This is a genomic window from Aeromonas sp. TS_SC_11, assembly GCF_057318915.1.
Genome location: NZ_CM170470.1, coordinates 197501 through 426524 on the forward strand (window position 1 = coordinate 197501; position 229024 = coordinate 426524).

209 protein-coding genes, 14 tRNA genes, 1 pseudogene and 1 riboswitch (1 of these 225 only partly in view) are annotated in these 229024 nt (G+C 59.9%); of the genes and pseudogenes, 66 read left to right on the forward strand and 158 right to left on the reverse strand.

Going from position 1 to position 229024, the window contains the following annotated elements; genetic code table 11:
• Positions 1-58 precede the first annotated feature (58 nt).
• Complete coding sequence (locus AC1P02_RS00820) at positions 59-748, reverse strand: DUF6776 family protein (RefSeq protein WP_058395891.1); 690 nt, start codon at positions 746-748, stop codon at positions 59-61.
• 87 nt (positions 749-835) lie between these two features.
• The gene (clcA, locus tag AC1P02_RS00825; RefSeq protein ID WP_282789727.1) at positions 836-2230 is read right to left on the reverse strand and encodes a H(+)/Cl(-) exchange transporter ClcA; all 1395 of its coding nucleotides are present in this window, start codon (positions 2228-2230) and stop codon (positions 836-838) included.
• Positions 2231-2465: 235 nt separating this feature from the next.
• Here clcA and hemL point away from each other — a divergent pair, with 235 nt between their 5' ends.
• Both hemL and AC1P02_RS00835 read left to right on the forward strand, forming a co-directional pair.
• Positions 2466-3752, forward strand: a complete 1287-nt coding sequence (gene hemL / locus AC1P02_RS00830) for a glutamate-1-semialdehyde 2,1-aminomutase (RefSeq protein ID WP_485183626.1) — start codon at positions 2466-2468, stop codon at positions 3750-3752.
• Between the two features lie 208 nt (positions 3753-3960).
• Positions 3961-4776 carry a hypothetical protein gene (locus AC1P02_RS00835; protein ID WP_011898378.1) on the forward strand — a complete coding sequence of 272 codons (816 nt, stop codon included), beginning with the start codon at positions 3961-3963 and terminating at the stop codon, positions 4774-4776.
• Here the strand turns inward: AC1P02_RS00835 and AC1P02_RS00840 are convergent.
• Together AC1P02_RS00840 and AC1P02_RS00845 are read right to left on the reverse strand one after the other, a co-directional pair.
• Complete coding sequence (locus tag AC1P02_RS00840) at positions 4691-5593, reverse strand: TSUP family transporter (protein ID WP_485183628.1); 903 nt, start codon at positions 5591-5593, stop codon at positions 4691-4693. The two genes, AC1P02_RS00835 and AC1P02_RS00840, sit on opposite strands and share 86 nt — an antisense overlap.
• Before the next feature lie 262 nt (positions 5594-5855).
• Positions 5856-6566, reverse strand: a complete 711-nt coding sequence (locus AC1P02_RS00845; RefSeq protein WP_485183630.1) for a phosphatase PAP2 family protein — start codon at positions 6564-6566, stop codon at positions 5856-5858.
• 210 nt (positions 6567-6776) lie between these two features.
• On the opposite strand from AC1P02_RS00845, the gene AC1P02_RS00850 reads away from it, so the two are divergent.
• A complete protein-coding gene (locus tag AC1P02_RS00850; RefSeq protein ID WP_166541497.1) occupies positions 6777-7304 on the forward strand; it encodes a DUF2937 family protein in 528 nt (175 codons plus the stop codon).
• Between the two features lie 85 nt (positions 7305-7389).
• Here the strand turns inward: AC1P02_RS00850 and AC1P02_RS00855 are convergent, their stop codons facing one another.
• Complete coding sequence (locus AC1P02_RS00855; RefSeq protein ID WP_058395896.1) at positions 7390-8970, reverse strand: DUF3369 domain-containing protein; 1581 nt, start codon at positions 8968-8970, stop codon at positions 7390-7392.
• 125 nt (positions 8971-9095) lie between these two features.
• The gene (locus AC1P02_RS00860; RefSeq protein ID WP_005313161.1) at positions 9096-9977 is read right to left on the reverse strand and encodes a LysR family transcriptional regulator; all 882 of its coding nucleotides are present in this window, start codon (positions 9975-9977) and stop codon (positions 9096-9098) included.
• Between the two features lie 158 nt (positions 9978-10135).
• Between AC1P02_RS00860 and AC1P02_RS00865 the strand changes: the two genes are divergently transcribed.
• Together AC1P02_RS00865 and AC1P02_RS00870 are read left to right on the forward strand one after the other, a co-directional pair.
• The gene (locus AC1P02_RS00865) at positions 10136-10540 is read left to right on the forward strand and encodes an SMR family transporter (RefSeq protein WP_485183633.1); all 405 of its coding nucleotides are present in this window, start codon (positions 10136-10138) and stop codon (positions 10538-10540) included.
• A complete protein-coding gene (locus AC1P02_RS00870; protein ID WP_058395897.1) occupies positions 10537-10857 on the forward strand; it encodes an SMR family transporter in 321 nt (106 codons plus the stop codon). Before AC1P02_RS00865 ends, AC1P02_RS00870 begins: the two co-directional genes overlap by 4 nt.
• Before the next feature lie 83 nt (positions 10858-10940).
• Here the strand turns inward: AC1P02_RS00870 and gloA2 are convergent, their stop codons facing one another.
• The 3 genes from gloA2 to hrpB all read right to left on the reverse strand — a co-directional run bounded on the left by gloA2 (position 10941) and on the right by hrpB (position 16309).
• On the reverse strand, positions 10941-11339 hold the full coding sequence (gene gloA2, locus AC1P02_RS00875) for an SMU1112c/YaeR family gloxylase I-like metalloprotein (protein WP_485183635.1): 399 nt from the start codon (positions 11337-11339) through the stop codon (positions 10941-10943).
• A gap of 45 nt (positions 11340-11384) precedes the next feature.
• On the reverse strand, positions 11385-13700 hold the full coding sequence (mrcB, locus tag AC1P02_RS00880; RefSeq protein WP_485183637.1) for a penicillin-binding protein 1B: 2316 nt from the start codon (positions 13698-13700) through the stop codon (positions 11385-11387).
• Between the two features lie 143 nt (positions 13701-13843).
• Complete coding sequence (gene hrpB / locus AC1P02_RS00885) at positions 13844-16309, reverse strand: ATP-dependent helicase HrpB (protein ID WP_485183639.1); 2466 nt, start codon at positions 16307-16309, stop codon at positions 13844-13846.
• Between the two features lie 230 nt (positions 16310-16539).
• Between hrpB and thpR the strand changes: the two genes are divergently transcribed.
• From thpR to AC1P02_RS00930, 9 genes are all read left to right on the forward strand, one after another.
• Positions 16540-17067: an RNA 2',3'-cyclic phosphodiesterase gene (gene thpR, locus AC1P02_RS00890; protein ID WP_485183641.1), complete on the forward strand. Its 528-nt coding sequence runs from the start codon at positions 16540-16542 to the stop codon at positions 17065-17067.
• A 46-nt stretch (positions 17068-17113) separates the two neighbouring features.
• Positions 17114-17857 (forward strand): DNA/RNA nuclease SfsA, encoded by a 744-nt coding sequence (gene sfsA / locus AC1P02_RS00895; protein WP_485183643.1) that lies wholly within the window; start codon positions 17114-17116, stop codon positions 17855-17857.
• A gap of 119 nt (positions 17858-17976) precedes the next feature.
• The gene (gene dksA, locus AC1P02_RS00900; protein WP_005313182.1) at positions 17977-18426 is read left to right on the forward strand and encodes an RNA polymerase-binding protein DksA; all 450 of its coding nucleotides are present in this window, start codon (positions 17977-17979) and stop codon (positions 18424-18426) included.
• 113 nt (positions 18427-18539) lie between these two features.
• On the forward strand, positions 18540-19451 hold the full coding sequence (gene gluQRS / locus AC1P02_RS00905) for a tRNA glutamyl-Q(34) synthetase GluQRS (RefSeq protein WP_162626262.1): 912 nt from the start codon (positions 18540-18542) through the stop codon (positions 19449-19451).
• Positions 19452-19572: 121 nt separating this feature from the next.
• The gene (pcnB, locus tag AC1P02_RS00910; protein ID WP_099991645.1) at positions 19573-21048 is read left to right on the forward strand and encodes a polynucleotide adenylyltransferase PcnB; all 1476 of its coding nucleotides are present in this window, start codon (positions 19573-19575) and stop codon (positions 21046-21048) included.
• Between the two features lie 11 nt (positions 21049-21059).
• A complete protein-coding gene (gene folK, locus AC1P02_RS00915; protein ID WP_485185406.1) occupies positions 21060-21557 on the forward strand; it encodes a 2-amino-4-hydroxy-6-hydroxymethyldihydropteridine diphosphokinase in 498 nt (165 codons plus the stop codon).
• A gap of 15 nt (positions 21558-21572) precedes the next feature.
• Positions 21573-22367, forward strand: coding sequence for a 3-methyl-2-oxobutanoate hydroxymethyltransferase (panB, locus tag AC1P02_RS00920; protein ID WP_113720899.1), 795 nt, complete (start codon positions 21573-21575; stop codon positions 22365-22367).
• A 127-nt stretch (positions 22368-22494) separates the two neighbouring features.
• A complete protein-coding gene (gene panC, locus AC1P02_RS00925; protein ID WP_282789718.1) occupies positions 22495-23349 on the forward strand; it encodes a pantoate--beta-alanine ligase in 855 nt (284 codons plus the stop codon).
• A gap of 23 nt (positions 23350-23372) precedes the next feature.
• Positions 23373-23726, forward strand: coding sequence for a putative quinol monooxygenase (locus AC1P02_RS00930; protein ID WP_021139408.1), 354 nt, complete (start codon positions 23373-23375; stop codon positions 23724-23726).
• 50 nt (positions 23727-23776) lie between these two features.
• Here AC1P02_RS00930 and AC1P02_RS00935 read toward each other — a convergent pair whose 3' ends face one another.
• The 3 genes from AC1P02_RS00935 to hpt all read right to left on the reverse strand — a co-directional run bounded on the left by AC1P02_RS00935 (position 23777) and on the right by hpt (position 26106).
• The gene (locus AC1P02_RS00935; RefSeq protein ID WP_005313201.1) at positions 23777-24550 is read right to left on the reverse strand and encodes an ABC transporter permease; all 774 of its coding nucleotides are present in this window, start codon (positions 24548-24550) and stop codon (positions 23777-23779) included.
• A complete protein-coding gene (locus tag AC1P02_RS00940; RefSeq protein ID WP_005313204.1) occupies positions 24547-25464 on the reverse strand; it encodes an ABC transporter ATP-binding protein in 918 nt (305 codons plus the stop codon). Before AC1P02_RS00940 ends, AC1P02_RS00935 begins: the two co-directional genes overlap by 4 nt.
• 111 nt (positions 25465-25575) lie before the next feature.
• Positions 25576-26106 (reverse strand): hypoxanthine phosphoribosyltransferase, encoded by a 531-nt coding sequence (gene hpt, locus AC1P02_RS00945; RefSeq protein WP_005313207.1) that lies wholly within the window; start codon positions 26104-26106, stop codon positions 25576-25578.
• 200 nt (positions 26107-26306) lie between these two features.
• On the opposite strand from hpt, the gene AC1P02_RS00950 reads away from it, so the two are divergent.
• On the forward strand, positions 26307-26921 hold the full coding sequence (locus AC1P02_RS00950) for a TetR/AcrR family transcriptional regulator (RefSeq protein ID WP_011898368.1): 615 nt from the start codon (positions 26307-26309) through the stop codon (positions 26919-26921).
• Positions 26922-27003: 82 nt separating this feature from the next.
• On the opposite strand, the gene AC1P02_RS00955 is transcribed toward AC1P02_RS00950, so the two are convergent.
• Both AC1P02_RS00955 and mpl read right to left on the reverse strand, forming a co-directional pair.
• Positions 27004-27615: a flavin prenyltransferase UbiX gene (locus AC1P02_RS00955; protein ID WP_282789715.1), complete on the reverse strand. Its 612-nt coding sequence runs from the start codon at positions 27613-27615 to the stop codon at positions 27004-27006.
• A gap of 58 nt (positions 27616-27673) precedes the next feature.
• Positions 27674-29044, reverse strand: a complete 1371-nt coding sequence (gene mpl, locus AC1P02_RS00960; protein WP_282789714.1) for a UDP-N-acetylmuramate:L-alanyl-gamma-D-glutamyl-meso-diaminopimelate ligase — start codon at positions 29042-29044, stop codon at positions 27674-27676.
• Between the two features lie 234 nt (positions 29045-29278).
• On the opposite strand from mpl, the gene ppa reads away from it, so the two are divergent.
• Positions 29279-29809 carry an inorganic diphosphatase gene (gene ppa / locus AC1P02_RS00965; protein ID WP_005313216.1) on the forward strand — a complete coding sequence of 177 codons (531 nt, stop codon included), beginning with the start codon at positions 29279-29281 and terminating at the stop codon, positions 29807-29809.
• Positions 29810-29897: 88 nt separating this feature from the next.
• Here the strand turns inward: ppa and hemE are convergent, their stop codons facing one another.
• The 5 genes from hemE to AC1P02_RS00990 form a co-directional block, all read right to left on the reverse strand.
• Positions 29898-30965: a uroporphyrinogen decarboxylase gene (hemE, locus tag AC1P02_RS00970; protein WP_005313219.1), complete on the reverse strand. Its 1068-nt coding sequence runs from the start codon at positions 30963-30965 to the stop codon at positions 29898-29900.
• Between the two features lie 163 nt (positions 30966-31128).
• Positions 31129-31908 (reverse strand): NAD(+) diphosphatase, encoded by a 780-nt coding sequence (nudC, locus tag AC1P02_RS00975; RefSeq protein ID WP_282789713.1) that lies wholly within the window; start codon positions 31906-31908, stop codon positions 31129-31131.
• A gap of 191 nt (positions 31909-32099) precedes the next feature.
• Positions 32100-35264: a bifunctional proline dehydrogenase/L-glutamate gamma-semialdehyde dehydrogenase PutA gene (putA, locus tag AC1P02_RS00980; RefSeq protein ID WP_125729636.1), complete on the reverse strand. Its 3165-nt coding sequence runs from the start codon at positions 35262-35264 to the stop codon at positions 32100-32102.
• Between the two features lie 268 nt (positions 35265-35532).
• Positions 35533-36138 (reverse strand): TIGR04211 family SH3 domain-containing protein, encoded by a 606-nt coding sequence (locus AC1P02_RS00985; protein WP_017411655.1) that lies wholly within the window; start codon positions 36136-36138, stop codon positions 35533-35535.
• Between the two features lie 152 nt (positions 36139-36290).
• On the reverse strand, positions 36291-37043 hold the full coding sequence (locus tag AC1P02_RS00990) for a potassium channel family protein (protein ID WP_021139416.1): 753 nt from the start codon (positions 37041-37043) through the stop codon (positions 36291-36293).
• Positions 37044-37143: 100 nt separating this feature from the next.
• Here AC1P02_RS00990 and AC1P02_RS00995 point away from each other — a divergent pair, with 100 nt between their 5' ends.
• Positions 37144-38394, forward strand: a complete 1251-nt coding sequence (locus tag AC1P02_RS00995) for a methyl-accepting chemotaxis protein (protein ID WP_034523776.1) — start codon at positions 37144-37146, stop codon at positions 38392-38394.
• A gap of 166 nt (positions 38395-38560) precedes the next feature.
• Here the strand turns inward: AC1P02_RS00995 and msrB are convergent, their stop codons facing one another.
• The 4 genes from msrB to malQ form a co-directional block, all read right to left on the reverse strand.
• A complete protein-coding gene (msrB, locus tag AC1P02_RS01000; protein WP_059113056.1) occupies positions 38561-38947 on the reverse strand; it encodes a peptide-methionine (R)-S-oxide reductase MsrB in 387 nt (128 codons plus the stop codon).
• 56 nt (positions 38948-39003) lie between these two features.
• Positions 39004-41145, reverse strand: a complete 2142-nt coding sequence (gene glgX / locus AC1P02_RS01005; RefSeq protein ID WP_485183653.1) for a glycogen debranching protein GlgX — start codon at positions 41143-41145, stop codon at positions 39004-39006.
• Positions 41145-43322 carry a 1,4-alpha-glucan branching protein GlgB gene (gene glgB / locus AC1P02_RS01010; protein WP_485183654.1) on the reverse strand — a complete coding sequence of 726 codons (2178 nt, stop codon included), beginning with the start codon at positions 43320-43322 and terminating at the stop codon, positions 41145-41147. The genes glgX and glgB overlap by 1 nt, the downstream gene beginning before the upstream one ends.
• Positions 43323-43404: 82 nt before the next feature.
• Positions 43405-45594 (reverse strand): 4-alpha-glucanotransferase, encoded by a 2190-nt coding sequence (gene malQ / locus AC1P02_RS01015; RefSeq protein ID WP_485183655.1) that lies wholly within the window; start codon positions 45592-45594, stop codon positions 43405-43407.
• Positions 45595-45939: 345 nt separating this feature from the next.
• On the opposite strand from malQ, the gene gap reads away from it, so the two are divergent.
• Positions 45940-46935 (forward strand): type I glyceraldehyde-3-phosphate dehydrogenase, encoded by a 996-nt coding sequence (gene gap / locus AC1P02_RS01020; protein WP_005313250.1) that lies wholly within the window; start codon positions 45940-45942, stop codon positions 46933-46935.
• A 116-nt stretch (positions 46936-47051) separates the two neighbouring features.
• Positions 47052-47918, forward strand: coding sequence for a D-hexose-6-phosphate mutarotase (locus AC1P02_RS01025; protein ID WP_485183656.1), 867 nt, complete (start codon positions 47052-47054; stop codon positions 47916-47918).
• 87 nt (positions 47919-48005) lie between these two features.
• On the opposite strand, the gene nadA is transcribed toward AC1P02_RS01025, so the two are convergent.
• Entirely contained in the window at positions 48006-49067 is a 1062-nt protein-coding gene (gene nadA / locus AC1P02_RS01030) for a quinolinate synthase NadA (protein WP_485183657.1), read from the reverse strand.
• A gap of 141 nt (positions 49068-49208) precedes the next feature.
• Between nadA and AC1P02_RS01035 the strand changes: the two genes are divergently transcribed.
• Positions 49209-51314 (forward strand): methyl-accepting chemotaxis protein, encoded by a 2106-nt coding sequence (locus tag AC1P02_RS01035; protein ID WP_485183658.1) that lies wholly within the window; start codon positions 49209-49211, stop codon positions 51312-51314.
• Positions 51315-51362: 48 nt separating this feature from the next.
• Here the strand turns inward: AC1P02_RS01035 and AC1P02_RS01040 are convergent.
• From AC1P02_RS01040 to ruvA, 27 genes are all read right to left on the reverse strand, one after another.
• Positions 51363-51438, reverse strand: a tRNA-Val gene (locus AC1P02_RS01040).
• Between the two features lie 17 nt (positions 51439-51455).
• Positions 51456-51531 (reverse strand) — tRNA-Lys (locus AC1P02_RS01045).
• A 23-nt stretch (positions 51532-51554) separates the two neighbouring features.
• Positions 51555-51630, reverse strand: a tRNA-Val gene (locus AC1P02_RS01050).
• A 17-nt stretch (positions 51631-51647) separates the two neighbouring features.
• Positions 51648-51723: transfer RNA gene (locus AC1P02_RS01055), tRNA-Lys, on the reverse strand.
• Positions 51724-51746: 23 nt separating this feature from the next.
• Positions 51747-51822: transfer RNA gene (locus AC1P02_RS01060), tRNA-Val, on the reverse strand.
• 17 nt (positions 51823-51839) lie between these two features.
• Positions 51840-51915, reverse strand: a tRNA-Lys gene (locus tag AC1P02_RS01065).
• 23 nt (positions 51916-51938) lie between these two features.
• Positions 51939-52014 (reverse strand) — tRNA-Val (locus tag AC1P02_RS01070).
• A 17-nt stretch (positions 52015-52031) separates the two neighbouring features.
• Positions 52032-52107: transfer RNA gene (locus AC1P02_RS01075), tRNA-Lys, on the reverse strand.
• A gap of 23 nt (positions 52108-52130) precedes the next feature.
• A tRNA-Val gene (locus AC1P02_RS01080) sits at positions 52131-52206 on the reverse strand.
• A gap of 17 nt (positions 52207-52223) precedes the next feature.
• Positions 52224-52299: transfer RNA gene (locus AC1P02_RS01085), tRNA-Lys, on the reverse strand.
• A gap of 22 nt (positions 52300-52321) precedes the next feature.
• Positions 52322-52397, reverse strand: a tRNA-Val gene (locus AC1P02_RS01090).
• A 21-nt stretch (positions 52398-52418) separates the two neighbouring features.
• Positions 52419-52494, reverse strand: a tRNA-Lys gene (locus AC1P02_RS01095).
• Between the two features lie 58 nt (positions 52495-52552).
• Positions 52553-52628: transfer RNA gene (locus AC1P02_RS01100), tRNA-Val, on the reverse strand.
• 30 nt (positions 52629-52658) lie between these two features.
• Positions 52659-52734 (reverse strand) — tRNA-Lys (locus tag AC1P02_RS01105).
• A gap of 174 nt (positions 52735-52908) precedes the next feature.
• Positions 52909-53706, reverse strand: a complete 798-nt coding sequence (gene ybgF, locus AC1P02_RS01110; RefSeq protein ID WP_447832063.1) for a tol-pal system protein YbgF — start codon at positions 53704-53706, stop codon at positions 52909-52911.
• Positions 53707-53792: 86 nt separating this feature from the next.
• Positions 53793-54317 (reverse strand): peptidoglycan-associated lipoprotein Pal, encoded by a 525-nt coding sequence (gene pal, locus AC1P02_RS01115; RefSeq protein WP_005313284.1) that lies wholly within the window; start codon positions 54315-54317, stop codon positions 53793-53795.
• A 49-nt stretch (positions 54318-54366) separates the two neighbouring features.
• On the reverse strand, positions 54367-55692 hold the full coding sequence (tolB, locus tag AC1P02_RS01120; RefSeq protein WP_011898362.1) for a Tol-Pal system beta propeller repeat protein TolB: 1326 nt from the start codon (positions 55690-55692) through the stop codon (positions 54367-54369).
• A gap of 94 nt (positions 55693-55786) precedes the next feature.
• Entirely contained in the window at positions 55787-56950 is a 1164-nt protein-coding gene (gene tolA / locus AC1P02_RS01125; RefSeq protein ID WP_485183661.1) for a cell envelope integrity protein TolA, read from the reverse strand.
• A gap of 5 nt (positions 56951-56955) precedes the next feature.
• On the reverse strand, positions 56956-57402 hold the full coding sequence (tolR, locus tag AC1P02_RS01130) for a protein TolR (RefSeq protein ID WP_005313291.1): 447 nt from the start codon (positions 57400-57402) through the stop codon (positions 56956-56958).
• A complete protein-coding gene (gene tolQ / locus AC1P02_RS01135) occupies positions 57402-58091 on the reverse strand; it encodes a protein TolQ (RefSeq protein WP_005313294.1) in 690 nt (229 codons plus the stop codon). Before tolQ ends, tolR begins: the two co-directional genes overlap by 1 nt.
• Positions 58081-58488, reverse strand: a complete 408-nt coding sequence (gene ybgC / locus AC1P02_RS01140; protein ID WP_005313296.1) for a tol-pal system-associated acyl-CoA thioesterase — start codon at positions 58486-58488, stop codon at positions 58081-58083. Before ybgC ends, tolQ begins: the two co-directional genes overlap by 11 nt.
• Before the next feature lie 105 nt (positions 58489-58593).
• Positions 58594-58905, reverse strand: coding sequence for a cyd operon YbgE family protein (locus tag AC1P02_RS01145; RefSeq protein ID WP_005313299.1), 312 nt, complete (start codon positions 58903-58905; stop codon positions 58594-58596).
• Positions 58892-59008 carry a cytochrome bd-I oxidase subunit CydX gene (cydX, locus tag AC1P02_RS01150; protein ID WP_005313303.1) on the reverse strand — a complete coding sequence of 39 codons (117 nt, stop codon included), beginning with the start codon at positions 59006-59008 and terminating at the stop codon, positions 58892-58894. Before cydX ends, AC1P02_RS01145 begins: the two co-directional genes overlap by 14 nt.
• Positions 59009-59022: 14 nt before the next feature.
• Complete coding sequence (cydB, locus tag AC1P02_RS01155; RefSeq protein WP_005313305.1) at positions 59023-60159, reverse strand: cytochrome d ubiquinol oxidase subunit II; 1137 nt, start codon at positions 60157-60159, stop codon at positions 59023-59025.
• A gap of 12 nt (positions 60160-60171) precedes the next feature.
• Positions 60172-61728: a cytochrome ubiquinol oxidase subunit I gene (locus AC1P02_RS01160; protein WP_005313307.1), complete on the reverse strand. Its 1557-nt coding sequence runs from the start codon at positions 61726-61728 to the stop codon at positions 60172-60174.
• Between the two features lie 934 nt (positions 61729-62662).
• Positions 62663-63673: a Holliday junction branch migration DNA helicase RuvB gene (gene ruvB, locus AC1P02_RS01165; protein ID WP_005313309.1), complete on the reverse strand. Its 1011-nt coding sequence runs from the start codon at positions 63671-63673 to the stop codon at positions 62663-62665.
• 8 nt (positions 63674-63681) lie between these two features.
• Entirely contained in the window at positions 63682-64296 is a 615-nt protein-coding gene (gene ruvA, locus AC1P02_RS01170) for a Holliday junction branch migration protein RuvA (protein ID WP_005313314.1), read from the reverse strand.
• A 239-nt stretch (positions 64297-64535) separates the two neighbouring features.
• On the opposite strand from ruvA, the gene AC1P02_RS01175 reads away from it, so the two are divergent.
• Positions 64536-66545: a methyl-accepting chemotaxis protein gene (locus AC1P02_RS01175; protein WP_125608195.1), complete on the forward strand. Its 2010-nt coding sequence runs from the start codon at positions 64536-64538 to the stop codon at positions 66543-66545.
• A 136-nt stretch (positions 66546-66681) separates the two neighbouring features.
• Positions 66682-68406: a proline--tRNA ligase gene (locus AC1P02_RS01180; RefSeq protein WP_485183666.1), complete on the forward strand. Its 1725-nt coding sequence runs from the start codon at positions 66682-66684 to the stop codon at positions 68404-68406.
• A 108-nt stretch (positions 68407-68514) separates the two neighbouring features.
• Here the strand turns inward: AC1P02_RS01180 and AC1P02_RS01185 are convergent, their stop codons facing one another.
• Positions 68515-69081 (reverse strand): TetR/AcrR family transcriptional regulator, encoded by a 567-nt coding sequence (locus AC1P02_RS01185; protein ID WP_485183668.1) that lies wholly within the window; start codon positions 69079-69081, stop codon positions 68515-68517.
• 187 nt (positions 69082-69268) lie between these two features.
• On the opposite strand from AC1P02_RS01185, the gene AC1P02_RS01190 reads away from it, so the two are divergent.
• A complete protein-coding gene (locus AC1P02_RS01190) occupies positions 69269-70306 on the forward strand; it encodes an alkene reductase (RefSeq protein WP_166541496.1) in 1038 nt (345 codons plus the stop codon).
• Between the two features lie 205 nt (positions 70307-70511).
• Positions 70512-71444, forward strand: a complete 933-nt coding sequence (locus tag AC1P02_RS01195) for a bifunctional helix-turn-helix transcriptional regulator/GNAT family N-acetyltransferase (protein ID WP_485183670.1) — start codon at positions 70512-70514, stop codon at positions 71442-71444.
• Positions 71445-71539: 95 nt separating this feature from the next.
• On the opposite strand, the gene prfC is transcribed toward AC1P02_RS01195, so the two are convergent.
• Positions 71540-73129 (reverse strand): peptide chain release factor 3, encoded by a 1590-nt coding sequence (gene prfC, locus AC1P02_RS01200; protein WP_087756462.1) that lies wholly within the window; start codon positions 73127-73129, stop codon positions 71540-71542.
• A 250-nt stretch (positions 73130-73379) separates the two neighbouring features.
• Entirely contained in the window at positions 73380-75260 is a 1881-nt protein-coding gene (locus AC1P02_RS01205) for a GGDEF domain-containing protein (RefSeq protein ID WP_306642268.1), read from the reverse strand.
• A gap of 241 nt (positions 75261-75501) precedes the next feature.
• Between AC1P02_RS01205 and AC1P02_RS01210 the strand changes: the two genes are divergently transcribed.
• The gene (locus tag AC1P02_RS01210; protein ID WP_306642266.1) at positions 75502-76506 is read left to right on the forward strand and encodes a sensor domain-containing diguanylate cyclase; all 1005 of its coding nucleotides are present in this window, start codon (positions 75502-75504) and stop codon (positions 76504-76506) included.
• 6 nt (positions 76507-76512) lie between these two features.
• Here the strand turns inward: AC1P02_RS01210 and AC1P02_RS01215 are convergent, their stop codons facing one another.
• Positions 76513-76965 carry an Lrp/AsnC family transcriptional regulator gene (locus AC1P02_RS01215; RefSeq protein ID WP_306642264.1) on the reverse strand — a complete coding sequence of 151 codons (453 nt, stop codon included), beginning with the start codon at positions 76963-76965 and terminating at the stop codon, positions 76513-76515.
• Positions 76966-77103: 138 nt separating this feature from the next.
• On the opposite strand from AC1P02_RS01215, the gene AC1P02_RS01220 reads away from it, so the two are divergent.
• Positions 77104-78042: a DMT family transporter gene (locus AC1P02_RS01220; RefSeq protein WP_306642262.1), complete on the forward strand. Its 939-nt coding sequence runs from the start codon at positions 77104-77106 to the stop codon at positions 78040-78042.
• On the opposite strand, the gene viaA is transcribed toward AC1P02_RS01220, so the two are convergent.
• Both viaA and AC1P02_RS01230 read right to left on the reverse strand, forming a co-directional pair.
• Positions 77989-79443, reverse strand: a complete 1455-nt coding sequence (gene viaA / locus AC1P02_RS01225; RefSeq protein ID WP_005313338.1) for an ATPase RavA stimulator ViaA — start codon at positions 79441-79443, stop codon at positions 77989-77991. The two genes, AC1P02_RS01220 and viaA, sit on opposite strands and share 54 nt — an antisense overlap.
• Positions 79444-81069: an ATPase RavA domain-containing protein gene (locus tag AC1P02_RS01230; RefSeq protein ID WP_058394965.1), complete on the reverse strand. Its 1626-nt coding sequence runs from the start codon at positions 81067-81069 to the stop codon at positions 79444-79446.
• 238 nt (positions 81070-81307) lie between these two features.
• Here AC1P02_RS01230 and AC1P02_RS01235 point away from each other — a divergent pair, with 238 nt between their 5' ends.
• Positions 81308-81724 carry a DNA polymerase III subunit psi gene (locus AC1P02_RS01235; protein WP_192896354.1) on the forward strand — a complete coding sequence of 139 codons (417 nt, stop codon included), beginning with the start codon at positions 81308-81310 and terminating at the stop codon, positions 81722-81724.
• Between the two features lie 97 nt (positions 81725-81821).
• On the forward strand, positions 81822-82271 hold the full coding sequence (rimI, locus tag AC1P02_RS01240; protein ID WP_005313345.1) for a ribosomal protein S18-alanine N-acetyltransferase: 450 nt from the start codon (positions 81822-81824) through the stop codon (positions 82269-82271).
• A 24-nt stretch (positions 82272-82295) separates the two neighbouring features.
• Here the strand turns inward: rimI and AC1P02_RS01245 are convergent, their stop codons facing one another.
• On the reverse strand, positions 82296-82841 hold the full coding sequence (locus tag AC1P02_RS01245; RefSeq protein ID WP_058394963.1) for a thioredoxin domain-containing protein: 546 nt from the start codon (positions 82839-82841) through the stop codon (positions 82296-82298).
• 185 nt (positions 82842-83026) lie between these two features.
• Between AC1P02_RS01245 and AC1P02_RS01250 the strand changes: the two genes are divergently transcribed.
• Positions 83027-84817 (forward strand): AMP-dependent synthetase/ligase, encoded by a 1791-nt coding sequence (locus AC1P02_RS01250; RefSeq protein WP_485183677.1) that lies wholly within the window; start codon positions 83027-83029, stop codon positions 84815-84817.
• Positions 84818-84899: 82 nt separating this feature from the next.
• Here AC1P02_RS01250 and AC1P02_RS01255 read toward each other — a convergent pair whose 3' ends face one another.
• The 5 genes from AC1P02_RS01255 to AC1P02_RS01275 form a co-directional block, all read right to left on the reverse strand.
• Positions 84900-86114: an aldose 1-epimerase family protein gene (locus AC1P02_RS01255; protein WP_021138612.1), complete on the reverse strand. Its 1215-nt coding sequence runs from the start codon at positions 86112-86114 to the stop codon at positions 84900-84902.
• A gap of 281 nt (positions 86115-86395) precedes the next feature.
• Positions 86396-87994, reverse strand: a complete 1599-nt coding sequence (gene gshA, locus AC1P02_RS01260; RefSeq protein ID WP_485183679.1) for a glutamate--cysteine ligase — start codon at positions 87992-87994, stop codon at positions 86396-86398.
• Positions 87995-88053: 59 nt separating this feature from the next.
• Positions 88054-90867: a M16 family metallopeptidase gene (locus tag AC1P02_RS01265; RefSeq protein ID WP_485183681.1), complete on the reverse strand. Its 2814-nt coding sequence runs from the start codon at positions 90865-90867 to the stop codon at positions 88054-88056.
• Positions 90868-90893: 26 nt separating this feature from the next.
• On the reverse strand, positions 90894-91331 hold the full coding sequence (locus tag AC1P02_RS01270) for a YqaA family protein (RefSeq protein ID WP_021138609.1): 438 nt from the start codon (positions 91329-91331) through the stop codon (positions 90894-90896).
• 68 nt (positions 91332-91399) lie between these two features.
• Complete coding sequence (locus tag AC1P02_RS01275) at positions 91400-92398, reverse strand: NADP-dependent oxidoreductase (protein ID WP_131731682.1); 999 nt, start codon at positions 92396-92398, stop codon at positions 91400-91402.
• A 44-nt stretch (positions 92399-92442) separates the two neighbouring features.
• Between AC1P02_RS01275 and AC1P02_RS01280 the strand changes: the two genes are divergently transcribed.
• Positions 92443-92610: a hypothetical protein gene (locus AC1P02_RS01280; RefSeq protein WP_162265158.1), complete on the forward strand. Its 168-nt coding sequence runs from the start codon at positions 92443-92445 to the stop codon at positions 92608-92610.
• Positions 92611-92662: 52 nt separating this feature from the next.
• Here the strand turns inward: AC1P02_RS01280 and AC1P02_RS01285 are convergent, their stop codons facing one another.
• Positions 92663-93661, reverse strand: a complete 999-nt coding sequence (locus tag AC1P02_RS01285; RefSeq protein WP_005313372.1) for a hypothetical protein — start codon at positions 93659-93661, stop codon at positions 92663-92665.
• Between the two features lie 258 nt (positions 93662-93919).
• Between AC1P02_RS01285 and AC1P02_RS01290 the strand changes: the two genes are divergently transcribed.
• Both AC1P02_RS01290 and AC1P02_RS01295 read left to right on the forward strand, forming a co-directional pair.
• The gene (locus AC1P02_RS01290; protein ID WP_170946627.1) at positions 93920-94213 is read left to right on the forward strand and encodes a hypothetical protein; all 294 of its coding nucleotides are present in this window, start codon (positions 93920-93922) and stop codon (positions 94211-94213) included.
• Between the two features lie 19 nt (positions 94214-94232).
• Entirely contained in the window at positions 94233-94601 is a 369-nt protein-coding gene (locus tag AC1P02_RS01295) for a hypothetical protein (protein ID WP_485183686.1), read from the forward strand.
• Between the two features lie 51 nt (positions 94602-94652).
• Here the strand turns inward: AC1P02_RS01295 and AC1P02_RS01300 are convergent, their stop codons facing one another.
• The 4 genes from AC1P02_RS01300 to rpsF form a co-directional block, all read right to left on the reverse strand.
• Complete coding sequence (locus AC1P02_RS01300; protein WP_485183688.1) at positions 94653-95396, reverse strand: ferredoxin--NADP reductase; 744 nt, start codon at positions 95394-95396, stop codon at positions 94653-94655.
• A gap of 100 nt (positions 95397-95496) precedes the next feature.
• Positions 95497-95943 (reverse strand): 50S ribosomal protein L9, encoded by a 447-nt coding sequence (gene rplI / locus AC1P02_RS01305; protein ID WP_005313386.1) that lies wholly within the window; start codon positions 95941-95943, stop codon positions 95497-95499.
• A gap of 49 nt (positions 95944-95992) precedes the next feature.
• Positions 95993-96223, reverse strand: a complete 231-nt coding sequence (gene rpsR, locus AC1P02_RS01310; protein WP_005313392.1) for a 30S ribosomal protein S18 — start codon at positions 96221-96223, stop codon at positions 95993-95995.
• Between the two features lie 30 nt (positions 96224-96253).
• On the reverse strand, positions 96254-96643 hold the full coding sequence (gene rpsF / locus AC1P02_RS01315) for a 30S ribosomal protein S6 (RefSeq protein WP_005313395.1): 390 nt from the start codon (positions 96641-96643) through the stop codon (positions 96254-96256).
• A gap of 237 nt (positions 96644-96880) precedes the next feature.
• Between rpsF and AC1P02_RS01320 the strand changes: the two genes are divergently transcribed.
• Positions 96881-98104, forward strand: a complete 1224-nt coding sequence (locus AC1P02_RS01320) for an Nramp family divalent metal transporter (protein ID WP_306642240.1) — start codon at positions 96881-96883, stop codon at positions 98102-98104.
• A gap of 107 nt (positions 98105-98211) precedes the next feature.
• Positions 98212-99060 (forward strand): alanyl-tRNA editing protein, encoded by an 849-nt coding sequence (locus AC1P02_RS01325; protein WP_485183696.1) that lies wholly within the window; start codon positions 98212-98214, stop codon positions 99058-99060.
• Positions 99061-99105: 45 nt separating this feature from the next.
• Here AC1P02_RS01325 and AC1P02_RS01330 read toward each other — a convergent pair whose 3' ends face one another.
• The 6 genes from AC1P02_RS01330 to rnr form a co-directional block, all read right to left on the reverse strand.
• Complete coding sequence (locus AC1P02_RS01330) at positions 99106-99942, reverse strand: EamA family transporter (RefSeq protein WP_485183698.1); 837 nt, start codon at positions 99940-99942, stop codon at positions 99106-99108.
• Between the two features lie 133 nt (positions 99943-100075).
• Complete coding sequence (locus AC1P02_RS01335) at positions 100076-100936, reverse strand: DMT family transporter (RefSeq protein ID WP_485183700.1); 861 nt, start codon at positions 100934-100936, stop codon at positions 100076-100078.
• Between the two features lie 217 nt (positions 100937-101153).
• Entirely contained in the window at positions 101154-101603 is a 450-nt protein-coding gene (locus AC1P02_RS01340; RefSeq protein WP_288030701.1) for a GNAT family N-acetyltransferase, read from the reverse strand.
• A 55-nt stretch (positions 101604-101658) separates the two neighbouring features.
• Positions 101659-102225, reverse strand: coding sequence for a Crp/Fnr family transcriptional regulator (locus AC1P02_RS01345; RefSeq protein ID WP_059111720.1), 567 nt, complete (start codon positions 102223-102225; stop codon positions 101659-101661).
• A gap of 9 nt (positions 102226-102234) precedes the next feature.
• Positions 102235-102984: a 23S rRNA (guanosine(2251)-2'-O)-methyltransferase RlmB gene (gene rlmB / locus AC1P02_RS01350; protein ID WP_005313416.1), complete on the reverse strand. Its 750-nt coding sequence runs from the start codon at positions 102982-102984 to the stop codon at positions 102235-102237.
• Complete coding sequence (rnr, locus tag AC1P02_RS01355) at positions 102981-105374, reverse strand: ribonuclease R (protein WP_021138596.1); 2394 nt, start codon at positions 105372-105374, stop codon at positions 102981-102983. Before rnr ends, rlmB begins: the two co-directional genes overlap by 4 nt.
• Before the next feature lie 134 nt (positions 105375-105508).
• Between rnr and AC1P02_RS01360 the strand changes: the two genes are divergently transcribed.
• Positions 105509-106531, forward strand: a complete 1023-nt coding sequence (locus AC1P02_RS01360) for a GGDEF domain-containing protein (protein WP_005313421.1) — start codon at positions 105509-105511, stop codon at positions 106529-106531.
• A 69-nt stretch (positions 106532-106600) separates the two neighbouring features.
• Here AC1P02_RS01360 and luxS read toward each other — a convergent pair whose 3' ends face one another.
• From luxS to AC1P02_RS01380, 4 genes are all read right to left on the reverse strand, one after another.
• Complete coding sequence (luxS, locus tag AC1P02_RS01365) at positions 106601-107110, reverse strand: S-ribosylhomocysteine lyase (RefSeq protein ID WP_290121857.1); 510 nt, start codon at positions 107108-107110, stop codon at positions 106601-106603.
• A gap of 18 nt (positions 107111-107128) precedes the next feature.
• Positions 107129-107722, reverse strand: a complete 594-nt coding sequence (locus AC1P02_RS01370) for a transglycosylase SLT domain-containing protein (RefSeq protein WP_005313426.1) — start codon at positions 107720-107722, stop codon at positions 107129-107131.
• A gap of 61 nt (positions 107723-107783) precedes the next feature.
• Positions 107784-108122, reverse strand: coding sequence for a nitrogen regulatory protein P-II (gene glnB / locus AC1P02_RS01375; RefSeq protein ID WP_005313429.1), 339 nt, complete (start codon positions 108120-108122; stop codon positions 107784-107786).
• A gap of 9 nt (positions 108123-108131) precedes the next feature.
• Positions 108132-109754 carry an NAD+ synthase gene (locus AC1P02_RS01380; protein WP_485183704.1) on the reverse strand — a complete coding sequence of 541 codons (1623 nt, stop codon included), beginning with the start codon at positions 109752-109754 and terminating at the stop codon, positions 108132-108134.
• Between the two features lie 146 nt (positions 109755-109900).
• Here AC1P02_RS01380 and tppE point away from each other — a divergent pair, with 146 nt between their 5' ends.
• Positions 109901-110398, forward strand: a complete 498-nt coding sequence (gene tppE / locus AC1P02_RS01385) for a type IVa pilus pseudopilin TppE (RefSeq protein WP_485183706.1) — start codon at positions 109901-109903, stop codon at positions 110396-110398.
• Between the two features lie 3 nt (positions 110399-110401).
• On the opposite strand, the gene tapY2 is transcribed toward tppE, so the two are convergent.
• The 12 genes from tapY2 to murJ form a co-directional block, all read right to left on the reverse strand.
• The gene (gene tapY2 / locus AC1P02_RS01390; RefSeq protein ID WP_005313439.1) at positions 110402-110677 is read right to left on the reverse strand and encodes a type IVa secretion system protein TapY2; all 276 of its coding nucleotides are present in this window, start codon (positions 110675-110677) and stop codon (positions 110402-110404) included.
• On the reverse strand, positions 110674-114285 hold the full coding sequence (locus AC1P02_RS01395) for a pilus assembly protein (protein ID WP_485183709.1): 3612 nt from the start codon (positions 114283-114285) through the stop codon (positions 110674-110676). Before AC1P02_RS01395 ends, tapY2 begins: the two co-directional genes overlap by 4 nt.
• A gap of 11 nt (positions 114286-114296) precedes the next feature.
• Positions 114297-114734 (reverse strand): type IVa pilus pseudopilin TppD, encoded by a 438-nt coding sequence (gene tppD / locus AC1P02_RS01400; RefSeq protein ID WP_485183710.1) that lies wholly within the window; start codon positions 114732-114734, stop codon positions 114297-114299.
• Positions 114731-115717 (reverse strand): type IVa pilus pseudopilin TppC, encoded by a 987-nt coding sequence (gene tppC / locus AC1P02_RS01405; protein ID WP_427258458.1) that lies wholly within the window; start codon positions 115715-115717, stop codon positions 114731-114733. Before tppC ends, tppD begins: the two co-directional genes overlap by 4 nt.
• On the reverse strand, positions 115714-116280 hold the full coding sequence (tppB, locus tag AC1P02_RS01410; protein ID WP_485185407.1) for a type IVa pilus pseudopilin TppB: 567 nt from the start codon (positions 116278-116280) through the stop codon (positions 115714-115716). The genes tppC and tppB overlap by 4 nt, the downstream gene beginning before the upstream one ends.
• A gap of 3 nt (positions 116281-116283) precedes the next feature.
• Positions 116284-116691 carry a type IVa pilus pseudopilin TppA gene (gene tppA, locus AC1P02_RS01415; RefSeq protein WP_096119707.1) on the reverse strand — a complete coding sequence of 136 codons (408 nt, stop codon included), beginning with the start codon at positions 116689-116691 and terminating at the stop codon, positions 116284-116286.
• 110 nt (positions 116692-116801) lie between these two features.
• On the reverse strand, positions 116802-117737 hold the full coding sequence (gene ispH / locus AC1P02_RS01420; protein ID WP_125608151.1) for a 4-hydroxy-3-methylbut-2-enyl diphosphate reductase: 936 nt from the start codon (positions 117735-117737) through the stop codon (positions 116802-116804).
• A gap of 79 nt (positions 117738-117816) precedes the next feature.
• Complete coding sequence (gene fkpB / locus AC1P02_RS01425) at positions 117817-118269, reverse strand: FKBP-type peptidyl-prolyl cis-trans isomerase (protein WP_005313461.1); 453 nt, start codon at positions 118267-118269, stop codon at positions 117817-117819.
• Positions 118266-118778 (reverse strand): signal peptidase II, encoded by a 513-nt coding sequence (gene lspA / locus AC1P02_RS01430; protein ID WP_005313465.1) that lies wholly within the window; start codon positions 118776-118778, stop codon positions 118266-118268. The genes fkpB and lspA overlap by 4 nt, the downstream gene beginning before the upstream one ends.
• The gene (gene ileS, locus AC1P02_RS01435; protein WP_485183714.1) at positions 118778-121639 is read right to left on the reverse strand and encodes an isoleucine--tRNA ligase; all 2862 of its coding nucleotides are present in this window, start codon (positions 121637-121639) and stop codon (positions 118778-118780) included. Before ileS ends, lspA begins: the two co-directional genes overlap by 1 nt.
• A complete protein-coding gene (gene ribF, locus AC1P02_RS01440) occupies positions 121639-122613 on the reverse strand; it encodes a bifunctional riboflavin kinase/FAD synthetase (RefSeq protein WP_265461945.1) in 975 nt (324 codons plus the stop codon). Before ribF ends, ileS begins: the two co-directional genes overlap by 1 nt.
• Before the next feature lie 139 nt (positions 122614-122752).
• Positions 122753-124321 carry a murein biosynthesis integral membrane protein MurJ gene (gene murJ, locus AC1P02_RS01445; protein ID WP_485183716.1) on the reverse strand — a complete coding sequence of 523 codons (1569 nt, stop codon included), beginning with the start codon at positions 124319-124321 and terminating at the stop codon, positions 122753-122755.
• 191 nt (positions 124322-124512) lie between these two features.
• Between murJ and rpsT the strand changes: the two genes are divergently transcribed.
• Complete coding sequence (gene rpsT, locus AC1P02_RS01450; protein ID WP_005892298.1) at positions 124513-124776, forward strand: 30S ribosomal protein S20; 264 nt, start codon at positions 124513-124515, stop codon at positions 124774-124776.
• 49 nt (positions 124777-124825) lie between these two features.
• Here the strand turns inward: rpsT and AC1P02_RS01455 are convergent, their stop codons facing one another.
• From AC1P02_RS01455 to rppH, 8 genes are all read right to left on the reverse strand, one after another.
• Positions 124826-125128: an ArsR/SmtB family transcription factor gene (locus AC1P02_RS01455; RefSeq protein ID WP_005313481.1), complete on the reverse strand. Its 303-nt coding sequence runs from the start codon at positions 125126-125128 to the stop codon at positions 124826-124828.
• Between the two features lie 49 nt (positions 125129-125177).
• On the reverse strand, positions 125178-126110 hold the full coding sequence (gene nhaR / locus AC1P02_RS01460) for a transcriptional activator NhaR (RefSeq protein WP_290043467.1): 933 nt from the start codon (positions 126108-126110) through the stop codon (positions 125178-125180).
• On the reverse strand, positions 126097-126501 hold the full coding sequence (locus AC1P02_RS01465) for a hypothetical protein (RefSeq protein ID WP_485183720.1): 405 nt from the start codon (positions 126499-126501) through the stop codon (positions 126097-126099). The genes nhaR and AC1P02_RS01465 overlap by 14 nt, the downstream gene beginning before the upstream one ends.
• Positions 126498-127688, reverse strand: coding sequence for a Na+/H+ antiporter NhaA (gene nhaA / locus AC1P02_RS01470; RefSeq protein WP_011898349.1), 1191 nt, complete (start codon positions 127686-127688; stop codon positions 126498-126500). The genes AC1P02_RS01465 and nhaA overlap by 4 nt, the downstream gene beginning before the upstream one ends.
• A 224-nt stretch (positions 127689-127912) precedes the next feature.
• Positions 127913-128707, reverse strand: coding sequence for a thymidylate synthase (gene thyA / locus AC1P02_RS01475; protein ID WP_005313492.1), 795 nt, complete (start codon positions 128705-128707; stop codon positions 127913-127915).
• Positions 128704-129531 carry a prolipoprotein diacylglyceryl transferase gene (gene lgt / locus AC1P02_RS01480; protein WP_277734980.1) on the reverse strand — a complete coding sequence of 276 codons (828 nt, stop codon included), beginning with the start codon at positions 129529-129531 and terminating at the stop codon, positions 128704-128706. The genes thyA and lgt overlap by 4 nt, the downstream gene beginning before the upstream one ends.
• Positions 129532-129598: 67 nt before the next feature.
• Positions 129599-131878 carry a phosphoenolpyruvate--protein phosphotransferase gene (gene ptsP, locus AC1P02_RS01485; protein WP_485183723.1) on the reverse strand — a complete coding sequence of 760 codons (2280 nt, stop codon included), beginning with the start codon at positions 131876-131878 and terminating at the stop codon, positions 129599-129601.
• Between the two features lie 12 nt (positions 131879-131890).
• Positions 131891-132418 (reverse strand): RNA pyrophosphohydrolase, encoded by a 528-nt coding sequence (gene rppH, locus AC1P02_RS01490; protein ID WP_005313497.1) that lies wholly within the window; start codon positions 132416-132418, stop codon positions 131891-131893.
• 733 nt (positions 132419-133151) lie between these two features.
• On the opposite strand from rppH, the gene mutH reads away from it, so the two are divergent.
• Together mutH and AC1P02_RS01500 are read left to right on the forward strand one after the other, a co-directional pair.
• Entirely contained in the window at positions 133152-133826 is a 675-nt protein-coding gene (mutH, locus tag AC1P02_RS01495) for a DNA mismatch repair endonuclease MutH (protein ID WP_422504841.1), read from the forward strand.
• An 83-nt stretch (positions 133827-133909) separates the two neighbouring features.
• Complete coding sequence (locus AC1P02_RS01500) at positions 133910-134233, forward strand: isoamylase early set domain-containing protein (protein WP_005313501.1); 324 nt, start codon at positions 133910-133912, stop codon at positions 134231-134233.
• A gap of 128 nt (positions 134234-134361) precedes the next feature.
• Here AC1P02_RS01500 and rplS read toward each other — a convergent pair whose 3' ends face one another.
• The 5 genes from rplS to ffh all read right to left on the reverse strand — a co-directional run bounded on the left by rplS (position 134362) and on the right by ffh (position 137879).
• Positions 134362-134709 (reverse strand): 50S ribosomal protein L19, encoded by a 348-nt coding sequence (gene rplS, locus AC1P02_RS01505; protein WP_005313505.1) that lies wholly within the window; start codon positions 134707-134709, stop codon positions 134362-134364.
• Between the two features lie 32 nt (positions 134710-134741).
• Positions 134742-135491: a tRNA (guanosine(37)-N1)-methyltransferase TrmD gene (trmD, locus tag AC1P02_RS01510; RefSeq protein ID WP_005313508.1), complete on the reverse strand. Its 750-nt coding sequence runs from the start codon at positions 135489-135491 to the stop codon at positions 134742-134744.
• 34 nt (positions 135492-135525) lie between these two features.
• The gene (gene rimM, locus AC1P02_RS01515; RefSeq protein WP_005313510.1) at positions 135526-136047 is read right to left on the reverse strand and encodes a ribosome maturation factor RimM; all 522 of its coding nucleotides are present in this window, start codon (positions 136045-136047) and stop codon (positions 135526-135528) included.
• Between the two features lie 24 nt (positions 136048-136071).
• Positions 136072-136320 carry a 30S ribosomal protein S16 gene (gene rpsP, locus AC1P02_RS01520; protein WP_021141082.1) on the reverse strand — a complete coding sequence of 83 codons (249 nt, stop codon included), beginning with the start codon at positions 136318-136320 and terminating at the stop codon, positions 136072-136074.
• A gap of 179 nt (positions 136321-136499) precedes the next feature.
• The gene (gene ffh, locus AC1P02_RS01525; protein WP_485183737.1) at positions 136500-137879 is read right to left on the reverse strand and encodes a signal recognition particle protein; all 1380 of its coding nucleotides are present in this window, start codon (positions 137877-137879) and stop codon (positions 136500-136502) included.
• A gap of 298 nt (positions 137880-138177) precedes the next feature.
• On the opposite strand from ffh, the gene AC1P02_RS01530 reads away from it, so the two are divergent.
• Together AC1P02_RS01530 and AC1P02_RS01535 are read left to right on the forward strand one after the other, a co-directional pair.
• Entirely contained in the window at positions 138178-138969 is a 792-nt protein-coding gene (locus tag AC1P02_RS01530; RefSeq protein WP_011898346.1) for a cytochrome C assembly family protein, read from the forward strand.
• 45 nt (positions 138970-139014) lie between these two features.
• The gene (locus tag AC1P02_RS01535; protein ID WP_017411603.1) at positions 139015-140295 is read left to right on the forward strand and encodes an HlyC/CorC family transporter; all 1281 of its coding nucleotides are present in this window, start codon (positions 139015-139017) and stop codon (positions 140293-140295) included.
• A 31-nt stretch (positions 140296-140326) separates the two neighbouring features.
• Here AC1P02_RS01535 and AC1P02_RS01540 read toward each other — a convergent pair whose 3' ends face one another.
• A complete protein-coding gene (locus AC1P02_RS01540) occupies positions 140327-140800 on the reverse strand; it encodes an Rrf2 family transcriptional regulator (RefSeq protein ID WP_034523613.1) in 474 nt (157 codons plus the stop codon).
• Positions 140801-140911: 111 nt separating this feature from the next.
• On the opposite strand from AC1P02_RS01540, the gene hmpA reads away from it, so the two are divergent.
• Positions 140912-142105, forward strand: a complete 1194-nt coding sequence (gene hmpA / locus AC1P02_RS01545; protein ID WP_485183740.1) for an NO-inducible flavohemoprotein — start codon at positions 140912-140914, stop codon at positions 142103-142105.
• A 96-nt stretch (positions 142106-142201) separates the two neighbouring features.
• Here hmpA and AC1P02_RS01550 read toward each other — a convergent pair whose 3' ends face one another.
• The 8 genes from AC1P02_RS01550 to AC1P02_RS01585 form a co-directional block, all read right to left on the reverse strand.
• A complete protein-coding gene (locus tag AC1P02_RS01550) occupies positions 142202-142792 on the reverse strand; it encodes a tetratricopeptide repeat protein (protein WP_005313532.1) in 591 nt (196 codons plus the stop codon).
• Positions 142793-143261: 469 nt separating this feature from the next.
• Positions 143262-144197 carry a malate dehydrogenase gene (mdh, locus tag AC1P02_RS01555; protein ID WP_017411604.1) on the reverse strand — a complete coding sequence of 312 codons (936 nt, stop codon included), beginning with the start codon at positions 144195-144197 and terminating at the stop codon, positions 143262-143264.
• A gap of 221 nt (positions 144198-144418) precedes the next feature.
• Positions 144419-145081, reverse strand: coding sequence for an arginine ABC transporter permease ArtM (gene artM, locus AC1P02_RS01560; protein WP_485183742.1), 663 nt, complete (start codon positions 145079-145081; stop codon positions 144419-144421).
• A 2-nt stretch (positions 145082-145083) separates the two neighbouring features.
• Positions 145084-145209 (reverse strand): hypothetical protein, encoded by a 126-nt coding sequence (locus AC1P02_RS01565; protein WP_485183744.1) that lies wholly within the window; start codon positions 145207-145209, stop codon positions 145084-145086.
• Positions 145210-145211: 2 nt separating this feature from the next.
• Entirely contained in the window at positions 145212-145337 is a 126-nt protein-coding gene (locus tag AC1P02_RS01570) for a hypothetical protein (protein ID WP_485183746.1), read from the reverse strand.
• A 2-nt stretch (positions 145338-145339) separates the two neighbouring features.
• Positions 145340-145990 (reverse strand): arginine ABC transporter permease ArtQ, encoded by a 651-nt coding sequence (artQ, locus tag AC1P02_RS01575; RefSeq protein ID WP_017411605.1) that lies wholly within the window; start codon positions 145988-145990, stop codon positions 145340-145342.
• 3 nt (positions 145991-145993) lie between these two features.
• Entirely contained in the window at positions 145994-146731 is a 738-nt protein-coding gene (locus tag AC1P02_RS01580) for a transporter substrate-binding domain-containing protein (RefSeq protein ID WP_485183749.1), read from the reverse strand.
• Between the two features lie 25 nt (positions 146732-146756).
• Positions 146757-147497, reverse strand: coding sequence for an ATP-binding cassette domain-containing protein (locus AC1P02_RS01585; protein WP_005313549.1), 741 nt, complete (start codon positions 147495-147497; stop codon positions 146757-146759).
• Between the two features lie 201 nt (positions 147498-147698).
• On the opposite strand from AC1P02_RS01585, the gene argR reads away from it, so the two are divergent.
• Complete coding sequence (argR, locus tag AC1P02_RS01590) at positions 147699-148169, forward strand: transcriptional regulator ArgR (RefSeq protein WP_005308670.1); 471 nt, start codon at positions 147699-147701, stop codon at positions 148167-148169.
• Between the two features lie 103 nt (positions 148170-148272).
• On the opposite strand, the gene AC1P02_RS01595 is transcribed toward argR, so the two are convergent.
• From AC1P02_RS01595 to glnK, 5 genes are all read right to left on the reverse strand, one after another.
• The gene (locus tag AC1P02_RS01595) at positions 148273-149178 is read right to left on the reverse strand and encodes a Dyp-type peroxidase (protein ID WP_408124580.1); all 906 of its coding nucleotides are present in this window, start codon (positions 149176-149178) and stop codon (positions 148273-148275) included.
• Between the two features lie 89 nt (positions 149179-149267).
• The gene (locus AC1P02_RS01600) at positions 149268-150302 is read right to left on the reverse strand and encodes an ABC transporter ATP-binding protein (protein WP_485183754.1); all 1035 of its coding nucleotides are present in this window, start codon (positions 150300-150302) and stop codon (positions 149268-149270) included.
• 73 nt (positions 150303-150375) lie between these two features.
• Entirely contained in the window at positions 150376-152001 is a 1626-nt protein-coding gene (locus AC1P02_RS01605; protein ID WP_059168760.1) for an ABC transporter permease, read from the reverse strand.
• A gap of 39 nt (positions 152002-152040) precedes the next feature.
• Complete coding sequence (locus AC1P02_RS01610) at positions 152041-153048, reverse strand: Fe(3+) ABC transporter substrate-binding protein (RefSeq protein WP_485185408.1); 1008 nt, start codon at positions 153046-153048, stop codon at positions 152041-152043.
• Between the two features lie 251 nt (positions 153049-153299).
• Positions 153300-153638, reverse strand: coding sequence for a P-II family nitrogen regulator (glnK, locus tag AC1P02_RS01615; protein ID WP_005313561.1), 339 nt, complete (start codon positions 153636-153638; stop codon positions 153300-153302).
• 201 nt (positions 153639-153839) lie between these two features.
• Here glnK and arfB point away from each other — a divergent pair, with 201 nt between their 5' ends.
• Positions 153840-154256 carry an alternative ribosome rescue aminoacyl-tRNA hydrolase ArfB gene (gene arfB, locus AC1P02_RS01620; protein WP_005313563.1) on the forward strand — a complete coding sequence of 139 codons (417 nt, stop codon included), beginning with the start codon at positions 153840-153842 and terminating at the stop codon, positions 154254-154256.
• A gap of 43 nt (positions 154257-154299) precedes the next feature.
• Entirely contained in the window at positions 154300-154794 is a 495-nt protein-coding gene (locus tag AC1P02_RS01625) for a methylated-DNA--[protein]-cysteine S-methyltransferase (RefSeq protein ID WP_169046794.1), read from the forward strand.
• Between the two features lie 320 nt (positions 154795-155114).
• Here the strand turns inward: AC1P02_RS01625 and AC1P02_RS01630 are convergent, their stop codons facing one another.
• The 7 genes from AC1P02_RS01630 to AC1P02_RS01660 all read right to left on the reverse strand — a co-directional run bounded on the left by AC1P02_RS01630 (position 155115) and on the right by AC1P02_RS01660 (position 162529).
• The gene (locus AC1P02_RS01630) at positions 155115-156311 is read right to left on the reverse strand and encodes a NupC/NupG family nucleoside CNT transporter (RefSeq protein ID WP_422504835.1); all 1197 of its coding nucleotides are present in this window, start codon (positions 156309-156311) and stop codon (positions 155115-155117) included.
• 182 nt (positions 156312-156493) lie between these two features.
• Positions 156494-157429, reverse strand: a complete 936-nt coding sequence (locus tag AC1P02_RS01635; RefSeq protein WP_392400863.1) for a LysR family transcriptional regulator — start codon at positions 157427-157429, stop codon at positions 156494-156496.
• A gap of 82 nt (positions 157430-157511) precedes the next feature.
• Entirely contained in the window at positions 157512-158045 is a 534-nt protein-coding gene (locus tag AC1P02_RS01640; RefSeq protein WP_485183758.1) for a glutathione peroxidase, read from the reverse strand.
• A 67-nt stretch (positions 158046-158112) separates the two neighbouring features.
• Positions 158113-158676: an NnrU family protein gene (locus AC1P02_RS01645; RefSeq protein WP_275918861.1), complete on the reverse strand. Its 564-nt coding sequence runs from the start codon at positions 158674-158676 to the stop codon at positions 158113-158115.
• A gap of 212 nt (positions 158677-158888) precedes the next feature.
• Positions 158889-160022, reverse strand: coding sequence for a glycerate kinase (locus tag AC1P02_RS01650; protein WP_219598352.1), 1134 nt, complete (start codon positions 160020-160022; stop codon positions 158889-158891).
• A gap of 9 nt (positions 160023-160031) precedes the next feature.
• A complete protein-coding gene (locus AC1P02_RS01655; protein WP_058394921.1) occupies positions 160032-161294 on the reverse strand; it encodes a GntP family permease in 1263 nt (420 codons plus the stop codon).
• A gap of 119 nt (positions 161295-161413) precedes the next feature.
• Complete coding sequence (locus AC1P02_RS01660; RefSeq protein WP_005313593.1) at positions 161414-162529, reverse strand: sugar diacid recognition domain-containing protein; 1116 nt, start codon at positions 162527-162529, stop codon at positions 161414-161416.
• Between the two features lie 208 nt (positions 162530-162737).
• On the opposite strand from AC1P02_RS01660, the gene AC1P02_RS01665 reads away from it, so the two are divergent.
• From AC1P02_RS01665 to AC1P02_RS01690, 6 genes are all read left to right on the forward strand, one after another.
• On the forward strand, positions 162738-163112 hold the full coding sequence (locus AC1P02_RS01665) for a YacL family protein (RefSeq protein ID WP_005313595.1): 375 nt from the start codon (positions 162738-162740) through the stop codon (positions 163110-163112).
• 49 nt (positions 163113-163161) lie between these two features.
• Positions 163162-163461, forward strand: a complete 300-nt coding sequence (locus AC1P02_RS01670; RefSeq protein WP_005313598.1) for a hypothetical protein — start codon at positions 163162-163164, stop codon at positions 163459-163461.
• 176 nt (positions 163462-163637) lie between these two features.
• Entirely contained in the window at positions 163638-164468 is an 831-nt protein-coding gene (locus AC1P02_RS01675) for a CPBP family intramembrane glutamic endopeptidase (RefSeq protein ID WP_485183760.1), read from the forward strand.
• Positions 164469-164710: 242 nt separating this feature from the next.
• Complete coding sequence (locus AC1P02_RS01680) at positions 164711-166270, forward strand: methyl-accepting chemotaxis protein (RefSeq protein WP_485183761.1); 1560 nt, start codon at positions 164711-164713, stop codon at positions 166268-166270.
• Between the two features lie 224 nt (positions 166271-166494).
• Positions 166495-167811 carry a sphingomyelin phosphodiesterase gene (locus AC1P02_RS01685; RefSeq protein ID WP_485185409.1) on the forward strand — a complete coding sequence of 439 codons (1317 nt, stop codon included), beginning with the start codon at positions 166495-166497 and terminating at the stop codon, positions 167809-167811.
• On the forward strand, positions 167808-168599 hold the full coding sequence (locus AC1P02_RS01690; protein ID WP_485183763.1) for a hypothetical protein: 792 nt from the start codon (positions 167808-167810) through the stop codon (positions 168597-168599). The genes AC1P02_RS01685 and AC1P02_RS01690 overlap by 4 nt, the downstream gene beginning before the upstream one ends.
• Positions 168600-168673: 74 nt before the next feature.
• Here AC1P02_RS01690 and AC1P02_RS01695 read toward each other — a convergent pair whose 3' ends face one another.
• On the reverse strand, positions 168674-170158 hold the full coding sequence (locus AC1P02_RS01695) for an alkaline phosphatase D family protein (protein ID WP_485183765.1): 1485 nt from the start codon (positions 170156-170158) through the stop codon (positions 168674-168676).
• 90 nt (positions 170159-170248) lie between these two features.
• A complete protein-coding gene (locus tag AC1P02_RS01700; RefSeq protein WP_485183767.1) occupies positions 170249-171469 on the reverse strand; it encodes a DEAD/DEAH box helicase in 1221 nt (406 codons plus the stop codon).
• A 149-nt stretch (positions 171470-171618) separates the two neighbouring features.
• On the opposite strand from AC1P02_RS01700, the gene AC1P02_RS01705 reads away from it, so the two are divergent.
• Entirely contained in the window at positions 171619-172431 is an 813-nt protein-coding gene (locus AC1P02_RS01705) for a type 2 periplasmic-binding domain-containing protein (RefSeq protein WP_485183769.1), read from the forward strand.
• A gap of 69 nt (positions 172432-172500) precedes the next feature.
• Here AC1P02_RS01705 and tpx read toward each other — a convergent pair whose 3' ends face one another.
• On the reverse strand, positions 172501-173001 hold the full coding sequence (gene tpx / locus AC1P02_RS01710; RefSeq protein WP_059111756.1) for a thiol peroxidase: 501 nt from the start codon (positions 172999-173001) through the stop codon (positions 172501-172503).
• A gap of 238 nt (positions 173002-173239) precedes the next feature.
• Between tpx and AC1P02_RS01715 the strand changes: the two genes are divergently transcribed.
• On the forward strand, positions 173240-175669 hold the full coding sequence (locus AC1P02_RS01715; protein ID WP_485183771.1) for a zinc/cadmium/mercury/lead-transporting ATPase: 2430 nt from the start codon (positions 173240-173242) through the stop codon (positions 175667-175669).
• A 207-nt stretch (positions 175670-175876) separates the two neighbouring features.
• Here the strand turns inward: AC1P02_RS01715 and pulA are convergent, their stop codons facing one another.
• The gene (pulA, locus tag AC1P02_RS01720; RefSeq protein WP_485183773.1) at positions 175877-179911 is read right to left on the reverse strand and encodes a pullulanase-type alpha-1,6-glucosidase; all 4035 of its coding nucleotides are present in this window, start codon (positions 179909-179911) and stop codon (positions 175877-175879) included.
• Positions 179912-180177: 266 nt separating this feature from the next.
• Between pulA and AC1P02_RS01725 the strand changes: the two genes are divergently transcribed.
• Positions 180178-180588 carry a hypothetical protein gene (locus AC1P02_RS01725; protein ID WP_485183775.1) on the forward strand — a complete coding sequence of 137 codons (411 nt, stop codon included), beginning with the start codon at positions 180178-180180 and terminating at the stop codon, positions 180586-180588.
• A 69-nt stretch (positions 180589-180657) separates the two neighbouring features.
• On the opposite strand, the gene dmeF is transcribed toward AC1P02_RS01725, so the two are convergent.
• Positions 180658-181605 (reverse strand): CDF family Co(II)/Ni(II) efflux transporter DmeF, encoded by a 948-nt coding sequence (gene dmeF, locus AC1P02_RS01730; protein WP_485183777.1) that lies wholly within the window; start codon positions 181603-181605, stop codon positions 180658-180660.
• A 71-nt stretch (positions 181606-181676) separates the two neighbouring features.
• Between dmeF and AC1P02_RS01735 the strand changes: the two genes are divergently transcribed.
• The 3 genes from AC1P02_RS01735 (at position 181677) to AC1P02_RS01745 (ending at position 184505) form a co-directional block, all read left to right on the forward strand.
• Positions 181677-181952: a metal/formaldehyde-sensitive transcriptional repressor gene (locus AC1P02_RS01735; protein ID WP_005313657.1), complete on the forward strand. Its 276-nt coding sequence runs from the start codon at positions 181677-181679 to the stop codon at positions 181950-181952.
• 190 nt (positions 181953-182142) lie between these two features.
• Positions 182143-183339: an amino acid aminotransferase gene (locus AC1P02_RS01740; protein ID WP_485183780.1), complete on the forward strand. Its 1197-nt coding sequence runs from the start codon at positions 182143-182145 to the stop codon at positions 183337-183339.
• A 242-nt stretch (positions 183340-183581) separates the two neighbouring features.
• Positions 183582-184505: a LysR family transcriptional regulator gene (locus AC1P02_RS01745; RefSeq protein WP_485183782.1), complete on the forward strand. Its 924-nt coding sequence runs from the start codon at positions 183582-183584 to the stop codon at positions 184503-184505.
• 111 nt (positions 184506-184616) lie between these two features.
• Here AC1P02_RS01745 and AC1P02_RS01750 read toward each other — a convergent pair whose 3' ends face one another.
• From AC1P02_RS01750 to AC1P02_RS01775, 6 genes are all read right to left on the reverse strand, one after another.
• Entirely contained in the window at positions 184617-184940 is a 324-nt protein-coding gene (locus AC1P02_RS01750; RefSeq protein ID WP_005313662.1) for a DUF1820 family protein, read from the reverse strand.
• A 193-nt stretch (positions 184941-185133) separates the two neighbouring features.
• Entirely contained in the window at positions 185134-186054 is a 921-nt protein-coding gene (locus AC1P02_RS01755; RefSeq protein WP_485183785.1) for a YjjW family glycine radical enzyme activase, read from the reverse strand.
• Complete coding sequence (locus tag AC1P02_RS01760) at positions 186044-187570, reverse strand: YjjI family glycine radical enzyme (RefSeq protein ID WP_485183786.1); 1527 nt, start codon at positions 187568-187570, stop codon at positions 186044-186046. The genes AC1P02_RS01755 and AC1P02_RS01760 overlap by 11 nt, the downstream gene beginning before the upstream one ends.
• Before the next feature lie 116 nt (positions 187571-187686).
• Positions 187687-188028, reverse strand: a complete 342-nt coding sequence (locus tag AC1P02_RS01765; RefSeq protein ID WP_087756528.1) for an AzlD domain-containing protein — start codon at positions 188026-188028, stop codon at positions 187687-187689.
• A 2-nt stretch (positions 188029-188030) separates the two neighbouring features.
• Positions 188031-188750 (reverse strand): AzlC family ABC transporter permease, encoded by a 720-nt coding sequence (locus AC1P02_RS01770; RefSeq protein WP_485183789.1) that lies wholly within the window; start codon positions 188748-188750, stop codon positions 188031-188033.
• Positions 188751-188886: 136 nt separating this feature from the next.
• A complete protein-coding gene (locus tag AC1P02_RS01775; RefSeq protein WP_034284004.1) occupies positions 188887-189363 on the reverse strand; it encodes a L,D-transpeptidase family protein in 477 nt (158 codons plus the stop codon).
• A gap of 265 nt (positions 189364-189628) precedes the next feature.
• On the opposite strand from AC1P02_RS01775, the gene AC1P02_RS01780 reads away from it, so the two are divergent.
• On the forward strand, positions 189629-192778 hold the full coding sequence (locus tag AC1P02_RS01780) for a S41 family peptidase (protein ID WP_485183792.1): 3150 nt from the start codon (positions 189629-189631) through the stop codon (positions 192776-192778).
• Here the strand turns inward: AC1P02_RS01780 and AC1P02_RS01785 are convergent.
• The 8 genes from AC1P02_RS01785 to AC1P02_RS01820 all read right to left on the reverse strand — a co-directional run bounded on the left by AC1P02_RS01785 (position 192761) and on the right by AC1P02_RS01820 (position 204433).
• Positions 192761-194056 carry a ferredoxin reductase family protein gene (locus tag AC1P02_RS01785; protein ID WP_485183794.1) on the reverse strand — a complete coding sequence of 432 codons (1296 nt, stop codon included), beginning with the start codon at positions 194054-194056 and terminating at the stop codon, positions 192761-192763. The two genes, AC1P02_RS01780 and AC1P02_RS01785, sit on opposite strands and share 18 nt — an antisense overlap.
• Positions 194057-194234: 178 nt before the next feature.
• Positions 194235-194549: a hypothetical protein gene (locus AC1P02_RS01790; protein WP_485183796.1), complete on the reverse strand. Its 315-nt coding sequence runs from the start codon at positions 194547-194549 to the stop codon at positions 194235-194237.
• Positions 194536-195786: a poly-beta-1,6-N-acetyl-D-glucosamine synthase gene (gene pgaC / locus AC1P02_RS01795; RefSeq protein WP_408133835.1), complete on the reverse strand. Its 1251-nt coding sequence runs from the start codon at positions 195784-195786 to the stop codon at positions 194536-194538. The genes AC1P02_RS01790 and pgaC overlap by 14 nt, the downstream gene beginning before the upstream one ends.
• Positions 195783-197747, reverse strand: coding sequence for a poly-beta-1,6-N-acetyl-D-glucosamine N-deacetylase PgaB (gene pgaB, locus AC1P02_RS01800; protein ID WP_485183797.1), 1965 nt, complete (start codon positions 197745-197747; stop codon positions 195783-195785). The genes pgaC and pgaB overlap by 4 nt, the downstream gene beginning before the upstream one ends.
• Positions 197747-200131 carry a poly-beta-1,6 N-acetyl-D-glucosamine export porin PgaA gene (pgaA, locus tag AC1P02_RS01805; RefSeq protein ID WP_485183799.1) on the reverse strand — a complete coding sequence of 795 codons (2385 nt, stop codon included), beginning with the start codon at positions 200129-200131 and terminating at the stop codon, positions 197747-197749. Before pgaA ends, pgaB begins: the two co-directional genes overlap by 1 nt.
• Positions 200132-200707: 576 nt before the next feature.
• The gene (locus tag AC1P02_RS01810) at positions 200708-201757 is read right to left on the reverse strand and encodes an HlyD family secretion protein (RefSeq protein ID WP_058395361.1); all 1050 of its coding nucleotides are present in this window, start codon (positions 201755-201757) and stop codon (positions 200708-200710) included.
• Positions 201757-203097, reverse strand: coding sequence for a glycosyltransferase family 2 protein (locus tag AC1P02_RS01815; protein ID WP_059168804.1), 1341 nt, complete (start codon positions 203095-203097; stop codon positions 201757-201759). The genes AC1P02_RS01810 and AC1P02_RS01815 overlap by 1 nt, the downstream gene beginning before the upstream one ends.
• Positions 203090-204433, reverse strand: a complete 1344-nt coding sequence (locus AC1P02_RS01820) for a TackOD1 domain-containing metal-binding protein (RefSeq protein WP_485183802.1) — start codon at positions 204431-204433, stop codon at positions 203090-203092. Before AC1P02_RS01820 ends, AC1P02_RS01815 begins: the two co-directional genes overlap by 8 nt.
• Before the next feature lie 722 nt (positions 204434-205155).
• Here AC1P02_RS01820 and AC1P02_RS01825 point away from each other — a divergent pair.
• Positions 205156-207345 carry a glycoside hydrolase gene (locus AC1P02_RS01825; RefSeq protein ID WP_485183804.1) on the forward strand — a complete coding sequence of 730 codons (2190 nt, stop codon included), beginning with the start codon at positions 205156-205158 and terminating at the stop codon, positions 207343-207345.
• A gap of 68 nt (positions 207346-207413) precedes the next feature.
• Here the strand turns inward: AC1P02_RS01825 and AC1P02_RS01830 are convergent, their stop codons facing one another.
• Positions 207414-209264 carry a M3 family metallopeptidase gene (locus tag AC1P02_RS01830; protein WP_485183806.1) on the reverse strand — a complete coding sequence of 617 codons (1851 nt, stop codon included), beginning with the start codon at positions 209262-209264 and terminating at the stop codon, positions 207414-207416.
• A gap of 280 nt (positions 209265-209544) precedes the next feature.
• On the opposite strand from AC1P02_RS01830, the gene AC1P02_RS01835 reads away from it, so the two are divergent.
• Both AC1P02_RS01835 and gbpA read left to right on the forward strand, forming a co-directional pair.
• A complete protein-coding gene (locus AC1P02_RS01835) occupies positions 209545-211242 on the forward strand; it encodes a methyl-accepting chemotaxis protein (RefSeq protein WP_005313698.1) in 1698 nt (565 codons plus the stop codon).
• A 263-nt stretch (positions 211243-211505) separates the two neighbouring features.
• A riboswitch (cyclic di-GMP riboswitch) is annotated at positions 211506-211591 on the forward strand.
• A 66-nt stretch (positions 211592-211657) separates the two neighbouring features.
• Positions 211658-213082 (forward strand): annotated as a pseudogene (gbpA, locus tag AC1P02_RS01840) (N-acetylglucosamine-binding protein GbpA).
• A gap of 542 nt (positions 213083-213624) precedes the next feature.
• Here the strand turns inward: gbpA and AC1P02_RS01845 are convergent.
• The 11 genes from AC1P02_RS01845 to AC1P02_RS01895 all read right to left on the reverse strand — a co-directional run bounded on the left by AC1P02_RS01845 (position 213625) and on the right by AC1P02_RS01895 (position 223882).
• On the reverse strand, positions 213625-214461 hold the full coding sequence (locus AC1P02_RS01845; RefSeq protein ID WP_087756541.1) for a transporter substrate-binding domain-containing protein: 837 nt from the start codon (positions 214459-214461) through the stop codon (positions 213625-213627).
• Positions 214458-215219, reverse strand: a complete 762-nt coding sequence (locus AC1P02_RS01850; RefSeq protein WP_485183808.1) for an amino acid ABC transporter ATP-binding protein — start codon at positions 215217-215219, stop codon at positions 214458-214460. The genes AC1P02_RS01845 and AC1P02_RS01850 overlap by 4 nt, the downstream gene beginning before the upstream one ends.
• On the reverse strand, positions 215216-215878 hold the full coding sequence (locus AC1P02_RS01855; protein ID WP_059111773.1) for an amino acid ABC transporter permease: 663 nt from the start codon (positions 215876-215878) through the stop codon (positions 215216-215218). Before AC1P02_RS01855 ends, AC1P02_RS01850 begins: the two co-directional genes overlap by 4 nt.
• Positions 215859-216524, reverse strand: a complete 666-nt coding sequence (locus AC1P02_RS01860) for an amino acid ABC transporter permease (RefSeq protein WP_087756544.1) — start codon at positions 216522-216524, stop codon at positions 215859-215861. Before AC1P02_RS01860 ends, AC1P02_RS01855 begins: the two co-directional genes overlap by 20 nt.
• Positions 216521-217732 (reverse strand): threonine synthase, encoded by a 1212-nt coding sequence (locus AC1P02_RS01865; protein ID WP_005313721.1) that lies wholly within the window; start codon positions 217730-217732, stop codon positions 216521-216523. The genes AC1P02_RS01860 and AC1P02_RS01865 overlap by 4 nt, the downstream gene beginning before the upstream one ends.
• 210 nt (positions 217733-217942) lie before the next feature.
• Positions 217943-218890: an HTH-type transcriptional regulator Cbl gene (cbl, locus tag AC1P02_RS01870; RefSeq protein WP_058395371.1), complete on the reverse strand. Its 948-nt coding sequence runs from the start codon at positions 218888-218890 to the stop codon at positions 217943-217945.
• A 186-nt stretch (positions 218891-219076) separates the two neighbouring features.
• Entirely contained in the window at positions 219077-220144 is a 1068-nt protein-coding gene (locus AC1P02_RS01875) for a sulfate/molybdate ABC transporter ATP-binding protein (protein ID WP_234575925.1), read from the reverse strand.
• 85 nt (positions 220145-220229) lie between these two features.
• Entirely contained in the window at positions 220230-221123 is an 894-nt protein-coding gene (gene cysW / locus AC1P02_RS01880) for a sulfate ABC transporter permease subunit CysW (protein WP_485183812.1), read from the reverse strand.
• A complete protein-coding gene (gene cysT / locus AC1P02_RS01885; RefSeq protein ID WP_192896063.1) occupies positions 221120-221959 on the reverse strand; it encodes a sulfate ABC transporter permease subunit CysT in 840 nt (279 codons plus the stop codon). Before cysT ends, cysW begins: the two co-directional genes overlap by 4 nt.
• Before the next feature lie 277 nt (positions 221960-222236).
• Complete coding sequence (locus AC1P02_RS01890) at positions 222237-222812, reverse strand: RBBP9/YdeN family alpha/beta hydrolase (protein WP_058395375.1); 576 nt, start codon at positions 222810-222812, stop codon at positions 222237-222239.
• A gap of 68 nt (positions 222813-222880) precedes the next feature.
• A complete protein-coding gene (locus tag AC1P02_RS01895) occupies positions 222881-223882 on the reverse strand; it encodes a sulfate ABC transporter substrate-binding protein (RefSeq protein WP_485183816.1) in 1002 nt (333 codons plus the stop codon).
• Between the two features lie 208 nt (positions 223883-224090).
• Here AC1P02_RS01895 and AC1P02_RS01900 point away from each other — a divergent pair, with 208 nt between their 5' ends.
• From AC1P02_RS01900 to AC1P02_RS01920, 5 genes are all read left to right on the forward strand, one after another.
• A complete protein-coding gene (locus AC1P02_RS01900) occupies positions 224091-225353 on the forward strand; it encodes an MgtC/SapB family protein (protein WP_485183818.1) in 1263 nt (420 codons plus the stop codon).
• 79 nt (positions 225354-225432) lie between these two features.
• Positions 225433-226023, forward strand: a complete 591-nt coding sequence (locus tag AC1P02_RS01905; RefSeq protein ID WP_485183820.1) for a sugar O-acetyltransferase — start codon at positions 225433-225435, stop codon at positions 226021-226023.
• Positions 226020-226361, forward strand: a complete 342-nt coding sequence (locus AC1P02_RS01910) for a DUF1294 domain-containing protein (protein WP_005313737.1) — start codon at positions 226020-226022, stop codon at positions 226359-226361. Before AC1P02_RS01905 ends, AC1P02_RS01910 begins: the two co-directional genes overlap by 4 nt.
• A gap of 176 nt (positions 226362-226537) precedes the next feature.
• The gene (locus AC1P02_RS01915) at positions 226538-226750 is read left to right on the forward strand and encodes a hypothetical protein (protein WP_058395380.1); all 213 of its coding nucleotides are present in this window, start codon (positions 226538-226540) and stop codon (positions 226748-226750) included.
• Positions 226751-226952: 202 nt separating this feature from the next.
• Entirely contained in the window at positions 226953-227408 is a 456-nt protein-coding gene (locus tag AC1P02_RS01920) for a hypothetical protein (protein ID WP_485183823.1), read from the forward strand.
• Positions 227409-227481: 73 nt separating this feature from the next.
• On the opposite strand, the gene AC1P02_RS01925 is transcribed toward AC1P02_RS01920, so the two are convergent.
• The 3 genes from AC1P02_RS01925 to AC1P02_RS01935 form a co-directional block, all read right to left on the reverse strand.
• Positions 227482-228117, reverse strand: a complete 636-nt coding sequence (locus tag AC1P02_RS01925; RefSeq protein WP_485183825.1) for an FMN-binding negative transcriptional regulator — start codon at positions 228115-228117, stop codon at positions 227482-227484.
• Positions 228118-228369: 252 nt separating this feature from the next.
• Complete coding sequence (locus AC1P02_RS01930; protein WP_485183827.1) at positions 228370-228885, reverse strand: DUF4865 family protein; 516 nt, start codon at positions 228883-228885, stop codon at positions 228370-228372.
• A 5-nt stretch (positions 228886-228890) separates the two neighbouring features.
• Positions 228891-229024, reverse strand: partial view of a tautomerase family protein gene (locus tag AC1P02_RS01935; RefSeq protein WP_087756555.1) — the final stretch only. The gene runs 259 nt beyond the window's last position; only the last 134 of its 393 coding nucleotides appear in the window; its start codon lies off the right edge, out of view; its stop codon occupies positions 228891-228893.

Here is a 229024-nt window from a genome sequence, read left to right on the forward strand (position 1 = left end):
TGGAAACCGCGAAATTATCTAATACCCGACTGTTTAGTTCAAGTATTCACCAATCTTCTTACTGCGCAGCAGGCGCAGACGGAGCAACCACCAGGGGTTTGATCACGTCACCCCATTCGGCCAGCAGCTCCTGGGCCGGCTGTCTGCCCTCTTTGCCAATAGTGACACGCACCCGGTCAGGTATAAAGCCTTCCGGCAGCTGCCAGTTGCCCTCCAGCAGCTGGAAGTAACGCAAGGCATAGCGCCCCTCGCCCACTTTCATGCCAAGCTCACGGCTACCGAGGGTCTTTGGTTTGTCACCCAGGCTGCCCTCTACCTTTATCTGTACCTGGCCGCGGAACAGTTCCCGCTTCTTGGCCGGCTGGGTCAGCGCCAAGCGGTAGTGATAACGGCCGGGGATGCTGGTCTCCTGCAATGTGAGGTTATCGATCACCACCCCTACCTGTTCACCCGTGGGTCGCATGATCCGCTCGAAGAAGGCCAACTGGCGCTTCTGCTCCTGCACCTGGGCTTCCTGCTCCTTGAGTGTCTTTTGCAATTGCTCGAACGCGGCCCTCTGCGTGGCCAGCAGGGTCTCCTTGATGGCAAGGTCGCTCTTGAGCTGGCCTATCGCCTTGCCCTGACGCTCCAGGGTTTCTTGCTGCACCGTCAGGAGGCTGCTCTGAGCCAGCTCCTGCCGATTGCCGACGAAATAACCGATGAGCGCCCCCACGCACAGCACAGTCAACAACTTCAATATCTGGGACATAAGGCCTCTTTTGTTACTACGCCATACAGCGGCCATGCTCCCTTCACTATACGCGACCCAACCGGATTCGCGCTGACATACAAGGAGTTAACTGGCAGTAGCGCCGCTGTCTCCCCGCTTTTGACGCGCAGCAAGCCGTAAAGTTCGCTCCAGGATCTGGGAATAAATGGGGCGCCCCCCCAGCCACTGGGCCACCAGAGTTGCACCGACCGTGGTGATCATCATGGGCAGGATCAGCTGATAGTTATCGGTCATCTCGGTCACCAGCACTATCCCCGTGATGGGAGCACGTACAGTGGCGGCAAACAAGGCCCCCATGCCGGCGATGGCAAAGGCGCCGGGTTCGATGCCAAGCTCCGGAAAAGCCGCATGAAACAGATGACCAAACACCACACCAAACAGGGTGCCAAGGGCCAGAGTCGGAGCAAACACGCCACCTGGGGCGCCAGAGCAGAAGCAGATAAGAGTGGCCACCAGCCGCACAGAGAAGATGAGGAACAGGGTCGCCATTGCATACTCTCCGCCCATCAGATGGGGGATGAGCTCTGTCCCTCCGCCTGTCACCGATGGCGCAAACAGCGACAGTACGCCAAAGGTCCCCGCCACCAGCATGCCGATGGCCACGAAGCGATGACGCTTGTTCTGGTGCAGTGCCAGATAGCCATCCTGGCAGGCCAGCACCAGCTTGTTGAAGACAAAACCCAGCACCCCGAAGATAGCCCCCATAAAGAGGAACAGCCAGAGCGCCTTCAGTGCAGGGGCATCGTAGTGGGGCAAGGTGATCACCGCCCCCTGCCCTTTCATGTTCTGCAACATCAGGGTAGCCATGATGGCGGAGATCCCCACCGCCTTGATGGCCAGAAAGGAGTAGCGAAACTGCGGCCGCATCTCTTCCATCACGAACAGGATCCCGGCCAGCGGTGCATTGAAAGCGGCGGCCAGACCACCCGCGGCACCGGCGGCCAGCAAGGCATGACCATGCTCCTTGGGTAGCCGGCAGATATCCGCCACCATCTTGCCAAGGTTGCCACCGATCTGCACCGAGGGTCCCTCCCGTCCCAGCACCATGCCGGAACTCAGGGTACAGATGCCGCCGAAGAACTTGACCGGCAGCACCCGCCACCAACGCACCGGACGCAGATCATCCATGGCCCCTTCGATTTCAGGGATCCCTGAGCCGCCCGCTTCCGGAGCAAAGGCATGGGTGAGAAAGTAACCGACAAAGCCCAACAAGGCACTGAAGCCAAATCCGAGCAGACCGAGCTGCCACCAGGTGCGGTCGGCCAGCAGCTCGAGTCGCTGCTCGGCCAGCCAGTGCACACCGGATTCGAACAGTCCGCACACCAACCCAGCCAAGGTACCGACCAGGGCCGCCAGCAAGAGCACCAGCAGTGGCATCTTGTCTTGATGGATCATGCGCAGCAAGGCGGGACTGCGTGGATAAGAGGGAGCGTCAGAAGAGGAGATAACTTGTTGTGCCATCTTGTTGCACCATGTTGGAAAGACCACATTTGTCTGCCTGGTGAGGAGCATCTGGCAGACAGCCCGGCTGCCCAGCACAGAGCCTTTCTGCTATAGTCGGCCCGTTTCATTTAGCACGGGGCAGGCCTGGACCAGGTAACGAGAGCGCAAAGCATACTCCAGCTCCCCCAGGCTGCCGAGCCGCAATAGGCCGCCTGCGCCTGTGCGACGACCAAAATCCCATTAAGGATGATCCATGTCAAAATCAGATCAGCTGTTTGAACAGGCCCGCCAGACCATTCCGGGTGGCGTCAACTCACCGGTCCGCGCCTTCAATGGGGTCGGCGGTACACCCCGCTTCATCGATCACGCCGATGGTGCCTACCTCTATGACGTGGATGGTCAGGCCTATGTGGACTACATCGGCTCCTGGGGCCCCATGCTGCTCGGTCACAACCACCCGGCCATCAAGGCTGCCGTCATCAAGGCAGTGGAGAAGGGTCTGAGCTATGGTGCGCCCACCGAGATCGAAGTGCTGATGGCCGAGAAGGTACGCCAGATTGTGCCTTCCATGGAGCAGGTGCGGATGGTGAACTCCGGCACTGAGGCAACCATGAGCGCCATCCGGCTGGCTCGCGGTTACACGGGTCGCGACAAGATCGTCAAGTTTGAAGGCTGCTATCACGGCCACGCCGACTCTCTGCTGGTCAAGGCCGGCTCCGGCGCCCTCACTCTGGGTCAGCCCAACAGCCCGGGCGTGCCGGCCGACTTTGCCAAACACACCTTGACCTGCGTGTTCAACGACCTGGCGTCGGTGCGAGAAGCCTTCACCCAGTACGGTTGCGATATCGCCTGCATCATAGTCGAGCCGGTCGCCGGCAACATGAACTGCATCCCGCCTGTGCCCGGTTTTCTGGAAGGGCTGCGCACCATCTGCGACGAGTTCGGTGCCCTGTTGATCCTGGACGAGGTGATGACCGGCTTCCGTGTCTCGCTGCGCGGTGCTCAGGGTTACTACAACATAGACCCGGACCTTACCACTCTCGGCAAGATCATCGGTGCCGGCATGCCGGTTGGCGCTTTCGGCGGCAAGAAGAAGGTGATGCAGCATATAGCCCCGACCGGTCCGGTTTATCAGGCGGGTACTCTCTCCGGCAACCCGGTCGCCATGGCCGCGGGCCTGACCATGCTGGATCTGCTGCTGGAGCCGGGACTCTATGAGCAGCTGAATGCCAAGACTGCCCGGGTTGCCGAGGGGCTGAAAGCCGCTGCCGCCAAGCACGGTATCCCGCTCGCCATCAACTATGTGGGCGGCATGTTCGGCTTCTTCTTTACCGACGAGCCGGAGATCACCCGCTATGAGCAGGTTACCCGCTGCGACATGGAACGTTTCAAGCGCTTCTATCATCTGATGCTGGAAGAGGGTGTTTACCTGGCGCCGAGTGCCTACGAGGCAGGCTTCCTGTCACTGGCCCACGGCGACAAGGAGATCGAACATACCCTGGCCGCCGCCGAACGCAGCTTCGCCAAACTGGCGGGTTAATCCAGCCAGAGATTAACGAGAGGGCCCTTTGCGGGCCCTTTTCTCTATCTGATGTGTCTGACTTCCCCCAGCGCCTCTTTCTGGTGCAGCTATCTGCTCACCCCCTCTGTTTTGTCATCTCCTGGTGCAATATCCCATACCATGCCTGTCATAAAACGGGCCCACTATTTGCACATCTTCAGCAGGAGCCCACTTGACCGAGGTCCATATGGCAGAGATGAGCCCCATAGATGTGCTGCGGCGCTATCAGGAATACGAAACCGAACTGGCCCCCCTGTTGCTGGGGCTGCTCACCGCTCCCCGTGATTCCCTCAAGGGCTACCCCTTTATTCTGACCATAGGCCAGAGCCGTGAGTCTGCGAGGATCCTTCCCCCCGTACCCGCGCCACAGGCTCAGCTACGTCTGGTTGTGCAGGGTCATGGTCGGGAACTGACACTTTGCCTCAATCAGCTGATTGCCTGGCTGATGGGTGATCGTGAGCGGCGCCGCGCCATGCCCTGGTTCAAGGCTGTCTATGTGGTGCTGAGCATGGCGCTGTTTCTCATCGTCGCCACCCTGATATGGCATGGATTGGAGCAGCTCTATCTGCTGCTGTGCGGGGAGCAGCAGAACCAGCTAGGTGCCTTTAGCGCCATCATATTCCTGACCCTGGCGCTGGCGGTATTCGATCTGGGCAAGACGATTCTGGAGGAGGAGGTGCTGCTGCATAAGGACATCTTTCGCCACAGCGCCGTTCGCCGCACCATCACCCGCTTTATCGCCGCCATCCTGATTGCGGTATCCATAGAGGGATTGTTGCTGCTGTTCAAAGGGTCGCTTGGCCAGAGCGAACTGCTCTGGCCTGCGGTAGGTGTTATGGGATGTGCCGTGGGACTGCTGCTGGCACTGGGGCTCTATGTGTTTCTGGGGGCCAAAGCCGAGGCGGCACTGGTCCAGGCTAACCTGCGATCTCCACCAGCCGGGGTTGAGCCTTGCGTCGCTCTGCCCGCCAGGAGGCGTACATGGTCCAGGAGGTATAGATGACGATAAAGGCCACCAACCACTTCAACATTTCCATGTCCATGGACTGTACCAGCAGGGCCGCCAGCACCACGCCGATGGGGCCAAAAATTGCCACAGCCAGCACGGCCCTGGCATCAAAGGCCCCCTTGCGAATGAAGGTGCCCGCCGAGAAGACGCTGAGCACGGCGGTGGATCCCATCATGATGGGAAACGCCGCCATGGGGTTCATCCCCAGCAGATAGACGAGCGTCATGCAGGGGGCGAACAGCCCGATACCCACATTCATCAAGACCCCGAAGATGAAATTGCCGAGCAGGGCAATTCCCAGCTTGTAACCTGTCAGCCCCATGGCATCGCCGCCGAGGGGGAACAGACCCAGCAAGCCCGCAAAGATAAGGCCGGCCACCACCAGCAGAGAGACAGCCATCACCAGCCGTATGGTCTGACGATCAAATGAAGCCACATGACGCGCCCCCCAGGCCGCCCCTGCTGCTGCTGCTACCATCATGCTGATGAGCGTGATCGGGTCCACCTTGACCACGCCGATAAAGATGAGGGACTGGGCAACCGTCGGCAGTACGCACTGGCCATGGAGGGTACCGGGTAGCAGTCGATCGTCGATCAACTTGAACTGCTTGAAACAAGCTGTCTTCACGGCAAAGCTGCCAACCCCCAGGGTATCGAGAAAATTGGCGACAAATCCGATGGCGGCCACCGGCCAGAACGGGGTTGGCTCCAGTGAGCCCTGTTGCCGTTTATGCCACCAGGCCCGTACCAGCATGAAAACGAACGCCAGGGCACAGACGATGAATATCAGGCGTAAAAGATTAATAAGCATACCGACCTCTCCTGCAAGGGCCGGCGATTCTAAGGCAGCGGAAATTAAAAGTCCTGACCAGAATCAATCACGCCGCCATGCAAACGATTGTCTGGATAAAGCTCGAGCAAGCGCGTTCGAATGACTCTGCTAATACTTATCCATGAGGGCCAGCAGGCCTGGGGCCATCGGTGGTAGTCATGGTCATTTCGCGACGACCACAGTCATCGATGGGCAGTAGCCAAAAAGAAGGCCGGTGTAAACCGACCTTCTTTTTTTGATATTAATCGGACGGATGCCCGGTACTGCGTCGTCGTGGCCCCAAAGACAGCCGGGAGGCAAGCCAGCCGATCAGCGCATCCGACAGCCCCGTCAGCAACAACAAGGGCAAACAGATCAGAGTCAGCCCCAAGGCGCCAACATAGACATCCGTCAGCCAGTGGGCACCAGACAAAATACGGGGCGCCGAGAACAGCGGCACCATCAAGATGGCCAGCCCCCCTGCCCAGCGTGGCAGATAACACAGGGCGAAACCGGCAAAGATCATCAAAAACAGGGCATGATCGCCGGGGAAACTGTCGCTGGAGGAGTCCTTGGTCGGGATCGCGCTGAGCTGGGTGACACGCAATGCATCTGCAACAGTCAGGGTCGGACTGGGACGACTGACCGGCAGCAGGTGACCAAACTGGTTGATAACCAGGGCCCCCAACAACATGACGATCCCCATGGCGACAAGGCGACGACGATCCCCATCCTCAGAGCGGAAAAAACACATCGCCAGGATGAGCCCCATGCAGCCCAATACGAGCAGGTCAAACAGACGATTATTGGTCACGGCCACCACATCGGCCCACAACGAAGACTGGCCCAGCCAGCCATTGACCAGATGAAAGACGGCAAGATCCCACTGATCCCAGGGGCCATGGGCAGGCAAGGCGGCCCAACTGATGGCAATGAGGCCCCCAATCAAATAGCACGGCACGAACTTGCTCATGCAGACTCTCCTCTCCCGGAAAAAACGCGGCATTCTAGAACATAATGGGCGCGATTTGAATCCTTAACATTGGAGAGGGGATAACCGGACAAGACGCTATTACAACCGGGCTGTGAAGCCGCCATATCGACACAAGCTCCACTGGATGACGGAACACTACCTTGGTCTGAACCAGGCTTGCAGCTAGTATGAGAGCTCTTTTTTAACGAGATGATGAGGAATATGCGCAGCTACCTTCGCATTATGCTGTTTGCCCTGGGTTTATTGGCCGGCGTTCAGGTACCGGGTCTGATCGACCTCTATTACCAGCGGCTGGATGCACGCCTGCAACAGGCCAACCTCAGCCTGGTGCCATTTCAGGGCACGGCGGATCAGCACTTCAACGGCGATCTGACCGCCCTGGTCAACCACTATCGCACCAACCCGGACCCCGTATTCGCCCGGGATGCCGTCAGTCTGCAACACCTGGTGAGCCAGCAGCAGATGCTGTTGCAGGAGAGTGCTTTCAAGGATCATCCCTGGTATCAGCAGCTGACACACCTGCTGCTGCGCGCCGATCCCCAACTCTGGCAAGATACCCTGCAAAACTACAGCTATCTGGTGCCGCTCAAACAGTCCGCCATCATCTGTGGCATGTCGGTAGGGTTCATCGCGGCCTTGCTGGGAGACCTGCTGCTCGGCCTCATACTGTTGCCGTTTCAAAAGCGACAGCCGAGATCGCGCCATGCCCTGCGCTAACTGCAACCTATAAAAAATCGCTACAGAGACCAAAAACAGAAGGGGCCTGATGGCCCCTTCTGTTTTTTCACCTGCACTGTCACGCTCACAACTCGTATGGCAATCGCGACTCAGTCACCAGCCGATTGAGCGCCTGGACCACATGAGGATCGAACTGACTGCCGGAGCGGGACTGGATATATTCCATGGTCTGCGCCAGCGACCAGGGCTCCTTGTAGGGGCGCTTGCTGAGCAGAGCATCAAACACATCGACCACGGCCACGATACGGGCTGACAGCGGGATCTGCTGGCCGGCCAGCTGCTCCGGGTAGCCCTTGCCATCGAAGTGCTCGTGATGACCACGGGCAATCTCGGCTCCCAGCGACAGGTAGCTGGTGCCTTCCACCATCTCGCCCGCCTTGTGCAATATGCTGGCCCCTATGTCTGCATGCTGCTCCATGATGACCCGCTCATCCGGCTCGAACCGGCCAGGCTTGTGCAGAATGTGGTCCGGTGTGCCGACCTTGCCGACATCGTGCAATATGCTGGCCATGCCGATCATGTCGACAAAGCCGGGAGTCAGTTCATTGGGGTAAGCACCCGCCTGCTGCATCTCGGCCACTATGGCATCGGAGAGTTTCTGTACTCGCAGCACATGTTCACCGGTATCAGAGTCACGAAACTCCGCCAGCGCAGCGAGCGCCACCACTGTTGCCTCCTGGGCACGCAGCAGCTGGTTGTAGAGATAGAGGTTGTCGTAAGCAGCTGAAATCCGCTGGCAAAATACATCCAGCAGATCGCACTCCAGAGGATCGAGAGGTTGGGTCGGCGTGAAGTTGAGCACGAACTCGCGACCATTCTGGGCCGCGATATAGAGGGCATCTTGCGGGTGCTCAAAGCGGTTTCGACGGTTGGCAAGCGCACTCATCACAGAGTCGTTCAACGCAGGAAAGGCAGCAAGGGATACACCATTGAGCAGAGATTCATAGTCACCTGTGGCCGCCAGCACTTCCAGTTCCTGAGAATCGGGCCTGCGCTCGACGCAGATGGCACCTTCAGTGCCGACATCCAGAATGGCGCTGATCTGTTTCAGTACGCCGGAGGCAAATTCTCGCAGGGAGTGCAGATGATAGAGATCCCCCGCGCCTTCCAGGATCTTGCCAAGCCCCTGGCGACTCTTGTCGATGGCGCAGAGAGTCTCGTAGGAGCGTAAAGACGCTATGACGGTGGTGAAAAGCTTCTGCACCGTCAGCTCAGTCTTGGTCTTGTAGTCGTTGATGTCGTAATCGAGGATCACCCGCTGCTCAGGGGCCTGACCGGGCTGGCCGGTGCGCAGCACTATGCGCACCAGGCTGTTGTGCATCTCGTTGCGGATCTGGTGTACCAGTCGTAGACCGGCATCTTCGGTCTCCATCACCACATCCAGCAAGATGAGGGCGATACGTGGATTGGCCAGCAGCATTTGAGCCGCTTCGGCACCACTGTAGGCATTGAGCAGTTCGAGGGGGCGGGACTTGTATTGAATGTTGGAAAGCGCCAATCGGGTAGCATGATGAATGTCAGGTTCATCGTCCACGATCAGCACCTTCCAGGGGTTGATCGCCTTGACCACCACGGCCTCATCATCATCCAGCTCTATGATGTCGTCATCCAGCCAGATTTCGTCCTTGTCTTGGGCACTGCTCATATCGTTCACGCCTCCAGGCGCTGCATGAGTGTATTGACAGTATGTACCATCAGGCCGTGTTGGATCACAAGACCCCGCAGCGTTCTCCCGCTCGCCAATGGCCAGAAGGCATGACGCTTGCCAGCTTATTCAAAAGGTTCAAGGTAGGCCTGAATCGCCTTCTTCAGCCACGCCAGTACCTTGCCATGATAGGCGTTTTCCGACAGATAGACGCCGTAGTCACGCCACTGCAGACTGAATTTGTGCTTCAAGGTCAATAATTCCCCCTGCCGCAGCTGGCTCTGGATCAAGGGAGAAGGCAGCACGGCCCACCCCAGTCCATCCAGCACAGCATCCCGCATCAGTTCGAAGCTCGACAGACCTATATGTTGACCCCCGATAGGGAGCAGGCTCTTGACCGAAAATTCGTCCACGTAGGAGAGGGTGACCTGAGTATGGCCGGTCAAATCCTGCTGCAGTACCCGCTTCAGACTGGCCAGCGGGTGGCTCGGCGCCACCACCATCAGGGTGCGGATAGGATTGAGCACATCGATATTGAGGCCGCTGCGCTCCTGCTCCTCCGTGATGAGACCGAAGGCGGCATCGACAAACCCCTCCTCCACCAGCGCTGGCAGTTCAGGGGGAGAAGCCAGCACCAGCGAGATACTGGTGCCGGGAAACTGGCGGCGCAGCGCCCCCAGCATGTCGCGCCACACCAGCTCGGGAATGGCATCATCCCGCGCCACCCGCAGCGCCACCTCGGCGCCGGAGGCATAGTGCTCGCACTTGAGCTTGAGGCTGTTGGCAGCCTGCAACAGCCGCTTGCAATCATCCAGCACCAGCTCACCGATCTCTGTCAATCGACTCTGGTTGGCACCCCGTTCAAAAAGTTCGACGCCAAGCTCTACCTCCAGCGCCGCAATCGCCGTGCTGACCGCACTGCGACTTTTGCCAAGACGACGAGCCGTGTTGGCAATGGAGCCACTGTTAGCTGATTCGACAAAGAGTTGTATCTGATAAAGCTTCATGACAACGGGCTGATGGCAGAATATCCGATGTTCACATTACCTCGCCTCCGTTTGGCAAGGCAAACCATTAGCGTCTGAATAACCGACGCTCAGCGATTCCTGACTCAAGTATCACTAGGGTTATCCTCTCATCCGTCTCAGCCACAGAAGGAAATTTTATGTTACTCAGTCGAATGCTTTTAGCCCGAATATTTTTGACGGCTGCCATTTTCACCGAGGTCGCGGGCACCTCAAGCATGGCCATGATCCCCGCCAATGATGCCGGCTGGCTCAACTATCTGCCGATGTGGATCCTGATCACCGTCTCTTACATGTTGTTGGCCAAAGCCGCCAAAACAATCTCCATTGGTATTGCGTTTGCCCTGTGGGAAGGACTGGGGATCGGCTTGATCACCATCATCTCCATCCTGTTCCTGGGTTATGACCTCAACACTCAGGAGTTGATAGGTCTGGCATTGGCAATAGTGGGTATTGTTATGGTGACAATGGGCGAGACCCATGATGATCCGGCACCCCGTCACCGCAGACCCATTGCCCCCGTCAAGATTGAAGGTGCGGTATGAGCCCGATAGTCATCATACTCGGCGCCGCCCTGCTGGATATTGGCGCCAACATGGCGATCAATCGCTCGGTGGGCTTTCGTCACAAGGGTTGGGGTTTCTTCGGTATTCTGCTGGTGCTCTGCGCCTTCACCCTGCTTTCCGAAGCCGTGGGTACCGGCAAGATTGACCTTGCTGTCGCTTATGCCACCTGGGGTGCCATCGGCATTCTCGGTACGGCGCTTGGTGGCTTGCTGCTGTTTGGCGAGCGCCTCAAGCCCATCGGCTGGGTCGGCATAGTGGTCATGGCTGTCGCAGTGGCGCTGCTGACCACGGCTTGATGAACTTGACCCCACAATGGAAAAAGCCGCCTTGTCACAGACTGGGCGGCTTTTTTACTGGTAGCGACGGCATCACAGAAACGCTAGCTCACCTCGTACAGCTCCAGCGGCAGACCGTCCGGGTCGGCGAAGAAGGTGAAGCGCTTGCCGGTCCATTCATCCACCCGCACCGGCTCCACCTCTATCTGATGATGCTGCAAATGCCGCACGACCCTGTCCAGGTCGTTCACCCTGAACGCCAGATGGCGCAGGCCACAGGCCTCCGGGCGTGAGGGACGCTCAGGGGGGGCCGGAAAGCTGAACAGCTCCAGCTGACTGCCATCGGGCAGCCCCAAGTCCAGCTTCCAGGATTGGCGCGCCTCACGCAGGGTTTCAGCAATGATGGGCAGTCCCAACACCTGGTGATAGAAGTGACGCGAGCGGTCATAGTCGCTGGCGATGATGGCCACATGGTGGATGGCGTCAAACAATGGCAAAGACATGAGGACTCCAGTCAAACGGGCAGCCTGCGCTGCCCGTTTCATCTATCAGTTGAAGAAACCACCGAACCAGTCATCCAGTGCGCTGCGGGGCGACGGGCTGCTGCAGCTCATGGGCTCGGCCAGCCCGGCCAGCTTGGCAGGCACCTGCAGGCTGCCCGGGCAATCGTTGGCCACTCTGGCCCCGCTGGCGCGGGAGAAGTTGGCCCAGCTCACCCCTTGCGGCATCTTGATGGCAAGGCTGTTGACGCCACGCTGGCCCATGTAACCGCTAAACAGTTGCAGAGCTCCATTGGAACCTGTCAGCCCCGCCGGTGTGTTGTCGTCACGCCCCACCCAGACACTGACCAGCTCGTTGTTGTCCAGCCCTGCAAACCAGGAGTCACGCAGCTCGTTGGTGGTGCCTGTCTTGCCCGCCATGGTGGCGCCGGGGAACTTGGCGTTGAGTGAGCGGGCCGTGCCCTGGCTCACCGTCTTGGTCATGGCAAACAAGGTGAGCCAGCTGGCCTGCTCGTCCGTGACCCGCTTGGCGGTCTGATCATGCTGATAGAGAGCACTGCCATCGCTGTTGACCACGGCGCGGATGGCCGACAAGGGCTGGGTCATCCCCTGGTTGGCGATGGGCAGATACATCTGGTTCACCTCCATGGGGGAGAGCGCCACAGCCCCCAACACCAGCGACGGATAGGGCTGGATCTCCTGCTCTACCCCCAGCTTGTGCAATGTATCAACCACCTTCTCCAGCCCCACTTGCAGACCCAAGTTGACAGTTGGCACGTTGAGGGAGCTGGCCAGCGCATCCATCAAGGGCACGCTCTGGCGGAACTTGCGATCATAGTTCTGCGGTGTCCAGATCTGGCCATCCTTGCCACGAATGCGGATCGGTTGGTCCTTGAGCGGGCTCGCCAACGTCAGGCCGTTGGAGAGGCCGGTCAGATAGACGGCAGGCTTGACCAGAGAGCCAATCTGCCGGCGGGCATCCAGCGCCCGGTTGAAACCGGCGTAGCGCGGATCCCGGCCACCCACCAGTGCAACCACTTCACCCTTGTGCCAGTCGGAGACAACCATGGCCGCCTCCAGCTTCTTCTTGCCACGCTGCTTCTCGATGAGTGCCAGTCCCGATGCGACCGCCTGCTCGGCGGCATGCTGGGCGATGGGATCCAGGCTGGTGAAGATCTTGAGGCCGGACTGCTTGAGCAGATCAGGCCCGAAACGGCTCTGGATCTCGCGCTTGAGCAGGCCCATGAAGGCCGGGGTGCGGCCATAGCTCATCTGGCCACGGGTAATGATGCCAAGGGGCTGCTTGCTGGCCAGTTCGTACTCTGCCGCTTGCAGGCTGCCGTGATCCATCAGCAGCTTGAGCACCAGATCACGACGGGCTTTGGCCCGCTCCGGGAAGCGCCAGGGATCGTAATAGGAAGGTCCCTTCACCAGCCCCACCAGCAGGGCCACCTGATCTATGTCCAGCTCGTTGACCGGAATGCCGAAGTAGAAGTAGGAAGCGAGCCCGAAGCCATACACACCCTGGGAGAAGTTCTGCCCCAGATAGACCTCGTTGAGATATGCCTCCAGGATCTCGTCCTTGCTATAGCGGTAGTCAATCAGTACCGCCATGTAGGCTTCCTGCAGTTTGCGCCACAGGCTGCGTTCGCGGGTCAGAAAGAAGTTCTTGGCCAGCTGCTGAGTCAGGGTACTGCCCCCCTGCACGGTACGACCGGCCAGCACGTTGGCCACCATGGCACGCATGATGGCCACCGGCGAGACGCCGCCATGCTGGTAAAAGTCGCGATCCTCTGTGGTCAGCAGCGTGATGAGCAGGCTGTCCGGCACCTCGGCGATGCGCACCAGCAGACGATCTTCCCGATCCTCGGTATTGAGGCGGTCGAGCAGTACCGGGTCCATCTGGGCATAACCGAGTTGACGCTGGTTCTCCAGCGACTGGATCCCTTCCAGGCGAGCGCCGCTGAAGGTAAGGCGCAGGCCACGGGCACCGTCGGCGCCGTCATGGAAGGCGAATGGACGGCGGATGAGCTCGATACGATTGCCACTCACTGCGTACTCGCCCGGAGTATGGGGCTGACGCACCTGCTTGTAGCTCAGCATGTTGAGCTCGCGCAGCATCTGAGCCTGGGAGAGGCGCTGGCTGGGATAGAGCTCCAGCGGACGACTGTAAACCATCACCGGCAGTTGCCACTTCTCCCCGTCAAAGCGCTCGCGCACCTTGGTATCGAGATAGATGCCAAATACCACCATGAAGGCCGCCACCACCAGGGAGAGCTTGAAGCCAAGCCAGAACAGCTTGCGCCAGATGGTGCGTTTGGGCGCCACCTTCTTGGGGGTGCGCTTGCGTCGTTGCGTTGCCATGAATCCTCTTTGCTATTCGTTATATCGCCATCGCGGGCATGATTACCGGTCGACCCATGCCATCGACCCGACGAAAACCAAGGCTTTCGTCCCTGAACTCGTTTTTACTCTGTTGTCAGGCCCCTGGACCTTAATGGGAGAGGTTAATCCTGCAATCCCATCTTCTTCTTGGTGACCCTGGTTGGCATGGCTTCCAGCGGGTTATCCGGCCAGTAGTGACGAGGATAACGCCCCTTCATCTCTTTTTTTACCAAGGCGTAGGAGCCCGCCCAGAAGGCGGCGAGATCGGCGGTGATCTGCAGCGGCCGCTGGGCCGGGGAGAGCAACTCCACCACCAGCGCCACCCGTCCATCTGCCACGCACGGGGTTGTGCCTTGCCCGAACATCTCTTGAATACGCACCGGGATCACCGGCGCCTGGCCCGGCTGATAACGGATGCGTACCCGGCTGCCGGTCGGTGCCGTGAAATGGCTCGGCAACGCCTCATCCAGCCGTTTGGGCAGCGGCCAGGACAAGGATTGACGCAGCACGTCGCAGAGATTGAGCCTTTTTAGCTGCTCCAGCCGGGTCATGCCACTCACCGCAGGCAGCAACCACTCCTCGAGGCCCGCCAGCAGGCTTTCGTCGTCCATGGCAGGCCAGCCATCATCCGGCAGCCAATCGCGGGCGCAACGCAATCGGGCCAGCAGCCCTTCACTCTGCTCATCCCAGGGCAACACATGCAGCCCCTTGCGACGTATGCCCTGCAGCAAACAGCGCCCCTTCTGTTCATCGGTCAGGTCAGTCAGCGGCCGCTGGCTCAGCACCAGTTCGCCGATCACCTGCTGGCGCTCGACCCGTACCCGCTCCTCCCGCTCGTCCCAGTCGAACCACTGGCGCTCGCTTACCAACTCAGGCAGCTGGCGCGCCAGCTCGTCCAGCTCCACCGGCTCGGCGATGAAGATGCGGCTGCCACGATCGTTTTGCCCCATCTCGATGGCGATCAGGGCCCCTTGTCCCTGGCATGGATGACCTTCTACCAGATCGCAGCTCACCCCACCACTGAGTTGATAACGGCTGCCACTGCGTAACTTGCCGATCCGATCCGGCCAGGCGAGGGCGCAGAGCAACCCGAGCCACTCCCCCCGGGATTGGCGTTGAGAAGCGTCGGACCTGACACCGAGGCGTTCGAACCAGCGGGCCGCCCCCTGACGCAGGGCGCCCTGTCGGCGATGAAACAGCACGGAGAGGCGCTCCGATCCTCGCAGATCTTCTTCCAGCAGCGCCACCAGGAAAGCCGCATCGGCGACAATCCCTGTCAGACCCTCTGTTTCCAGCTCGCGGGCTCGTAGCAGCATGCGCGCCAACCGGGGGTGTGTGCCGAAGGCCGCCATGGCGCGGCCGGCGGGGGTAAGTTGTTGCTCACCCTCCGGCGTCATGGCGCCCAGGCTGACCAGCAGCCGCTGGGCGCTGGCCACGGCGGCGGCGGGAGGCATGTCCAGCAGCGGCAGGCTCTCTACTTTTGCCCCCCACTGGGCGGCATCCAGGAGCAGACCGGTCAGCTCCTGGGTCAGAATGTCGGGCGGACTCTGCTCGGCGAGCCGCTCTTGCACCTCGCCGCTCCAGAGTCGGTAGCAGACCCCGGGACCGAGACGGCCAGCACGGCCCGCCCGCTGGGTGGCAGACGCCCTGGCGATCTGGCGGGTCTCCAGCCGGGTGACGCCGCTTTTCAGATCAAAGCTGGCGCGCCGCTCCAATCCGCTGTCGATGACCAAACTGATGCCTTCGATGGTAAGGGAGGTCTCAGCCACATTGGTGGTGAGCACCAGCTTACGCTGACCCGCAGGAGCCGGCTCGATGGCGGCCTGCTGGGCCGCCATGTCGAGGCGGCCATAGAGGGGGGCCAGGCGCACGTCATCCGGCAAGCGCCCCTCCAGCCATTGCGCCAGCCGTTCTATCTCCCCCTGGCCTGGCAAGAACACCAGAGCACTGCCGGTATGACTGGCCAGCGCTTCCAGCACCACTGCGCCCACCTGAGGATCCAGCCACTGCTGACGGTTGGCGGGACGGTAGTGGTAGTCGATGGGAAAGCCGCGCCCTTCGGAGCGGATGACGGGAGCATGGGGCAACAGACTCTCGAGCGCCATGCCATCCAGGGTGGCGGACATGATGAGCAGCTTGAGATCATCCCGCAGCCCCTGCTGGCTCTCGATGGCAAACGCCAGCGCGGTATCCGCATGCAGGCTGCGCTCGTGGAACTCATCGAAAATGACCAGGGAGATGCCGCTGAGCTCGGGATCCTGCTGCAACATCCGGGTCAGCACCCCCTCGGTGACAATCTCGAGTCGGGTCCGGGCGCTGGTACGACTCTCGCCCCGGACCCGCAAGCCGATGCGCTCCCCGACTTTCTCCCCCAACTGGCGAGCCAGGAAGCTGGCGATATTGCGCGCCGCCAGTCGACGGGGCTCCAGCATTATGATGCGACCGGGCAGCCGGTTCTGGCGCACCAGCTCCAGCGGCAGCAGAGTTGACTTGCCCGCGCCGGGAGGGGCCTGCAGGATCACGCTGGCATGGGCATCGATGGCGGCAAACAGCGCTGGCAGCACCGAAACAATGGGGAGTTGGGACAAAGCGGCAAACACCTTACGTTAGCGACCTTAAAACGGCGCCCATTCTGCCATAGCATTCGCGGCCACCGTGAGCAGATGTCGCCGGCACAGGCGACGGCAAGATGATCATCATGGCCGTCATCCCACTCGAGCCATAGATATGAACGGGATAACAGGATGGCGAGACATGGCAGCGATGGCTGCCATAGAATGGCGCCATGTTATGAGCGTAAAAAGGCATCCTCACCAAGATGGCCAAACTTTTCTTTGCCCTGCCCCTGCAACAGCTCGCCCCCGAGCTTATCGACTGGCGTGATCAGCGCCCCTGGCCCGGCCAACCTGTGCCTGAAGCAAACCTCCACCTGACGCTGGCCTTTCTGGGTGAAGCGGATCAGGTCACCACTGCCCGCCTGATGGCCGCCGCCGAGCGTCAGCACTGTCCACCCCTTGCCATCACCCTCGATGAAACCGGCTGGTTCAGCCGCGCCAAGGCGGCCTGGGTGGGCCCCAAAACATGGCCCAACGAGCTCAATGTACTGGCCAGGGCCCTGCGCCGCCACGGCGAAAAGCTGGGACTGGGCAATGGGGAACAGGGCTACAGACCCCATGTGACCCTGTCACGCAAGGCGTGCGAGGCCCCCGCAGATCTGCCAGCACCTGACTTTGTGTTGCAGGCAGACCACTTCTGCCTCTATCAGTCGATCACTACGCCGGACGGGGTTCGCTATGAACCGCTCGCCTGCTGGCCCCTGCGCGCCAGAGAGAAGATGGCGTCGTGACAGTCGATCGCCCTCGCTTCCTGCCTATAAATGAGAGAACCGCACCATGATCTTCGATCCTCCCCTGCAGTCCGGGCAGCTCATCTCCCGCTACAAGCGCTTCCTGACCGATGTGCGGCTCGACAATGGCGAGGTGATCACCATTCACTGCGCCAATACCGGCGCCATGACCGGCTGCGCCGACCCTGGTACCCGGGTCTGGTACTCCACCTCCGACAATCCCAAGCGCAAGCTGCCCCACAGCTGGGAGATCGCCGAGAGCCCGGCGGGCCACTTCATCTGCGTCAACACGGCGCGCGCCAACCAGATAGCCCGCGAGCTGATCGAACAAGGGGCACTGGCTCCGCTCACCGGTTATGCAAGGCTGCGCACCGAGGTGAAATATGGCGAAGAGAACAGTCGCATCGACCTGCTGCTGGAAGATGACGGCAAGCCGGATTGCTACATAGAGGTAAAGTCGGTAACCCTGCTCGATGAGCGGGAGCAGCCCGGCATGGGCTACTTTCCCGATGCGGTCACTGCCCGCGGTGCCAAGCACTTGCGTGAATTGATGGTCATGAAGGCAGCAGGTCACAGAGCCGTGCTGTTATTTATGGTTTTACACTCCGGAATCGTGAGAGTGCGCCCTGCAGCACACATAGATCCGCACTATAGTCTGCTTATTGAGCAAGCAATGACGGCAGGGGTTGAAATTTTATGCTATCGACCCCATGTTGGGGTGCAGAGCATGGTGGCCCAAGATTTTATCCCGTTTGAATCTTGTCACCTGCTACCCGAGGGCAGCGAATAAATGTAGGTGTGGGTAACATAATTGGTACGGCTTGTTTGCCTACGCGTTACCCTTCTGCTATAGATGTCGCCCTCAATTTATGGATGGCACGGGTAGCGTGCTGAATTAGGAGACAGGGCATGCCAACAGGCGAAAACAGGAAATCTCTGGGCCCCCTGGCCGTTGCGGGTGTGGCGCCTTACCAGGAAAAACCGGGTGAGGAGTACATGAATGACCAACAAAAGGCACATTTTCGCAAGATCCTGGGAGCCTGGCGCAATCAACTGATGCAGGAAGTTGACCGCACCGTTGACCATATGAAGGATGAGGCAGCCAACTTTCCGGATCCCGTGGATCGTGCCGCGCAAGAAGAAGAGTTCGCTCTTGAACTGCGTACCCGCGACCGTGAGCGCAAGCTGATCAAGAAGATCGAGAAGACCTTGGTGCTGCTCGAAGACGATGACTTCGGTTACTGCGAACACTGCGGTATCGAGATCGGCATCCGTCGTCTGGAAGCCCGTCCGACAGCCGACCTCTGTGTCGACTGCAAGACACTCGCTGAAATCAAGGAAAAACAGATGGCCGGTTGATACCGACCACTGGCATAACTGAAAAAAGGGAGCTTGCAGGCTCCCTTTTTTATTGAGCTTTTCGCTGGGGCGTCCCAGAATGCAGCCTCAATGAACCGTTTGCCCGAATTGCCATGTCCGTGAATACAGTCCCGTCTCCCCAGACTCGCCCTTATATAGGCCGCTTTGCTCCCTCCCCGTCAGGCCCGCTCCACTTTGGTTCCCTGATAGCGGCGCTCGGCAGTTTCTTGCAGGCCAGGGCGCAACAAGGACGCTGGCTGGTGCGGATCGAAGATATAGATCCGCCACGGGAGATGGCCGGTGCCGCCCCTCTTATCCTGCAGACACTGGAGGCCCATGGCCTTGAGTGGGATGGGGAGGTGATGTACCAGAGCCAGCGCCACGGCCGCTATGACGACGTCATAGCGCAGCTCTATCAGGCAGGGGATCTCTACTGGTGCCGCTGTACCCGGCGCGAGATCATGGCAGGCGGCGGCTTTTACAACGGTCACTGCCGCGCACTGGGGCTGGCGGCAGAAGGCTGCGCCGCTCGGCTACGCCAGCGCCATCCCGTCTACCATTTCGACGATGCGCTGCAGGGACACGTCTCTGTGCCCGCCGGTCTTGCCGATGAGGACTTCATCATCCGCCGCCGGGACGGCCTCTATGCCTATAACCTGGCTGTGGTGGTAGATGACATGGACTGCGGCATCACTGAGATAGTGCGCGGCGCCGATCTGCTGGAGCCCACGGTGCGCCAGATTGCCCTCTACCAGACCCTGGGGGCAAACGTGCCCGCCTGGGTACACCTGCCGCTGGCGGTGCTGGCGGATGGCCACAAACTGTCGAAGCAGAACCATGCTCCGGCATTGGCGCTTGACGAGGTCAGGCCAGCCCTGTGGCAGGCACTCGAGTTTCTCGGCCAATGCCCGCCACCCGAGCTGATGGCAAGCAGGATTGATGAGGTGATCGGCTGGGGTATTGCCCACTGGCGGCTCGACCAAGTCCCATCCAGAGAGAAGATCAGCCTGGGCTCTCTGACATAGACAGTACAAATTTTTATTTAGCCAAGCCTGAAATTGTTGAATGAAGTACATCGTTTTTCATTTGGTCAGGCCTGAGCTATGATAGGCCGCTATTTTTTGGCCTCCCGTCAATTTAGAAGTCATGAAGAGGTGTACCATTTTTTCCCAGATCGCAAACTTTTGCCGCAAGGTGCTCGGCAAGGAAGACGGCGAGCAGTCGGTGGAGTCTCCCATCCCAGCCCACGTAACCGGGCAGCGTCGTACTTTAAGCCGTGACCAGCACCCCATCTCGCGCAAAGAGATCAGCGAGAATGCGCTCAAGGTGCTCTATCGCCTGAACAAGGGTGGCTACGATGCCTACCTGGTCGGCGGAGGTGTCCGGGATATTCTGCTCGGGAGAACGCCAAAGGATTTCGACATTGCCACCAACGCAACGCCGGAGCAGATCAAGGCGCTGTTCAGCAACTGCCGCCTGATTGGACGCCGCTTCCGCCTGGCCCACATCGTCTTTGGTCGTGACGTGATCGAAGTGGCCACCTTCCGGGGTCACCACCATCAGGTCAATACCAGCAAGCATGTATCGGCCCAGTCTGATGAAGGCATGCTGCTGCGCGACAACGTCTATGGCACCATCGAAGAGGATGCCGAGCGCCGCGACTTTACCGTCAATGCCCTCTACTACAGTGCCCGGGATTTCACCCTGCACGATTTCGAAGGTGGCATAGAGGATCTCGCCCAGCGCAAACTGGAGCTGATCGGCGACCCCGAGACCCGCTATCGCGAGGATCCGGTGCGGATGCTGCGCGCCATGCGTTTTGCCGCCAAGCTGGACATGACCATCAGTCCGCGCAGCGCCGCCCCCATCAAGGAGCTGGCCCCGCTGCTGCAGGATATTCCGCCCGCCCGTCTGTTTGAGGAGACGCTCAAGCTGTTCCTGGCTGGTGATGGTCTGGCGACCTACAAGCTGATGCGTGAATACGGGCTGTTCCAGCCGCTGTTCCCGCAAGTGGCCGCCCTGTTCACCCCGCACGGCACCTCGCCGTTCGAGCAGTTCATCGAGCTGGCGCTGATCGATACCGACACCCGGGTGCGGGAAGACAAACGGGTCACCCCCGCCTTCCTCTACGCCACCCTGCTGTGGGGCTGTGTCGAAGCCCGTGCCCGCGTGCTGGAAAACGAAAGCGGCCTGCCCTGGCACGACGCCTTCATGCTGGCGATCAACGAGGTGCTGGACAATCAGGTGCGTATCATCGCAGTACCACGCCGCTTCACCACGGATGTCCGCGATATCTGGGCACTGCAGCAGCGCCTGACCCGCCGTCAGGGCCGTCATCCCGAGCGTGCCATGGAGCACCCGAAATTCCGCGCCGCCTACGACTTCCTGTTGCTGCGCAACCGGGTCGAGCGCGGCCTTGGCGAGCTCGCCAGCTGGTGGGAACGTTATGTGGAGTCCAACCCTGACGTACGCCCGCAGCTGCAACGGGAAGCGACCCGCCGCCCTGCGAGCGGCGAGCATGCCCAAGCCAGTGAACCCCGCAGCGGTGACGGCGAGAAACGTGATAGCAACAGTCGCAGCCGTCGTCGCCCGCGCCGTCGCAAACCGAAAGCGGCGCAGTGACCACCAGCGTCATGACCGAGGTCTTCGTTGCCATCGGCTCCAATCTGGCTGACCCACTCGGTCAGGCTCGCCGCGCCGTCGACGCACTGGCGGCGCTGCCGGAGTCCGAGTTGCAACAGGCTTCCTCGTTTTACAGCAGCCGCCCCATGGGCCCTGCGGATCAGCCGGACTACGTCAATGCCGTAGTGCTGCTGACGACCCGGCTAGGCCCTTTGGCCTTGCTGGATCAATTGCAAAAAATCGAGCTGGAACAGGGACGTGTGCGCAAGGATGAGCGTTGGGGCCCGAGAACCCTGGATCTGGATCTGCTGCTCTATGGCAATCAGATCATAGGGCACGAGCGCCTCGTCGTTCCCCATTACGGCATGAAGGAGCGGGAGTTCGTGCTGCTGCCCTTGGCCGAGATTGCGCCCGCTCTGGTGCTGCCCTGCGGCACCCCGCTCGTGGAACTGGTTGCCCGCTGCCCGACCAATGATCTTGCCATCATTGCCCCCGGTGCAGACGTTTAGGAGCCCTGAAACGTTATGAGCAAGATCACCACCGCCAGCCTGCTGAAGATGAAGCAGGACGGCCAAAAAATCACCGCCATCACCGCCTATGATGCCAGCTTCGCCAAGCTGTTCGACGATGAGGGCGCCCACGTGCTGCTCATCGGGGATTCCCTGGGCATGGTACTGCAAGGGGGTCAGGATACCCTGGCCGTCAGCGTGGATGAAATGGTCTATCACACCCGCTGTGTCGCCCGTGGTGCCAGCAATGCACTGATCATCGCAGACATGCCGTTCATGAGCTATGCCACCCCGGAGCAGACCTACCAGACAGCCGCTCGCCTGATGGCGGCCGGTGCCCGCATGGTGAAGATGGAAGGGGGCGACTGGCTGTGTGACAGCATTCGCCACCTGACCCGCAACGGCGTGCCTGTCTGTGGTCACCTCGGTCTCACACCCCAGTCCGTCCATGTGTTTGGCGGCTTCAAGGTGCAGGGGCGTGACGAGTATCAGGCCCAGGAGATCTACCGTCAGGCGCTCTGCCTGCAAGAAGCCGGCATACAGCTGCTGGTGCTCGAGTGCGTGCCGGTCGCCCTGGCCGAGCGCATCACCAAGGCACTGCGGATCCCGGTGATCGGCATTGGTGCAGGCCCGGCCACCGACGGCCAGATCCTGGTGATGCACGATGCCTTCGGCATCACCTCCGGCTATGTGCCCAAGTTCACCAAGAACTTCCTGGCCGAAACCGGTGACATACATGCCGCCATACGGCTCTATGTGCAACAGGTGAGCGAGGGTACCTTCCCCGGCCCGGAGCACAGCTTCAACTGATCCAGGCCTCATGGACGGCAACGGGGGCGAAAGCCCCCGTTTCGCCATTCATGGCAGGCTGATTTAATCCGTATCCCTTTGATTTATTAACCCATATCTCTTTGATTAATCCGAAGGTGCACTGCTGATGTTGGTCGTTAACAATCCTCTCGTTTTACGTGAACAGATTAGCCTTTGGCGCCGTGAAGGGCGCTCCATCGCATTCGTGCCCACCATGGGCAATCTGCATCAGGGCCATCTCACTCTGGTTGAGCAGGCGCACAGCCACGCCGAGAAGGTGGTGGTCAGCATCTTCGTCAACCCGATGCAGTTCGACAAAGCCGAAGATCTCGCCAACTATCCGCGCACCCTGGAGCAGGATTGCGCTGCGCTGGAAGCTGCCGGCGTCGACATGGTGTTCACCCCGACGCCGGAGATCATGTATCCGCAGGGACTGGCCAGCCAGACCTTCGTCGAAGTGCCGGGTCTCTCCGGCTTGCTGGAAGGGGCGCTGCGCCCGGGCCATTTTCGTGGCGTCAGTACCGTAGTGACCAAGCTGTTCAACCTGGTACAACCGGATGTCGCCTGTTTCGGCCAGAAGGATTACCAGCAGCTGGCGCTCATTCGCAAGATGGTGTCCGACATGGCCATGCCCATCGAGATCGTCGGCGTGCCCACGGTGCGTGCCGAAGACGGTCTGGCGCTCTCGTCACGCAACGGCTATCTGACGACGGCCGAGCGGGCGCTGGCCCCCGAGCTGGCGCGTACCATGAACTGGATTGCCGAGCAGATTGAAGGAGGCGATCACCACCTGCCCTCCCTGGTGGCCCAGGCCAGCCAGCGCCTCGACAACGCCGGTTTTCGCACCGACGCCATCGACATCGTCGATGCTGCTACCCTGGAGTCGGCCACCGACAAGAGCCGGCATCTGGTGATCCTGATGGCGGCTTACCTGGGCAAGGCCCGTCTCATCGACAACCGCGTGGTAACGCTCAGCGCCTGAGCAACCCCTATCAGGAGAACTACATGTCCAAGAAGGTTTATTGCATCGCCCAGTTCCTGCCCAAGCCCGGCCAGGAGCAGGCTCTGTTTCAGGTGTTGCAGGCACTCGAGCCAAACACGCTGCGCGAAGATGGCTGCCAGCAGTACATTGTCACCCGCCATATTCCCAGCCCCTTTGCCGAAGGGGAGAGCTTCCCCATCGTCTTCAACGAGATCTGGCGTGACATGGCCAGCTTCGAGGCCCACTGCCAGCGCGCCGAGATCAAATCCTTCTTCGAGCGTTACTGCCTGGCCGAGGATGGCCTGGCTGCCAAGTGGAACGTCTGCGTCTACAGCGACGAACCGGCGCAATATGATGCGCCCCTCCTCCGGGGCTAACCCTCATGCAGTAAAAAGGCGCCAACAGGCGCCTTTTTCATGGTTGCAACTCAGTGCCGCAATCCGGTCCCCCGGGAAATAAGCCACCAGGCCAACCCGTAGAGCGCGACTATGAAGCCGATGATGATGAGGTAGGCGGTGCCGAGCGGCACATCGGAGATACCGAGGAAGCCGTAACGGAAGGCGTTCACCATGTAGATGATAGGGTTCACCTGGGAGACCCCCTGCCAGAAGGGCGGCAGCAGGCTGATGGAGTAAAACACCCCGCCCAGATAGGTAAGTGGCGTCAGCACGAAAGTGGGGATGATGCTGATGTCGTCAAAAGTCTTGGCAAATATCGCATTGATGAGGCCGCCCAGGGAGAACAGGATCGAGGTGAGCAGCACGGTGAAGCAGACGCTGAACAGGTGATGGATCTGCAACGGCACGAAGAACAGCGACACCAGAGTGACGATGAGACCGACACAGATACCCCGCGCCACGCCACCACCCACGTAACCGGCGATGATGATGTAGTTGGGCACAGGGGCTACCAGCAACTCTTCCACGTTGCGCTGGAACTTGGCGCTGAAGAAGGAGGAGGCGACGTTGGAGTAAGAGTTGGTGATCACCGACATCATGATGAGACCGGGCACGATGAACTCCATGTAACTGAATCCCCCCATGTCACCGATGCGCGAGCCGATGAGGTTGCCGAAGATGACAAAGTAAAGGCTCATTGTGATGGCGGGCGGCACCAGAGTCTGGATCCAGATCCGGGTGAAGCGGCTTATCTCCTTGGCCAGAATGCTCTTGAAGGCGATGTAGTAGGTGGTCAGATTCATGCTTTTCTCCCCTCCTCGACCAGGTTGACGAACAACTCTTCCAGTCGGTTGGCCTTGTTGCGCATACTCAGCACCTGCACTTGCTGGCTAGACAACTGCTCGAACAGGCTGTTGAGGGACTGGCTCTTTTCCAGATCCACTTCCAGGGTGCGTTCATCCTGCATGCGGCCGTTGAACTCGGGCACGTTTGGCACGGCGGAGCCCGGTGCCAGATCCAGCATGAAGGTCTCGCGGCCCAGCTTGCCCAGCAGGTTTTTCATGCTGGTGTTCTCGATCAGCCGACCCTTGTCGATGATGCCGATGTTGCGGCACAACATCTCGGCCTCTTCCAGATAGTGGGTGGTGAGAATGATGGTGACGCCCTGTTCGTTGAGCTCTTTGAGGAAGGTCCACATGGAGCGGCGGATCTCGATATCCACCCCGGCGGTCGGTTCATCCAGGATCAGCAGTCTGGGCTCATGCATCAGGGCACGGGCTATCATCAACCGGCGCTTCATGCCACCGGAGAGAGTGCGGGCCGGCATGTCGCGTTTGTCCCACAAGTCGAGCTGGCGCAGGTACTTCTCGGCGCGGATCTTGGCTTCCGCCCTGGGCACGCCGTAGAAACCGGCCTGATGGGTGACTATCTGACTCACCTTCTCGAACTGGCTGAAGTTGAACTCCTGCGGTACCAGGCCGAGCTGGGCCTTGGCCTGTTCGAGATCGCTGTCGATGTCGTAGCCAAACACCTTCACCTTGCCGGCGCTCTTGTTCACCAGCGAACTGATGACACCTATTGTGGTGGACTTGCCCGCGCCGTTCGGGCCGAGCAGGGCGAAGAAATCCCCCTGCTTGACGGTGAGATCTATGCCTTTAAGGGCTTCGACGCCCCCCTGATAGGTCTTTTTCAGGCCGCTGATTTCCAATGCGTTCATTGCAACCTCTGTGATGGCGGATCCCATCTCGATACAGAAAAGGCGGCCAAGGCCGCCTGCAGACAGAAGATGGCGCTAGACCACCTCGCCCGTGATCTTCCTGGACCTTGCTTACTCTTGCGGAACTACTTTGCCGATAAACGGCAGATTGCGGTACTTCTGGGCGTAGTCAATGCCACAGCCCACCACGAATTCGTCCGGAATGGAGAAACCGATCCAGTCCACCGGCACCTGCACCTCGCGGCGGGACGGTTTGTCCAGCAGGGTGCAAATGGCCAGGGATTTCGGCTCACGCAGTGACAGGATTTCACGCACTTTGTTGAGGGTATAACCGGTGTCGATGATGTCCTCGACGATCACCACATCCTTGCCCTTGATGTCATCATCCAGGTCTTTCAGGATACGAACGTCACGGGTGCTGCGCATGCCGGAGCCGTAGCTGGAAGCAGTCATAAAATCCAGGGTAATGGGCAGCGGGGTCTGGCGGCACAAGTCGGCCAGGAAGACGCAGGAGCCACGCAGCAGGCCAATCATGACCACTTCGTCAGAACCCTGATAACGGGCGGTGATCTCTTCACCCAATTTGGCGATCCGGGCGGCAACATCGGCCTCGGAGATCATCACCTCGACAGTGTGTTTCATCACTTACTCCCTCATGGCCAAAGGGGATTTGGCCGTTCATTAACGTCAAAACCGAGGATTCTACCATCCAAGCCGAGAGGCGTCAGGCATACGTGATGCTTTTATCGGCTTATTTTAATTGATAGAGTTAGCAGGCCCTCGGGCATTATCGGTGACAATACTATAAACACCATAATCAATAACTATTAGATGAAAAAACTATGGAACCACGCGCAGAAATTAGACGTCGAACCCGGCTTTCTCCGGAAGCTCGGCGCAATCAATTGATGGAATGTGCCATCGAAGTGTTTTCCCGTCGCGGCATTGGCCGTGCGGGTCACGCCGAAATTGCAGAACAGGCCAAAGTCTCGGTAGCTACCGTGTTCAACTATTTCAACACCCGCGAAGAGCTGGTGGATGAGGTGTTGGCCGAGATCGAACGTTTCGTTCACCAGATGCTGGAACAGGCCTATACCGGCCAGGGCCCGGTCAAAGAGAGCATTCACCGTCACGTGAAGCTGTTTGTTGACGCCGCTTACGATCAGCCCGACCACGCCAGTATCTGGCTGGAGTGGAGCTCATCGGTGCGGGAAGAGGTCTGGCCCCGTTACGCCAAGTTGCTGGACAAGGCGCTGGAACGCATAGCGCCCCACTTGCAACAAGCCATGGATGCCGGTGAGATCCAGAGTGTGCTGTCCGCCCAGGACCTGGCTCGCTCCCTGACCGGCTTTGGTTACGTCATGATGCAGATGATCAATCAGCCACAACGCCCCTCACGGGAAGATGTGACCGATTTTCTGTTCAAGTACGTGACGGCCCCCATCCAGGCTGCATAACCCGCCTCGTGAATAAAAAGCGGCGCCGGACTGTTCAGGTCGGCGCCGCTTTTGTTTGTCTGCTATTCGTTCACATCTCGCCTCAAGATTTGGCGTAACCCCAACGCTCTGTCAGGCCATGCTCGATCCCGAGGTGATCCAGGATCCGCGCCACCATGAAGTCCACCAGATCCTCGATGCTTTTGGGCTCATGATAAAAACCGGGGGCGGCGGGCATTATGGTCACCCCGAGCCGCGCCAGTTTGAGCATGTTCTCCAGATGGATGGCGGAGAAGGGGCTCTCGCGGGGCACCAGGAGCAGCTGGCCACGCTCCTTGATCACCACATCCGCCGCCCGCTCCAGCAGGTTGTCGGAAGCACCGTTGGCAATGGCCGACACTGTACCCATGGAGCAGGGACAGACCACCATCTGTTTCGGCGCCGCCGACCCTGAGGCCACCGGCGAGAACCACTCCTCCTTGCCGCAGGCCACTATCTGACCCTCTTTGGCGCCGTACTGGCGACAGAGGTAGGCGGATAGCTCCCTGGGGGAGCCCGGCCAATCCTGCTGCTGCTCTGTCTTGAGCACGACTCTGGCCGCCGATGAGGCCAGCAGATAAACCCGATAGTCCGCCTGCACCAGACACTGGAGCAGGCGCAGGGCATAAGGAGCGCCGGAGGCGCCGGTCAGCGCCAGGGTGACTTGTTTCAGCATGATGGTCCTTGGCTCTTCTGGCATGGGAACAAACAACCGCAAGGGATCCGCAACGACGTCATAGTTCGCCGTGGTAATCCTTGAGACGGGCGATCAGCTTGTCATGAATGCCGCCGAAACCGCCGTTGCTCATGATCAGAATATGATCGCCGTCGCGGCACTCGGCCACCAGACGGTTGATCAGGGTCTCCAGCTCGTTGAACACCTTGGCCGGACGGCTCATGTGAGCTGTCACCTCCCCGAGATCCCAACCTATGTTGGGTGGCTGGAAGAAGAACACCTCGTCAGCGCCGTCGAAGCAGGCTGCCAACTCCTCCTTGTGGACACCCAGCTTCATGGTATTGGAGCGAGGCTCCAGCACCGCCAGGATGCGGGCCTTGCCCACCTTGGCGCGCAGGCCGCCGAGGGTGGTCTCGATGGCGGTGGGGTGGTGGGCAAAATCGTCATAGACGCTGATGCCCGCCACCTCGCCCTTGAGCTCCATCCGCCGCTTGGGGGATTTGAACTGGCAGAGGGCTTTGATCCCGTGTTCCACCATGACACCGGCGTGACGGGCGGCGGCGATGGCCATCAGACCGTTGTTGACGTTGTGCTCGCCGATACACTCCCAGTGCACCTCGCCCTGCTTGCTCCCATCCAGCCACACCTCGAAGGCGGAGCCGTCGTCGGTCAGCTTGACCGCCTTCCACTTGGCGTCGTCCTGACCCACCAGCTCGATTTCGCTCCAGCAGCCCATCTTGCGCACCGCAGTGAGGTTGTCATCGGCCTGCGGGAACAGCACCCGGCCATTGCTCGGCACTGTGCGCATCAGGTGGTGGAACTGGCGCTGGATGGCGGCGAGATCCGGGAAGATGTCCGCGTGATCGAACTCCAGGTTGTTCATCACCAGGGTGCGCGGATGGTAGTGAACAAACTTGGAGCGCTTGTCGAAGAAGGCGCAGTCATACTCGTCCGCTTCGATGACGAAGAAGGGCGCAGAGCCCAGGCGGGCTGATACCGGGAAGTTGCCCGGCACGCCACCGATAAGGAACCCCGGCTCCAGCTTGGCGTATTCCAGCACCCAGGCCAGCATGCTGGCGGTGGTGGTCTTGCCATGGGTGCCCGCCACGGCGAGCACCCAGCGATCCTGCAGCACATGCTCCAGCAGCCACTGAGGACCGGAGATGTAGGGCAGATTGCGATCCAGCACATACTCCACACAGGGATTGCCACGACTCATGGCGTTGCCGATCACCACCAGATCCGGTGCCGGATCGAGCTGGGAGGGATCATAACCCTCGGTCAACTCTATGCCCTGTTGCTCGAGCTGGGTACTCATGGGGGGATAGACGTTGGCATCCGAGCCGGTCACCCGATAGCCAAGCTGTTTTGCCAACACCGCCAAGCCACCCATGAAGGTGCCGCAGATCCCGAGAATGTGAATATGCATACCGCTGCCTTTTCCAGTAAAGGGAGTGCGCATTCTAGGGGTTGTTGAGGTTGCGGCACAAGCCGCGGTCGCGACGAGAAATCACCAACCCCGGAGAAGGTGGCAGCAATTTGGCAGACCCAGGCTGCGCGACATCAGCCAACTCTGTCACAGTGCCCTCGAAATATGGTCATTTGACGCGACATCGCTATAATATCGGCCTGCAAACTTGACTCCAACACTGAAGGAAACGTCATGAGCCTGAACCTGGTACCGGCTGGCAAGAGCCTGCCCGACGACATCTATGTCATCATCGAAATCCCGCAGAATGCCGATCCGATCAAATACGAAGTCGACAAGGACAGCGGTGCCATCTTTGTTGATCGCTTCATGTCTACCCCTATGTTCTACCCGTGCAACTACGGTTACGTGAACGCCACCCTGTCTCTGGATGGGGACCCCGTCGACGTGCTGGTGCCGACTCCTTACCCGCTGCTGGCTGGCTCCGTCATTCGTTGCCGTCCGGTTGGCGTGCTGAAGATGACCGACGAATCTGGCGAAGATGCCAAGATCGTGGCCGTTCCGCACTCCAAGCTGACCAAGCAGTACGACCACATCAAGGATGTGAACGATCTGCCCGAGCTGCTGAAAGCCCAGATCCAGCACTTCTTCGAGCGTTACAAAGAGCTGGAAGCAGGCAAGTGGGTCAAGGTTGAAGGTTGGGGCGACAAGGCCGCTGCCGAAGCCGAGATCGTTACCTCTGCCGAGCGTTACGCTGCCAAGTAAGCGTCTCTCTCGTTAAAAGGCCCCCGTGGGCCAATACCAAAAATTAAGGCGCCATTGGCGCCTTAATTTTTTAGGGCTTTTGCCCGCCTCAACGGCCGTGGTATTGAGCAGAAAGCTCGTGCACCGCGTTGACGAACACGCCCGCGTGTTCCGGATCCACATCCTGATGGATACCGTGCCCCAGGTTGAAGACGTGGCCGTTGCCGCTGCCAAAGCCCGCCAGTATGGTCGCAACCTCTTCACGGATACGCGCAGGTGCCGCATAGAGCATGGAAGGATCCATGTTGCCCTGCAGCGCCACCTTGTCACCGACCCGGCGCTTGGCGTCCGCTATGTCTATGGTCCAGTCCAGCCCCAGGGCATCGCAACCGGTGGCAGCGATCTGCTCCAGCCACTGGCCGCCGTTCTTGGTGAACAGGGTCACCGGTACGCGGCGACCTTCGTTTTCGCGGATCAGACCGTCGACGATCTTGTGCATGTATTGCAGGGAGAAGTCGCGGTAATCCCGCGGGGTCAGCACGCCGCCCCAGGTGTCGAACACCATGACAGACTGGGCACCGGCCTTGATCTGGGCATTGAGATACCCGATCACGCTGTCGGCCAGCTTGTCCAGCAGCAGGTGCAGTGTCTGCGGCTCTGCATACATCATCTGCTTGATCTTGGTGAAGGCCTTGGAGCTGCCCCCCTCCACCATGTAGGTGGCCAGGGTCCAGGGACTGCCGGAGAAGCCGATGAGCGGCACTTCGCCCTTCAGCTCGCGGCGTATGGTGCGCACCGCGTTCATCACGTAGCCGAGCTCGTCTTCCGGATCCGGAATGGGCAGCGCCTGCACGTCAGCCATGGATTTGATGGGTCGCTCGAAGCGCGGGCCTTCACCCTGTTCGAAATAGAGACCCAGCCCCATGGCGTCGGGCACGGTCAGGATGTCGGAGAAGAGGATGGCGGCATCGAGCGGATAACGGCGCAGGGGCTGCAAGGTGACTTCACAAGCCAGCTCGGCGTTGCGGCACAGGGACATGAAGTCCCCCGCGACGGCGCGGGTCGCCTTGTATTCCGGCAGATAACGGCCAGCCTGGCGCATCATCCATACTGGTGTCATGTCCACGTCCTGGCGCAGCAGGGCACGCAGGTATCGATCGTTCTTCAGCTCTTTCATCCCAGTTCCTGAGTCATGTCATGCATAAAATGGCGGATATGATACCACTTTGTACGCGGCGGGGGACGGCCCAAAGATGCGGCCAGGCCGCTGCAAGCGCAAAGATGTGAAGGGGCGCAAACAAGCGCCCCGTTTTTACCCTGATGACAAGGTCAGACCGGCCTCAACCCTCTTCGGCCAGGCTCTGCTCAATCAAACGCCGCGCTATGGTGCCATGGGGCGGCAACCGTGGCAGCCGGTCAGCGGTGAAGAAATCCGCTGCCACCAGTTCATCGTCCTGTACCCGGATCTCGCCGCTATCGTAGTCGGCGGTAAACCCCATCATCAGGCTATGGGGGAAGGGCCAGGGCTGGCTGGCCACATAGCGCACGTTGCGCACCCGGATACCGCTCTCCTCGAACACCTCCCGCGCCACGCACTGCTCCAGGTTCTCCCCCGCTTCCACGAAGCCTGCCAGCACCGTATACATGGGGTCCTCCACCTGATAGTGACGGCGATGGGCCGCCAGCAGGATCTCGGGCCCCTTGCGCACCGCCACTATGATGCAGGGGGAGATGCGCGGATAGACGGTGTGGCCAAGCTGGCACACCTGGGCCCACTCACCCGCCTTGGGGGCCATGGGGGCACCGCACTCGCCGCAGAAGCGGTGGCTGCGCCGAAAGGTCACCAGCTGCCAGGCGCGACCCGCGAGACGAAATCCCTCTTCATCCCCCGCTATCATCAGCTGGCGCAAGGGGGTGAAATGGCTGGCATCGGCATCTGCCCCCAGGTCCAGCAAATAGCAGGGCAGGCCATCCCACTCATCGAAACGCTCGAATGACGCCGGGTGAAAATGGGCAGGTAAACAGGCTCGGGGGCCTTGCGGAATATGGCCCTGTTCATCCAGCAGGACGAGGTGATCGCCCCCCAGCACGAACCAGCGGGCCTGTTCGGTTAATGGCATCAAATGCAGACTCTCGTTGAAAATCAGGTTGAAATCCCTTGTCGAAAACAGTGTGCAAGGCACGGACAAGTGGCGACCATATTACGGCCGGGCAGGCACCTTGGCGACCCCAAGATGGCGGATCCCCCCCACTCCACGGTCAAGAAAAAGGCTGCCCGCAGGCAGCCTTGATGTAAAGACCTCAACGCCAATCAGGCATCGCCCATCGCCAGCAGGGAGGCATTGCCGCCCACCGCAGTGGTGTTGATGGTGCGGGTCTTCTCGGTGACGAAGCGGCCGAGGTAGTGGGGACCGCCCGCCTTGGGGCCTGTGCCGGAGAGGCCCTGACCACCGAACGGCTGTACCCCGACCATGGCGCCGATCTGGTTGCGGTTGATGTAGACGTTGCCCACGTTGATGCGGCTGGCCAGCTCCTCGGCGTGGGATTCGTTGCGGCTGTGGATCCCCAGCGTCAGGCCGTAGCCGGTGCCGTTGATATCCGCAATCACCTTGTCCAGCTCACGGGCGGCGTAGCGCACCACATGGAGAATGGGACCGAACTGCTCCTTCACCAGCTCACGGATGGAACCAATCTCCAGCGCCGTCGGTTGCACGAAGTGACCCGCCAGCGTCGCGGATGGCATGGGGGCTTGAGCGATCAGACGTGAGCGCGGGATCATGTGCGCCAGGTGCGCATCCAGCCCGGCCTTGGCCTCGGCGTCGATGACGGGCCCCACATCCGTGTTGTGCTCGGCCGGATTGCCCACTTTCAGCTCCTGCAGGGCGCCGGTCAGGATCTCCAGCACCCGCGGCGCTATCTCCTCCTGCAGGTAGAGTACCCGCAAGGCTGAGCAACGCTGACCGGCACTCTGGAAGGCGGCGCTCACCACGTCGCGGACCACCTGCTCCGGCAGAGCGGTGGAGTCGACTATCATGGCGTTCTGGCCGCCTGTCTCGGCGATGAGCGGCAGTATGGCGCCATCACGCTGGGCCAGCGTCAGGTTGATGAGCTTGGCGGTCTCGGTGGAGCCGGTGAAACAGACGCCACCAATGCGGGCATCCGCCGTCAGCCTGGCCCCCACAGTGGCGCCATCGCCCGGCAGCAGTTGCAGCACATCGCCCGGGATGCCCGCCTGATGAGCCAGGGTCACCGCCAGATGGGCGATGAGGCCGGTCTGCTCCGCCGGTTTGGCGATGACGGTATTGCCGGTGGCCAGCGCCGCTGCGACTTGCCCGAGGAAAATGGCCAGCGGGAAGTTCCACGGGCTGATGCAGACGAAGACCCCCCGGCCCTGCAGGAACAGCTCGTTCTGCTCGCCGGTGTAGCCGGGCAGCAGGGTCGCCTGTCCCATCAAACCACGGGCCTGCAGCGCGTAGTAACGGCAGAAGTCCACCGCCTCGCGCACCTCGTCGATCCCATCCTGCAGCAGCTTGCCCGCCTCGCGAGTACAGAGCGAGATGAACTGCTCGCGGTTGGCTTCCAGCAGATCTGCCAGCTTCTCCAGCGCAGCGGCACGCACGCTTACCGGCGTCTCGCGCCAGCGCGGGAAGGCGGCATGAGCCGAGGCCAGCGCCTGCTCTACCGCCTGTGCGTCGGCCCAGTGGATCTTGCCCACCAGCTGGCTCACATCCTGCGGACTCAGCACGGTACGGGCTTCGCTGCGCTTGAGGGTTTCGCCATCAACGATGGGACCCGCCAGCCACTGCTTGCTCTCCAGCTCTTTCAAACGGGCGAAGAAGGGACGCTGGATGGAGACGATATTCATGTTGACGCCGCTGGAGTTCTTGCGGTCGCTGAACAGATTCACCGGCTGTGGAATGCGATCGTTGGCCAGACTGGTGTAGCGCTTGAGGGTGCGCAGCGGGTGTTCGGCCAGTGAATCCACCGGGGTGTTCGGGTCCACCAGCTTGTGAACGAAGGAGGTGTTGGCCCCGTTTTCCAGCAGGCGACGTACCAGATAGGGCAGCAGATCCTTGTGGGCACCGACCGGGGCATAGATGCGGCAGTGCAGGCCGGGATGGTCGTTCAGCACGGCATTGTGCAACTCCTCCCCCATGCCGTGCAGGCGCTGGAACTCAAACTGGCGATCACCGGCCATCTCCAGAATGCAGACCACGGTATTGGCGTTGTGGGTCGCAAACTGGGGAGAGATGAAACCACGGGTCGGCTCGCTCAGCAGGTAGCGGGCGCAGGCCAGATAGGAGATGTCGGTACCCGCCTTGCGGGTAAAGAGCGGGTAGCCGGGCAGGCCAGCCTGCTGGGCATATTTCAGCTCGCTGTCCCAGTAGGCGCCCTTCACCAGCCGCACCGGGATCAGGTCCCCCTGCTCCCGGGCCAGCGCCGTCAGCCAGCAGAGCACCGGCAGAGCGCGCTTGGAATAAGCCTGCACTACCATGCCGAGCTTGCCCCAGCCACGGTTGGCGTCAGAACGGTAGAGCTGCTCGAAGAGATCCAGTGACAGCTCGAGGCGGTCCATCTCCTCGGCATCGATGCTGATGGCCACGTCCTTGTCGCGGGCCAGGCGCACCAGACCCACCAACCGCTCGCTCATTTCGCCGAGCACCCGCTCGCGGTTCGCCACGTCATAGCGCGGATGCAGGGCCGACAGCTTGATGGAGATGGACGGCGCCGGGCCGCCGTCGCTGATGCGCTCATTGCCGACCGCCTCGATGGCGCGCTGGTAGTCGCCGAAATACTTGTCCGCATCGGCCAGGGTCAGGGCGGACTCCCCCAACATGTCATAGGTGTGGGTGTAACCCTTCTCGCGGGACTTGCGGCTCGCCTTGAGGGCCTCTTTCATGTCGCGCCCCAGCACGAACTGCTTGCCCATTATCTTCATGGCGGCATACATGGCGGAGCGCACCACAGGCTCGCCGAGCTTGTTGACCATGCGCCCCAGCATGTTGGCCGGATTGCCGTCCAGCTTCTTATCCAGCTTGATGATCTTGCCGGTCAGCATCAGGCCCCAGGTGGAGGCATTGACCAGGGTGGAGTCGCTCTTGCGAAAATGGGAGGACCAGTTGGCGCCGGAGAGCTTGTCCTTGATGAGGGCGTCGGCGGTCTCTGCATCGGGGATGCGCAGCAGGGCCTCTGCCAGGCACATCAGTATGATCCCCTCCTGGGTATCCAGGCTGTACTCCTGCAAGAAGGCATCGATGCCATCTCCCGAACCACTCTCCTTGCGTACCTTGGTGACCAGGGCGCGGGCGCGCTGGGTCACCTGCTCCAGCGAGGCCCCATCCCCCGGCAACATGGCGGAAAGCTCCGCCAGATAGGCGTTTTCATCCACCACGTAATTCTGGGTGATGGCTTCGCGCAAGGCGGCCAGATCGGAGGGAATGTAGTCAGCAGCAAGCACTTGAGTAGCTTTGAACATAGGGGGTCTTCCTGTACGCCCGCAGGCTATATCGACGAAGGCGGTCGTGCCGCCGAAACGCCGATAATGTATACAATATCCACCCATAGATGAAATGAAATTGTTGCCTGCTATTAACAAAAATCGCTGACTGGCCAATTTATCCTGTATTCAGACCAAGAGACGGCGAGACAGACAAGTTTATCGCCTTATTTTGTATACAATTTTATGCGAGGCAAAAAAGAGGGGCCGCTATTGCGACCCCTCTTCATCCGACCGACAGGAACCGTCAGTTCATCCAGCGCTCACCGCGACTGCGGCGGCGGGGCAACATGGGCAACAGTATGCCAAGCAGGATGCCGCCACCCACCATGGCACCACCGCGGATGAACCAGTCCATCTGCATGTCGTGCTCCTGGTTGTCATAGCTGCGGGTCAGGGCCTCGTTCTGCTCCTTGAGGTTACCCATCTCCTCGCTCTGGCTGGCAAGCTGGGCTTTCAGGCTGTCGATCTCCTTGCTCTGCTCGGCGATCTTGCCATCCTTCTCGGTGAAGCGTTTTTCATTGTCACCGTTGAGGTTCTGCAGGCGAGCCTTGAGATCTTCCAGCTCTTGCTGGACCTGGGGCAGACGCTCGCGCAGGCTGATCTCGCCCTGCAGCTCGGCGTTCTTGATCCATCCTTCACGGCCACGACCGTCCACCACCTGGGTGAAACCGGCTTCGTTGTTCACCGCCTTTACTTCCAGCGGTTCACCCGCCTTGACGCTGCCGAGGATCCGGAACTGGGTACCCGGACCATTGTGGATGAAGGTAAAGATGTTGTCTGAGACATAACGGGTGTCGGCCAGTGCCTGTTGGGCACACAAGCAGATAAGGATCCCGAGAAGGGCGCGCATGGTCGATCGGTTCTCTTCTTTTGGTTAGGTGACAGGCCGAATGTTAAGCCGCCAGCGGGTCAAAGGACAAGCAAAGAAAAGCGCTTCCCCCCGAGCTGAGAGCTGACTCGCAACTTGTCCCTCACTCACGCGACCATTCCGGACGTCGCAGGCTATTTCTGTTTCAGTGCCTTCACCTCTTCGCGCAGGGCACGCAGCTCCTGAAGCAGCAGATCCTGCTGCGCACTCTGTTGATGGCGCCACTTTTCCAGTTCGTTGTCACCCCGCCCGTGTTGCAGGAACAGGCTGGCCATGAAGCCGCTCAGGGCGCTGAACAGACCAACCCCGAAGATGATCATCAGGCTGGCGACGAAACGCCCCTCCTCGGTTTGCGGCACTATGTCACCGTAACCGATGGTAGAGAGCGTCACCAGGGTCCACCAAAAGGCGTCATAGGCGTTGTGGATCTGGCTGCCGGGTCTGTCTCCCTCGACCCAGTAGATGAGTGCCGTGCCCACCCCGATTTGCAGGAAAAAGATCAGCAGTATCCCGGCCAGACGGCTCTCGTTTCGCCCCCTGCGCACTATGGCGAGCAGGTCAGGGTTGCTGCGCAGCAGCTGGATCACCCGGTAGAGCTGGATCAGCCTGGCCCAGCGCAACTGCTCCACCATGGGCAGACTGCCCGGCAGATAGAACCAGTTCGCCTTGAAGAAGGCTCGCTTGTCACTGGCACGGAACCAGCCATAGGTGAAATGGGCGAGGAAGACGTAGCAGATCAAACTGTCCAGATCATAAAAGAGGGAGAGCGTCTCGGGAGTGAAGTGGCGAGCCCCCAGCCAGCGGAATCCCACCAGTACCACTGAGACGATGGAGAGCAGGGCCATGAGCAGATCCATGGATCTCAGGCCAGAAGAGTGATGTCGCATACATTTTCCTACTTTAGGCACGGTGCGAATTAATAAAAAGGAAGATAATGCCGATAGTCCTGAGGGCAAAGGAAAACCGGTCATTAAAAGGAGAAAAATTATGCAGTTAAACCCGCTGGAGAGGCGAATGAGCAATATCCGGCTGGTACCCAAAGTGGTACTGCTCATGGTGTTCAGTACTGTGCTGCTGCTGGCCAAGCTCTGGTTCGATGCCAGCAATCTGGAAACCACACTGCTGAGTGAGGGCATAGACGCGGACAAGGCAAACGCCATTGCCGATCGCCTGCTCTGGAGCGGCGTGATGGAAACCGCCGTGATGGGGATCGTCTTCGTCGTGTTGTTGCTGACCGGCTCCCGCCTCATGGTCAAGCAGGTGCACTATCTGGTGGGCCTGCTTGAGCGTTTCGCCCGCAAGGATCTGAGCCACAAGGTGCTGCTCAAGTCTCGTGATGAGTTCGGTGACATCGCCAAGGCCGTGGCCCACTCACAAGAGAATCTCAAGGAGGTGTTCGGCACCCAGCGCGTCGCCTGCAAGGAGCTCAATGACATCGCCTCCCAGGTCACCCTTTGCATGGAAGAGGCCAACGAGGCCATCAACGAAGAGTTCACCCAGATAGAACAACTGGCCAGCGCCATGAGCCAGATGGTGGGTGCCATCCGCGAGGTGGCCGCCCATGCGGAACAAGCCTCCCATGCCACCGCCGAAACCAGCCTGCTGGCCGAAGAGGGCAGCCGCTGCGTGGCGGCGACCGTCAACACCATAGATACCCTCTCCGGCAACATCCAGCGCTCCTCCAACGTGGTCAATCAGGTGGAACAGGGGGTCGAGCAGATAGGCTCAGTGGTGGATACCATTCGCAGCATTTCGGAGCAGACCAACCTGTTGGCCCTCAACGCCGCCATCGAGGCCGCCCGTGCCGGCGAAGCGGGTCGCGGCTTTGCCGTGGTCGCCTCCGAGGTGCGCGAGCTGGCCAACCGGGCCCAGGCGGCCACCGTCGAGATCCAGAAGATGATCGAGCAGTTGCAGGGCAATGCCCACCAGGCTGCCGAGTTGATGGCCCAGAGCGTGCAACAGGCCGACAAGGGGGTGGAGCAGGTGACCCAGGCCGGCGATCAGCTCGCCACCATAGTGCAGCGGGTACAGGGTGTGGCGGACATGAATCGCCAGATCGCTGCCGCCTCCGAGCAACAGAGCTCGGTGGCCGAGGAGATGAGCGGCAATCTGGAGCAGGTAAAACAAGTCGTGGAAGGTTCAGTGGTGGTACTCCGGGAGCTGCAGGAAGCCTCCGAGCTGGTGGAACATCACAGCCAGACCCTGGATACCCATATTCAGGCCTTCAAACTGGCCTGATGGCATAACGTGAGCCAACCTGTGGGCTCGTGGTGCCCGCTACCGAATGCCGGAAAACCCAGGTCTGGCCCAGGCAGGCCTCCGGCAATGCGGCGGTGGTAAGGACACAAAAAAACGGCGCCTCTGTTAACAGAGGCGCCGTTTTTCATATCAGTGGGTGAGCCCGTCAGGCGTCCGGGTCGAAATCCAGACTCAGGCTGTTGACGCAGTAACGCTGGCCTGTCTCGGTCGGTCCGTCGGGGAAGACGTGACCCAGATGGGAGCCGCACTGGCTGCAGGTGATCTCCACCCGCTTCATGCCGTGGCTGCTGTCTTCTGTGTAGGTCACTGTGCCTTCGATGGCTCGATCGAACGAGGGCCAGCCACAGCCGGAGTCAAACTTGGCATCCGAGTGAAACAGCACGCTCTTGCAGCAAACGCAGAGATAGTCACCACTCTTGCGGTTGTGGAGCAAGGCACCGCTGTAGGGCTGCTCGGTGCCTTTCTCCCAGCAGACGCGAAACTGTTCCGAACTCAGCTTGTTGCGCCACTGCTCGGGATTGTTGTTGCTCATACCGACTCCTTGCCATTAATCACGGCGCCCAGCATACCCAGTCAGGCCGCTTTGCTCTACCCCGCCAGCGGGAACTGTGATCCCGTTGGCAACACGGTGGCAACATCCGGTGTAACGGCGACCTCCTCTTTGGCCAAGGCAACCGCAGGCAATGAAACCCGCTCCAGCAACTTGAGGGAGTGGGCTCGGCCAACCGCCACCTGCCGCTTGATGTCATCGGGCAGGAAGGGCAGGCCGTCATTGGTGGCCGTGTCTATGGTCTGGATCCACTCCAGCCCCTCCCCCGGTGGCGGCAGACGGAACTGGATATCGTAGTCGCTGGCGTTGAACAGCACATACCAGCGCTCCCCTTCGCACTGCTGCATGCCGATGTCCATGGCAAACGCCTGTCCCATGGGGGCGTGCCAATCCTGATCCGTCAGCTGATGGCCGTCCGGGTGATACCAGTTGACCTGATGGCAGCTGGTGGGTGCCCCGTTCCAGCTGTCATCGCTCAGTTGCAGATTGGCAAAGACGGAGGACTCCGCCCGCAGGGCCATCATCTGCTGGGTGAAGGCGAGCAGCCGCTCATCCTCCGGCCGCCACTGCCAGTTGACCCAGCTGATCTGGTTGTCCTGGCAATAGGCATTGTTGTTGCCCAGCTGGCTGCGGCCCATCTCGTCCCCGGCCAGAAAGTGCGGTGTGCCCTGGGAGAGCAGCAGAGTGGCAATCAGGTTGCGCTTCTGCTGCTGACGCAGGTTGTTCACTCTGGGATCGAGCGTCGGCCCCTCGACCCCATGGTTGCTGGAGAGGTTGTTGCCGTGGCCATCCCGGTTGTCCTCGCCATTGGCCTGGTTGTGGCGCTGGTTGTAGGAAACCAGATCCTCCAGGGTGAAACCGTCGTGATAGCAGAGGTAGTTGACGCTGGTATGGGGAGCACGCCAGTTCTTCGGGAAGAGATCCCGCGAGCCCACCAGCCGGGTGGCAAAATCCCCCATCTTGCCGGCATCGCCGCGCCAGAAGGCGCGCACAGTGTCGCGGTAACGGTCGTTGATCTCCAGCCACTGACTCGGGAACTGACCGAGGCGATAGCCGAACGGCCCTATGTCCCAGGGCTCTGCGATGAGCTTGACCCGCGCCAGCACGGGATCCGCCATCATGGCCTTGAAGAAGGCCCCCATGGGATCGAACTCCCCCGCCTCCCGCGCCAGGGTGACGGCAAGATCGAAGCGAAAACCATCCACCTGCATCTCCGTGACCCAGTAACGCAGGGCATCCAGCACCAGCCGCAGGCTGTTGGGGTGATCCAGATTGACGCTGTTGCCGCAGCCGGTGACGTTGGCATGACGACTGTAGTCGGGGCCGTGAGCCCCCGCCTCGAAGGCATAGTAGCCCGCATTGTCAAAGCCCTTGAATGACAAGGTGGGGCCATCGAAACCGGATTCGGCGGTGTGGTTGTAGACCACGTCCAGTATCACCTCGAGTCCAGCCCTGTGCAGCTCCCGCACCATGGTCTTGAACTCGGTCACCGCCTCCCCCGCGCTATAGCGCGGCTCGGGGGCAAAGAAGGCGATGGGGTTGTAGCCCCAGTAGTTGGTGAGCCCCAGCTGCTCGAGCCTAGGCTCGGACATGAAGGCCGCCACCGGCATCAGCTGGACAGAGGTAACGCCGAGGGACTTCAAGTGCTCGATGATCACCGGATGGCAGATGCCGAGGTAGGTGCCGCGCAGTTCCCTCGGCACCCCCTGATGCTGGCGGGTGAACCCCTTGACGTGGGTTTCGTAGATGACGGTACGCGCAGGCTCTATGCCCGGCTTGCCGATCCCCTGCCAGTCGAAGGTGTCATCCACCACCACTGACTTGGCCACCATGGCGGCGCTGTCGCCCTCATACAGTTTGTCATCCCAATGGGTCGCCCGGCTGAGCGCCCTGGCATAGGGGTCGATCAGCAGCTTTTGCGGATCAAACAGCATCCCTTCCTGGGGCGCACCATGTACCCGATAACCGTAACGCTGACCGGCCTTGACGCCGCGCACATAGCCGAAGCGATATTGGCCGCGCCGGCCGGGCAATGCCAGCCGGACCAGCTCTTGCTCCTGCTTGTCGAACAGGCAGAGCTCTACCATGTCCGATTGGGGGGCCCAGACGCAGAAGTGACAACCCGTCTCATCAAGCAGGACCCCCAGCGGGTGGTCCTGCCCCTTTTCCATTGCAAACATCAAGACTCCTGTTTGATGAACAAGGTCGCGAGCGGCGGCAGATCCAGCACTATGCTGTGCCCCAATCCCTGCCAGGGGGTTGGCTCGGCGACGAAGACCAGACCCACATCATAGTTGCTGCCCCAGTAATGCTCGCTATCCGTGTTGAGCACCACGCGGTAATTGCCGGCGGCAGGCACCCCGAGTCGATAGGCGATGCGCGGTACCGGCGTGAAGTTGCAGGCCACCATGATCGGGTGGGCCCCCTGCTTGTCGGCCCGCAGCCAGGCAAAGACACTGTTGTCGGCGTCGTTGTGATCCAGCCAGCGGAAACCGGTCTGCTCATAATCGGCCTGATACAAGGCAGCTTCATGACGGTAGAGGTGGTTGAGATCGCGGATCAGGCGCTGCTGACCGCCGTGCTTGGGATACTGCAGCAGGTGCCAGGGCAGCTGGGCATCGTGGTTCCATTCGTTGCTCTGGGCGATTTCGGTGCCCATGAAGTTGAGCTTCTTGCCCGGGTGGGCATACATGAAGCCCATGTAGGCGCGCAAGTTGGCCGATTGCTGCCACTCGTCGCCGGGCATCTTGTAGAGCATGGAGTGCTTGCCGTGCACCACCTCATCGTGGGAGAGCGACAGGATGAAGTTCTCGTCATAGTGGTAAACCATGGAGAAAGTCATGTCGTTGTGGTGATAGCGGCGGTGAATAGGCTCTTTCTGCATGTAAGTGAGGGTGTCGTGCATCCAGCCCATATTCCACTTGAAGCCAAAACCGAGGCCACCGAGGAAAGTGGGACGAGACACACCGGCAAAGGCGGTGGACTCTTCGGCTATGGTCATGGCGTGGGGATACTTGCCGTACACCTCTTCGTTGGTCCACTTCAGCAGGCTGATCGCCTCGTAGTTGTGGTTGCCACCGTCGACGTTCGGCACCCACTCGCCGGCATTGCGCGAGTAATCCAGATAGAGCATGGAGGCGACCGCATCCACCCGCAGGCCGTCGATGTGGAACTTGTCGAGCCAGAACAGGGCACTCGCCACCAGGAACTGGCGCACCGTATTGCGGCCAAAGTCGTAAATGTAGGAGTTCCAGTCCGGGTGCCAGCCACGGCGCGGATCTTCGTACTCATAGAGCGGCGTACCGTCGAAACGGGCCAGACCGTGGGCATCGGACGGGAAGTGAGCCGGCACCCAGTCCAGGATGACGCCTATGCCGGCCTGGTGGCACTGATCCACAAAATATTTGAAGTCATCGGCACTGCCGTAACGGCTGGTAGGAGAGAACATACCCACCGGCTGATAGCCCCAGGAACCGCTGAACGGATGCTCGGAGACCGGCAGCAATTCGATATGGGTGTACTCCATCTCCTTGATGTAGGACACCAGATCAACCGCCAGCTCGCGCCAGCTCAGGCTGTCGCCGTTGGGGTGACGCTTCCAGGAGCCGACATGCAGTTCATAGATGGAGAGGGGCTGATCCCGCTTGTCATTGTGCTGGCTGGCAATCCAGGCGGCATCTTGCCACTGGTATTGATCGTGGTCATACACCACTGAGGCGAACGACGGATACTGTTCGCAGTAGAAACCGACAGGGTCGCTCTTGTGAGGCAGACGATGACCGGCAGGATCCTTGAGTTCAAACTTGTAGCGATCCCCGGCCTTGAGGCCCGGCACGAACAACACCCAGTGACCGCACTGGCTTCGCTGCATGGGGTGACGACGGCCGTCCCAGAAGTTGAAATCACCGATCAGGCTCACAGCGGTGGCGCTCGGCGCATAGACGGCAAAACGCACCCCCTCCACCTGCACGCCAAGATGCTCCACGCTGCGCAGTTGCGCACCCAGGGTGTGGTAGATGTTTTCCGGCTGTGAGGTCAGTTCTGCCAGACCGGCCCAACCCGCATCCTGAAACTGATAGGGGTCGACAAATTCAGTACTGGCATCGGAGTAGCTGGCGAGCAGCTGATAGGGAAAGGGATTTTTACGGCGGGTGAAAACAGTTTCAAAAAGGCCCGATTCATCGGTGGGTGCCAGGGTGGCAACGACTTTGCCCGACTTGAGATCCTTGACGCGCACCTCAAGGGCATCCGGCAACCAGGCGGTCAGTTTGAGGCCAGGCCCATCCGGATTGGCCTGCAGGCCTAAATGAGAGAAGGGATCGGCACAGCGGGCAGCAACCAAACGTTCAACGAGCATCGAGATTTCCTTTCATAGCTGAGCATCCGCTCCGGCCAGGGCCGAAGCGGATGTAAGTGAGTCACGTTTTGTCGGCAGTGGCTCAACGACTGGCCTCATCACGGGCCTGGCTCATCTTGCCTGCCAGCGCCTTGAGCGCTTCATTGGCAAAAATATCCTCCAGATCGGTGGACAGCTTGCGACGCCAGTTGGGGTATTCGTAACTGGTGCCCGGCACGTTGACCGGCTTGTCCATCTCCAGCCAGTCTTCCAGCTGGGTGCTGAACAGGGCACAGCTGCCGCGGGACATATGCAATTGCAGACCATGGTTGAGCTCGGTATTCATGCCGACCCAGTTCACGTCATGACTGATGTCGTCAGAGATGACCCCATGGGCATGCAGGCTGTCGAGGATCCGCTGCTTGGCCTGGTGGCGATCAGCATACAGTGTCTTGAGAACGTCTTCATCCGGATACAATCCCAACTCGCGACCCAGCGCCAAATCATCGCAATGCCAGAAGCCCTTCAAGGTCGGCATGTCGTGGGTGGTCAGGGCAGACATCGCCTGCTCGGTGTAGTGCGCAGGAGAGATGAAACCGCCATCGGCCTTGGAGCGCTCGAAGAAGAACACCTTGTAGGAGTGAACCCCGTTCTCTTTGAGCGTGACGTCTATGCCTTCCGGCACAGTTCCCAGGTCTTCACCGATCAGCAGGCACTGATTGCGGTGGGATTCGAGCGCCAGGATCCCCAGCAGGTCGTTGACCGGATAGTAAATGTAGGCCCCCTTGGCGGCAGACTCTCCGGGCGGCACCCACCACAGGCGCAGCAAGGCCATCACATGGTCGATGCGCAGCGCGCCGCAGGAGCGCATGTTGGCGCGGAACAGATCCACCATGGGCTGATAGGCAGCTTCAAATAGCTGGTTCGGGTTCATGGGGGGCAGGCCCCAGTTCTGACCAAGCGGGCCCAAAATGTCAGGCGGTGCACCGACCGAGGCTTTCGGGCAGTAGAGATCCCGGTTGGCCCAGATCTCGGTGGAGCCTTCGGAGACGCCGACCGCCAGATCACGATAGATCCCCATCACCATGCCAGCGCCCTTGGCGCGAGCATCGGCTTGAGCCAGCTGCTCATCGGCCAGGAACTGCAAGTAGAGATAGAAGTTCACATCCTGGCTGTGCGCGGCCATCCAGGCTGCCACCTCGGGGTTGTGGTAATCCCGCAACTCTTGCGGCCATACCGGCCAGCCCCAGGCATTTTCGCCCTTGGCATAGAAGTGGGCCTGCAGGGCATCAAACGCCGCCTGCTGTTGCAGACTGTCACCACCGGCCGCCACGAAGGCATCGAAATCGGCCTGACGCTCGGTACTGAAACTGGCTTCATCGAACACCTGACGCAGCATGCCGATCTTGGTCTGGATAACGCCGGTGTAATCCACGTTGCTCTTGGCACGCAGTTCATTGAGGTGCTGCTGAAAGGCCGGATTGGCCACTTCGGCCTTGAGGCGATCGTTGGCCAGAAACTCGGGCACGGCTTCCACGTTGATATAGGCCACATTGAGCCAGCGACGGGAAGAGGGGCTGTAAGGGCTGGCACTCTCGGGGTTGGCCGGATAGAGGGCATGAATGGGGTTCAGACCCACGAAGTGGGCGCCCCAGGCGGCCGCTTTCTCGACCAACTGGCCGAGATCGCTGAAATCGCCTATGCCCCAGTTGTAGCGGCTGCGCAGACAGTAGAGCTGCACGCTAGGGCCCCACACCTTGCGGCCTTCGGCGATGGGGGCCTGCTTGTAGCACGCCTTGGGCGCGACAATGAGACGCATGCTGGCAAGTGGCTCATCGTTGCCCTCCTCCAGCAAGGTCAGCTGGTGATAGCCAAGCGCTGGCTGAACATCCAGCGCGACCTGGTAGGCTTGGCACTCCATCTCTTCGAATTCAGCCACGCCAACCAGCTCACCCTCAATGGGGGTGATTTGGCCGGACAACACAGTCCCCTGCTCCAGCGCAAGCTGCCAGGTAAGGGCGTCATTGACGAAATCGATGGGCAGACGGACTTCAAGGGTGATGGGCTCACCGCTGCGGACCACCATGACGGGATCCAGCGCGCGTAGCCAATGCTGACGGTGCTCCTCTTCCAGCTGCTCGGTCAGGGCGGCCTCGTCATCGACGCGGTAACCCATGGCGCCCAGCATGGCAGACTTGCTCTCTTCGGATACCTGGGCCGGGTGGCCCCAGGCATCAACATACTCGCTGGCGATACCTTTGGCGGCAGCCAGCTGTTCAATCAGGGTGGTCATAGTTTGAGAATTCCCGCTGTGGATTCTATCTATACTATTTTGATTAATTTTTATGGGTGGTACTTGAACAGTGGCTCTGTGGCCATGCTAAACCGCGCACATTTTTACACATCCGCCGGGCTGGTTGTGTGACAGAGCAGGCACTATTGTTGATCTCTGTGACGCTGACCAATAGATAGTTATTTCGACAAAAACTGGTAGTCAGTTACATAAACAGAAAATAAATTTCACAGTTTTTCATGATATAGCGCAATTTCAGACAGATTGTTGGTTGACTCACAGGGGAGTTCTAGTAAATTTACAAACGGAATTTTCTTTGACTACTGAACAGTTAGGTAACCAAATATGACTATCAAAGTAGGTATTAACGGTTTTGGCCGCATCGGTCGTTTCGTGTTCCGTCTGGCCGCTGAGCGTGCTGACATCGAAGTGGTTGGCATCAACGACCTGATCGACGTTGACTACATGGCTTACATGCTGAAGTACGATTCAACTCACGGTCGTTTCAACGGTACCGTTGAAGTTAAAGACGGCAACCTGGTTGTTAACGGCAAAACCGTACGTGTTACCGCTGAGCGTGACCCGGCCAACCTGAAATGGGATGCCATCGGTGTTGACGTTGTTGCCGAAGCCACCGGTCTGTTCCTGGACGACGCAACTGCTCGCAAGCACATCGCTGCCGGCGCCAAGAAAGTCGTTCTGACTGGCCCGTCCAAAGACGCCACTCCTATGTTCGTCATGGGTGTCAACGACGCTACCTACGCTGGCCAGGACATCGTTTCCAACGCTTCCTGCACCACCAACTGCCTGGCTCCGATCGCCAAGGTTCTGAACGATACCTTCGGTATCGAATCAGGCCTGATGACCACTGTCCACGCTACCACTGCTACCCAGAAGACCGTTGATGGTCCGTCTGCCAAAGACTGGCGCGGTGGCCGCGGTGCGGCTCAGAACATCATCCCGTCCTCTACCGGTGCTGCCAAAGCTGTTGGCGTTGTTATCCCGGAACTGAACGGCAAGCTGACCGGCATGGCCTTCCGCGTACCGACTCCGGACGTGTCCGTTGTTGACCTGACCGTCAACCTGAAGAAAGCCGCTACCTACGCCGAAATCTGTGCAGCCATGAAAGCAGCCTCTGAAGGCTCCATGAAGGGTGTGCTGGGCTACACCGAAGATCAAGTGGTCTCCACTGACTTCCTGGGTGAGCGTCAGACTTCCGTGTTCGATGCCAAAGCCGGTATCGCACTGAACGACAAATTCGTTAAAGTTGTATCCTGGTACGACAACGAAATGGGCTACTCCAGCAAAGTTCTGGACCTGATCGCTCACATCTCCAAGTAATTTGGGATGCGCAATCAAGTAGCTTGAAAAAGGCGGCCATTGGCCGCCTTTTTGTATTTCGGCCCCTGGATTTTCCGACCCTCTCTTCATGAATGTGCGCGAGCACAGGAGTCCTCATGCAACCGATACGCTCTCTGACTGCCCACTGCACCCTCAGCCACAACGCAGCTGGCCAACCCCTGCTCACCATCGACAATGGCGATGCCAAGGCCGAGATCAGCCTGTTTGGCGCCCATGTGTTGCGCTACCAGCGTCACGGCGAACCCGCCTCGATCTGGCTCAGCGACAAGGCCGTGCTGGATGGCAGCAAGCCCATCCGCGGCGGTATCCCCGTCTGCTGGCCCTGGTTTGGCCCGGCGCCAGCCCGCGTTGGCAGTGGCAAACCTTCCCATGGCTTTGCCCGCACTACCCTCTGGACCCTGGACGGCGTCTCCGATCACGGTGATGGCACCCTGGTACATCTCTCTCTGCGTGACAATGAGTCAACCCGTGCCCTCTGGCCGCACCCTTTCGAGCTGGAACTGGACGTGCTGATAGGCAAGGAACTCTCGCTGGTGCTGACTACCCGCAATACGGGTAAAGCCCCCGTCGCCTATAATGCCGCCTTGCACACCTATTTGCAGATAAGCGCCCCAGAGGCTGTCAGCGTGACCGGGCTGGGTGAGCCTTATGCCGACAAGCTGACCGGTCAGGATGGGCAGCAGCAGGGCGCTCTGACGCTCACAGCTGCCATTGATCGGGTCTACCACCAAGCCGAGGCCATGGTGATGGTCAAGGACGGCGATCGCACCACTAAAGTGGTGAGCGGCAACAACGACAGCGTCGTGGTCTGGACCCCCTGGCTGGAAGGGGCCACCGCCATGGCGGACATGAGCGACGATGGCTACCGCACCATGCTCTGCGTCGAAGCGGCCATCACGGCCGAGGCTGGCGTCGTTATCGCACCAGATGAGGAGCACAGCCTCTCTACCGTGATCATCTAATCTTCGTCTTCGCGAACCCCATAACGAAAGAGGGCACCCGACGGGTGCCCTCTTCTATTCAACCTTTCTATTCAACTCTTCGCGCACTCAGGCATTACCCTGAGTCTTTAGCTTGAGTTCGGCAGCGAAGTCCAGCATGCGATCCAGCGGGATCAGCGCCTTCACCCGCAGGGCTTCATCCACCAGGATCTCGTGACGCTCGGCGCCATCGGTCAACGCCTCCTTGATCGCCACCAGGCCGTTCATCGCCATCCAGGGACAGTGGGCGCAGCTACGGCAGGTGGCACCATCGCCACCGGTCGGCGCCTCGACCATCTCCTTATCCGGACAAGCCTGCTGCATCTTGTAGAAGATGCCGCGATCGGTCGCCACTATCAGCTTCTGCTGGGGCAGCTCTTTGGCCGCCTTGATCAGCTGACTGGTGGAGCCCACCGCATCGGCCATCTCGATGACGGAAGCCGGAGATTCCGGGTGCACCAGCACGGCCGCATCCGGGTTCTGCTCTTTGAGCTCGCGCAGGGCCTTGGCCTTGAATTCGTCATGCACGATGCAGTGGCCCTGCCAGCGCAGCATCTGGGCCCCCGTTTTCTTCTCGATATAGGCACCGAGGTGTCTGTCCGGGCCCCAGATGATCTTGTGGCCCTGGCTGTCGAGGTGTTCGACTATCTCAAGCGCAATGCTGGACGTCACCACCCAGTCAGCCCGTGCCTTCACCGCCGCCGAGGTATTGGCATAGACCACCACTATGTGGTCGGGGTGGGCATCGCAAAAGGCCGAGAATTTATCGATGGGACAACCCAGATCGAGGGAACACTCGGCCTCCAGGGTCGGCATCAGTACCCGCTTGTGAGGGCTCAGGATCTTGGAGGTCTCCCCCATGAAGCGCACCCCGGCGACGATCAGGGTCTGCGCGGCATGATCCCGACCAAAGCGTGCCATCTCGAGAGAGTCACCGACGAAACCGCCACTGGCCTCGGCCAGCGCCTGGATCTCGGGATCCGTGTAGTAGTGGGCAACCAGCACGGCCTGACGCTCTTTCAGCAGTGCCTTGATGTCTGCGATCAGGGTCGTTTTCTGCTCGGCGGTCAGCGGGGCCGGTTTGACCGGGAACGGGTAGTCCATCTCGACCACCGGAGGGATATTGCTCATTGCGACTGTTCCATCAAGGCTCGGAAAGGCAAAAATTATAACCAGAAGCCGGCCACAAACCCATCAACAAATCCGGTGATACGCAAGTGTCCGAATATACTCAAGTAATTCGTTGTCATTCTTGCCAAAAGGAGTTGTCGAATGAAACAACGCTCTCTCAAAACCAAGCTGCTGTTGCTCACCATGGGCCTCTTTCTGTCCAGTGGACTGGCCATGACACTGATGCAATCCTCCTCCTTGCAATCCCTGCGCAGCGACATCATGGCCCAGACCCGCAGTGCGCTGGAGCAGGAGGTCTCTCGCACTCTGCAGTTCCAGGCCGAGCGCTACGCAGTACAAATAGGGGCCCTGTTGCAACAGTCCTATCAGGTGCCGCTGGGGATCGCCGCCCAGCTCGAGGGCAGCATGGCTCAGCCTGATCGCGCCCTCTCCCGTCCCCAGGTCGAAACCCTGCTGGGCAGCCGCTTGCAGCAGGCGAGCGGGATCAGCTCCATTTATGCCCAGTTTGAAGCCGATGGCTATGATGGCCAGGATGCCAGCTGGCAGTCCGGCGCATCCCACTCAGTGTCCGACAAGGGCAGTCTGGAGATCTACTTCGTCCGGGACCAGGGTGGCCAGGTCTCGCAACAGCAAGTGGACGCTGCCGCCAGCGAGGCCAAATACGACACCTCGGTCAACGAATTCGGTATTCGCAACAGCGAATGGTACCTGTGCGGCCGCGATACTCGTCGCCCCTGCCTGATGGAGCCCTACCTCTACGAGATAAGCCCGGGCAACCAGATGCTGATGACCAGCCTGACGGTGCCCATTCTCAAGGAGGGCAAGTTCGTTGGCATAACCGGTGTCGACATGAACTTGCCCATTTTCCAGCAATTGGCAGAAAGCCTGGGTAAAAGCCTGTATGACAATCAGGCCGACGTGACCCTGGTCAGCAAGATGGGTCTCATCGTCGGCAGCAACCGCCATGCCGACAAGCTGGGCCGTCCGCTGACGGAGGTCGGTCTGAGCCCCCCCACAGGACAAACCCTGGATACCGATACCGACTTCATCCTGCAACAACCGGTGCGGATCGAGGCGGCCGATACCCAATGGTGGCTGCTGATCAAGGTACCCAAGGCGCTGGCGCTGAGTCAGGCCAACACCATCAGCACTCAGCTGGGGGATCTGATGCAGGCGGCCCAGCGCCAACAGCTGATAACAGTGACCCTCATCACCCTGCTGGCACTGGGCCTGCTCATCTGGTTCATCCAGACCATCACGGCCCCCTTGTCGCTCATCAGTCGCCATGTCTCCCACCTCTCCAGCAACGAGGGAGATTTGACCCAGCAGATGCAGATCGACACCCACCAGGAGCTGATCGAGCTGGCAGGACACCTTAATGCGTTTCTTGGCAAGCTGCGCGGCATGGTGCAGGGCAGCAAACTGATAGGCCAGCAGGTACACCAGCAGGCACAGGGCATGAAGCAGACGGCCGATACCATGCGTACCAGTCTGGATGAGCAGAGCATAGAGCTTGAGAGCGTGGTCAGCGCCATGCACCAGATGAGCACCACTGCGGTCAGCGTGGCGGGTTACGCGGAACAGGCCGCCCAGGAGTCAGAAGCAGCCACCCATCACATCAATACCGCCCAGCAGACCCTGAGCAATGCCCGCAACGAGATCCATACCCTGGTTGAAGACATGCATCAGGCTGACAAGGCGGTGGCGCTGGTGGCCCAGCGCAGCACCAATATCAGCCGTATTCTGGATGTGATCCGGGCCATTGCCGAGCAGACCAACCTGCTGGCACTGAACGCCGCCATAGAGGCAGCAAGGGCGGGAGACATGGGACGAGGTTTTGCGGTGGTAGCAGACGAAGTACGGGCCCTTGCCAACAAGACCCGGGAGTCCACCGACGAGATAGGCCAGCTCATCGGCAGCCTGCAAACCGAGGTGAGCAGCAGCCAGCAACTGATGAGTACCGGCATCACCCGCTCGGCCAGCACGGTCGAGGGCACGGAACAGGCGTTCGAGGCCCTCAACCGGGTGGTCGCCCAGATCCAGCAGATCCACGATCACATCAGCCAGGTGGCCACCGCCGCCGAGCAGCAGAGTGCGGTCAGCGATGACATCAACCAGAACCTGATGCGCATTGGTGATGCTGCCACCACCATTGGCCAGGAGGCCAGTGCCAGCCATCGCTTGAGCGAAGAGCTGGAGCAGGCCTCAACTGCACTGGCAACCCAGCTGGACCGCTTGAGAACCTGATGACAAACGACCATAAAAAAAGCCCGCATCGTTGCGGGCTTTTTGATCTGGTGGTCGTTACTGGGATCGAACCAGTGACCCCCTCCTTGTAAGGGAGGTGCTCTCCCAGCTGAGCTAAACGACCTGGGATTCTGGAAATGATGGTGGGTCGTGCTGGATTCGAACCAGCGACCAATTGATTAAAAGTCAACTGCTCTACCGACTGAGCTAACGACCCATCTAAATCATTTTTTTACAAACTGGTGGTCGTTACTGGGATCGAACCAGTGACCCCCTCCTTGTAAGGGAGGTGCTCTCCCAGCTGAGCTAAACGACCTGGGATTCTGGAAATGATGGTGGGTCGTGCTGGATTCGAACCAGCGACCAATTGATTAAAAGTCAACTGCTCTACCGACTGAGCTAACGACCCATCTAAATCATTTTTTTACAAACTGGTGGTCGTTACTGGGATCGAACCAGTGACCCCCTCCTTGTAAGGGAGGTGCTCTCCCAGCTGAGCTAAACGACCTGGGATTCTGGAAATGATGGTGGGTCGTGCTGGATTCGAACCAGCGACCAATTGATTAAAAGTCAACTGCTCTACCGACTGAGCTAACGACCCATCTAAATCATTTTTTTACAAACTGGTGGTCGTTACTGGGATCGAACCAGTGACCCCCTCCTTGTAAGGGAGGTGCTCTCCCAGCTGAGCTAAACGACCTGGGATTCTGGAAATGATGGTGGGTCGTGCTGGATTCGAACCAGCGACCAATTGATTAAAAGTCAACTGCTCTACCGACTGAGCTAACGACCCATCTAAATCATTTTTTTACAAACTGGTGGTCGTTACTGGGATCGAACCAGTGACCCCCTCCTTGTAAGGGAGGTGCTCTCCCAGCTGAGCTAAACGACCTGGGATTCTGGAAATGATGGTGGGTCGTGCTGGATTCGAACCAGCGACCAATTGATTAAAAGTCAACTGCTCTACCGACTGAGCTAACGACCCATCTAAATCATTTTTTACAAACTGGTGGTCGTTACTGGGATCGAACCAGTGACCCCCTCCTTGTAAGGGAGGTGCTCTCCCAGCTGAGCTAAACGACCTGGGAATGCTTGTTGCCAAACTGGTGGGTCGTGCTGGGTTCGAACCAGCGACCAATTGATTAAGAGTCAACTGCTCTACCAACTGAGCTAACGACCCCCACCTTTGCCTGGCACTGTTCGCCTTCGGCAAACAGTTTCAACTCTACTCACAAATCTGGTGGTCGTTACTGGGATCGAACCAGTGACCCCCTCCTTGTAAGGGAGGTGCTCTCCCAGCTGAGCTAAACGACCTGGGAATTCTGTCTCCACCTGATGGAGAAATGGTGGGTCGTGCTGGATTCGAACCAGCGACCAATTGATTAAAAGTCAACTGCTCTACCGACTGAGCTAACGACCCTCACCACGACCAGGACCGGCTGCAATACTGCTCCGGCTCTGACGGCGGCCTATATTACGGATTTATCATCCTGGCGCAATAGAAAATTCTTAAATTAAATCTGTTTGTTCACTGCGCATACAAAGCAGGGCCGTATTTACAAGATTGTTACGAAAACAGTGACCTACGGCAATGTTACAACTTGCTCAGACTCTGCTTGGCCAATTGGGCTGGCGAGGTATTGGGGTAGCCCTTGATCACCTGCTCATAGAAGGTTTTGGCTTCCGCTTTCTTGCCATCGAGTTGTGCCAGCATACCCAGTTTCAGCAGGGCATCGGCCCGCTTGGGAGACTTGCTGAACTTGTTCGCTACCGTGGAGAACTGCGCCGCGGCACCGGTCCTGTCCCCCTTGTTGAACAGCAGTTGACCGAGCCAGTAGTGGGCATTCGGCACATAGCTCGAACTCGGGTACTGCTTGATGAACCCTTCGAAGGCGGGAATGGCCTTGTCGTAGTTCTTGTCCTTGAGTACCATGTTCACGGCCGCATCGTAGGCCTGGTTCTCATCCAGATTGGCAGAGTAGTTTGCCGCAGGGGCTGCACTCGCACCGGCCGCAGGCGTGGCGGGAGCAGCAGGCTTGCTGTTGGCCACCTTGTCCAGCTCTTGATAGAGCTGACGCTGACGCTCTTGCGACTGTTCCATCTGGTAGGTTTGCTGCTCCAGCTGGCCACGCAGTTCAGAGACCTCCCCTTGCAGGGAATCCACCTGTTGCTGCAATTCGGCCTGCAGGCGCAGACGGGCATTGAGGGTGCGTTCCAGCAAGGCAACCCTGTCTTCCAGGCTGCCTGTGGGCATGATGGCGCCATTGTTGCCGCTGAGGGCCACGCCACCACCGCCATTGCCACTGAGGTCGCTCACAGGCGCAGCCGCCTGAGCACTCAGTGCAAATAAGACGGCCATCACAATAGTCGCTTGCTTATACACGAGCTTCATTCGGAATAAACCTTAGCGTTTAGTGCAAATAAAACGGCCATCGAAATGGCCGCTTGCTTATATACGAATTAAATTCGGATCAAACCTTAGTAAACCAGAACCGCACGGCGGTTTTTGGCAAAGGCATCCTCGGTGTGAGACAGATCCAGCGGCTTCTCTTCGCCATAGCTGACGATGGAGAGCTGCTCAGCCTGCACACCCAGGGTTTGCAGATACTTGGCAACAGCCTTGGCACGACGCTCGCCCAACGCGATGTTGTATTCCGGAGTACCGCGCTCATCGGCGTGGCCTTCGATCAACACCTTGACGGACGGACGCTCACGCAGGTAGCTGGCGTGTGCATCCAGCAGGTCGGCGTACTGACCCTGAATGTCATAACCATCAAACGGGAAGTAGATCACGTTGTCACGTTGCAGTGCTTCAAACTTCTGACGCATCTGCTCTTCCGGGGACAACATACCGTTGGCGCCACCGGTTTGTACACCGCCCATGCCGTCGGTCATACCTGACTCGGCGCCAGCGGCGTCAGAATCAGAAGAGGAGCTACAAGCGGCCAGGGTGAACAGTGGCAGTGCGATGGCCAAACCCTTGAGCAGTTTATTGAGTTGCATGCTATTTCCTTAAACCTTTATAACAAAACAAAAAACAATCGAATTTTTATCAATTCAAGAAGGGCGACCAAGCTGGTGCACGAATTTCACCGCTACTGGTCGGAAGAACCGCCTTGAAACGACCATCGGTCGATACCAACGCCAGGCTCTTGCGACCTTGATAGATGGTGGCATAAATGATCATGCTGCCATTGGGAGCCACACTTGGCGACTCATCCAGAGCACTCTGGGTCAATACCAACATTGCTCCGCTTTCCATATCTTGACGAGCGATGCGATATTGTCCCTGAACCCGGGTCACCATCACCATGGACTTGCCGTCCGGCGTGACAGAGGCACCCTGGTTGGATTCTCCTTCCCAGGTCATCCGGCGAGTGACGCCAGTCGCCAAATTTACGCTATAAATCTGGGGTTTGCCACCACGTTCAGAGGTGAAAATCAAAGTTTGCCCGTCAGGCATCCAGGCCGGTTCAGTATCGATCACCCGGGTATTTGTCACCCTTGTCAGCTGCTTGCTTGCAACATCAATAACATAGATATCAGGCTGACCATCTTTGGACAGTACAATAGCCAATCGACGACCATCTGGAGACCACTTTGGCGCCCCGTTGATACCGCGGAAACTGGAGATCAGGCTACGCTGCTGGTTGTAGATGTCCTGCACATAGATTTCAGACTTCTGGTTCTCGAAACTCACGTAAGCCAGCTTGCTGCCGTCCGGCGACCAGGCCGGTGACATCAGCGGCTCGCGGGAGCGCAGCAGCGTCTTCTCGTTGTAGCCGTCGTAATCGGAGATACGCAGCTGATACGGGAACTGGGCCCCCTGCTCGATCGAGACATAGGCAATCCGGGTCAGGAAGGCACCACGTTCGCCCGTCAGACGCTCATAGACGATGTCGGAGATACGGTGAGCAAATTGGCGCATCTGGGCACCCGGTATGGTCGCCATCCGGCTGTCCAGAATGTAACCGTTGCTCTCTCCGCCCTGAGTCTTGGCCAGCTGGCCCTTCAGTACGTCGACCAGCTCGAAGTTGATCTTGTAAGTACCGTCGCCGACGGCAGCAATGGAACCGACCACGACTGCCTCAACCCCCTGGGACGCCCAGGGTGCGAAGTTGATCTCGCCACTGGAGCTAGGGGTTTGCGGCATCTGGCCACGGGCCAGCGGTTTGAACTTGCCACTTCGCATCAGGTCGTTGGAGACCACTTCCGCGATATCCTGCGGCAACTGGCCATTGCCTTCCCACTTGAAGGGTGCAATGGCAATCGGTCGCGCACTGTCGATACCGCCAGTGATGACGATGTCCAAGGCCGCCTGAGCACTCTGGCTCAGCAACAAACAGCCAACCAAAGCAAAAAACACTTTTCTTATCATGGCTTAAATACTCGGTTCCAATAAAAGTGAGAGGTTACATTCCATTCTCAGCAAGACGCTGCCAACCACAGTAAACGACCCCGTTTTCTCATGCCTAGATGCTCGGTTCCAACTTGAGGTTGAATTCCTTCAACATCTCGAAGGCCGCAGGATCCTTCGGTACCGGCAGTTGATTGGCCTTCAATACGGCCGCTTTGCCGGAACGACATACTGCCGGGTCACCCTGGCCGTTATCTACCGATATGACAAAGCCGGTGCTGGCAAGCCGCACACCGATAGTACATGTTTTGCCCCGCATGGTGGGATCCAAAATCATATAACGCTCAACAGTGGCCTTGATGAGAGCCGCATATTTGTCGACTTCACCTTGCGCTGCCGCGGATGCAGCCTGACTGCGGGCATTGGCCTCAGCCGCCAGCTGCTGCTGCATCATGTCTTCCATCTCTTTTTGCAACTTGGCTTGCTCGGCTGCTTTACGCTTGCGCTCGGCCGCTATCTTGGCCTGCTTGTCAGCTTCGGCCTTGGCTTTCTTCTCTGCGTCAGCTTTTGCCTTCTTGGCAGCTTCTTCCTTGGCCTCCTTGGCTTTCTTGTCCGCTTCCGCCTTGGCCTTTTTCTCGGCCTCTGCCTTGGCTTTCTTGTCCGCTTGGGCCTTGGCTTTCTTCTCGGCCTCCTGCTTGGCCTTCTTGTCAGCGTCCGCTTTCTTGGCCGCCTCAGCCTTGGCTTGCTTCTCCTCGGCCTCTTTCTTCTCTTGTTCCTTTTTCTTCTTCAGCGCCAGCGCCTTGCTCTCGGCTTCTGCAGCCTTGCGCTCAGATTCCGCCGTCTTGGTTTTCTGCTCTTCCAGCTTGCGGGCTTCCTCGGCTTTTTGGGCCTTCTCTTCCGCTTGCTTCTGCTCGGCGACTTTTTTCTGCTTCTCTGCCTCGGCCTTGCGGGTCGCCTCTTCGGCTTCCTTGCGCTTGGTTTCGGCGATACGCAGCCGCTCCTGCTGCTGGGCCAGCTCACGCTTGGCGAGGTCCGTGTCTTCCTTCTCCTGCTCTTTCTCTACCTTCTGGGGCTTGGGCTGAGACTTCTGCTGCTGGATCTGCTTGGCCTGCTCGTTGAGGAAGTTCTCGTCGAGCATGACGGCATTGACGATCTGCCCCTTCGACTCTGGCCGCTTCGGTTTGCTGAAGTCGACCCCGACCAGCAAAATGATGCCGACGATCAGGTGCAGCAGCAGCGACGCGACGAGATAACCGGAAATACCACGCTTCACATCCATCTCCGTCAGTTCACCGGATCTGTCATCAGGCCAACCTGAGGCACGCCCGCATTCTTGAGGGCCACCATCAGCAGTATCACCTCTTCGTAGCGCACGGACTTGTCACCCGCCACCACGACGGGGGCGTTCTGGTTGATGGCCAGATAGCCCATGGCCTTTTCGGTGATGTATTGCTGCATCGCCTCGGGCGTTCCGGCAGGCACCGGCTCATCGTCGGCCTCACCGGCCTTGATGACGTACTCGCCTTCGGTATTGACGCTGACAATGAAGGGGGGCTTGGCATCTTCCGGCAACTGCTCGGATTCTGCCTGCGGCAGGTCAACCTTGACCCCTTGCGTGATCACCGGCGTCACCGCCATGAAGATGATAAGCAGCACCAGCATGACGTCGATATAGGGAACCACGTTGATCTCGCACACCTTCTTGCGCCGGATCCGCTGATAGGTTTGCATTACTGATCACCCTGCTGCTGTGCAATTTGACGGTTCAGTATGGTGGTGAACTCGTCCATGAAGTTGGCGTAGGCGTTCTCCAGCTTCTCTACCTTGTTGGTAAACCGGTTATAGAAAATAACCGCAGGAATAGCGGCAAACAGGCCCATGGCAGTCGCGATCAGCGCTTCCGCGATACCAGGAGCCACCATCTGCAAAGTAGCCTGTTGTACCTGGCCCAGGGCGATAAAGGCGTTCATGATGCCCCATACGGTACCAAACAGGCCGATATAGGGGCTGATGGAGCCGACGGTTGCCAGCACTGGCAGGTTGGATTCCAGCTCGTCCACCGCGCGGGAAAGCGATACCCGCATGGCACGATAGGTACCGTCCATCACCGCATCCTGGCCACGGGCGCCCGCCTTGAGCAGGCGAGCATACTCCTTGAAGCCGGAATAGAAGATGTCTTCCATGCCTTCGATATCATCGCGGCGGGAGGAAGACTCCTGATAGAGGCGGTTGAGATCGACCCCGGACCAGAAGCGGTCTTCAAACTGCTCGGATGCCAGATTGGCCGCCTTGATGACCTTGGAGCGTTGAAAGATCAGCGCCCAGGAGACAACCGACATCCCCATCAGGGTCATCATGACCAGTTTTACCAACAGGCTGGCTTGCCAAAACAGGCCAATAAACGAAATTTCAGCGTGCACTTAACAGCACTCCCTTCACATTTTCTGGTATTGCAACAGGTTTCATATGCGGATGACTGACGCAGGCTATCTGTACCATGGCCTGGGTGATCAGTCGTCCATCAGCCGCCAGGATCTGCTGTGAGAAGCGCATGGATGCACGTTTCACTTCAGTCACTTGCGTTATTACGGTCAACAATTCATTAAAACGGGCCGCCGAGCGGAAATCGATCTCTGTTCGACTCACCACAAACGCGAATCCGGCTTGCAGCAAGACATCCTGTTCGATGCCGCCGCTGCGCAGAAACTCGGTGCGAGCACGTTCCATAAACTTGAGATAATTGGCGTTGTAGACGATGCCCCCGGCATCTGTGTCTTCGTAGTAGACACGTACCGGAAACTCAGAGACTTCCCCCATAAAAATCTGTGATCCATTCGACAGTCAGATGGGGGGCTATCATAGCGCAGGGCTGAATAGGAAAGAAGCAGGGGGAGACAGGGAAATCCTGCCTCCCCCCGTTTTTTATGAAAGGAAATAGCCTTGGGTCAACCAGAGCCCATACAACAAACTGGGCAAGGCGAGCCAGGGGCAAAACAACACTCGGCCAATGAGGCTGCGGGGATGGAATCCCAGCCCGTGCATGACGCCGCAACAGACCGCCCACATCAGCCAGGGAGCGAGCAACAGCCCATGCTCACTGGTGTTGGCGGCCACCAGGTTGGGGGCCTGTAAAATAGCAACGGCCAACAGGGCCGCCGCTACCAACATCAACCCCTGCCAGGGTTGGCGCTCCAGAGGAGCGGCCAACCGGGCGAGCCGATCACTTGTCTTCATCGATCTGACGATCCATGTTCTCGCTGTGTTCCAGCCAGAGCGCATTGATGATGCCAAATGAACACGCCAGCAACAGACCCAGGATCCAGGTGAAATACCACATATCAGGGCACCTTCTTAGTAGAGCGATTGTTGGTTGTCTTCGATGTGCTTGCTGGTCACCCGACCAAACATCTTGACGTAGGTCCAGATGGTATAAGCCAGCACAATCGGTACCAAGATAGCTGCCGCCACCGTCATCACCTTCAGGGTGTTGAACGATGCGGTGGCATCCCACATGGTCAGGCTCAGTGACGGCTCGAGGCTCGAGGGCATCACGAACGGGAACATGGAGAAGCCTGCGGTCAGGATCACGCCGGCAACCGCCAATGAAGAACAGGTAAACGCCACCCAGCCTTTATTCAGCTTGGCAAACAGCGCAGTGAGCAGGCTCATGGAGAGGCCCAGTAACGGCGCGGCTATCATCCAGGGATAGAGGGCGTAGTTGTTCATCCAGGCACCGGCCTGGCGCACCACTTCCTTGTTCATGGGATTGGATACCGCATCGGTCGCAGCCGCCTTGACGACCACGTAGCCGTCCATGCCACTCACCCACCAGCCAGCCAGGCCGAACAGCACCAGGGTCAGCAGGGAGCAGATCATGGCTGCAGTGCGGGAACGCGCCAGCACCTCACCATCGGTCTTCATCATCAGCCAGGTCGCACCCTGAGTGACCAGCATGAACAGACTCACCAGACCGGCCAGAATGCCGAACGGATTGAGCAGGCCGAAGAAGTTGCCGTGATAGGTCAGCATCATGAACTGGTTGAATTCGAACGGCACGCCCTGCAGCAAGTTGCCAAAGGCCACCCCGAACACTATGGGGGGGACTGCGCTGCCAATAAACAGCGCCCAGTCCCAGTTGCTGCGCCACTTGGCGTCTTCACGCAGGGAACGATACTTGAAACCGACCGGACGGAAGAAGAGCGCCATCAGGGTCAGGATCATGGCGATGTAGAAGCCCGAAAAGGCCGCCGCATAGACCATGGGCCAGGCCGCAAACAGGGCACCGCCCGCCGTGACCAGCCATACCTGGTTGCCTTCCCAGTGCGGGCCCATGGTGTTGAGCATCACCCGACGCTCCACATCCTTCTTGCCGACGAAGGGGAGCAATGCGCCCACCCCCATATCGAAACCGTCGGTGATGGCGAAGCCGATCAGCAAGACGCCAACCAGTACCCACCAGACCAGACGCAACATTTCGTAATCAAACATGGGTTACTCTCCTTATACCTTGCTCTGTTCGAAGTGGTACTTGCCCGTCTTCAGGCTGCTTGGGCCCAGACGCGCATACTTGAACATCAGGTACATCTCGATGATCAGCAGTACGGTATAGAACAGGAAGATCCCGATCAGGGAGAACCAGATCTCGGACGCAGGCACGTTGGATGCAGAGAGCGAGGTCGGCAGCACTTCGGCTATGGTCCAGGGTTGACGGCCATATTCGGCGACAAACCAGCCCGCCTCGATGGCGATCCAGGGCAGCGGAATACCCCACAGCAGGGCTTTGAGCAGCCACTTTCGCTCACCGATACGGTGACGAGCACTGTCATAGAAGGCCAGACCGATCAGTACCAGCATCAGCATGCCGCAGGCAACCATGATGCGGAAAGCGAAGAACAGCGGCAGAACCTGCGGGATGGAGTCATCCACGGCGGCCTTGATCTGTTCGTCGGTCGCGTCTGTCACATTGCTGGTGTAACGCTTGAGCAGCAGACCATAGCCGAGATCCTGTTTCACTTCATCGAAGCGTGCCAGGGTATCTTCGGACTTGTCGCCGGATTGCAGCTTGGTCAGCAGGTCGTAAGCGTTCATGCCGTTACGCACACGCAGCTCGTGCTCGCTCTTCAGATCCTTGAGGCCGGTCACCTGGCCGTCCAGAGAGCGGGTAGCAATGATGCCGAGCGCATAGGGGATCTTGATGGCGTAATCGGTACGCATCTCTTCCTGATTCGGAATGCCGAACAGGGTAAATGCAGCCGGTGCAGGTTCTGTGTCCCACTCGGCTTCGATGGCCGCCAGCTTCACCTTCTGCACTTCACCTGTCTCGTAGCCGGACTCGTCACCCAGGATCAGCACAGAGAGGATGGAGGCCATACCGAAGGCAGCTGCGATGGCGAAGGAGCGACGGGCGAAGGCCACATCACGATTCTTCAGCAGGTAGTAAGAAGAGATGCCCAGCACGAACATGGCGCCCGTGGTGTAGCCAGCCGCGACCGTATGGACGAACTTGACCTGAGCGACCGGGTTGAAGACCAGTTCGGCGAAACTCACCATCTCCATCCGCATGGACTCGAAGTTGAACTCGGCACCGACCGGGTTCTGCATCCAGCCGTTGGCAACCAGGATCCAGAGGGCGGAAAGGTTGGTTCCCAGCGCCATCAACCAAGTTGCAGCCAGATGCTGACGCTTGGTCAGGCGGTCCCAACCAAAGAAGAACATGCCGACAAAGGTGGATTCCAGGAAGAACGCCATCAGCCCTTCGATGGCCAGCGGGGCCCCGAAGATATCACCGACATAGTGGGAGTAGTAGGCCCAGTTGGTACCGAACTGAAACTCCATGGTCAGCCCTGTGGTAACCCCGAGGGCGAAGTTAATACCAAACAACTTGCCCCAGAACTTGGTCATGTCCCGGTAGACAGTGTTGTTGGTCATCACATAGACAGATTCCATGATCGCCAGAATGAAGGCCATTCCGAGCGTCAGGGGCACAAACAGGAAGTGATAAAGGGCCGTCGCAGCAAATTGGAACCGCGATAGGTCTACCACATGCTCAGCAATCATGATGTTTCCTCACCGATTATTGGCACGGCTATTTTAAGTTTTAAGGACAAAGCTTCCGTTGGAAGTCCCCGAATGATCGGTCATGTTCCAGTTTGCACTGACGACCGGTTTCGACTGCTACCAGCATTAACAACAAGGCAATATCGAGGAACAAAAAAAGCTAATGTTTAACAATTGCAAAACAATCTAGCTTGCTTTATTCCTGCCCATAATGACCGGTGTTTTATATCACCTTTATTTGATTGAAATCAATGTAAAACCACCATGAATACATGCCTTTTAAAGGCATTTTCACGCTCAATTCCATTTAATTTGGAGAGCTGTGTCACAAAAAACTGAAAATCACAAATCATTGATTTAAATCAATTTTATTATCTCGATCAATAAGTGGCAGTTCTGTTAAAAAATGACTTCCAACGTGAATTTCATTATGTTTCCCCCGCCTGCCAACGCTGCCAACCAACTCAATTTAAAACCAGTAAAAACGCATTTTCATGCTAATTGAACAGACCAGATAAATGATTAGTTAATCTAATCTGACATGCTCAATTTTTCTTGTTTGTCCGAGTCAGACAGAGCCCCTACAATGCGCCTCGCAGTGAGGGCATCCCCTTGGATACAGGCCGGTCAATCCGGGTTCCCGGCACGTATTCGATGAACATTTCGAACCTGTCTATTGGAATTTAAGATGAAAAAGTTTGTTGCTAAAACCATCCGTTACTACAAGCTTTCGTTCGTTCAGCTCTATCAAATGAACCGACTCTGAGGCCTCGCGACGGCTCCTCTGTTTTTTCCGGTCTGTGTCCAGACGCACTCACTGTCTGTGAACATCCATCCTGAATTGTCTTTGCCCACCGCCTGTGCCGTGGGCTTTTTTATGTCCGGATAACAAAAAACCGCCCTTGATGGCGGTTTTTTGTTCAAACAGCTGTTTTCACCTTTCATCTGGCCGTTGCAGGCCAAAATGTGCATAAGCTCTTGGTGTCGCCATCCGCCCTCTGGGTGTACGTTGCAGGTAGCCCTGCTGGATCAAATAAGGTTCCAGTACATCCTCGATAGTATCTTTTTCTTCACCTATGGCAGCCGCCAGGTTATCGAGACCCACAGGGCCCCCCATAAACTTGTCTATGACAGCCAACAATAGCTTGCGGTCCATGAAGTCGAAACCTTCATTGTCCACGTCCAGCATGTCCATGGCACGGGCCGCTATGGGTCCATCGATCCGGCCATCAGACTTGACCTGGGCAAAGTCGCGCACCCGGCGCAACAAGCGGTTAGCAATACGCGGAGTACCGCGAGAGCGACGGGCCAACTCCAGGGCCCCGTCACCTGTCATCTCCAGTCCCAGACAGCGGGCACTGCGAGAGACGATATCGGTCAGATCCTTGACGTTGTAAAACTCCAGCCGCTGGACGATGCCGAAACGATCCCGCAGCGGGCTGGTCAGGGAACCGGCCCGGGTGGTGGCCCCGATCAGGGTAAAGGGTGGCAAGTCGAGCTTGATGGAGCGAGCGGCAGGGCCCTCCCCTATCATGATGTCGAGCTGGTAATCCTCCATCGCCGGATAGAGCACCTCCTCCACCACAGGGCTGAGACGGTGGATCTCATCGATGAACAAGACGTCGTTCGGTTCGAGGTTGGTGAGCAGGGCCGCCAGATCACCGGCCTTTTCCAGCACAGGGCCCGAGGTGGTCTTGATGTTGACCCCCATCTCGTTGGCGACTATGTTCGCAAGCGTTGTCTTGCCCAGACCCGGCGGGCCGAAGATCAACAGGTGATCGAGTGCCTCACCACGCTGGCGGGCCGCCTCGATGAAGATCTCCATCTGCTCGCAGACGGGATCCTGACCTGTGTAATCGGCCAGCATCTTTGGCCGTATGGCCCTATCGATGATCTCATCCTCACGCACGCCAGTGGCGGAAATGAGACGGTCCGCTTCAATCATTGCCTACCTCACACCAGACTACGCAGGGATTCACGGATGATATCTTCCACCGACATTCCCTCTTTGGCTATCTTGCTGACGATCTGGCTGGCCTGCTGCGGCTTGTAGCCAAGCGCCACCAGTGCACTGGCCGCCTCTTCGCTCGAATCCGGAGCACGCAGGACGCTCTCCCTGGCTGGCAGGCTGATCTCGGCCGGCGAGAAGAGATCGTGGCTGACCCAGCCCTTGAGCCTGTCCTTCATCTCCACCACCAGCCGCTCGGCGGTCTTCTTGCCCACGCCTGGCAACTTGATCAGGGAGCTTATCTCCTCACGCTCGACACTCAGCACAAACTGGGTAGCGGTCATGCCGGAGAGAATGGCCAGCGCCAGCTTGGGGCCGACGCCATTGGTTTTGATCAGCTCGCGAAACAGCGCCCGCTCCTGCTTGTGATTGAAGCCGTACAGCAGCTGTGCATCTTCCCGCACCACGAAGTGAGTGTGGATGGTCACTTCCTTGCCGATCTCGGGCAGATCATAGAAGCAGCTCATGGGCATCTGTACTTCATAACCCAGGCCCCCGACTTCCAGCAGCACCTCGGGGGGTTGTTTCTCAATGACTACGCCTCTCAAGCGACCAATCACGGCTCTCTCCTCGCCAAACCATCTATCTGTAAATTGGGTCATAGCATAAAGAATAACTGGATAAGTATCCAGCATAGGGCGGTGACGGATGACAGAGGATTCTCGGCATTCTGGCGCTTTCGGAGCCATGCTTGGATCGGATCTGGGCAGTAACTTTATTTTCCACCGGGAATGGCGAATCTTGGCCATTGATAGAACACTGAATTGGGTTTGTTCGGAACCAGGGAAGGTCCTGCATCATGAAAATTGTCACTACATCGAATCTTGGGCTGACTATCCTGCTCGGTTGCACACTGGGCATGGGAGCGATTGGCTGGTATGGCAGCCAGCGGCTGGCCGACTTGCTCTCCTATGTATTGGGCGCCGCCTGGCAAACTGCCGATGGCGCCATGGAGGGATCCATCGAGCTGGGCAACCAGTCTCTGTATATCCAGAAAATGCTCAGAGGCATGCCCCTCGACGAGCCCGAGCTGCAGCGAGCCAAACAGGCTGCAACTGACGCCCTGCAGCGGGTTGAGGAAGGCAAGCTCATCGATACGACGGCCATCAGTACCATGAACCAGCATGAGCAGACGTATCAGCAACAGCAGGAAAAACTGCTGACGCTCTACCGCACCTTTACCGGTATCGATCAGGCACTGCGCGCCAGTTCGGAGCGCATGTCACGCCTCTCAACCCAGCTGGAGGTGATCGGTGATGGCGCGGTAGAGAGCCTCACCCAGTCACCTGATCAGGCCATCAGCTGGAACGGCGGCCTCTCCACTCGCTGGCAGGCGGCTGACGGCGGCATGGAGGCCAACATAGGTTTCCTGCGTCAGCTCTATGCTCTGGAGAAGATGCAGAGTGAAGGCCCCACCCCCGCCATCCAGGCCGAACTGGCGGAGGCAAACCGCTTCTATCAGGAAGCGGTGGACGGCATGCTGGCGACCGGCCTGTTCGATGTGCCCGGTGAGGGGGAGTTTGCCGGCCAGTCACTCTCCACTCAGTACCGCGCCCTGCTGGCCGACAGCACACGGCTGACAAGTGAGTGGATCGCGGCCCTGACTGATTACCAGCGCCAGCTGGCTCTTTACGAGAGCAGTGCCGAACAACTCAAGCAGGCGCTGGTCGAGGTCGAGGCCCAGGGCGATGCGACCGTCGAGGATCAGGTGAACCAGCTCAATACCATCATCGGTTATACCAAAAACCTGATCTTGGGCGGTCTGGTGCTGAGCCTGCTGATTGTCACTCTGTGTGGCTTCTGGCTGGTACGCACCATAGTCAGACCCCTGCTGCAAGTTGACAAGCGCATGCAGGACATAGCCGCGGGCGACGGGGATCTCAACGCTCGTATCAACCTCAAGCGGGACGACGAGCTAGGCTCGCTGGCGGGCAGCGTGGATCGCTTCATCGAAAAGCTGCAAAAGATGATCAGCTCCACCATGGACAACAATCAGCACATCAGCGACCACGTGCACACCTCGGTCAACCGGGTCGAGGCCATCAGCCAGAGCAGCCGTCAGACCGCCGAACACGCCCAGGCGCTGCACCACGACAGCGAGCAGATGGTACAGGTCGCCACCTCCATCTCGGATAACTGCAGTCTGGCCGCACAAAATGCCAATCAGGTCCGTCAGCTGACAACGGAGAGCAGTCAGTATGTGGCCTCTGCCAGCGCAGGCATGCAGCGAGTGGTGGTGGAAGTGGGGGAATGTGCCAATGCCATCAACGCCCTCAAGGAGCAGGCCAGCCAGATTGGCCAGATCATCTCCACCATCAGCAGTATCTCGGAGCAAACCAACCTGCTGGCCCTCAACGCCGCCATCGAGGCAGCCCGGGCCGGCGAAATGGGCCGGGGCTTTGCCGTGGTGGCGGACGAGGTACGCACCCTGGCCAACCGCACTGCCGCCTCCAGCGCCGAGATAACCGAGGTGATCAACAGCATTCAGCAGCAAACCGAGAAGGCTTATCTGATGATGCAGCGCAACCTGAAAACCGTGGAATCGGGGATGGAGGACTCCGACAACACCAAGCAAATCCTGTTCAAGGTGGAGGAGGCCATCGACCATCTGGCCGACATGGTACAGCAGGTGGCGGATGCCACAGGTCAGCTCTCCCACACTCTGAGCCACACCTCGGACAAGGTCTCCGGCATCAGCCTGCAGGCCCAGACAGGGGAGCAGGAGGCGCAGGAGTGCCTGCAGCTCGCCTCCTCCCTCCATCAGGCCAGCCTGCTGCAACAGCGACTGCTGTCGCAATTTCGGGTCTGACACGGGCGGGGGCCCCGCCCCCGCTTTCTCCCGCTGCGCTAAATTTAGCCCTTGGGCCACAGGGCCCTCCCTGTTAAAATTCCGCTCTTGAATTTATCCAGGGCCCCGCGGCCCGTCTTATCTAAGGTCACGAGCGATGCGTACCAGCCAATACCTGCTTTCCACTCTCAAGGAAACCCCGTCCGACGCCGAAGTCGTCAGTCATCAGCTGATGCTGCGCGCCGGCATGATCCGCAAACTGGCCTCCGGCATGTATGCCTGGCTGCCGTCCGGCCTGCGGGTACTGAAAAAGATCGAGAACATTGTTCGCGAAGAGATGAACAATGCTGGCGCCATCGAAGTCTCCATGCCGGTGGTACAACCCGCCGAGCTGTGGCAGGAGTCCGGCCGCTGGGACGACTACGGCCCCGAGCTGTGCCGCCTGACCGACCGCCACAACCGCTCCTTCGTACTGGGTCCGACCCACGAAGAGGTGATCACCTCCCTGGTCCGTTACGAAGTGAACAGCTACAAGCAGCTGCCGCTCAACCTCTACCAGATCCAGACCAAGTTCCGCGATGAAGTGCGTCCCCGTTTCGGCGTGATGCGCGGTCGCGAGTTCCTGATGAAGGACGCCTACTCCTTCCACATCGACAAGGCCTCGCTGATCGAGACCTACGAGCGGATGCACGCCGCCTACTGCGCCGCCTTTACCCGCATGGGGCTGAACTTCCGTCCTGTACAGGCCGATACCGGCTCCATCGGCGGCACCGGCTCCCACGAATTCCAGGTACTGGCCGAGAGCGGTGAAGACTTGATTGCCTTCTCCGATACCTCAGATTACGCCGCCAACATAGAGATGGCCGAAGCGCTGGCGCCGGCTGGCGAGCGCGCTGCCGCAACCAAAGCCCTGACCAAGGTTGCCACTCCAAACGTCCACACCATCGACGAAGTAGCTGCTTTCCTGAGCGTGGCACCAACCGCCATCGCCAAGACCCTGTTGGTACTGGCCGAAGCGGATGAGCACGGCAATCAGGCCGTCATCGCCCTGGTGCTGCGTGGCGATCACGAGCTGAACGAGATCAAGGCCGAGAAGCTCCCGGGTGTTGCCAACCCGCTGACCTTCGCCAACGACGAGCAGATCAAGGCTGCCGCTGGTTGCGATGCGGGCTCCATCGGTCCGGTCGGCTTTGCTGGTCGCATCATTGCCGATCGCAGCGCCGCCCATCTGGCGGACTTCGTCTGCGGCGCCAACGAGACCGGCTTCCACCTGACCGGTGCAAACTGGGATCGCGACATCGCTACCTATGAAGTTGCCGACCTGCGCAACGTGGTGGAAGGCGACCCGAGCCCGTGCGGCCAGGGCAAGCTGCTGCTCAAGCGCGGCATCGAAGTGGGCCACATCTTCCAGCTGGGTACCAAGTACTCCGAAGCCATGAAGGCGAGCGTGCTGAACGAAGGTGGCAAATCCGTCACCATGGAGATGGGTTGCTACGGTATCGGGGTCTCTCGTCTGGTGGCGGCTGCCATCGAGCAGAACAACGACCAGTACGGCATCATCTGGCCGGACGCCATCGCTCCGTTCGAAGTGGCCATCGTGCCGATGAACATGCACAAATCCGAGCGCGTGGCCGAGCAGGCACAGCAGTTCTACGCCGAGCTGAAAGCCGCCGGTGTGGACGTGCTGTTCGATGACCGCAAGGAGCGCCCGGGCGTGATGTTCGCCGATATGGAGCTGCTGGGTGTGCCGCACGCCATCGTCATCGGCGATCGCGGTCTGGACAACGGCGTGGTGGAGTACAAGTGCCGCCGCTCCGGCGAGAAGCAGGAAGTGGCGATCACAGAGATCATTGCCATGCTCAAGGCCAAGCTGGGTCGTTAATCCCACGCCGCCACTGCTGGTATAAAAAAGCGCGCCAATCGGCGCGCTTTTTGTTTTCTGCTGACCCTGAGCCTGACAGGCCGAAGGGCCATCAGATCCCCCTACGACTCAGGCTCGCAGGGCTGTCATCAGCTGGGTGACGACGCCATCGAGCAGGGCGCGGTCGGGGCGACACTGGGCGAAGGTGACCAGGCCCTGGATGTTGATCAGCAGGAAGGCGGTCAGAGTCGGGATGTCGCGGTCGGCCATCAGCTCGCCGCGCTGCTGGGCGAGACTCAGGATCTGCGCCAGATCGGCGTCCAGCTCGGCATAGATGGCCTTGAACCGCAGGTGCAGCTCTTCGTCCTGCTCCGCCAGCTCCATCAGGGTGCGGGTCACCAGACAGGTGCCGCACAGGGCATCGTTCACTATCTGGCTGAGGTAGGCCTGCACCCCCGCCAGCGGACTTGCGGCGGCAAAGAAACCGCGGCGCAGCACGCTTTTTTCCTGCACATAGTGATCGACCGCCGCCAGCAGCAGGCCGCGTTTATTGCCAAACGCCGCGTAGAGGCTGCCCGGATGCAACCCGGTCGCCGCCACCAGCTCCTGCATCGTGGTCTTGGCGTAACCCTTGGCACGAAATGCCTCCATGGCATTTCGCAAGACGTCGTCCCGGTTGAACTCGGCGCTGCGCATGGTTTCTCCGTTGAAAAAGCGATCACCGGCGCAGAGCCGATGAGGGGGAACAAAAAGGGCGGCAAGTTTACCCCAGCGGGCAGGCAAGACCAACCCATGTTGAATGCTCGTTCAAAAAAGACTTGCACACAAAACAAAAAACGTCTTGAATGCACGTTCAAGAATCACTCCCTTAGGACAGACGATCATGAATACCCTGTTTCAGCCCTATCGCCTCAACGACACCCTCACCCTCGCGAATCGCTTCATGATGGCACCGCTCACCCGTTGCATGGCCGGTCCGGGCCTGGTGCCCACCGAACAGATGGCCGCCTATTACGCCCGTCGTGCCGATATCGGCCTCATCATCTCCGAAGCCACCATCATTCGCCCGGATGGCCAGGGCTATCCCAATACCCCCGGACTCTACAGCCCGGAGCAGATCGAAGGCTGGAAAAAAGTCACCAGCGCCGTACACGCAAATGGCGGCAAAATCTTCGCCCAACTGTGGCACGTGGGTCGCCTCTCCCACCCTTTCTTCCATCATGGCGAAGTGCTGGCACCGTCTGCCGTCGCCCATGAGGGGACTGTGCCACGCATGCGCGAGCTGGAGTATCAGGTGCCCCGTCCCCTGACAGTGGCCGAGATAGGCCAGCTGGCAGAGGATTACGCCCAGGCCGCTGCCAACGCCATTGAAGCAGGTTTTGACGGGGTGGAGATCCATGGTGCCAACGGCTACCTCATCGACCAGTTCCTGCACCATTCGAGCAACCTGCGCAGCGACCAGTACGGCGGCAGCCCGGAAAACATGAGCCGCTTCGCGCTGGAAGTGGTGGATGCAGTCAACGCCCGCATCGGGGCAGATCGAGTGGGAGTGCGTCTCTCCCCCGGTGCCTATGTGCATCTGGAAGGTGACAAGCGGGATCGCGCCGTGTTCGATTATCTGCTGGCCGAGCTGAACCAGCGCGCCCTGGCCTATGTGCATCTGGGCATCTTCGATGACAGCCTCACCTTCGACTATCTGGATGGCCGCGCTTCCGACTACCTGCGCGCCCACTATGACGGCCATCTGGTCGGGGTTGGCAACTACAGCGCCGACACCGCCCTGGATGCCATCAAGGCCAACCGGTTCGACCTCGTCGCCATCGGTCGCCCGCTGATCGCCAACCCGGACTATCTCGCCAAAGTGCAGAAGGGCGAGGCACTGACCCCTTATGCCGACGCCATGCTGACAGAGCTGGTGTAAACACGCCAGTTCATGACCAACCAAGGATGGGATCCGCGCCCCCGGGCGCGGGTTTCCAATGTTTGGGCCCCTTTCGGGCCCTTTTTTATATCCGGCCTCTCCTTGTCCGCCTCATGATCCACCACTCAACCCCCATAAAAAGGTTGCCAGTGACAACTAGTTGGCTATATTGGTTGTTGAAGACAACCAAATAGGAAGCCCTGATATGGATCCCCGTCCCCTGCGCGCCCTGTCGCGCGATCTGGTTCGCGAACTCGGCATGCTCTCCCAGCAGTGCGGCGAGCTGGCGCTCACCCCGCTCGAAGCACATCTGCTGATCGAACTGGAGAGCGGCCCCGCCACCAACCAGCAACTGGCCGAGCGGCTGCGCATCGACAAGTCCAATGCCAGCCGCCCGCTGGCCCGCCTCGCCGAACGGGAGCTCATCAGCTGGCACCCCCATCCGTCCGACGGACGCAGCAAGGAAGCGCGCCTCACCATCGCCGGCCAGGCCCAACTGCTGGTGCTGCATCAGGAGATGGACAGCGCCATGGAAGAGACCCTGGCCCAGCTCACCCTGAGCGAGCGCGAGCAACTGTGGGCCGGTCTGCGCCTCTATCGCAGCGCCCTCTCCCGCGCCCGCCGTCAGCAGGGCTACCGCATCCGTTCCATCACTGCCGCCGACAATCCCCATATCGCCGCCGTGGTGCGCGCCGTCTCCGCCGAATACGGCCTCACCGCCGACAAGGGCTACGGGGTGGCCGACCCTGACCTCGATCGACTGCACGAGACCTATCTGGGGGAGATGAGCCGCTACTGGGTGATCGAAGGGCCTGATGGCACCATCCTCGGCGGCGGCGGCATAGCGCCGCTGGCGGGGGAAGAGGATCAGGTCTGCGAGCTGCAGAAGATGTACTTCATGCCCTCCCTGCGCGGGTTGGGGCTGGGTCGACGGCTGGTGCTGCTGGCACTGGACGAGGCACGCACCCTCGGTTACCGGCGCTGCTATCTGGAAACCACAGAGGTACTGCGCGAGGCGACCACGCTCTACGAATCCCTCGGCTTCGAGCATCTGCCTGGGCCGCTTGGCTGTACCGGCCACGATGCCTGCGAGATCTGCATGATGCTGTCGCTCACCCGAAGCCCCTCAGCATCCTAGCAATCGATAAATCCGGTTCAGACCGGGCACCCAAGTCGCCAACAAAAAAGACCCCGCCGAAGCGGGGTCTTTTTTATCTTGCAGGCAAGCCATTATCAATGCTCGCGAGTCTGACGGAAGTGAACGTCCGGATGACGTTCCTGAGACAGACGCAGGTTGACCATGGTCGGTGCTATGTAGGTGAGGTTGTCACCGCCATCCAGCGCCAGGTTAAGCTCGTTCTTGCGCTTGAACTCTTCGAACTTCTTGACGTCAGTCCCTTCCACCCAGCGGGCAGTGGAAACGTTGACCGCCTCGTACAGGGCTTCGACGTTGTATTCGCTCTTCAGACGCGAAACTACTACGTCAAACTGCAGCACACCGACCGCGCCGACGATGAGATCGTTGCTGATGAGCGGACGGAACACCTGCACAGCCCCCTCTTCAGAGAGCTGGACCAGTCCCTTGAGCAGCTGCTTCTGCTTGAGCGGGTCGCGCAGGCGGATGCGGCGGAACAGCTCGGGGGCAAAGTTCGGGATGCCGGTGAACTTGAGATCCTCACCCTGGGTGAAGGTGTCGCCTATCTGTATGGTGCCGTGGTTGTGCAGACCTATGATATCGCCCGCGACGGCCTCGATGGCCTGCTCCCGATCACCGGCCATGAAGGTGACGGCGTCTGAGATGTTCACGTCCTTGCCGATGCGCACGTGGCGCATCTTCATGCCCTTGCTGTAAGTGCCGGACACAACGCGCATGAAGGCGATACGGTCGCGGTGTTTCGGATCCATGTTCGCCTGGATCTTGAATACGAAGCCGGAGAACTTCTCCTCGGTCGCTTCAACGATGCGGCTCTCGGCCTTGCGCGGCATGGGGGCCGGCGCCCAGTCGGTCAGGCCGTCCAGCATGTGGTCGACACCGAAGTTACCCAACGCAGTACCGAAGAAGACTGGCGTCATCTCGCCCGCGATGAAGGCCTCGTGATCGAACTCGGGAGAGGCGCCCTGCACCAGCTCCAGTTCACCACGCAGCTGGGCTGCCAGATCTTCGCCGATGGCGGCGTCCAGATCAGGGTTGTGCAGGCCCTTGACCACCCGCTTCTCCTGGATGGTATGGCCCTGACCGGTCTGATACAGGTAGGTCTCATCCTTGTAGAGGTGATAGACACCCTTGAAGGATTTGCCGCAGCCGATGGGCCAGGTGATGGGGGCACACATGATCTTCAGCTCGCGTTCCACCTCGTCCATCACTTCCATGGGATCGCGCACTTCGCGGTCCAGCTTGTTCATGAAGGTGAGGATGGGGGTATCGCGCAGCCGGGTCACTTCCATCAGCTTGCGAGTACGATCTTCGACACCCTTGGCGGCATCGATGACCATCAGGCAGCAGTCGACCGCCGTCAGAGTACGGTAGGTATCTTCGGAGAAGTCCTCGTGACCCGGGGTATCGAGCAGGTTGACCAGGCAATCCGCATAGGGAAACTGCATCACAGAGGTGGTGATGGAGATACCACGCTGCTTCTCCATCTCCATCCAGTCGGATTTGGCGTGCTGGCCTGAGCCACGGCCCTTGACGGTACCGGCGCGCTGAATGGCATGTCCGAACAGCAGGACCTTTTCGGTGATGGTGGTTTTACCCGCATCCGGGTGCGAGATGATCGCAAAAGTGCGTCTCTTGGAGACTTCACTCAGAAATTCAGCTGACATAATTCAACGTTCTTCTATTGGGCGGCGGCCTTGGCCACCGTGGGAATAAATACGGGATGCCGCTCACGGCACATGTATACGCAACGAAAGCCACGCCAGCTGGCGTTTTGCCAACCCGGTGGAGAGAGGGAGGAGGGCTGCGTTACATGGGTCTTCTCGCCTGAGTCAAAGCAAAATTGCGCGACATTATACCCGCGCGAGTGAAAAATACCCAGCCCGGCTTAGAGCCGTTCGCGAAGGGAGCCAGATCACCCTATTCGGCCCGCATCACCTGGTTGCGACCGGCCTGCTTGGCTCTGTACATGGCCTCATCGGCCCGTTTGATCAGATCCCCCAGACTCTCATCGAGCAGGCTGCATTCGGCACAGCCGATGCTGACATGCACCGGATGGCCCTCCGGCATCTCCTCTATGTGCAACCGGGAGACCTCATGACGGATCCGCTCAGCCACCTCGAGTGCCTCCTCCATACGGGTATCAGGCAGCAGCACCAGAAACTCTTCGCCACCGTGCCGCCCGACCCTGTCCAGATGACGCATCTGGACGCCGATGCAGCTGGCCACGGCAGTCAGCACCCTGTCTCCCATGTGGTGACCCAGGGTATCATTGACCTGCTTGAAGTGGTCTATGTCCAGGATCAGCACGCACAGTGGCTTGCCATTGTCTCTGGCCTGCCTGAACCACACCTCTCCCTTGGCCTGGATCTGGCGACGATTGTGGATGCCGGTCAGCTCGTCGGTCATGGCAAGCTGACGCAGCTTGCGGGAGCGATTTAACAGGTAGAGCGCCAGCATCCCCATGACGACCAGCAACAGTACCACCACGATATATTGCCACTGGCGCCGTTCCTGCAACTGCTTCAACCGCTCGGCCTGAACCAGCTGCCGGGTCTTGAGGGTCTGGTTCTCCAGCTCCTTGCGCGCCAGATCGAACTCCAGGCGGATCTGGGCCGAACGCTGTTCATTCAGCAAGCGATCAAGCTCGCTCTTTATCTGCACATACTGCTGGAGCGCCGCCAGCGCACCATTGACCTGACCCTGCTGCTCAAGAATTCTGGCCCTGGCCTGATAGATCCAGGCGAGAAAGCGCTGGTTCTGCTCCTGACTGAAGATGGACTCGGCCCTGGCCAGATAGTGCAGGGCCTTGTCCCACTCCTTTTTGGCATCCAGCGTCAATCCCATCACCAGTTGCCATAGCCCCAGCGTCGCCTCGTCCGTATCTTTTTCATGTCGATACAGGACAGGTTTCGCCTGCTCCAGCTTGGTCAGCGCCTCGTCAACCCGCTTCAGATTCAGCAGGCACCAGGACAACTCGACCCTGAGCCAGGCGAGATCCATCTCTCTCTGCTGCTGACGGTAATAACGCTCACCCGCTTCTAGCAGGGGCAGGGCTTGCTCGTAACGGCCCTGATCGGTATAGAGGATGGCCAGCTGGGTACCGACATCGATCAGGTTGCTCTGATCGTGCCGTTGCAGATAGGCCTGCATCAGCTCTTCAAAATACTCATGGGCTCGCGCGTATATCCCCATTCGCCGATAGGTGTTGGCAATCTGGGCCAACACCTGCAGCCTCATCCCCTCCAGTCCCAGCGCAACATAACCGTCATAGGCGGCGAGCAGGTCTATCAAGCCCTGTGCCAATGCCCCCTGATAGGCAAACATATCACCCCGATAACTGAGAGCATCGCTCTTCAGACGAGGATCCTCGAGAGCCTCAGCCAGTACCAGGGCGGCATCATAATCCGCCTTGGCCTGGGTCATATTGCCCAGCATCTGCTGATTGAAGCCCCGGCAGATAAAGAGGCCGGCCTCCGTCTCTCTGTCCTGCTGCTTGCGAGCCGACGCCAGCTGCTCACTGGCAAACGCAATGGTCGCCTCATATTCGCTGGTACGCTCGGAATCGCGCGCCCAGCACTGCAACCGGGCGATGCGTCCCTGCAACTGTGGTGAGTAGCTCTCCCTGTGGGCCGCCAGGGCGGCAACTCGCAGCCGGAAGACGCGAGGGGGAAGAGCATCATTTTCCAGCTGGCTCAGCTCCCCGACGAGCACAGGTTCCGGCAAGGGGCCACGGGCTGCCCACGCCGGCGCGGCCCACCCTGCGAGCAGGAGCAGCGGCATCAGACAAAGTGAAGCCATTTTATGAATCATGGGAGGAAACAAGCTCATTGCGGCGCAAACATGGACTTATCATATCGCTCCTTGGGTGGCTCGCCAGCAAAACCTGTCCATGCGGTACCACTCACAGGCCATCAGCCCCGGCAAGAAGCTTTGCAGAGTGCAAGACGAGAGGAGGGCTGCATTATCGTTTTGTCGCACTTTACAGGCTCACAGCCAGCATCGACTATAGGCCGCAACGACCACAGGGAAGAACGAGTTCATGACATACGAGGAGCTGCAGGCCGCCTATGACAAGCTGCTGCAGGAGAATGAGCGCCTGAAGCGGGTAGCCGACGATGCGCGGGAGAAACTGGATGCCGCCATGGACGGCACTGGCCTGTGTATCTGGCAGAATCACCTTCCCACCGGCAAGCTCATCATCTTCAACCGACGCTGGGGGGCCATGCTCGGCTACCAGCCCAAGGAGCTGTCGGCCCACTTCGATGTGTGGCGTGAACACCTGCATCCGGAAGACAGGGAGCGGGTACTGCAGGCCTTCTTCGATCATCTGAGCGGCAAGAGCCCCTTCTATCAGGTGATGCACCGCATGATCGCCAAGGATGGCAAGACCACCTGGGTGCTGGACAGGGGCCGGGTGGTGGAGTGGGATAAGCAGGGCAAACCGCTGCGGGTGATGGGTACCCACATCGACATCACCCATGAGAAGGAGTACGAACAGCAGCTCGCCCAGCTCGCCCATCGAGATCCTCTCACCGGCCTGCTCAATCGCACTGCATTGCAACGCCAGTTCCCGCAGGAGTTCAGGGCCATCTGCTTCATCGATCTCGATAACTTCAAGCAGGTGAACGACAACCTGGGCCACAGGGCAGGTGATGAGCTGCTGATCGCCCTCACCCAGCGGATCAAGGCCTGTTGTGACGAAGGGGTGAAGCTGGGCCGCCTCGGCGGGGACGAGTTCGTGTTGCTGCTGCCCTGGCACAGTGACGATCCCCGCACCCATCACCTGGCCCACCAGTGCGTCAATGTCATCTCGACTCCGTTCGAGCTGCCCAACGGCGAGGCCGAGGTGGGATTGAGCATGGGGATAGCGCAGATCCGGCCACAGGATGACTTCAGCACGGCGCTGGCCAGAGCCGATCAGGCCATGTACCGGGTCAAGCGCAGCGGCAAGCGGGGTTTTTATGTCTCCCAGCCCAGCGGCCAACCCCTGCTGGATCAGGATCAGGTCAACGAGCGGGGACTCGGCCACCAGCCCGGCGCCTGAAAAAAGTCAAATGGGCAGCGGCCCCATCACCTTGACCGCGCGAATGGCGAAGTGGCTGCTGATGTCATTGACCATGTCCTGGGACTGCAATCGTCTGATCCACTGCTCATAGGCGGGCAGATCCGGCATCACCACCTCCAGCAGATAGTCGTAATTGCCGGAGACGGTGTGGCAGCTGATCACCTCAGCCATGGCCGCCACCGCCTGCTCGAAGGCATCTACCAAGGGCTCCTTGTGCTGGCTGAGCCGCACGTTGACGAAGATGGTGATGCCAAGGCCGAGTTTCTCCCGCGCCAGCACGGCACGATACCCCTGAATGTGTCCCTCCCCCTCCAGCCGCCTCAGGCGCCGCGCACAGGGGGAGGCTGACAAACCAACCTGCTCCGCCAGCTCCACTGTGGAGAGGCGACCATCCTGTTGCAGCAACCGCAGCAGATGTAAATCAATTCTGTCGAGCATCTTGGCGATATCCGGTAAAAATCCCTGTTGGATTGGCTGAAACTAGCAACTACATCCTGATTTCTCAAACAGTTTGCCCTGAAACACCCTCCCTCCTGGCCGGATAATGGCGCAGGACATTCCATGGAGGGAACCCTTATGTCATTCACCCTGTCACCCCGTTGCAGCGGCTGGGCCGCCGCCCTCGCCACCGTGCTGCTCTGGTCCGGTTTCTTCCTCTCCCTGCGCCTTGGTGCCGAGGAGAAGCTCCCGCCACAGGCGCTGGCTCTGCTGCGATTTGGTATCCCCGCCTTGCTGCTGCTTCCCTACTACTGGCGCCACCGCACCCGGCTGCACAGCGTTCCCCTGCGCTGGCAGCTGGCCATGCTGACCGGGGCCGGTCTGCCCTTCTTCTGGCTCGGCGCCACCGGCATGCAGCTGGCTCCGGTCGCCCAGGGCAGCGCCCTGATACCGGGCACAGCCCCCCTCATGGTCAGCCTGCTGGGCCTGCTGCTGTGGCGCGAATCTTGTCCCGCCCAACGGCGCTGCGGGCTCTCCCTCATCGCCCTGGCCACGGCGACCCTGCTGCTGAGCGGGGAGCCCGGTTTATGGCAGGGGCAAGTCTGTTTTCTGGGGGCGGCCCTGCTGTGGGCCCTGTTTACCCTGGCAGTCAGGCATAGCGGACTCGCGGCACTGGATGCCGCCGCTCTGGTGGCAGTGCCCTCAGCCCTGTTGCTGCTGCCGACACTCCTTTGGAGCCCCTTGCCCACTGTGGGTCATGCCAGCATCTGGTTATGGCAGGGTTTGTTGCAGGGAATTGGAGCCGGTTTGCTGGCGGCGCTCTGTTACGCCCACGCCATTCGCACCCTGGGGGCCGAGGTCAGCTCGGCACTCGGCTCCCTGACCCCTGTGATGGCGGCCATGCTGGCCTGGTGGCTGCTGGGGGAGACCATTTCACAGCCGGTATGGCTGGCGCTGGGCTTCTTGTGTGTCGGCGTTGTGCTGGTCAGTCTGCCAGTATGGCGCGGATCAGGGGGGTCAATATCAGCTACGCAACCAGCGGCGCAGCAAGCGGCCGCGCAAACCGCAGTCGAGTAGCCAGCTTTTATCGAACACCCGCAGCAGGGCCGGCTTGGCGTGACGGGACATGGCAACGGCGTTGAACCGGGTGCCACGGCCACGCTGGCGGTCCATCAGCTCCACCAGCGAAGCGGGCAGACGCTGGGCAATGAAGTCGGAGATCACCAGCACATCCGCCAGCTCGAAACCGGGCGCCTGTAACTGTTGCAGGGTGGCGCTCAGGCAGGGCAGCAGATCCGTGCCGCCATTGAAGGTCATGGCCAGAAAACGCTGAGCCTCATCGAGGCCGTTGGCATCGGTCAGCTCGAAGGTCGCCACATCGGTGGAGAAGAGCATCACGAAGCAGCGCCGCTGCTCGGTCAAGGCAAGCTGCAACAGTGCCAGCGCCAGCGCCTTGGCACACTGCTCAGGGTAACCCCCCATGGAGCCGGACGTGTCGATACAGACAATCACTGGCCCCATGGGCTGCAACTCCTGATCACCCCGATCCGTGGTACGAGGCAGCAACTGATGCCTCGGCAGGGTACCTCTGGCCTGATAGCTGAGCAGGCGCCGCTCCAGATAGCGGCGGTAAAACTCCAGCTCCAGCTCGGGCACCCCCAGCATGACGGCCTCACTCGGCAGCATTCTCATCAGATCATTGGCCGGGTGGATCCCGACCAGATCATCGGGCACATCGTCACTTAACACCGGCTCCTGGATCAGGGTGGGCTGCGGTGGCTGGGGCCGCTGTAACTGCTCGCTATCGTGCAGACTGCGCCCCATGCTGTCTGCGATCTCCTGCAACATGGGCTCTTTGCGCAGCATGGCGGCATATTGGCGGATCAGCACCAGAGAGGCTGGCTGCCAGCGTCCCTGAGCCAGGTTCCACAAGCCACCGGCCGTGCGCCGCTGGGGATCCAGCACTTGTTCCAGCTCCTCGCTGGCGCCGATCTGTTCCTCCAGCTCCTGCTGCAACCTGAGCCGCTCCGCCTCGGCCAGCTCCTGCTGCAAACGCAGCAAAGCGCCCACCAGGCTGGCTCGCCACTTCTCAAGCATCAGCCGCCTAGCACCCTCGGTGGGATGATCCACCAACTGATGGGCCAGCTGTCGCCCCTCATCGGCAAAGTCGCTACCCCGCTCCAGAGCACTGAGCAGGGTAGGCAACTCGGCCACAAGGCGAGCGAGGGAAAGGGAGATAAAGTGCTGATAGAGCAGAAACTCCTGTTCCAGCACGGGAGGCACAGGGGTATGAGCTATGGTGTCGTTCACCTGATGGCGCCAGCGCTGCAGCCGCTGTTTCAGGGAACGGCCCTGTGCCTTGCCTATCCGGATGAAGCGGGAGATCTGGGTACTGGCCAGCAGGGCGACCACCATCTCGGACACCATCTCTCCCTCCGAGATCGCCAGCAAGGCGCTCATGGTGCCAATTTCGATCATTTACCCCTGCTCCCCGCACAGCAGTGGCAGGCGCTGCTGCCACTGGGCCAGTTGCTCAGCCGTTTGATCAAGTTCACGGGCCAGGGTGAAGAAGCCCTCCTCGATGGCAACCAGCCAGCGCGATCCAATGAAATGGTGGGGTTGGTGGTCATCAAAACGATGACGCTGGCGACGCAGCTCGGTGCGCAAGGCCGCCAGCTGGTCATTGAGGTTGGCAAGGGTCTTGTACCAGGGGGCGCTTATCAGACCAGGCAAGGGCTCACGGCACACCAGCACCAGAGGAATGGGGTGGCGCTGGCTGTCGAGCAGATTCAGACGCTGGCTGCTGTCGAGCTCAAGCTCCAGCGTCAATCCTGTCTTGCTGCCAACGGGATGGAACATCACCTTGTCGCCACCGAACTGCCAGTGACCCAGCACCACCTTGTCACACTCCAGTGTCTCTACCAGCAGATCAGGCTCCTCCGGGCTGAGTCGGGCCGGGGTAAGCAGGTGCAGCTGGATTTGCAGGCCCCGCTCTCCCTGCTTGCGTGCCTCCTCCAGGGGCAATTGCCAGCCCTTGCTGCGCTTGCCCAGCATCCCTTTGTGGGGATCAGCCTTGAGCGCCAGCCGGATACTCATCTGCTGTTGCAACTCCTGCAAGGCCGAGGTGACGGCCATATGACGGGAAATCAATGCCTGCTGCCGGTAACAGTGCAGACGGGCAAACTCCTCCATCAGCGTCAGCAGGGCGGTGCGGCTCTCTTCGTTATGCCAGAGACAATCTTTCAGCAGCAGCAGATCCAGCGGCGCTACCTCCCGCCGGCCATGGAAGAAGGCACTGGCCTTGCACAGGCGTACCGCCTTTTTCCAGCGCCGATCCGAGACATAGCAGGGTTCGTCGCCCATGCTGTCGAGCCGCTGTCGCAGCTGATAGACAAGCTCGAATACCTCGTCGGGCAACACCACCTGCTCGATCTGCCGTTGCCACAGCAGATATTCCTCGCTTTGCACCTGCAGGGCGGGAGAGAGGTGACGTGGGGAGGCGCCATCACTGGACAACATGGCCTGGAAGTTGGATTTCTCTTGCACCCTGTCCATCCAGACACGCACCAGCATGCGGTCATAGAGCGCATCCAGCCCGCTGTCCGGGGCAGGCAGCTCGTTGGAGGCGCTGATCAGCAGACGCATCGGAATGGGGAGTGTCTCGTCGCCGTTACGGAACTGACGCTCGTTGATGGCAGTCAGCAGGGTGTTGAGGATGGCCGGGCCCGCCTTCCAGATCTCGTCGAGAAAGACCACCTCGGCCTGGGGCAGATATCCGGCGGTCAGGCGCAGGTACTTGCCATCTTCCTTCAGGGCCTGGATAGACAAGGGGCCAAACACCTCCTCCGGCGTGCTGAAGCGGGTCATCAGGTACTCGAAGTGACGGGCTTCATGGAAGGCCAGCTTCAGACGACGGGCAATCAGGCTCTTGGCAATCCCGGGGGGGCCCAGCAGAAACACGCTCTCGCCGCTCAGTGCTGCCAGCAGGCCTAGCCGCAAGGCATCCTGGCGTTCATAAAGCCCCTCGCCGAGGGCGGCCAGCAGGTTGGGCAGGCGTTCATGAATAGGCACGGCACGGGCAGAACTGTGAGCAGATAATGACATAGAGAGCATTCCGAAGCTGGGATCACGATAATTCCGGGTCACGTCATGACGACCAGATTGCCCGGGGTTGGTTTTATTATGATGTTGTCTGTTATGGTCTGCCTGCCAACCCCATCCCGACTGACCGGACTGGAAGCACAGCAGAATGGCAAAGGGCAAAGAGTGCAGAAAAAGGCGTTCGAGTGTACCCTTCGCAGCACATTTTTCACCAACTCAGATCAAGAGTGAGTCATCATCCATGCAAGATCCCGTTCGCCAGCACATCTTGGCCAGAATCGGTATTCAAGGCTGGCAACTCAGACGCCCCCAGTTACTGGCTGGCTCTCGTGATGAGGCAGCACAGACCGGGCAGCCAGATCCCCGGCCTCATGTCGACCTGCCCACCGGCAAGCTCTGGGTGCGGGCACCGGCGCTGCCGGATACCGCTCTGCTCCATGACATCTGCCAGTTGCTGGGGATTGCCCCCCATGAGGTGAGCCTGCTGCAGGAGATGCCCGAACAAGCTGCCCCCCCGCTGCTCTGGCTCACCGAGCCGGATCCTCGCTGGCCAGAGGCGCTGATCTGTCCGCTCTCTCCCGATGCGCCCCACAAACGGGCGCTGTGGCAACAGCTGCGCCAACGGGTGCCATCCTGCCAGGAGCAGGGCCCATTGTGATCGGCTCCGGGCCGCAATACAGCCCGGCCATCTCATCTTTACCAAACTTTACATTTGGCCGACCGGGCCAGCCGTCCCCGCATTAACCGGAGTGATCATGCACCTCTTTCGCCCCCTGCTCGAATCCGACTTCGAGCTTGTCTATCCCATAGAACAAGCCGCCCACAAGGAGCCCTGGAGCCAGGCCAATCTGCTCTCCTGTTTCGGGCCGCGCTATCTCAATGGTTTGATGCTGGTGGATGGGCGGCCTGCGGGTTTCTACATCTCGGATCTGGTGGCGGGCGACAGTTCGCTGATGAACATCTGCGTGCACCCCGATTTTCAGGGCAAGGGGCTGGGACGGGCACTGCTGAAGGAGTATCTCGCCCGCAGCAAGGAAAAGAGAGCCGAGGCCTGGTTTCTGGAGGTGCGCGCCAGCAACAAGACAGCCATCGGCCTCTACGAGAGTGAAGGGTTTGCCGAGTATTGCCGCCGGGTCGACTACTACGGCACCGGCAACGAGCGGGAAGATGCCGTGCTCATGTCCCGCCTGTTCGACTTCAGCTGAGCCACTCCCTCATGCCGACGCCACTCAGAGCAGCGGCGCATTGTCGAGGGCAGGATCCTGCAGGCTCTGGGTGGTGTGCAGCACGGCTTCGAAACCGGCCGCCGACAGCGGCATGAAGAAGCCGCGCTGCCAGGTAACTCCCGGCATCCAGATCTGCTCGAGATCCACCACTATCTTGATGGGCTTGAGGGGTTCTCCCGGCCGTTGCACATAGATGCCTGGCGGGGTGGCAACCTGCGGGAAGCGGCGCAGTATATGCTCGCTGCCATCCTTCGCATGGGGATTGAGCCGTACCTTGATCAGCTTGGCCAGCACGGGTGACATGTCGTCAGACTGCCACAGCATCTTGTCCAGCAGTTTGCAGCGTCGGCACTTGGCACTCTCAATCACATAGAGCAATGAATACCCCTTGTGCAGAGCCAGCTGCTGCGCTTTTTCGTACCCCTGGGCCCCAGCCAGCCAGGGGGTCTCCTCCTCGGCCGGCGTGCCACTGAACACAAACCAGAGCCCACCCGTCCCGGCCAGCAACAGCAATACCCCCGTGATAATTCCCTTGATCCCGACACGCATTGTTCACCCTCTCTGAATGACTCCGTTCACTTGTCGACCATCATGCCTCAGCTCGCCCTGGTTGGCGACTTTGTGATCCAGGACAAATGGCGAACACTTGTAAGCTGTAATGTTGGAGTTTAAACTCTAGCGCGAATTTTAGTGCCCTCGCGGGCGTACAACTGTTACTTGAGGATGTTTGACTGATGCCGAAACTCCATCTGGTTCGACTGATGCGTGAACGTATTGCCCGGCTTGGCAACAAGGCCGCCCTGCGCGTACAACAGGATGGCCAGTGGCGCGCCATCGGCTGGCGTACCCTGGGACAGGCCATGGACTACTGTGCCCAGGCGCTGATCCGCGCCGGCCACCAGCCAACCGAAATGGTCGGTCTCTACGCCCGCAACATGCCGGAGTGGACCCAGGCAGATCTCGGCATCCTCGCCGCCCGCGGCGTCAGCGTGCCCATCTACCCCACCAGCACCCTTGAGCAACTCAGGTATATAGTGCGCGATGCCAGTATCGGCCTGCTGTTCGTGGGTGAGCAGCCCCAGTTCGATCAGGCGCTGACCTTGTTGAATGATGGCGAGATCCGCCAGATTGTCGCCCTCGATGGCAAGGTCAATCTGCGCGGCTGCGCCCAGGCCAGCCACTTTCAGGAATTTCTTGCTTCCGGCAACCATCAGGCCAGCGAGCAGGAGCTGCGGGTGCGGGAAAGCCAGTACCGGATGGATGACCTGCTGACCCTGATCTACACCTCGGGCACCACGGGCGAACCCAAGGGGGTCATGCTCGATTTTGCCAACATCGCCGCCTGTTTCGAGATGCACAACAGCCGCCTCGACCTCAACGAGCAGGATGTGTCGCTCTGCATGCTGCCGCTGAGCCATGTGTTCGAACGCGCCTGGACCTACTATGTGCTCTACTGCGGCGCCGAGAACGTCTACATTCGCGACCCGCAGAAGGTGATGGATGTCATCGGCGAGGTGCAGCCGACCGTGATGTGCGCCGTCCCGCGCCTCTACGAGAAGGCCTACGCCATGATCCAGGCCAGGGTTGCCCAGGCGCCGCGCCTGCGCCGCGCCCTGTTTGGCTGGGCCACCCGCGTCGGCAAGCAGATGGTGGCGACCCGTCAGGCGGGCAAATCAGCCTCTCCCCTGCTCTGTGCCCAGCTCGCGCTGGCGGAGCGACTGGTGTTTCGCAAGCTGCGCGCCCGCTTTGGCGGCCATACCCGCTTCCTGCCGGTGGCCGGCGCTCGTCTGGCCGACGACGTGAATCTCTTCTTCCAGGCCATGGGGCTCAACCTCAAGTACGGCTATGGCATGACAGAGACCACGGCTACCGTCTGCTGCTACGAAGATCAACAATTCAAGCTGGGCTCCATCGGTACGGCCCTGAATGGCATCGAAGTGAAGCTGGGGGAGAACAACGAGCTGCTGGTGCGCTCACCGACAGTGATGCGCGGCTACTACAACAAGCCGGAAGCCACTGCCGAGGTGATGACCGCAGATGGCTTTCTCTGTACCGGTGATGCGGGCGAGCTGGACAAGGACGGCAATATCTACTTCACCGAACGGCTGAAGGAGCTGATGAAGACCTCCAACGGCAAGTATGTGGCCCCGCAACTGGTGGAAGGGACCATCGGCAAGGATCGCTTCATCGAGCAGATCGCCATCGTCGCCGATGCCCGCCACTTCGTCTCGGCGCTGATCGTGCCCTGCTTCGAGTCGCTGGAAGAGTACGCCCGCTCCATCAACCTGCAGTACCAGTGCAAGACGGAGCTGCTGCGCCACTCCCGGGTAATGGAGTTCTTCGAGGCCCGCATCGCAGACTTGCAAAAAGAGCTGGCCAAGTTCGAGCAGGTGAAGAAGTTCACCCTGCTGCCGAGCGCCTTCTCCATGGAGCTGGGAGAGATCACCCCCACCATGAAGCTGCGCCGCAAGATCATTGAATCCAAGTATCAAAGCGAGATCGAGGCCATGTACAACCATGTCTGAGTACAACCACGTCTGATCCCGCCCGCCATGAAATCAAAAAGCCGCTCATCAAGCGGCTTTTTGCTGTCTGTCTGACAAGTGATCAGGGCAGTTTGACCAGTGGCAGCTCGCGCATCTCGGTGGGACGGCCCCCCTGGATCTTGTCGACCTCTGCCAGCGCCTGCTTCACCTCATCCCCATTGCGCAGCAGACGATAGGTCAGATCGAAGGTCTTGGTCTCGCCTGGCTGGATCTTGGGCACCAGCCCCAGCGGACGCTGGTACTTGGTGCTGTAGGCATAGCTGGTACCAGGCTCGATACCCGTCACATACCCCTGGGCCCGGGTGTCGGTGTTCTTCCACAGGGTCAGCACGGGCAACTGGTGGGTGTTGTAGGCCACCGCCACACCGGCGCTGCCCTGCCGGTTGTTGAGCACAGCCAGAGTGTTGCCATCGGCGTCGCTGTAGGGCACCAGGTTGAATACCATCTCGTCGAAGCCCTTGGTCGGCCCCAGATAGGTTTGCCAGCTCTTCAGGCCCGCCTTGGCGTAGTCGTTGAACGGGGAGATCTGCTTCACCGGCGTGCTGACTTGCGCCCCCTCTTCCAGGATCGGCGCCCCGAAATTGCTGTGGTAGATGATCTGGTACTCGTTCTCATAATCCGCGTGGTTGGTCAGCTTGTCCTGCAGGGAAAATTCCGCCTGACCGGGCACTACGCTCAGCTGGGTCCAGGTAACCAGCTCGCTCATCTTGAAGGTGCGCTCATCCACCCTACCCAGCACATGAATGGCATAGGGCGGCTCCTCATCTATGGTCACGCTGACCACGGATGCCGGTATGTTCTGCACCCGACCATGCAGGCTCTTGAGTCGGCCGTCATCGTCCACCCCGGGGTGGCCTGTCCACTCGTAACCGCAGCGCACCAGCATCTCGTTGAAACCATCGAGCCAACCGAGACCGGCGCGGCTCTCCAGATCGATGAAGGCCGGGTTGACCACTTCCTTGACGGGAGAATCCCAGCCGAGGCGCAGATCGGCCCCCTTGACCTCCTTGATCCCCATGCCTCGGGTCGGCACCAGGGTAATTTTCATTACGCCGTTGTCGACGATCAGCAGATCCACCCCCTCCTGCCGTCCGCCGTGCAGCCGCTTCTTCTCGATGGAGAAAGGGACGGGACTCTTGATACCCAGCTTGTCGCTGCTTATCTTCCAGTCCCCCACATCCAGCCCCTGCTGGGAGTCGGTCAACAGGAATTCGGCGGCCTGGCCAGAGCTCGCGCCCAGGGCGAGCAGAACGGCAATGGAGAGTTTCTTCAACATGGGTTTATCCTCGTGTCTCTTGCTTTTGTGAATGGTTTTTGCGAAAGCTGAATCGTTTCAGTTACCGAGACGTTAGGCCCCCATCCCACAAGACTCAAGCTGCAAAAGGGCGAAATGTGAGCCGATTGACAATAAAAGCACCACCCGCCCTGCTGAAGTGAAGGCTGACTCACACTTATTTTCGGGTACTTTTTGGACGCGTTGGCGTGCTGGCTGGAATGACAAACTGCGCAATAAAAAGCCGCTCCCGGGAGCGGCTTGCAAACAGAGAAGCAGAGGGATCAGGTCGTGGTCTGACGGATACCGAAGTAGTCGGCCAGGAAGTCATCAAACGACAGGCTGTCGCTGCGTTCACGTTCCCGCTGCTTGGCCAGGGATTCCCGCGCCTCGGCGGCGAAATAGGCTTGATCCCAGTACTGCAGCTCACCGGCCAGCATCTCTTCCCGGTAGCGGCTCGCCAGCTCGTCGCCGAAGCAGCCGTTGTCCTGGCCGCTCTCCAGCAACTGCTTGAGCAGACGGGCAGAGTAGGTCAGATCCGGGTTGAGCAGCTTCTCCCTGTGCATCGCAAGGGTCTCGCGGTAGCGATTGCGGCCACAGCAGCGATCCAGCAGATCGGCCACCTGGGCCAGCTCGTCAAACAGCTGGAGGCCGTACTCCTTGAGGCCGATGGCGTTGCCCTGCTCGTCTTCCAGTTCCAGGCCGGGGCGACGCCCTTCCAGCACCACCTTGTTCTGGTTGCGGCGATTGCGGGCAATCTCCTCGTCCCCCAGCACGGGAGACGGGCGCAGCAGACACCAGACCAGGAAGAGGTCGAAGAAGCGGATCTGATCCGCATCGATACCAAATGGCGTGAAGGGATTCACGTCCACGGTGCGCAGCTCGATATATTCGATGCCACGCTGCTCGAGCGCATCTGAGGGCTTCTCGCCGCTGCGCGGCGTGCGCTTGGGCCGGATCGGGGCATACAGCTCGTTCTCCAGCTGCAACACATTGTCGTTAAGCTGACGATACTCGCCGTTTACCTTGACCCCAATCTTGGCGAAGTCGGGATCATGGGTGTTGATGGCACGACGCAGGCTGCTCACATAGTCGGGCAGGCTGTCGTGGCTTATCTTCAAGCCTGCCTGAGCGCTGTTGGTGTAGCCGAGATCGGATAACCGCAGCGCTGTGGCGTAAGGCAGATAGAGGGTGCCCTTGCCGGTTTTCTGGAACGGCAGGCTGCTCTTGCGCCCCTTGAGGAAAGAGTCACAGATGGCCGGCGAGGCGCCAAACAGATAGGGCACCAGCCAGCCGAAGCGGTAGACGTTGCGAATAAGCCCCATGTACTTGTCGGAGATGAAGCGCTGGCTGCAGCAGCCCTCGCCCACCAGATCCTGCCACTCGCACCAGAAGCTGTCCGGCATGGAGAAGTTGAAGTGCACCCCGGCAATCACCTGCATCAGGCTGCCGTAACGATTCTTCAGCCCCTGCCGGTAGAGGGTCTTCATCCGCCCTATGTTGGAGCTGCCGTACTGGGCCAGCCGTATGCTCTCCTCGTCGCCGACGAAGCAGGGCATGGAAAGCGGCCAGATCCGCTCATCACCGAGATGGTGGATGGCGTGACGATGAATGTCGCCCAACTGATCCATCAGGCTGTCGATGGAGTCGGTCGCCGGTGTGATGAACTCCAGCAGGCTCTCGGAGTAGTCGGTAGTGATGTTGGCGTGGGTCAGGGCAGAGCCCAGACTCCTGGGGTGATCCGTCTGGGAGAGAGTCCCTTGCGGGGTAATGCGCAGACATTCACGTTCGATCCCGCGCCGGATCCCCTTGAGGGCCGTCAGCCGATCAGGCGAACCCAGGGCGGTCAACAACTCGGTGAGTGACAAGCTAGTCGTAGTCATATTCACGGCTCATGTGTGGCCGCCCCTCAGGGGGGCGACACTATTTTTATGAAGCGCCCTCAGGGCAGCTGCAACGGATAGATGGGAAGATGAAGCTCCTTCAGGGGTTTTTCAAGCTTTTGCTTGTCACCCACCACCACAATCACCATGTCAGCCGGATCGAGCCAACGGGCGGCACTGGCTTTGAGCACCTCTGGTGACACCGTTTTGATCAGCTGGTTCTGGGCCTGCACATAGTCCGGCTTCAGGTCATACATGATCATCTGCAGCAGGAAACCGGCCTTCTGGCCGAGAGTTTCGTAGGAGAGGGCATCCTGCTGGGAGACGGCACTGCGCATATAGGCCAGCTCCACCGGCGTCGGGCCGCTCTTGCGATAGTTGTCCATCTCCTTGAGGAACTGACGGATGGCATCCACGGTCGCATCGGCCCGCACATTGGCGCCGGTGGCGAAGGTACCCACCTCGCGATTGGCGGAGAAGCCCGAGCTGGCGCCATAGGTATAGCCCTTGTCTTCCCGCAGATTGAGGTTGATACGGCTGTTGAAGTTGCCACCCAGGTTGAAGTTCATCAGCCCTGCGGTGAAGTAATCCCCCGTGGTATCAAACGGCATGGCGCGACGGCCAATGCGGATCACCGACTGGGGAGCCCCGGGCTTGTCCACCAGATAGATACCCGGCTTGGCCTGCTCGCCCTCAGGCTTGAGGCTGCCAAGGGTGGGCGCTACCCCCTTCCACTGGGTCAGAAAACCAAGTTGCTCCTCCACCTGCTGCTGGGCTACGTCACCCACCACCACCACCTTGGCGTTGGTCGGGTTGTAGTAGTTCTGATAGAAGCGCTTCACATCCGCCAGGGTCAGCTTCTCGACATCGGCCAGCACACCGTCGCCCGGTTGACCGAGGCGGTTCCCCTTGCCATAGACCAGCTCACGGAAAGCCTGTCCTGCCAGCCACTCGGGCTGCTGCTGGCTCTGCTTCATGCCTTGCAGCATCTGCGCCTTGACCCGCTCGAAGTCCGCCTCCCGCATGCCCGGGCGTTCGAATACCTCGCGTACCAGACCCAGGGTCTGGGGCAGCTTGTCCGTCAGGCTGCTGATGGTGACCAGATTGCTGTACTGGGCACTGGAGACGCTGACGCTGGAACCGAGCTTTTGCAGCTCGTCGCTGAGCTGAGCCTCGGTCAGGCGCACCGAGCCCTGACCCAGCATGCTGGCGGTGAGGCTGGCGAGCCCAAGTTCTCCCTTGCCCTCGGCACGCATGCCACCCGGCAGGGCGATCATGATGGAGACGGCCGGGATCTCGTCACTCTGGGTACCTATGATCTCGATGTTCTTGTCGAGCTTACCGTGCCAGATGGCAGGTACCTTGACGCTGACCGCCTCGCTCGCCTTGGGCTGCACGCTGCGATCGAAGTTGTCCTTGACCGGACGCAGCGCCAGCGGTTCATCGTGCTGGCTGTAATCCGGCAACACCCGCTTGGCAGGGGTGAAGTTCGGCTTGGCCACCTGCCAATCCGTCTTGCCCTTGGGCACGACGCTCAGCACTACCGCCGGCTTGCCCAGGATGAACTTGTCGTAGGCCGCCTTGACCTGCTCAGGTGTCACCTTGCCGATGGCATCCAGGCTCTTGAACACATAGTTGGGGTCCTGGGCAAACACCTGGCCCATGGCGAGCTGGCTCACCTTGCCGGAGACGCTGTCCAGACCCCAGATGGCGGAGGCACGGTAGCTGCTGATGGCCTTTTCCAGGTCCTCCGGTTTGAGCCCGCGACCGGCAAACTCGCCGATCACCTTGTCCACTTCCCCCTTGAGGGTCTTGAGGCTGCCATCTACCGTAGGGTTCGGATAGGCATAGACGGTCAGGGTACAGGCCAGCTCCTCGCAGTAGTGGGACGCGCCCACGTCGATGGCCTTGCCGGTTTTCACCAGCGACTGATAGAGCATGGAGCTGGCGGAGCCACCGAGCACGTCGGCAAACATGTCCAGCGCCGGCTCCTGCGGATCACCGAGCGACACGGTCGGATAGCTGATATAGAGCAGCGGCAGGTGAACCTTGTCTTCCAGCGTCACGTAGCGGGTCTCTGGCAGGGTCACGGGGGCCGGGGTCGGCTCTGCCACGTCAGGGCCACGGGGGATGGAGCCAAAGTATTGCTCAATCCAGGCCAGCGCCTGCTTGGTATCGAAGTCGCCACCCAGGGTCAGGGTGGCATTGTTGGGGCCGTACCAGCGCAGGAAGAACTGCTTGAGGTCATCCACCCCGACCCGGTCCAGATCCTCCACATAACCGATGGGCTGCCAGGAGTAGGGATGGGTGCGCGGATAGAGCGCCTCCCCCACTTTCTCGCTCACCAGACCATAGGGTTGGTTGTCGATGCGCTGGGCCCGCTCGTTCTTGACGGTGGCGCGCTGGATCTCGAACTTCTTCTGGCTGACCGCATCGAGCAGGAAGCCCATGCGATCCGCCTCAAGCCAGAGCACCTTTTCCAGCTGATTGGCCGGCACAGTCTCGAAATAGTTGGTTCTGTCCTTGTTGGTGGTGCCGTTCATGTCGCCACCGGCCTCGTTGATGATCCGCATATGCTCCTGATCACCGACGTGCTTCGAGCCCTGGAACATCATGTGTTCGAAGAAATGGGCGAAGCCGGATTTGCCCACCTGTTCACGGGCCGAGCCTACGTGATAGGTCACATCCAGGTGTACCAGGGGATCGGACTTGTCGGGCGCCAGGATCACGGTCAGACCGTTGTCCAGCTTGTACATCTGATAAGGAATACCGAGCTTGCCCTCTTCCTTGACCTGCTCCGATACCAGGGTAGGTGCCGCGAGCGCCGGCAGGGTGAAGCCCAGAAGAATGCTGAATGGAATGAGTTTGTTCACGGTTACCTCGTGAGTGAAGAAAAGGGCTAGAAAATGTGACTGGCCAGCAGAAAAATCAGGGCATAACGCAACAATTTGCCGAGCCCGATCAGGATGAGAGAGCGCCAGAAGGAGAGGCGCAGCCAACCGGCCAGCAGACAGAGACCATCGCCGACCACGGGTGTCCAGGCCAGCAGCAGACACCAATGACCATGTTGTTTGAGCCAGCCGAGGGCTTTTTGTTCCCCACGGCCTTGAAAATCTTCCGGTTTTTTCTTGAAGGTGGCGAGCCAGCCAAGCCACCAGGTGGTCATGGAGCCGAGGGTATTGCCCAGGGTAGCCCACAGCAGCAGGCTGGTCATGCTCCACTGCCCCTTGGCGGCCATGGCCCCCAGCAATACCTCCGAGCTGCCAGGCAGCAGGGTGGCGGAGGTGAAGGCGCTCAAAAACAGCCAGCCCAGCCCCATCTCCATCAGGTCATTCATGGGGGATCACCATACGCAGCAAACTGGCGACGCTGGGTGGCCCAGTCGGCCATCAGGCACGGCCGCCATCATGACCTTCCTATGAGGTTGTGCTCGGCCGCAGGCATACGCAGCAGCAGCTTGCCACGAACGTGGCCCTCCTCGATGGCCTGATGGGCCAGCCCGCCGTCTGCCAGTGCAAACTCGGCAGAGACGGTCACCTGTACCTGCCCCTGACGCAGCAGGATCAGTATCTTGGCCAGTTGCTCGCTGTCGGGGTGCACCAGCATGCCAAGCACCTCAACGCCAGATCCCGCCGCCGCCTCCTTGATCTGCTGGGCCGTGATGGTGGGCACAGTCACCAGTTTGCCACCGGGCTTAACGCAGGCCAGCGCCGCCTTGCCGCTCTCGCCCCCCATCAGATCCAGCACCAGATCAACCTGACCGGTGTGGTCCACGATCTGGGAAACCCAGTCAGGGTCGTGATAATCCACCATCTGACTGGCCCCCAGACTATGGAGGAAACTGTGATTGTCGCGGCTGGCCGTTGCCACCACCTCGGCACCATCGGCAGCAGCAAACTGTACTGCCAGATGGCCCACGCCGCCCGCACCGGCCAGGATCAGCACTCGCTGTCCCGGCTTGAGACCACCGTGCTCAAACAACCCTTGCCAGGCGGTGAGGCCCGCCAGCGGCAAGGCAGCCCCTTGTCCCAGGGGCACGCCATCGAGCTTGATCAGCTCCCCCTCACTCGCCACGACGGATTCGGCATAGGCGCCCCCCGCCAGCGGAAAACCCACCATGCCGCACACTAGATCACCCTCTACCAGTGACGTGACGCCAGGGCCGACTTTCTCTATCACGCCCGCCACATCATAGCCGGGTGTCCAGGGCAACTTGTCCTTGTTCTCGGCCGCCGCCCAGCCAAGGCCGGCCCGGGTCTTGGCATCGATGGGATTGACGCCCGCAAAGCAGATGCGCACCCGGACCTCCCCTTCTGCAGGCACCTTATCGAGGGAAGGGTTGAGCTTGAGTACCGAGGGGTCGCCGAATGCGGTAATCTGTAGCTGCGTCATTGCACAATCCATCCTGTTGATTGATCAAGGGTCAACAGAATAACAGCGAGGACACCATGGCTCGAATGTTTCTTATTCCTCTGTTGCTGGCTCTGGGGTGGTGGGCCTTGCTGCTCTACTTCCGCATCCCGCTCAAACAGGGGGCCAAGGGGTTTTACTGGATCATCGGCATAGGTGGCGGACTGGCCGCTTTCCTCAGCCTGATGATGGTACTGACTCACTAGCCAGGCGCCGCTCACATCGCAAAAGAAGGGCCACCCCGAGGTGGCCCTGATTTCAACCGGCTTGCGAGCTGAGATGGTAGTGGCGGTTGCTGCCCTGTCCCAGCACCCCCTCCGCCAGCAGATGCTGGAATACCCTGTCCACCTCCTCCAGCGACAGCGAAAGGGCCTGCGCCACCGAGCGCTTGCTGCACTTGAGCTCGCCGCTCTCCAGCACGGAGCGCACCTGGGCCACCACAGCCGGCTCGGGTTCCGGCTTGCTCGCCACCATGGGCACTGTGGCCGCCAATTCGGCCTGCCGCGCGGCAGCCTGCTCTCGTGCCTGCTGCCAATGCCACATGCGGCGAAAGCGGTTCTCCTCGCCAATCAGGCTGACGAAGAAGGCACCGAACACATCCAGCAGCACGGAGAGGAAGCAAACCAGCAGAAACTGTACCTGGCTGAGGCTCATGCCCACCCCGTCCGCCAGGCTGCTCATCAGCCCCAGCATGGAGGATTGCTCGTTGACCGGCTTGGCGTCACGCTCCTGGCGCAACTCATCCTGCTGCAACCTGAGCTTGGTGTTGGCCTGCTGCAAGCCACTGACGCCGCTGGAGATCCGCGCCATCTCTATGTACTTGCGCGCCGCCTCCTCGTTGAGCTGGATCTGGCGCTCTATGCTGGCGATCTGCTCGTCGAAACGAGCCAGCTCCCGCTCGTGTCGAGCCTGCTGACTCAGCACAGTGTTGGTTGCACTGTTGATGCCGCCTATGCTGCCGCCGATGGAGATGGCCGCCAGCACGCTGTAGAACAACAGCGACCAGAAGGCACCGCCGAGATCCCGCCGCGCCTTGCACTCGCCATATTCGTACCAGACATAAAACTTGCCAAGTTCGAAGATGATGGCCAGGCCGCCGAACAGCCACTTCATCAACGGGTTGTCATCGATGGAGAGAAACAGCAGCAGGGAGAAGACAATGGAGGCCAGAATGGCCAACCCGGTAAAACTGTACACCGTGGTCAGTGCGAACCACCCCTTGGGGTAGCGCAGTACGGCAGAAGCCTGTGTAGTCATGGTGAAGAGGGGATGCCGTGCAGGAAAAGTTGGCTGCCGATTATAGTCGCCGGACTCGCAGAGAGAAGGGCAAACTCTTGAAATCCTTCAGATAGAGAACCAGCTGCCCAGAGTGCGACCAAATCGAACAAATCGGCAGCAGGGACGCGCTACAATCGCTCCCCTGACTGAATCCCGTTATGTGGTTATATGCGGTTCCGCCCAGGTTCAGCCCGGCAGGACTACACTGATCCGCTATCGTCACTACTCGAGGCCATCATGAACAAAACGACCACTATGCTGCTGTCCCTACTACTGGTGAGCGGTGCCCCCGCTGCGCAACAACGCCAGGAAAATAGCGGCTCAACCTTCTCCGTTGAGGAGCTGACATTCAATCTGGACTGGGACGACAAGCAGTTCAACTGGTCGCAAACCGATTGCCTTGATCTTGAAACCGGGGGCGCTCTTCCTGCCGATTGCAACAAGGCAAGGCTCAATCTGGACGATCAGGAAAACCGCAACCAGCCCCCTAGCACCAACGAGATCCAAGTCAACCAGCAGAGTGACCAGTAACAACGGGAGTATTCTTGCCATGAATCCATTCAAGCGCTACCCCACGATTAACCGCAGCGCACTGCTGCTCTCCCTGCTCGTAGTGCAGGGCACCGCTTTTGCTGCCCCCCCCTCCAAAGGAGCCGACGGCATCAACATCTCCGGCAATGACATCAAGATCGATCTCGACTGGGATGACAAAGAGTACGACTGGTGGCAGAACCACTGCCTGGATATCGATATTGGCGATGGCCGCATCAAACTCAACTGCGACAAGATGGATGGCAAGTACCGGGATCACTACAACCGCAGCATCCACAGCGGCAACAACCCGGGACAAGGTCACGACAAACACAAGGACAAGAGCAACGGCAACGGCAACGGCAACGGCAACGGCAAGAAAAACTGACCACCCCTTTCCTCAATACAGCAGGGGCTTCTGGCCCCGGTGCTTATGTCGTTACCAGTAATTCTCCGCACTGATGTTGCCGGGGGCTCGCCGCAGGTTCTTGGCCAGCCCGAGTTCCAGCAAGGTCTGCTGGGTCTCCTTCACCATGGCCGGATTGCCACAAATAAGCACCTGGCTCTGCTCGGGTGAAAATGCGAGCCCGACTCGCGCTTGCAGTCGCCCGTCGGCGATGGCCGCCGGGATCCTGCCAGCCATTACCCCTGGCCACCCTTCGCGACTGACGAAGGGGACATAATGAAAGCGCGCCCCGTGCTGCTCGGCAAAGCTGGCGATCAGCCCCTGGTAGCTAAGCTCTTCTCCTCTTCTCACCCCATGCACCAGCACCAGGTTCTCGAAGCGGTCGAAGGCCTCGCCATCCGCCAGCATGGAGAGGAAGGGGCCTATGGCAGTGCCGGTGGAGAGCAACCAGAGATCACGACCGGACGGCACCTCGTCAAGGACCAGAAAGCCGGTGGCCTGAGACTGCACCAGCAGGGTGTCGCCCTCTTGCAGAGAGCCAAGAGATGGCGTCAGCTCACCGTCCGGGATCTCGACCAGATAGAATTCGTGATAAGGGGCTGAGGGGGGATTGACGAAGGAATAGGCTCGCTGGATGCGGCGCTCACCCTGCGCGAGGGCCAGTTTGGTAAATTGTCCTGCCTTGTAGGGGGCAAGCTCTGCCGCCACGCGCAGGGAAAACAGGGTGGGGGTCCATTCGATGCGCTCGATGACCCGACCTTCGACCCAGGCTGCCATAGGGATCTCCTCAAGAGGAACAGAGCTTCACTCTACCCTTTGATCCCAAAATAAAAAACCCGCGCAAATGCGCGGGTTTTTTTGCAACAGCGAATCGCTATTACAGGGCAACAACCTGAACTTGTACGGTTGCTTTGACGTCAGCGTGCAGCTGAACAACAACTTCGTACTCGCCGGTGTTACGCAGAACGTTGCCCATCCGGACCTCGCTCTTGGCAACAGCAACGCCGGCAGCAGTGATGGCATCAGCCACGTCACGGGTACCGATGGAACCGAACAGCTTGCCTTCGTCGCCAGCTTTGGAGGCGATAACAACAGCAGCCAGTTCACCCAGCTTGGCAGCGCGCTCTTCAGCGGCAGCTTTACCGGCAGCCAGTTTGGCTTCCAGTTCAGCACGGCGAGCATCGAAAGTCTCGATGTTGGCCTTGGTAGCCATAACGGCTTTGCCTTGCGGGATCAGATAGTTACGGGCGTAGCCAGCTTTAACAGCGACTTGATCACCCAGACCGCCCAGTTTGGCGATTTTGTCGAGCAGGATAACTTGCATTACCTTTCCTCTATGGAAGTTGAGTTAGGCTTAAGTGCCGGGCCGATTCTTACTTGTTGTGCAGATCGGTGTACGGCAGCAGAGCCAGGTAACGAGCACGCTTGATGGCGCGTGCCAGCTGACGCTGATACTTGGCGCGAGTACCGGTGATACGGCTCGGTACGATCTTGCCAGATTCAGTGACGTAGTTTTTCAGAGTAACGATATCTTTGTAGTCGATCTCGGTAACGTTCTCGGCAGTGAAGCGGCAGAACTTACGACGACGGAAATAACGTGCCATGGCCTTTATCCTCTATTCAGTGATCCAGAATTACTCTTCGGAAGACGCTGCTTCAACAGTATCTTCGCGGCGCTCGTCGTCACGACGGACGAAGCGCTCTTCCTTGGCCTTGGCCATCGGAGAAACTTCAGTCACGGCGTGCTTGGTGCGCATGATCATGTTGCGGATAACGGCATCGTTGAAACGGAAGTTGGTTTCCAGTTCATCGATAACGGCTTGCTCTGCTTCCACGTTCATCAGAACGTAGTGAGCTTTGTGCAGCTTGTCGATCGGGTAAGCCAGTTGACGACGGCCCCAATCTTCCATGCGATGGATAGTACCACCCGCGGTGGTGATAGCACCGGTGTAACGCTCGATCATACCGGGTACTTGCTCGCTCTGGTCCGGATGAACCATGAAGACGATTTCGTAATGACGCATTTTAGCTCCTTACGGATTAATTCAGCCTCCGCCCAGGTGCAGCCAGACCTCGGAGGCAAGGAACGTATGGTGTGTTTAGACGCTGCTTTCTAGGGCGGCATATTGTACGAAATCACATCCCTCACTGCAACTGGCCACCGCAGATGTTTTTATCTATGGGTATGATACAAAACATCAATTGATAACAATTATCATTTAGATCTATTCTATCTCCATAATCTTATGGAGGGTGTTTCCATGCAACCCGCGCTGACCACGGCCATTCCGGCCCGCAAATTCAAGCTTACCCTGCTCGGGCCCGCCTTTATCGCCGCCATCGGCTATATCGATCCGGGCAACTTCGCCACCAATATCCAGGCTGGCTCCACCTTCGGTTATCAGCTGTTGTGGGTGGTGGTGTGGGCCAATCTGATGGCCATGCTGGTGCAGACCCTCTCCGCCAAGCTCGGCATCGTTACCGGCAAGAACCTGGCGGAACACATACGCGACAGGCTGCCCAAACCCGCGGTCTGGGCCTACTGGGTACAGGCGGAGATCATCGCCATGGCGACCGATCTGGCCGAATTCATCGGCGCAGCGGTCGGCTTCAAGCTGCTGCTCGGCGTCACCCTGCTGGAAGGCGCCGGCATCACGGCCGTGGTGACCTGGGGCATTCTCATGCTGCAGAGCCGCGGCCAGAAGCCACTTGAGTTCGTGGTTGGCGGCCTGCTGCTGTTCGTGGCGGCGGCCTATATCGTCGAGCTGGTGTTCTCCCGCCCCCACCTGCCGAGCCTGCTGGAAGGGGCTCTCTTCCCCGGCCTGCCCAACAGCGAGGCGGTCTATCTGGCGGCCGGGGTGCTCGGTGCCACCGTGATGCCCCATGTCATCTACCTGCACTCGGCGCTGACCCAGCACACCCAGGATCAGGGCACAGTGCCTCAGCGGCTTCACACCACACGGGTAGACGTAGCCATTGCCATGACCATAGCCGGCTTCGTCAACCTGGCCATGATGGCGATGGCGGCCGCCGCCTTTCACAGTTCTGGCAACCAGCAGGTGGCCGAACTCGAATCTGCCTACCAGACTCTCACTCCCTTGCTCGGGCAGGCCGCCGCCACCCTGTTCGGCCTGTCCCTGGTGGCCTCGGGTATCTCCTCCACAGTGGTCGGGACCCTGGCAGGACAAGTAGTGATGCAGGGTTTCGTGCGTTTCACCATACCGCTCTGGCTACGCCGTGCCATCACAATGGCTCCCGCCTTCGTGGTGATCGCCATGGGGCTCAATACAACTGAGATCCTGGTGCTGAGCCAGGTGGTGCTCAGTTTTGGTATAGCGCTGGCACTCATTCCGCTGCTGATCCTGACCGGCGATCGGGTGCTGATGGGAGAGTATCGCAACCATCCGGTGACTCAGGCTGTCGGTCGCCTTATCGTCGCACTGGTGATCGGCCTCAACGCCTACCTGCTGGTCGCCATGATCTAGCGCTCACGACCCGTTGCTCAGGCCGGCTCATTAACCCAGGTTAATGAGCCGGCCTGCGCTTTGGCGTATGCTGCTCTCTTTTCATCAGCGATTAGCGGGAGCCATCCATGGAACATACCCGAGCCAGCTTCGTGCTGGGCCATCATCATGAACCGGCCAGCGTGGTCTTCTGCCAGAGCGGCGACACCAGCCTGCTGGTCACCGATCTCACCCCCTTTCATCCGCAAAGCCACCTATGGCCCGATCAACCGGGGGATGTGGGCACGGTTTACTGGGATGGCGGTGACGCCAGTGTAGGCCCCTGCCGGATGGGCGCCATCAGCCCGGAGGGCGAACTGTTCGTGGACAAGGATATACCGGTCAAGCGGGGCGCCGAAGGGTGGGCCTTCGTGGTCGTGCACCCCCTGGCAGGCCATCACACTCTGGCCGTGGGCTCCCGGGTTGAACTGAAGGTGGATGCCGCTGCCCGCCACTCCTTAAGTCTGGGTCACAGCGGCTGCCATCTGGCGGCGCTGGCCCTCAATCGGATGCTGACCCCCTACTGGCGCAAAGAGGTGAGCGAGCGCGATGCACTCGATCAGCCCGACTTTGACCGCCTCGCCATTCAGACCTCGCGAGTCGAGCCCATGGGCTCCCGGGAGCAGTACCGTATCGGCAAGAGTCTGCGCAAGAAGGGGGTCAATAATGACGCTTTGTTGGTGGAACTGGCGCAGATAGAAACCAGCGTAAACCAGCAGCTGGCAGACTGGCTGGCGGCCAATGGCGAGATCCGCCGCAGCCGGGCTGGCGAGGCCATCATAGACTCGCGCTACTGGCACTGCATGCTTGAAGGTAAAGAGGTGACCATTCCCTGCGGCGGCACCCATGTGGCCACACTGGCCGAACTGGGCCAGGTGCGGGTGCAGCTCGCCCCCTGCGAAGAGGGCTTTACCCTGACGACTCTGGTCACCCCTTGAGTCAAACATCAGGCCGGGCAGCGCCCGGTCTGATGCAGCCAGGGATCAGGCAAGACGGATCAACAAGATACCGCAGAGGATCACCAAGGCGGCGCACAGTCGTACCCGCCCCAGTTTCTCCCCCAGCCAGCACCAGGAGAGCAGCACGGCAAACAGCACGCTGCTCTCGCGCAGCGCCGCCACCAGCCCGATGGGCGCCTGGGTCATGGCCCAGATGACGATGCCGTAGGCAAGCAGTGACAAAGCGCCGCCGAGCGCACCGGTACGCCACGCCGCAAGATCAAGCGCACGCCAGGCGGTGCGACTCTGCCAGCGCATCAGCAGTGGCATCATCAGCGCAGTCAGGGCAAACAGCCAGAGGGTGTAACGCACCGGCTCACCGGCCGAGCGGGCACCAGCCCCGTCCGAGAGGGTATAGGCTGCGGTAAACAGCGCCGTGATCAGCACGGCGCTCAGGGCCCCAGACGCCAGTTTGATGCCGCCGCGCCAGGCCATCAGCAGCACACCGCTCACCAGCACCAGAGCGCCCGCCACCGCCAGCACTCCCGGCACTTCCCCCAATAACAAAGCCCCGAACAGCAACGTCACCAAGGGCGCACTGCCACGCGCCAGCGGGTAGATCTGGCCGAATTCCCCCAGCCGATAAGCCCGACCGAGAAACAGACAATAGCCACAATGCAGCAGGATGGAGAGCGCCAGCCAGGGGTATTCGGCAGGCACAGGCAGCCCGACCAGCGGCAAGAAAGGGGCGGCAAACAACCCGGAACAGAGGGAGACAAGAAACACGCTGACACGCCCCTCGGCCTGGCGTTTGGCCAGCGCATTCCAGAGGGCGTGCAGGAGCGCGGCCAGCAAGATGGCCGCAAAGATGGTTGGCGTCATGACAGGGTTCCGATAATCACAAGCCGCCAAGCCTAACCGATTTCCTGTGCGGCAACCGAGACAGGCTTCATAAGCTGCCCATATGACAAACCGGCCATCCGCCGGTTTATCATATGGAGTCAAGTTGACTGGGCTAGCGCAAACGCCGCTGCCAATGGATGGCCAGCAAGATGAAACTCACCCCGACCCAGAGGTTCCAGGCCGGGATCTCGCCAAACAGCCAGATCCCCATCAGTACCACGAACATCAGGCCTGAGTATTCGGTTGCAGCAATACGGTTGGCCTCCACCTGCCGATAGGCGTAGATGCAGCTGGCATGATAGAGCAGTTGCATCACGCCGCTGCCGCCGATCAGTGCCAGCAGATGCCAGTCCACCGGCTGCCATTGATTCACCGCCAACCCAGCCGTCAATGGCAGCGCCAGCAAGTTTGCCCAGAACAGGGTCGCCACCACAGAGATCCCCGCAGGCAGCTTGCGGCCGGTGACATTGAACAGCGCCAGAGTGAAGGCGGTCACCAGCGCGCCCAGCCCCGCCAGATGGAAATCTCCCGGCTTGAGCACGAACACGACGCCAAGCAGCCCCATGCCCCCCAGCAACCAGACCCGGGAGTTGATCTTCTCCTTGAGCAGCCAGGCAGCCAGCGGCAATGTCAGCAAGGGTGAGACATAGAAGATGGCGTTGGCCGTGGCCAGCGGCAGCTGGGTCAGCGCCAGCATCATGCCGCCACCACCGAGCAGGCAAAGGTGACCACGCAGCAGGTGCCATTTCCAGGCACCCAGTCCCCAGGCCACCCTCGGCACCCGCAGCATGAAGGGCAGCAACACCAGCAGGGTCAGCAGCTGGCGCAGGAACATGTATTGGAAGGGGCTGAAACCGGGGCCGATCAGCTTGACCAGCACATCGGAGAAGGCCTGGGCCAGATTGCCCAGTACCAGAGTGATGATGGCGAAGGTTTGCAGGTCCAGAGCGAACCGCTTGCGCAACAACTCCATCAGCGACAGCCACTCGAGTGACGAACGCAGATAAAATGGCTAAACGGCTTAATTGCTGAATCTTGTTTTGTATTAATGGGATAAAAAACCATTCTTAAACCTTTCCATCAACGGTTGCCGATTAATCACTCAAAGGGTACCCAGTAATATGGCGTCGAGCACCCGTTTTCTTTACTACCTCAAGACATAATAATTTCATTGTTATGCTTTAAAGGTATTAAGACGAGGTCATGCCAATGTGGGGAATGTCATCTTCCAGATAGGGTTCACCCACGGCGGTGAAGCCATGGCGACCATAGAAACCCTGCAGATGTGCCTGAGCGCCCAGATAGATGCTGACCCCGGGCCACAATTGTTCGCACGCCACCAACGCCTGCTGCATCAGTCGATGACCGAGACCGTCGCCTCTGGCCTCCGGCGATGTCACCACCCGGCCGATCACCACCTGACTCGCCTTGGCGACACCAGGCGCCATCAGTCTGGCGTAGGCCACCAGCTCACCATCCTGCCAGCCGAGCAGGTGCTGCACGTCGGGACGCTTGTCGACGCCATCCAGATCGAGGAAGACGCAAGTCTGCTCCACCACGAAAACGCGGGATCTCAGCACGAGCAATTCATAAAGCTCATTGACGTCGAGTTGTTCAAAAGATTTGAGGGACCAGTTCATGGGAACTCCTTGCTCATCGAGAAAGGCAGCATAGCCAGCCGCGCGGGCGCAGGCATTAACCTTTGTTAAGATCCTTCAGCCGCTTGCGAATGCGGCTCAAGCTGATGGGGGTGATGCCCAGATAAGCGGCGATCTGGTGATCCGGCACCCTGGCATCCAGCGCGGGGAAACATTGCAGGAAGTGTTGATAACGGGCTTGGGGGCTCTCGGTCAACAGCAGCAACTCTTTCTCTTCCTTGATACGCAACTGCACCGCCAGCAAGTGGTGATACCAGGCAGACCAGCAAGGGAGCTGACGCAAATCCCTCAGGTTGAAGAGTTGCAGGCGGCATGGCTCCAGCGCCTCCACACTGTAGCGGGCGGGTTCACCACTGAGCAGATGGTGGAAGTCGATAAACTCGTCCCCCTCCCAATAGAACTCCTTGATGTACTCGCGGCCATCCGCCAGCACCACCTTGGCGCGCAGCAGCCCCTGCTCCACCTTGACCAGCAGATCGGGCTTGTCACCGGCATGCCAGAGGCAAGTACGAGGGCTCAGGGTCAAAGGCCGGGCAAAAGAGAGGAGGCGCGCGGCCTCCTGCTCATTTGTGACCTGATCCCGACTGAACGGGGGTCTGTCCATCCTGTTCCCTTAAGCGCGACGCTGACGCACGGCTTCGAACAGACAGACACCGGTCGCCACCGAGACGTTGAGACTGGATACAGCCCCCGCCATCGGAATGCTGACCAGTTCGTCGCAGTGTTCGCGAGTCAGGCGGCGCATGCCCTTGCCTTCGGCACCCATGACCAGCGCCATGGGGCCGGTCAGCTTGGCCTGATAGACATCGTGATCCGCCTCACCGGCAGTACCGACGATCCAGACACCGCGATCCTTCAACTCCCGCAGACTGCGGGCCAGATTGGTGACCTGGATAAGCGGCACCACTTCGGCGGCGCCACAGGCAACCTTGCGCACCACCGAGGTCAGGCCGCTGGCCTTGTCACGCGGCACTATCACCGCATGAACCCCTGCCGCATCGGCACTGCGCAGGCAGGCGCCGAGGTTGTGCGGATCTGTCACCCCGTCCAGCACCAGCAGGAAGGGTTGAGCCTTTTGCTCGGCCAGGTTGTCCAGCAGGCTGGCCAAGTCGTGCTCGGCCAGCTTGGGCGCCTCTATCACCTTGGCCATGATGCCCTGGTGATTGTTGCCTTCCGCTTTGTCATCAAGGGTCTTGCGGTTCACGCTCTGCACCTTGAGGCCGAGAGATTCCATCTCGGCCAACAGGGGGTGCAGCCGGTCGTCATCCCGGCCCTTGAGGGCCCACACTTCGATGAAACGCTCCGGGGTGCGCTCAAGCAGCGCGGATACAGCGTGAATGCCGTAGATCAGTTCAGTACTCATTTAGTGCTCTTGGCCTTATCGTGAGCCTTTTTGCTCGGTCGTCTGTTGCTGGGCTTGGCACGGCCACCCTTGTCGGATTTGCCGATATTCTTGCCCTCTTTGCGTTTTTCGTGGCGCTGGGCGCTCTTGGCTTTCTCGCTCTTGATCTCGGCCTGCTTGCGCGCCATCTCTTTGGCGTTCTTGCCGGTGGCCTGGAGCGGCTCTTCCACCATCACGAAGTCGATCTTGCGATCGTCCAGGTTCACGCCCATCACCTTGACGCGTACCTTGTCACCCAGACGGTAGCGACGGCGGAAGTTCTCGCCGATCAGCTGCATGTGCAGGGGATCAAACTGGTAGTAGTCGTTGGTCAGGGTGCTGACGTGGACCAGACCGTCGATGTGGATTTCCGCCAGACGGACGAAGAAACCAAAGCCGGTGACGCTGGCGATGACGCCGTCAAACTCGTCACCCACGTGATCCAGCATGTACTCGCACTTGAGCCAGTCGGCCACGTCGCGGGTCGCATCGTCGGCACGGCGCTCGGTCATGGAGCAGTGCTCGCCCATGGGATCCACTTCTTCCAGCTGGTAGTGATAACCACCGCTCGGGGTCCACTTGTGGCGCAGGTTGGGCTGCTGCTCCTTGGCCGCCTGATACTTGATGGCACGGTGCAGGATAAGGTCGGGGTAACGACGGATCGGCGAGGTGAAGTGGGCATAGGACTTCAATGCCAGACCGAAGTGGCCGATATTGTCTGCCTGATAAACAGCCTGACGCATGGAGCGCAGCAGCATGGTGGAGAGCAGCTCGGCATCGGGGCGCCCTTCAAACTTGGCGGCCAGCTCGGCAAAATCTTTCGGCTCGGGCTCGAGGCCGCCCTTGAGCTCCAGACCCAGTTCGGCCAGGAAATCACGGAAACCGGTCAGGCGCTCTTCACCCGGACGGTCGTGCACCCGGAACAGGGCTGAGGCTTCGTTCTTCTCGATGTAACGGGCCGCAGCCACGTTCGCCTGGATCATGCACTCTTCGATGATCTTGTGGGCGTCGTTGCGCACCAGCGGCACTATCTGGTCGATCTTGCGCTGGGCGTTGAAGATGAAGCGGGTCTCTTCGCTCTCGAACTCCACCGCGCCACGTTGGTGACGGGCGTGCTTGAGCGCCTTGTAGAGGTTGTTGAGCTCTTCGATGTGGCCCACCAGCGGGTCATATTGCTGACGCAGCTTGGGATCCCCATCCAGAATGGCCGCGACCTTGCTGTAGGTCATGCGGGCATGGGAGTTCATCACGGCTTCGTAGAACTTGTAACCGGACATGCGACCGGCGGCGGAGATGGTCATCTCGCACACCATGCACAGACGGTCGACCTGCGGGTTCAGGGAACACAGACCATTGGAGAGCACCTCCGGCAGCATGGGCACCACGAACTCGGGGAAATAGACGGAGTTGCCGCGCTGATACGCTTCGGCATCCAGTGCAGTGCCGGGCTTCACATAGGCAGAAACATCCGCAATGGCAACCCACAGACGCCAGCCGCCACCACGCTTGGCTTCACAGAAGACGGCATCATCGAAGTCGCGGGCATCTTCCCCATCGATGGTTACCAGCGGCAGGGCGCGCAGATCGATACGACCCTCTTTGGCCTTTTCCGGCACCTGTTCGCCGAGACCGGCAACCTCTTTGGTCACCTCTTCCGGCCAGGTATGCGGGATACCGTGGGTACGCAGGGCGATTTCAATCTCCATGCCCGGCGCCATGTTCTCGCCCAGCACGTCCAGCACGGTACCGACCGCGTTGATGCGGGAGTTGGCGCGCTGGTTGATGCGCACCACCACGACCTGGCTCTGGCGAGCGCCCTTGTTTTCCCCTTCCGGGATTATGATGTCCTGGCCGATGCGGCTGTCATCCGGCACCACGAAACCCACGCCATTTTCGACGAAGTAACGGCCGACGATATCCGCTTCACGAGACTTGAGCAGACGCACCAGTCGCGCTTCCTGACGACCCTTGCGATCGATCTCGGTCGGTTGCACCAGCGCATAGTCGCCATGCATCAGGCGCTGCATCTCGCGGTTGTTCAAATAAAGATCCGGTCCACCACCTTCCGGGCGCAGAAAACCGAAACCATCTTTATGGCCGAGTACATACCCTTTTACCAGATTCAGACGATCCGGCAGGGCGTAACATTGGTTGCGAGTGAATACCAGTTGCCCATCGCGCTCCATGGCGCGCAGACGACGGCGCAAGGCTTCCAACGGCTCTTCGTCGGTCAGCTTGAGGGCCTTGGCCAACTCCTCGCGGGTCATGGGTTTTTCATGACCCTTGATGAGCTCCAGCAGCATCTCGCGACTGGCGATGGGGTTTTCGTATTTTTCGGCCTCGCGTTGGAGGAAAGGATCTTTTTGAGACATAAGCAGGCCTTAGGGTAGGTAGTAACGCAGACATTATATCGAAGGGGGGAGCTAATGGCATCCATCGACTGCCTTTTGGCCAATCTCTCTGTCATACTATGCAAAGTTTGCAGGCATGATGAGACACGGAACTCATGAGCAAGGACTCGTTCGCGCAATCCGCCGCCTATCTTAAGCAGGCGGTTCCACTGATGATCAAGTATCAAATTCCCACGACGCCGGATAACTATACCCTTTGGTATAACTACGTGTCGGCCAGCATGCCAGAGCTCAATCAGGCCATCGATCAGGCGATCAAGCTGCAGGGCACCTGCTCCCTTACCACCTGCGAACGGCTCTATCATCAGCACCTCGCCGCCCAGGATGAGCAGCAGATGGAGGCAATGAAACTCAGTCTGGCCGCCATGGCCAACGAGCTCGGCCACACCATGCAAGACGCCATTTCCGACACAGGCATGTTTCAGGAGATGCTCGACAAGAGCTTCGATCGGCTGAGTCTCATCGACGATGAAGGGCTCAGCCTTGACGACACCATGGGCATCTTGCGGGATCTGGTGCGCGAATCGCGAGATGTGCGCATGTCGACCATGCACTTTCGCAATCAGCTCAGCAATGCAGAGAAAGAGATCAAAGAGCTGCGTGAGGCACTGAACGAAACCCGCAAGCTGGCCAACGAGGATGCCCTCACTTCCCTGCTCAATCGCCGCGCCTTCGATCTGGAGATAGACGGCCTGATCCGCAGCAAGCAGACCTTCTCCCTCATTCTGTCGGACATCGACCGCTTCAAGAATTTCAACGATGAATATGGTCACCTGCTTGGGGATCAGGTACTGCGTGCCTTCAGCAAGCGGCTGCGGGAAACGTGCAAGGAGGGCGTCACCGCCTATCGGCTCGGTGGTGAGGAGTTTGCCCTGCTGGTGCCCATGCGCAACCTGGCCCTGAGCCGCCAGATGGCCGAGAGTCTACGCCGTGCCATAGAGAAGATGTCCATCCTGGATCGCAAGTCCGGCCGCCGCATCGACCACATCACAGCCTCGTTCGGAGTGGGTGAGTACAATGGTCAGGAAACAGGCGATGCTCTGGTCGAGCGCACTGACAAGCTGCTCTACAAGGCAAAAGAGCTGGGCCGCAATCGGGTCATGCCCTTGCCGTCCTGAATCCTCCAGACAACAAAAAGGCCGGTCAATGACCGGCCTTTTTCATTTTTGCCATGCACAACGCACAACCTAGAGGCTTTTCAGCTTCTCTTCCGGCAGTGCCAGCTCGTCATTGCGGTTGACGCCGATGCCACGCGCCAGCACGTTACGAGCGATCTCATGGGCTTCCTCCAGCGAATGCATGCTGAAGGTGCCACACTGATATTCGTTCAGCTCCGGGATCTTGGCCTGCTCCTGCACGGTCAACACATCGCTCATGGCAGCCTGCCAGGCGGCGCCCACACGGGCTTCGTCCGGTGCGCCAATCAGGCTCATGTAGAAACCAGTACGGCACCCCATGGGGGAGATGTCGATGATCTCCACACCATTGCCGTTCAGGTGATCACGCATGAAACCGGCAAAGAGGTGCTCGAGGGTGTGAATGCCGCGTTCGGAGAGGATCTCCTGGTTCGGCACACAGAAACGCAGATCGAACACGGTTATGGTGTCCTTGTTCGGGGTCTGCATAGTCTTGGCCACGCGCACTGCAGGCGCTTCCATACGTGTGTGGTCAACGGTAAAACTGTCCAATAACGGCATTTCTGACTCCTGATTTGGTTACCAGAACCAGCCCCCGCTGGAGAGCTGATCCTTGCATTGTCGATACTGGGCGCCGTAGCGCTGGGCACGCGCCTCTACCTTGCGGGAGGTCTTCATCAGCCACCCCTTGCTGCGGTAGCTGCCACGCCGGTAGCCACCCCACCCTTCGTGATAGTTGAGATACTGGCCATAGGCATCCCACTTGGAAGTGCCATTCAGTCGCTGGGCCTTGTTAGTGTACCAGCCCATGAAATCGATGGCGTCGGCAAAGTCGTCGCGGCTGCTCCAGCTGTTGCCGGTTTCACGTTGGTAATCGTCCCAGGTCTCATCTTTCACCTGGGCATAACCATAGGCGGAGCTGGCTCGCCCGGTCGGAATGAAGAGGAAGTAGCCCATTGGCGGCTGGGCATCGTGTACGAAGGAGGACTCCTGATACATCATGGCCATCACCACCTGAACAGGTGTGCCCCACTTCTCGTTCATCTTGAGCGCCGCCTTGTGCCAGTCGGGCTTTTCCCGAAAGATCTGGCATAGATTTTCCGGCTGGGCCGGCGGGCGGGTACTGCAGGCTGTCAGGCCAATCAGCAGGCCCGCCGCCACGAAGAGGCGCATCCATGACATCTGAAGGCTTGTCTCTTCGTTCTCTTGGTCGATACGAGGCACATCCATCACATCAAATCGCGTCTTCGTTCTCTTCGCCAGTACGGATACGAATGACACGCTCCACCTCGCAAACGAAGATCTTGCCGTCACCAATCTTGCCGGTACGGGCCGTGTTCTGGATGGCTTCGATGCAGGCATCCAGATCCTCGTCCTGCACCACCAGCTCCACCTTCACCTTCGGCAGGAAATCCACCATGTACTCGGCGCCGCGATAGAGCTCGGTATGCCCCTTCTGACGGCCGAAGCCTTTGACTTCGGATACCGTCATGCCGTTGATGCCGATCTCGGCCAGGGCCTCGCGCACATCGTCCAGCTTGAACGGTTTGATGATGGCTTCAATCTTCTTCATGGTGACTCCTTACCAGTTCTGTTTGCCGAACCCGGATGTGATGGGGTAACGACGATCCTTACCAAAGTTGCGGGCCGTAATACGGGGCCCGACGGCAGCCTGACGGCGTTTGTACTCGTTGAGATCCACCAGCCGGATCACCTTGCGCACCACCACCTCTTCAAATCCTTCTGCCACCATGTCGGCGACAGAGGCATCCTCTTCCACGTAACGCTTGAGGATGGCATCCAGGATGTCATAGGGGGGCAGGCTGTCCTGATCCACCTGATCCGGCGCCAATTCTGCCGAAGGAGGACGGTCGATGACCCGCTGCGGGATCACATAATCGACTGAATTGCGATATTCGCACAGCTTGAAGACCAGAGTCTTGGGAACGTCTTTGAGCACATCAAAACCGCCCGCCATGTCACCATACAGGGTGGCATAGCCCACGGCCATCTCGCTCTTGTTGCCCGTGGTCAGCACTATGCGGCGACGCTTGTTGGAGAGCGCCATCAAGAGTACCCCGCGGCAGCGTGCCTGCAGGTTCTCTTCTGTCGTATCGCGGGCCGTGCCGGCAAACAACGGTGCCAGCTGGGTCATAAACCCTTCAAACATGGGCTCGATGGAGATGATGTCAAACTCGACCCCCATCCGCTCGGCCTGCTCCTTGGCATCCTCCACGCTCATCTGGGCGGTGTAACGGAACGGCATCATCACCGCCTGCACCTTGTCAGCCCCGATGGCGTCAGCAGCGATTGCCAGGGTCAGAGCTGAGTCGATACCACCGGAGAGGCCCAATACGGCGCCCTCGAAGCCGTTTTTGGTGATGTAGTCGTGCACCGCCAGCACCAGCGCCTGATAGGTCTCGGCCAATGGCTCGAGCGGGGCGGCCGGTTCACGCTCTTTCACCGGTTGACCATCGGCAAAGCGCACCAGGGCCAGCTCTTCGGCAAACGGGGCCAGCTTGTGGGTCAGCTCACCCTGGCTGTTGAACACCTTGGAACAGCCATCGAAAATCAGCTCGTCCTGGCCGCACACCTGATTGAGGTAGACCAGCGGCAAACCAGTCTGGCTGCAACGCTCAGTCATCAGTTCACGACGGATCCAGGGTTTCTCCTGATCGTAGGGCGAGGCGTTGATGGTGAGCAGCAACTCGGCCCCTGCCGCCTTGGCGGCAAGCACCGGGCCCGGTTGCCACAGATCTTCGCAGATGAGCAGCCCCAGCTTATGACCACGGAACGGCACCACGCAGGTATCCGTGCCCGCGGTGAAATAGCGCTTCTCGTCAAATACGCCGTAGTTGGGCAGGTCTTGCTTGAAGTAGCGTGCGACCAGCTTGCCCTGCTCATAGAGGGAAGCGGCGTTATAGAGCGCCGCCCCTTCACGCCAGGGATGCCCCACCAGAATGGCGCAGCTGCCCTGCCAGGTCGCGATGCGAGCCAGCGCAGTGTCGACACGGATCATCAGGTCGCTGCGTAGCAACAGGTCTTCCGGCGGATAGCCGGTCAAGGCCAGCTCGGAGCACACCAGCAGGTCGGCTCCTTGTTGCTCGGCCTGAACGGCCGCAGCCAGCACCTTGTCACAGTTATCTTCGATGGCGCCTACCGTCAGATTCAACTGGGCAAGCATCAGAGAGAGGGCTTTTGCCATGGCGATACATCTTAAAATCGAAAATGATGGGGAATGATAAAGAAAAGGGGGGCAATCTGCCAGTTCAAGACGGGTGTTAGCATGTGACAGCAACCACAGGGAGGGATAAGCTGTAAATAGTCACGGAACGACAGGCCCAAGTTAATATGAAACAAGCCGGATTTACCTTGCTGGAGCTGATGGTTGCTATTGCCCTGGCCGTCATTTTGCTCGGCATAGGCATTCCTTCCCTCGGCAACCTGCTTCAAGATAACCGTGCCAATTATGAAAGTGAGCGCCTCATGAAACATCTGCGTTTTGCTCGCAATCAGGCAATCAGCGATCAACAAACCGTGACAGCATGCCTGGTCAACACCGGCAATCAATGTGTCACAAACAGTCCAAGCCAATTGCTGGTGTTCACTGACAGCAACAGCAACTCCAGACTGGATAATGGCGAAACCGAGCTATCCAGAACCCCTGTGTTTTCAGCCGATACCGTACTCAGTTCGACAAGAACCCGCGTCTTGTTCGCCACTGATGGCACCAGCCTTGGGACAAATATGACCATTTCAATATGCGTCAGCGGGGAACCGACCATTAACCTCGTTATTGCCGCATCAGGGCGCAGCAGCAAAACAGATACCGCCGTCATCTGCCCCTAGCCATTATCTCGGCTGTGACGCCTCCTGCTGTCTGGCGGCCTCCTGGCTGAATGGCTGTTCTGTTGGCTGGCACTCCACTACCCTCCTGACCATTAAAAGCTGCCCATCCATTTCAAACCCTTTCTTTTTAAAGGCGATTTCAGCCCTCTGGCTATCCGTTATCGTCCCCTGAATAACGACATAGATACCATTCTCCAGCTCGACATAGCATTTTCTATCCACTCCGGCATGAACACTGGCTGCGCTCAACAAGGCCATCAGCCACAGGATCATTTTCATTGGGGCTCATCCTCATACAGGTATATTTTCTTGGGCGTCATATCCATTTCAGCCTCATCCGCCCCCTCCGAACACTCGCCCTCTCCAGTACAGCGCTCAGGCACACCCTCGCCCTCGTCTTTGAGAATGACCTCTTCACCCGGTGCGCCACCAATAATCCGTATCTTCGAATCGTCACCCGCATGGATAACCAGATCGTCGGCTACCTTGTTGTTTACCTCCACATAGCGCTGAGGGGTTTCGTTACCGTCCTGGTCCACCACGTATTTGAAAGACGTACCGTAATGCATGTCGACCATATACTGCCGCATGGCACCAATGGACTGGATAGTACACTCCTCGAATGACTGGACCTGCGGCAAGAAAGAAGTGAAATAGAGCTTGCCTTGCAGCACTACCCCTGCGCCCATGGACTTCTCTCCTGACTCCGCCAGCCAATACTTCCAACCCGATTTACTGGTGATAGCCGCTCTCAGGCTGAGCAGGTCATTGGTCGCCGTAACACCGGCCAGAGGATCCACCGATACATCATACAAGTCCGTCATCGTGATGGGAGCAGGAGCCCCGGTGTTGTAGTTCTTGGCAACGACCCCGTAGTCACGCAGCATGAAATAGGCGTTTTGTACTGTAGACTCGGACGATGGACGGTTTCGATCACCAGAACCAATCAGCACGGCATCGAATGGCCTCTCCTTGAACGAGAAATAGTCTTCGCCACTGATCACCGTCTTGGTCACTTGCTTGTTAATGGTCCGCACCACCACCGGCTGGGTAAAGAAGCGGCGGTCATTCGCCTGCACATCGTCAGACCCCAGGCTGGCGAACTTGAAAACGCTCCAGGCGCTGGTGCTGGTTGAGGGCATATCCAAACGCCAGATATTACCGCCCGTATCCCCGGCATAAATCCGGTCGGTTCTCCCGTCACCGTCACTGTCGAGTGTGGAAACCGGCCCCGGCATACTGTCGACCATTCCAGTCACCTGCTTGTTGGTACTGGAACCCGTTCCCGGTGTTGCACTGAATACCAGTGCACCACTATCGGCATCGACCATGTAGAGCCCCATCCCCTTGCTGTCGGAGCTACCGATCCCGACCTTGCTCTTGTTGGCGTCGTAACCACCGGAAAACACCATCACCAGTCGCTTGTTACTCGGGGAGGCATCCCAAGGTACATAGGCTACCTCCGGCACTGACCAGGTTTCGCCGAGCAATGAGAAGCCAGTTGTCTGGCTATTGATCACCCATTTCAAGCTGGGCGCATCAGGATTGGTGATATCGAGTGCATAGTAGCTACTGCCGCCAGCACGCAAACCGAAGAACAGCCAGACAAAGTCCCCCTCTGATGCCTTGAGGACACCATTGCTATTGGCATCCTTGATCAGCGCCACCGGAGAAGCATCAACGCCGTAGAGATGATCCGCAGACTCGGCATTGAGACGCAGAGCCTCCTGTTTTGGCAGCAGCTCGTAAGGGATCATGGCCCAGCTTTCATCAACCGTACTGCCGAGATCCTTGAACATGTGCAGGAAACCGGCGTTGGTTCCCATCAAGATACGCAAGTCAGGCGTACAAGTGCTCTGGCCCGAAGGAATGGCGCAGCCATAGTTGACTACCAATGGACGGGAATGCAGCGGATCTCCCACTATGTATGGGCGGATAGTGGTGCTGCCATCATAATCCTCATCATCCACATCGAGCCCTTTGGTCCAGTCGATCTGGCCGTCGAGTTCGGTGGAGCTGGCCAACTGCATGTAGCTGGCAAGGTTGTCGGCAGAGCCGGCAATCGACACAAGGTTGGCTTTGTTAAAAGCGTCCAATCGCTTGGGTGATGCAACTGAATTGACCACATAAAGGTTGCGATTGGTCTTCTCGGCCAACATTGCCTGCACACCGCCCTTGGCAACCAGATTGCCATCCCGCTCCGATGACCAGTAGGTCTGAGCCTGCTCCAGAATGGAACCATCCGCCTTGATGGCGGGCAGGCCGTCAACATCCGCGACATACCCATCGCCAGACAGAGTCAGCTTCTTCAAGTTGCCCTTCCAGCGCGGCCCGGTATCTGGCTCGAACATGGCGTAATAGATATTGTTGAGGCTGCGAGTCCGGTCAAAGTTGTTGGTGGTGATCGCCGGAGACACCAGAGAGGTGTTTATCCGCAAAATGGCCAGCAGGGAAGATCGCAACGCCTGCGTGAGCGCTTCAGCGCTGACCGCCGGGTAGTATTGACCACCTCCACGTCTCGCCGTCTCTGCCAGCAGATTGCCAGCCCCGGAGATGGCTTCATCACCAAAGCCCACGGTAAACGTGGTCACAGTCTGCTTGCCGGGCGATGAGGTATTCACATCCTTGTTCTTCATGTAACCGGCCATCGCCGCCAGGTAGCTCTTGGAACTGCCAGAACCGTATCCCACTGTCGAGCCGTAGGCAGCCCGCTCATCTGTGCTTAACGAGTCCATCAACGCCTTTACTGCGCTGTCAGCATCCGTATCGCTGGTCGGCGCACCATCGGTGACATAGATGACATAACCATTGTTTGAACATTTGTCATAAGGCGAGGTGTAAGTGCCTTCAGGGTCTTCGGCAAGTTTGTCCCGCGTACCGCCTTGTTTGCCATAGAGTACGGGTTGCCCCCCGTAGAAACGGTAGGCTTCATAGAGGGTTTCACACAGTGGCGTATTGGTCGTGGCAGAGAGGCCCTCCACTGTATTGAGCAAATTCTGCTCGGCGGTGATGGTGCCGACCATATCGTCATTGCTGAGGATGCGACGTACAACTCTGCCGCCATTGGTACTGGTACTGTTGTTGGTATTGAAGATGGCCAAACCGAAATCAACCCCGGGAGTGGAGGAGATCACAGACTTGACCGCATCCTTGGCAATGCGCAGACGTGACTCGACGGCGTAACCCGTTGGCCCGTAATACCAGCGGATATAGTTGGCCGTGTAGAGGGTTACACTGGTGTTGCTACCCGATGTGGCGTCGTTTGCGTTACCGGTGTAGTACCACTCACCGCGAGTGTTGCTGGTTTTGTCGACCGGATAGCCATCACCGACCGATCCCACCTCCAGCGTCCCGCTGAAAGGATTGGCAGGATTGCGGTTCTGAATATCCTGCTTGCAGTCGACGATGGTGATGTCATCTTCGTTCTCGCCCGAGATGGTCTCCCAATCCCCCTGACGAGGCACCCCATTGCGATAGCTTGAATAGACATAGGTCCAGACTTGGGACTGAAAGTAACCTACAGTGCCAAGAGGAGTCTTGGATGAAGCACAAGCATTGATACTGTCGCGAAAGCGCCGAGTGCTGTTGATGGCTGGCACCGAACCGTCGGTCGAGTAATAGACATAATTACGCGAGTTGCCGGTATCAGGATCCCGGCTCAACGATGGATAGACAGTGGCAGGATTGTACTTCTCTCGCTCCAGCTCCATGGTTTCTGCCATGCTGCCGGAGTTGTCGAAGATGACCAGCACCTTGGGCCGATAATCCCCCGCTTTCGAGAAGTCATAGATGAACAACTCGGTATCATCCGAGTAGGCATCACCGGCGACGGCAGGCACACTCAGTGCGCACAGGGCCATCAACCACAGTTTTCCATGATGTAACATCGCTGCCGCTCCTATTCAGCCTTCTTTAACAATGGCTGTTCGACCCCAACAATCCAGGTCATGGGACGTCCCTGTTTCCCGTACGCCTGGCTTGCCTCGAGCTCCACATAACGGCAGGCGGGTATGACGTTCTTGCTGGTTGCGTCAAAGCGTCGCTTGCACACGGTTTCACTTCTATATTGCATGATGGCATTACCCATGGAGCCGCTCACTGTTGACGTAGCAGTCGAAACAGAAGGCATCTGAGCAATCTGGGTGGCGAGCCCTGTTTGCCGCATGGCGCCACCTATGATGCCCTCCACCCTGTGCTCGGCCTGCTGTAACGCTGCCGCCGCCCCACTGACACGCAGATCCATGCCCCCAGATTGCATCAACACCACGGCGATCAATGTCAAAGGTGCCAGGATCACCAGCGCAACTATCAATGCCACGCCACGTGAATGCCTCATTGCCCACCTCCCGCCATCATCATGGGATTGCGCAGCACCACAGTGCTTTCCAGAAGCAGGCGGCGAAACCCATCCCCATTTCCGGCCACGCTGACATTACCCAGTTGATAGACATTGTTATTGGTGTAGCGGCTGGATGCCTGCAGCGAGCGCACCAGCAAAAACACACGGACTGCTATCACCCGCCCTTCACCCCACTCTTGCGAGGTGACTGCATCTATGGCAGAAAACTTGTCGATACGACCATCCGGCACATTGCTGGTGTCGACCCCGAACAGCAGCACCATGCGCTCAATACCATCCACCAAGGCCCCTGATATCAACCAGGAGCCACCATCAGCAGTGAGCATTCGCTTGCGCAGTTCAAAACCACCGCTGCCGTTAGGAGAGAGATAATAGACGTGGTGCTGGTACTCCCAAATCTGGCGCATCGGCATGGTTGTCTCGGAGGGAGCTGTCTCATTACCTCTGAACAAATGAGCCAGTTGGGTATTGGTGGCCATATAGAAGCGATTGGCGTCCAACCCTCCCGTCACCGGATTGCCAATCAGGCGCTTGATGCTGATGACGTCCGTGTTGGCCACGCGAGTAGAGGATGAAATACAGGCAAAACCGCTCATGGTGCCTGCCGTGCTGATATGGGCAACCCAGAGTGGGCGCACCGGGAAGAGGCTGGAGGGAAGGCTCCCTTCATTTCGCTCATCCAGACAATCATTTGCCACGGTAGCCCCGGAAGACAAGGTCAGCTCATCGCCCGCAGTCAAAGCCCCCCCCGTGAAATCCCCCCAGAATCCGGCCCAGCGTAAATCCTGGGTGATGAGACGCATGGCAATGCGGCCGTTCTCGAGCAGCTCGCTCTGATCAAAGGACTCATTGGTAGTAGAGCGGGAGGCAACAAAAACAGCCAACACGCCACCCAGCAAAAAAACGCCGATGACCATGGCGATAAGCCATTCAACCAAAGTAAAACCACGACTGTTCACAGGGTGGTCGTCAGAACAAACTGACGCCTCGTCAAATCCAGACCAGCAATTCCGCAAGAAGCGGTAATGGCGGGGTCAACAGCACCGGCAGCCGCACCATCATGGGACGATTTGCGACCCGCCCAGAAGATGGAGACGGTCAAGCCATTGTTTGCACCTTTGATAATGCAGCCGGTAGGATTGCGCAGGGTCGTTCCAGCCCCGGATGCCGCACTACCCAGTAGCGACTGTCGCCAATAATAAAGGTCAAGCGCCAGCAAATCGGCATTGCTGCAACCGCTCATGGTGCCATTCTCATTGGCACAAGATGGCAAAGATGAGGTGCCGCCACTGACAATCCAGGTATTGCTGGCCTGAAGCTCCCATGCCCCACGGTTTACCTTGAGACGCTCAACCATGTCATTGGCCAGCCAGCTGGCAATGGTTCTCTGTCTTGCCTCATAACTGGAAAACTTTGCTTGTACCTGCATGGCAACCAGCCCCAACAGACCAAACGAAAGCACTACCGCCGCTATCATTACTTCCAGCAGACTGAATCCAGCCAGGCAAGTTAGCCGTCTCATCACTCAATCCCAACAATCGTTGTTGGTACTGTCGCTGCTATCCAGAGCGCTCCTCGTACCATTTTGATCGATTGAAAACACCACGCAGTCACTATCAGCTCCTTGCGCACCGGATGCTGTTGCGGACAACCGGAAAGAGTTGCCAGCGGCAGACAAAACCAGATGATAGTGGCCAGCATCCGAGCTTTCAGAAAGATTGAGGTCTGCAGCCGAGGAGGTGTATTGATTGAAATCCATGAAGTAGGTTTCCTGCCGGTTGGCAGCGTCCAACAGCATCTTTTTGGCATCGACACGGTGGCTGGTCAGCAGGTACTGCCGATAAGAGGGGTAAGCGATGGTGCCAAGGATCGCCACAATGGCGACGACAATCATCAACTCAACAAGAGAAAAGCCTCGAAAGAACCCAATCATATCCCATCCTTGGTGATTGACCGCGTTACAAGTTTAACGCCGAGCCTGTCACCACGACAAACTCGGCGTCAATATCATCATACTTTATTCTTAAGCCTTCCTGGCTGCATTCAAATAATTCTAAGCTCCGGCGGCACTTCAAACACCACGTTCTCTTCACGACCCGGGTGCTCGACGACCATATTCCCACCCAGCTCGCGCAGGCGGGCGATGACGTTCTGCACAAGCACGTCCGGTGCGGAGGCCCCTGCAGTGACGCCGATCGCCTTGACTCCCTCCAGCCAGCCGGTTTCGATCATGGAAGCATCGTCGATAAGATAGGCTTTGCTGCCCACCTTCTCGGCCAGCTCGCGCAGGCGGTTGGAGTTGGAAGAGTTGCGTGACCCGACCACCAGCATGACGTCTACCAGCCCCGCCATCTCCCGTACCGCATCCTGGCGGTTCTGGGTGGCGTAGCAGATGTCGTCCTTGCGTGGCCCCTGGATCTTGGGGAACTGCTTGCGCAGGGCGTCGATCACATCCGAGGTCTCATCGACACTCAGGGTGGTCTGGGTGACAAAGCAGAGATCATCCGGATTCTTCACCTTGAGCCTGGCAACATCGTCAGGCGTTTCCACCAGATACATGCCACCTTCGCGGTTTTCGTACTGGCCCATGGTGCCGATCACCTCGGGGTGACCCGCGTGCCCGATGAGCACGGCTTCGGAGCCCTTGCGGCTGGCACGATGGACTTCCATGTGTACCTTGGTCACCAGCGGACAGGTGGCATCGAACACCTTGAGGGCACGGGACTTGGCCATTTCGCGCACCGTCTTGGCCACGCCGTGGGCGGAGAAGATGACGATACTGTCATCCGGCACCTCGTCCAGCTCCTCGACGAACACGGCCCCCGCCTCTTTCAGCTTGTTCACCACATAACGGTTGTGTACCACTTCATGGCGGACATAGATGGGCGCACCGAACTTCTCAAGCGCGCTCTCGACAATGCTGATGGCGCGATCAACACCGGCACAAAAGCCACGAGGATTAGCCAGCAGTATATCCATCAGTACACCTCACTCATGCCTATGGCGCGATCGACATCAGCACGACAGAAACCGCGAGGATTAGCGAGCAAAATATCCATCAGATCACCTTTTCCTCGTCATCAACGCCCAGGATCTCCACCTCGAAGGTGACGGTATGGCCGGCCAGGGGGTGGTTGAAATCGACCGTCACCGACATGCCTTCCACCGCCCGTATGATACCGGGCAGTTCGCTGCCATTGGGTTGGTCGAACAGAATGATGGTGCCAATCTTGGGCTCCACATCGGCGCCGAACTTGGCTCTGTCCAGATGATAGATGTTGTCGGGATTGGAGAGACCAAACGCCTGCTCAGGGGTCAGCGTGAAGCTCTTGCTCTCCCCTGTACGCAACCCCAGCAGGCACTGCTCGAAGCTGGCTGTCAGGCTGCCATCACCCATCCGCAGGCGTGCCGGTTTGCCTTGCAGCGCAGTGCTGTCAGCAACTGAACCATCTTCCAGCTTGATGGCAAAGTGGAACAGCACACTGCTGTCAGCGGCTATCTGCTGGCTCATGGCGCCTCCTTCTTCTTTTCGGAGCGGAAGCCTTCCAGCACTATCATGACTGCACCGATGAAGATGAAGCTGTCGGCCAGGTTGAACGCCGGCCAATGGGAACGCTGCCAGTAGAAATCGAGGAAATCGACCACATGGCCCAGTACCAGTCGATCAAACACGTTGCCAAGGGCACCGCCGATGATGAGCGAATAGGCGATACCGCTCCAGCGTTGGGTGACCGACTGCTTGCGCAACCAGTGGATCAGCAAACCACAGATGGCAAACGCCAGCACGGCGAAGAACCAGCGCTGCCAGCCACCTTGATCGGCCAGGAAGCTGAATGCCGCCCCCTTGTTGTAAACGTGGACCAGATTGAAAAAGGGGGTGATCTCCACCCCCGGGTAGCCAAATGGCAGCATCTTGACCACGGCGAGCTTGCTCGCCTGGTCCAGTACGAATGCCAGCACCGCCAGCCACAGCCAACGCAGGCCTGTTTTGTTATGGATCGCGTTATGAGTCATCTTCATCAGGCAAATTGACGTGTTTCACCGTCACCCTCGACGTTGGTGACGCAGCGGCCACAGATCTCTTCGTGACCGGCAATGGTGCCAACGTCTTCCACATGGTGCCAGCAGCGGTCGCACTTGGCGGCGGCGGACTGGGCCACGCTCAGCCAGAGGTCAGCACGCTCCGTCGCAACGGAACCTTCCGGTGCGGTGTCAGCAGTGACGACCTTGGCCTTGGAGGTGAGCAGCACGAAGCGCAGCTCATCGGCCAGGGCATTCAGGCGCTCGGCCAACTCCGGCTTGGCGAACAGGGTCAGTTCGGCCTGCAGGGAGCCGCCGATGCGTTTCTCGCCCCGGGCCGCTTCCAGCGCCTTGTTCACTTCACCGCGCACTGTGAGGATCTCGGCCCAGAAGGCATCGTCCATCTGCTCGCCGGCATCCAGCCCGAACAGGCCGTCATACCACTCCTCGGTGAAGACAAACTCGCTGCGCTCGCCGGGCAGCAGGGCCCAGATTTCATCAGCGGTAAAGCTCATGATGGGTGCCATCCAGCGCACCATGGCCTGGGCGATGTGATAGAGCGCAGTCTGGCAGGAACGACGAGCCAGGCTGTCTGCCTTGGCGGTGTACTGCCTGTCTTTGATGACGTCCAGATAGAATGAACCCATCTCGATGGAGCAGAACTGCATCAGCTTCTGGGTCACGCCGTGGAAGTTGTACTCTTCAAAGGCCGTCACTATCTCGGCTTGCGCTGCCTTGGCACGACCCACTGCCCAGCGATCTACCACCACCATGTCGGCGGCAGCCACCATGTCGGTTGCCGGATTGAAACCATTCAGGTTGGCCAGCAGGAAGCGGGCTGTGTTGCGAATGCGGCGATAAGCATCGGCAGAGCGCTTGAGGATCTCGTCGGAGACCGTCATCTCGCCGGTGTAATCGGTACTGGCGACCCACAGACGCAGTATGTCGGCACCCAGCTTGTTCATCACATCCTGCGGGCTGACCACGTTGCCGATGGACTTGGACATCTTGCGACCCTGACCATCCACTGTAAAGCCGTGAGTCAGCACCTGGTTGTAGGGAGCCTTGTCTTTCATGGCCACGCCGATCATGAGCGACGACATGAACCAGCCGCGGTGCTGGTCGGAGCCTTCCAGATAGAGATCGGCGGAGTGACCGTTGAACTCAGGACGAGCATCTACCACTGAGGAGTGGGTCGAGCCTGAGTCAAACCAGACGTCCAGGGTGTCAGGCACCTTGTCGTACATGTCGGCGTCGCTGCCCAGCAGCTCGGCCTTGTCCAGATCCCACCAGGCCTGGATGCCGGACTGCTCGACCCGCTTGGCGACTTCGTGCATCAGGCGCACGGATTCCGGGTGAAGTTGCTGGGTCTCCTTGTGAACGAACAGGGAGATGGGCACACCCCAGGTACGCTGACGGGAGATGCACCAGTCAGGACGGTTCTCGACCATGGCCTGAATACGATTTTTACCCCAGGCCGGTACCCAGCCGCTCTGGCCATGTAGGGCAATTCCATCTTTCTCGATGCGCTCAATCTCTTCCAGCGCGCGCTTGCGCAGACCCTTCTGCTCCATGCTGATGAACCACTGCGGGGTGGCACGGAAGATGATCGGGGTTTTGTGACGCCAGCAGTGCGGGTAGGAGTGATTGAACACCATGTGATGCAGCAGGGCGCCGCGCTCGTTTAGCACCTCGACCACGGCGGCATTGGCCTTGAACACGTGCTGGCCGGCAAACAGTTCGGTATCCGGCAGGTAAACACCGTTGCTGCCAACCGGGTTGGCTACTTCCAGACCGTACTTCTGGCCGACCACGAAGTCTTCCGGACCGTGGCCAGGGGCTGTATGAACGGCGCCAGTACCGGCATCGAGGGTGACGTGGTCACCCAGAACAACTGGCACATCGAAGCTGTAGAAGGGGTGATTGAAGCGCAGCAGCTCGAGCGCTACGCCCTTGGTGTAACCCAGGTTATGGAATTTCTCGATACCGGCCCTGTCCATCACATCCTTGACCAGCTCAGCGGCCAGGATCAGACGCTCGGGGTGCTCACCTTCGACTTGCACCAGGGCATAGTCCAGATCGGCGTGCATGGCGATGGCACGGTTGGCGGGCAGAGTCCAAGGAGTCGTGGTCCAGATCACCGCAGAGATCGGGCCCTTGCCGGGGTGGCCTTCAGGGCAATCAAACTTGGCGGCCACGGTCGCCTCGTCAACGGCCTTGAAGCGCACGTCGATGGAGGGGGAGTTCTTGTCGTAGTACTCCACTTCCGCTTCTGCCAGCGCAGAACCGCAATCGGTACACCAGTGCACCGGCTTGGCGCCTTTATGCAGGTGGCCATTTTCAACGATCTTGGCCATGGAACGGATGATGTTGGCTTCGGTGCCAAAGTCCATGGTCAGGTAGGGGTGTTCCCAGTCACCCAGCACACCCAGACGGATGAAGTCGGTCTTCTGCGCTTCGATCTGGGTTTTGGCATATTTGCGACACTCGGCGCGGAACTCGGCAGCGGAGACTTTCTCACCCGGCTTGCCAACCATGCCTTCCACTTTCAGCTCTATGGGCAGACCGTGACAATCCCAGCCAGGCACATAGGGAGAATCGAAGCCGGAGAGGCCCTTGGACTTGATGATGACGTCTTTGAGGATCTTGTTGACCGAGTGACCGATGTGAATGCTGCCGTTCGCATAGGGGGGGCCGTCATGCAGAATGAAGGAGGGCTTGCCCGCTTTGGCGCGGCGAATGGCGCCGTAAAGATCCTGATCGTACCAACGTTTCAGCATGTTGGGTTCGCGTTTGGCCAGATCGCCACGCATCGGAAACTCGGTTTCCGGAAGATTCAGGGTGTGTTTAAAGTCGCTCATCAGTCCTGGGTTCCCTTCTTTTCTAAAAGAGTGCTGGGTAAATTGAGTAGTGGCAGCCCGAACCAGGCTCGGGCCGCCAAGGCATCTCGTTCGATCTGCTCTTTCAAGGCGATGAAAGAGGCAAACTTCTGCTCTTCGCGCAGCTTGTGGCGAAGCAGCACCTTGACCTGCTGACCATATAGATCACCAGAAAAATCAAATAGATGTACTTCCAATCTGGCTTGTGTGCCATTCACTGTCGGCCGTACACCCACATTGGCTACGCCGGGGAAGGTCTTGCCGGAACATAACACTTCCACTGCAAACACGCCACCGACCGGGATGACCTGGCGCTTGAGTGCCAGATTGGCGGTGGGAAAACCTATGGTGCGGCCCAGCTTGTCACCGTGGGCCACCCGACCGCTGATGGTATAAGGGCGGCCGAGCATCATCTCCACCTCCGCCATCCGGCCCGCTTTGAGGGCCTCGCGTACGAGTGTGCTGCTGACCCGCTGCCGTTCGAGCTGGAAGCTCTGGGTACTGATCACCTCGAAACCGAAGCGATGGCCCGCCTCCTCCAGCAGGTGGAAGTCCCCTTCCCGCCCCTTGCCGAAGCGAAAATCATCGCCGACCACCAGATAACGCACCCCCAGTTTTTCGACCAGCAACTGCTCGATGAAGCTGTTGGGGGACTGCTCGGCGAAACGATGGTTGAAGCGCACGCAGAGCATGCGGTCGATCTGCATGCTCTTGAGCGCTTCGTATTTCTCCCGCAGCCGGCTGAGGCGAGCAGGCGCAGCCGATCCGGCAAACAGTTCCAGTGGCTGGGGCTCGAACAGCATGACGCAGGCTGGCAACTCCAGTTGAACGGCTTTTTCCTGCAAGCGTGCCAACACGGCATGATGACCCTGATGGACCCCATCAAAGTTGCCTATGGTCAATACACATCCCCGGTGACGGGGCTTGATATTGTGAATACCGCGGATAAGCTCCATCAGTGCCTTGTGCGTTGCTGCCATGGAAATCGGCGGATTATATATCAGCCAGCTGGCAGGGTCAGCCCTCATGGCCCGATTTCAGGCATCTTGCCCAGAACCCCTGCCCGCCTGGGCCATCCCGTATGGTGCGGCAGGGTCAGTCCGGCTGCTGACCAGATCTCAGGTGTCTTGGCCGAATGCCAAGTACCAGCAGGATGACCCCGTACATTCCCCCTCCCAGGCAGAGCAGCATGGTCAGCTGCAAGCTGGCCTTGCCCATGCTCCAGGCAGCCCACTGGGCGAGATCCGGTGACAGATAGGCAAGCACGCCTCCCATCAGCACGGTCGCCACCAGCAACTTGAGGCAGAACAGCCCGGTATTGCGCGACGGACGGTAGACCCCTTGTTGATACAAGCCCTTGAACAACAGAGCCGCATTCAACGAACCTGAACAGGCGGTGGATAGTGCCAGCCCCACATAGCCAAGGGGAAAGATGAAGATGAGGTTGCACACCATGTTGGCGATCATGGACATCACCCCGATCCGCACTGGCGTCCTGGTGTCCTGGCGAGCGTAGTAGCCCGGTGCCAGCACCTTGATCAACATCAGCGACAACAGACCCGTGGTGGAAGCCAGCAGACTGGCACTGGACATGCTCACCTCATGCATGCCGAACTCGCCGCGCATGAAGAGCACTCGCAGTATGGGCTCTCGCAGCACGGCTATTCCCACCATGGCCGGCAGGCCGAGCAGCATCACCATCCGTACCCCCCAGTCCATGGTACGAGAGAAGTCAGCCGGGTCCGCATCCACATGCTTCTTGGCCAGCGCAGGCAGGATAACGGTACTGATGGCCACCGCGAACAGGCCGAGGGGGAACTCCAGCAGGCGATCCGAGTAATAGAGATAGCTGATGGCGCCGGTGGCGAGGAAGGATGCGAGCATGGTGTTGATCAGCAGGTTGATCTGACTGACCGACACCCCGAACAGCGCCGGGATCATCAGGGTGCGGATCTTGACCACCCCTGGGTGGCGCCAACCCCACTTGGGCCACACCAGCATGTTGATCTGGCGCAGAAAGGGATACTGGAACAGGAACTGCACCAGACCGCCGAGGAAGACACCGATCGCGAGGGCTATCTCTGGCCGCTCCATCAAGGGCGCTATCCACCAAGCCGCCCCTATCATGGTGAGGTTGAGAAACACAGGGGTGAACGAGGATACCGCGAAACGGCCAAAGGTGTTGAGGATGGCCCCTGCCATGGCGGTAAAAGTGATGAACCAGAGGTAGGGAAAGGTGATTTTGAGCATCAGGCTGGCCAGCTCGAACTTCTCGGCCGCAGGGCCGCCGTGCAACCAGTCCCAGAACCAGCCCCAGCCGAACAGCGCAGTCAACACGCCGGAACCCAACACCCCCAGCAGGGTCACGACGGTCACTATCCCCCCCAGAGTACCCGCTACCGCGGCCAGCAATTCGCGCACTTCACGCTCGTCGCCATTTTTCTTGTACTCCGTCATCACGGGAACAAAAGCCTGGTTGAAAGCACCTTCGGCGAACAAACGACGCAAAAAGTTGGGAATGCGATTGGCAAAGAAGAAGACGTCTGCGGCTACCCCGGCACCAAGCAGATTGGCGATGACTACATCGCGAACCAAGCCCATCACACGGGACACCAGCGTCATTCCGGACACTATCATGCCGGATTTGATCAATTTCTTACTCAAGACGAGGCCTCTGGAACTGTCAGAATGAAAAGAATGCTGCTAGAATCGGCCGACAGTTTAACCGCCTCCCAACTGACACACCACCGGGGGGCGGTGTTTATTTGCACAAATCATTTGACAATATGTGGTTGAGAAGGCATATTTCCGGGCCTTTTCAATACACTCGCTAAGACAGTTTTAGGAGTTTTACCTTGGCTAATATCAAATCTGCTAAGAAGCGCGCGATTCAATCAGAGAAACGTCGTCAACACAACGCCAGCCGTCGTTCAATGACCCGTACCTATCTGAAGAAAGTAATTGCTGCCATCGCTTCTGGCGACAAAGCTGCTGCCGTTGCTGCTTTTGCTACCGCTCAGCCGATCATGGATCGCATGGCTACCAAAGGCCTGATCCACAAGAACAAAGCTGCTCGTCACAAGAGCCGCCTGTCTGCCCAGATCAAAGCTATGGCTTAATCAGCTCCGGCTGAATAACGCTAAAAAAACCGGCCTTAGTGCCGGTTTTTTATTTATCTGCGCTGCAATACAGTCTGTGCAGCAAACCTATCATCTCGCGCACCTCGTGGCTGCGCAGCGAATAGTAGACCGTCTGAGCCTCTTTTCGCGTCTCCACCAACTCATCCCGCCGAAGCACGGCCAAGTGCTGTGACAGGGCTGACTGGCTCAATCCGAGTACCTCGTTAAGCTCCCCTACAGACAGTTCCCTGTCCAGCAGCTGGCACAGAATAAACAGTCTTCGCTCGTTGGCCAGCGCCTTGAGCAGTGCCACAGCACGACTCGCATTCGCCTCCATCTCTTCCAGTTGCATCTCATCCCCTTTCGCTCGAGGCAAGAATCATACTCTGTGAGCCGTCGATTTAAAATGACAGGGTTGCCGGTTGAATCGTGGCAAAGTCCTCCTGGCCTGCAAACAGGAAGGAGAAGTCACTCTCGCACACCCGTTTTACCGCCGGATGCTGGATCATGCGCTCGGCAAAGATGACGTAATACTCTTCCATCAGATCCTGGGTCTCCCCAATCAGCATCACCTCTTCCCCTTCCAGGATCTCTTCCCGGTAGATGGTTGGCGCCATAAAGATACCCTGATTGAAGAAGCCGAACGCCTTCATCAGGGCCGCATCATCGAACTCGCCGAGAATGCTGGGGGAGATCCCCTGCTGCTCGAACCACTGGGTTAACTGGCGACCCATGGCGGTGCGGCGACCCGGGATCAGCAACTTGCGCTCCTCCAGACAGGCCGGAAAGGCTTTCTCAGGCAAAGGCGCCTTGCAGAAGAAGCTGACGCCACAACCGCCGAGTCGCTTGGAGAGCAGGCCCGCATGCTGGCTGGAATCAACCGGACAGTCGGAGAGGATCATGTCGAGCTTGTGCTCGCTCAGCTGCTCCAGCAAGAGCTCATGGGTCGATTCGAAGCAGCGCAGGTGGATGGAGCCATCGTTGGGAATGACAGAGAGCAATACCCGGCTGGCGAGTCGCTTGGAGAGTGCATCGGCGATGCCGACGTCAAACAGGATCTGGCTCTCCTTGCGGTAGTTGACGATATCCAGCATCTCGTAGGAGAGGCTGAACATCTTGTCTGCGTAGCGAAACACCAACTGGCCGAGCTCGGTAGCCTCCAGGGATCGCCCCTTTCGCTTCAACAGCTTGCCGCCAAGACGTTGCTCCAGCAGTTTGATCTGACCGGTCACTGTTTGCGGTGTCAAAAAAAGGGCTTCCGCCGCCTGGGTGACAGAGCCCTTCTTCTGAGTCATCCAAAAATAGTAGAGGTGATTGTAGTTAAGGTGTGACATCCGATGGGGTTCCCGCAGTACGCGGACTCCGGTAGCAGCTGAGTTCAGCCGCCAGAATGTCATACATGTCGCTGATCGAGTCAACCTTGTTTGCAGTGAAGTTAGCCTGCAGTGTGCTTTTGAGATGGGCCTTGTCCGGCATCCGCTCACCGCAATAACGCTTGTTGGACTGCTTGACCATCTCACCAGCCCGGCTGCTCAGCGCCCGCTCGGCGAAGGTCTCACCAAACTTGGCCTTGGCCTGCTTGTCTCCCAACATGAGCGCGCTGTCGACCACACCGTTCAAATAGGCAGAGCAGCTCGCCGATACTGCATCCTGCTTGCAATCCTCCAGACTGCCGGCCCAAACAGCCGGACTCATCAGTATCATTAACCACCTATATTTTCTCATAACCCCTCCGTGCTTTGATCCGCTTCCCGGTTGGGAAGCGACATCCGCAAGGCGAGATAACCGACGACTGCCGCCAGCGTGGACCCCACCAGGATCCCGAGACGTGAATAGCTGCCGTAATCCAATCCGCCATGCTCGAACGCCAGCGATGCAATGAACATCGACATGGTAAAACCGATACCACACAAAATGCTGACGGCAAAAATCTGCTTGAAGTTGACCCCGCTCGGCAATTGAGCAATGCCCAGTTTGACCGACAGCCAGCTGATGGTGAATACCCCAAGCGGTTTGCCCACAAACAACCCGAGCATGATACCCATCGGAACCGGACTCAGCAGGGAGGACAGACCGATTCCATCAAGGGAGACCCCGGCGTTGGCAAAGGCAAACAGCGGCAGGATCAAATAAGCACTCCAGGGATGCAAAGCATGCTCCAGATGCTTGAGCGGTGAGGCATAACGCTTGCCGTTGAGCGGGATCATGAAGCCCACGACCACGCCAGCCAGGGTCGCATGGACGCCAGACTTGAGCACCGCAACCCAGAGCACCAATCCGACCAGCATGTAGAGGCCAATCCTGTCCTCGCCACGACGATTCATCCACAGCAGAGTCAGGGTCGCAAGGATGCCAACTGCCAGTGCCTCCAGCGACAGCTGCTGGGTATAGAAGAGCGCTATGATGATGATGACCCCAAGGTCGTCCATGATGGCCAGTGCCAGCAGGAACACCTTCAGACTGACCGGAACCCGCTTGCCCAACAATGCCATCACGCCGAGAGCAAACGCGATATCGGTCGCAGCCGGAATAGCCCAACCGGCACGTGCAGCTTCATCCGAGTAGTTGAAAAAGGTGTAAATGAGTGCCGGTGCCAGCATGCCCCCGACTGCAGCGATGGCAGGGAAAGTCGCCTGCACGCGGGAAGATAGTGCTCCTTCCAGCATCTCCCGCTTGACCTCAAGCCCGACCAACAGGAAGAAGATGGCCATGAAACCGTCGTTGATCCAGAGCAGCAGCGGCTTGTTGATATCAAGAGCTGCGATTCGCACCTGTACCGGCGTATCCAGGAACGCCTGATACCCACTCGCCAGACCCGAGTTGGCCAGTATCATCGCCAGCACGGCCGCCATGATCAGAATGATTCCGGAGGCGGCCTCCAGCTTAAGAAATTTTTTGAATACATCACTCATGGTTAAATTATCCTCGGCATTGCTTTGATTTGAGTCTATATCCCATAACAATTAATGGAAAATCGTTTCTTACTGCTAAATACAACGGGAAAACCGAGAATATAATGGAGGGTCATCTGCGATTGGCCAGCTCTCGCCGTCCTCTGTACGACAACGGCTCAACCGATGAAATGAATTTCAAATTGTATTGATATATGAAAAAGGCGCCCTGGGGCGCCTTTCAATCAGATGGCGACGGGCGCCTTGATACCGGGATGGGGGTCATACCCCAGGATTTCGAAATCCTCGAACCGATAGTCGAAGATGGAATCGGGCTTTCGCTTGATCGCCAGCTGAGGCAAGGGCCTCGGCTCACGAGAGAGCTGCAGCGCAGTCTGCTCCATATGGTTGGAGTAGAGGTGCACATCACCCCCGGTCCAGACGAAGTCGCCCACTTCCAGGTCACACTGCTGAGCCATCATGTGAGTCAGCAGAGCATAGCTGGCGATGTTGAACGGCAGGCCGAGGAAGACATCACAGCTGCGCTGGTAGAGCTGACACGAGAGCTTGCCATCCGCCACGTAGAACTGGAAGAAAGCGTGGCAGGGAGCCAACGCCATTTTGTCCAGCTCACCCACGTTCCAGGCTGAGACTATGATTCGGCGCGAATCCGGATTGTGCTTGATGTCATCCACAGCGCGCTGGATCTGATCGATGACAGCGCCATCGGCCGCCGGCCAGGAGCGCCACTGGGCGCCATAAACCGGGCCCAGATCGCCATTCTCGTCGGCCCACTCATCCCAGATGCTGACACCCTGCTCTTTCAGATAGGCGGTATTGGTGTCGCCATTGAGGAACCAGAGCAGCTCGTGAATGATGGAACGCAGGTGACATTTCTTGGTGGTGACCAGCGGGAAACCCTGCGCCAGATTGAAGCGCATCTGATGCCCGAACAGGGAGACGGTACCAGTGCCAGTCCTATCGGACTTGACGGTGCCCTCATCCAGGATCTTCTGCATCAGGTCGAGATAAACCCTCATTGCTTGACCTCCTTCCCGGTATTACCGAACAACTGCGGACGCTTGTAAGCAGCCCAGACCATCAGGGCTCCGGCGACAATCATGGGCATAGACAGGATTTGGCCCATGCTGATCTCCTGGAAATAGAGACCAAGCTGGCTGTCCGGTTGGCGTACAAACTCCACCAGGAAGCGGAACAGACCATAACAGAACAGGAACAGGCCGGAGATGGCGCCACGGGGCGGGTTCTTGCGCCAGAAAAGATTTAGGATAATGAAAAGCACCACTCCTTCCAGCGCGAACTGATAGAGCTGGGAGGGATGGCGCGGCTCGGGCCCAGCCTCAGGGAATATGATGGCCCAGGGCACATCGGTCACCCGGCCCCACAGCTCACCATTCAGGAAGTTGCCGACACGGCCCACACCCAGACCAAACGGAATGAGCGGCGCCACAAAGTCGGCCACAGTAAAGAAATGACGCTTGGTCTTGTGGGCAAACCAGATCATGGCGGTGATGACACCGATCAGGCCACCGTGGAACGACATGCCACCGGTCCAGATCTTGAACAGGTAGAGGGGATCGGCCAGGAACATGTCGAAGTTGTAAAACAGTACATAACCAACCCGGCCACCGAGGATCACCCCGAGGAAGCCGTAAAACAGCAGGTCAGAGACCTCGTTGCGGGTCCAGCCGCTGTTCGGTGCATCGGCGCGACGTCCCGCCAGCCACATGGCGAAGGCGAAACCAAACAGATACATGAGACCATACCAGCGTACCGATAGTGGCCCCAAACTGAATGCTACAGGATCAACCTGCGAGAAAACCCAATATCCATCGTGCTGCATATGCGGCCCCAGTCATTAGAAAAGCCGCATTTTCCGATCATTCGTCAGCAGGGACAAGGCATGATTATCAATCAGTCTGTTTCGTTTTGTGACCGGCCCGCAGCAAGCCGCCCAAACCGTGCTCTTCCAGATAACGAGCGAACAGACCACGCAGCACATGGGGATTGTCGTGCTTCAGGCCATCAGCCATCAGCGCAGTCAACTCGCTCAGGGTGGATTGACGCAGCACATACTTGATTCTGGAGATGTTGTGGGTGTTCATACTGAAGCGGCGATACCCCATGGCCAGCAACAGCAGTACGCCAACAGGATCGCCCGCCAGCTCGCCGCACACAGACACAGGTTTCTGGTAACGATGGGATGCATCGACCAGCAGTTGCAGGGCGCGGATCACAGCAGGATGGAAGGCATCGTAGATGTTGGCAACGCGGGCATTGTTGCGATCCACTGCCAGCAGATATTGGGTCAGGTCGTTGCTGCCCACCGACCAGAAGTCGATGAGCGGCGCCATCTCCGGCAGGATATAGAGAGCGGAGGGCACCTCTATCATCACCCCCAGGCTGGGGTAGCGGATCACCGCATCGCGGATGGCCGCCTCTTCAGATACTTCCCGCCAAGCTTGATCGAGCAGCCGGCGGGAGGCCTTGATTTCACTGACGCTGCTGATCATCGGCAACATGATGGCCAGATTGTCCAACCCTTCGCTGGCCCGCAGCATGGCCTTGAGCTGTACCAAGAACAGTTCGGGGTGATCCAGCGTGAGCCGGATCCCCCGCCAGCCAAGGAAGGGATTTTCCTCGACGATGGGGAAATAGGGCAGTTGCTTGTCTCCCCCCACGTCCAGAGTCCGCATGCAGACAGGGCGGTTGCGATAGGTTTCCAGAATGCCGCGATAGCGCGCAGTCTGCTCCCACTCTGAGGGGAAACTGTCTTGCAGCATGAAGGGGATCTCGGTGCGATAAAGCCCGACCCCGTCCGCCAGATGATTGAGGGAGATCTCGGTATCAGCGCTCAGCCCCGCATTGAGCAGCAATGACACCGGGGTACCGTCGGCAGTTTCCGATGGCTGGTTGTCGACACTGCGCACCAGGGTATCCAGCGCCCGCTCCTCATTGAGCAGTTGCCGATACTCGGTCAGGATCACCTGATTGGGCTCGATGAAGAGATCGCCGCTGTAGCCATCGACCACCAGCATGCGACCGCCGATGTCGCCGAGCGGCAGATCCACCCCCATTATGGCTGCCACCCCCATGGCGCGGGCCAGTATGGCGGCATGGGAGTTTGTACCGCCCTTGAGCGATACCACACCGGTCAGGAACTCTCGCGGCACCTCGGCGAGGATGGTGGCCGTCACCTCGTCGGCAACCAGCACCACAGGCTCGCCGACCGTGATGTGTTCGGGTTCATTCTGCACCAGTCGGCTGATGAGCCGCTGGGCTATGTCCTTCACATCGGTGGATCGCTCCTGCAGATAGGGGTCTTTCATCCCCTTGAACTGCTCGATCAGCCGGTCACTGATGAGCTTCACCGCTGACACAGCCGTCCAGTGCTCTTTGCTGACCTTGTTGCGGATGGGCTTGATGTAACCGGGATCGTTGAGCAGATGCAGATAGATGTCGAAGATGGCGACCGAGTCCTGGCTGTAGCTCTCGCGAAAACGCAGGGCCAGACTCTCCAGATCGTGGCGCACCACTTCCACTGCCACGTTCAACCGTTCCAGCTGCTTGGCGTGCTCCTCATCCTTGCGCGGTGTGATGGCGCTGAGTTCCTTGCGAGGCCGCCACACCCAGGCCTTGGCCATGGCGATGCCACTGGCGCCGGCGATACCACGCAGTGGCTTGCTCCAGTCGGTTTTCTGCAACCAGCCCTTGGCCTGGGCCTGGGCGATGCGCGCGGCCAGCTGGGCTGCCAGCGTCACCATGAAGGACTCCTCCCCCTCATCGAAACGGCGGCTCTCTTTTTGTTGCACCACCAGAATGCCCACCACCTGGCGCTGATGCATGATGGGAGCACCGAGGAAGGAGCGGAACGCCTCTTCCGCGACATCCGGCAGGAACTTGAAACTGGGGTGTGAGGGGGCATCGGCCAGGTTGATCAGCTCTTCGCGCTGGCCCACCAGACCGACGATACCCTGCTCGAACGGCAGGGTTGCCTTGCCCACCGCCGACTCGGCCAGACCATCGGTCGCAGCCAGTCGGTAGCGGCGCATGTCCGGCTCAGACACATAGACGGAACAGCAGTCCACCGTCATGGCCCGCCGGGTCTGGCTGACCAATGCCTGCAAAGCCAACTCCAGAGTGTTGGCTTCGGCCATGCTTTCGACGATGCGTCTGAGATCCGTCAGCAACGAATGTGCTCCTTAGCGAGAGCGGTTGCGCCGCCCATCTTTCCGATTTACTTGCACCACAGGCACTGGCATCGCCAACGGGGCAAACTCCGTCATCACCCGTCGATAGACTTCCCGTTTGAAGGAGACAACCTGGCGTACCGGGTACCAGAAACTGACCCAACGCCAATCATCAAACTCGGGGTGACCATGACAGCCGAACTGGATCCTAGACTCCCTGCCCGGATCCAGCTGTAGCAAGAACCATTTTTGTTTTTGGCCAATACAGACCGGTGAACTGTCCCAACGAACAAGGCGTTTTGGCAAGCGGTACTTCAGCCAGTTGCGACTGGTGGCCATGATGGTCACATCCTCGGGCTTGAGGCCTATCTCCTCATACAGCTCACGATACATGGCCTGTTCTGGCGTCTCACCGTCATCAACTCCTCCCTGCGGAAACTGCCAGGAGTGCTGCCCATAGCGCTTAGCCCACAATACTTGCCCGTCACGGTTACAGATCACGATTCCGACATTGGGACGAAACCCGTCGCCATCTATCACGTGATCACCTTATAAAGGCTGAATCTATAAGGAGATTGTTCCACATTCACTCCGTGGCAGCAAACAAGGACTGCAATCCCCCACGCATGAATAACTTTCAATTTCAAGCCGACTTATAAACAAACCCCAGGATCAAGCCCCGCAAGTTGCCCACCCAGACTGTGCATAAGCCTGTTAGCAAGCGGGTATATACAGTAGTTTTGGTTATCTACTCTAAATTGAGCATCAGCATACAGCATGGTGATAAAAACAAAATATGTATTTAAATACATAGTGTTAAATGAACATAGCTGGATCAAGATCCATGTCTTTCCCCGCCGGAGATCCGGGATCCCGATTGTGAACAAGTTCAACTGTTCAAAGATCCACCACGGTTGATTTATCCACAGGAGTGGCACACTATCTGCCCTGCCATCGCAGCAAAAATCGGTGCAGTTTCACATTTTTTTGTAACAACACCCTGACTATTACCACTTTACGGCAGTTATCCAAGATTTCTGTGGATAACTGTGTGCAACAGCATGAGCAAACCCTTGGACAACTATTTCAACTCGGGATCCTGTGCCGGGAAGATCTGCGCTATAAAGACAAACTCTTTAAAAATCATTATGATAAGTCCTCACCTACAAAACGCCCCCCCCTGTGCAGCCCCCTGCCAGGAACGGTTATAAAAACAGCGATCCTCATCAAGGATCAGACTTGCTAAAATAATTCCCCTTTGCAGGAGTCATTCATGCCCACCAATCCCCAGTCAGAACAGGAACTGCTGGCCCGTGCCGACGCCATGGCTGGCTTCTCGCTGGCACAGCTGGCCAGCGATGCAGGCATTGCTGTCCCTCGCGATTTGAGGCGGGACAAGGGCTGGGTCGGTCAACTTATCGAGTGGCAACTAGGGGCCAGCGCAGGCAGCAAGCCGGAGCAGGACTTCCCCGAGCTCGGCATCGAGCTCAAGACGATCCCCATCGATCCTTATGGCAAGCCGCTGGAAACCACCTTCGTTTGCGTAGCACCACTGATCGGCGTCAGCGGTCAGCGCTGGGAAGAGTCGAATGTGCGCAACAAGCTCTCGCGAGTACTCTGGATCCCGGTGGAGGGTAGCCGTGACATCCCCGTAGGAGAGCGCCGGATCGGCATGCCGCTGATGTGGAGCCCGAGTGAAGAGGAAGATAAATTGCTGCGCCAGGACTGGGAAGAGTTGATGGACATGATAGTGCTGGGAGAGGTCGAGCAGATAAGTGCTCGCCATGGTCAGGTGATGCAGTTACGCCCCAAGGCAGCCAACAACAAGGCACTGACCCGTGCCATCGGCCGCAATGGTCAGCCAATTTTGACACTGCCACGAGGCTTTTACCTCAAGACAGGGTTCACTCATGGCCTGCTGCAACGACACTTTGCCCTGCCCCTTTGATCTCCGTTATAAACATCCTTGTCATAAAGTGATATAAAAATAGCCAGTAGCTATTTCTTCGCAATCAATGACAAGGAGGCGTCATGCCGATCAACAAGCAATTTCTCAAGTCCCGCCCCGAGGTCAAGGTGACCTTCGCGGTGGAAAAAGAGGCTGCAGGTGAAGCTGAGCAGGTATTGCTGCTGGGAGAGTTCAGCCAGTGGCAACCCATAGAGCTCAAACGGATGAAGAGCGGGGAGTTCAGGACCACTCTCAACCTGCCCACCGATGGCCCCAGCCATTTCGAATACTGCTACCAGCTGGTGAAACCGAACGGAGAGACGCTCTACGACAACGACTGGGAGGCGGACGACTATGTGCCAGGCCCCTTCGGACGGGACAACTCTGTGGTACGGGTCAATCAGTAAGCTGCGGTCAGAACGCTGGCGTACGGTCAGGATCCTGAACAGCGGACACAAAAAAGGCTCGCCATTGGCGAGCCTTTTCACTACCTGTCGAGCTATTTGCCGACATATCGACACCAATTCGAATCGAATTAGTTGAGCTTCTCTTTGATACGAGCAGCTTTACCGGACAGGTTGCGCAGGTAGTACAGTTTGGCGCGGCGAACATCACCACGACGCTTCAGTTCTACACTGTGGATCAGCGGAGAGTGAGTCTGGAATACACGCTCAACACCTTCGCCGTTGGAGATCTTGCGAACGGTGAAAGCAGAGTGCAGACCGCGGTTACGCTTGGCAATAACGATGCCTTCGAAAGCCTGCAGACGCTCTTTGCCACCTTCTTTAACACGAACTTGAACACGTACGGTGTCGCCCTGGGCAAATGCCGGGATGTCGGTACGCAGTTGCTCTTGTTCAAGCTGCTGAATAATCTTGCTCATTGTCTTTCCTTACCTAGGATAAACTGAAAACTCTACTTAACGCTGTCACGCACTTCGCGGACATACTCGGCAAGAAGTGATTCTTGCTCGTCAGTCAGAGCTAGGTTGTTAATAAGTTCCGGCCTTCTTTGCCAGGTTCGTCCGAGCGACTGTTTGAGACGCCAGCGTCGAATCACTTCGTGATTGCCGCTTGTCAGCGCCTCGGGCACCGCCAATCCATCCAACAACTCCGGCCGAGTGTAGTGGGGATGATCCAGCAAGCCATCCGTGAAGGAGTCTTGCTCGGCACTGGCCTGATCACCCAAAACCCCAGGGACCAGACGCGAAACCGCATCGATCAGGGTCATGGCAGGCAACTCGCCACCACTTAACACGTAATCCCCGATAGACCACTCTTCGTCGACTTCGGTTTGTATCACGCGTTCATCGATACCTTCGTATCGACCGGCTACCAGAATCAGTTTCTGATTCGTCGCCAACTCGGTTACGCCCGCTTGAGTCAGCTTGCGTCCCTGAGGAGAGAGATAGATGACTTTCGCCCCGTCTCCCGCCGCTTGCTTGGCTGCATGAATCGCGTCACGCAGCGGCTGAACCATCATCAACATGCCGGGCCCACCACCATAAGGACGATCATCGACCGTACGGTGTTTGTCGTGGGTAAACTCCCGGGGGTTCCAGCACTCAATCTGCAGCAGGCCACTCTTGACGGCCCGACCCGTTACCCCGTGCTCGGTAATGGCTCGGAACATTTCCGGGAAGAGGCTAATCACCCCAATCCACATAAGAAACCTCCGGCACTCGTGTTACCGCGGGAAACTAGAAACCAGGATCCCAATCAACTTCGATTGTTCGAGCAGTCAGATCAATATGCTTGATCACCTGCTCTTCCAGGAACGGAATCAACCGCTCCTTCGCGCCAAAGGCATCTTTTACATTGGCCTCAACCACCAACACATCGTTGGAGCCGGTTTCCATCAATTCGGTCACCTTGCCCAGGTCGTATCCCTTGGTGGTCGATACCGAGCAACCAATCAGGTCACGCCAGTAAAACTCACCTTCAGGCAACGCAGGCAACAGATCAGCGGGTACGCCAATCTCGACATTGGTCAATGCCAGGGCATCTTCACGCAGATCGATACCATCGATCTTGCAAATCAGACCCTTGTTGTGACGTTTCCAGGCCGAGACCTTGAGTTCACGCCACACCCCGTTCTGATTGATCATCCAGGGGTTGTAATCGAAAATCGCTTCGGCAACATCGGTGAAGGAGTTCACTTTAAGCCAGCCCTTGATGCCATAAACGGTACCCAGAGTGCCCAGAACTACAGGTTTTTCCACCTTAACTCCTTACCGTTGGGCTGATTAAGCAGCTTTGGCAGCGTCTTTGATCAGCTTGGCAACGCGGTCAGAAACAGCGGCACCAGTAGCAACCCAATGCTCGATACGAGCCAGGTCCAGATTCAGCTTTTCAGCAGAACCAGAAGCGACCGGGTTGAAGAAACCAACGCGCTCGATGAAGCGACCGTCACGGGCGCAACGGCTGTCAGAAACTACTACCTGGTAAAACGGACGCTTTTTCGCGCCACCACGTTGTAAACGAATGGTTACCATATCGTCCTCATAAACATCTAATGAACAAGGCCTGCAAATACGCAGACCCTAGCTTAAAATAAGCCGCGTAATTCTACTTGGATTCGTAATAATTGCAACCAAGCCAGCTATTTTTTGCGCAAGGGTTGGCATGAAAAAGGCTCACCTCGGTGAGCCTTTCTGCCTGACAAGCAGGAAAATCAGAACGGACCGCGACCACCGCCACCAAATCCGGGCGGCAGCATGTTCTTCATCTGCCCCATCATCTTGCGCATGCCGCCCTTGCCGGACATCTTTTTCATCATGCGCTGCATTTCGGTGAACTGCTTGAGCAGCTTGTTCACATCCTGCACCTGCATGCCGGAGCCCGCAGCGATGCGGCGCTTGCGGGAACCCTTGATGAGATCAGGATAGGCACGCTCCTTGGGCGTCATGGAGCTGATGATGGCCTCCATCCGCACTGTGAGCTTGTCATCCATCTGATCTTTCACGTTATCCGGCAGGCCGGACATACCCGGCAGCTTGTCGAGCATGCCCATCATGCCACCCATGTTGCGCATCTGGGCCAGCTGTTCACGGAAGTCTTCCAGATCGAAGCCTTTGCCACTCTTGACCTTGTTGGCCAGTTTGGCTGCCTTCTCCTTGTCGACCGTGCGTTCCACTTCCTCGATAAGCGACAGCACATCGCCCATGCCAAGGATGCGGGAAGCGAGGCGATCCGGATGGAATGGCTCCAGCGCGTCTGTCTTCTCACCCATACCGATGAACTTGACCGGCTTGCCGGTGATATGGCGCACGGAAAGGGCGGCACCACCACGGGCATCACCGTCGGCCTTGGTGAGGATCACGCCGGTGAGCGGCAGCGCCTCGTTGAACGCCTTGGCAGTGTTGGCGGCATCCTGACCCGTCATGGCATCCACCACGAACAGGGTCTCGACCGGCTTGATGGTGGCGTGGAGATGGATGATCTCGTCCATCATGTCGCTGTCGACGTGCAGACGGCCGGCGGTATCCACGATCACAACGTCATAGAACTTCTTGCGCGCCTGATCGATGGCCGCGGTGGCGATATCGACCGGTTTCTGGCTGGCATCACTCGGGAAGAAGTCGACGCCGACATCGATTGCCAGGGTTTCCAGCTGCTTGATCGCCGCAGGGCGATAGACGTCGGCACTGACGACCAGCACTTTCTTCTTGCTTCGCTCTTTGAGCAACTTGGCCAGTTTACCAACCGTAGTGGTCTTACCGGCACCCTGCAGACCCGCCATCAGTATGATGGCAGGCGGCTGGGCAGCCAGGTTGAGCTGTTCATTGGCCTCCCCCATCACAGAGACCAGCTCGCCGTGCACTATCTTGATGAAGGCCTGGCCCGGGCTCAGAGACTTGGCCACTTCCTGGCCCACGGCACGTTCTTTCACGCGGGCAACGAAGTCACGCACTACCGGCAGGGCGACGTCCGCCTCGAGCAGCGCCATGCGCACTTCACGCAAGGTATCCTTGATGTTCTCTTCGGTCAGGCGACCTCGGCCACTGACATTGCGCAAGGTGCGCGAGAGTCGTTCAGTCAAATTCTCAAACATGACGCATTCCGGTTCTTGGCGTAACAAATGGGGGGATTATACCCCAGTCAGCCCTGTGAGGACGATTATTCACCGCTCGTGGCGGTCATCAGCCAGCTAACGGGCAAGCTTAACAAATGGGGGCATTATAATACCTCAGCCAGCGTGAGGTAGCGCTGGAGGACAATTATTCACCGCGCAAAGCGGTAGCCTGCTGCCTATATATGGGCAGATCGGCCGTAGCACAACTGGCGAGCATATCTTGTGCAAGGTATACTGCCACTCCTGTTCCAATCGCTTGTTCAACAACGACCTGGTTATGATCGTGATCTCTATTCTGGCCCTGGCATTCTATCTGCTCGCCATCGTCGCCTCGCTGCACCTGCTGCTCAATGCCAAACAAGTCGGGCAAGCGCCCCTGTTTGCCTGCATAGGACTGGCTCTGGTCGCCCATGGCGCGTCTGTGGCCAGCGAAGTGCTGGTGACCCATTCCGGCCAGAATCTCAGCATGCTCAACGTCGCGTCTCTGGTCAGCCTCATCATCAGTTGCTTCATGACGTGCGTCACCCGTCGCTTCAACGGCTGGATCCTGCTGCCCGTGGTCTACAGTTTTTCAGCCCTGCTGCTGGCCGCCAGTGCCCTGATACCGGGTCGCTATATCACCCATCTGGAAGCTCATCCCCAGTTGCTGCTGCATATAGGTCTCGCGCTGATGGCCTATTCGGTGCTGATGATCGCCTGCCTGTTTGCACTGCAACTCGCCTGTCTGGACCGTCAGTTGAAATCCCGCAAGATCAGCCAGCTACCGTCAATGCCTCCCTTGATGACGGTAGAGAAACGGCTGTTCCAGCTGATTTCGGCGGGCCTGTTTCTGTTGACACTTTCCATCGCCTCCGGTCTGTTCTTTCTGGAGGACATGTTCGCGCAGGGTAAATCCCACAAGGCAATCCTCTCGATCCTTGCCTGGTGCGTCTATGTATTGCTGTTATGGGGTCACCATACTCGTGGCTGGCGTGGTCGCAGGGTCATTACCCTGAGTCTTGTCGGCAGTGTCATCCTGACACTGGCCTATTTCGGCAGCCGCTTCGTCAAAGAAGTGCTGCTGAGCTGATACCCATCTTTTTTACTCATTATCTAGCCCCAACAGGAGCCCTTTTTGGACAGTATCTCAACGAGTACATTACTGATTGTCCTCGTTATCTTGATCCTTCTATCCGCCTTCTTCTCCAGCTCCGAAACTGGCCTGATGTCCATCAACCGCTACAAGCTGCGTCATCTGGCACAGACCAAACACAAAGCCGCACGCCGTGTCGAACAGCTGCTCGCCCGACCTGATCGTCTACTGGGCCTGATCCTGATCGGCAACAACCTGGTCAACATCTTCGCCTCGGCCATCGCCACCATTGTCTGTATCCGGCTGTTTGGCGATCTGGGTGTTGCCATTGCTACCTTTGGCCTGACCCTGGTCGTGCTGGTGTTTGGCGAAGTCACCCCCAAGACCCTGGCGGCCATGTTTCCTGAACGAGTGGCCTATCCAGCCTCCTGGATCCTCAAGGGATTGATGGTGCCTCTCTACCCCTTTGTCTGGCTGATCAACGGCATCACCAGCGGCCTGCTCAAGCTGCTGCGAGTCACTCCCAACAAGAATGACGCTCTCAATACCGAAGAGCTGCGCACCATAGTCAACGAGGCAGGAAGTCTCATCCCACAGCGCCACCAGGAGATGCTGCTCAGCATCCTGGACCTGGACAAGATGACGGTGGAGCACATCATGGTGCCACGCAGCGAGATCTACGCCATCGACATCAATGATGACTGGAAGAGCATACTGCGCCAGCTGGCCCACGGTGCGCACACCAAAATACTGCTCTATCGCGACAACATCGATGACGTGGTGGGCTTTCTGCACGCCCGCGATGCGCTGCGGCTGATGGCCAGGGATCAGTTCAACAAGTCGAGCCTGCTGCGGGAAGTGGACGAGATCTACTTCATCCCGGAAGGGACGCCGCTCAATGTGCAGCTGGCCAAGTTCCAGCGCAACAAGGAGCGGATCGGCCTCATTGTGGATGAGTACGGTGACATTCAGGGGCTGATCACCCTGGACGACATCCTGGAAGAGATAGTGGGTGATTTCACCACCACTATTACTCCCACCCCCAGCGACGAGATCCATCCTCAGCCGGACGGTTCTTTCTTGGTGGAAGGCTCAGCCAGCATCCGCGAGCTGAACAAGGAAATGAACTGGCAACTGCCCATCGACGGGCCGAGAACCCTCAACGGCGCAATTCTGGAATATCTGGAGGAGATCCCTCAGCCCAACATCAGCCTGCGGCTGGCTGGCTATCCCATCGAGATCATGGAAGTAGAGAACAACATGGTGAAGATGGCGCGGATCATGCCAGATTTATACCGCAACGTATCGGGTTTCGAAGATTGAAAAAAGGCTGCCGATGGCAGCCTTTTTTATCTCACTCATTCTCGTCGTCGGGCTCAGGTTCCAGCACCAGGGTCGGGATCAGTTCACCGAACACCTTCTGCAGCTCGTCGCGATTGGCCAGCAGGTCTTGCAGCGTGTAGCTGTCCATCACCGCCAGGAAGGCGTTCATCGCCTCCTTCAGGGCGCTTTTCAGCAGACAGACAGAGACGATATGGCAAACGGGCGAGTTGCAGTCGATGCCGTCCAGGTTGCCCTCCAGCGCACGGATCACCTGGCCAATATTGACTGTCTCTGGCGCGCAAGCCATGCGGATCCCGCCATTCTTGCCACGCTGTGACTGCAGATAACCCAGCTTCACCAGCTGATTCACCACCTTCACCATGTGGTTGCGAGAGACGTCATACAAGGCGGAAACCTTGGCCACGCTCGACAATTCCCCCTGTGGCAAGGTCGCCAGATAGAGCAGGGCTCTCAATCCAAAATCGGTATAGCTAGTTAGTCTCATAGGGCCTGTGTCGCATCACGCGGAAAATTGATTATTGATCCATATCAAATAAACATCTAGGATGCAGCTTATTAAGTGACATTTTAAATGTTTAATTAGAAAGGACCCCTTATGTTAGATCAAGCCACCATCGCCGTCATCAAAAGCACCATACCTTTGCTCGAATCGGCGGGCCCTGCACTTACCCAGCACTTCTATCAGCGCATGTTCAGTCACAACCCCGAGCTGAAGGATATTTTCAACCTGGCTCACCAGCGCAGCGGCGGCCAACCGCTGGCCCTGTTCAACGCAGTGGCGGCTTATGCCAAGAACATCGACAATCTGGGGGCCCTGGCAGGTTCAGTAGAACGTATCGCCCACAAACACACGGGCTTCATGATCCAGCCGGAACAATATCACATTGTAGGTAGTCATCTCTTGGCCACGCTCAAAGAATTGGGCGGAAGTGCAGTCACCGACGAAGTGCTGGATGCCTGGGGCAAGGCTTATGGCGTACTGGCCAGTATTTTCATCGGCCGGGAGAGCGAAATCTATCAGGAGAAGGCGAGCGAGATCGGTGGCTGGCAAGGCCCCCGCCCCTTCATCATCAAAGAGAAGCGGGTCGAGAGCGAGCTCATCACTTCCTTCATGTTGGCGCCGATCGATGGCAAACCCGTGCTGCATTTCAAGCCGGGCCAGTACCTCAGCATCCAGCTCAACCACCCGGAACTGGAATATCAGGAGATCCGTCAGTACTCCCTCTCCGATGCACCCAATGGTCGCGATTACCGTATCAGCGTCAAGCGCGAGCCGCAGGGTCAGGTTTCCAACCTGCTGCATGACCATCTGCAAGTCGGTGATAAGGTGGATCTGATGCCGCCAACCGGTGATTTCTTCCTGCAAGCCAGCGCCAGCACCCCAGTGGTGCTGCTCTCCGCCGGCGTGGGCCTCACCCCCATGCTGAGCATGCTCAACCAACTGCTGAGCACGGGCCATGATGCCGATGTCTGCTGGCTGCACGCTTGTGAACAGGGTTCGCTGCATGCCTTCAAGGAGGATATCCAGCGCAAACGCCAACAGCATCAGAAGCTGCAGAGCCGGGTCTGGTATCGGGAGCCAAGTGATCAGGATCAGCAAGGGAAGGACTATGACTTCAGCGGCATCATGGACTTGAGTCAGGTATCCGGGTTGCTGGTACCGCAGGCCCACTACTACTTCTGCGGCCCGCTCGGCTTCATGCAGGGGATCAAGACACAACTCATCGCGGCGGGTATCCCGACCGAACAGTTGCACTACGAAGTTTTTGGCCCCCACCAGGATCTTTAATCGGGGTTGCACCATATAAAGCAATGAGGACCCGGCCTGTCATGGCACGGCGGCCGGATCCGGACCCACAGGTGAAAACTTGTGGGTCATTTTTATTTAACGCATCGCCTTGGCACGGGCAATGGCGTTGGCAGGCATGCGGTTGCCCAGTCGATTCAGCAGGCTGGTCGCCTTCTGATGCAAGGCCTTGTCACCAATGACAGTGCTGTGCAGCCAGTGATACGCCTCTTCATAATCCAGCGGGCTGCCCAGCCCCTGCAGCAACATCTCGACCCACTCTACCTGTGCCCGTTGAAAACCCAGACTGGCCGCTTCACGCATCAGGGTTTCGGCCTTGAGCAGATCTTTTTGCACCAGGGTGCCCTTCCAGTAATAACGGCCCAGCTGTTCCAGCGCAGGTGCCAACCCCTGATTGGCTGCCTCCCACATGAATTTGACCCCGAGCTCCGCATTGGGCTTGATGCACACTCCCCAGGCCAGCATGTCTCCCCACAGGAACTGATAGGCAGGCACCTTCATTACCTCGGCCCGCACCTCGATATCCTGGGTGAGCTGGCATCTGTCCTGTTTTACCTGCTGTAAATGACGCCCCTGCTCAATCCAGTTGAGCAGCTCGTCCTGACGATAGAGGGGCACAGCCTGCAGGTTGCCGCTGTCATCTACACCGCTCGTCGGCGTGCTGGTCATGGGTTGACTGGTTGGAGAAAGCCCTCCATCCGACGCTGTGGCAGACGCAGCTGATGAGGCAGCCGCAGCTGGCTGCCCCATTGAAGGAGCGACTGGCAGTGGTGCTGCTGGCCCGGCTGCAGACACCTCAGGCTGATATGACGCGACTGGTCCGGCGGCGGAAACCGCAGGCTGAGATACAGCCACCGGCTCGGAGGCGGAAACCGCAGGCGGGGATGCGATCGCTGACTCTGCCACGGAAACTGCACTGCTTGCCGTAGGTGCGGCGGCGGATACCTGTGGCTCCGCGCCCTGTGCCTGGGTCGTCAGCAAACAAGCAAGGCCAAAAAGGGTAAGGGGTTTCATCATAAGGTTCTCCTGCTGCTCTCTGTTATCGGCAGCCAGGCCCATCCCCTTAGCCCGTCACCGTCAGCACCCTGCAGCAATGACAAAGGGGAGCCGAAGCTCCCCTTGTTGTCAGCCATGCGGCTTACTTGACGAACTCGACACCCAGCTGGATATCGGCTTTCAGAGTGGCCAGCATGCCCTCCATCGCCTCTTGCTCGAAGGCACTCAGCTTGCCGTAGTCCAGCACGGTTTCGACGCCATTCTTGCCCAGCAAGATGGGCTGTGCGAAGAAGGTAGCGTGCTTGCCATCCCCTTCCACATAAGCGCACTCTATGACGTTGGCTTCGCCCTGCAGACCCTTGATGAGGGACAGGCCAAAACGGCAGGCAGCCTGACCCATGGATAGGGTGGCAGAACCGCCACCGGCCTTGGCTTCCACCACTTCGGTACCGGCGTTCTGGATACGCTTGGTCATGGCTGCCACTTCTTCTGCAGAGAAGGAAGCCCCTTCAATCTGGGACAGCAGCGGCAGTATGGTCACGCCACTGTGGCCGCCGATCACGTTGACACGCACCTTGTCGACATTCAGACCCTTGGCGTCGGCCACGAAGGTCTCGGCGCGGATCACATCCAGAGTGGTGACGCCAAACAGGCGACGCTTGTCGTAGACGCCGGCTTTTTTCAGCACTTCAGCCGCGATGGCGACCGTGGTGTTGACCGGGTTGGTGATGATGCCGATCAGCGCTTTCGGGCAGGAGGCGGCACATTTTTCGACCAGATTCTTGACGATACCGGCGTTGATATTGAATAGATCGGAACGATCCATGCCGGGCTTGCGCGCCACACCGGCGGAGATCAGCACCACATCGGCGCCGACCAGAGCCGGGCTCGGATCTTCACCGCAGAAACCTTTTACTTTCACGTCAGTCGGGATATGGCTCAGATCGACCGCCACACCCGGAGTGACCGGGGCTATGTCATACAGGCTCAGTTCGGAACCAGCAGGAAGGCGATTTTTCAACAGCAGAGCGAGGGCTTGGCCGATGCCACCGGCGGCACCCAGAACGGCAACTTTCATGATCAACTCCATGTTTAAGCGTAGGTTTAAGGTTGTTTCTTGTTGTGGGCCCAACCTTAATGGATCCCCCCATAAAAAACAATCTGATAACAGTTGCAATCACGGGTTCTGTGAGCCAATAAACAGGCGGCGCATAAAAATGGGGGGAAATGCAAAAAATCAGAGGAGAAGCACAGATTTCCCGCATTTATACCTACCACAAAGAGGTAGATCTACCGAGTTCAGGCCTGGAATGCCAAGGCTCGCCGTTCACACCAGCGAAACCCAATTGTTAACAATCCGTTCATGGTCAGGTAAAGCGCACCGGCCACAGTGAACACAGCCAGGGTGTCATAGGTCTGGGCGTTGAGGCGCTGGGCCAGACCCATCACGTCCATGATGGTGATGGTGCTGGCGAGCGAACTCCCCTTGAGCACCAGGATCACCTCGTTGGAATAGGCGGGCACCAGTCGCCGGGCGGCGTGGCGCACCTTCATCCACAGGGTCTGCCCGGCCGAAAAGCCGAGGGCGCGGCAGGCCTCCACCTCGCCGGACGGAATGGCATCGAGCGCCCCCTTGAACAAGCGGGTTGAATAGGCCGCAGTGTTGAAACCAAGGGCCAGCACGGCGCAGAACCAGGGCTGCTTGAGCAGCGGCCAGAGCGGCCCGGATTTGAGCCACTCGAACTGTCCCGGCCCGTAGTAGATAAGGAAGATCTGGATCAGCAGCGGCGTGCCGGTGAAGGTCAGCACCCACAGCTGTACCAGCTGGGTCGCCACCGGAATGCGCTGCTCCAGCACCCATGTCATGGCAGCCGCCATCAGTACGCCGAGCAGCAGACTGAGGGCAGTTAATTGCAAGGTGATCGCCAGACCACCCAGAAGGGTCATGAAATAGTCCTGCATGGTCAACCTCCGTAGCGGCGGGTATAGCGGGCTGTCTGCTTAAACCCGAATTCACTCAGCTGACTGAAGACGGTCGGTTGCAGGGTGATCACGAATCCCCCCAGCAGAGTCGTGAAATAGTCCTGCATGGTCAACCTCCGTAGCCGCGGGTATAGCAGGCTGTCTGCTTAAACTCGAATTCACTCAGCTGACTGAAGACGGTCGGTTGCAGGGTGATCACTAATCCACCCAGCAGGGTCATGAAATAGTCCTGCATGGTCAACCTCCGTAGCGGCGGGTATAGCGGGCAGCCTGCTTGAGGCCGAATTCACTCACCAAGCTGATGGCAAGATAGATGAGGGCCGCGGCGGCATACCAGGTAAAGGGTTCATAGGTGCTGGCCGAGGCCATCTGGGCCTGACGCATCATCTCGTTCACCCCTATGAGGGAGACCAGCGCCGTATCCTTGAGCAACACCAGCCACTGATTGCCGAGGCCCGGCAGGGCATGGCGCCAGGCTTGGGGCAACACGATGCGAAAGAAGATGTGCCCCTTGCCAAGACCGAGCGCCAGCGCCGCCAACCGCTGTCCGGCGGGCACCGCATTGAGCGCCGCCCGCAGAGTCTGGGTGGCATAGCTGGCAAACAGCAGAGAGAGCGCCAGCACGCCACAGGCGAACGGGCTGAACTCCACATACTCGCCTGTGATGAGAAACAGCACCTGGGTCGAGCCGAAGTAGATGAACAGCACCACCAACAGCTCGGGCAAGCCACGGATCAAGGTGGTCAGTGTAGCCACAGGCCACACCAGCCAAGGCTGTTTACTCAGCTCGGCGGCGCTCAATCCCAGCGCCAATACCATGCCGCCGACCAGTGATGCCAAGGCCAGCCCGAGGGTCATCCAGGCTGCATCCAACAACAGGCTCAACATGGCTTACTGCGCGAAGTATTTGTCGAAGATTTTCTGATAGGTGCCGTTGGCCTTGATTTCGGCCAGCCCCTTGTTCAGCTGGGTCAGCAACTCCAGGTTACCCTTGGCCACTGCGATGCCAAAGCCGGTACCGAAGTACTTGGCATCGGTCACAGGCGCACCGATCACGACGAACTCCTTGTGCTGCTTGAGCCAGTCGGCAGCGACGGCAGTATCGGCAAACACACCATCGGTACGGCCATTCATCATGTCGAGGAAGGCACTCTGGTAGCTGGCATAAGGCACTGTCAGCAAGCCTTTGCTGATCCAGTTATCCACCAGATAGGACTGATGGGAAGAACCATTCTGCACGCCGACCGTCTTGTCGACCAAGTCTTCCGGCCCCTTGAAGGTCCCTTTCTTGGCCACGAACACGGCTGAGTTCTCATAATAGATGTCGGAAAAGTCGACTTGGGCTGCCCGCTCCGGGGTCACATCCATGGCTGCGATGGCAGCGTCATAGCGACGGAACTTGAGGCTGGGGATCAGGCTGTCGAAGGCCTGGTTGTGGAAGCTGCACTCCAGCTTGACCTGGGTACAGATGGCACGGGCCAGGTCGATGTCAAAACCCTGAAACTCGTTTTTGTCGTCCAGGTATTCGAACGGTGCATAAGTCGCCTCGGTGGCGAACTTGATCTCTTTGGCCAGCACTGAGGTGCTCAGCAAACCCATGGCAGCAACCAGCAACAGACTCTTTTTCATGACAGCTTCCTTATCGATTTGAATATCAATGCATCAAGAATTCGGCAAACCGGCTGGTTTGCGGGGATTGGAAAATGGCGGCGGTACCGGACTCGATGATCCGCCCCTTTTCCAGATAAATCACCTGACTGGCCACCTTGCGGGCAAACTCCACCTCGTGGGTCACCACCACCTGGGTAATACCGGTCTGGCCCAGATTGCGGATGATCTCGGCCACCTCTTTGGTGATCTCGGGATCGAGTGCAGCCGTGGGCTCGTCAAACAGCAGCACTTGCGGATCCATCATCAGGGTACGGGCAATGGCCACCCGTTGCTGTTGACCACCCGAGAGGCGGGCAGGCCAGGCATCACGCTTGTCGGCCAGTTGCAACTGGGTCAACAGGTAGGCGCCCTTCTCGATAGCCGCGGCCTTGCTCATGCCGAGCAACTTGACGGGCGCCTCTATGAGGTTCTCCATCACGGTCAGATGTGGCCAGAGATTGTACTGCTGGAACACCATGCCCACCTTGCGACGCAGTGCCTGCGCCTGACGGTTGAATTCGGCAGCAGACAGGCCGGACGGGAAAGAAAATTCACTTTCACCGATGCGCAATACGCCGGCATCCGGCGTGTCCAGCAAGTTCATCATGCGTAGCAGCGAGCTCTTGCCAGCACCGCTCGGGCCCAGCAGCACCAAGGTTTCACCGGGCTCAGTCCGAAAGCTGACATCTTGCAGTACCGGCACCTTGTGCCAGGATTTTGCGATACCGATTAGTTCAATACCCATACAGCCCAATTGAATAAGTTTTCAAAATTTCGTCCCGATTTTAGCCCCAACATGGGGGGATGCAAGCTAATTTTGAATCAATATGCAGAACAACCGCCGCTTCCTTGCAAAAATAGGCACATGAATGCAAAATGGGCACGCTGTTCATATCTGCCGCCTGAGCGTGACAGGCAGCCACACCTCCTCATTCGTGAGTCCAAGATGAAACACAACGACAAGCAAGAAAAACTGGCCAAGGCCTTTAAAGCCTTGCTGAAAGAAGAACGATTTGGCTCCCAGGCAGAGATAGTGACTGCCCTGCAAGAGATGGGCTTCGAAAACATCAACCAGTCAAAGGTATCGCGCATGTTGAGCCGCTTCGGCGCCGTTCGCACCCGCAATGCCAAGATGGAGATGGTTTACTGCCTGCCGGTGGAACTGGGTGTACCCACCACTTCCAGCCCGCTCAAGAACCTGGTACTCGACGTCGACCACAACGGCGCTCTGGTCGTGATCCACACCAGCCCGGGTGCAGCCCAGCTGATCGCCCGCCTGCTCGACTCACTCGGCAAGGCAGAAGGGATCCTCGGCACTATCGCCGGTGATGACACCATCTTCATCACTCCGACCAGCGACACCGATATCGAAGAGCTCTATCTCTCCGCCCTCGAGCTGTTCGAACAGACCCCTTAATGTCAGCCAATGCGCAGGCCACCGCCTACTAGCGGTACCGCCAGAACGCAAAATCCCGGCCAAGGCCGGGATTTTTGTTTTCTGCGCACCGGTGAATGCTGACTTATTGACCATTTGCCACCAGAAAATCTTCCGAGGGGGCAAAGAAGGCCGCACCAGTCACTGCCGTGGTGAAGCGCAGCAGGTGATCAAAATGGCCGCCCTCCCCCTTGTACATGCTGGCCATCATGGCATTGAAGTGCAACGGCGTGCGGCAGCAGGAGATGAAATAGAGTCCCTGCTCCGTCATGGTTCCCCAGGGCATGCTCTGACGCAGTATCTCCATGGATTCACCTTTGGGCGTCTTGAGGTTGACCCGCTTGATATGGGAGGTCAGCGGCTTGTCGGCCGACTCGTATTCGATGTTGTCGCGCTTGGTGCGGCCAATGATGTCTTCCTGTTCCTTCAGGGCGAGCTTCTCCCAGTCGCTCATGGCATGTACCCAACGCTGCACATGGACATAGGAGCCACCGGCAAACTCGCCACCCTCAAGCAAGGCCACCTCAGCGCGGTGTTCATCTTGCGGGTTCTCGGTGCCGTCGACGAAGCCGGTCAGGTCCCGGCAATCCAGATTGCGGAAACCACGCACCTCTTCCACCAGCGCCACCAATCCGGCCAGCAGCGCCATCACCCTTTGACCGGCGTGATGCAAAACATCGACCCGATCGGCACGCAACTGCACGAAGAGGTCGAACGGCGTATTTGGCGCCTGCTGACCGTTGGCTGATTGCGTCATAAAGCCGCGAAACTGGGGCGGACGGGCTACAGGGTAGAGGTCATCCCAGGCATCGGCGCCGACGGCGACCAAGCCGGTGAAACCGGCATCGGGGAAATCGGCGGCAACCGCTTCCCACAGGGCAGGCAAGCTGGCCAGACGGGCAACCAGTGCGGTCGCCTCTCCTGTGCGATTGAACATCAGATAGAGGGCGTGCAGATTCGGCTCTGCGCAGATCCCGGCTTGGGCTTTCATTATGTCTCTCCCCTGTATAGGCATTAGCGTGGCGCGATTATAAACCAGAGTGAATTCAATTCATTGATTTCATAACGATATCAAGTGGTTCACTGCACTGGTTCAAACAACACCAACCCATGGGGAGCGACCTTGACCCGAGCGCGATCCCCGCCGAGTGGCTCACCTATGCTCGCCTCCAGTCGCTGACCGCCACACTCGAACAACACCCGGCAGTGATGACCGAGAAACTGCTGCTCCAGCACTGTCAGTTCGCCGTCCACGACGGCCTCCAGCAACAGTTGCTGGGGTCTGAGCATCAGTTGCAGCAGCTCGCCCAGGTTGCGACCATGAGGCTCGGTGCCAGATACCACTCCCAGCGCTGTCTTGACGCTGTGGCTATCCACCACCTCAGCGGCCAGATAATTCACCCCGCCCAAAAACTCGGCCACGAAGCGGTTCTGCGGGCGGCGATAAAGCTGCTCCGGCTGTCCCACCTGCTCGATATGACCAGCCCGAAACAGAGCCAGCCGGTCGGCGAAGGCAAACGCCTCCTCCTTGCTGTGACTGACGAAGATGGCGCCGATTCCCTGCTGCTTGAGCAGGGTGCGGATCTCGAGGATCAGCTTCATCCGCACCTGGGTATCTATGTTCGAGAAGGGCTCATCCAGCAACATCAACTTCGGCTTGCACACCAGTGCGCGAGCGATGGCAACCCTTTGCTGCTGCCCGCCAGAGAGTTGATGGGGATAGCGATCTCCCAGCCCCTGCAGCTTGACCAGCGTCAGCGCCTCCTCCACCTGCTGCTGACGGGCGGGGCGGTCAAGGCGAGTCAGCCCGAAACCGACGTTGTCGGCCACCGTCAGATGGGGGAAGAGGGCGTAATCCTGGAAGATCATACCGATGTTGCGCACCTCGGGTGGCACGCTGACGCCCGGCCCATCCAGCAGGGTAGCACCGAGGCGGATCTCCCCTTCGGCCAGCGGCAACAGGCCTGCAATGGCCTTGAGCAGCGTGGTTTTACCGCAGCCACTGGCCCCCAGCAGACAGACAATCTCGTTGTCGGCCACCGACAGAGACAGCAGCTCCAGCACATTGCGACCGTTATAACGGCAACTGACGTTCTCAACCTGCAAGCAAGACACGGCTGACTTCCTCATATTCTTTTGATTCAGGCCGACCTGCGCCGGACAACAATTCAGGGAGTGATCTGCAGACTCAGTGCCCCTGGCTATCCAGGCTGCGGTTGACCCAGATGAGCGGCAACAGCCCTACCAGCACGATAACGATGGCCCCCAGGGCGCCGCGTTCCAGCATCTCGTCCGAGACAAATTGATAGACGTGGGTCGCCAGGGTATCGAAGTTGAACGGCCGCAGCAGCAGGGCGGCGGGCAGCTCCTTCATGGATTCGATGAATACCAGCATGGCACCGGCAAACAGACCCCGTCGTACCAGCGGCAGGTGAACCCGCCGCAGCATACCGCCATCTCCCTGTCCCAGGGAACGGGCCGCCATGTCGAGGCTGGGGGAGATCTTGCCCATGCTGCTCTCCACCGAACCGATGGCAATGGCCACGAAGCGCACCAGATAGCCGAATACGATGGCAGTGAGGGTACCGGTCAGCAGCAAGCCAGGCCCCTGCCCTCCAAGCCACTCGGCCAGATCATTGATACCAAAATCAAGGGCTGTCAGCGGCACCAGCACGCCGATGGCGAGCACGGTACCCGGCATGGCGTATCCCATGGCGGCAATGCGCAGGGGCAGCAGGCTCTTGACGCCACCATCAAGGCGACGGAAGAAGCCAAGCAGCAGGGCAATCCCCATCGCCAGCAGGGCGGTCAGCGCCGAGATGAGAAGGCTGTTGCCAGCGAAGCGGACAAACTCCGGTGTCCACGACAACTCGAAGTAGCGCACCCCGTAATCGAGCAGGATGACAAATGGCAGGCCGAAACCGGCCAGCACCAGTCCCCAGCACCAGAGTCCGGCCAGCCAACGGCTGACTCCCTTGAGTGGATAACGCAGCGGCTGCTCATGACCCATGGATTTCTGAAACACCTGCTGACGCTGGCGGGAGCGGCGCTCCAGCGCGATGAGCAGCACCACGGCCAGCAGCATCATGCAGGAGAGCTTGGCGGCGGTGGCCAAACTGCCGTAGCCGAGCCAGGTATCGTAAACTGCCGTGGTCAGGGTGTTGATGGCAAAGAAGTGGACAGTGGCAAAGTCGGCCAGGGTCTCCATCGCTACCAGGGAAACCGCCACCATGATGGCGGGGCGGGCCAACGGCAGACTGAGGCGGCGAAAGCTCTGCCAAGGGTTGCAGCCGAGCAGACGGCTGGAGTGAATGAGGCTGACCGACTGCTCCAAGAACGAGGCGCGGGCCAGCAGATAGACGTAGGGAAAGAGCACCAGCGCCAGTACCCAGGCGGCGCCCCCCAGGGATCGAATGGCCGGGAACCAGTAATCCGCAGGTCTGCTCCACTCAAACAGGGTGCGCAGCCCCGCCTGCAGCGGCCCCGAGTAGTCAAGCAGGTCGGTGTAGACGTAGGCAACGATGTAGGAGGGCATGGCCATGGGCAGCATCAGCGCCCACTGCAGGGCACGGCGCCCCGGTACCTGACACATGGCTACCAGCCAGGCGGTAGGTACGCCGAACAACAGGCTGAGCAGCACTACGCCCGCCACCAGTCCCAGCGTATTGGCCAGATAATCGAGCAGCACAGTATCGGCGAGGTGGCGAAACAGGTCTCCGTCTGCCGAGAAGGCTGAGAAGATAAGGGCGAGTACCGGCAAACCCAGCAGCAGGGCGGTGGCCCAGCTGCTGACAATCCATCCACAATTTTTCATGAGACCACAGAAGTGGATGGGGCCCTTGGCCCCATCTGATTACAAGTCGAATTTTACTTCATCCAGCAACTGCAAGGCATCCTTGCGGTGCTTGGCGTACTCGCTGACCGGCATGGGATCAGACTTGAAACTGCCCCAGGACTTGACCATGGCGGAAGGCTCGACCCCGACCTTGACCGGGTACTCGGCATTCACGTCCGCATACATGTGCTGGGCAGTATCGCCAGCCAGGAACTCCATCAGCTTCTGGGCGGCTTTCTTGTTCTTGGCATGCTTGGTCATGGCCACGCCGCTCACGTTGACGTGGGCGCCACGGTCAGCCTGGTTCGGGAAGTTGATGTAGACCGCATCAGCCCAGGACTTCTGAGCCGGATCTTTCAACATGGCACCCAGGTAGTAGCTGTTGCCGAGGGACAGATCGCAGATGCCATCCTTGATCGCCTTGACCTGGTCCCTGTCGTTGCCTTGCGGCTTGCGCGCCAGGTTGGCCTTGACCCCTTCCAGCCAGGTTTTTGCATCCGCCATGCCGTGATGGGCGATCATGGAGGAAACCAGCGCCACATTGTACTCATGCTTGCCGCTACGGGTACAAATTTTCCCTTTGAATTCAGGCTTTACCAGATCTTCGTAGCTGATGGTGTCGAGTTTGCCGAGGCGTTCCTTGCTCGAATAGATGGCACGCACTCGGGTGGTCAGGGCAAACCAGCGATTCTCCGGGTCACGATAGATGGAAGGGATATTCTCCTGCAGTATCTTGCTGTCTACCGGCTGCACCAGCCCCTTGTCCACCAGATCGGTCAGACGGCTGATGTCCACGGTCAGCATCAGGTCGGCCGGAGAGAGCTTGCCTTCCCGCTCCAGACGCTCGTTCAGCCCCTCTTTGGCGAACACCACGTTGACCTTGATGCCCGATTCCTTCTCGAACTGCTGGATGATGGGCTTGATCAGTTCATCCTGACGGTTGGAGTAGACATTCACCTCTCCCGCCGCAAACGCACCCTGAGCAGCCAGGGTAGAAAAAGCCAGTGCCAGCATCTTCATTTTCATCATCCATTCCTTGAGTTGCTATATCGAGTGATAACCATTGCTGTTTGTATTTTGCATTGGCCTCGACAGCCGGATCAAGAAAACATCGAGTGCGGGATCACATATTTAAGCGCCGTTCAAACAAAAGGGCCGGATAGAATCCTATCCAGCCCCACCATGGAGTCAATCAACGACTACCTATCGGCAACCCGTCCGGTCTGGCAATCCGAAACAGGGTTACCCATGCTCAAGCCGCCAGGGCACCCGAGCGATCAGAGCGCCTCGTCATCGCTTTCACCGGTACGAATGCGCACCGCCTGCAACAAATCGTAGACAAAAATCTTGCCATCGCCGATCTTGCCGGTATACGCCGCCTTGCAGATCGCCTCTATGACCCCTTCGACGTTGTCATCGGCCGTCGCAATTTCCAGCTTCACTTTGGGTAAGAAGTCGACCTGGTACTCGGCTCCCCGGTATAATTCGGTGTGCCCTTTCTGGCGGCCAAACCCCTTGACCTCGGACACTGTCAGTCCTTCGACTCCCAGGCTGGCGACGGCTTCACGCACATCGTCCAACTTGAAGGGTTTGATAATCGCAGTAATCAGCTTCATCTGGTTGCTCCCAATCCATGGTATGTGGTGAATTGGGTATCAATTCTTGTGCCAAGTCTTTTTATTGTTTAATTTCAAAAAGATAGCATTTATGCCCTGGATGAATCCCCCCCGGCATCACCAAGGGAGCACATCTCGCCCCATAATGAGGCACCAAGCTGAACCAGCCTCTCCCTATGCACCAAACAAGAGCACAGCAGTATGCTAGTCATCTCCAACAGCGTCACCCTCCCCTGGCATGAGCTGCAGTTTCAGGCCATGCGGGCCCAGGGGGCCGGCGGCCAGCACGTCAACAAGACTGACTCCGCCGTCTGGTTGCGCTTTGATTACCGCAGCTCTCCCAGTCTGCCCCCGCTCTACAAAGAGGGGCTCGACAAGCTGAGCGACAGCCGGGTACACGATGGTTTTATCCAGATCCGCGTCGAGACCCATCGCAGCCAGGACATGAACCGAAAAGAGGCCATGAGCCGCCTGGTGGAGCTGCTCAAGAAAGCCGCCTGGCGCCCCAAGGCCCGTCATGCCACCAAGCCGACCCGCAGCTCCCAGCGCAAGCGGATCGACGCCAAGAAGCGCAAGGGCGACATCAAGTCAGCCCGCGGCAAACCCGTGCTGGAGTGATGCTGCCAGCCTTACGACTTGCCCACGCCAAGGATGAGAGAAGATGAGATACAGTTTTTGCGACAGCGCCCACGGCCCCCTGCTCATCGCCATCGATCGGGATGGCCTGCGCCACGTGGAGTTCATGCAGGGCGAGCGCCCCATAATGCCAACCCAGCAGTGGCGTCAGGATGATCTGGCTCTGGCCCCTTACGTCGAGCAATTCACCGCCTATTTCGCCGGCCGTCTGCAACGCTTCGATCTGCCGCTAGCCGCCAAGGGAACCCCCTTCCAGCAGTCGGTGTGGCGCGCTCTGTGCGACATTCCCTATGGCAAGACCGTCAGCTATCTCGAAATAGCCCAGTCCATCGGCAACCACAAGGCGGTGCGAGCCGTGGGTGCCGCCAATGGCCGCAATCCTCTCAGCATCATAGTGCCCTGTCACAGGGTGATAGGGCGCAGCGGCGAGCTGACCGGTTATGCCGGCGGCATCCCCATCAAGCGCTGGTTGCTGGCGCTGGAACAACAGAACGCCAGTTCGTTCGAGTTGACCCCTTGATAGTGGCTCCATCACTGTAAAACACTCACTTCAGCCATTGGCACAACAGAGATCCGGTTTGTTCGATTGGAGCCGTTTTGCGTTTATAAAAATGAACATAGTATGAAGAATCGCCTCATAAGGGCTTCAGACAGGGTCAGGCATCATGGCTTCACACTTGGATGGCATGGCTCATCCCTCATTCAAGTGGCACCCATGTGACGCTTCCAATCTGTCTTTTTCCCCGCGCCTCCTCTGAGGCGCTTTTTTTGTCTGAAAAACAGCCACAAAAAAGCCCGCCGAAGCGGGCTCTGACCGGAAGGTGCCAGCTTCGAGGTCAATCAGATGGCGAGGAACAGCCCCGCCAGCGAGGCGCTCATCAGGTTCGCCAGCACACCCGCCAGTATGGCGCGCATGCCGTAACGGGCGATGAAGGATTTGCGCTCCGGCACCATGGCGCCCAGGCCACCGATGAGGATCGCCATGGAGGAGATGTTGGCGAAACCGCACAGGGCGAAGGTGACGATGGCCTTGCTCGATTCGTTCAGGGTCTGATCCTGCACCAGGGCGATGAAAGCGACGAATTCGTTGATGACTATCTTGGTCCCGATCAGGGCGCCAGCCGCCTGGGCCTGATCCCAGGGCACGCCGATCAGCCAGGAGACGGGGGCGAACAGCCAGCCCAGTATGATCTGGAAGCTCAGCTCCAGTCCCACCAGATCACCGGCCCAGCCCAGTAGACCGTTGAGCATGGCGATCACCCCGACGAAAGCCAGCAGAGTCGCGCCGACCGCGACCGCTATGTTGAGGCCAGCCATGGCGCCATCGGCCGCTGCTTCGATGACATTGGTCGCACGGGGGATCTCCACATCCTGACAGTGGTCAACGTCTTCGGCCGCAGGCGGCACCAGGATCTTGGCCATGGCCAGACCGGCAGGCGCCGACATGAAGGCAGCCGCTATCAGGTACTTGAGCTCAACCCCGATACTGGCGTAGCCCACCAAGGTGCCGCCAGCCACGGAGGCGAGACCGCAGCTCATCACGGCGAAGAACTGGGAGTCGGACATCTTGGAGAGGTAGGGCTTGACCACCAGCGGCGCTTCCACCATGCCGACGAAGATGTTGGCGGTGGCGGAGAGGCTCTCGGCACGGCCGGTACCCAGCAGCTTCTGCAGACCGCCGCCCAGCAGGGCGATAACCCGCGGCATCAGGCCTATGTGATAGAGGATCGCGATCACCGCAGAGAAGAAGATGATGACCGGCAGCACGTTGAACGCAAAGATGAAGCCCAGCTTGAACTTGGCCAGATCCCCGAACAGGAAGGCGATCCCCTCCTGACCGTAACCGATCACGCTGCTGACGCTCTCGCTGACCCCATTCAGCACGTGCTGACCGGCAGGTAGCCAGAGCACCAGACCGGCAAAGAGGACTTGCAGGCAGAGGGCGAGACCCACTGTTCGCAAAGGGATACGACGACGATTATCAGAGCAGAGTACGGCCAGGGCCAGGATACTCAGTATGCCGAGCAGGGCAATCATAGGGACTCCATCAGGTGAGGCAAAAGATGGGCGCGGATTCTGCTCTCCCCGCCCCTCCACTGCAAGCCCGCCTGGTTACAGCCCTGTTAGCAAAAACGTTTGCACGATATCGGTTGCGCCAACCCGCTGATTTGGTTCAATTTTGGTATCATGCGAAAGCCAGTGTTCTTATATGGAAACGATTATTCCTCTGTGCCGGACAATTTGCCGCCGAGCCAGGGGGCAAGTCGCTGCTCCCAATAGGGATTGGGGCCGAAGCTCTCCTTGAGGAAATCGATGAAGAGACGGATCTTGGGATCCAGATGTTCGCGCCTGGCGTAGACGGCGTGCACCGCCATCTTCTGGTTAGGCCGCCACTGGGGCAGCAGGGGGATCAGTTGACCGGACTGCAACTCCTTGTCCAGCAAGTAGTTGGCGACATAGGCGATGCCGAGCCCGGCCAGGGCGGCATCGCGCACCGCCTCCGCCAGATCCACCCGGTAGTTGCCGGCCACCTGCACCGTCTGGCGCTCCTTGCCCTGGCGAAACGACCACTCGTGGTAGCGCCGCTCCCGGCTCTGGTAGGTGATGCAGTTGTGCTGGGCCAGATCTTTTGGGTGCAAGGGTGTGCCGTGGCTCAGCAGATAGTCCGGCGAGGCCACCAGCACGAAGTGGATATCCGCCAGCCGCTGCCCCACCAGCGCTTCGGGCTTGTCTTCATAGGTGGTGATCCAGAGATCCAGCCCCTCATCCACCAGGTTGGTTCTGTGATCGAACAGGGAGACTTCCAGCTCCAGCTCGGGGTAGCGATCCTGAAACGCCTTGAGACGCGGGATCACGTGCAGCCGGCCAAACGACTGGCCCACCCCAAGATGAAGCACGCCACTCACCTTGCCACGGCGCTCCGCCACCATGGAGTTCGCCTCCAGCGCCACCGCCACCAAAGCGCGGCAGTGACGGGCATACTCCTGACCGAGTTCGGTCAGGGAGAAGCGGCGAGTGGTGCGCTGCACCAGCTGGGCACCGAGTTCGGCCTCAAGCTGGGCCAGCTGTTTGCTGATGTGGGATTTGGAGACGCCGAGCCGCCGTGCGGCCGCCGAGATGCCCTGTTCACGGACCAGGGCATCGAAGATCACCATTTGGGGCAGACGTTGCAGCACAGAGTTACCAGACAGGAAAGCGGGCCTCCATTATTCCAGAGCAGCCCGCAGCGGGGTAGACCTAAAGCCCAAGCGCCCGTTTGACCTCTTTTTGCAGAGGATCGTCGGCCGGATTCTGGTTCGCACCATAGCTTGCGATCAGCTTGCCATCGCGCCCTATCAGGTACTTGTGAAAGTTCCAGCCCGGCGCCTCGCCCGCGGCCGCGGCCAACCCCTTGTAGAGCGGACTCGCATCGTCACCCCGTACCGCCAGCCGGTTGAACATGGGGAAGGTCACCCCGTAGTCACGGCGGCAAACAGCGGCGGTTTTGTCCTCATCCCCCGACTCCTGCCAGAAGTCGTTGGACGGGAAACCCAGCACTATCAGCCCCTTGTCCTTGTAGGTCTGGTAAAGCGTCTCCAGATCCCCAAACTGGCCGCGATAACCGCAATAAGACGCTGTGTTTACCACCAGCACCACCTTGCCTTCGGTCAGCTGGCAGAGGTTGTGGCGCTGGGTGCTGTTGAGCTCTCGTTGCTCCACATTGAAATAATCAGGGCAGGCGGCAGAGGCCGCCCCGACACCAAGCAGCAATAGCAAACTGAACCATTTCATCGGGCAACTCCTTTTGAACAGATGAACGTCATACGCACAGGTGGCGCAGCCGGTTCATCCCCATCATTTAGCGCAAGGGTATGCCGGTCAGCCAGCCATGACCCCAGAAGATCAAGACAGCCGTGACCGCAAGTCCAGCTCCCACGCTGATACCAGTCCCAACCCAGTTCGCTGTGGGACGGGGATGACGCTGCCAGTCCCGCACCGAAATCCAGATGATGCTGACCAGGGCCCACAGACCGATACCGCCGAACAGCACCAGGGAGCGGGCCTCGCTGTTGACCGCAAGATGGGCGCCAGCCCAGAGCAGGGTACCAAGTAGCTGGGGATGAACCAGCCAGCGCCGCAAGTGGTTGGGCCCCTGGCCCGAGAAGAAAAGGATGAGCGCGACTGGCATCACGCCCATCACCAGAGCCGGGCCCCAGGCGGGCGGAAAATAGAGTGGCATGGGGCTGGACGAACGCCAGCCAGCCAGAATCAAGCCGAAAGCGACGAACACCAGCAGCGAGAAGAGTCCCTTGTAACGGTTCTCCCCCAACCGGTCGCGCAGGCGGGTTCGATGGGCCGCAGCGAAACAGGGATAGAGATGGATAAGGGTAAACAGCAGTACCCCCAGGGTCAGCAAGATCATGGGTGGCTCCTTGTACTATGGGGGATCACTATGCCGCAAAGTGGTCAGCCAAAATATAGAAACCGTAGAAAAGCGATGGAGATACAGCAAGATAATGAAAAAAGCCGATCGGGAGATCGGCAAGGTATTGCGGTCAGATCTGCAACAAAGACAGGTCATCACCGCGACACGGGGCAGGGTAAAGCCGGTGCCCGGCACCGGCCAAAAGAGGATCAGCGTCGCAGCATATAGAGCGCGGCCACGTTGCGGGCCGTGAGCTGCAGGTTGGTGGTGGCTGTCGCCAATGCCTCCGGCAGGGACATGGCGCGGTTGACCACGGCGAACACCGCATCCAGCCCGTGCTCATGCACCACACCGTAATCGTCGGTGAGACAGCCCGAAATACCTATCACCGGCTTGCCAAACTGCTTGGCACAGCGTGCGACACCGATTGGCGTCTTGCCATAAATGGTCTGGCTGTCGATACGCCCCTCCCCCGTGATGACGAGATCCGCATCGGCCACCGCCTCGGCCAGTTTCAACGCCGCTATGACGATCTGGATGCCGGGCTTGAGCTCGGCACCGAGCAGGCCCACCAGGGCCGCCCCCATGCCACCGGCGGCGCCCGCCCCCGGGATTTCCCTCACCTGTTTGCCAAGGGCCTGCTCGATGCAGTCGGCGTAGCGGGAGAGGTTGGCATCGAGTTGGGCCACCATGTCGGCGTTGGCCCCTTTTTGCGGGCCAAACACGGCGGAGGCACCTGTCGGGCCGCACAGCGGATTGTCCACGTCACAGGCCACCTCTATGGTGATTCTGCTCAGACGGGAATCCAGATCGCTCAGATCTATGGTGGCCAGATCCGCCAGCCCGGCGCCGCCCGGCGCTATGGGGGTGCCATCGCGTTTCAGCAGCTTGCCACCGAGCGCCTGGATCATGCCGGCACCGCCATCGTTGGTGGCACTGCCGCCTATGCCGAGGATCAGGTGCTTCACCCCCATGTCGAGGGCCGCCAGGATCAGCTCACCAGTACCGAAGCTGGAGGTGTGCAGCGGATTGCGCAGCTCGGGGGGGACAAGATGCAGGCCGGAGGCCGCCGCCATCTCGATGACGGCGCGCTCGCCATCCCCCAGCAAGCCGACGAAGCCCTGCACCTGGTTGCCGAGCGGTGCTGTCACATAAAACGGCAGTATGCGACCACCGGTGGCATCCACCAGGGATTGCACTGTGCCCTCGCCGCCATCGGCCATGGGCAGCTTGATGTAGGTGGCCTCTGGCAACACCTGCTTGAAACCCGCCTCAATGGCATCGGCCACCGCCATGGCGCTCAGGCTCTCCTTGAATGAATCCGGTGCGATAACAATTTTCATATCAGTTCCTCAGGCGAGACCAAACACGCCAAACATCAAGGTGGAGACGGCTGCGATGGTCAGACCGACGGCTGTTTCATAAGGGATAAGCTTGAGGCGCTCCCCCACGCCCATGTGGACGCTGCCACCGGTGGCATGGAAGAAGGAGCCGTGGGGCATGTGGTCAAACACGGTAGCACCGGCATGGATCATGGCGGCCCCCGCCAGACTGCTGATGCCCAGCTCGATCAGGGTGGAGCTGAACACGTTGGAAGCCACCACGGTGCCGGCCGTGGTCGAGGCGGTCGCCAGTGACATCAAAGCGCCCGAGATGGGGGCCAGCAGGTAGGAGGGCAGACCGGAGGCGGTCAGGCCGCTGATCAGCACATCCTTCAAACCCGAGTTGGCAATGATGCCCGCCAGAGTACCGGTACCCAGCAGCATGATGGCCACCGGCGCCATGCGGGCCAGACCCGAGACCGCAAACTGGTTCACCTTGCTGAACTTGCCCATCATAAGGGCCCCGACCAGGCCGCCAAGGGGCAGGGCAATCAGCGGATCCACGACGATACCGGCCAGCGGACGCAGGGCCAGCAGCAGTATGGCAACCAGGGGCGCACTGATGGCGGCGCCAAAGCCGGGCAGCTTGCTGCCACTGAAGCTCACCACCTCGTCGGCGGCGACCTTGCTGCCCTTGTTGTTCAGACGCTTGGCCAGCCAGTAGGCCATCACCAGCCCGAACAGGCCCGGTATGATGCCGGCCGCCATGACGGAGGTGAGGGGGAGATGGAAGGCATCGGACGCAGCTATGGCGTTCGGGTTGGGGGACATGACGTTGCCCGCCTTGCCGCCCCCTATCATGGCCAGCAGAATGGCCGCCTTGGAGAGGTCGGCACGGCGCGCTATGGCCAGCGCTATGGGGGCGACCGTGATGACGGCCACGTCCACAAAGACGCCGACTGCAGTCAGGATCAGGGTGGCCAGCGCCAGCGCCAGCAGGGCGCGGGTCTCGCCCAGCTTCTTGACGATGGTCTCGGCGATGGTGGTGGCCGCGCCCGATTCGATCAGCACGCCCGCCAGCACACCGGCCGCCAGGATCCGCATCACGGCCGTGGTGATCCCCTGGGCGCCACCTATCATCAGGGCGACGGTCTGGGTCAGATCGGCCCCGCCGATCAGGCCACCGGCCAGGGCGCCGACTATCATGCCGTAGGCGGGCGGCACCTTCTTCAGAATGAGGAAGATGGCGATGGAGAGCGCGGCGAGAGCGCCGAGCGCGGATACAGGGATCATGACGGGCACCTTGAATGGGAGTGAGTGGTGGCCATTATGGTGATCCGGGATCGAAATGCGTTGTCTGAAAAGACAAATAAGGTCTCTTTAAAAAGAGATTTTTTGTTCATAACAACAAATCAGCTGTCGAGATTAAGCCCGAGGTAGAGCAGGAACTTGTCGTCTAACTTGTTGAAATTCAAACCGGTTATCTGCTCGATCCGAGTCAGCCGATAGCGCAGTGTATTGGGGTGAATGAAGAGCGCCTCGGCACAGGGATGCAGATCACAATCCTGCAAGAAATATTGGCGCAGCGTCTTTTGCAGCGTTCCCTTTGTGTCCTCCTGCGCCAGCCTGAGCAGGGGCGCCCGCAGCTGATCCGCCTGCCAGGAGTCCGCCAGACTGCCGAGCAGTACCGGCAACCGGTAATCCTCGAAGAAGTAGACCTGCTTGCGCGGAGCCTGCCGCATGCCCCGGCGTAGAGTATCCCGCGCCGTCTGGTAGGAGCGCGCCAGACCATCTATGCCGCCGAAGTAATCACCCACCCCAATCCGTACCTTGAAGTGGGGAATGCGAGCCAGCAACTGCTTGATGCGGCTGCGCTCCTGCTCAGATTGCCAGACACCCTCGCTCAGCTGGGCCGGTTTGAGCACCACTATCTCGTCGAGGCCGTTGATGGCCACCAGATTGTCCCGCTCCGGATTTTCCAGCAGATGCACCAGCTCCCGCAGGCGGGCGGGATCCGCCTCCTCCAGCGCCAGTACCGCCACCACCCGCGGCTGGGCCAGATCCAGCTCGAGGAAACGGGCCGCCTGTTGCAGTTGATCGACCCGCCCCTCGCCGCGGATGAGCTGCAGTACCAGCTCCTCCTTGTGGCGCTTGTCCCACTGCAACTGCTCGGTGAGCGCCGCCTGCTCCAGAATGAGCTCGGCCGTCATGCGCACCAGCTCGGCGTAAGCACGCACTATGTCCGGATCGCCCGAGATACCGATGACCCCGAGCAATTCCCCCTGATAGGCAATGGGCAAATTGATGCCAGGGCGCACCCCCTTGAGCTGCTGGGCGGTCGCCTCGCTTATCTCCACCACCCGGTTCTCGGTCAGCGCCAGCACGGCACCCTCGTGGCGCTGATGGAGGCGCTCGGGATTACCGGAGGCAATGATCAAACCGTGTTCATCCATCACGTTGACCGAGAACGACAGTATCTTCATCGCCCTGCTCACTATCTGACGGGCCAGGGTATCGTTTAGCTGCATAACATCTCCGGACAACAAGCTGGCATGACGCCTGGTGGCCCACAATCACACGGGCCGACGTGCAAAGATCCCACATCATCAAGACAAGCGCGGGAGGGATCGCTAGAATAGGCCACTTTACGCTATGTGTGACCCACCATGGATCATGGATCTGACGCTATGCCAGTCCGCTTTGTGGTGGCCTCATCCTTCCGATATGGACTCCGCTATGGACTATGAATTTCGCCGCGACCCGTTCGGTGGCTATCGCGCCCGGTTCTCCATGGGTCATGAGGCCATCGGTCAGTGGTTGATCGATGAAGTTGGCAAGGATGAGGAGAAGCTCGATGAGCTCTTCTCCATCATCGACCAGCTGTCCAATCGCACCCGCACAGAGTACCAGCTGCACGGCGGTGACTATTCACTGCTGCTCACCCATGAGGAAGCCGAGGTGAAAGCCAACGTCCTCAATATCGAACAGGATGAGGATCTCGACGATCTCGCCTACTACGATGATGAGCAGCTGGCCATGTGCGGGCTGGAAGACTTTGCCCAGGTGCTAGGCTCCTGGCGCGCCTTTATCCGCAATGAGGATATGGGCTGAATACCCACTTTAGGGCGAGCATGCCCCTTGCAACCCAACAGGATTGACTATGTCTATTTACGATTTTGACGGCGAACAACCAGAACAGCCGGAAGACGAGCAGGACCAGACCAAACAAGCCGTGCCTGCCAAGAAGAAAGGCAAGCAGGTGATGAACACCCAGGTCAACCTGAGCCCGCGCGATGCCAGCCGTCTGAACGGTCTGCACGTCGAAGCCATCACCACCCTGGACGATGTCAGCCTGCCGAAGAACGTCATCTTCAAGGCCGGCCTCATCGCCCTGGGCGAGCTGGAGGCCACCAAGCGCGCCGACATCATAGCCCGTGTCATCGCAGAGTCTGGTCGCTAAAAGGCACCTGTACTGGCAATGCAGTACCAGAAAAGCCGGAGCCTCAGCTCCGGCTTTTTCATGGCTGCGCCCCACAGCGGACTCGCCCTTGCAGGGATCCGACCAGCCTATTAAGGCTTGTGTCATGATGTGACGACTTGTTAAGGTGCGGGACTTTTATCGGCCTTGGAGACTCAATGTTACCTCTACCTGATTCGCTCATCTGGGGAGCACTGGCGCTGGCCGTCTTGCTCTGTCTGGTCCGTCAACGCCTGCCCGGCCTGATCCTGCTGGGGGTCGCCCTGCTGGCCGCCCTCTACCTCGGTCGCCTCAGCCCTTCCGCTCTGCTGATCACGCTGGCGGGCCTGCTGCTGGCCTGGCGCACCCCCAGCCTGCCCCAGCCCTGGCGTGGCGCCGCCCTGACGCTGGTGCTGCTGTGGGCCATAGCGCTGATGCTGCACCTGATCCCCGGCTTCAGCAATCTGAAGGTGCTGGACCAGGCACAGGCAGGCCCCGCCAGCGTGCCCTTCAACATGTACCTCAATCTGGACAAGCCGCTGGTCTTCTTCGGCCTGCTGCTGGCCTGGCCCGCCTTGCTCGGCCAGGGCGGTGCGATCCGCTGGCGAGCGCTGGCCCTCTTGCTGTTGCCGCTGGCGGCCCTGCTGATCACCGCCTGGCAACTGGGTGCGCTCAAGCCCGAAGCGGGTCTGCCCCACTGGTGGTGGCTGTTTGCCCTCAACAACCTGCTGTTCACCTGCGTGGCGGAAGAGGCACTGTTTCGCGGCTTCATCCAGCAAGGGGTGGCCGCCCGCAGCCGACTCTGGCTCGGCATCCTGGTCGCCAGCCTGCTGTTCGGCGCAGCTCACCTCGCCGGCGGCCCGCTGCTGATGCTGTTTGCCGCCCTGGCGGGCGCCTGCTACGGCCTGGCGTTCCACTTCAGCGGTCGTCTGAGCGTCGCCATCATCATCCACTTCCTGTTCAACTTCGCCCACCTGGCCCTTTTTACCTACCCATTGGCCAGTCGCTGATCCCTGGCGCCCCGCCCGGGGCGCCATCACTTTTCCCCTTGCCTGCCACCCGGCGCCCCTTTTTCCCCATGACAGCAACCTGAACCCTGCGGGCTTTCTATTTGCACTATTTCACCAGGCTAGAGTGTCGATTAATTGACCCAAGCCAAGATAGTGTCATCTCCGCCCCATAGAATGAGCCGGTAACCATCACAAAAATAAAAACAAAACTATCAGTTACTTGACTCACTCAGGATGCTCACATGACCACAAGCCAACGGGAGGGGGAGATACGCTTCCCCGACCACCTATCCCTGATCTCGACCACGGATCCCGCCAGCCACATCACCTATGCCAACCAGCACTTCTGCGAGGTAGCCGGTTACAACGCCGCCGAGATGGAAGGGGTGCCCCACAATCTGGTACGTCATCCCGACATGCCCAAGGCCGCCTTTGCCGACATGTGGCAGCGACTGCGCCAGGGCAAGAGCTGGATGGGACTGGTAAAGAATCGCGCCAAGAGCGGCAGCTTCTACTGGGTCAACGCCTACGTCACACCGATCCTCAACGACCAGCGGCAAATCATAGAGTACCAGTCGGTGCGTACCCGCCCGAGCGAACAGGACATCGCCTGGGCTGAGCAGCTCTACGCCCGCATCCGGGCGGGCAAGGCGCTGCCCTGGCTCAGCCGGCTCACTCTGGAGCCGGGCCAGCTCACCCTGCTCCTCTCCGGCATGGCCCTGCTCGCCCTGCTGACGTCCCTCGTTACTGGCAATCCCCTGTGGGGAGCGCCCGGTGCAGCGGCGCTGCTGGCCCAGATGATCCACGGCCGGCGGCTGCAACAGCGGCTCAACCGCCTGGCCACCACGGCAGGCGAGGAGATGGGCACCCCGCTCTGTCAGGTGCTCTACACCAAACGGCGGGACACACTGGCGGCTCTCGAGCTGGCCCTGCGCATGAAGCGGGCCGAGCTCAAGGCGGTGGTGGGGCGCAGCGCCGACACCAACCAGCAGATACTGCAGGCCGCCGAGGATGACAGGGGCAATATCCAGACCATAGACACCCACCTGCAACAACAGCGAGCCCAGAGCGAGCAGCTGGCCGCCGCCATCACGCAAATGAGCCAGTCGATCCGTGACGTGGCCAACAGCGCCCATCAGGCCAACGCCCTGGTGGGCGAGGTACAACAGGTATCGGCCGAGGGATTGCAGGCGCTGGCGACCACACAATCATCGGTCAATCAGTTGCATGAAGAACTTGATGCCAACCACCAGGTGTTGGCGCAACTGACCGGTGACAGCCAGAAGATCAGCGGGATCCTGGCGGTGATCAGCCAGATCGCCGATCAGACCAATCTGCTCTCCCTCAATGCGGCCATAGAGGCGGCGCGGGCCGGTGAGCAGGGGCGTGGTTTTGCAGTGGTGGCCGACGAGATACGGGCACTGGCCCAGAAGACCCGCAGCTCCACCGGCGAGATCCACGAGATGATCCAGGCGCTGCAGCAGACCACCCGCCAGCTGGCTGATGGCATGACCCAAGGGGCCCAGACCTCGGAGCGTTGCCAGCAGCACGTGAGCACCACAGCCGAGGTGCTCAACCAGATCAACCGCATGCTGACCCAGGTCACCCACACCAGCGACGAAATTGCCCAGGCCGTCAGCCAGCAGGCGGATGTCACCAGTACCCTGGATCACGGCATCCACCAGATCCACCAGCTGGCCAGCCACACAGCCGACAACAGCAGGCAGGCCCTGGACGGCATCACGCTGCTGGTGGAGCGGCTGCATGCCCTCTCCCGCCTGATCAACCAGTTCCGCCACTGACCCGTCATCCGGGGTGCGTGCCGACCGGTACGCGCCCCCTTGATTGCCAAGCCTGATCTAGATCCTCCGCTTGAACGGCCACTGACCCGCAGCCTTCCCCTCAATGCCCCCCCTCTCCCCATATGGGGCCTTTCATTTATTTGTAACAAAAATGTAAATGAAATGACCTCTATGCCCGCCATAACAGTCACTTTCCATCGTGCCTCAACCAAAAGGACTTAATGATGCACAAGCCCCTCAGTTATGCCGCCCTGCTGCTGGTCAGCCAGTTTCCATTGCAGGTGCTGGCCGATACCGATGTCTACCTCACCAACAACGGCCCGGAACCCCTGCAGCTGGCAATCAGCCAGAGCGGCAGCGGCCAGCTGCAGGCGGGCAGCCAATGGATCCAGCACAGAACGGAGCTGGGCCCCTGGGAGAGCGCCATGGTGCTCAGCTTCAATCGCTACGAGGGGGTGAAGGCGGGCAAAAGCTATCTGTTCGAAACCCGTGTCACCACGGCCAGCGGCGACACCTATCGCCTCAACCAGTTGATGGAGGGCACCTGGTGGAACACCACCCTGCAGCACGGTGGCGACACCCCGACCGTCAGCTCGGGGTGGAAGAGCGACCGCGCCCTGCATCGTACCCAGGGGCCGCAGGAGCTGGCCTTTGCCGCCAAATTCACCGGCCGTTACGACGATCTGCACTACATGCTGACCCCGCCACAACCACGGGAACAACCGGAGCCTTCACAGAGCAAGCTCAAGGTGGCCAGCTACAACGTCTGGGCCCTGCCGGTGATCGCCTCCAGCATTGGCGAACGGTTAACCTTGCTGCCCGATTACCTCAAGGGTTATGACGCCCTGCTGCTGCAAGAGGTGTTCGACGGCCGCCGCGAGGGCTTCCTGCAGGCGCTGGCCAAAGAGTACCCCTATCAGACCAAGGTGCTCGACAAGCCGGGGGTCAATATCCACGACGGTGGCGTAGTGATCGTCAGCCGCTACCCAATCGTGCGGGAGGCCCAGCTGGTCTATCCCCAGTGCACCGGTACCGACTGTTTCGCCGACAAAGGGGTCATGTATGCCGAGGTGATCAAGGGGGGCAAAGCCTGGCATCTGTTCGCCACCCACACCGCCAGCTTCGACACCGACGAGGCGAGACGGCTGCGCCAGATCCAGTTCGGCCAAATTCGTACCCTGGCCGCCAGCCTCAAGATCCCGGCCAGCGACACCGTCATCTATGGCGGCGACTTCAACGTCAACAAGCGCAAGTTCGCCGACGACTACGCCAGCATGCTGGCCAACCTTGACGCCCATGAACCCGGCTATGGCGGCTATACCGAAGCCACCTTCGACCCCAGGATCAACCCCTACGCAGGCGGCCCCCTCTCCGGTGGCGCCAACGTCGAGTACCTGGACTATCTGGTGGTGAGCCGGGAGTACGGCGCCGCCAGTCATAACCTCAACAGCGTCTGGATCCCACGCAGCAGCGATGGCAGCCTCTGGCCCGCCAGCAACCTCTCCGATCACTTCCCGGTCAAGGGCGAGATCAGCCGATGAAGCGCCGCTACGGGATCCTGGCCCTGGCAGTCCTCTCGCTATTGCTGCTCAACCTCGGCTGGCAGAATGAGCCGGAGTCGGCCCCAGCCAACACTGAGTTTCATCAGCGTGGGGGAAGTCAGCCGCAGCAGACGCCAGCAGCTCCGATGACAGCCCTCATGCCCCGGCTCACCCCGGCGGCCAGCGGGGGCCAGTCCACCAAGCCGCCCCCCGGCTGGCGAGAGATGCCTGCGGAGCTGAGCCAGCGGCTCGCCAGCGAGATAAGCGACACCGACCAGCTGCTGAGCGAGCGGCTGGTCAATCTGATCGCGCTGGAATCCCAGTGGATGAGTGAGGGGGAGAGCCTGACACGGTTGCAGGGGCGTTACGCCCAGGCTCTGGATCAGTTGGCCGCTGACAGCGAACAGCTGGCACTGGCCGAACGGCTGGCCGCCCTGACCCGGCTGCAGGATGAGTGGGCGGCGGATCACCCGGATCTGGCAGCGGATCTGTTCAACCCGGATGCCCGCCTCTTGCAGGCGCGCCAGTTGTGGGGGGATGAGGAGCTGGAGACATTGGCCCGCCACTTCCTGCCTGCCGACCGGGCCGAGGCCAGCGTGGCGTTTGCCGGTACGCGCCAGCAGCAGCTGGATCAGCGCGGCCGCTACCAGCAGCAGCTGGCCGAGCTGGAGCAGCAACTGGCGGCCAGTCAGGGGAGCATGGATCCCGAGCGCTGGCAGCAGCACAGAGAGGAGGTGCTCGGCCAGTTTCGGCGCGACTTTTTCGCCCAGGCACAGGACAAGCCCTGAGCATGAAACGGCCCGGGGAGCCTGACATGGAAAAGAAAAAGGGCCCGCCGGGGCCCTTTGTGTTTGTCCGACCATCAGGCCAGCGGATAGCTGGCGGCCAGCCCGTTCTCGCAATGCCAGTTGACCCACAGCTTGTGGTCGCTGCCCATCAGCAGGGTGGCGAAGTTGCGGGTGCGCAGGTAGACGGGGGCGCCGAACGGCTTGATGAGATCGGCGCGTATCAAGCGGTTCTCGTCGAGGTATTCGGGATTGTCGTTGGTCATGGCGAGGATCCCCATCCACTGAAACTGGGTGGGACAGGGATGGACTATGCCGGAGGAGACCAGCTGGTGCACATTGGTGACCCCTTCCCGCTTGTCCTGAATGACACCCAGGCAGCCCACGTGCACGTCGCCGGAGAGGATCAGTGTCTTGCTGCCCTGATCCTGCTGGCGCCGCAGTCGGGCGTTGTCCAGCAGCCGCATGATGAGACGGGCCCGCTCCCCCTGATGGGCCTTGGCCCGCCAGTGATCCTTGAGATCGTCGGTCAGCTCCTCTTCCCAGGGGGTGGCATCCAGCGCCGCCTCTGTGAAGGAGAAGTCCCGATAAACCACGGGCACCCCCGCCATGACCAGCAGGTGGCCCGCGTCGCAGGCGGCCAGCGCACCGTTGACCTGCTCCCACTGGGACTGGCTCATCACCTGGGCCTGGGTGCGGGTTGCTCTGTTGTCCAGCGCCAGGATCCGGTAACCCCGAAACGTCAGCAGCCAGGAGTGGTGATTCAAATTGACCGGGTCCAGCAGGGAGGCATTGGCGCTGCTGCGCTGCTGGAACAGCCGGAAATAACGGGACGCGGCAGCATAGATGGCCCGATAGACATCACAGCCCTGCAGATCCTCGGGATAGCTGCCCCAGCCATCGAAGATGTCGTGGTCATCCCACATCATGGCGCTTGGTACCCGGGCCAGCAGGCGGGCCACCTCGGGCCGGCTCCACTGCTTGCAGTAGAGATCGCAATAGAAACGATCGAGCTGCTCCTCCATGGTGCGGGTCGCCTTGCGTTTGACCTTCTCCGTCCTGTCCAGCTCGTTCCAGGCCTTGAGGCTGGGAACCGTGGTCCAGAGGGAGTCGGCATAGACCTGATCACCCCCCATCAGCAGCAGCGAGAAGGGGTGTGCGGCGTGTTCGGCGGCAAGCCTGCCCCACATCACATAGGGTTGAGGCGTGGAGGTGAGCAGCTTGAAGTCGGAAAAACCGTTGCAAGAGGCATAACCGATGCGCACCTGCTCCGCCGACCCCGGCAGATGAAACTGCCAGTGGTCGTCCCCGGCCAGATCCCGGGCGGGCTCCCCATCCAGCAGGATCTGGTACTCCACGCTCGTCCCCTCGGCGGCCGGGTTGGCCGTCCAGCTGGCCCGCCAGAAACCGCCCTTTGGGGTATCCGCCTGCTTGCCGGCAGGCAGCAAGGCGCCGTTGATCCTGATGCTGGCGCCCTTGCAGCCAGGCCCCGCCAGAAAACAGACGCTGTATTGCGTCTCAGCTTCGAGCCCCAGCAGAGGCCCCATTAACAGGCTTGTCATCTTCTATCCCTCCATGGTTGAACCCATGGAGCATAGTGAAACCGGCGTCCTTTGGTACTGCCCAATCGGGCAGTCCAACTCACCCTTGAACTAGACCTTGCCCTTGAACTGCTTGACGCTGCGCTTGTTGGCTGTGCGACGGTTCGCCTGCTTGTCGCGAGGTGGGCGCTTGCCCTCCCCGCTCGCGGGCAGGTCGGTCACCGGGAAACCGGCGAGTTCCCCCAGCGGCAGCTCACGGCCGGTCAGGGTGCGGATCGCCGCCAGGATATCGCTCTCGCCGTGACACACCAGGGAGATGGCCAGCCCCTCGCACCCGGCGCGGGCGGTACGGCCGATGCGGTGAACATAAACGGGGGCGCTGGCGGGCAAGTCCAGGTTGATCACCACAGGCAATGCCTCCACATGTATGCCCCGCGCCATCAGGTCGGTGGCCACCAGCACCCGCACCTTGCCGGCCTTGAAATCATCGAGCGCCTGCTCTCTAACCGCCTGTTCCTTCTCCCCATGCAGGGCGGCAACCGGGATCCCCGCCCTGGCCAGCTTCCTGGCCACGCCGTCGGCATCGTCCCGCGCACTGATGAACACCAGCACCTGCGGCCAGGCCTGCTCCTTGAGCAAGCTGATCAGCGCAGGCACCTTGCTGCTCTTGTTGACCAGATAGAGCCGCTCCTCGATCTCGTTGACCAGGCTGTTGAGGGGATTGGCCTCGATGCGGGTCGGCGCTGTCAGCAGGCCATTGGCAAGGTCATCCAGCTCGGCAGGCAGGGTGGCGGAGAAGAGCAGGGTCTGGCGCTCGGCGGGCATCTCATTCATCAGCCACTGGATATCGGGCCAGAAACCCATCTCCAGCAGGCGATCCGCCTCATCCAGCACCAGCTGTTGCAGGCCATCCAGCCCCAGCACTTGCTGAGTGAGCAGATCCCGCAGTCGCCCCGGCGTCGCCACCAGCAGTTGCGGCCCCAGCGCCAGCTCGACCTGTTGCCGCTCCTGTGCCACACCACCGCAAAGGGTGAGGATCCGCAATCCCAGAGCGTCAGCCATCCCTTGCAGCGCAGCGCTCACCTGCATCGCCAGCTCGCGGGTCGGCACTACTACCAGTCCCTGCACCAGGCTGGAGGCGGGATCCAGCCGTTGCAGCAACGGCAACCCGAACGCCAGTGTCTTGCCGCTGCCGGTCTGGGCCAGCGCCAGCAGATCCTGCCCCGCCAATACCAGGGGTATTGCAAGCTGCTGGATGCGAGTCGGCGTGTGCAGGGTGGCAGGCAGGGCAGCCAGCAAGGCGGGATGGAGGTCGAGTTCGCTAAAGGTCATGGGGGTACGCGGATAAAGAAGTGGGAGGCGAAGTCTAGTTAGCGGGGCATAAGAAGTAAAACCCTATCCGCAAGCGGCAAGAGGAAGAGCACTGTACCCGGGTCATGGCTGTCTACAATGGTATTATTCACCTTGAAGGCAGACAGACCATGCTCAGACATATCCCCATGCTACTGCTCGGCCTGCTCGGTATCGCGACCATAGGTCTCTCCCAGACCTCGTCGACCACCTCCAGCCCCCCTGCCCAGCCGGTCCGCGTCATCAAGGCCCACCTTGGTGAATTGCCAGGCCTTATCAACGCCGACAAGACAGGCCCCTTCGTCGATCTGGTCCATGGGATTGATGCGCTCTACCCCGATATGACTATCGAGATCACCATCTACCCCATTGCGCGCGCCATGGCGGGCGTGATCAATGGCAAGGCCGATTTCAGCCTGCCCGCCATTCGCAATCTGCACGATGCAGACATGCTGCCCTATCGCTTCAGCACCCGCAGCTTTGGCAAGGTAGCCCATGTCATCTACAGCAACACTGCGAATCCTGTCACCACCGACATGGCCTATGGCATCGAAGCGACGCAACGGGATTTGTTAATCGAGGCCGTACCCGGTGAGCTCCCCTTTCAGGTACAACGTTCCATGAGTATCGAGCAATCCCTTCGCAAGCTCTCCCGTGGCCGTATCGATGCCTTTATCTGGGCACAGGAGGAAGCGGACCTGATGCTGCGCCAGCTGGAGCTGACCAATATCCAGCGAGAATTTTTTGGCGACTTTGAAGATGTGTTTATTATTCAAAAGGGCGCAGCCGGCAATGAGATGGATGCGTTTTTGGCACAAGCCATAGAAAGGTTGGCGGCATCAGGCAAGCTGGAGGAGATATACGGCAAGATCCACAGACCCTACGAACACTGGCAGCCACACCCTGAGCCATTACCCGCCACCCTGCCTGTGAAGACCCCCTGATAACCGGGTTCCATCCATAAAAAAATCCCGCCACGGGCATGCCGTGGCGGGATTTTTGCGCTCGGAAGCTTACAGGGCAGCCAGGGCGGCCGCGTAGTTCGGCTCATCGGCCACTTCGGCTACCATCTCGCTGTGCAGCACCTTGTTGTCTGCATCCAGCACCACGATGGCGCGGGCAGTCAGGCCCACCAGCGGACCGGAGGAGAAGGCCACACCGTAGTCCTGCATGAAGGCAGTACCACGCAGGGTGGAGAGGGTCACCACCTTGTCCAGACCTTCGGCGCCGCAGAAGCGGGACTGGGCGAACGGCAGATCGGCGGAAATGCAGAGCACGACTGTGTTCTCCAGCGCGCTGGCCTGTTCGTTGAATTTGCGCACCGAGGTGGCGCAAGTCGGGGTATCGACGCTCGGGAATATGTTCAGGATCTTGCGCTGACCGGCGAAGCTCGCCAGGGTCACGTCAGACAGATCTTTGGCAACCAGGGAGAAAGGCTTGGCCTGCTCACCGGCAACGGGGAAGTGACCGGCTACGGAAACGGGGTTGCCTTGCAGGGTAACGGAATTGCTCATGTTATGTCCTTGATTATCGAGGGAGGATAGGGCCACCCAGTATAGGCGCGCCGGGCGAGGACAAACACCCGTCAATCACAAGGATATAGCGGCACTTGCTCCTGGACCGAACTGGCAGCCCCTCTCAAACGAGAGAGGGAGATAAAGAGGCTTGACCTTGGACTTAACACCAAGGTTTACACTCGGCTCAGTTATCCAAGGTTCCGCACCGGCGGGACCCATCCAAGAGGGACTCATCATGAGCAAATCCTGCTGCAGCCATCAACACACAGCGGCCACCGGCAAGGCCGTCACCAGCCAAGTCGAACATCAACACGACAGCCACTGCTGTGACAATGTCGAACAGGTCAGTTGCTGCGCCAGCAAGGCACCCCATGATCATCAGGATCAGGGGGTGAGTGAATCGCCGGGGGATGAAGAGCCCCCCAGAGGAAGTTGTCAAAGCCAGGGCTGCTGCAGCCCACAGCCGCCTCATGACCATGACCATGACCATGACCATGACCATCATGAGCATGATCACCATGAGCAAACAACCGACACCGCCGAGCCGTTAGTCGCGCCGGAGCAGGACAGCCGCCGCCACAGCTGGCAGGTACTGGGGATGGATTGCCCCAGCTGCGCCCGCAAGATAGAGACCGCCGTCAGCCGGGTGGCGGGCGTGCAGCAGGCCCGCGTGCTGTTTGCCACCGAGAAGCTGGTGGTGGATCTCGCCCCCGGCCTCTCCCCCGACCCCGTCACCGCCGCCGTGCTGGCCGCGGGTTTCCGGCTCAAAGGCGCAACTCAATCCGGGGACGACAACGCCAGGCGCCGCAGCCCGCAGATGGCCATGCTCGCCAAATATTGGCAGCCCCTGTCGCTGGCCGGCCTGATGCTGGTGGCTGCCCTGCTGCCGAAAGAGTTCGGCCAGCCGCTGTTTACCCTGGCCACCCTCTGGGGCCTGTGGCCCATCTCCCGCAAAGCCTGGGCCCTGACCAGGAGCGGCTCCCCCTTCGCCATCGAGACCCTGATGACGGTGGCGGCGCTGGGCGCCCTCTTCCTCGGTGAAACCGCCGAGGCGGCCATGGTACTGCTGCTCTTCATGCTGGGGGAGCATCTGGAGGCCTACGCCGCCGGCCGTGCTCGCGCCGGCGTCACCGCCCTGATGGCGCTGGTGCCCGACAAGGCACTGCGGATCCGCACCAGGGTTGACGGTGACATACGGGAAGAGGTGGCGGCCGACCAGCTGCGTCCCGGCGACATCATAGAGATAGCCCCGGGCGCCCGCCTGCCGGCAGATGCCCGCTTGCTCGACGCCCTTGGGGCGTTTGATGAGAGTGCCCTGACCGGTGAGTCCATTCCGGTGGAGCGTCGCCAGGGCGACAAGGTGCCCGCCGGTAGTCTGGCGGCGGATCGGGTGTTGCGCCTCGAGGTGGTGTCCGAACCTGGCAACAACGCCATCGACCGCATACTGCACCTGATCGAGGAGGCCGAGACCCAGCGTGCCCCCATAGAGCGCTTCATCGACCGCTTCAGCCGCTGGTATACCCCTGCCATGATGCTGGTTGCCCTGCTGGTGGTGATAGTGCCACCGCTGGCCTTTGGCCAGAGCTGGGACGAGTGGATCTATCGCGGACTGGCGCTGCTGCTCATCGGCTGCCCCTGCGCCCTGGTGATCTCCACCCCGGCGGCTGTCACCTCCGCCCTGGCGGCGGCAACCCGCCAGGGGGCCCTGATCAAGGGCGGTGCCGCGTTGGAACGGCTGGCCCATATAGACACAGTGGCGTTTGACAAGACAGGCACCCTGACCCTGGGCAAGCCGCAACTGACCGAACTTGTCAGCCTCAATGACCAGCCGGAGGCCGAACTGCTGGCACTGGCCGCCGCCATAGAGCAAGGCTCCCACCACCCGCTGGCTCGCGCCGTGGTGGCCGCCGCCCGTGAGCAGGGGCTGACCCTGGCCGCGGCTCAGGATCTGCGCGCCCTGCCGGGCATGGGGGTGGAGGGACGCATCGACGGCACCCTCTGGCAACTGCTGGCACCGAGCCGGATTGACTCGCTGAGCAATGCCCTCAACGCACAAATAGCCACCCTTGAGCAGCAGGGCAAAACGGTGGTCGTGCTCGGCCAGCCGGGCGCAGCGCCGGCGGCCCTGTTGGCACTGCGGGACCAGATCCGGCCCGAAGCGGCAGCGGCCCTGGCGGAGCTCAAGGGGCTGGGACTGCGCAGCATCATGCTGACCGGCGACAACCCCCGCGCCGCCGAGGCGATTGCCAACGAGCTCGGCATGGGCTGGCGCGCCAGCCTGCTGCCGGAAGACAAGGTGGAAGAGATCGCCAAGCTGGCCGCCAGCCAGAAGGTCGCCATGATAGGGGATGGCATCAACGACGCCCCCGCCATGAAGCGGGCCAACATTGGCATCGCCATGGGTGGCGGCACAGACGTGGCGCTGGAGACGGCCGATGCCGCCCTGACCCACAACCAGCTCGGTGGCATCGCCGCCATGATCCGGTTGTCGCGGGCAGCACTGGCCAACATCCACCAGAACATAGCGCTGGCGCTGGGACTCAAGGCCATCTTCCTGGTCACCAGTCTGCTCGGCATCACGGGCCTGTGGATTGCCGTGCTGGCGGATACCGGTGCCACCGCCCTGGTGACGGCCAACGCCCTGCGTCTGCTGCGCAAGCGCTGATCCAGCCCGCAAACGAGATCGCCATATGCCAAGCCGTCCCCCGACAGGGACGGCTTTTCTCCTTCCCCCCACCTCACACCTGCAAAGAAAAAGCGCGGCTGCCGGTTGGCAGTCGCGCTTTGTTTACTCTCTCGGAGTTATCCCACCCTTGGCAAGGTGGAATTCAACCCGGGGCTGCCGAGCCAGCCCCGGACTCTATGGGTGTGCTTACTTGGCACTGCACTCCTGAATGACGGCGGTACCGGCCTTGGTACCAGCCGGGTCAACCTTCACCAGCACGCTCCACAATCCTTGCGGCAATGTGATGCTGTTGTTGGCACTGCCCGCCTGGGAGAAGCCGAGAGAGTAGCCCGTCTCGGCAGTGACAGCGCCACCGCCGTTGAGCAGGTACTCCTTGCTCCAGTCTTCATTGGCGACCTTGAACTCGCTGGTGCCCATGTAGTTGAACGCGGCCTGATAGATGGCGAGGTCGCCGTCCATCCCCTTGTAGCTCAGCTGATACTGGGGCTGGGCAGCCCAACCGGACAGCTCACCTTTGACGAACAGGTTGTAGCCGAGCGGATTGCCCGCCACCGTATCCAGCACCTTGCAGCTCTGCACCGGCTCGGTGAAGCTGACGCTCAGGGTCGGTTTGTCCTTGTTCATTGCCGTGAACACAAACTTGTAGCTGCCCGCCTTGTCAGCGTTGAACGGCAGATCCCCGCCATTGGCACAGAGCACGCTGACCTGACCTGTCGCCAGCTGGTCGGTGTCACTGCACTTGCCGTAGTTGATCGGGCCGTCCCAGTCACTACCGGCAATCTTCACCTGGGTGGTACCAAGCTGATCGGTCGTCACTTCGGTGGTGAACTCGTAGGTAAAGTTGCCACCAAAGATCATTTTGTTGACCGGATCCCACTCGTTCAGGAAACCACGCACGAAGACATCGGTGTCACCAAAGGGCGGAACCGTGCTCAGGTCTATCTTCTTGCTCACCGGCAGACCCGCGCCCTGGGCTCCGGCCTGCGGTTTGACGAACACGGCGGCAGACCAGGCTCCCAGGGTCAGTTGACCACCACTGGCAAGGGCGCCATCGGCGATGCTGCTACCGGCATGGTGGGCCGGGCTCAGCTGCAGCGTGCTCAGTTCGATGGGCTGATCCTTGCCATCACGGAAGTCGCTTATGCTCTGGGGCTGGTTGGTGGCGTTGATCATCACCACCAGACCCTCGATGGCGGGATCCAGATCCGCACCGGCATTGACGCCATCATCCACCGTCATCACGATAAGTCCCGGCACCTGGTCAGGCCCGGTATTGCGGAAATCAACCCGCTTGATCACCTCGGCGCCGCTGCCAAGGCGCAGCAGACGGGAGGATTGGCGCAGCTCGGCCAACTCCTGATAGAAGCCCACCATGGTCGCCATGTCGGCCCCGCTCGGCTTGACGTGCTTGCCAAGTACCTGCTCGATCAACGGGTAGTTGTCCCCATCCTTGTCCTTGCGCGGCAACCCCTTGTCGAAGTTGTTGTCGGCAAGGGTGTAGTCGACCCGGTTGTACCAGTCACCCGAGTCGTAGCTGTCCCGCTCCATGGACTTGGAACGCAGCAGCTCGACACCTGCGTGGGTAAAGGGAATGCCCTGCCCCAGCATGGCGGTGGCCAGCGATACCCCCTGCATCCGCACCAGATCGGCTCCTTCCGGCGCCTTGTAGATCAGGTTGTCGAACAGGGTCTGGTTGTCGTGCTTGTCGACATAGTTCTGGATCTCGGTCGGATCCTGGGCATAACCCGCAGGTTGACCGTTGTAGTCGATGTCGGAGCCCTTCTTCGGCATGCCGTCCTTGTCAGTCAGCACGAACTCCTTGAGGTTGCCGGCCATGCCGAGGCGAACCAGGTCGGATTGGTGCAGCGCGGTGGCCAGCTCGACGCCGTCCATCTCGTTGGCATCCACCAGGGCACCGTTGCCAAAGCCCTGGGTCTTGCGAATGGTATCGCCGCCGTCAAACGGGCTGCCACCGCGCACCGCATCACGCAAGCGGTCGGAGAAGGAGCCGATGCCGGTGCCGGCCAGGTGCTTCTGGGTCGCCTGCACGAAGCGCTTGTCATCCTGCACCTCGCCGAAGTTCCAGCCCTCGCCGTAGAAGTACATCTCGGGGTTGACCTGCTTCACTGCGGCCAGCGCCTGCACCATCTGATCTTTCGGGTGGTGACCCATCAGATCGAAGCGGAAGGCGTCGATCTTGTAGTCGCGGGCCCAGGTCACCAGAGAGTCATCCATCAGCTTGGCGAACATGGCGTGTTCCGGCGCCGTGTTGGAGCAGCAGGTGGAGTTCTCGACCGAGCCGGTCTCCGGATTGAGGCGCTGGTAGTACCAGGGCACTATCTTGTCGAGCACCGACTTGGGACCAAGGCCGGCTTCGTTGGTGTGGTTGTAGACCACGTCCATCACCACGTTCATGCCGATGTTCTGCTTGATGGCCTTGACCATCTCGCGGAACTCCAGGATCCGCTGACTGCCTTCGGCATCGGTGGCGTAGGAGCCTTCCGGCGCCGTGTAGTGATAAGGGTCATAACCCCAGTTGAAAGAGTCAACGCCACGCAGATAGCCGGAGAGCTCCTGCACCTGCGGGCTCTCCTTGCTGTCGGCCCCTTGCAGATCGGCCAGCACGGCTTCTATGGTCTGACCACCGCCGCAGTAACCGCCAAACTTGGAATCCTTCACTTCGGCATTGACCTGACACAGCTTGCTGAAGTCATCCTGGAGGTTGGCTACCTTGGCCGGATCCTCGTTGACGGTGGCGATGTCGAACACAGGCAACAGGTGCAGATGGCTGACGCCGCTTTGGGCAAGGGATTGCAGATGCTTGACCGGCACACTGTCGCTGTCGGTCAGGCCGAGGAACTTGCCTCTGTGTTCCGGCTTGGTGGACTCATCGTTGCCGGTCAGATCGCGGACATGGGCCTCATAGATGGTGATGTCGGCAGGGTTCTGCTGGCTGTGGGGCGCCTTCAAGCTGTCCCACCCTTCCGGCTTGAGGGCCGGATCATCGAGATCCACCACCTGGCTGAACTCGGAGTTCATCGCCAGGCTCAGGGAGTAGGGGTCTGTTACCTGATAGGATTCCAGCTTGCGACTGAGCGGGTGATAGACCTGGATATCATAGCGGTAGAATTTTCCGACCAGCTCCTGACCCCCTTGCACGCTCCAGCTGCCGCTGGCGTCGTCTTGTGTCATGGTGCGCTCGCCGAGGGCCTTGTGCTGCTCGTCGAACAACGCCAGCTTGACCGACTTGGCGGTTGGCGCCCACAGCCGGAAGGTGACATTGCCCCCCTCAACGATGGCGCCATAGGCCAGCTTGGTGGCTTCCTCTGCGTAGAGAGCATCGAGGACGCCGGCGCTCTGCACCAGGGTCGCCCCCTGCAAAATGCCGTCGGCATCCGTGCCTATGGCCACCAGCTCGCCCTTGAGCAGGGGCTTGAGATCTTTGCCGGATGGCAGGGCGAAGGCCGCTGCATCCTTGAGGTGCGGGTACTTGGCCTGCTGCTCGGCAGTCAGGCTGGTCGCGGTCAGGCTGAGATAGGGGAAGTCGAACACCCCCTCGGCATTGGCCTTGATGGTGCCCGACTCTGTGTAATAGAGGCGCACATGGGGCTTGTCCTTGCCCCCTTGCCAGATCAGGGTGTTGCCATCGATCAGATGGGCGCTGGCCCCGGCCACGCCAAAGGCGGCGGTAAAGGCATCGGCACGACTGTCGAAGACTTCACTCTTGCCCGCGACTATGGCTACGGTGCGATCAGGGTGATCGCTGAAGACCACCTTCATGTCGGCGCCGGTCAGGTTGGCGAGATCGCCGTTGCGGGCAATAAAGTTGATACAGCCTTCCAGCTTGGCGAGAGGAACCACCCAGCTGGGGCCGAAACTGTCGACCGCCGTCGGGGTATTGGCCTTGTCATCCCAGCCCGCGTTCAGACCGCTCTCGGCGGTGGCGTTACAGGCGTCGTTGTTCCACAGGTGCAGGCTGTGGTTGGCAAAGGGCCCTTCCACCCCGCGCGCGGCGCTGGTCTGGGTATCCACCAGGGCGATCACCGCCTGATCGGGGCCGGCAACCAGTTGCTCGGCAGGGGGTTGCACATCGGGCAGACGGGCGACAGGCCCATCCGTAGGTTCAGGGGTGGAGGGTGAAGAGCTGTTGTCATTGCAGCCGGACAAAAGCGCGAGCAGTGAGGCTGTTACCAGCGCCACTTTGGTCTTTTTCATATCCATTTTTTTATAATTCCCGCTGTAGTTAGTCTCGATATCCGAGTACCCGGTCATTGCCGAGCGATGCCATATTAATCAGCGACAATCGTTTCAAATGTGAGCAGCAGGGCAAAAAAACCAACCCTTTTCAACAAGATAACGTTTTCATAACGAAAGTTGGATCCGGCTCACAGACCCGGCCACCATTTGGCGCCATATCTGATCGAACCCGCTGGCACCTTGAAAAAACCAGTTTTCAATCAGCCAGATAGCGTGAGCAGGAGCAACAGATGAAAAGGATTGAAGAGCAGGCCAAACGGCTGGATCAGGAGTATCAGGGGATTGCGCAGCTGTTTGACCAGTTTTGCCAGCAGGCGGGCGGGCTCGCAGAGCAGTATCACTTCTTCAACTGGCCCGACTTTGAAGACACGCCGCCCCTGAGTCGGGCCTTCACCCTGCTGGGAGAACCCCGTGAGCTGCGGCTGCGCTGCCTGCCGGGAGAGCGCGGCACCTTGAGCGGCCTCATCCAGGTGCGCGGCGAGGATGGCACAGTGCATGCCAGCCTGGGTTTTCGGGCGGATGGTCACCTGTTGCTGGAGTCGGGACACTTGCTGGACAACCCGCCCGAGCTGTTGCTCAAGCTGCTGCTGGGGGCCATCTGGCAGCACAAGCCGGACGATGACCACAGCCAGCATCACTGACGCGCACCACAGAAGGGGCCTTGGCCCCTTCTTCACATCCTGTCTTGAGCATCCACTCGACGTGTCTGCTTATGGCTGGGCGATCTCTATGGTGACGTGGACCAGTTCCTCGTGGATGGCGAGCCGCTCACGGATCTGGCCAGCCGTGATGGGCGTCGCCATCAATAGAGAGAGTACGCAGGCATACTGCTCCTGCCCCACCCGCCAGACGTGCAGATCGCGGATCTCGGCGTCCGGCAAGTCTGCTATCACCTCGCGGATCTCTGCCACCAGCGGGGTATCCATCTCGGCATCCAGCAGTACCCGGCCCGAGTCGCGCAGCAGCCCCCAAGCCCACACCGCCACCAGCACGGCCCCCGCTATGCCCATCAGGGGATCCAGCCAGTCGGCTCCCCACAGCATGCCACCCACCAGCGCCAGGATGGCCAGTACAGAGGTGGCCGCATCCGCCAGTACGTGGATGTAGGCGGCACGCAAGTTGAGATCCTGATGACCCTGGTGGTCAGCATGGTCATGATGATCATGGCCGTGATGGTGGTCATGGCTGTGACCGTGATGATGGCCATGATCGTCCTTGAGCAGCCAGGCACAGGCGAGGTTCACCAAGAGGCCCACCAGCGCGATGGCGATCGCCTGCTGATAGTGGATCGGACGGGGATCCAGCAGCCGGAACACCGACTCGAACAGCATCAACCCGGCCACCCCCACCAACAACAGGGCGCTGGTGAAGCCCCCCAGCACCTCTATCTTCCAGGTACCGAAGCTGAATCTGTGGTCGCGGGCAAAATGACGTGCGGCACGATAGGCCAGCACGGAGAGGCCGAGCGCCAGCGCGTGGGAGCTCATGTGCCAGCCGTCCGCCAGCAGTGCCATTGAGTTGTAGAACCAGCCACCGCTGATCTCCGCCACCATCATGATGACGGTGAGCAGCACGGCCCAGCGGGTTTTCTGTTCCGCCAGCGGATTACCCTGGTGCACGACGGGTTGATGGCAGTGGGATGAGACGAGGGATGACATGGATTTCTCCTGAGGGCGATGATGCAATATACTATACCCCAGTATAGTTTTATTGATCGAGAGGATCCTCCATGTCACACACCATTCACGGCAAGAAGAAGCTGCTGGCGCGGGTGCGCCGCATCAAGGGCCAGACTGGGGCGCTGGAAAGCGCACTGGAGCAGGAGGGTGACTGCGCCGCCATTTTGCAGCAGATCGCCGCCATCCGCGGTGCCGTCAACGGCCTGATGCTGGAGGTGCTGGAGGGTCATATGCGCGAGCATCTCGGCGCCGAAGAGGCCACCCCGGCCGAGCGGCTGGAGGATCTGGATCAGGTGGTGCGGGTGCTGAGATCCTACCTGAAGTAAAGGCTCCCCGGCCTGCTCGCCACTGGCGCCAGCCATGGGAGCAAGTCCGGACCCTAACCCTTTACAGCAAAGGGGGCCATGGCCGTGCACGGCAGGCCTGTTTCAGACTTGAGCCCTCGCCCGCTTTACGCCATCATGACCGCCGATCATTGATCCCCTTACCCTGGATTCCACTTCGCAAGGACCCCCCATGTTTGAACACGTCGATGCCTACGCTGGCGACCCCATACTGACCCTGGTCGAGACCTTCCACAAAGACACCCGTGAGCAAAAGGTGAATCTGGGGATCGGCCTCTATTACGACGAGCAGGGCCGCATCCCGCTGCTGGCGTCCGTGCAACAAGCTGAAGCCCGGCGCGCCACTGCACCAGCTCCGCGCCCCTATCAACCGATGGAAGGGGCCGCCAACTACCGCACCGCGGTGCAGCACCTGCTGTTTGGCGCCGACCATGAAGCGGTCAAGGCCGGCCGCATCGCCACCATCCAGACCATAGGCGGCTCCGGCGCGCTCAAGATCGGGGCCGACCTGCTCAAGCGCTACTTCCCGACCTCGGAGGTGTGGGTCAGCAATCCGACCTGGGACAACCACAAGGCCATGTTCGAGGGGGCCGGCATCCAGGTGCACGACTACCCCTACTACGACGCAGCCACCGGCGGCGTCCAGTTTGATGCCATGATCGACTGCCTGAGCCAGCTGCCAGCGAAAAGCATAGTGCTGCTCCACCCCTGCTGTCACAACCCGACCGGCGTGGATCTCTCCTCTGCCCAGTGGGACAAGGTGATCGCGCTCGTGGTGGATAAGGGGCTAATTCCCTTTATGGACATCGCCTATCAGGGCTTCGGTGATGGTCTGGAAGAGGATGCCTACACCATCCGTGCCATGGTGGCCGCCGGCGTCAGCTTCTTCGTCAGCAACTCGTTTTCCAAGAACCTCTCCTTCTACGGCGAACGCTGCGGCGGCCTGTCGGTCATCTGCAAAGATGCCGAAGAGGCGGGTCGGGTGCTGGGCCAGATGAAGGCGACAGTGCGTCGCAACTACTCCAGCCCCCCCACCCACGGCGGCCAGATCACAGCGGCCGTGATGAACGATGCCAGCCTGCACGCCCTCTGGGTCGATGAGGTGAGCGAGATGCGCATCCGCATCAAGGCCATGCGCCAGAAGCTGTTCGAGGTACTGAGCGCCAAGGTGCCTGGTCGTGATTTTGGCTACTTCATCAGCCAGCGCGGCATGTTCAGCTACACCGGCTTCACGCCGGAGCAGGTTGACCGCCTGCGCGAAGAGTTCGCCGTCTATCTGGTGCGCTCGGGTCGCATGTGCGTGGCGGGCCTCAACAGCCGCAACGTCGACTATGTGGCCGACGCCATGGCCGCCGTGCTCAAGGGCTAACCCGTGCAAGCCCCGCTCAAGCGGGGCTTTTTGTTTGTCCCTATGTTGTGGAGCTGTCATGGATCTGATTGCACTGTCATGTTTGACGGTGAGGGGCCGCCATCTGGTCAATCGACCTCCCCTGCCCGCGCTTGTCTCGCTGCAGGAGGCACAGTGGATCTGATTGCACTGTCCAGGCTGGGAGGCCGTCATCTGGTCAATCGACCTCCCCTGCCCGCGCTTGTCTCGCTGCAGGAGGCACAGTGGATCTGATTGCACTGTCCAGGCTGGGAGGCCGTCATCTGGTCACCCTGCATCTGCTGCTCGACAGCCAGAGCGTCACCCGCACGGCCGAGCGGCTCTGCACCACCCCCTCCACCGTCAGCAAGACCCTCAACCAGTTACGGGATCTGCTCGGCGATCAGCTGCTCTACCGCCAGGGCAACCAGCTGTTGCTGACCCCCTTTGCCGAGCGGCTCGGCCCTACCCTGCACCGACTGCTGAGCGAGCTGAACAATCTCACCAGCCAGGACGGTTTTGACCCCCAAACCTGGCAGGGACAACTGAGGTTTGCGCTGCGGGAAAGCAGCATGGTCTGGCCGATGGGGCCCATTCTGGGCCAGCTGATGCAGGAGGTACCGGGCCTGGAGCCCAATGTCTGGAACAAGGATGAGCAAGGTCTGGCGGCGTTGGCGGCGGGCAAGCTCGACTTTGTTATCCTGCCCCACGATCAGAGCCAGCCCCTGCCCCGCCAACCGGGTCTGGTATGGGAAACGCTGCGGGAAGACAAGCTGGTCTGCCTGCTGCGCGCGAACCACCCGGCGCTGGACAAGCCCTGGGATCTGGATGCCTACCTGAGCTGGCGCCATATCGCCATTCGCGATCAGGAACTGGCCAACCCCTTCTTCGAGCAGAGCCTGGCCCAGCTGCAGGTACGCCGCCAGATTGGTGCCACTCTGCCGGATTTTGGCAGCGCGTCAGCCCTGCTGCGCCAGAGCGACCTCATCCTGACCGCCATCGAGGGTTGGGCGTTACAGAGCGCGGCTTTGGGGTTAGCGATCCGTCCAGTCCCGTTCGACTATGGCGCCGTCACCCACAGCTTGGTGTGGTATGGGCCGGCGGGCGAAGAGCCGGCGCTGCGCTGGTTCAGACAGCGGATCCTGAAACTGGCCAGGGAGCTGGGTTAACGCACCGGGGCTGCACGCATTGCAGATCCTGCGGGCGCCATTACAGACCCGAAGAGGAGATGGCCCCACCAGGGGAACTCCCATGGCAAGGCTCGCAGAGAGGAGAAAGCCTCAGGGCTTCCTGGTATAGATGGGGTTGGGGAAGGGCGCGATGTTGTTGCCCAGCTCAGTGATGCGGGCGGCCCCCTGTTTGCGCACCTGATCGACCCGCAATACATGGTGCATGGGGATCATGGTGCGGTCGACGTCGGCAAATTCACTCTTCAATTTCTCGTGGCTGGGATCGACGATCAATGCCGTGTGGTTATCCCACACGAAGTGAGCGATCTCGATAAAGCCGAACAGCTGACCCTGACTCACTTCCCTGACATAGACTTCATAACGCTCGCTGTGGCAAATGAACTGCACTCGGTATAAGGCGTTGGATTCACTCATGTTCGTCTGTTGATTGTGGGCGAATGCCCCATTCTAGCCGCCCCCTCGCAGAGCTCAAATAGACAGCAATCACAGTTACGTCATCTTCAGACTGCAAGAAAGCCGCCACCAGACTCAACATCAGAGCAGGGTGCTGGCAAAAGCATCCCATCAAATTGGTTTGCGATCAGTTAATTAGCCAGCAAACACAGGGTCAGATAATGGCCGGCAGGGAAACGGGTCCAAGTCCCCTGTCGCTCACCGCCCTGGCAAGGCGGGTCAGCTCATCTCTGCCCGCCTCCGGCCAGCTCGTCGCCACCCCGCGCACCCCATGATGGCGAAAACCATTGAGGCGAATGGGGACTGGCCCCAGGCTCTGCAAGAAGAGGACAAGCGCAGCTTCCAGCTTGCCGTCGGCATCCAGAAAATCGCTGCGTCCCGGCACGTGGAGCAACCGCAGCTCGGCCAGCTTGCCATGACTCGCCAGCAGACGCAGCGAGGCCAGCACCCGCTCGCGGCCAACACCTGTGAGTGAATGGTGCACCGAGTCGCGCCACCCCTTGAGATCTATCATGGCGCCGTCCAGTACCGGCAGCAGCCGCTGCCAGCCCGTTTCGCCAAGGGATCCGTTGCTGTCGAGCAGACAAGTCAGGTGCGAGAGATCCTGTGCCTGCCTGATGGCCGTGAACAGGGCGATCACGAACGGCAGCTGAGTCGTGGCCTCGCCGCCGGAGACGGTAATACCGGTGAGCAGAGGACCGTAGCGGCGCAGCAGGGCCAGCACCTCGGCAACCGACATCTGGCTGGTCTTGGGGCTGGCATGGCGCGGGCAGTCGTCGATGCAGCGATCGCAATCGGTGCAGAGCGCCGCCTGCCAACGCACTCTTCTCTCGCCAGGACGGCCCTCGATGAGCGTCAGGGCACCGCTCGGGCAAGTTGCCACGCAGTCACCGCAGTGATCGCACAACCCCATGGTGTGAGGGTTATGACAGCCGGGGCAGCGAAAGTTGCACCCCTGCAGGAAGAGCACCAGCCGATTGCCGGGGCCATCCACGCAGGAGAAGGGCAGCCAGCGGCTGACCGTCGCGGTGCGCTCCGTTGGCTCCCTCCTTTCCTTGCCGCATTCAGTAGTCACACAGGGTCGCCTCACGGCCAACCACTCTCGGCGCTCGCTGACGAATGGCCGTCAGTTCACTCGCCTCGGCACCGAGACAGGTGGTCTGCAGCCGCGACCCTTCGGTCGCGAAACGGGCCACGTCGCTCTTGCGGATCATGTAGCCGGTCACCCGTACCAGATCGCTGTCCGCCACGTTGGCGGTAAACTCGCGCATGCCGATGGCGAGGGCCCCCTTGCAGAGCTGCAGCAGCGCCTGCGGGTTCTGGCGTATGGTGGGATCCAGGGTCAGGATCTCGCTGATCCCGGAGTGATAGAAACCGTGGTGCGGCGCCAGGGCCAGCACATGGCTGGCGGGATCCGGCTCCTGACCGTAAGGGATCCGCACTCCGGGGGTCACATCGCGATCCACGCTGAGCCCGCCCTGAGAGTGGAGCAGGGCGCGACCGCCCCAGGCGTGTACCTGTGGCGTCTCGCTCACATGGCGGGAGAGCTGGGCCGAGATGCGATAGCCAAGCTGGTTGGCCTCCTCGTCATGTCCGTAGCGCTCGGGCAGATTCTCCTTGTCCATCAGCAAATTGACCGCCTCCGCCATGCCATAGATGCCGAACATGGGTACGAAGCGGTCTTCGTCGATCAAGCCCTCCTGCACCAAAAAGCTGTCGAAGAAGCCGGACTCCTGATGGAGGAAGGCGGCGCGTGCCCCGATCAGCTGGGAGGCGAGACGGCAGTAGTGGGGTAGCAGACAGCCCATGAAGTCGTCTATGCCGTGGGCCTGCTCGGCCACCCGCTTGAGGGAGAGTCGCACCAGGGTATTCGCGCCACCGGCCTGGGGCAGAGCGTTGTAGCAGCTGACGATGCCAAAGCCGCGCTGGTCGAAGGTGTTGCTATGGAGCGGATAGTTGGCGATGTGCGGCTTGCTGCAGCTGGCTATGTTCTGCACCGCCAGCATCAGCAGGTTGTCCGGGGTCTGCGCCGGATCGTGAAACAGGGTCAGGTTCGGCGCCACCTGCTTGAGCTCGCCGTCGATGCGCAGGATCAGGCGGCAGAGACGGTTGTCATCGGGGCCTATGTTGACGTGCATGAAGGCGTCCGGCAGGACCCGATCCAGGTAGATCCAGAACCCTTTCAGCTTGCGATGGAGGGTCTCGTCATCCAGCTCGCCCACAAAGGGCAGCAGCAGATGATCGAGGCGCCCCAGCCAGACCGGCATGCCGGTGACGGAGGGCACATGGTGGTAGAGGATGCGCAGGGCATCGAGCGCCTCGTCAAAATCCTTGGGGGGCGCCAGCTCCAGCCAGGCGGATCCCTGACTCAGGAACTTTGCATAATCCGGCAGCACGTAGCGCGGCTTGTAGGGGGCATGTCCCTCGAACATGTCACAGAGAAACCCCTGCACCAGCGCCTCGCCGACAGCCGGTGGCAACTCTGGGTAAGGCAGCGCATTTTCGGCGGCCAGCGCCAGGGCATGGTTCTTCTGAGCGGGCGAGAGCAGGGGATCGCGCACTATGCGCTGACAGGTTTCGGTGAAAGACATGGGGAGCTCCTTGGCGGATAGTCCCTAAATCCTCACACTTTAGAGGTGTTTTTTGAAGTGACATTCACAACATGGCGGATATCCATAAAGGACATCCACCATGCCAGATCACGGACCTACCCCAGCCAGGGCAAGAACGCGGCCATGCCCCCCTGCCAGCGCAGCAGGAAGAAGCCCCCCATGCCCACCACGACCACCAGCAGGGTCGGCAGCCGCAGCAGGGTCAATGCCGTCACCAGCAGGGTAGCGGCCAGGTAGTCCGGATCCCAGTCCAGCCCCTTGCCCGGCTCATAGCTGAAAACGATGGGCAACCAGATGGCAGTCAGCACCGACTGGGCCGAGAAGCTGAGGAAGGCCCCCATCTCGGCGCCGGGTTGATAACGGGTCAGCCGCGAGAAGAAGGCGAAGCGGTTGAAGAAGGTGATCAGGGCCAGCAGGCCTATCATCAGCCAGCTCATTGTCATCTCCTCATCCGGTGCAGCACATAGCCCACCACCATGCCGGCCAGCGCCGATATGATGATGTAGACCTCCGCCAGCAGTGGCTTGGTGAGCAGCGCAGTGCCGCCGCTGACCAGGGTCGCCGCCACCATGGGCACATTCTTGAGGGCGGGTATGGTCATGGCGATAAAGGTGGCCGCAATGGCGAAGTCCAGCCCCATCTTGTCCAGGCCGTCTATGTACTGGCCGGCGGCGATACCGAGCAGGGTCGCCAGATTCCAGAACAGGTAGAACACGAAGCCCGCGATCAGGGCATAGCCGGGATGGAAGCGACCGCTGCGCTCCCTGTCCTTGAGCGCCACCGCAAACATCTCGTCAGTCAGAAAGAACGCCAGACTGGCACGCCAGCGCAGGGAGAGCGGCAAGACATCGCGACGGAAGGTAAAGCCATAGAGCAGATGCTGGGAGGTGATGACGAAGGTGGATCCCATGATGGGCAGCAGGGGCGTCCCCGCCCCGAACAGGGTGGTAGCCGAAAGCTGGGCAGCACCGGCATAGACCAGCAGGGACATGCATTGGGCCTGTAGCGGGCTCAGCCCCACCTGCAATGCCAGGGCACCGCACAGTATCCCCCAGGGGATGACGGAGATGGAGAGCGGCAAAATATCGAGGGTGGCGCGCCACCAGAGCGTGCGGGTACTCTCGGCACCGGCGGGAAGGGCACTCGTTGCTGACGGCATGGGGTCATCCTTGTTGCATCCACGGCGAGCGGGAAAAACTAGCACGACACAAGGCCGCAGACCAAGGACTAAAACGGATACTGCAAGGGTTCAGAAATGCAGTGCGCCCCCATGAAGGGGGCGCGCAGAGAGGCAATCAGGGTTGGATGATGATGGGGGTGCCGGGCTCGATGGCGTTCCACACTTCGTCCAGATCATGGTTGAGCATGGCGATGCAGCCATTGGTCCAGTTGGACGGCTGCAAACGTGTGTTGCCTATGCTGTTGCGCTGACCATGGATCATGATCATGCCACCCGGATTCACGCCCATTTCGTTGGCCGTCTTGATGTCGTCCAGATTCGGGTAGTTGATGTGGATGGCTTTGTAATAGTTGGAATTGGTTTTCTTGTAGTCGAGGATGTAACGCCCTTCCGGCGTACGCTGATCCCCTTCACGCTGCTTGTGTCCCTTTGGGGCTGGCCCCAGGGCAATCCAGTAGCGTTTGACCTCCTTGCCATCCTTCATCAGGGTCAGGCTGTAGGAAGACTTCTTCACCACTATCATGTCGGCAGACAAGGTGGCAAAACTCAATGCGGGCCACAGCCCCAGCAAACACAGTAATACGGCTCTCATTCCATCCCTCGACAAGCCTCTGGTTAGGGCTTTTCTTGTTACCAAATCATCTGAATGGCACCACCCCGTGGGGCGGGCGAGCGCCATCATATTGGATCGCCATCAATACTCAATATATCCAGAGAAACATATCCCGTGCCATCTTTTATAAATTGTTACAATTAACAGCCAAAACAAGGGGATATCCCCCCTATATCGGGATAGTGCCCCCCGGGCGATTGGGGGGAAGATAAGGCGCTTTTTCACCTACTTGGAAACTTCCATCATGCGATGCCGACTCTCCCTGCTGATCCTGCTGATCTGCTCCCCCTTGCAGGCGGCCGAACCGCTCTGGCTGCGCGAGCCTGCGCTCTCCCCCGATGGCAAACAACTTGCGTTCACCTGGCAGGGCCGAGTCTACCTGAGCGCAGGGGATGGCGGACTCGCCATGCCGCTCACCGACAGCGACTACCTGAGCCAGCGCCCGCTCTGGTCACCGGATGGCAAACAGATCGCCTTCGCCGCCAACTTATATGGCAACGAAGATGTGTTCGTGGTGCCGAGCGCAGGGGGCGAGATGGTGAGACTGACCCGTGACTCCCGCCCCGATCTGCCCCAGGCATTCAGCGCCGATGGCAAGCAGTTGCTGCTGAGCAGCCAGCGACTGACCACGCCCGAATCGGATCACTTCGTGGCGGAAGGATTCCAAGCCAGCGCCCTCTACTGGACCCCGGTCGGTGGCGGCGCCCTGACGCCGGCACAACCTCTGCCCGCCACCCTGGCTCGCCCCCATGGCAAACAGCTGGCCTATCAGATGCCGGGCATGGATCAGCCGTTTCGCAAACATCAGCACTCGTTTGCCGTCTCCCGCCTCTGGCTGTTCGATGGCAAAGCCCATCACCAGCTGACCGAAGACAGAGTGGCCGCCAGCGATCCCGTCTGGGATGACAAGGGTGAGGCACTCTATTACCTGAGCGAGCGCAGCGGCGATTTCAACGTCTGGCGGCGGGATCTGGCCAGCGGTCAGGATCGTCAACTCACCCACTATCAGAGTCACCCTGTGCGCGGCCTATCCGCCTCCCGCCAAGGGGATCTGGTCTGGTCCTGGCAAGGGGAACTGTACCGTCTCGATGCGGGCAGCAAGACACCGCGCAAGCTGGCCATACAGCCACTCTTTGCCAACGCGCCCGCCGAGAGGAGCTGGATGCCAGGCCCCATCGACGAGGCTCTCGCCCGCCAGGATGGTGACGAGGTGATACTGGTGAGCCAGGGGGACTTGTATGCCATCGATACCCGCCGCGAGCGAGTGCGCCAGCTCACCCGTCATCCCAGCGAGCAGTCATCCCCCCTGTATGTGGACAAAGAGAAGGGGCTCATTTATCTCTCGGAGCAGGATGGCCCGGCCGCCCTCTATCGCCTGAACAAAGCGCAGCCGGATGGCTTGTTCAGCGATCCCGGCACCCTCACGGAACAGAAGCTGCTGGCCATGCCGGATGCCGCCATCAGCAAGCCGACCCTCTCTCCCGATGGCAAGCAGCTCGCCTTCGTGGTGGATGGTCAGGCCGTCCACCTGCTGGATCTCGCCAGCGGCAAACAGCGACCGCTGGTCGCCGCCGAGTTCAACCCCTCCCGCCACACAGTGGAGCTCGCCTTCGCCCCCGATTCCCGGCATCTGGCGCTGACCATACAGCCTGACTCGGCCCAGCAGGAGATCGCCGTCATCGACATAGCGGACCCCAAAGCCGAGCCGATCAATGTCAGCCTCAACGGCTATCGGGATATGAGTCCTGCCTGGAGCCAGGATGGCGGCATCCTCTACTGGCAATCCACCAAATACGGGGTTCTGGGTGCCGATGGGGAGCCGCTTGGCGGCAGCCTGCTCGGCCTCTACAGCAGCCGCGCAGCCAAGAGCGACTTCATCGCCGAGCAGACGCCCCCCAAAGCGGGTTACGGCTTCGAATCCGACCGGTTGGCACACAGAGAGGCGCTGCAATTGCAGCCCCCAGGCCTCATCCTCGCCAGCCGCATCGTCGATGATCACCTTATCTCGCTGGTGGAAGAGAGTGACACCAACGGCGAGAGCGAGATCAAGGGCTACGCCCAGGATCTGCGCAAGGGTGAGACCCGGGTGCTGTTTGACGGCCAGCCTGGTCCGGCGCAGGTCAGCCTCAATCAGGATGCCAGCCTGGCCACCCTGGTGCGGGAAGGAGAAGTGACCCTGATAGACACAGGTTCAGGCGAGGCAAGATCACACTCTTTCGACCTGCTGCAGACCGGAAGCTCGCTGGCGCTCATGACCGCCGCCTATGACCAGATAACCCGGCTCACCCGCGACGAGTTTTATCGTGCCGACATGAACGGCGTGGACTGGGATGGCTATGTGGCCGCCTATCGCCGCCAACTGGCCGGTATCAACAATGGCAGGGACTTCGGTCATCTGCTGGCGGAGCTGGCCGGTGAACTGAACGTTTCCCACACCTGGGGAGTGGGTCCGGCGTCATCCCCGCGAATGCCCGACAACACCGCCAGCCTCGGCGGCTACTGGCAAGATGGCAAGACGGGGGTTGAACTGGTCGCCCTGTTGGCCGGCGGACCGCTGGAACAGGAGACAGACCTGACACCGGGTGCCCGTCTGCTGGCCATCAATGGCACCGAGGTTCCTGACCTGAACGCGCTGGATGCCCAGCTCAACCACCAGGCCGATCAGCGGCTGGCCCTCACACTGCTGCCCAAGGGGAACAAGGCGCCGGTGCAGCTCGACGTCACCGCCATGGATTTGCAGCAGGAGTACAAGTTGCAACTGGATGGCTGGGTCGCCAAGCGCCGCGCCCGGGTGGCGCAGTTGAGTCAGGGTCGGGTGGGATATGTCTATCTGCCGGAGATGAACAGCGCAGTGTATGAGGAAATGGTCGCCGATGCCCTCGGCCGTCAGCGCAACCGCGAGGCGCTGATCGTGGACGTGCGCTTCAACAAGGGGGGCTATCTGGCCAATACCCTGGTGGAGTTCCTGACCGGCAGCGGCAGTGACAAGGGCATGGCGCGCAGCTGGCCACGCCACGGCAAGGGGGAGACAGACGCCGCCACCCGCCAGTGGACCAAGCCCTCTGTGGTGCTGGCCAATGCAGGCAGCTACTCGGAAGGCTCGGCCTTCCCCCAGTACTACCGCACCCTCAAGGTCGGCCCCATCATAGGTGAGCCAGTCCCGGGCACGGGCACCATGGTCTATGCCCATGACTCCAGACTGATCCCCGGACTCGCCTACGGCATCCCGACCCTGGGGCTGCGCAACCCGGATGGCAGCTTCTACGAAAATCAGGAGCTGATCCCGGATCTGCAGGTCGCGCTCACACCAGCCGACATGATCAGCGGACGAGATCCCCAGCTGGAGGCAGCCGTCGAGGCTGCCCTCGCCCAGTTGTCAACGAAAGCGAAATAGCTCCCGATGCAGACGCCCGCCCGGCAACAGTCGGGTCAGGGCGTCTGCCATTCCTTCCGGCCCGCAGAACCAGACGTCACCGGGTTTGCCCTGTGCAAGACCGGCCAGGTCCAGCCGCCCCGCTTCCTTGTCCAGATGCAGCCGATAACAAACCCCGGTACGCTGACATAACTCGGCCAATCGCTGGTGATAGACGGCGCCGGCCAAGTCCGGCGCACACTGGATCAATGTGATCCCCTCCCCCCGTTCACCACGGGCCACCAGCCCCTCCAGCCAGGCGACGAAAGGGGTAATGCCGATCCCGGCGCCAAGCCAGAGCGACTGCCCCTGCCGGGGGGGACAGACAAAGGCGCCATAAGGTCCCGTCACTGTCACTGGGCCATCGACCCGGGCCGCCTCGACCAGCTGGCGGGTATGATCCCCCAGCGCCCGCACCGCAATCACCAGCTGACGCTTGTCGGGCGACACCCGCACCAGGGTAAAGGGGTGCGGCCCCTCCTTGGCATCAAACTTGAAGAAGGCAAACTGGCCTGGCCTGTAGTGCGACAGCGGCGTCGCCAGCTGCAAGGTGAATTCACGGGTACTGTCCGCCAGGGTGCGCAGCGCCACTATGCGGCCCTGATGGCGATCCCGCTGACCGGTCAAGCCCAGCAGGGAGTAAACCGCAGCCACAGCCCCTGCACCGCCCAGCAGCGAGATCCCGAGACCCACCGGTGTCAGCAGGCCAACCTGAGGCAACAGGCAGAGACCGTGTACCCACCCTGCCAGATAGATGAGCGGCGCCAGACGGTGGATCACCCGAAAGCGGCCATAGCTCACCAGCGACAACAGGCTCACCACCACCAGGGCTATCAGCAGATAGAAGCTCCACTCCCCCAGCGTATTGCCAAGGGCATGCAGGGAGAGGCCATTGCCAGCCCCTGCTCCCGCCCCGCCACCAGCCCCCCGGCGGGCAGGCCGGGTCAACCAGCCGGCCGTCACCGCCCACTTGGGTGCTTCCACCAGCAGCCAGTGACTGGTCAGGGCCAGGGTCGCGGCCATGGCGCAGTGACGATGGAGCCGCAACATGCGATCCAGCCCGCCACACCAGACTTCCAGCCTCGGCAAACGCAGCGCCAGCAACAGGGTCAGCGCCATGTAGCCCAACCCCAGCAGACCGGTCAGCAACAGCATCTCATGGCGCCAGGGCCAGACGCCGTTGGCATCCCCTGCATATCCAGCCCACCAGATCAGTGCCGCCAGCACCGGCAGCAGCCATAACGCCCGCTTGGTCACCATTTGTTGCTCCTTGTCCCGTCATGTCATGCATTGCTCACCCGGCTCGCCCAATGGCCACGCCGGTATCCTGATCCCATTACACGCCTGTGCCATGACAAGACTTTGCCAGCCACCGGCGACTTGGTGACAGAGTGTGACAAGAGGGAAGATACAAAAATGGGGCCTGACGGCCCCATGGTTAACCGGCTTTGCGCAGTGCCCGCTTGCGCATCAGGCGGTAAAGCAGCTGATTGTATTTGGCCCAGGAGTGGATCAGCAGGAAGATGCCGAGCAGCAGGGCCAAAAATAGCTGCCCGACGCCCTGCGCATCCAGCGAGCCGATAAAGCTGTCCCCTTCCCCTTTATCCAGATAGTTGAGCCAGGGTTGCAGCGCCAGAAACAACCAGCCAATCCAGGTCACCAGCAGGATCAACAGATCCCGCAGTCGGTACTGCCAGCTGCAACGGGCACCGTTGCGTATGATCATCTCGTTGGCGAACTTATTTTTTGTCACGGAAGGACTCTCCTCTGTCAGGGCTTTCCCATACGGCAAGCTGGCCACGGCGACGCAGGATCGCCTTGGGCACGGCAACGATCACCGTCACCAGATTGAGCAGCCAGTAGATAAGCGGATACCAGATACACCAGACGAAGCTGCGGGCCATTGTCTTGTCATAGTGGTTGTCGATGAAGATGCTGACCCCGAACTGCAGCAGGCAGATGGCGGTCATGATGACGCCGGTCCACTGGAACAGCTGACCTTCGGACAGCTCCCCCAGATCGGGCCGGATCAGCCAGATCAGCGCCAGCAGCAGCATGCTGTAGCACCAGAGGACACTGGAGAGATACTCCAGCAGCAGCAACCAGAAGTGGCGGTTGCGCCAGCGCATTGCCTGCAGGCCGTAACGCAGTATCACTTCGGCCCCGCCCTGGGCCCAGCGCAACCGCTGTTTGTAGAGGCCGCGCACCGTCTCCGGCATCAGCACCCAGCACAGTGCCTGGGGCTGGTAATGGATGAGCCAGCCCGCCAGCTGGAGTTTCCAGCTGATGTCGATGTCTTCGGTGACCATGTCCGTGCTCCAGCCACCCACCGCCTCCACCGCCGACTTGCGAAAGGCCACCACCACCCCGGACACGGTAAAGACGGTGCCATAGATGCGCTGGGCCCGCTTGATAAGGCCTATGATGGAGCTGAACTCGCCGGTCTGGATCTTGCCGATGATGGTGGAGCGGGTACGCACCCGCGGGTTGCCGGTGACGGCCCCCACCTTGGGGCTCTCGATGAAGTGCTTCACCATCCAGCGCACAGCGTCATGGTCGAGCACGGCATCGCCGTCTATGCCCACCAGTATCTCCCCCTTCGCCCGTTCGAGCCCATTGTTGAGGGCCATGGCCTTGCCCTGATTGTGCTGGTGCAGCACGGTAAGGCGCGCATCCTGCGCCGCCAGCCGATCCAGCCGCTGCCCTGTGTCATCCTTGCTGCCATCGTTGATGGCCAGCACCTCGAAATCGGGATAACGCTGGCGCAGCAGGTGGCTGATGGTCTCCTCCACATTGGCCCCCTCGTTGTAGCAGGGCACCATCAGGGTCACCTTGGGATAGCGAGGCAACACCAGCCCGGTTCTGGCGAGCGCTATGTCCCGCTGCTCCCACTGGAAGTAGTAATAGAGGCCGCCACAGATCCACACCATGGCCATCATGCTGGGGTAGGCCAGGGTAAAAATCGCAATGCCTGAGAGAAATCCGCTCACCGTGCCGCCCCCGCTTGTGTGACCATGGCCGCACTGACGGGCACGGCGGGGGCCACCGGCAGCTGGGCTGGCTGAGGCTGGGTCTGCACCGAGAAGACGGGTTTCAGCATGGCGGGATCCGGCTGATTGTTGTGAAAATCGTCCGGGTAGTAGCCGAAGTTTTTCACCCCCTTGCGCTGGATGATCTGCATCCAGCGCGCCAGCTCCTCATCCGGGATCGGCTGATCGGTGCGCCAGTTGCGGCTTTGCAGCTCGAACACCAGCCGCTCGGCCGGCACCTGGGCCAGGGATGTTTCCGCCAGCCGGGCCAGCCACTCATCCGGATTTTCTGCCTGCTCCATGTAGGGCATGGCCATCACGGCCGTGTAGTCATAGGCCTTGGCGAACGCCGCCATGCTCTGGGCAAACCACTGCTGGGCATCAGGCTCGGTCACCAGGGCCGCGTAGATGTTGCGGGCTGTCTTGAGGCCGTCAGCCCCTCCCTGGCGATAACGGGCAGCAGCGTCACGCAGCGCCAGCGTAAAGTCGATCAGCAAATCAGTCTTGTGCTCACCCTGCGCCCGCAGGGCCTGGGTGGAGCGCGCCAGCGGCATGGGCCCTTCGTAATCGCTGAGGAAGGCGTCATCGTGGAACAGCAGGCCGTCGAACTTGGTGTAAAAACCGAGATCCTCGTAGATATCCAGCAGCAGCTGACGGCTGGCTGCATCCCAGGGCGAGAGGCGCAGATACTGACCCCTGGCGGGGGCACCGGTGCGACTGTCGGTCACATAGGTGTGGTTCGGCCCCATGTCATAGGCCATCACCGGCATCCAGGCATACACCTTGACCCCGACCCGGGTCTTGAGCTGCCAGGCGACCCGATTGAACAGATCCGCCCTGACCGGCATGTGACGATTGGGGAAGTAGAGCGCCTCCGCTACCCCGTCACCGTTGTCATCGGCATAGGCCTGCAGATAGACGGTGGTGATGCCGTATCCCTTGATCCGCTCCAGCAGCAGGTCGATGTTCTTGTTCAGCTGCAGCGGATCCTTGTCATAGACATAGTCCAGATCCACGTGCACCAGTCGCTCCTCCTGCCGCTCCCAGGTATTGCCTCCCATGATCTCGTCCAGAGTCTCCAGGCTGGTGTCCTCCTCCAGCAGATAACGGCGCACAGTGGCTCCGGAATCCCCCAGGGTGTTGAGCCCCTCAATCAGGGTGAAGCTGTAGGGCATGCCGCTGTCACGGGCCAGGTTCAGCGCCGTCTGGTTGAAGGCACCATAGGGCCAGACCATGATGCGCGGTGCCCGGCCGGTCTGCTCCTTGAGCTGGCGGACAGACGCATCGAAGTCGGCTTTAACCCGCACCTGATAGTCCGCCATGGTTTCGTAACCGGCCGGACTCCAGCCCGCCGTGGTCACCGCCGGCTGCACATTGCCCTGGGGATTGGCGAGCAAGCCGTAGTGGGAGGCGAAGGTGTGGGAGGCTATCTCCACCAGTCCGGAGGCCTGCATCTCGCGGATCTGCGGCCAGCCGACGAAGTAGCTGCGCGGCAGCCTGTCGTTGCCATAGGGCACCAGCTTGTCGTCGGGCACATCCAGCCAGCTGCCCACCAGGGCATAGACGGCCGGGTAGTTGTAGAGTTTGAGCAGCGGGTAGACCAGCCGGTAGAAGCTCTCGTAGCCATCGTCGAAGCTGAGCAGAATGGCCTTCTCCGGCAGGGCTGCCTTGCCAGCCTTGGCATCCAGCACCTGCTGGAAGCTGACCGGGTGATAGCTCTGCTGCTTGATCCAGTTGAAGTGGCGGATCAGGGTGTCGCGCCGTATGGTCTGGGGATAGAGCTTGAGGTTGGGGGTCAATTTCAGATCGACGATGTCGTGGTAGCAGAGCACCACATAGTCATCGGGTTGACGGGCAGCCTGTGCGGCCAGCGGCATGAGCACGGACAGCAACAGGAAAAGAGGGGCAAGCCAGCGTCTCATCACATGAAACTCCATTGCAGATTGGCGAAGACGAAATTTCCATATTCGGGGTTGCCGTCGTAGACGGCCTGGCGCCGGCCCAGGCCATAGCCCAGGCTCAGTGCGGGGGAGAACACCCAGTCGTGGCGATAGCTGAGTTGCCAGCCCGGGTTGCCGCCATACTCCTGCTGCCAGTACTGATTGCCGCCGATGACAAGGCTCTGCAGCAGGGCGCGACGGCCATCCAGCGGCAGCCGGTAACGCCCCGCCAGTTCCAGCTCCAGATTGCGATCCCGCAGGGGATTGAAGTAATCCACCGCCACCGCCTCGTTGCGGGAGGTGGCAGCCCGCAGCGTGGTGTCGAACCACCAGCGATCCCGGCGCCAGAGATCCTGACGCAGCCAGCCGGAGGCGGTGAGCCGCCGATTGCCATCACTGATGTCCATCCGTTCCAGCCGCAGGCCCGCCTCCCGGGTCTCGTCCTGGCGCCAACCCAGATCGAGCTGATATTGATCTGCGTAGTTGCCCCGAGCCAGCGCCCGCAGCGGTGTGTCGGCGCTGTTGAGGTTGATGGCAGCCCCCAGAGTCCAGCGATCGCCCAGCCGCCCGTCGAGGCGGCTCCACAGATAGCCCTTGTGATTGAGCTCACTGCCCATCCCCCCTTCCAGGGTCAACAGCAGCGGATAGAAGGAGACCTCGGCCCCGAGCCCGCTGTAGGCGGCACGCTCCGGCTGCCCGTCAAATTCACCGAAGCTGCCCTGACGACGGACAAACAGCCGATCGCCGCCGTCGCTGCGAGCGCTGTAAAGGCGGCTGTCGTAGCTCCAGTCACGACTGGCCTGTACCGAGCCCCCTTCATTGCGACCATGGGTCAGCTCAGTGGTCAGCATGGGGGCCTGCTCCAGAGCCAGCCGCTGTTGCAACTCCCGGCGATCCTTGGTCAGGTTGCCGAGGGCCCGCACCGCCTGCGGTGTCTGTTGCCACTGCCCCTGATCGAGGCGGGCGTGGAGGCGACCCGGCTCGGCGAGCCGGGTACGGCCAGTCGGCAGCCAGCGCACTGCCTGCTGATAGGCCTGCTCGGCGCCATCCGGGTGACCGCGCCAACGACGGATGTCCCCCAGCTGCAACCAGAACCAGGGGTTGGCAGGGGCCGTTTTCAGCCAGCCTTCCAGCTGCGCCTCAGCCATCCCGGCCTGACCCCGCCAGGCCAGCAGCAGGGTTCTGAGCTGCAGCACCTTCTCGTAGTCATCGTTGGGCATGCGCATATTGCCGGTGAAATCCCAGCGGGTCGGCGGCTCCTGCCAACCCGCCAGCAACCCCTGGGCGGCGCCGTAACGCTCCGCATCCGAGTAGGCGTAGAAACGCTTCTCCAGCAACGTCTTGTCTTTGGCCCGCTGCGGGGTCGCCAGTTGCCGATAGATAAGGGAAGCCTCGTCCACCCGCCCGAGCCCAACCAGCGCATCGGCCCGCGCCTCCTGCACGTATTCCGGCAGCGGCCCCTCGGCTTGCAGGGCGGCAGACTCCCGCTCCGCCTGGGCAAACTCACCGAGGGCCACCAGGGTCACCACCAGATCACGGCGGGCACTGAGGTAGAGCACATGATCGCGGGGAGCCCGGGCCAGGATCTTGTCCTGCAGGGCCAGGGTGTGAGTGAGGGAGGTGCGAGCCAGCGCCGGATCCTCGGTCTGCGCCGAGATCCGCAGCAAATTGACCGCCTGGTAGTAGTCGAGCCAGAGCCGATCCACCGGCTTGAACAGGGCAGGATACTGCCCCATCAAGTCGGCAGCGGCGGGACCCGCCCCTAGGCTCACCGCTACCCGATAGAGCGCCAGCACCTGTTCACTGTTGCCGGGTTCCAGCGCCAGCCACTGCTGGCGGGCCAGCATCTCCCCCATGGGGTCCTCGGCCTGACGGGCGGCATAGATACGCGCCTCCAGCACGGCCCGATCGCGACCGAAACGGGCCTCGTACTCTCCTGCTGCCTGATGGGCCAGCACACGGTTGCCCTGATCGCTGGCGGTGAGAAACAGGCCAAGCCAACCGGTGGGATTGCCCGGGTCACGCCCCTGCAACACCCGGTAATAGCTGATCGCTTCAAAGTAGCGCTTCTCGTCCCGGGCGGCGCGGGCCACCCCTTCCAGCGTGCTGTTGGCAATGGGACTGAACTCGCAGGGGGCGCAGGCTGCCAGCGCCCCCTTGCGATCCCCGCGCCACAACTGCACGGCAATCAGATCGTCCAGCACCTTGCCGTCGCCGGTTTGTCGATAGAGGGCATCCAGTCCTTGCGCCGCGGCGTCAAGCTCCCCTGCCCTGGCCTGGATGACCCAGGCTTCCCGTACGCTATCTACCCCGCAGGCAAACACCAGCAAGGGCAAGAGCGCCAATAACCAAAAGATGCGATTCATTCGCAACATTCCACCTTTGACACGCGCCGGGCAGATCGGTCCTTGAATGCCCTGACGATTACGCACATATGTCCGACCCTGCTGCCGTGGCAACGCAGGGTGACTTCCTGACGGATGTGCGGTTGTGATGGTGAAAGGCGAGGGATGAACCAACGCCTTCCTCAATGCGCGGTCCAGCTGTCTCCGGGAAGAGACCTGTGACTTTCCGAACCCGATTCGCATCGGGGGTGGCGAGGCGGCCAATTCTGCAGCGGTGGGCGAGTTAGTCAATCGAGTCAGACAGGAACCATTCTCGATAAGAATCCCTTGCCCCTCTTGGCAACCTCATGCCAGAGAGGGTGTACCTTATTGACACCACACACAGAATCTTGTGCCTGATGGGTTTGCGGCGGATCGCCGGAAAAAAACAGAGGGGCGGGTTCTTTTGAGCCAGACTCCTGCCCCTCACCGTGTGCCTCTGTTGCCAGGCTGCTGGCCCACGACAAGGGGCGTCGTTGTATCAGGCACCATCACACTTTTGCACTGCGCCGCCCATCTATGACTGGCACGCCCGCTCTCCCGGAGCAGGGCTCTCGCTCAATCAAACAGCACGGTAACCGGCAGTCCCTCCACTTGCAGATTGGGAGGCAACTTGTCATCCAGTGACAAGGCGACCTTGAGCGTCGCCTTTTCCCCTTCAAACGGGGCAGCCAATTGCGCCGGCAACTTGCCGGCCAGCTCGACCGGCCTGGCCACTCTGGCTGCCAGACGCTCGCCACTGGGCAACTGGACTATGGCCCTGTGCCCCGTCTCCATGGAGGACAAATACCTGGGCTGCACATAGGCAATGACCAGGGGATCCTCACGCTTGGCGATCAACGCAAGCGGTGCCCCCGAGAAGACCCAGTCCCCCGCCTGCACCAGCACATCGGACACCTTGCCCCTGGCCGGCGCCAATGGCTGCTGCTGCCTCGACATGGCTTCCATCTCCGTCAACTCCTGCTCCAGAGAGTGGCGTGCACTGGCCAGCGGCCCCGTCAGATGATCTTCCCTGACCTGCAACCCCTGCTGCGCTTTCTCGACCCTGGCCTGTTGCAGGGCGATGCGTGACTGGGTCCAGCTCAGCAGGGCACTGGCATATTCGGCACTGGATACCAGTTTCTGCTGCCGGTAGTTCGCATACTCCTGATAGATGCCCTCCTGCTCACGGGAGCCCCGTTCGGCAATGCTGATCTGTCCATCCAGGATGCGCACTATCTCCTGCTCGGCGAGCTGCTTGTTGAGCTCAATCGCCTTCAAGCGGGCCTTGCGCGCCTCGATGTTGGCCTTGAGCGTCGGGGATTCGAACCGCATCAAGACATCCCCCTGTGAGACGGATTGTCCGGGCGCCGTGTAGATATTGCGGATAAAGCCATCGCCATTGGCCACCACCAGCTGGGGCTCGGTCGTGATAATGGCTGGCGCCTGGGTCAGCCACCACTCTTGCCCCAGATACCAGAGCAGTATGATGACGGGGCTGAAGGCCAGCAGCAGGATCAGATACCAGCGCGCCCTGAATGCCATCCGCCTGGCGGGTGCATACAATACGCGGATCCCCTGTTCCGAGGTCGCATCCTGTTTTTTAGGGGTGTTGAATGTCACTTTCATCAGAATTTGTTTCCTCGTTTCAGAACCCACCACGGCGCCATGCTGCTCTCTTCGTGGCTGCGCCGGAATATTTCATTAAGCAGTGCCACGGCACACCACAAGCGCATCAGCAGGGTGTAAACCGGGTAGAGGCACAACCAGGGCAAGAGCCCGAGATCGGCCCTGGGTCGCTCGGATATGGCGAGCAGGAACACCAGGAAATTGACCAGAGTGAGAAACAGGTAGACCAGATAGAGACAGAGCATCAGGGCCGTCACAAACTGGCCCGGATAGCTGAAGACCAGCCACCAGCTGTAGCCCATGACCAGCAGCGGCAACACCACGTTTTGCGCCACCCCGTAGACCAGGGTGAACAGGAAGGTTTTCCATCCCAGTATGCGGGGTGTCAGCGACAGCTTGTGTTTGCGCAGATAGAGAAAAAGCAGGTCGCCATCCCAACGCAGACGCTGTTTGGCCAGCGTGACCAGATCCGGGGGGGCATCCGTGTGACCTATGGCTCTGGGTGCGAACCCTATCTTCAGACCGGGATGGCGCTTGAGGTAGTGCTTGATCCGCAACGTCAGATCCAGATCTTCCGCCGTGTGGGTATCCCAGCCCCCAATCTGGCGCAGGAAATCACGACGAAATGCCCCGAATGCCCCCGAAATGTTGTTGATCAGATTCCACTCGCTCAGACCCGTCTTGCCCCCCTGCATGGAGATCATGTATTCGATCCCCTGCATCCGGGTCAGCAGCCCGGCGTGCAGGTTGCGCACCCGCAATGCACCGCCCACCGCCGGCATATCGGGGTCGTCAAAACAGGCGACAATCTCGTCGATCATGTTGTTGTCAAAGGAGGTATCCCCATCGGCGTTCATCACTATCTCACCGGTCGCCGCCGACAGACCCGCATTCAGGGTCGATACCCGCCCACCGCGCTGCCACTTGGGCAACAGCACCAGGGTTCGGGTCTGGCATCCCTTAAACTCGCGGACACAGTTCAAGGCCGCCTGGTAGGTATGGGCGTTGGCATTGGCGCCATCGATGACAGCGATGATCTCCAGATGGCCGCGGTACAGCTGCTCCTTGAGGGTCAATATGGTGGAGCGGATCGCGTCACCCTCCCCATAGCAGGTGATGATGCAGGAGACGCTCGGGCAGCGTCGTGACAGCGGCAGGTCCGAGGCCCTGGGCACCTGACGGGCATACCACTTGAGGATACCGGTCAGGGTCAGCGCCATCAGCGGCACCTCAATCAACAGCAGCATGGGCAACAGCAGCAGTATCATACTGGGGGACACCGACAGGCTGCCCAGTATCTCCATCAGGATGTAATACACGGTTCTCAGCCAGTCATGCATGCTGGATGCTCCCATCCAGCCAGCGACTCAGCCACAGGCTGGCATCGTCCCCCAGGCTGGCAGGCAGGGGTTGCACCTTCACATCGAGCGCCAGTGTGTCCAACCCCTCGATATGGTTCAGCTCCAGGATCCGGCTCTGCAACATCGCCCTGTCTTCTGCATCCGTGTATGGCAGCAACAGCAGCAGTTGATCATCTGCGTACTGGCAAACCACATCCGTGTCCCGGAACAGTGCCTGCAGACGGGCGAGCAGGGCGGCCAGCCGCTGCAACGCTTTCAGCAAGCCCAGCTCAGCCCGAAACTCGGCCAGGTGCTCAACCCGGATCGCCAGCAGGGTATGACTGCCACCGTGGCGCTGCAGCAGGCTGTTGCTCCACTGCAACAACCAGGGGAAGTGATCCATCGCCATGGGGGTGCCCCAGGTCAGGGGCAGATGCAACCGCTGGGTGCCCTCACGGGCAACATGATGCGCCAGCTTGCCGATGCGGTATTCATGGATGGGCGCCACCACAAGGTCATCCGGCTTGCTTGCCTGACCACACTCATGACAGCGCGCCAGCACGGCCGCCTCCATGAAACGGGCGTGACAGGAGAGACAAAGGTACTTCTCCAGCGGCCGATCATAGTCCACCCCTATGTGGCGCAAGGTGGTCACACACTTGGGACAACGCAATGCCCCCTGCTGCATGAAGGCATCCTGGTCATCCACGTGACCACAGGTGAAACAGTGCACGGCAGGCTTGGCCTCAAGGGCAATGTGGGCACATTCCGGGCACACATCGACGAAGTTGAGGTGGGCCGAGTGACAGCGGTTGCACAGGCGCACACGATCCACCAGTTGCTCGCTCTGCAGCAGACGTTCGGAGACCAGTTGCGGCAAGGAGCCAGCAGACTCGCTGCCCAGCAGACAATCGAGCAGAGGGTAGCTGTAACCCTGGCGGCAGCCTGCCTGCCAGCGTGGCAACAAACGAAAGTGAGCGCGCGGCCAGCTGTACCAGGCCAGTTTCTCCATCTCATCCGGGTGTTCACGCAGTCTCAGCAGGGCCAGACGCTCAAGCATGTGAGGCACCCGTTCATCCAGCTGGACCAGCAGACCATCCGCCAGCATGGGGGAGAGCGGGCTCTTCTCCAGGCAGAAAACGGGGTGCAAATAACGGTCAGGATCACGGCGAACCGCCTGCAAGACCCTGTCTTGCTCGTCGGCGGGCAAATTGAGCAGCAGTACGGCGTGTTGTGCCGGGTTCCACTGGGACCAATCGGCGAGAGGCTGGGTGGCACGATCCACCTGGCCCCCCAGCAGGGCAATCCGGCTGGGTTGTTCACTTGTACTCATCATGAGGAAATAACCTCTTTCCACAGACTGAAATATAGGGAGCCGCCCTGCAGGAGGGCTGGCGTACCGGTATCAACAACGAGGGATGAAGAGGCCACGCACGGCGCACTCTCCAGCCAGGTTTGATACCAACGGCATGGCCGGTTCAATCGACAGACGTCATGGATATGGCGGGAGCGGGCAGAGGGTTGAGCACTGATAGCTGACGCCGTATTCAATGTGCGGCTCAGCCGTCTCGGGGAGAGAGACCTGTAGCTTTCCGAACCCGATTCGCATCGGGAGTGGCAAGGAGGATAATTGTGGTGTTGCATGACATTTAGTCAATCGAGCCAGACAAGAACCCTTATCGATACCCCATGCCGGACGGCCTGCCATTGGGGGCCCCCTCGCCCCAACCACTATTGAGGCAATAAACAGCACAGCGTCTTGCTTGGCCTGCATCCGGGGTCCAACAAACAAGGGGGCCGGCGCAGCGCCTGCTCGCCCCATGCTGTAGACGTTGACGCACAAGGATGCGCGGTGCGCTGACTACGACAGATAGCGTCATGACCCAAGAAAACAAGCATCATCTGACATCCCCCTGACCGGGCGTCATCAACCCGAGCCTGCCCACGGATCCAGTGCAAGGGCCTGTGACTTGCCGCCGCTGGTGCGGGCAAATTTGGCTGTACCGCAGAACGGGCAAGGGCGTACCCTGATGCCATCGACTTGGCCAAGGATCTTGAATGAAGGGTTTACGGATAAAGGCGCCAGTACTGGGCTGCCTGCTGATTTCACTGCTGGCGGCACCTCTGGCCGCCGCCCCCCTGATACTGCAAGGGGAGACGCTGAGCTATCGCATCGCCCCCGATACCCTGGCCATCTCGGTCAACAAGATGCCGGTCAGTGACGGCCAACCCGCCCGTCAGGTCGACAAGCTGACCCGGGGGGAGCAAGAGGCCAACTGGCACTGGCCTGCCCAGGACGCCAGGGTCGAGGTCAAACTGGACGGTGATGATCTGCTGCTGACCCTTGTCAGCGACACGCCCCGTCAACTGGCCTGGTACAGCCTGCCGAAAAACCAGACCCACCTCTCCATGGCCTTTGGCGAGGGCAGCCGCTTCTCGGTGCGTGACAGCGACTGGCTCGGCTATGTCGGCGACGAACTGGCCGAACTCAACACCCATTACGACCTCAAGCTGCCGCTGTGGAGCCAGGATGCGGGCAAACAGACCTACAGCTGGATCCTGCAAACCCCCTACGACAACCAGCTCAACTTCACCCGCAAGGGGGGGCGCCTGCAACTGAGCGCCCGCCACGAATTCAGCAGCTTCAACCAGCAGGCTCCCATGGTGGTGCGTCTGAGCGTGGGGGATGACTGGCTGGCGGGGGCCCGTCGCTATCGGGAGTGGTTGCAGGCCGAGGGGGAGTGGCAATCCCTCGCTGACAAGTTTGCCCGGATCCCCGCTGGCCGCCGCCTGATTGGTGCCAGCCATGTCTATCTGTGGGGAGATGCCCTGCTGGATCGACAGGATGTGAAGGATTGGCCAGGCCTGCAGGCCAGACTCAATCAAAAGCCGGCCTGGCTGCAAACGTTCAGCGGCGATGAACGGGAAGCGCTGGCCGCAACGGCCCCCGAGCCCTGGCAGCAGACATTGATCATGGCCGGGCTCAACCGGCTGATTGCCAGCCAGTTGCCCCTGCCCGCCCAGCAGGGCCCCGTCAGCCAGAGCAAGGTGCTGGCCCTGCGCCAGCAGTGGGTCAGGGGTCAGCTGGGGGATCTGCTGGTTGCACAGACTCGCTGGGGACAGGGCCTGTCACTGCCTGTGATAGAAGCGCTGCAACAGGCGGGACTGAACAAGCTCTGGCTCGGCACCCCGCAATGGACGGCGGCCCTGCAACAGAGTTATGCCGTCACCGCCGCCCAACGTCTGGGCTATCTGGTGGGCAGCTATGACTCCTACGATACCGCCATCCTCCCCGGCAGCAACGACAGCTGGCTCACCGCCCAGACCCCTCCCAAGATCGGCAAGCGCTGCGCCATCATGGAGGCCAACGGCAAACCCAAACCCGGCTTTGGTGGCGAGGGAGCCTACCTCAATCCCGGTTGCACCCTGCCCTTCGCCAAGAGCCGCATGAGCGAGCTGGCCAAAGCCAGCGGCATCAACAGCCTCTTCCTCGACGTGGATGGCACCGCCATGGCTTCCAACGATTACAACCCGGCCCATCAACAGGGGAGCCAGGCCATGATCGCCGCCCGCAATGCCCGCATGGCCTGGGTGGGAGAGCGGCTCGGGCTGGTGCTGGGTTCGGAGGATGGCAATGCCCTCACCAGCAAGCCGCTGATGTTTGCCCACGGCATCCAGAGCTGGGGGTTCGGCTGGCAGGATGCCAGCATGCGCAAGCAGGCCAAGTCCTCCTATTACCTTGGCAAGTGGTGGCCGGACGAGGCGCCGCAGGTCTTCTTTCAGCCCGCTCGCCTCAAGCCGCGCTACCTGAAAACCGTGTTCAATCCGGCGGACAGGTTGCCCCTCTATCAGGCGGTGTTCCACGACTCAGTGCTCAACAGCCATCACTGGCTGCTGGACAACCTCAAGTTCCCGGGCATCAAGGAGGAGCGCGCCCTGCTCGGCCTGCTTTACAACACGCCGCCGCTGGTCAACCTGAGCCGCAGCACCCTGGCGAGCCGCCTGCCCGAGCTGGTCAGACTGAGCGATCAATTCGCGCCGCTGCACGAGGCATTGTGGGACAAGGCGCTGGTGGGATTTCGCTGGCGCGACGGGGTGGGCCGGGTGCAGGAGACCCGCTTCTCGGATGGCAGCCGGCTGATCGCCAACTTCAGCAACAGCTCCATCATGCTCGATGGCCAGAAACTGCCGGGCAAGCACCTGCTCGTCGCCCTCAAGGGCAAGCCGGTCACCCTGCTGACGATGTGATCGACTCGCTCGCCATATAAAGAGAGAGCCCTGCCAATTGGCAGGGCTCTTTTGCAGGCGGGGTTCATCTAGCCCAGGGTGGCGGGCTCGACTTCGCTCTGGCGCCGGATCCAGCCCTCGAAGTCCGCCAGCATGCGCGCCTCCGACTCGCTGTTGTCGGCAATCAGCTCACTGCCATGCACCACCCGGATGCGGGCATTGAGGGGCGCCCCCTCACCGGCCGGCGGCCTTTGCTGCGCCGCCGCCATGCAGGCTTGGGCCTGCGCCCAGGCGTCGGCCACGCTCTGGTTGCATACCTCGGCCAGCGGCACTGCGCTGAATCCCTCGCAGGTCAGGCTGCGCAGCGTCTCATCGTGGGTCATGCCGTTGCCCGGCCCCCAGTAGTGAGCCGCCAGATCCGGACCGATACGCGGGTTGTCGGTGAGATAACCATCGCGCTGAAGGAAATAGGCGCGGGTCTGCTCCACCGCCATCAGTGCCAGCAGATAGCCGTGATAGGCACAAGCCGACTCCTGATTCAGCAGATGCGGAATGGCCAGCAGCGGCCTCGGGCTCTCAGTCCCCAGTATCTTTCGCTCCCACTGACGGGCCAGCGCCAGCACGGCGTCCGGAGTGCGAACGCTCTCCTCCATGGCGTAGAGATCCCGCTCGAAGTAGGAAACCAGCGCTATCTGGCGCTCGTTGAAGGCACGAAACGGCTGACGCGCCGCTATCATGGCCTTGATAAGCGAATCTGGGATCACCTCTCCCGCCGCGTTCCTGGCATAGCGCTTGAGCCAGTCCGCATCGTCCAGCAGGCTGTCGCAGAACATGGACTGGGTCTCGGCATAGGCCATGGAGGTGGGTGGAAACTCCTGTGAAAAGCAAGGGGCGTTGCCGGTCACATTGGCAAAGTGAGCGGCGTGGCCCCCCTCGTGGAACAGGGTATTGAGGCCACTCCAGCCGCTGCCCACCTGAGCCGGGTTGGCCAGACTGGTGAAGTTGACCACGGCGGGAACCCACTTGTCCTCCTGCCAGAAGCTGGGCACAGGGCCGTGGCAGAAGCCGTTCTCGTATTTCCCCTCCCGGGTCAGCAGATCCAGGGTCAGGGTCGCATCGCGATACTGGATGCCGAGCCGGCGGAAGCTCTCGACCCAGTCCTTCAGCGCCCGCGAGAAAGGCACATAGGGGTCGAGCTGGCGTGTCACGTCGCCGCTGACGAAATAGCGCAGGTTGTGGGGCAGCAGCGCCGCCTCTCCCTTGGCGCTTTTCAGCTCTGCCAGACTCTGCTGCACCCGCTGCTCGGTACGGGCGATAAAATCATCCAGCACGTCAAACAGCTGTTCCGGGCTCATCTGCTCGTTCTTGCGCACCTTGTAATCGAAATAGTCGCGATAACCCATGGCACGGGCGAAGCGGTTGCGGATCGCCACTACCTCGAGAAAACCGTTGTCGACCACCCACTGCTCCAGGGTATGGAACATGGCCAGCGCGCTCTGGCGCACCGCCTCGTTCGGGCTGGCGGCAAGGGAGGTGCTGGCGGCGGGCAGACTGCCGGCGACCTGCTGACCCTGCTCATCCAGCAAGCTGAGTTTCAGCTCCCGGCGACGGGCAAACAGCGCCGCTTCGGCCGCCACCAGCTCGTCCATCAGGGCGGCGGCAGCCGGATCCTCGATGACGTTGCACTCGAAGAAGGCAATCCAGCCCCCCAGACCACGCTTGAGATCCGCCTCTTCGGCCTGGGCCAGCATCTCTCTGAGCTCCGGCAGTCGGGCCGGGTTGGCGCAAAACGCCTTGTAGGCCTGCTCGGCGGCGGTGAAACCTGCCTGATCGTCACTGGTGCCCATGTAGGTGGACCAGAACAGGTCCTCCTTGCACCTGTGTACCTGCAGGTAATCGGCATTGAGCTGATTCAAATAATTCCTGGCAATGGAATGCATAAATTCCCTCTTGTATGGGGCTGACCCGTACGGGTGCCCGCTCCTTTTGGTGAAATGCCAAGCCATTCACATTTTTTGGCAAATGATGCGCCGGGATGCGCACAACCACGCTACCAAAAGCGACGGTTTCTGTCTGCTGGCTATACTGGTTGTCAAAACACTCAATTAGCATTCAGTCACCACAAGTTATTGAAAGTTAATTAAATGTTAATAACGAAATAATCAGGGCCATCGTCATGTCTGGCCACAGCAAGACCCACAGGGAAATCAGGGAGACCTTATGTTCAAGCTTGGTGATATCGCCGTGAGCCGCAAATTGATGTTGCTGCTCTCACTGGCGCTAGTCGGTTTCATCGCACTGCTGCTTATTTCGGCCAGTGCCTTGCATCGCAATCTGATGAGTGAGCGGGAGGCCCGGCTGCAGGCCGTGCTGGATCTCGCCATGAGCCGCATCCAGTCACTCGCCACCACCTTGCCCGCCGCACAGGCTCAGGCAGAAGCCAAGGCCATGCTCAACAGCATGCGCTTCGATGGCGACAACTATCTGTTCGTACTCGATGAAACTCGCCACGTTGTGGTACACCCCGTCAAACCGGAACTGGTTGGCCAGCAGATGGGCCAGAGCGGCACCGAGACAGCCGGGGATCACTGGCAACGCATGGTGGAACTCGGCAAGGGGGGCCAGCATGGCCGCCTTGAATACCAGTGGATCGGACCCTCCGGTGATGCCGCCCAGAAGATGTCGCTGGTCGCCGGCTATCAGCCCTGGGGCTGGATCCTGGGCTCTGGCGTACTGCTGCAGGACATTCAGGCCACCATCTGGTCCCAGTACCAGCTGATGGGCGGCGCCACCCTGCTGGTGATCCTGCTGATGGGGCTGCTGGGGTTTGCCATCAGCCGCTCCATCGTCAATCCCCTGGCCGAGATCAAGCGAGCCATGCAGCAGGTGGCGGCCGGGGATCTGGTGATCAGCATACCGGTACACGGCAAGGATGAAATGGGGGTCGTCGCCGCCTGCACCAACCAGGGGCTCGACGCCATTCGCCACGCCCTGATCGAGGCCAGCCAGGGGGCCCGCAACGTGGCAGATGCCGCCCTGCGGATCGCCTCCTCGGCGGAGGAGACCAATCAGGCGGTCAACAGCCAGCGGGATCAACTCTCCCAGCTCGCCACCGCCATGAATGAGATGAGCGCCACCATTGCCGACGTGGCGGGTCACGCCGAAAATACCGCCCGGGATACCCAGGAAGCCACCAGCGAGGCCGGGCTGGGCAACCGTGACGTGCATGCCAGTGTCAATGGCATACAGGCGCTGGCCACAGAGGTGGAACAGGCCACCCAGCAGGTCAATCAGCTCAAGGAGGGAGTGATGCAGATAAGCGAGGTGACCGCCGTCATCAGCGCCATCTCCGAGCAGACCAACCTGCTGGCCCTCAACGCCGCCATTGAAGCAGCCAGGGCCGGGGAGCAGGGACGCGGCTTTGCCGTGGTCGCTGACGAGGTACGCCAGCTGGCGAGCCGCACCCGCCAGTCCACCGAGGAGATACAGAGCACCATAGCCCAATTGCAGCAGCGGGCAGTGACCGCCGCCAGTGCCATGGATGCCAGCCGCAAGCTGGCGGAGAGCAGCGTCAGCCAGTCCGAAAAGGCAGGGCAGGATCTCTCCCTCATCGTCAACCACATCCAGCATGTGAGCGACATGGCGATCCAGATAGCCACAGCGGCGGAACAGCAGAGCGTGGTGGCCGAGGATATGAACCGCAACGTCAGTGGCATCAATGATTCGGCCCAGGAGATGTCACAATCCGCCACCTATCTGGCGAAAGAGAGCGAGCTGCTGGCAGACCTCTCCCGCAGTCTGGATGAGCGGCTGTCGGTGTTCAAACTGGGCACTGCCATCGATCAGACCCTGGCACAGCGGCTGGCCCCGCTGCATCAGCAATCACATCAGGCCGAACGCCCCCGCGCTCGCCACTGATCCGTCTTGCACTGTCGCAATTCATCCTCTGCCAGCCCGCTGGCAGAGGATTTTTTCATTGATGAAAAATGTCGAATTTTTGCATGTTATCGACATGATGGGCGACATTCAGCCTAGCTTGTCGATTAAATACACCATTAAAAACATAACATTAAGTTTTAGCTCTACTCCGATGAGTCAAGCTGTAAACATTTACACTTAATTAACTAATCAAAATTAGTCATGATGGTAGTGTCGCAAGGTGCGACACCATGACCCTTTATGTAGTCATTTGGCAAACTGGTTGAAAGGCCAGGACGCAAAGCCTCCGGTCTAAAGACATGTCGTCCAGGATAGCGGGGTTGCCACACTCAGGTGTGTATCGGGGAACTCCCCTGCCAACTTGACTGCCCACATCTATCGAACAGAGGAATGTATGGCAGCAAAAATCCAACTCAATCACGTCGCGGCAGCGCTGGCGCTGCTGGCCAGTGGTGGCGTACTCGCCCACGGCTACATCAGCCAGCCCGAGAGCCGTAACTACCTGTGCAACAAAGGTGGCAACAGCCAGTGTGGCGCTGTGCAATGGGAACCCCAGAGCGTGGAAGGCCCCTCCGGCTTCCCGCAATCAGGCCCTCAGGATGGTCAGATTGCCTCGGCGGGCAGCTCCCGCTGGAGTGAGCTGAACGCCCAGACCAGCGATCGCTGGACCAGGCGTGAAGTATAGGCCGGGCCATTCGCCATCAGCTGGACCTTCACCGCCAACCATGTCACCCGCAACTGGCGTTACTACCTCACCAAACAGGACTGGAACCCGAACCAGCCGCTGACCCGTGCCGCCTTCGATCTCACCCCTTTCTGCGTGGTGGATGGCAACATGGTACAGCCGCCCAAGCAGGTCACCCACAACTGCAACCTGCCGGAACGCACCGGTTATCAGCTGATCCTGGGGGTGTGGGAAGTGGGCGATACCAGCAACAGCTTCTACAACCTGATCGATGCCAACTTCAAGGGCGGCACCCAGCCCCCCTTGAGCTGGAGCCAGGGGGGCACCATTTATCCCTCCACCGATCTGGCGGCCGGTGACAAGGCCAGAGCTCTGGTGTTCGACGCCAATGGCGTGCGCCCCGATCTGCAGACCGAGTTGACCATCACCACCACGGAACAAGGCCAGAAGAACAACTGGGCACATGCCCTGGCCAGCAAGATCAATGCGGAGCAGAGCCAGATCCGCGCCGGTCAGCAGAACGCCGACAATCAGTTCAACCCCGTCTACGGCCAGAACCCCGTCTACCTCAAGGCAGGCAGCGCACTGGAACGGGTCGAGATCCAGCTCGAACAGCTGCAACCGCCGGTGGGCAACGACATCAGCGTGAGCGGTCTGGAGAGCGAATACCTGCTCGACGACGGCAAGGTGACCCTCGACTTCACCATCACTGCCCAGGGGGACCTGACTGTCACCAATACCTTGTATGACCATGGTGGTGTGGCCAAGGGCCAGTCTGCCGCCGACATCAAGGACAGCAGCCAGAGCTTCACCATGCCGCTCACCGGGCTCAGCGCGGGTCACCACCAACTGGTGATCGAGGCCAAGCCGAAGGCGGGGGGCGAAGCCCTGCAGCAGACCCTGGACCTGATGCTCAAGGACTCGGCAGGTGGCGGTGACTACCAGTTCACCTTCCCGCAGGGACTGACCTCCTACACGGACGGCACCAAGGTGTTGCAACCCAAGAACGGCAAGGTCTATCAGTGCAAGCCCTTCCCCTACCGAGGCTGGTGCAGCCAGTGGTCGGCCAGCGCCACCCAGTATGAACCGGGTATCGGCACCAACTGGCAGGACGCCTGGATTGCGCTGAACTGAGCCAGTTCTGAAAATCGAGAGCGGACCTGAATGTCTGCCAGCGCCAGCCCGAATAAGCCGGGTATCGGCACCAACTGGCAGGACGCCTGGATTGCGTTGAACTGAGCCAGTTCTGAAAGTCGAGAGCGGACCTTGATTCTGCCAGCGCCAGCCCGAATAAGCCGGGTATCGGCACCAACTGGCAGGATGCCTGGATTGCTCTGAACTGATCCGGCACAGAGTGATAACGCCATAAACAAAACGGGGAGCCAATAGCTCCCCGTTTTACGTACTCTGGCAAGGCTCGTATCGGGTAGTCGATGGCGGGCTTGCCGACCTGACGTCGGCCAGCGCCCGCCCGGATAAGCCGGGTATCGACACCAACTGGCAGGATGCCAGGATTGCGCTTAACGGATACGTACAAGCGCGGCAAATAAAAAAAGCGTCCCCCGAACGGGGACGCCTGAAAGGTCAAACCTTGCGGTTTGCGGACCAACGGAACCAGGACTTCACGCTTCACACACTTCACTTTTCTCAGCACACTTTTCACTCTTTCAACAGGATTACCCCTGCCACTTTCCCCCTTCCACTATCACGTCGTTGGGGTCGGTATCGGCACTCAACTTGTCGCGCACATACTGGTCGTAGAGCTTGAGCAGGTACTTTTCTTCACCCAGCTTGGCGAGGCGGTCATTGACCCAGTCACGCAGCTCGATATTGCCCTTCTTCACCGCTGGCGCTATGGGGTCTTCCGCCCCCAGCTTCTCGGGCAGCACCCGGTAGCCCGGATTCTCCTTGGCCCAGCTGAACAGCACCAGATTGTCCTGGGCGTAGGCATCACCACGGCCCTGAGCCAGCGCCTGCAGGGATTCGGTATTCTTCTCGAACTTGAGCACCTTCCAATCTGGATGATTGCGGGTCAGCCAGATGTCGGCTGTGGTGCCAGTAGTGACAATCAGGGTCTTGTCCGCCAGATCGCCTAATCCCTTGGCCGGGCTCCCTTCCGGCACCAGCACCTGTACCGCCACTCGCAGGTTCGGGTTGGTGAAATCCACCACCTCGCGCCGCTCCGGCGTCACCGTCATGTTGGCGAGGATCAGATCCACCTTGTCGCTCTGCAGGAAGGGGATGCGGCTGGCGGGCTCCACCGCCACGAACTCGACCTTGTTCTCGTCTCCCAGCAGATCCTTGGCGAAGCGGCGACCGAGATCGGTATCGAAGCCCACGTAGTTCCCCTTCTCATCCACGTAGCCGAAGGGGGGCTTGTCGGTGAAGACGCCGACGATGAGCTTGTCCCGCGCCTTGATCTTGTCGAGGGAACCGTCCGCTGCCTGGGCTGCGCCGCTGGCAAGGCCCAGGCCGATCAGGGCACTGAACAGAACCGAGGTGATTTTTTTCATGCTGACTCCTTTCGTTTGATGACATCTGTATAAGAAAACTTGGCGAGGAACTGGTGCGCACGCTGGCTCCTCGGGTTATCGAAAAATTGATGGGGCGCGGCCTGCTCCAGAATATGGCCGCCATCCATGAAGACGATGCGATCCGCCACCGCCCGGGCGAACGCCATCTCGTGGGTCACGATAAGCAGTGTCATGCCGCTGCCGGCCAGATCCCGCAACACTTCCAGCACCTCCTGCACCATTTCGGGATCGAGAGCGGCGGTCACCTCGTCAAACAGCATCACCTGGGGGTTCATGCACAGGGCCCGCACTATGGCGATGCGTTGCTGCTGGCCGCCGGAGAGCTCGCGCGGATAGGCGTGGCGCTTCTCCCACAGACCGATGCGGGTCAACAGCTGCTCCGCCTGCAGCAGGGCCTCCTGCCGCTCCCGTTTTTGCACCTGAAGGGGGCCTAGCAGCACGTTCTCCAGCACCGTCAGATTGGGGAAGAGGTGATAGCTCTGGAACACCATGCCGATACGCTGGCGCACCCGCTGCCAGTCGGTGGCACCATCCAGCAGCACGCCGTCGAAGCGGATCTCGCCCCCCTGAATCGGCTCGAGCCCGTTGAGGGTGCGCAGCAGTGTGCTCTTGCCGCAGCCGCTCGGCCCCAGGATGACGATCACTTCCCCGGGGTTCACCGCGAGGCTGACCCCGTCCAGTACCCGGTTTTGGCCGAATTGTTTGCTGACGAGCTCAAGTTCAAGCAGAGGTGTCATACCGCATTACCCCATTTTTGCTCCAGTCGGCGCGAGGCCAGCGAGAGCGGATAGCAGACCAGAAAGAAGAACAGAAACAGCAAGCCGTAGATCAGCACGGAGGCATAGGTGCGCTCTATGATCTGCTGGCCCACCTTGATCACCTCCACCACCCCGATCAGCACAGCCAGCGAGCTGGTCTTGATGATGCGGGTGTAGATGTTGATGGTCGGCGGCGTCAGCCGCTGCAACGCCTGGGGCAACAGCACGTGGCGATAGAGCTGCCAGGTCGAGAGTCCGAGCGCCAACCCGGCCTCCTGCTGACCACGGGCCAAGGATCCCAGGCCGCCGCGCACCACTTCCCCCACCTCGCTGGCGCCCCAAAGCGCGAGTACCAGCACTGCGCACCAGAAGGCCGGAATATCGAGGCCGAAGAAGATCGGCAACCCGAAGAAGAAGAGGTAGAGCCACACCAGCACGGGCACCACCCTAAACAGCTCCAGATAAACCCGCAGCAAGCCCAGAGTCAGTCGTCCGCCCTGTTGCGCCAGCACGCCGTAAGCGACACCGCCGAGGGTTGCAAACAGGATGGCGAGCAGGGAGATGGCAAGGGTCTGACCCGCGCCAATTGCCAGCAGCGGCAGGGCTTGGCCCAGCAACTCAGTGACCGAACTGACCATGTTGCAGCCTCCTTTCAACAACTCGCAGAGCGAGCGACAGCGGCAGAAAGATCAGCACGCACATCAGGGTCAGCACAGCCAGCATCTCGTAGGTCTTGTAGTAGAGGGCTATGTAGTTCTTGGTGGTGTAGAGCAGCTCGGGCACCGCCACCGCCGAGGCCACTGTCGTCTCCTTGAGCAGGAAGATGAAGTTGGCAAACAGTGCCGGCAGGCTGGCAAGCCAGGCCTGGGGCAGTTGCACGTGGCGCAGCAGTTGCCAGCGGGAGAGGCCAATGGCCCGGCCCGCTTCCAACTGGCTGGTGGGCACGGCCTGGATACCGGCTCTCAGCGCCTCGGTCAGATAACCACCGCCGAGGAAGGTCATGGCGATCACCGCAGTGGCAAAACCTGACAGCGATAGCCCCAGCGCCGGCAGCCCGAAGTAGAGAAAGAACAGCTGGATCAGCAGCGGTGTGTTGCGGGCCAGCTCCACATAGCCGCGGATGAACACGGCGAGCAGTGGCTTTTGCAAGCTCAGCAGGGCCACGTTGAGCAGGGCCACCCCCAGCGACGTAAAGATCACCATGGCGCCAAGTTGCAGTGTGACCCAGACCGCCTTGCCGAACGCGGGCAGGGTGCCGAGGATAAAAGACCAGTCGAACGTCATGCCGGTATCCTCCCGTCACGGCGTAGTCGCTGGGGCAGCACAGTGATGGCGTCCGGGTACTTGATCCCAGCCCCCGTATTGAGCACGACGACCTGCTCACCCCCCTTGATCCAGCCACTCTCCCGCAGTTGGCGGGCGGCGGCGAAAGCCGCAGCCCCTTCAGGGCAGACAAAGCTCCCCTCCAGGGACGCAAGTTGGCGGATCTCTGCCTTAATCGCCCTGTCATCCACAGCGATGGCACAACCATTGGTACGATAGAGCGCATCGAGCACCAGAAAATCTCCCAGCGCCTTGGGCACATTGATGCCAAAGGCCAGGGTCTGGGAATCCGGCCAGAAGCTCGACTCGCTGGCCCCTTGCTGCCAGGCCTGCACTATGGGTGCGCAACCGCTCGCCTGCACCGCCACCAGTCGGGGCAGGTCCCCTTTGACCCAGCCCAATTCCTGCAACTCACGGAGCGCCTTGTAGATGCCGATGAGACCAACCCCGCCACCTGTGGGGTAGATGATTACATCTGGCAACTTCCAACCCAGCTGTTCGGCGATCTCCAGCCCCATTGTCTTCTTGCCTTCGATCCGATAGGGCTCCTTCAGGGTAGAGGCATCAAACAGGGATTGATCCACCACAGCCTGAGCGACTTGGCGGCCCGCATCGCTGATGAGGCCATCCACCAGATAAAGACGCGCACCCGCCAGGGATGTTTCCAAGCGGGTAATGGCCGGGGCTTCCTGTGGCATGACTATGGTGCTGCGCAGGCCGGCACGGGCACCATAAAGAGCCCATGCGGCTCCCGCATTGCCGTTGGTGGGCATGGCAAAATGGGTGACACCGAGTTCACGAGCACGGGAAATGCCAACGGCTGCGCCACGGGCCTTGAAGGATCCGGTGGGGATGATGCTCTCATCCTTCATCCAGAGATCCGGAATGCCGACCTGCTTGCCCAGTGCGCGCAAGGGCAACAAGGGTGTCAATCCTTCCCCCAGTGTCACCACCTGGGCGGGGTCACGCACCGGCAGCAGCTCGTGATAACGCCACAGGGTGGCAGGACGACCTAGCAGAGCGGCCGGATGCCAAACCTTCTTCAGGGCCTCGAGATCGTAGCTGGCCAGCAGGGGTGCCCCCACCTGGCTCAGTTGCTGGGGCTGATCGGCATCATGGATATCGCCGGTCTTGCTGCAACGCAGATGTGATAGGTAGCTGTACGGCATGCTTTATCCTGAATATGTCGGCTGTTGTCAGTCACTTGTTCCATCCTGTAACCAAAGTGCGTGATAACAAACGAAGTAAAGCGGCAAACCTAAGCGAAAAAATTCATATGAGGCCCTTGGTGACCGCCATGTGTGTCACTGTCCTGCGCGCCCTCGCCGCCAACAAAACGGGGAGCCACTGGCTCCCCGTTTCACATCGTCTGGCAAGGTTCAGATCTGGTAGTCGATGACAGGCTCACCACCCATGGCGCGGGCCTGAATGTCTGCCAGCGCCAGCTCCGGATTGCAGAGCTGGATAAATTGCCAGGCGAAGTTGTGCTGGAACTGCCCCTGCTTGAGCCCGATCCAGGCGGTGTGTGGCGCAAACAGCCGGCTGCCGTCAAGCTGCACCAGCCCCCTGTCGCGCTGGGTATCGAATGCCATGTCCGCCAATATGCCGACCCCCATCTCCAGCTCGACATAGGTCTTGATGACGTCCGAATCCTGGGCAGTCAGCAATATTTGCGGCGTGATCCCCGCCTCGGCAAACGCCTCATCCACCCGCGCCCGTCCGGTCAATCCGGCCTGATAGGTGATGATGGGCCAGTGTGCCAACGCCGCCAGTGTCAGCTCCCGCTCGGCGGTGAGGGGGTGCTGCTCGGGCACCACTATGTTGTGATGCCAGCGGTAGTAGGGAAACGCCACCACCCCTTCGCTCTTGTCGAGCCGCTCGCTGCTGATGCCGATATCCACCTCGCCGGTCTGCACCAGCCGCACTATCTCCTCAGGGCTGCCCTGACGCAGCTCCAGTTGCACCAGCGGAAACTGTTCGCGAAACGCCTTCACCACCCTCGGCAGGGCGTAACGGGCCTGGGTGTGAGTGGTGGCCACCAGCAGCCTGCCGGACTCGCGGTTGGCAAAGGTGCTGGCCAGTTTGCGGATATTGTTGGCGTCATTGAGGATGCGCTCGGCGATCACCAGCAACTCCTTGCCGGGCTCCGTCATGCCGAGCAGCCGCTTGCCATAGCGGATGAACAGCTCTATCCCCAGCTCCTCCTCCAGCTCGCGAATATGGCGGCTGACCCCGGACTGGGAGGTAAACAGGGCATTGGCCACCTCGGTCAGGTTGTAATCCCGCCGCGCCGCTTCCCGTATAATGCGTAACTGCTGAAAATTCACGCCATCGCCTCCTGCGCTGACTGGCCGGTCGGGTTGGTCCCGCCGCCGTTTTTGTTATTGCCAGCCCGACCCTGTGCCGGACTGCAAGCCTGATACTGTTATCGCGATAAGAGGGTCACACCCTGATCCTGTCGGTTGGCATAGGATGGCGGCGAGTCGCTCTCGCCTGGATGCAAACCCTGGCCATCAAATCTGGTAGTCCGGATAGAGCTGGGCCTGCCTGGCTACCAGTCGCACCCCCTGCCCCGGGGCAAATGCCCTGGCCGCCTCTTTGCTCAATTCGGCCTCGAAGTGTGCACCGTTTGTATCCCCAATGCCACGCAACTCCACCCGGATACGGGGCCCCATGGGCAGCAGTCGGGTGATGGTGGCGCGGATCCCCCCGCTTGCATCCGCAGGCACTATCTCCAGCTCGTGGGGACGCACATAGGCGATCGCAGCGCTGCCCTCCGCCAGATGAGAGCTGATGGGGCCTCCCAGCCACTGTTCGCCAATGCCGAGCCCCTGACCTGCCACCCGACCGCGAAACAGGTTCACGCTGCCGAGAAAGCTGTGCACAAAGGCACTGGCGGGCTGGTCATAGACCTCGGCCGGTGTGCCTATCTGCTCGACCCGGCCGGCGTTCATCAGCACCACCCGATCCGCTACCTCCAGCGCCTCCTCCTGATCGTGGGTCACGAACAGGCTGGTGACATGCAGCTCGTCATGCAGTTCGCGTAACCAGCGGCGCAGCTCCTTGCGTACCTGGGCATCGAGGGCACCGAAGGGCTCATCCAGCAGCAGCACCTTGGGTTGCACCGCCAGGGCGCGGGCCAGGGCGACCCGCTGGCGCTGACCGCCGGAGAGCTGGGTCGGGTGGCGATCGGCCACATGGCTGAGCTGCACCAGATCCAGCAGCTCCTTGACCCGGGCGCGGATGACAGCCTCGGTGGGACGCTCTGACCTCGGCTTGACCCGCAGGCCGAATGCCACGTTCTCGAACACCGTCATGTGGCGAAACAGGGCGTAGTGCTGGAACACGAAACCCACGTTGCGCTCACGCACATCAAGGTCGGTTGCATGCTCACCGCGGATGATGACGTGGCCAGAGTCGGCCTGCTCCAGCCCGGCTATGATGCGCAGCAAGGTGGTTTTGCCACAGCCGGAGGGGCCCAGCAGCGCCACCAGCTCGCCATCGTGAAAGTCGAGGTTGATGTCGGCCAGCGCCGCGTACTGGTTGAAATGCTTGTTGAGCCCTTGAACCTGAATGCTCATAGATGCCTCTTTTCAATAATCGTTATATCGAGATCAATGGGGTATGGGGCCCGGCAGCTCGCGCAGCCGTGCCTCTCTCGCAATATCAGTGGGGCTTGTCAGGCTGCACACGTAGCCGGGCCAGCAGGGTTTCGCCCAGCAGGGTGAAGATCCCGAACAGGGCCAGCAGGCTTGCCACCGCGAAGGCGGCGCCGGTCTGGTACTCGTTGTAGAGGATCTCGATATGCAGCGGCAGGGTATTGGTCTGGCCGCGAATATGGCCGGAGACCACCGACACAGCCCCAAATTCCCCCACAGCCCGGGCGGTACAGAGCAGCAGGCCATACATCAGGCTCCAGCGGATGCCGGGCAGGGTCACTCGCCAGAACATTTGCAAACCGCTCGCCCCCAACATGATGGCCGCTTCCTCCTCTTCCGGGCCACGGGCCTCCATCTGGGGCAGCAGCTCGCGCACCACGAAGGGCACGGTAATGAAGGTGGTGGCCAGAATGATGCCCGGGGTGGCGAAGATGACCTTGATGTCATGCTCGCTCAGCCAGTCGCCAAACCAGCCGCGACTGCCAAACAGCAGCACCAGCATGAGCCCGGCGATCACCGGCGAGACAGAGAACGGCAGGTCGATGAGGGTGATGAGCAGCTGCCGACCGGGGAAGCGGAAGCGGGCTATGGCCCAGGCCGCCGCCAGCCCGAACAGCAGGTTGAGGGGCACGGCACAAAGCGTGACCAGGGCGGTCAAGCCCAGGGCACTCAGGGCATCCGGCTCGCTGATGGCGTGCCAGAAGAAGGTGAGGCCCGGGCTCAGCGCCTGAATGAAGACGGTGGCCAGCGGCAACAGCAGCAGAGCGGCAAACCAGCCCAGTCCAAGGGCAATGAGCAGCCATTTGACCCAGATGGGCTCACGAGTGACGGAAGGGTGGCGGGCCAGCGGGGCTGGCGCCACACCCTGGACCAGATCCAGTGTCGAGTTGGATGCGCTCATACGCGAGTCCCTCCTATGCGTGCCCAGCTCCAGGCCTGCAACTTGTTGATGAGCAATAACAAAATGAATGAGACCAGCAGCATGACCACGGCGATGGCAGAAGCACCTGCATAGTCGTACTCCTCCAGATGGCTCATGATCATCAGGGGGGCAATCTCGGAAACCATGGGCAGATTGCCGGCGATAAAGATGACGGAGCCGTACTCCCCCACGCCACGGGCAAACGCCAGGGCAAAACCTGTGAGCAGTGCCGGGATCAGGGTTGGCCACAGCACCCGCAAAAAGGTTTGCCAGCGGTCGGCCCCCAGGCTGGCGGCGGCCTCTTCCTGTTCCGTCTCTGCCTCCCGCAGCACTGGCTGCAGGGTGCGTACCACGAAAGGCAACCCGATGAAGGTGAGGGCAATCACCACGCCGATGGGGTTGTAGGCAAGCTCTATGCCCAGTGGGGCGACCCACTGCCCGATCCAGCCGTTGGGGGCGAAGATGGCACACAGGGCAATGCCGGAGACGGCGGTGGGCATGGCGAACGGCAGATCGATCAGCGCATCCACCAGCCGACGACCGGGGAAGCTGTAACGCACCAGCACCCAGGCGAGGATCAAGCCGAACAGGCTGTTCAGCAGCGCCGCGATGAAAGCGGCACCGAAACTCAGGCGAAAGGAGGCGAGCACCCGGGGTGAGCCGATCACCTGCCAGAATTCCCCCGCAGTAAGATTGTTCACCGCGAACAACACCAGCGCCGAGAGCGGCAGCAGTACCAGGATACCGAGATAGAGCAGGCTGAAGCCGAGGGTCGGACCAAAGCCTGGCAAGACGGAGTAAGAACCAAATCGCATAACGCTTCCGTTTGTTATGAAAAACATTCGATACAGCGATTCTGCGCACGCCTGTTTGAGACAACAAACACCAATAACGCCTTTGCTAAGCACTTTTTTATCTAACCAGGGCGGCACTGGTTTTTAGCGCCATAAAATGAAAAAAAGGTCTTTTATATAAATAAAAGACCTAAAAAATGGAGCGTCGTGCAATGTACCAAGCAATCAAAATCAGGCTGTTGTCATGTCGGGTGCTCTCTCTCCTTCTCTGCAAATTGAACGGGTATTGGCAACCCTTTCACCGAAAACTGAGGGCCGCGCGTCGCTCCCACACAGCAGGCGCAGGCTCGACAACCATCTCGGCCCGGCGATAGAGGGTGCCGAGCAGGTTGAGCCCCAGGCTCCACTCCCCATGACCGGACTGAGCATTGATATGGCCCACCTCACCGGCATCGAACAGCGGCACCTGCCACTGGCGACTCCAGTATTCGGCTCGCTCGAAACTGAGCCAGGGATCGTTGCGACTGGCGATCAGCTGTGCCGATACCTTGAGCGAACCGGCCAGCGCCTCATCCACTATGCCGAAATGGGCAGGATCCGCCGGCGCCACGATAAAGAGCGAGGCCACCTTGTCGGGCTGCTGGCGCGCCGCCGTGATGGCCGCCAGGGCGCCGAAGGAGTGGGCCACCAGATGGGCCCGGCCGCGCCGGCTGCGCAGCTTGCTCGCCAGCTTGGCGCTCCAGACCGTCAGGTCCGGTTTGTCCCACGGCAGGCCAACCATCCGCTGCCAGTGGGGGAAATATTGATGCCAGCGGCTCTGCCAATGATCCGGCCCACTGTTGTGCAGACCGGGAACCAGGAGGATCTTGTTCATCTTGGTGCTCCTATCAGCTGGCACAGGGGCCAGTGCGGGGTGAACATGCCACAAGGAAGCAGGGGGCCTTAGCCGCCCGGCTGGTAAATCTGGTCAAACAGCCCGCCTTGGGCGAAGTGCTTCTGCTGGGCCTTGTCCCAGTCCCCTTCCAGATCCTTGACGGTAAACAGGGTCAGTTGCGGGAACTGGGCTGCCGTCTCCTTCTGGATTGCAGGATTGCTGGGGCGGTAGTGATACTTGGCGATGATGCGCTGCCCCTCGTCCGAGTAGAGATACTCAAGGTAACCCTTGGCGACAGCCTCGGTGCCATGCTTCCTGGCCACCTTGTCGACCACGGCCACAGGAGGCTCCGCCAGGATGGAGACGGACGGCACCACAAGTTCAAATTTGTCGCTGTTGCCTGCCTGACCCAGCACCAGCAGGGCTTCGTTTTCCCACGCCAGCAAGACATCGCCGAGACCGCGCTCGATAAAGCTGGTGGTGGCGCCACGGGCCCCTGAATCCAGCACCTTGACGTTCTTGTAGAGATCGCCGACGAACTGTTTGGCCCCCTCCTCACTGCCGCTTTTCTTCAGGGCATAGCCCCAGGCCGCCAGGTAGTTCCAGCGCGCCCCGCCGGAGGTCTTGGGGTTGGGGGTGACGATAGCTACATCCTTGCGCACCAGATCGCCCCAATCCTTGATCTGCTTGGGATTGTCCTTGCGTACCAGGAAGACGATGGTGGAGGTGTAGGGGGACGCGTTGTTGGCAAGGCGACTCTGCCAGTCGGCGGCGATAAGCCCCTCCTTGGCGACGGCATCGACGTCATAGGCCAGTGCCAGCGAAACCAGATCCGCCTCCAGCCCATCCACCACGGCCCGCGCCTGCTTGCCGGAACCACCGTGAGACTGGCTCACCACCACATCGTCACCCGTCTTCGCTTTCCACTCTTTGGCAAAAGCGGCGTTGTACTCCTGGAACAGCTCGCGAGTCGGATCGTAGGAGACGTTGAGCAGACGGATCTCGGCGGCATTGGCCTGACCGAGGGCCAGCAGGGAGAGCAGGGTCAGGGCTGTCATTCGTAGTTTCATGGTGATACTCCATATCCTTGGGTTGAATGCAGCATGCCGCGGGCTTGTTATGCCGAGAACCAAGAAATAACGCTTTGCTTATCTCTTTTGCTCATATCAATCCGCAGCACGGCCCCATTCGCACACTCTGTGAGCCATGCCTCCCTGCCCCGATACAGCCTGTGCCATCATGGGTTAAAAGCAATCACACAGCGAAAAGGAAGTCGTTATGTGGATCAATGCAGACCCCGTCAATGGCGCCCTGGTGTCGCTGGCCATCGGCCTCATCATAGGGCTGGAGCGTGGCTGGCAGGTGCGCCAGCTGGGGGACAACCAGCGCATCGCCGGGATGCGAACCTATGGCCTCATCGGCCTGCTCGGCGGCGTCTGCGCTCTGCTGTTGCCGACCCTGGGCCACTGGCTGCCGCTGCTCGGTCTGCTGGCTGTGGTCATGGGCTGCGGCCTCTCGGTCTGGCTGGCCCAGCGCTGGCAGGGGGAGTTCGGCCTCACCAGCTCGGTGGCCATGCTGCTCACTTATCTGCTGGGGCTGATGTCCGTGCTGCTGAGCCCGAGCGAGGCGGTGGCCTGCGCCGTGCTGGCCGCTCTCTTGATGGGGCTCAAGGGCAAGATCCAGCAAGGGATGCTGTTTCTGAGCGAAACCGAATTTCACGCCACACTGCGCTTTCTGCTTATCTCCCTGGTGCTGCTGCCGGTGCTGCCCAACGAGGAGATGGGTCCCCTCGATGCCTTCAACCCCTTCAAGATCTGGCTAATGGTAGTGGTGATCGCCGGCATCTCGTTTTGTGGCCACTTCGCGGTGCGTCTGCTCGGCACCCGCGCCGGGCTGGTGCTCACCAGCATGCTGGCGGGGCTCGCATCCTCCACCGCCCTCACGCTGCAGTTTGCCCGCCTCAACAAGGAGCAGGGCGGGCTGGAACGGCTGCTGGCCACCGGCATACTGCTGGCGGGGGCCACCATGTGGGTGCGGCTGCTGGTGCTGGTATTGCTGATCCACAAGGAGCTGGCGATGCGCCTCGCCGCTCCCCTGCTGCTGCTGGCAGTCATTGTCTACGGCTTTGCATTCTGGTTCTGGCGCCAGCGGGAAGCGCTGACCGACGGGCCAGTGCAGCCCAGAACCAGCAATCCGCTGGATCTCGCCACCGCCATCAAGTTCGGCCTGCTGCTGGCGCTGATAGGTTTCATGGCAACACTGTTGCAAAGCCGGGTGGGTGACTCGGGTGTCTATCTGCTGGCACTGGTGTCGGGGATCACGGACGTGGACGCCATTACCCTGTCGCTCTCCCAGCTCTCCCACAAGGAGCTGGGGCTGGAGGTCGCGGCCCGGGGCATACTGCTGGCGGGGCTGGTCAACTCGCTAGTGAAAGGCGTGTTGGCACTGGGTATTGGCGGGCGCCGGCTGGGACTCATGGTGCTGCTGCCCTATCTGGTTTCTGCCCTGCTGATCCTGCCGCTCATCTGGCCAAGCGCCTGATCTTGCAGCAAGTGACAGCCTGACGCTGCAAGACGGGTGGCGTATACTGGCTCCTCTTGGCACATGAGGAGAGACGAGCATGGCAAGCGACTGGGACAAGATACTGGCGGGCGGCGCCCTGGATAGCCAGAGCGAGGAGATAGCGGATGACAGGATCCGGGGTCAGGCGCTGCTGGCACAACTCAATGCGTCACCCGCCGGGGATCACCCCCTGCGCCAGCGCCTGTGCGGCGAGCTGTTCGGTCACTGTCCCGCTTCCAGCTGGATAAGCACTCCTTTCACCTGTGAATTTGGCCGCAATATCCATATCGGCGAGCAGACCTTCTTCAACTTCAACGTCACCATTCTCGACGTGGGTGAAGTGCATATCGGCAACCATGTGCTGCTGGCCCCCAACGTGCAGATCTACACGGCCACCCACAGCATGGATTACCTGGCGCGCCGCAACTGGACCGCTTACAACAAGCCGGTACACATAGGCGATGACTGCTGGATCGGCGGCGGCGCCATCATCTGCCCCGGAGTCACCATAGGGGCGCGCTCCATCATAGGGGCTGGCGCCGTTGTGACTCGCGACATCCCCGCCGACTCGGTGGCCGTGGGCAACCCCGCTCGCGTGATCCGCAGTCTGAGCCCTGACGCCCCACGTGGCTGGGAGCTGGCACTGTGATCTGGCTCGCCCTGTTTCCCCTGCTCTGGACCGCCTGGCTTGGCCTGGTTGACGCCAACTGGTGGCCGCTCGCCATCGTCACCACCATGAGCCTGCTGACGGTACTGGCCTACGCCCACGACAAGCGGCAGGCCATTCGCGGCGGCTGGCGCATCCCCGAATCTCGCCTCCATCTGCTGGAGCTGTGCGGTGGCTGGCCCGGGGCGCTGGTCGCCCGTCACTGGCTGCGCCACAAGACCCAGAAGGGCAGCTACCGGCTGGTGTTCTGGTTTATCGTGCTGCTGCACCTCACACTGTGGGGACTCTGGCTCGGACGCCCCCTCTGGCAGGGGGTCTGAGGCGCCACTACCACAAACGTGGCCGGCATCAAGTTCCGGACAGGAACGAGGCCATCAATGGCATGATCCCGGGTATCTCCGGGCTCATGCTCACCACCTGAGCGGGCATTGCGGCCCCTCACCGGGTATGAGACAACAGAGCCATTTCTCGCGTATTTATCGACAAGGAGTCACTCATGACCATGTGGACTGGCATAGTCCTGATCGTCTTTATCAGCATGCTGTTCGGCTATCTCACCAAACGTGCCCGCTACCAGTTGGGAGATGCCCGCATCACTGACCGCCTCGGCAAGCAGGATGTGATCATCAACAAGTTGCAGGAGCGTATTGCCAACCTGGAAGCCATCGTCATCGAAGAGGAGAAACGTCGCCCCTTCAGGGAGCTCTGATCCGGCGACCTCGGCGGCAAACCGGCCAGCCTGGCGCTGCAAGGGTTTGCCGCTTCTCCCGCAATCCTTCTCCTCCCCCATATAGTCCCAAAAACTAAATTCACAGCAGGATCAGCACCCTGTCTTCGATTGCTGAATTTTTCGCCAAACTGGCTCAATCCCTGCTCTGTCATTGTCATCAGCCGTACCGGAGAGTGACATCATGATCAGCACCCTGCTTCCCATCGCCTCGATAGCCCTCAAGCTGGGCAGCTATCTGCTGAGCAGAAACGCCAAAGCCCAGCCCGAACCTGAGCCGGTACAGGAAGAACGCCTGCCCCCCACAGTCCAGAGCCTGTTCCAGCGGCTGGGGGTCAAGGATGCCGACAGCGAGCAGAACCGCCCCGCCATCAACCAGTTTATGAGCGAGCTGATGCAGACCCTGGGGCAGGAGAACAATGGCCAGTCCCTGCCCGAGGCCATAGACACAGCCCGCAACCAGCTCGCCAACGGCACCCAGAGCACCCGCTTGGATGCCCTGCAAAGCAGACTCGATACCCTCAAGGGCACACTGGGCAACAGCGATCTGAACCTGGATCAACTGCTAAGCGCCTTCAAGCAGACCCTGCCCAATGGCAAGGGCGAAGGGGTCGGCAAGCTGCTCAATGCCAGTGCCTGATTGAAAATAAACACATAAAAACGGCAACCTCGGGGGTTGCCGTTTTTGTCGGCCCGGATCGCAGGATGCAACGCTAGGGTAGTGAAGGAGGTGGACTCAGCATCGCCTCCGCTATCTCTACCTGCCCACGCGCTTGCAAGCTGTCTGCCGCGCCCTGACGATCCGCCTCTGCCTTGTTTTGACTCAGTTTGAACTTGCCGACCAGCTCGGTTATATCGATTTCGATACCAACAACAGCCTGCACCATAGCCTCAATATATTCCCTCGGCGCATCCGCCATCTTCCAGGGGGCAGACTCAGCGGCCTCATGAGTGCGGGTCAGGTTCGCCAGCAGCCGGCGCACGAAGCGCGCATCATCGTGGATACGAATTCGGCCGTGGGCGTGTACCACGCTGTAATTCCAGGTCGGCACCTGCTGGTGATGCACTTGCTTGCTCGGATACCTGCTGGGGGAGATATAGGCATCCGCAGCCTTGAAGATCACCAACACCTCGTCGCCATTGCTGGCCTCCTGCCAGAGCGGGTTGTTGCGGGCGACATGGGCGCGCAATACGCCCTGCTCCCCACTCCCGGCATCCAGCTCGAACGGCAGATGGTTCGCATCCAGCCCCCGCTCACCGTGGGTGATCAGGGCCCCCAGCGGATGGGCCAGGATCAGTTGATGCAGCGACGCGAGGTCGGGCGTTTCGAAATGGGATGGCAGATACATGCAGGCTCCTTTATCCGGGGTGGTGTGTCCGTACGCAATACCTCGAGATCATGCCCCGCTAGGCGAGCGCCGTCATCTCGAATCTGCCTGCCGATATCCTACGAGAACCTTGATCGTATGCGGCTGGCAACGACCATCAGGCGCCAAATACCAGCACTTCACTGCACACCAGATTTAACACCGTATGCTGGTGAAGCATCAGGTCAAATGACGAGTGAGGACATGGATCCCCCTCATGTTGTCGTTACCCACTCAGGCTGGAACTCCTTTGGCGAGATAACCAATGTGATAGACGTCGGCCTCTGGCGGCATCGTCGGCGGCAGCGACGGCAGGAAATCCACCTCCAGCCATTGCCAACGGGAAACATCCCATCCGCTCAGCATGGCCCCGGTGTGCAGCTCGGCCAGGCTGCAATGCGGCGCAATGCGGGTGCGCCGCAAGATGGCCACCCTGGCCTGGTCAAGCGCCTCCATCTGCGGGGCTGACAGCAGATGCCAGGTCTCGATATGGGGCCAGCCAAAGTGCCTTGTGAGCGCCGCGAAGCCCTCGCTGACCAAGAAACTGTGCATCGCCTCGACGCTTTGCCACACATAGAAGGGGGCATAGCGATTCTCCCGGCATGGCAGCGCGGCCTCGTCATGGCGGCCATAGAGATAGGCCTTGAACAGCAAGCCAGGGAAGCCGTCGAGTTTGGCGCCATTGCTGGCGATACGCTCTTCGATAAGCCCCATGTCGTAATCCGCTGGCAGGGTGAATCTGTAATGCATGGCGATCATAAGATCACCCCCTGCCGAAACATCAGACCCCGTCCGAAACTCCACTCCTCGCTGCCGTTCAGCTGAATGACCACCATGAGGTTGTCGGGGTGAATGTCCATGTCTGCGTGCAGACGCTCGGCAAGCCGCA

Coding starts and splice junctions, on each gene's coding strand:
- mpl (WP_282789714.1), bottom strand. CDS start 29,044: ATGCATATTCACATTCTCGGGATCTGCGGCACCTTCATGGGTGGCTTG.
- rpsR (WP_005313392.1), bottom strand. CDS start 96,223: ATGGCACGTTATTTCCGTCGTCGTAAGTTCTGCCGCTTCACTGCCGAG.
- panB (WP_113720899.1), top strand. CDS start 21,573: ATGAGCAAGATCACCACCGCCAGCCTGCTGAAGATGAAGCAGGACGGC.
- AC1P02_RS00860 (WP_005313161.1), bottom strand. CDS start 9,977: ATGAAGCTTTATCAGATACAACTCTTTGTCGAATCAGCTAACAGTGGC.
- AC1P02_RS01380 (WP_485183704.1), bottom strand. CDS start 109,754: ATGGCAAAAGCCCTCTCTCTGATGCTTGCCCAGTTGAATCTGACGGTA.
- AC1P02_RS01815 (WP_059168804.1), bottom strand. CDS start 203,097: ATGCATGACTGGCTGAGAACCGTGTATTACATCCTGATGGAGATACTG.
- hemL (WP_485183626.1), top strand. CDS start 2,466: ATGTCAAAATCAGATCAGCTGTTTGAACAGGCCCGCCAGACCATTCCG.
- AC1P02_RS00855 (WP_058395896.1), bottom strand. CDS start 8,970: ATGAGCAGTGCCCAAGACAAGGACGAAATCTGGCTGGATGACGACATC.
- cysW (WP_485183812.1), bottom strand. CDS start 221,123: ATGAGCGCATCCAACTCGACACTGGATCTGGTCCAGGGTGTGGCGCCA.
- AC1P02_RS01715 (WP_485183771.1), top strand. CDS start 173,240: ATGAGCAAATCCTGCTGCAGCCATCAACACACAGCGGCCACCGGCAAG.
- AC1P02_RS01895 (WP_485183816.1), bottom strand. CDS start 223,882: ATGAAACTACGAATGACAGCCCTGACCCTGCTCTCCCTGCTGGCCCTC.
- AC1P02_RS01860 (WP_087756544.1), bottom strand. CDS start 216,524: ATGACGTTCGACTGGTCTTTTATCCTCGGCACCCTGCCCGCGTTCGGC.
- dksA (WP_005313182.1), top strand. CDS start 17,977: ATGCCAACAGGCGAAAACAGGAAATCTCTGGGCCCCCTGGCCGTTGCG.
- AC1P02_RS00850 (WP_166541497.1), top strand. CDS start 6,777: ATGATGAGGAATATGCGCAGCTACCTTCGCATTATGCTGTTTGCCCTG.
- AC1P02_RS00835 (WP_011898378.1), top strand. CDS start 3,961: ATGGCAGAGATGAGCCCCATAGATGTGCTGCGGCGCTATCAGGAATAC.
- AC1P02_RS01250 (WP_485183677.1), top strand. CDS start 83,027: ATGCCGAAACTCCATCTGGTTCGACTGATGCGTGAACGTATTGCCCGG.
- lspA (WP_005313465.1), bottom strand. CDS start 118,778: ATGAAGATGACTCATAACGCGATCCATAACAAAACAGGCCTGCGTTGG.
- AC1P02_RS01210 (WP_306642266.1), top strand. CDS start 75,502: ATGACATACGAGGAGCTGCAGGCCGCCTATGACAAGCTGCTGCAGGAG.
- AC1P02_RS01180 (WP_485183666.1), top strand. CDS start 66,682: ATGCGTACCAGCCAATACCTGCTTTCCACTCTCAAGGAAACCCCGTCC.
- AC1P02_RS01825 (WP_485183804.1), top strand. CDS start 205,156: ATGAAGGGTTTACGGATAAAGGCGCCAGTACTGGGCTGCCTGCTGATT.
- AC1P02_RS01205 (WP_306642268.1), bottom strand. CDS start 75,260: ATGGCTTCACTTTGTCTGATGCCGCTGCTCCTGCTCGCAGGGTGGGCC.
- AC1P02_RS01660 (WP_005313593.1), bottom strand. CDS start 162,529: ATGCAGCTAAACGATACCCTGGCCCGTCAGATAGTGAGCAGGGCGATG.
- nadA (WP_485183657.1), bottom strand. CDS start 49,067: ATGAGCAATATCCCTCCGGTGGTCGAGATGGACTACCCGTTCCCGGTC.
- AC1P02_RS01920 (WP_485183823.1), top strand. CDS start 226,953: ATGATCAGCACCCTGCTTCCCATCGCCTCGATAGCCCTCAAGCTGGGC.
- AC1P02_RS00865 (WP_485183633.1), top strand. CDS start 10,136: ATGTTACTCAGTCGAATGCTTTTAGCCCGAATATTTTTGACGGCTGCC.
- hmpA (WP_485183740.1), top strand. CDS start 140,912: ATGTTAGATCAAGCCACCATCGCCGTCATCAAAAGCACCATACCTTTG.
- AC1P02_RS01915 (WP_058395380.1), top strand. CDS start 226,538: ATGACCATGTGGACTGGCATAGTCCTGATCGTCTTTATCAGCATGCTG.
- AC1P02_RS01160 (WP_005313307.1), bottom strand. CDS start 61,728: ATGATTGCTGAGCATGTGGTAGACCTATCGCGGTTCCAATTTGCTGCG.
- AC1P02_RS01605 (WP_059168760.1), bottom strand. CDS start 152,001: ATGAAAAATTGTGGATGGATTGTCAGCAGCTGGGCCACCGCCCTGCTG.
- AC1P02_RS00985 (WP_017411655.1), bottom strand. CDS start 36,138: ATGCGCGCCCTTCTCGGGATCCTTATCTGCTTGTGTGCCCAACAGGCA.
- AC1P02_RS01845 (WP_087756541.1), bottom strand. CDS start 214,461: ATGAAAAAAATCACCTCGGTTCTGTTCAGTGCCCTGATCGGCCTGGGC.
- tolA (WP_485183661.1), bottom strand. CDS start 56,950: ATGGATGTGAAGCGTGGTATTTCCGGTTATCTCGTCGCGTCGCTGCTG.
- AC1P02_RS01255 (WP_021138612.1), bottom strand. CDS start 86,114: ATGTTGAAGAAACTCTCCATTGCCGTTCTGCTCGCCCTGGGCGCGAGC.
- AC1P02_RS01830 (WP_485183806.1), bottom strand. CDS start 209,264: ATGCATTCCATTGCCAGGAATTATTTGAATCAGCTCAATGCCGATTAC.
- AC1P02_RS01705 (WP_485183769.1), top strand. CDS start 171,619: ATGCTCAGACATATCCCCATGCTACTGCTCGGCCTGCTCGGTATCGCG.
- AC1P02_RS01610 (WP_485185408.1), bottom strand. CDS start 153,048: ATGAAAATGAAGATGCTGGCACTGGCTTTTTCTACCCTGGCTGCTCAG.
- artQ (WP_017411605.1), bottom strand. CDS start 145,990: ATGTTGAGCCTGTTGTTGGATGCAGCCTGGATGACCCTCGGGCTGGCC.
- AC1P02_RS01330 (WP_485183698.1), bottom strand. CDS start 99,942: ATGACGCCAACCATCTTTGCGGCCATCTTGCTGGCCGCGCTCCTGCAC.
- AC1P02_RS00840 (WP_485183628.1), bottom strand. CDS start 5,593: ATGCTTATTAATCTTTTACGCCTGATATTCATCGTCTGTGCCCTGGCG.
- nudC (WP_282789713.1), bottom strand. CDS start 31,908: ATGCCATTAACCGAACAGGCCCGCTGGTTCGTGCTGGGGGGCGATCAC.
- glnB (WP_005313429.1), bottom strand. CDS start 108,122: ATGAAGAAGATTGAAGCCATCATCAAACCGTTCAAGCTGGACGATGTG.
- AC1P02_RS01630 (WP_422504835.1), bottom strand. CDS start 156,311: ATGATTGCCCTGCTCGGCATACTGAGTATCCTGGCCCTGGCCGTACTC.
- AC1P02_RS01820 (WP_485183802.1), bottom strand. CDS start 204,433: ATGATGAGTACAAGTGAACAACCCAGCCGGATTGCCCTGCTGGGGGGC.
- AC1P02_RS01280 (WP_162265158.1), top strand. CDS start 92,443: ATGGCTCGAATGTTTCTTATTCCTCTGTTGCTGGCTCTGGGGTGGTGG.
- rimI (WP_005313345.1), top strand. CDS start 81,822: ATGCACCTCTTTCGCCCCCTGCTCGAATCCGACTTCGAGCTTGTCTAT.
- pulA (WP_485183773.1), bottom strand. CDS start 179,911: ATGGATATGAAAAAGACCAAAGTGGCGCTGGTAACAGCCTCACTGCTC.
- mdh (WP_017411604.1), bottom strand. CDS start 144,197: ATGAAAGTTGCCGTTCTGGGTGCCGCCGGTGGCATCGGCCAAGCCCTC.
- pgaA (WP_485183799.1), bottom strand. CDS start 200,131: ATGAATCGCATCTTTTGGTTATTGGCGCTCTTGCCCTTGCTGGTGTTT.
- AC1P02_RS01700 (WP_485183767.1), bottom strand. CDS start 171,469: ATGACCTTTAGCGAACTCGACCTCCATCCCGCCTTGCTGGCTGCCCTG.
- AC1P02_RS01740 (WP_485183780.1), top strand. CDS start 182,143: ATGTTTGAACACGTCGATGCCTACGCTGGCGACCCCATACTGACCCTG.
- AC1P02_RS01370 (WP_005313426.1), bottom strand. CDS start 107,722: ATGCGCCTCTTCGTGGCGGCGGGCCTGCTGATTGGCCTGACAGCCTGC.
- pcnB (WP_099991645.1), top strand. CDS start 19,573: ATGAAGAGGTGTACCATTTTTTCCCAGATCGCAAACTTTTGCCGCAAG.
- AC1P02_RS01550 (WP_005313532.1), bottom strand. CDS start 142,792: ATGACCAGCACGCCGACGAGCGGTGTAGATGACAGCGGCAACCTGCAG.
- AC1P02_RS00940 (WP_005313204.1), bottom strand. CDS start 25,464: ATGAACGCATTGGAAATCAGCGGCCTGAAAAAGACCTATCAGGGGGGC.
- tppB (WP_485185407.1), bottom strand. CDS start 116,280: ATGAGACGGCTAACTTGCCTGGCTGGATTCAGTCTGCTGGAAGTAATG.
- AC1P02_RS01190 (WP_166541496.1), top strand. CDS start 69,269: ATGAATACCCTGTTTCAGCCCTATCGCCTCAACGACACCCTCACCCTC.
- AC1P02_RS01215 (WP_306642264.1), bottom strand. CDS start 76,965: ATGCTCGACAGAATTGATTTACATCTGCTGCGGTTGCTGCAACAGGAT.
- pgaB (WP_485183797.1), bottom strand. CDS start 197,747: ATGAGACGCTGGCTTGCCCCTCTTTTCCTGTTGCTGTCCGTGCTCATG.
- AC1P02_RS01455 (WP_005313481.1), bottom strand. CDS start 125,128: ATGCAACTGGAAGAGATGGAGGCGAATGCGAGTCGTGCTGTGGCACTG.
- luxS (WP_290121857.1), bottom strand. CDS start 107,110: ATGCCGTTATTGGACAGTTTTACCGTTGACCACACACGTATGGAAGCG.
- AC1P02_RS01725 (WP_485183775.1), top strand. CDS start 180,178: ATGAAAAGGATTGAAGAGCAGGCCAAACGGCTGGATCAGGAGTATCAG.
- AC1P02_RS01320 (WP_306642240.1), top strand. CDS start 96,881: ATGCAACCCGCGCTGACCACGGCCATTCCGGCCCGCAAATTCAAGCTT.
- AC1P02_RS01680 (WP_485183761.1), top strand. CDS start 164,711: ATGACCACAAGCCAACGGGAGGGGGAGATACGCTTCCCCGACCACCTA.
- hemE (WP_005313219.1), bottom strand. CDS start 30,965: ATGAAAGAGCTGAAGAACGATCGATACCTGCGTGCCCTGCTGCGCCAG.
- glgB (WP_485183654.1), bottom strand. CDS start 43,322: ATGCTCGTTGAACGTTTGGTTGCTGCCCGCTGTGCCGATCCCTTCTCT.
- AC1P02_RS01580 (WP_485183749.1), bottom strand. CDS start 146,731: ATGAAAAAGAGTCTGTTGCTGGTTGCTGCCATGGGTTTGCTGAGCACC.
- AC1P02_RS01230 (WP_058394965.1), bottom strand. CDS start 81,069: ATGTCATTATCTGCTCACAGTTCTGCCCGTGCCGTGCCTATTCATGAA.
- glgX (WP_485183653.1), bottom strand. CDS start 41,145: ATGTTTGCAATGGAAAAGGGGCAGGACCACCCGCTGGGGGTCCTGCTT.
- tolB (WP_011898362.1), bottom strand. CDS start 55,692: ATGATAAGAAAAGTGTTTTTTGCTTTGGTTGGCTGTTTGTTGCTGAGC.
- rplS (WP_005313505.1), bottom strand. CDS start 134,709: ATGAGCAAGATTATTCAGCAGCTTGAACAAGAGCAACTGCGTACCGAC.
- AC1P02_RS01635 (WP_392400863.1), bottom strand. CDS start 157,429: ATGGTGATCTTCGATGCCCTGGTCCGTGAACAGGGCATCTCGGCGGCC.
- AC1P02_RS01685 (WP_485185409.1), top strand. CDS start 166,495: ATGCACAAGCCCCTCAGTTATGCCGCCCTGCTGCTGGTCAGCCAGTTT.
- AC1P02_RS01220 (WP_306642262.1), top strand. CDS start 77,104: ATGTCATTCACCCTGTCACCCCGTTGCAGCGGCTGGGCCGCCGCCCTC.
- ffh (WP_485183737.1), bottom strand. CDS start 137,879: ATGTTTGAGAATTTGACTGAACGACTCTCGCGCACCTTGCGCAATGTC.
- clcA (WP_282789727.1), bottom strand. CDS start 2,230: ATGGCACAACAAGTTATCTCCTCTTCTGACGCTCCCTCTTATCCACGC.
- AC1P02_RS01900 (WP_485183818.1), top strand. CDS start 224,091: ATGTGGATCAATGCAGACCCCGTCAATGGCGCCCTGGTGTCGCTGGCC.
- AC1P02_RS01570 (WP_485183746.1), bottom strand. CDS start 145,337: ATGCAGGACTATTTCATGACCCTGCTGGGTGGATTAGTGATCACCCTG.
- AC1P02_RS01780 (WP_485183792.1), top strand. CDS start 189,629: ATGCGATGCCGACTCTCCCTGCTGATCCTGCTGATCTGCTCCCCCTTG.
- AC1P02_RS01595 (WP_408124580.1), bottom strand. CDS start 149,178: ATGAAAGCCCAAGCCGGGATCTGCGCAGAGCCGAATCTGCACGCCCTC.
- AC1P02_RS01235 (WP_192896354.1), top strand. CDS start 81,308: ATGCAAGATCCCGTTCGCCAGCACATCTTGGCCAGAATCGGTATTCAA.
- rplI (WP_005313386.1), bottom strand. CDS start 95,943: ATGCAAGTTATCCTGCTCGACAAAATCGCCAAACTGGGCGGTCTGGGT.
- ppa (WP_005313216.1), top strand. CDS start 29,279: ATGAGCCTGAACCTGGTACCGGCTGGCAAGAGCCTGCCCGACGACATC.
- AC1P02_RS00955 (WP_282789715.1), bottom strand. CDS start 27,615: ATGCTGAAACAAGTCACCCTGGCGCTGACCGGCGCCTCCGGCGCTCCT.
- tolR (WP_005313291.1), bottom strand. CDS start 57,402: ATGCAAACCTATCAGCGGATCCGGCGCAAGAAGGTGTGCGAGATCAAC.
- lgt (WP_277734980.1), bottom strand. CDS start 129,531: ATGCAGCACGATGGATATTGGGTTTTCTCGCAGGTTGATCCTGTAGCA.
- AC1P02_RS01300 (WP_485183688.1), bottom strand. CDS start 95,396: ATGGCAGCCTGGGTCGAAGGTCGGGTCATCGAGCGCATCGAATGGACC.
- trmD (WP_005313508.1), bottom strand. CDS start 135,491: ATGTGGATTGGGGTGATTAGCCTCTTCCCGGAAATGTTCCGAGCCATT.
- mrcB (WP_485183637.1), bottom strand. CDS start 13,700: ATGGCAACGCAACGACGCAAGCGCACCCCCAAGAAGGTGGCGCCCAAA.
- AC1P02_RS01025 (WP_485183656.1), top strand. CDS start 47,052: ATGCAACCGATACGCTCTCTGACTGCCCACTGCACCCTCAGCCACAAC.
- rpsP (WP_021141082.1), bottom strand. CDS start 136,320: ATGGTAACCATTCGTTTACAACGTGGTGGCGCGAAAAAGCGTCCGTTT.
- gluQRS (WP_162626262.1), top strand. CDS start 18,540: ATGTCCGTGAATACAGTCCCGTCTCCCCAGACTCGCCCTTATATAGGC.
- hpt (WP_005313207.1), bottom strand. CDS start 26,106: ATGAAACACACTGTCGAGGTGATGATCTCCGAGGCCGATGTTGCCGCC.
- msrB (WP_059113056.1), bottom strand. CDS start 38,947: ATGAGCAACAACAATCCCGAGCAGTGGCGCAACAAGCTGAGTTCGGAA.
- rnr (WP_021138596.1), bottom strand. CDS start 105,374: ATGTCTCAAAAAGATCCTTTCCTCCAACGCGAGGCCGAAAAATACGAA.
- folK (WP_485185406.1), top strand. CDS start 21,060: ATGACCGAGGTCTTCGTTGCCATCGGCTCCAATCTGGCTGACCCACTC.
- AC1P02_RS01750 (WP_005313662.1), bottom strand. CDS start 184,940: ATGAGTGAATCCAACGCCTTATACCGAGTGCAGTTCATTTGCCACAGC.
- mutH (WP_422504841.1), top strand. CDS start 133,152: ATGCCCACCAATCCCCAGTCAGAACAGGAACTGCTGGCCCGTGCCGAC.
- tppE (WP_485183706.1), top strand. CDS start 109,901: ATGAAACAAGCCGGATTTACCTTGCTGGAGCTGATGGTTGCTATTGCC.
- AC1P02_RS01145 (WP_005313299.1), bottom strand. CDS start 58,905: ATGAAGACAAGTGATCGGCTCGCCCGGTTGGCCGCTCCTCTGGAGCGC.
- pal (WP_005313284.1), bottom strand. CDS start 54,317: ATGCAACTCAATAAACTGCTCAAGGGTTTGGCCATCGCACTGCCACTG.
- thpR (WP_485183641.1), top strand. CDS start 16,540: ATGGCCAAACTTTTCTTTGCCCTGCCCCTGCAACAGCTCGCCCCCGAG.
- AC1P02_RS01655 (WP_058394921.1), bottom strand. CDS start 161,294: ATGATCCCTGTATCCGCGCTCGGCGCTCTCGCCGCGCTCTCCATCGCC.
- cydX (WP_005313303.1), bottom strand. CDS start 59,008: ATGTGGTATTTCACCTGGATCCTGGGTCTGTTGCTGGCGTGTTCATTT.
- AC1P02_RS01770 (WP_485183789.1), bottom strand. CDS start 188,750: ATGCCGTCAGCAACGAGTGCCCTTCCCGCCGGTGCCGAGAGTACCCGC.
- AC1P02_RS01765 (WP_087756528.1), bottom strand. CDS start 188,028: ATGAGCTGGCTGATGATAGGCCTGCTGGCCCTGATCACCTTCTTCAAC.
- AC1P02_RS01335 (WP_485183700.1), bottom strand. CDS start 100,936: ATGGAGTTGTTGCGCAAGCGGTTCGCTCTGGACCTGCAAACCTTCGCC.
- AC1P02_RS01565 (WP_485183744.1), bottom strand. CDS start 145,209: ATGCAGGACTATTTCACGACTCTGCTGGGGGGATTCGTGATCACCCTG.
- AC1P02_RS01930 (WP_485183827.1), bottom strand. CDS start 228,885: ATGCATTACAGATTCACCCTGCCAGCGGATTACGACATGGGGCTTATC.
- AC1P02_RS00990 (WP_021139416.1), bottom strand. CDS start 37,043: ATGCGACATCACTCTTCTGGCCTGAGATCCATGGATCTGCTCATGGCC.
- AC1P02_RS01500 (WP_005313501.1), top strand. CDS start 133,910: ATGCCGATCAACAAGCAATTTCTCAAGTCCCGCCCCGAGGTCAAGGTG.
- AC1P02_RS01865 (WP_005313721.1), bottom strand. CDS start 217,732: ATGCCGTACAGCTACCTATCACATCTGCGTTGCAGCAAGACCGGCGAT.
- argR (WP_005308670.1), top strand. CDS start 147,699: ATGAAACACAACGACAAGCAAGAAAAACTGGCCAAGGCCTTTAAAGCC.
- cysT (WP_192896063.1), bottom strand. CDS start 221,959: ATGCGATTTGGTTCTTACTCCGTCTTGCCAGGCTTTGGTCCGACCCTC.
- thyA (WP_005313492.1), bottom strand. CDS start 128,707: ATGAGGGTTTATCTCGACCTGATGCAGAAGATCCTGGATGAGGGCACC.
- AC1P02_RS01185 (WP_485183668.1), bottom strand. CDS start 69,081: ATGCGCAGCGCCGAGTTCAACCGGGACGACGTCTTGCGAAATGCCATG.
- AC1P02_RS01905 (WP_485183820.1), top strand. CDS start 225,433: ATGGCAAGCGACTGGGACAAGATACTGGCGGGCGGCGCCCTGGATAGC.
- AC1P02_RS01645 (WP_275918861.1), bottom strand. CDS start 158,676: ATGATCTTGCTGACCCTGGGGGTACTGCTGTTTACCCTTATCCATCTC.
- AC1P02_RS01875 (WP_234575925.1), bottom strand. CDS start 220,144: ATGAGCATTCAGGTTCAAGGGCTCAACAAGCATTTCAACCAGTACGCG.
- AC1P02_RS01290 (WP_170946627.1), top strand. CDS start 93,920: ATGAACAAAACGACCACTATGCTGCTGTCCCTACTACTGGTGAGCGGT.
- AC1P02_RS01270 (WP_021138609.1), bottom strand. CDS start 91,331: ATGAATGACCTGATGGAGATGGGGCTGGGCTGGCTGTTTTTGAGCGCC.
- putA (WP_125729636.1), bottom strand. CDS start 35,264: ATGTTCAAAGCTACTCAAGTGCTTGCTGCTGACTACATTCCCTCCGAT.
- AC1P02_RS01640 (WP_485183758.1), bottom strand. CDS start 158,045: ATGAAATGGTTCAGTTTGCTATTGCTGCTTGGTGTCGGGGCGGCCTCT.
- AC1P02_RS01890 (WP_058395375.1), bottom strand. CDS start 222,812: ATGAACAAGATCCTCCTGGTTCCCGGTCTGCACAACAGTGGGCCGGAT.
- nhaA (WP_011898349.1), bottom strand. CDS start 127,688: ATGAGTGATGTATTCAAAAAATTTCTTAAGCTGGAGGCCGCCTCCGGA.
- glnK (WP_005313561.1), bottom strand. CDS start 153,638: ATGAAGCTGATTACTGCGATTATCAAACCCTTCAAGTTGGACGATGTG.
- AC1P02_RS01340 (WP_288030701.1), bottom strand. CDS start 101,603: ATGAACTGGTCCCTCAAATCTTTTGAACAACTCGACGTCAATGAGCTT.
- tapY2 (WP_005313439.1), bottom strand. CDS start 110,677: ATGAAAATGATCCTGTGGCTGATGGCCTTGTTGAGCGCAGCCAGTGTT.
- ribF (WP_265461945.1), bottom strand. CDS start 122,613: ATGGAGCTTATCCGCGGTATTCACAATATCAAGCCCCGTCACCGGGGA.
- AC1P02_RS01465 (WP_485183720.1), bottom strand. CDS start 126,501: ATGAGAAAATATAGGTGGTTAATGATACTGATGAGTCCGGCTGTTTGG.
- AC1P02_RS01625 (WP_169046794.1), top strand. CDS start 154,300: ATGAGATACAGTTTTTGCGACAGCGCCCACGGCCCCCTGCTCATCGCC.
- AC1P02_RS01925 (WP_485183825.1), bottom strand. CDS start 228,117: ATGTATCTGCCATCCCATTTCGAAACGCCCGACCTCGCGTCGCTGCAT.
- AC1P02_RS01035 (WP_485183658.1), top strand. CDS start 49,209: ATGAAACAACGCTCTCTCAAAACCAAGCTGCTGTTGCTCACCATGGGC.
- dmeF (WP_485183777.1), bottom strand. CDS start 181,605: ATGTCATCCCTCGTCTCATCCCACTGCCATCAACCCGTCGTGCACCAG.
- gap (WP_005313250.1), top strand. CDS start 45,940: ATGACTATCAAAGTAGGTATTAACGGTTTTGGCCGCATCGGTCGTTTC.
- AC1P02_RS01530 (WP_011898346.1), top strand. CDS start 138,178: ATGATCGTGATCTCTATTCTGGCCCTGGCATTCTATCTGCTCGCCATC.
- AC1P02_RS00995 (WP_034523776.1), top strand. CDS start 37,144: ATGCAGTTAAACCCGCTGGAGAGGCGAATGAGCAATATCCGGCTGGTA.
- AC1P02_RS00935 (WP_005313201.1), bottom strand. CDS start 24,550: ATGAATCTGACCACCTACTACATCGCCTTCAAGAGCATTCTGGCCAAG.
- AC1P02_RS01835 (WP_005313698.1), top strand. CDS start 209,545: ATGTTCAAGCTTGGTGATATCGCCGTGAGCCGCAAATTGATGTTGCTG.
- ispH (WP_125608151.1), bottom strand. CDS start 117,737: ATGGATATACTGCTGGCTAATCCTCGTGGCTTTTGTGCCGGTGTTGAT.
- AC1P02_RS01850 (WP_485183808.1), bottom strand. CDS start 215,219: ATGACACCTCTGCTTGAACTTGAGCTCGTCAGCAAACAATTCGGCCAA.
- AC1P02_RS01195 (WP_485183670.1), top strand. CDS start 70,512: ATGGATCCCCGTCCCCTGCGCGCCCTGTCGCGCGATCTGGTTCGCGAA.
- AC1P02_RS01175 (WP_125608195.1), top strand. CDS start 64,536: ATGAAAATTGTCACTACATCGAATCTTGGGCTGACTATCCTGCTCGGT.
- ybgF (WP_447832063.1), bottom strand. CDS start 53,706: ATGAAGCTCGTGTATAAGCAAGCGACTATTGTGATGGCCGTCTTATTT.
- AC1P02_RS00930 (WP_021139408.1), top strand. CDS start 23,373: ATGTCCAAGAAGGTTTATTGCATCGCCCAGTTCCTGCCCAAGCCCGGC.
- AC1P02_RS01760 (WP_485183786.1), bottom strand. CDS start 187,570: ATGTCTTTCACCGAAACCTGTCAGCGCATAGTGCGCGATCCCCTGCTC.
- rpsF (WP_005313395.1), bottom strand. CDS start 96,643: ATGCGTCATTACGAAATCGTCTTCATGGTTCATCCGGACCAGAGCGAG.
- AC1P02_RS01540 (WP_034523613.1), bottom strand. CDS start 140,800: ATGAGACTAACTAGCTATACCGATTTTGGATTGAGAGCCCTGCTCTAT.
- AC1P02_RS01360 (WP_005313421.1), top strand. CDS start 105,509: ATGAGCAAGGACTCGTTCGCGCAATCCGCCGCCTATCTTAAGCAGGCG.
- ybgC (WP_005313296.1), bottom strand. CDS start 58,488: ATGGGGGAAGTCTCTGAGTTTCCGGTACGTGTCTACTACGAAGACACA.
- nhaR (WP_290043467.1), bottom strand. CDS start 126,110: ATGTCACACCTTAACTACAATCACCTCTACTATTTTTGGATGACTCAG.
- cydB (WP_005313305.1), bottom strand. CDS start 60,159: ATGTTTGATTACGAAATGTTGCGTCTGGTCTGGTGGGTACTGGTTGGC.
- AC1P02_RS01650 (WP_219598352.1), bottom strand. CDS start 160,022: ATGAAAATTGTTATCGCACCGGATTCATTCAAGGAGAGCCTGAGCGCC.
- AC1P02_RS01810 (WP_058395361.1), bottom strand. CDS start 201,757: ATGAAAGTGACATTCAACACCCCTAAAAAACAGGATGCGACCTCGGAA.
- AC1P02_RS01785 (WP_485183794.1), bottom strand. CDS start 194,056: ATGGTGACCAAGCGGGCGTTATGGCTGCTGCCGGTGCTGGCGGCACTG.
- AC1P02_RS01675 (WP_485183760.1), top strand. CDS start 163,638: ATGTTACCTCTACCTGATTCGCTCATCTGGGGAGCACTGGCGCTGGCC.
- panC (WP_282789718.1), top strand. CDS start 22,495: ATGTTGGTCGTTAACAATCCTCTCGTTTTACGTGAACAGATTAGCCTT.
- AC1P02_RS00870 (WP_058395897.1), top strand. CDS start 10,537: ATGAGCCCGATAGTCATCATACTCGGCGCCGCCCTGCTGGATATTGGC.
- AC1P02_RS01690 (WP_485183763.1), top strand. CDS start 167,808: ATGAAGCGCCGCTACGGGATCCTGGCCCTGGCAGTCCTCTCGCTATTG.
- rlmB (WP_005313416.1), bottom strand. CDS start 102,984: ATGAGTACTGAACTGATCTACGGCATTCACGCTGTATCCGCGCTGCTT.
- fkpB (WP_005313461.1), bottom strand. CDS start 118,269: ATGAGCCAGCAGATAGCCGCTGACAGCAGTGTGCTGTTCCACTTTGCC.
- AC1P02_RS01665 (WP_005313595.1), top strand. CDS start 162,738: ATGGACTATGAATTTCGCCGCGACCCGTTCGGTGGCTATCGCGCCCGG.
- AC1P02_RS01275 (WP_131731682.1), bottom strand. CDS start 92,398: ATGGATTGTGCAATGACGCAGCTACAGATTACCGCATTCGGCGACCCC.
- AC1P02_RS01695 (WP_485183765.1), bottom strand. CDS start 170,158: ATGACAAGCCTGTTAATGGGGCCTCTGCTGGGGCTCGAAGCTGAGACG.
- AC1P02_RS01295 (WP_485183686.1), top strand. CDS start 94,233: ATGAATCCATTCAAGCGCTACCCCACGATTAACCGCAGCGCACTGCTG.
- arfB (WP_005313563.1), top strand. CDS start 153,840: ATGCTAGTCATCTCCAACAGCGTCACCCTCCCCTGGCATGAGCTGCAG.
- AC1P02_RS01855 (WP_059111773.1), bottom strand. CDS start 215,878: ATGGTCAGTTCGGTCACTGAGTTGCTGGGCCAAGCCCTGCCGCTGCTG.
- ruvB (WP_005313309.1), bottom strand. CDS start 63,673: ATGATTGAAGCGGACCGTCTCATTTCCGCCACTGGCGTGCGTGAGGAT.
- sfsA (WP_485183643.1), top strand. CDS start 17,114: ATGATCTTCGATCCTCCCCTGCAGTCCGGGCAGCTCATCTCCCGCTAC.
- AC1P02_RS00845 (WP_485183630.1), bottom strand. CDS start 6,566: ATGAGCAAGTTCGTGCCGTGCTATTTGATTGGGGGCCTCATTGCCATC.
- AC1P02_RS00820 (WP_058395891.1), bottom strand. CDS start 748: ATGTCCCAGATATTGAAGTTGTTGACTGTGCTGTGCGTGGGGGCGCTC.
- AC1P02_RS01345 (WP_059111720.1), bottom strand. CDS start 102,225: ATGGACAGACCCCCGTTCAGTCGGGATCAGGTCACAAATGAGCAGGAG.
- gloA2 (WP_485183635.1), bottom strand. CDS start 11,339: ATGTCTTTGCCATTGTTTGACGCCATCCACCATGTGGCCATCATCGCC.
- tppA (WP_096119707.1), bottom strand. CDS start 116,691: ATGATTGGGTTCTTTCGAGGCTTTTCTCTTGTTGAGTTGATGATTGTC.
- AC1P02_RS01585 (WP_005313549.1), bottom strand. CDS start 147,497: ATGGGTATTGAACTAATCGGTATCGCAAAATCCTGGCACAAGGTGCCG.
- tppD (WP_485183710.1), bottom strand. CDS start 114,734: ATGAGGCATTCACGTGGCGTGGCATTGATAGTTGCGCTGGTGATCCTG.
- AC1P02_RS00950 (WP_011898368.1), top strand. CDS start 26,307: ATGGAACCACGCGCAGAAATTAGACGTCGAACCCGGCTTTCTCCGGAA.
- ileS (WP_485183714.1), bottom strand. CDS start 121,639: ATGAGCGACTTTAAACACACCCTGAATCTTCCGGAAACCGAGTTTCCG.
- tpx (WP_059111756.1), bottom strand. CDS start 173,001: ATGAGCAATTCCGTTACCCTGCAAGGCAACCCCGTTTCCGTAGCCGGT.
- artM (WP_485183742.1), bottom strand. CDS start 145,081: ATGCAGGACTATTTCATGACCCTTCTGGGTGGTCTGGCGATCACCTTG.
- AC1P02_RS01325 (WP_485183696.1), top strand. CDS start 98,212: ATGGAACATACCCGAGCCAGCTTCGTGCTGGGCCATCATCATGAACCG.
- AC1P02_RS01670 (WP_005313598.1), top strand. CDS start 163,162: ATGTCTATTTACGATTTTGACGGCGAACAACCAGAACAGCCGGAAGAC.
- AC1P02_RS01285 (WP_005313372.1), bottom strand. CDS start 93,661: ATGACTACACAGGCTTCTGCCGTACTGCGCTACCCCAAGGGGTGGTTC.
- AC1P02_RS01735 (WP_005313657.1), top strand. CDS start 181,677: ATGTCACACACCATTCACGGCAAGAAGAAGCTGCTGGCGCGGGTGCGC.
- AC1P02_RS01775 (WP_034284004.1), bottom strand. CDS start 189,363: ATGAGAGCCGTATTACTGTGTTTGCTGGGGCTGTGGCCCGCATTGAGT.
- viaA (WP_005313338.1), bottom strand. CDS start 79,443: ATGATCGAAATTGGCACCATGAGCGCCTTGCTGGCGATCTCGGAGGGA.
- AC1P02_RS01395 (WP_485183709.1), bottom strand. CDS start 114,285: ATGTTACATCATGGAAAACTGTGGTTGATGGCCCTGTGCGCACTGAGT.
- malQ (WP_485183655.1), bottom strand. CDS start 45,594: ATGACCACCCTGATTGAACAGCTGGCTGCCGCCAAAGGTATCGCCAGC.
- AC1P02_RS01245 (WP_058394963.1), bottom strand. CDS start 82,841: ATGCGTGTCGGGATCAAGGGAATTATCACGGGGGTATTGCTGTTGCTG.
- gshA (WP_485183679.1), bottom strand. CDS start 87,994: ATGACTACGACTAGCTTGTCACTCACCGAGTTGTTGACCGCCCTGGGT.